This is a genomic window from Yersinia sp. FDAARGOS_228 (genome assembly GCF_002073315.2).
Lineage (GTDB): Bacteria > Pseudomonadota > Gammaproteobacteria > Enterobacterales > Enterobacteriaceae > Yersinia > Yersinia intermedia.
The window spans coordinates 2,537,546-2,768,231 of the sequence record NZ_CP020409.2 but is presented as its reverse complement, the minus strand read 5'-3'; the positions used below and the strand labels follow the sequence as shown (position 1 = coordinate 2,768,231).

Sequence of the window (230,686 nt, the reverse complement as noted above, 5' to 3'; positions counted from 1 at the left end):
GTTGACGGCTTTGCTAGAAGACTCGGGGTCATCGGTTTACCCGGCCATAGAGGTTATTTTGCCCGCAGTTCTAACGCCAATGTAAAAATAACGAGTAAGTTAAAGATGAAAAGAATGTTGATTAACGCAACTCAGCAAGAAGAGTTGCGTGTTGCCCTTGTAGATGGACAGCGGCTGTATGATTTGGATATTGAAAGCCCAGGTCATGAACAGAAAAAAGCGAATATTTACAAAGGCAAAATCACCCGAATCGAACCCAGTCTGGAAGCCGCTTTTGTTGATTACGGTGCTGAACGACATGGTTTCCTCCCATTAAAAGAAATTTCTCGCGAATATTTCCCTAGTAATTATTCCTCTCATGGCCGCCCAAACATCAAAGATGTACTGCGCGAAGGCCAAGAAGTTATTGTTCAGGTTGATAAAGAAGAACGTGGTAATAAAGGTGCCGCACTAACCACTTTCATCAGCCTGGCTGGCAGTTATTTGGTTCTGATGCCGAACAACCCACGTGCCGGCGGTATTTCTCGCCGCATTGAGGGTGATGACCGCACCGAACTGAAAGAAGCCCTATCCTCCCTGCAATTGCCTGATGGCATGGGTCTGATTGTCCGTACTGCCGGTGTTGGCAAATCTGCTGATGCACTGCAATGGGATTTGTCATTCCGCCTGAAGCATTGGGATGCGATTAAAAAAGCCGCTGAAGGTCGCCCTGCGCCGTTCTTGATCCATCAGGAAAGTAACGTGATTGTCCGCGCTTTCCGTGATTACCTGCGCCCGGACATCGGCGAGATCCTGATCGATAACCCTAAAGTTCTCGAACTGGCAAAAGAGCATATCGCTGCTCTGGGTCGCCCGGATTTCAGTAGCAAAATCAAGTTGTATAGTGGTGAAATCCCCCTATTCAGCCACTACCAAATTGAGTCTCAGATTGAGTCAGCGTTCCAGCGTGAAGTGCGTCTACCTTCCGGCGGTTCTATCGTTATTGATACCACCGAAGCCCTGACGGCAATTGATATCAACTCCGCGCGTGCAACACGTGGTGGCGATATCGAAGAAACCGCATTCAACACCAACCTTGAAGCTGCTGATGAGATTGCCCGCCAGTTACGTTTACGTGACCTCGGTGGCCTGATTGTTATCGATTTCATCGATATGACGCCAGTGCGCCACCAGCGTGAAGTTGAAAACCGCCTGCGTGATGCCGTTCGCCAAGACCGCGCCCGCATCCAGATTGGCCGTATCTCTCGCTTTGGCTTGCTGGAAATGTCCCGTCAGCGTCTTAGCCCGTCACTGGGTGAGTCAAGCCACCACGTGTGCCCACGCTGTAGCGGTACCGGTACCGTTCGTGACAACGAATCATTGTCACTTTCTATTCTGCGTCTGATTGAAGAAGAAGCGCTGAAAGAAAATACCCATGAAGTTCATGCAATTGTTCCGGTACAGATTGCGTCGTATCTGCTCAACGAAAAACGTGAGTCCGTCAACGCCATTGAAAAACGTCAAGGTGGTGTGCGCGCGGTGATCGTGCCAAACGATCAGATGCAAACACCACACTATTCTGTTCTTCGGGTACGTAAAGGCGAAGAGGTTCCTTCTCTTAGCTACCTGTTGCCACAACTGCATGAAGCAGAGATGGCACAACCGTTGGAAGAAGCAACGATTGAGCGTAAACGTCCAGAACAGCCAGCGTTGGCAACGTTCTCTCTGCCAACCGAAGTGCCACCAGAAGCCGCACCTGCTAACGTCAATGCTAAACCAAGCGTTGCGCCACAAGTAACGGCATCTGCTGCTGCATCAGAACAACCCGGCTTCTTTAGCCGTTTGTTCAGTGGCCTAAAAGGTATATTCGGCACATCGGAAGAAGAAGTTAAACCGGTAGAGGTTGAGAAAACCGAAACCAACGAAAACCGCCGTAATGATCGTCGCAATCCTCGCCGCCAGAATAATGGCCGTAAAGAGAGAGGTGATCGCACGCCGCGTGAAGGCCGTGATAACAGCGCGCGTGACAACAATGGTGGTCGTGACAGCAATAGTCGTGACAATGCGAACCGCGAAGGTCGTGAAGATCAGCGTCGCAACAAGCGCCCTGCGCCACAAACTGCTGCGCCGCAAGCGCAAACTGACGTTGTCGAAGCTGATAAAGCACCACGCGACGAGCAGCAACCACAGCGTCGGGGTGATCGCCAACGCCGTCGTCAGGATGATAAACGTCAGGTAGCGCAGGAAGTCAAAGCCGAAGTAGAAGTGGCAGCAGTCAGTGTGGTCGAAGAAGTGCAACCTGAGCAAGAAGAACGTCAACAGGTTATGCAGCGTCGTCAACGCCGTCAATTGAATCAGAAAGTCCGTATTCAATCTGCAAATAATGAGCTGAATGTGCTGGAAAATGCAGTGCAGGAAAGTCCGGTTAGTACCCCGGTGGCAAACATTGCAGCGCCAGTTGTGCAGGAAGAAGTGAAATTACTGCCACAAGCCACAGCTCAAAGCGATGATGAAGGGTCTCACGATCGCAATGCCAATAATGAAAATGGCATGCCACGTCGTTCGCGCCGCTCACCTCGCCATCTGCGCGTCAGTGGTCAGCGTCGCCGTCGTTATCGTGATGAGCGTTACCCGACACAATCTGCTATGCCGCTGGCTGGTGCTTTTGCCTCACCAGAAATGGCTTCAGGCAAAGTGTGGGTTCGTTACCCAGTTGCTCAGACAGTTGAACCTGCTTTTGTAGCAAACCCGGTTGAACAACCATTGCCAGTAGAAGTTGCAGCGGTAGAGACTCCGGTTAATATCCCAGCCGTGATTGTAGCAGCCCCAGTTGTTGCCGCAGCGCCTGTTGCTATCGTGACCGAAACAGTCGCTCCAGCCCCTGCGTCGCAGCATAAACCAGGTGGTTCTTCATCTTCAGCCGCCGCTGTACCAGGCCGTGCTCCTGTTGTCGCGCCAGTAGTTGTAGAACCGGCTGCCGTTGAGCCAACCGCCGTAGAACCTGCGAGTGAAGTGGCGCAAGTTGAAGCAGCATCTGAAGTTGAAGAAACTGCAATTGTAGACGCTGGAGTTGCGGAAACTATCGCTGAACCTGTTGTTCAGGAAGCGATAATTGAGGAAGCAATTGCTGAAGACACTGTGGTGGAAGAAACCATTGCTGCTGAAACTGCTATTGTTGAAGCACCGACGGAAGAAGCTGTTGTTGCTGAAACCGTGGTGGCAGACGCTGTAGCTGAAGCACCGGTAGTAACTGAAGCCATTGTTGAAACATCAGCAGTTGAAGAGCCGCTGATTGAAGAAGCCGTTGTTGAAGAAACCTTAGTTGAAGAAACCGCAGTTGAAGAAACTGTTGTTGAAACCCGTGTAAGTGACGCGGTTATTGTTACGGCGCCAGTTGTTGTGCCACAACAGCCGGTTGTCGCTCATCCTGAAGGTGTGGTATTCAAACACTATGCTTCAGCACCAATGACGAAAGCACCGGCACCGGATTACGCGCCAGAGTCACCAACTAAAGGCCAATGGGAACGCCCAGCCTTTGATTTTGCAGGTAAAGGTTCTGCTGGTGGCCACGCGGCTGCAACGCAGGCAACGGCACCGGCAACAAAACCGCAATCCGTCGAATAAATGTAATTTTATTCAGACCAAACATTGCAAAGACAAAACCCGCCATCAGGCGGGTTTTTTTTATATTGGTGATATTGTTAGCCAGAGAGCACTCTCAGGCTATCTGTTTCAGTTTCTTTATTTCAAGGCTTTCCAGTTTGCCCTCAATGGCTTTGACAAACTCGTTGAAATGCCCGGTTTTATTATGTTTTTCCAATGCATCATCAGATGCCCAGCGTTCGAAAAACACAAAAGAACCTTTCTGGCCGCTTTCGGCATGGAGATCATATTGCAGATTCCCCTTCTCCTCGCGACTCGGTTCTATTACCAAATGAACCGCTTCTTTTACTGCATCAATAAATTCAGGTTTTGCCACTAAACTGGCGATGACACGGACTTCCATAGTTATTCTCCCATGCTGTACATTCAATTAGCGTATTTTACTGCTAATCAATAGCTCACCCTATCGGGCAATTTTATCCCGAGCCCCTCTATAAGATGCCCTTTTTGTCTTGTTTTCAACTTAACCCTAACAATCAGATGCATCCGGCGCACTTTCCGCTTATCCTTAGACCCCGCCGGAAACAGTATAAAAACCCCAATATCTCATCATGACTGCGGAGCTAGTTGAATGACTGCACAACCCCAAACCCTGAAAATTCGCCGCCCGGATGACTGGCATATTCACTTACGTGATGACGAAATGCTCAGTACCGTGCTGCCCTATACCTCCGAGGTGTTTGCCCGGGCCATTGTCATGCCCAATCTGGCCCCGCCGATTACTACGGTTGCCAGTGCTATCGCTTATCGGGAACGGATTTTGGCCGCGTTACCTGCCGGGCACAATTTCACGCCGTTGATGACGTGTTATCTGACCAATACACTTGATGTCAAAGAACTGACCACCGGTTTTGAGCAAGGCGTATTTACTGCGGCAAAACTGTATCCGGCCAATGCCACTACCAACTCAAATCACGGTGTATCCGATATCCCAGCGATATACCCGCTGTTTGAGCAAATGCAAAAGATTGGCATGCCGCTGCTGATTCACGGTGAAGTAACTGAAGCTGCCGTTGATATTTTTGATCGCGAAGCGCGCTTTATCGATCAGATTCTGGAACCGGTACGCCGCCAATTCCCTGAATTGAAAATTGTCTTCGAGCACATCACAACTAAAGATGCCGCTGACTACGTGCTGGCAAGCAATCGTTTTCTTGGAGCAACCATCACCCCACAACATCTGATGTTTAACCGCAATCACATGCTAGTTGGTGGTATTCGCCCCCACTTGTTCTGTCTGCCAATACTAAAACGCAGCACCCATCAAGAAGCGTTACGCCAGGCCGTTGCCAGTGGTTCGGACCGTTTCTTCCTCGGAACCGACTCAGCTCCCCATGCCAAGCACCGTAAAGAGTCATCCTGCGGCTGTGCGGGCGTCTTCAACGCACCATCAGCCCTGCCGGCTTATACGACCGTGTTTGAAGAGATGGGTGCGCTAGAGCATCTTGAAGCATTCTGCTCCTTAAATGGCCCACGCTTCTATGGTCTGCCAGTTAACGAAGACTTTGTTGAATTGGTTAAGGCACCTTTCCAACAACCAGAAGAGATCCCATTAGGGGATGAATCTGTGATTCCTTTCCTTGCCGGTCAAACTATCAACTGGTCAGTTAAAAGCTGATAACCTTCGCTGTAGGGGCTAAATCCGTACAGCGAAGATTTTTATATCAGTTACTTGCAACCTGAATATTTACACTGTATAAATAACCAGTATAAATATTCGGAGGGCCAAATATGCGTGTTGAAGTCAGTATTGATAAAAAAAACCCGTTACCCGCAGGTGCTATCGAAGCACTAACCCATGAATTGAGCAAACGGCTAAATACCAAATTCCCGGATACGACCACCACAGTACAAGTGCGTTACGCCGGAGCAAATAATCTTTCTGTTTTAGGGGGAGCCAAAACGGATAAAGATCTGATCTCTGAAATATTACAAGAAATATGGGAAAGCGCTGACGACTGGTTCGACGCGGATTAACCCACTGTAATGCTGTTTTTGCCGGGGAGTCGTTCCTCGGCTTTTTTATATAAAAGTCTTTCCCCCTTGCTCATCCTTACTTCCTTTAACCAGTTTATTGCTGATTAAGAAATCATCAGAAAATAAATAATTTGTAAATATCTTGCGATAATCACCCAATTCATCGGCGGTTGCGTATACTGAAAAAGCTCACTTGATAATGAGCCGCATTGATCCTCATTAGTCACTCCAGTCAGTAACTACTATATAAGGGGTCTTTATGGACAGAAATGATGAAGTTATTCAGACTCATCCGCTTGTAGGTTGGGATATCAGCACTGTAGATGTATACGACGCTATGATGATACGTCTTCATTACCTGTCTTCCATGGATCAACCGCCAGAAGATGCGCTGGTTGATAGAACGCTTTGGTTAACCACCGATGTTGCACGCCAATTAATAAATATCTTAGAAGCAGGCATTGCTAAAATTGAGTCATCAGAATATCAAGATCTTGATCATCGTAAACATTAATTTTTGTCCACCAGATAACATGTTTCGTGTTCGCCAAAAAAGGCACCAGTGAATATCACTTGGTGCCTTTTTATTAACCGTTCTCACCCTATATGGCTAGCAGCGCTTTTTCTCACTTCGCTCCCGTGTTATTACTATCGTTTTAATTTTTATCGGCACTATTGCTACTTTAATTTAAACCGTTCCGGCGATTGTCATGATAAATACACTTTGCTTATGCAAACCGTATTGAAAAGCCAGGTAGCGATATTCCCCCAGGGTGCAAAATATGGATTATGATTTAATTGTCATTGGTAGTGGCTCCGTAGGCTCGGCCGCAGGTTACTATGCGTCACAAGCCGGTTTAAACGTACTGATGGTTGACAGTGCAATGCCACCTCATCAAGCTGGTAGCCATCACGGTGATACGCGAATCATTCGCCATGCCTATGGTGAAGGTGAGAAATATGTTCCCCTGGTTTTACGTGCCCAAGCACTGTGGGACCAACTATCAGCCCAAACCGGTGAGTCGCTATTTCAGGCCAGCGGTGTCCTTAATCTGGGGCCAGATGACTCTATTTTTCTACAAAATGCCCAGCACAGTGCTCAACAATATAATTTGCCGGTTGAAACCCTAACTGCGGCACAGATCCGTGAAAAGTGGCCAGTATTTAGCGTACCGGATAATTATATTGGTGTGTTCGAACCGCAATCAGGTTATTTACGATCTGAGTTAGCAATTAAAACACTGATTAAAGCCGTCACTGAAGCCGGCTGCGGTATTTTATTCAATTGCCCAGTCACTGCGATTGAACCGCTGGATGGTGGTGTAGATGTCGTCACGATAGACGGTACCTACAGTGCTAAAAAAGTGATTGTCACCGCCGGAACCTGGGTCAAAGAGTTGTTACCCGAATTACCGGTGACCGCCATACGTAAAGTGTTTTCATGGCACCATGCCGATGGCCGCTACAGCGAAGGGAATCATTTCCCGGCTTTCACCGTCGAGACACCAGATAATATTCATTATTACGGCTTCCCCTCACAAAATGACGAGTTGAAACTGGGTAAACATAATGGCGGGCAGCCTATTGAAACTGCTGCACAGCGCAAACCTTTTGGTGGCTATGCAGAAGATGGAACCGAAGTATTTGGTTTTTTACGTAGCTTCTTACCGGGGGTGGGCGTATGCCTGCACGGTGCCGCATGCAGTTACGATATGAGCCCCGATGAAGATTTCATCATCGACACATTACCAGACAACAATAATATCATGGTGGTGACAGGCTTAAGCGGCCATGGGTTTAAGTTTGCCACCGCACTGGGGGAAGTAGCGGCGCTTTTCGCACAGAATAAGCCTTCACCCATTGATATTTCTGCCTTTTCGCTGTCCCGTTTTGCCAAGCCTTAATGCGGTAACAGGCTAGACCTACACTTGATTACGACCGATGACGGCTTCTTTTTCATCTTAGTCATCGGTTGGTTGTTTTCTCATCCACACTTAATTATTAGTATAAAATACTATTTATTTAATAATTAGCAGAGTCTTATATTCGCAAAACCCGTCACAAACAATCGTAAATGCCGAATTGACGTTTTAGCTGCTGGGGGATTACTTTATCCTTGTATGCGGCCAGGTATGGTTGCTGTTAGACAAGGATGTATGCCACATGAAAATATTAATTATCGATGAATGTTTTTATACTCGATCTGGTGTAAATACCTATTTAAATAATTCGTCATGTCTCAATTTAATGGATGTACCCACGGTTAAACAGGCTACTGTCGCTATTCATCAGTTTGATCCTGAAGTCATCATTGTTAATCTCACACAATATTGTCGTTATGGGGGACATTGTCCGTTATTAGCACAATTTTTGAGTTGTTGCCTGCGGGCTAAAGTCTATATTTATCTGGATGCATCATATCCATTTAGTGAAACACCGATACCCCTGACCGATTCTGTATCCATTCTGGCTAAAAGACACTTACCTGAGTTGTTACAGAGGCTATCGAGCGTTTCAGATGAGGATATCAGTAAACCGCAGTCGCCCTACCCGGCATCCCTATTCAGTCCGCAAGAGCATAAAGTCATGTGCTACTGGATGATGGAGATGCCCAATTACCGCATTGCCAGGAAGTTGAATATCAGCGACAGCACCGTTTATTCACATAAACGGCATATCACCGAAAAAATAAAAGTCAGGAATCGTTTGGAGTTATGCTTTATTTACAACGTATTTAAATATTTATACTGAGCATACGAGTATACAGAGTCATAGTAACGATGGTGCCTCCATTCCAGTCAGTTTGCTGAATGTGTGATTTTTTTCTGACAGATAATGTAACCGAATTAATATAGCGCGTTATCGCTTGCGGTTTAAAAAACGGTTACATTTCACTTAACATAGCTAATATAAATCAATCTTTTTCAGTCATACCACGCTGGGCTTATTAACCAAGGCGAGTATCAATTTAATCATGTTTTGACTCGGAATTTAACCTTCCAGCTTATTGTTTATAAAAGTAAAAATCCCTATAATGGGCAACGATTTTAGCCTCAGGCAACCTGCATGTTAAATAAATTGCTCTCGATGGTTATCAATAATGTTCGTGAACATCTACTGCTCTATATCTGCTTGTGGCTGATTCTATTGGCGCTAGATATTTATTTCTTTTTCTATTAGCCCTTGTTCCCAACTTTTCTGTTCTTTTCGCCGGGCCAACAGCCAGCTTCACTCTGTGGCCCAGCGATAAATACGATATCCGTAGTTTTGCGCTACTCAATCTTGGCAGGTTTACCATCACTCAATAACACAGCGATTTTATAACCGTCTGGTGTTAACTCTAATACTATTTTGGCAATAATCGTTAATGGAACAGAGAGCAGCATACCAATCGGCCCGAGTAACCACCCCCAAAAAATCAAGGATAAGAACACCACCAATGTTGATAGGCCCAGGCCACGCCCCATCATCCGTGGGTCAATAATATTGCCCCCAATCAGATTAATCAGAATATACCCGCAGGTAACAGCAAATGCATCGGCAAAACCATTAAATAACAGTGCCTGAATGATGGGTGGCATAGCCGCCAATACGGAGCCGATGTTAGGTATATAATTGAGTACAAAGGCCAGCAGCCCCCAAAGGAAAGCGAATCGGACCCCCATCGCGGCCAGGAATAACCAAATAACAATCCCCGTCGCAATGCTAATAATCGTTTTGATTACCAGATAGTGGGTTACGCCATTTAGCGCACGTTTGAGAATCGCATTCCCTTGCTCAGGGTTATCAAACATCAACTGCATTTTATAAGGCAATCGTTCCACTTCAAACAGCATAAAGACCACCGTCATCAGCAGTAAGAACATGCTGGCCATGGCACCAGAAAGGTGACTAAGTAGGCGGGTCACAAAGTTCATAGCGGTGCTGGGATCGACATGCTTCATAATGTCATCCACCGAGAACTCAATATTAAAGCGCATCGCAAACTCTTGCAGGTCGCGCATTTTTTCCAGCATCATGCCCCGATATTGTGGCAATGAACGGGCAAACTCATTTAATGAAGAACCCAGGCGGCTAAAGAGCAATGCCATGAGTAAAATAATAATGGTGACCAATAAGACAATAGCTAAAGTGCGGGGAATTTTTATTTTCTCCAACAGTTTCACTAATGGATTTAATACGATAGCAAGAAATATAGCCAGCAAGAACGGAACCACGATCGGCGATGCCGCTTTTATCCCCGCCATAATAACCACCAGCATTGCCAGCATCGTGACTAACCGTAGCCCTTGGCTACTCACCCCAGGTATTGTCATTATCAATCCTTGTATTGGAATCGCCATTGCGCTAAATATGGCATAAAAAAGACGCTATCGAATAAAATAACCGACAACGTCTTACTTTAATAGTGTATCCAGTAGGTTGCCCCTACGACTATTTTTTATCTGCGCTCTTTTCCGGCATCGGAATGTGCATGGTGGTTTGCAACAATCCCTTCGACTTATTAAAAATCTTGATGCCATTCTCACGCCCGGCACGGCGTGAACGTTGCTCTTCTTGTGGCAACTTCAGCTCTTCCTGACAGATCTCACTACAGCAACCAGCAAACTTTGCCGCACAGGCCGGACACTGAATAAATAGCAAGTGGCAACCATCATTCTTGCAGTTGGTATGCGTATCACAGGGCGTGCCACACTGATGGCAATGGGCAATCACATCGTCAGAGATCCGCTCCCCCATGCGCTCATCAAAAACAAAGTTTTTACCGATAAACTTCAGCGGCAACCCCTGTTCTTTAGCTTTACGGGCATATTCAATAATACCGCCCTCAACGTGATAAACATTTTTAAAGCCGTTGTGCAGCATATAAGCACTGGCCTTTTCACAGCGAATCCCGCCGGTGCAATACATAACAATATTTTTCTCTTTGTCATGTTGCAACATATCAACCGCCATTGGCAGTTGTTCGCGGAAGGTATCAGAAGGGACTTCAATGGCATTTTCGAAATGGCCCACTTCGTACTCATAATGGTTTCGCATATCAACAAACAAAGTATCAGGGTCATCAATCATCTGATTGACCTGATCGGCCTTCAGGTAATGCCCGATATTGCTGGGGTCGAAACTATCATCATCAATACCGTCCGCCACAATGCGTTCGCGAACTTTCATACGCAGCACCCAGAATGACTTACCGTCATCTTCGTGAGCCACATTCAGCCGCACCTGATCCAGCGCGGGATGTGCGGCAAACAGTACTGTTTTGAACTCATCATAACGATTAGCGGGCACACTGATTTGTGCATTGATCCCCTCTTTAGCCACATAAACCCGGCCAAACACGCCGAGTTTAATAAATTGACTATAGAGGCCATCACGGAAGCTTTTGGCATCTTCCAGAGTGAAGTATTTATAAAAAGAAACTGTGGTGCGCGGTTCGGTTTCAGCCAACATGCGCGCTTTAAGTTCCTCATTAGAAATTCGGTTATGTAACACTGGCATGGTGTACGTTCCTGTCTTTCGAAGAGGTTACTGATAAATATTTAATTATTTCTCAATGAGTTATGCGATTTAGCGGCCTGTTAGCCACGTTAATTCATCACATAATAGAATTGATTTTCGCCACGGGGAAGTCCGTGCGGCGCATATAATACCTGAAACATGACTGCGGAACATCTTTAGCGGTAATCACGATCAGTAAAAGCGGAAAGAACGATCCCGGTGAGTAAAGCAACGCCGGCAGCAACCAGCAAAGAGAGGGTTTGCCAGTAAGCCCCCATATAACCCAATATGCCACCGACAACCAATAAACCCGCACTGAGTCTTGCTACTGCCATCGACGGCTCTCCGATAATAATGAATGACATCCATTTATACATCGGAAATATCATAACGTAGAAAGAAAAATCCCTCTTTAATAACGAGGGATTTAAGTCAAAATTGATCGCCTGCTAGCTAATTACGTCTAATTTAGCCGGTAACCCTTGCCGCACCGCCGCACCACTGACCCAATCCAGCCAGGTATTGGGAACTTCCCGTGTTGGATCAGTAAATCCTAAGTCATTCAGATTGCTCCCCTGACCAATACGCGGGTCTGATGCCATCATAACCCCGTCCAACCAATGTGTTCTGGCCCCCATCTCGCGATGTCCATAACCATGTTCAATAGCAACCACTCCGGGCATAACACCATCCAATAAACTTACCTGCACCTCCATCTGACCTCCGGGGGTTGTCAGGCGCACACTGTCACCGTGCTGTATCCCATAGCGTTGAGCATCAGTTGGATTAATCGCCACCAAATTGGTGGGTTTAACCGCGCGTAAACGCTCAATCATCGCGGTAGAACTGCTCATTAGATGGGATTTGAAGGACATTAAGCGTAAAGGCCAGTCCGCTGCCGGGTAATGGGTAAAGACATCGGAACCGTCTGCCAGACGAGGTGGATACCAGGTCGGACAGCCGCTATAACGCTCGCCGGTTATCGCATGGTGATGTTGCGCGACATTTTCGTTCCAGATTTGCAGTGGCTTTTTCCACTGCGGCCCGGTGGCATCACCGTTCCAACTTTTCTCATAAGGCGCAAAACGCCCACCACGCGCCAACAGATAAGCCACCCGGCGCTGCTCATCAACATACAAACTACGGTGTAAGTCAGGCCATAAGCGATCCACGCCGGTTAATTTCAGTTCTTCATCAGAGGCCAGTGGCAGTGGTTTTTCACCGCTATAAGCAATATTGGCAGCGGCGCGTAAGTAGTAATCCTCTGCTCGCTCCAGCGGCAAGTTATTCCCCTGACTGTCCTGCATTGCATTGGCACCGAATCCCGGTAATTGCAATGCCTTAGCCACTGCAATCAGGAAGCTCTCCATGGCCACCGGCTCGCCTTGAGCCGTGCGGGCAGTGCGTGATGCCACGACGGGCCAGCGGGCCGTGCTGGCCTTCACCAGTACCCCGGCCCAAGGCGCACTGAATCCCCAACTCTCAAAATTATGGGTATCCGGTACGATATAGTCAGCCAATGCCGTGGTTTCATTCATAAAAGCATCAATGGCAATAAATAGCGGCAATTGACGTGGATCTTGTAGTTTCGCCTCAATCAAGTTGCGCAGCCCCGCGACCCCGTACAGCGGATTAGTCATATGGCTAATCCATGCCTTAAGCGGATAGGGATAACCCGCCAGTGCCGGTGCCAATTGTTCGGTCAATTGCCCGCCGACAAAGGGATACCACGGACCACGGGCTGGATAGCCAGGCTGGCCCTGTTGAATCTTTTGCTGATACTCTTGCGATTGTTCATAGCATTGCTTGCCGCGCGATAGTGGCAACCCTTTTGGTTTGATCATTCCAGCAAAAGTAGCTAACTGATAGCGAGGACCATCAGCAAAACCATCAAACTTGCCACCCCCTACCGAAACCCCACCCTTGAGATTCAGGTTACCAATCATGGCATTGAGCATCATTACCGCCCAAGTGGTATAAAAACCGTTGCCACCCATCATGCCACCATGGGAGATAACGGCCGCCTGGCGCTGATAAGCGGTGAATTCTTTTGCTAAACCGATAATTGTCTCTACCGGGACGCCACATTGCTGGCTGTATTCTGCCAGAGTAAAACGCGCTGCCGCTTGCCGCAAACACGCCATACCTGATTGCACTTGTACAATTTGGCCATCATGTAAGGTGACCTCACGTGTGACGAATAATTCAGCGTGTAATGCCGGTGCAGCAGGCTGCAATGCGCCGTCTGCCCCTTGCACTAAGACTGGGCTCTCTTCACCTTCAGCCACTGACTCACCACTTAGCTGGCTGACACGGAGGAACTGGCCTGCCAGTGGATGAGTGGCGGTTGTAATCACCAGATGGCTGGCATTGGTCCAACTGCGTTCACCCGCCGCCTGCATGGCGACGTCACCGGGAACAGATAAGTAAGCGTGGTTAAAACGGTTCTGTTCGATAATCCAACGGATCATCGCCATTACCAACGCAGCATCTGTGCCTGGCAACACCGGAACCCAACGGTTATGCTGATTAGCCAATGTGGTGGTCAGTGGCAGCGCGGGAGCGACCACCACATAGTTGAAATCATCACGCTGGCGAGCATTGGCTAACTGACGCCCTTGTCGCTTAAACGGGTTGCCAGATTGCGCGGGTGAGGTACCCAGAAATAGGGCAAAACGAACGTTATCCCAATCCGGCTTCACATGGGCATTTTTGTCTAAATCCCCCATCAACGCACCCGAACCGGCACGATACGCCAAGCCGCAATACGCCCCGTGACTACCGAGATTTTTAGTGCCGAATGCTTGACTAGCAAAGCGCCGGATAAAAGCATCGCGCCCATCATCACCGGCGTTAGTCACGAGCAATTGATTAGCTTTCGACCCTAGTGAGGGCTGCTGAGTATCGATGGGGGTAATCAGGTCACGGATAGCCCGTAGCCCCTCAACCGGCCCTTCACCAAATAAATCACCACCGTCGGTCACTTCCGTCACCAGTTGCTCAAAGCTGATACGCTGCCATTTACCACTGCCCCGTGGCCCGACACGTTTCATCGGTTCGGTAATACGATAGGGGCTATCGACCCCCTCTAATAGCGTCGCGCCGCGCGCACAGGCCGTTGAACGCCCCGCCATGCCTGACTCTCCCCCCAAACGTTGCAGCGCTTCACTCAGCGGTAATTGATACGGAAAATGGTGGTCATGAGACAACGGGTGATAGGGGTTACCGGCGATGCGCAGGATTTGATTGTGCTGGGTATCGACTCGCACCCGCAGGCCACACAAGGTCCAACAACCAAAACATTGCGTCATTGAAACCGCTTGTTGTGGATTGGCCTGCCACTGCTGCCCGATACGCCCTTCTGGCGCTAATGCATTGGCACTAACAGGATCGAGCGTAAGCTTTCCGGCACTGCCATCAATCAGGCCAGCCAATGTTTTGCGTGCCACAGCATGATAACTGGCAGCAAATGCAACCACTCCGCCCAAGGCTAAACTGCCTTTTAACCATTGACGCCGTGTAGACTTAGCCATGATGCATTTCTCCTTCCACTGTTTTCTCGCCAGAGACTGTTTTTTCACTTGAGACTATTTTTTCACTTGAGACTATCTTTTCACTTGAGAATTGTTGTTCAAGCCATCTGACACCTTCGCGGGTAGCAATAATCACCGCGACCCATAACCCGAACGTACCTATAACCGCCAACAATCCTTCACTGCCTAGCGGCAACGAATAGGGATTGGCTAACACGTTGTATTTGGGCAACGTTTGAGTGTGCATCAGCAATAACCAGCGCACCGACCAACACAATGTCAGCGCAGCCAGTACCTGAGCCACCACCACCCCGCTTGATAACGTTTTTTTCCAATTGACTAGCGCCATTGCCAAAAGCAATAGCCACAACACAACAGGGAATGCAGCCAAAGCCTGCGCGCCCGCAGCCCAATGGCGCAACGCTTGTGCCGAGGCATTATCACCACTGACCCACAGCACAGTAACCAACGCCAACAGCACTAAATTGATGAATTGCCAGCGTGCCAGTGCCGCCTGATACTGTGGTTCACGCCACAACCAGGTAGCCAGTAAGGGGGGTATCGTCTGCCAGGCGGTCAGGAAGATAAACAGCGGCAACCATAGGCTAAACCACACAGGCTGAGCACGGAGGATTGACACCTCGCGGCCGGTGTAGAGCAAAATACTGACAGCAGAAAACCCACACAGCAATGCTAAACCAGTCAATACTCGGTCCAGTGGTTTTGCCCGTAATCGGCTGTAGGTCAGTGCCAGAAAATAGAACAGCACCAGTAGGGTAAATAGCGGTAAGAAGAGCGAACCCCATGACATCCACGACCACGGCGTAAAGTGGGCATAGAAGTGCCAGACGCGGGCCGGTTGATGAAGGTCGGCATTGAGCGCCAATGGCGCTACCACCACCGCCGTCACTGCCAACATCAGTGCGGCAAACTCCAGTGGGTTCTGCTGGTGGCGAGAGGACACCCGTTGCCAGCAGGCAAACAACACCCCGCTACAGGCCAGCCCGATAAAAAAGAAATACTGCACCGCCCAAGGTAACCAGGCGATATCTTGCGGACGAGCTAAAATTTCACGGATCATGGGTGAACCTCCTGCCAGAGTGCGGGTTGGCCTTGCAATGGTCGGGTAAAAACCTCATTCAGCCCGAGGTAAAACACCTGAGGGTGAGTACCTTGCTCCGGTTTCAACACCTTGATGTCCGACGCATGCTCAAGCAGCATTTTGCGCAATGTACTGTTGTTATCACGTAAATCGCCGATAATCCGCGCCCCGCCAACACAAGATTCCACACAAGCAGGCAGTAGCCCGACATCCAGACGATGGACACAAAAAGTACATTTATCCGCAGTTTGGGTACTGTGATTGATAAAACGGGCTTCATACGGGCAAGCCTGAACACAATACGCGCAACCGACACAACGGGTATTATCGACAACCACAATGCCATCCTGACGCTGATAAGTGGCTTGTACAGGGCAAACGGGCACGCAAGGCGGGTTATCGCAGTGGTTACACAGCCGGGGGAGCAGTACATTGGTGACACTTTCTGCCCCAGACAGGGCAATTTGATACTGATTGACTGTGGTACGAAACTGGCCTTGTGGCAGTTGGTTTTCAATCGCACAACTGACGGTACATGCCTGGCAACCAATACAGCGGCGCAAATCAATCAGCATGGCGTAACGCCGTTTGATATCACCTTGTTGGCGTGCCGGTTCCATCTGCCAGCCGGCATCCGCCAATGGCACCAATGCTGCGCCAGCAGTTAACACGCCGATCCGTTGTAGAAATGCTCTTTTCCCTTGATCCATTTTTTGCCTCATCATGCTCTGTGCAAACAGTTTGTTCAGCCGGGTGCCTGCCCAGATAATTAACTGAAATAAAATTATTGAGTTGGAATCTATTCGTAGTGAGATTTTTCTTGATGAAGGGAGTGTAGAAATCACACCGCAGAAACCCTATTGTGGTTTTCCACATTCCCTTTAGCGACTTGATCCAGGACAATTGGGCACCGCGATCGGGATCATAAAAAGGACAATGCATGTACTTCAGAGTACTGGTGCTACTGCTGTATTTATGTGTTTCAGAGGTTCATGCCAGAGACTGGACTATCGGTGTGCTGGCCTTGCGCGGCGATGCCCAAGCGCAAACCCATTGGCAACCGTTGGCCGATCGCCTTAATCAGCACTTAGCGGGGCAGCACTTTCAGTTATTACCCTTGGATTTAAATGCGATGAAAAGTGCCGTGGAGCAGAACCGAATTGATTTTCTACTGACCAATCCGGCGCAATATGTGCAAATTGATAACCACTACCCTCTGCGTTGGCTGGTTTCTTTGCGTTCCAGCCATGAGCCGGACAGCATCAGTCGCAATGTGATCGGCAGTGTTATTCTGGTGCGTGCTGACAGTGATATCCATAATCCCCAAGGGTTGATCGGCAAACGCGTGGGGGCCGTCTCTCCTCATGCCTTTGGCGGTTACTTACTGGGATACAAAGCGCTACGGGATACAGGGCTGCAACCTGAACAGGATTTTCAATTGCATTTTTCTGGCTTCCCCGTAGATGCGCTAATCTATCTGCTGCGAGATCGCGCTATCTCCGCCGCTATCGTGCCCACTTGCCTGCTGGAGGATATGCAGCAGGAAGGATTAGTACGTGTCGCAGACTTTAAGCCGCTATTGGCAAAGAAAACCGCCATTCCATGTCTGAGCAGCACCGAGTTATATCCGAATTGGTCGTTTGCGGCCTTATCCCAAGTGCCGGATGAGTTAGCCGATAATGTTACGCGGATTTTGCTCAGCCCCGATGATGGCAAAACGCCACAATGGGGTGCGCCCTCCTCCACCAGTCAGGTCGAAAGTTTGCTGCGTTCCGTTAATCAACATCCCCAGCAGCCGCAGTTCTGGCAACAGATCCTTGCTTGGGCGCAACAGCATCGGTTGTTAATTGCCGCCATTGCGGTGATTCTGTTATTGCTCGCCGCCAATCATATCTGGGTAGCTTTTCTGGTACGCCGCCGCAGCCAGCAGTTGGAGCAACTTCACCAACAACTTAGGGTCAGGGAAAGTGCGTTGGAACAAGCTCAGCGCCTGAGTATTCTTGGTGAGATGGCATCGGGGTTTGCCCATGAACTGAATCAGCCGCTCAGCGCTATTCAGCATTATGCCGATGGCTGCGCTATTCGCCTGCAACGAGAGCAGGCTGATCACCCATTGCTGCCCATTTTGAATCAAATCAGCCATCAGGCTCGACGGGGAGCTGATACCATTGCTAACTTGCGGTTATGGGTGGGGAAACAGCCCACCGCACATAGCCCCGCCATCCGCCAACCACTGCCTGCTTTGGTTGATCATCTCTGGCAGTTACTGGCAGCAACCAGACAGCCGCAACCTTGTGAACTGCACACCGATATCGAGGCATCATTAGCGCTACTTTTACCGCCCACGCTGCTCGATCAGGTATTGTGTAATCTGATCACAAACAGTTTGCAGGCTGGCGCCCGCCAGTTATGGTTCAGTGCTTATCAGCAAGCCGATGTGGCGACATTGATTTTGCAAGATGATGCCGGTGGCCTGACGGCCGCACAGCTCAATCAGCCCTTTACCCCGTTCCGATCCACCAAAAGTGATGGTCTCGGTCTCGGTCTGGTGATTTGCCAGCGATTGGTCAGTAGTCAGGGCGGGAGTCTGGCCCTGCTTAACCACATGGCCACCAATGGCAAGATCGGGCTACGTGTTACCCTGACACTGCCGCTTAACCCAAGCAAGGAGCTTACTTTTGTCACTGATTCATCTACTTGATGACGATATTGCCGTTACCGACGCTTGCCGTTTTTTGCTGGAAAGCCTGGGTTACAAAGTGAAAGTATGGCATGACGGTGAGTGTTTCCTGGCACAGGCTGATTTATATCAATCTGGTGTATTACTACTGGATATTCGTATGCCACTGCTGGATGGTACGCAAGTTTATACCCGGATGCGCCAGCGAGACAGCACGCTGGCCGTCATCTTCCTTACTGCCCATGGGGAAGTGCCGCAGGCGGTTGAGCAAATGAAACTGGGAGCAGTTGATTTCTTACAAAAACCGGTCGCGACTGCACCGTTGATTGCAGCCTTGCAACAGGGCTTGCAGCACACAGAGCGGCTGACAGCACAGCGACAGGTACAACTGCGTTATGCCTCGCTGACACCAAGAGAACAGATGATTGCACAATGGGTTATGCAGGGTTTGATTAATCGCGATATCGCCGATAAAGCCTGTGTATCCGTCAGAACAGTAGAAGTGCATCGGTCTAAAGTGATGGAAAAAATGGCAGTTAACAGTCTGGCGGAGTTAGTTAGCTTACTGAATCCAATCAAATAGATAAATTCAATTATGGTTAATTAACCATCAAATATGTGATTTAACGGCTGAAATCTTTAACAAAAAGACATAAAAATGATCTTTTGGTGCGGTCTTTTTTCCTGTAAGCCACTAAAAATGCCACAATAGACTACCTTAAATGACAGATGAATACGTTGGTATGGATGACCGGCAACTGCCTATTGAGGTTCGTTAAAGAACCACATGTCCGCTATCAAGAGTAAACAGTTAACTGTCTGGCTGAATGACAATAATGCTGAGAACAGATATGCAAGCTCCTTCTTTTGAACGCTCACTGCTACACCCTCGTTATTGGCTAACCTGGCTTGGCCTTGGCATCCTCTACTTGTTGGTGTTGCTCCCCTACCCGGTTATCTATGTCATGGGCACCAACCTTGGCCGCTTTTCGATGCGTTTTCTCAAGCGGCGTAAACGGATAACGCAACGTAATCTCGAATTGTGCTTTCCCGATATGCCGCAGGCTGAACGCGATGAACTGCTGGTTAAGAACTTTGAATCGGTAGGGATGGGGTTATTTGAAACGGGCATGGCTTGGTTTTGGCCGAATTGGCGCATTGAGCGTTGGTGTAGCGTTAGCGGGCTAGAGCACATTCAACAAGCGCGCGAGGAAGGCAAAGGGGTTTTGTTAATCGGCTTGCATTTTCTTACGCTGGAACTGGGTGCTCGCATCTTCGGTATCTACAATCCAGGCATCGGTGTCTATCGACCGCATGATAATAAAGCCATGGACTGGATGCAGACCTGGGGCCGGATGCGTTCAAATAAAGCCATGTTAGATCGCAAAGATCTGAAAGGAATGATCCGCAGCCTAAAGCAAGGCGAAATTATCTGGTATGCACCCGATCATGATTACGGCCCGCGCAGTAGCGTATTTGTGCCCTTGTTCGCCGTCGATCAAGCGGCAACTACCACCGGGACTTACCTGCTGGTACGCATGGGTAAACCGGCAATTATTCCTTTCACGCCGCGTCGTTTACCTAATGGCAAAGGTTATCAACTGCTGTTACAACCCGCAGTAGAGAACTTCCCGTTAGATAATGAAGTGGCAGCGGCTGCGTTTATGAATAAAGTGGTCGAAAAAGAGATTGCCCAAGCCACTGACCAATATATGTGGCTACACCGGCGTTTTAAGACCCGACCAGAAGGCGCACCTTCATTGTATGAATAGCATGACTTATTCATAAATAGAATATTACTAATGATAATGAGAATTAATTTATATCAATTTTTTTGATACACTTCGTCAGATTTATCCACTAGGCAAATAGGATTTATCTGACGATACTTAGCGTAATTAATCCTAGTTATTATCCGGTTATTTTCTTTTTTAATAAGGATATACACATGTTGGCAAGCCTAAATCTCTGGTTCACGCGGTTAACTAACCACCAAGATGGGGGCAAACTCTTATTGCGCCTTACATTTGGTATTTTGATGTTGTTCCATGGTGTGGCAAAAATTCAGCATGGCACCAGTTGGATTGCTGATTCTTTGCAAGCGCAGGGTATTCCTGGATTTGTGGCTTATGGCGTTTACATCGGTGAAATTGTTACGCCACTGCTGATTATTCTTGGCCTGTTTACCCGCCCTGCGGCATTCGTTTACGCCGTTAACCTGCTAGTGGCAGTATTAATGGTAGGTACCGCTAAATTCTTTACGCTGACTCAGGTCGGTGCCTGGGGTTTAGAGAACGAAGCCATGTATTTCCTGGGTGGCGTAGCCATCATGTTATTGGGCAGTGGCCGTTATTCCGTGACTAAAAATGAAGCTTACCGCTAAACACTGGCGCTAAATAGTGAGTGTAATACCAACCACTTCGCCTTTGGCGGGGTGGTTTTTCCTGTTTTCTGTGCCAATTGCCACATCGTGCTAATGCCGCAACCCCAGTGTTATTCCCCAATAGAATAACTATATCCATTCATTTCAGACCGCCTTTCCATTTTATAAAAACTAACATTTATCTCATTGATGTCACTGCACTATGAGCGCATACTTATCAGGCTAAGTATCTTCTTCTCGTGCTTTGCCGCCCCTCCAAACGCCCTACTGACGAATAAAGAGACGCAAAGCAATCACTTGCTTAATCGGTAATTTATGGCCTCAGCCCCACAACCTGTTAACTGGAAAAGAAACCTATTTGTCACCTGGTTAGGCTGTTTTCTAACGGGTGCTGCATTTAGTTTGATCATGCCATTCTTGCCATTGTATGTGGAAGAGTTAGGCGTGAGCGGTCACCAGTCATTGAATATGTGGTCCGGTCTGGTGTTCAGTATCACTTTTCTGTTTTCTGCCATTGCCGCCCCCTTCTGGGGGAGTCTTGCTGATCGCAAAGGCCGGAAAATCATGCTGTTACGCTCGGCGTTAGGCATGGGGATCGTGATGGTTTTAATGGGTATGGCGCAAAATATCTGGCAGTTCCTGGCACTACGTGCGCTGCTGGGGCTACTGGGGGGGTTTATCCCAAATGCCAATGCGCTGATCGCCACTCAAGTACCGCGCAACAAGAGTGGCTGGGCTTTGGGGACACTCTCAACCGGAGGGGTGAGCGGTGCATTAATCGGGCCACTGATCGGTGGGCTGTTAGCAGATAACTATGGCCTGAGACCGGTATTCTTTATTACTGCGGCGGTATTGTTACTCTGTTTTGCCCTGACCTGGTTGTATGTCAGAGAACAGTTTGCACCGGTGCTGAAAAAAGACATGCTCAACGGGCGACAAGTCTTTAACTCCCTGAAGAACCCGAAGCTCATCCTGAGCCTGTTTGTCACCACCATGATCATCCAGATTGCTACCGGTTCAATTGCACCGATCCTGACGTTGTATGTGCGCGAACTGGCCGGTGATATTCATAATTTGGCTTTCGTCAGTGGCATGATTGCATCGGTCCCAGGGGTTGCTGCATTGATGAGCGCGCCAAGATTAGGAAAACTGGGCGATAGAATCGGCCCAGAACGCATTCTGATTGCTATGCTGGCACTGTCAGTACTTATCCTGATCCCGATGGCTTTCGTACAGACCCCATTGCAATTGGGTATTTTGCGCTTCTTGCTGGGGGCAACAGATGGTGCATTGCTCCCTGCGGTACAAACGTTACTGATTTATAACTGCACCAATCAAGTCGCTGGGCGGATCTTCAGTTATAACCAATCGTTTCGTGATGTCGGCAATGTCAGCGGCCCACTACTCGGTGCTGCGGTCTCTGCCAGCTATGGTTTTCGCGCCGTATTCTGTGTGACTGCCTTAGTCGTGCTATTTAACGCCATCTATTCTTACTGGTGCTTGCAGCGCCAGCCCTTAAAAGCACGGCAACGTGAGGTGCAACAACAGCAAGATAGCTGAACCAATCACACCGCAGACGCCGCCCAAAACCGCGCAAGTTCTCGCGATAAAAGCGCAGATATCCCAGCTCTTTTTCAGCCAAAGCCCCCAAGAGATGTACTTACAAATAACCAACTAATGGCTAATCTGATGCCAAAGTGCAGTTTATTGTGTTTTTATTCATAAATTTTTCACTCTGCTGCCAACACACATAAGAAAAACACAACAATCCAACCCAACCCATTGATAAATAATATCAATAATAATAGTCATTCATGAAATTCAGTCTTGATTTTTTGTAGCGAAATAGCGCAAAAGCCAGAAATATAACGCTAAGAAATGCGATGCGTGTCGACTTTTCATCTAAAAATACGATATAACCCCGATAGACCGCAAAAAATGACGTTATTATTGCGTTAAATACTACGCTAACGAGTGTTAACCCTGATAATCGGCCGCAGTGCCAAAGGGGGGAGCATTCGATGATGGTTTATTCGCCCGATTTTAACGGCGATTCTATGGGAAGACTTTATGCAAACCTCTGTTAACTCCGAAGGCGGCCGCACGTTCTTTGGCCATCCTTATCCACTTAGCGGCCTGTTTCTTTCTGAAATGTGGGAGCGTTTCTCGTTCTACGGCATCCGCCCACTGTTAATTCTGTTTATGGCGGCCACCGTTTTTGACGGCGGTATGGGCCTGCCCCGTGAGCAAGCCTCTGCTATCGTTGGGATTTTTGCCGGTAGCATGTATCTGGCAGCCTTACCCGGCGGCTGGCTGGCTGATAACTGGCTCGGTCAACAACGTGCTGTTTGGTATGGTTCTATCCTGATTGCACTGGGCCATCTATCAATTGCACTATCAGCGTTCTTCGGCAACAACCTGTTCTTTATCGGTTTAGTGTTTATCGTGCTGGGTACCGGTCTGTTCAAGACCTGCATCTCCGTCATGGTCGGCACACTGTATAAGCCAGGTGATGCCCGCCGCGACGGTGGTTTCTCACTGTTCTATATGGGTATCAATATGGGGTCATTTATCGCGCCGCTGCTTTCCGGTTGGTTGCTGCGATCCCATGGCTGGCACTGGGGTTTTGGTATCGGCGGTATTGGTATGCTGGTCGCACTGGTTATTTTCCGTGGTTTTGCTATCCCAGCGATGAAACGCTATGACGCAGAGGTTGGGCTAGACTCAAGCTGGAATAAACCGACCAATCAGCGTCAAGGGGTTGGCAAGTGGGTTGCAGGTATTATGGTGCTAGTGGCGGTGCTGATTACCCTGATATCACAAGGGGTTATCCCGATAAACCCAGTATTGATCGCCAGCTTATTGGTCTATGTTATTGCGGCCTCAGTAACACTCTATTTCGTTTATCTGTTTGCCTTTGCCAATATGAGCCGTAAAGATCGCGCTCGCCTATTGGTGTGCTTCATTCTGTTAGTGTCTGCGGCGTTCTTCTGGTCAGCCTTCGAGCAGAAACCAACCTCATTCAATCTGTTTGCCAATGATTACACTAACCGTATGTTTATGGGCTTTGAGATCCCAACGGTCTGGTTCCAGTCAATCAATGCGCTGTTTATTATTCTGTTGGCGCCGGTATTCAGTTGGGGCTGGCCTGCATTGGCGAAGAAGAAAATTCAACCCAGCAGTATCACCAAATTTGTCATTGGTATCTTATGCGCGGCGGCTGGTTTCGCCGTGATGATGTATGCCGCACAGCATGTGCTTAGCAGTGGTGGTGCCGGTGTTTCGCCGCTGTGGCTAGTAATGAGTATCTTGCTGCTGACGCTGGGTGAACTGTGCCTTAGCCCGATCGGTTTAGCGACCATGACCTTACTGGCACCAGACAGAATGCGCGGCCAGGTGATGGGCTTGTGGTTCTGCGCCAGTTCTCTGGGTAATCTGGCCGCAGGCCTGATTGGTGGACACGTTAAAGCGGACCAGCTTGATATGCTGCCGACGCTGTTCGCCCGTTGCTCAATAGCATTGGTTATCTGTGCGGCAGTGCTGATATTACTTATCGTGCCTATTCGCCGGCTGATGAATAATACTCAGGGCCAACAAGCGGCCTGATGCCTGTACTGCAACCCCTGCTCACGCAAACCCGCCTGGTGGCGGGTTTTGTTCTACAACTGCCATTCCTGTTGCTGTAACACCACACGATAACCATCGCTATCTTCGAACGTTTTGCCGCTGACATCCCAATAAGGATTATAAGACGTGACCTCGCGAAAACCTGCCGCCGCCATCTGCTGGCACTGCACAACCCATTGCGCTTCATCTGGTATATAAAATACTAATAAGTTGTCCTGCGTCGGTGCCGCCCCTACCCGAACACCACGATGATGAGTAAACTCTAAATGATAAGTGTGATGTGGATGTCCGAGAATAACACCGTCAAATCCCTGATGATCAGCAAAATGGCCCAGTTGGTTAAAGCCTAGCCCGCGGCAGTACATCTCACTGATTAACTTAAGATTATCTGTGGGTCTGGCAACACGCATTATCGAGGTTTTCGGTAATACTGACGGCGGTTTACTTACGTGGGTATCGGGTAACCTCACTGCTTTTGATGGCATCGACTCTCTCCTGATAACACATTTGAACCTAGAGATTAAACATGAAAATAAGACCTGCGCAACCTGCAGACTACCCGGCCATATTAGAGTTGCAGCGACAAAATACCCCAGAAAACTTAAGTCCAGAGCAGCGCCAGCAGGGTTTTATTGTGTCACAAATGGATGAAAAGCAACTGGATTCGATTAATCAGGATTTGGGGGTTCTGGTTGCAGTTGATGATGGGCTAATCGCCGGCTTTGTCTGTTTGGCCCACACGCATAAACAACCACGACCACCGGTGGTTGATGCCATGCTGGAAGCCATGAGCCATCAACAGTATCAAGGCCAGCCATTAGCACAATTACGGGTATTTCTGTACGGGCCGGTATGTATTGATAGCCGCTGGCGTGGCAACGGGGTATTGAGTCAACTGTTTGCCGCCGTTAAAAACCATACCCGCAATGACTTTGATGTGGGGGCTGCATTTGTTAACAACGACAATCCACACTCATTAGCAGCCCATGTCAAAGGGTTACATATGACGCCGATAACTGAATTCATTTGCCAGCAACAACACTACCAACTGCTGATTTTTGCTACCAGCGCATGATGTTACTCATAGGGGCCATGACGTGCATCAATTGGTAGCATGAAGGTATCAACGATCATTGATAGAGGAACGTCTATCACCGTGACATATTTCCATGGCCCCTCACGCATATCCCATTGCACGCCTGGATAGTATTGGTGCCCATGGCCCTGCCCCGGCACCGTACGGCTGATAATGCTGCCACAGCCGGATAACAGCATAATACCGATCCCCAGCATAACCATGCGGGCCATGCTAATAGCACGATAAGTCAGTTTAACGATAGCGGTCACACAGTTACTCTTCAGGTTCAGCGCGATGCACAGCTTATCATAACGCTACATAAACAACGGTTAGGGCTCAGTCTGGATAATGTTAAGAATAGAGGGTGTTAAAGCGCCATTCAGTATTAGCTAATACGTTATCACCTTTCAGACCGTGCTTATGGCAATAAAAAAACGGGCAATACATAATGTACGCCCGTTTTTACTCAATATTACCGTTACTTCATATCACGGTTACTTCGCTGCTGGAAACGCCTTCATATTATGCGCGAGTTGGCGATAATATCCGTTCCAAATCTGATACTGCTCCGGTTGCTGCCAGACTTGCTGGTGCAAACGCGAAATCAACACCGGATCGCTAAGTAATTCCAGACGCTGTAATTTAGCCAATTTATCTGGCCCGGCTTCCAACGCCAGTGCTAGCCGTTCGGCACGCACTTGCTCGATAATCGCGCGGGTATGATGGCGAGCTGTCGCCATCGCACTGGCCAGCGCGTTATACGATGGGTTCATCACCGCATGCAAGAAACCATTACTGAGCGCCCGCTGATGGTTAAGCTCCAGGTACTCTTCCGTTGCCAACAATTCCCGTGGCGGATTGTACTCTTCCGGGATCAGGAACAATTTAGCCCGCTTACTGGCCATCCCCAATGTCCGGCGGCTGGAAACCACCGAGACCACCGGTGACAGTATCAACGAAAATACAATCGGAGATAACCACCACAAGAAGCGCAGATCCAGCCAGGCCACGCCACCGGCCCAAACCAGCCCCAGTAACAATTGTGAACCGTGACGAACCATAGCTTCACTCCACGGCGTGGCATCATCATCACGTTGTGGTGAGTTCCACTGCACAGACCAACCGAGGAAGGCGCTAACCACAAACACGGTATGGAACAGCATACGCACCGGGGCCAGTAACACGGAGAACAACATTTCAGCCAGCATCGACAGCAATAGACGCAGCGCCCCACCGTACTCTTTCGCCCCTTTTGCCCAGATCAAAATAATACTGAGCAATTTTGGCAAGAACAGTAATACCAAGGTGGTGGAGAACAAACCAATTGCCAGTTCGGGCCGCCACTGGGGCCAGACCGGGAACAATTGGCGCGGTTGCAGGAAATACTGCGGTTCCATCAGGGTATGCACTGCCTGCAAAGCAGTACACAACACCAGGAACATAAACCACAACGGCGCAGACAGATATGACATCACCCCCGTGAGGAACACAGCCCGGTGAACCGGATGCATGCCCTTAACCAGGAACAACCTGAAATTCATCAGATTCCCATGACACCAACGGCGGTCTCGTTTTAGCTCATCCAACAAATTAGGTGGCAGCTCTTCATAACTACCCGGCAAATCATAGGCAATCCACACGCCCCAACCGGCACGGCGCATTAATGCCGCTTCCACAAAGTCATGCGACAGAATAGAGCCGGCGAACGAACCTTCACCAGGCAACGGTGCCAGTGCACAATGCTCGATAAAGGGCTTAACCCGAATAATCGCATTGTGACCCCAGTAATGGGACTCGCCTAACTGCCAGTAATGTAAACCAGCCGTAAACAGCGGACCATAGACCCGCGTGGCAAATTGCTGGATACGGGCATATAACGTGTCCATCCCTGAGGCTTTCGGCGCAGATTGAATAATCCCGGCATTTGGATTGGCTTCCATCAACCGCACCAATCCAGTCAAACACTCACCGCTCATCACGCTATCGGCATCCAGAATCACCATATAGCTGTACTGGCTGCCCCAACGGCGGCAGAAGTCATCGATATTACCGCTTTTGCGTTTAACCCGGCGGCGGCGGCGGCGGTAGAAGATGCGCCCATGCCCATCGACATCACGACACAGCTCCAGCCAGGCTTTCTGCTCTGCCACACAGATATCGGGGTCATAACTGTCACTCAGCACATAAATATCGAAGTGTTCGAGTTGACCCGTGGCAGCGACCGACTCATAAGTAGCACGTAACCCCGCAAATACCCGCTCTACGTCCTCATTACAAATTGGCATAATCAGCGCAGTCCGGTGAGCTGGATTTAGTGCCTCATCGCCTTTGATAGTAGAGGATATGCTGTATTTATCTTTACCAATCAGCAATTGCAGGAAGCCCATCAGCGCGGTCCAGAACCCAGCAGAGACCCAACAAAACAGCACGGCGAACAGAATCAAAATGCCGGTTTGTAGCAGGTAAGGCAGCAATTGCATTACCGAAACCTGCCAGTTTTGTTGCCAAATCTCGAAAGGATCGATTAACGCCCAGCCCTGGTAAGGCAGAATGGTCTTCATATAACTGGTCGCAATGGTGGTTTGCAACACAATCAGTATCAGCAAAATATAGCGGCGTAAGGAACCTACGCTGCGCCATTTCTTCTCGGCAAGAGCTTGTTCATGGGTTTGCGCCCGTGACACAGTGCTGCGCCCCAATAATGAATCCCAAAAACGCCCCACCGGATTGGTCCGCCATGCCTGCGGGGCCATACTGGTGCGTTTGATGGGCGGCATAGCACTAATGACCGTGCGCCCTTCGCAATCTGGCTCCAGTTGTTTCCCTCTCACCAAGGCATCCGGCCACGCCGCACGCAAACGCGCATTGACTGATGCCAACGCACTGTCTTCCTGGCTAAAAACCCCCTCTTGTGGCGCACTGGCCGCCAGTTGCTGATGTAAATGCGGCATCGCGTCAGGAGTGCTATCGAGTAATACATCTTCAGGTAGAGCATCACGCAGCGCCCCTTGCTGCTGAGCAGTCAGGGGCAAGTCCGCAATATAATCCTGTACAGGAGATTGATTTGACTTATTCATCGGCAGGTAGCTGATAGCTCCAGGTTTCAGTCAGGGTTTTATCACCGTTAACCAGCGCAGCGCGCATTTCTATCGGTTTTTTTGCGTCCTTAACTTTCAGCCGCAATGTTAAACGCCAGCCTTTAGTCACTGGGTTGTAGCGCACACTGTTTTCGATCAATTCACCGTTATCGTTGATACTGACCTGCGAAGCTAACGGTGTATTTTCATCAAGTGATTTCAGCACCGGACCGACAAAATCAACCAGGAACGCGACACTGCCATCAGGTTGACGAATCAGATTCGACTGTTTCACATCACCGGTTGAACGCAAGGTCTGTTTGACATAGGCCACGTCCGGCGAATGCAATTTCTCTTCATCGCGCGTGAAGTGCAGGCGGTAATTCAGATCGAGCGATGTTTTTGCATCTGGCAACACATCGGGTGTCCAGAAAGCCACGATATTATCGTTGGTTTCATCCGCAGTTGGGATCTCCACCAGCTCAATTTTACCTTTGCCCCAATCACCACGCGGCTCAACCCAGGCACTCGGACGCAAGTCGTAGCGATCGTCTAAATCCTCATACTGTGAGAATTCACGGCCCCGTTGTAGCAGACCAAATCCTTTAGGATTTTCAACCGTATAGGTACTGACCGACAGGTGTTTTGGATTATTCAGCGGTCGCCAAATCCATTCACCATTACCAGCATGAATAGAAAGACCATTGGAATCATGCAATCCAGGACGATAGTTCAACACCCCTGACGGCTGGCTTGGCCCAAACAGGAACATACTGGTTAATGGTGCAATTCCCAGCGTCTCAACCTTGTCGCGCAGGAAGACTTTGGCCTGTACATCAATAGTGGTGTCGCGCCCCGGATAAATGACAAAACGGTAAGCACCGGTGGCACGAGGAGAATCCAGCAAAGCATAGATAACCAGATGCTTGTCATTGGGTTTAGGCCGCTCAATCCAGAACTCGCGAAAACGCGGGAACTCCTCGCCAGAGGCCAATGCCGTATCAATTGCCAGCCCGCGCGCGGAAAGGCCGTAAACCTGACCTTTACCAATCACACGGAAATAGCTGGCACCGAGCATACTCACGATTTCGTCTTTCTTATCCGCTTTATTGATCGGATAAAGCACTTTAAAACCAGCAAAACCTAAGTTTTTCACTGATTCAGCATCATGCTTGACCGAACCAAAATTAAAATAATCCGGGCTATAACTGATAGGTTTTACACTGGTGGCAGTGACCTCGTTAATCTGCACCGGCGTGTCGAAATACATACCCTGATGATAAAATTCTAACTTAAAGGGCGTATCCAGTTTGCTCCAATACGATTTGTCATGGTTAAACTGAATCTGCTGATAATCAGCAAATTTCATGTCACGAAATTGCGATGGAAGATTGCTTTTTGGTGCCTCGAAGCTTTTACCTGCCAATGTCTGTGCCTGTTTAGCCACATCATCTAACGAGAAAGCCATTGCCTGAGAAGTGAATAATGACAGCAAGAGAGTGACCCCCAGCCATCTAACGCTGTTCGCGCGTGACCCTTTAGACATTCTATTAATGTTTGACAAAATATTAACTCGCACATCTCCCCCTGTTCGGGTGCTTAAATCATAACAGCCAAATTATTGACGATTTATTCCGCATACCGTGCTGATAAACTCAGGTTAGCGTAAACGCCTGAGTTATGCTGACGATTGACGGTTTAAACCGGTGGCTAAGCCACCAGACTATCTTGCCTGGCTAAAATACGCTATGGAAAATTATTAACCCTTATAGTAGTGTTTCTCGCCTTAGTGATCCATTGAATAACGTATATTGTTATCAATAAACGTTTACTATAAAAACAACTCCATGGGTAGAACCGGCGCGTTATTCTAATTTCGATAACAAATAGTGAATAAGTATGAAAAAAAATACTAACCAACGGGAGTACTTTCTAGACGCTATCCGCGCCTATTTGATGTTACTCGGCATTCCTTTTCATCTTTCTCTTATATACTCCAGTCATCATTGGGCGGTGAACAGTACGCATCCTTCACAAGTATTTACCTTGCTAAATGATTTCATTCACGCCTTTCGCATGCAGGTATTCTTTGTTATTTCCGGTTATTTTTCATTCATGTTATATCAGCGCTATGAGCGCCAGCGCTGGCTTAAGGTCCGCCTGGAGCGGGTGGTTATTCCTTTACTGGCGGCCATCCCATTAATAACATTGCCACAATTTTATCTACTCAAAAATTATACTGCTAAATTACAAGATTGGAATTCATTTACAATTTATCAAAAAATAAATATTGCTATTTGGGAAGTTGTTTCACACTTATGGTTTTTGTTAACTCTCGCGCTGCTGACGACACTCTGTTTTTATCTATTCAAGGAAATCAAGAATAACTCACAGTCAGTTCCCCGGTTGATAAAAGGAATGAATAATATAGGAAAAGTCTCACTATCCTTGTTTGGCTTTGTATTAATCTACGCAATTATTCGTAGAATAATATTTCTCCTTAACCCTGAAATACTCTTTAATAGCATCTTCAATTTCTTCGTTATGGAGACGTTGTTTTATCTGCCGTTCTTTCTATTGGGCGCTTACAGCTTTATCTATCCGCCACTTAAACAGGTATTTCTTACCTTTTCACCCGGTGCATTTTTAGCCTCCGTGCTATTATTTATCGCATATGTAGTAAACCAACATATTAATACTGCTGCATTTTTTTCCTTTGAATTGGATCTTATCATCAAGGCATTGATGGGGGTCACCATGATCAATGTGGTCTACTCGCTTGGGCATCGGTTACTCAATTATCCCTCATCACGTATCACCTATCTGGTTAATGCCTCACTTTTCATCTATCTGGTGCATCATCCGCTGACCTTAATTTATGGTGCATTCATTACGCCGCAAATTGACAACAATGCCCTTGGTTTCGTGTTGGGTATGGCATTTGTTTGCTTGATTTCATTTATGTTGTATGAGGTTCATCGTCGAATTCCGCTGCTGAAATTCTTATTTTCTGGTAAACCACAGCAGCAAACAGTGCAATCAAATTATTACTCAAGCGAATAATGTTATTGCTAAGCGATATGAATATCGACATACCGCTTAAGCGATAAAACGGCTACACTGTGAAACCATCATGTAGATGGCGGGATGGCTAATGCCTCACTGCGTGCTCTGCTTTCAGAGCAACTATCCTGTTGATTCCTTATCAGGATTTGTTTCACTTGCAGTGACAACAAAAAGAGGAATTGTGATGAAAAAGCAAGAATCTACTGAGAATAATCCCACGTCGGATGCTGCCGCAGTCACCGAGTTTGCTACCTTGTTTGCTTTGGTTAGCCGCCTGAGCGGAGCACTGGACAGCGCGATCACCGGAAAAGATCGCAGCGTATTAATTAATGAGCTTTCACAGTTTTCTGTCGATAATCTTCCTGAACAGGAAAAAGCACCGACAGCAGAAGCGCTGAGAAGGGCTCTGGCAGCACTTAACCGCGATTAGTTTTACGAACCAACGCTCACCCTTGATTCCCCTCTGGGCAATTAAAGGTGAGCGACCTATCTTTTATCCTCATGATTTTAATCGCTATATAGGCGCAATATCCTTGGTGCGTAGCGCAACTGCAAACATCCACATCCCGATAAACTTACACAAATCAATGATTCAAGTGAGTAAATGCCACCAAGCCATGGTTCAAAAGAAATACCGATTTAACACCTTGAATTAGGTCATCTCTTCGCATCAGATGAGACAAATCTGTGTATAATAATTTTATTATAACCTTGGCTTGTTATTCCTTTATTTTCGCATTAAATCAGGAGACCTCCCACCTTGGATGCCATCGCAATTAACAGCCTTTTTTTGATCGGTGCAGTGCTGGTGGGAGCCAGTATTTTACTCAGTTCATTATCTTCCCGGCTTGGCATCCCAATTTTGGTTATCTTTCTAGCCATAGGTATGTTGGCAGGCACAGACGGTATTGGTGGGATTGCTTTCGATAACTACCCGGCGGCGTATCTGGTCAGTAACCTGGCGTTAGCCGTGATCCTGCTAGACGGCGGGATGCGCACCCGAGCCTCATCGTTCCGCGTTGCTTTGTGGCCTGCGCTCTCTTTGGCAACCGTCGGCGTCGTAATCACCGCGGGCCTGACAGGCATGGCCGCCGCCTGGTTGTTTGATTTAGATATTATTCAGGGGTTGCTCATTGGCGCAATTATCGGCTCAACCGATGCCGCCGCGGTATTCTCTCTGCTCGGCGGCAAAGGTCTAAACGAACGCGTCAGTGCCACGTTGGAGATCGAATCAGGTAGCAATGACCCCATGGCGGTGTTTTTGACTGTTACCTTGATTGCCATGATCTCCGCAGGCGAAACGGGTCTCAGTTGGATGTTCCTGGTGCATTTGATTCAACAGTTTGGTCTGGGAATTATCATCGGATTAGGCGGTGGCAGTTTACTGCTGCTGCTCATTAACCGAATAGAACTGGCGAATGGTTTATATCCCTTGCTCGCAGTCAGTGGTGGGATTCTGGTTTTCTCATTGGCAACAGCCATGAACGGAAGCGGTATTCTGGCTGTTTATCTCTGCGGGTTGTTACTGGGTAACCGCCCTATCCGTAACCGATCCGGCATATTACAAACTTTCGATGGACTGGCGTGGCTAAGCCAAATTGGGATGTTCCTGGTATTGGGCCTGTTACTCAATCCAAGTGATCTGTTGCCGATAGCGATTCCGGCCCTGCTCCTCTCATTGTGGATGATTTTGTTCGCTCGGCCGCTGTCGGTGTTCATTGGTTTACTGCCATTTCCAAGCTTTAATCTGCGTGAACGCATCTTTATTTCCTGGGTGGGTTTACGCGGTGCGGTGCCGGTTATTCTGGCCGTGTTCCCGATGATGGCGGGCATTCCCAATGCGAACCTATTTTTCAATGTAGCCTTTTTTGTTGTGTTGGTATCACTGCTGCTACAAGGCACCAGCCTGTCATTTGCCGCACGTAAAACCAAACTGGTGGTTCCCCCTGCATTGGCACCGGTTTCGCGCATTGGTTTAGATATTGATATGAACAACCAGTGGGAGCAGTTCATTTACCAGTTGAGTTGTGATAAGTGGTGTATCGGTGCCGCGCTGCGTGATTTAAAAATGCCGAAAGGAACGCGTATTGCAGCATTATTTCGTGGGAAAGACCTATTGCACCCTACTGGTAGTACCCGTCTAAAAGAAGGTGATATCTTGTGTGTTATCGGTCAGGAGCATGACTTGCCCGCGTTAGGGAAACTGTTTAGCCAGTCCCCTAATATCCAACTGGACGAACGCTTCTTTGGTGACTTTATCCTGGATGCGGATGCCAAGCTCCACGATATCTCTCAGATTTATGGTCTTAATCTGGAACCCGGTATCGACAAACAGCAAACATTGGGTCAGTTCGTGCTCTACTTATTTGGTGGGGAGCCGGTTATCGGCGATCAGATTGAGTGGGATGGCTTGACCTGGACGATTGCCGAAATGGAGTCAGATCGGGTAAGTCGGGTCGGGGTTAAAATTGTTACCAATAAAGCCTAATGTTGCTATGGGTGAGGATGATACCGTATAGCGGGAACGCAATGGAATTGTCTATTTATAACCATCTGATAGTATAAATTTTATGAACCTAGCGCCTTCTGATTGGGATAACCAGCGTACATTTTTGGCCGTTATGCGTGAAGGCAGTTTATCTGCCGCGGCACGGAGCCTGAATGTTTCGCAACCGACAACCCGCCGACACATTGAGTCGTTGGAACAAAGTCTTGGGCAAAAATTGTTTATTCGCACGCCCAGCGGATTAATCCCAACAGAAACAGCTCAAATCCTATTGCCCCATGTAGTGGAAATGGCCGCCGCTGCCGAAGCCTTAGTGCGAGCCGCCTCTGCCAATATTGGATCAGCCAAAGGCACTGTGCGCATTGCCACCAGCGAGTTACTTGGTGTTGAGATCCTGCCACAACGCTTGGAGCCTCTGCGCCTGCACTATCCTGACCTGCTATTGGAATTAAGTCTAAGCAGCAAAATAGAAGGATTACCCGGCCTGGAGGCCGATATTGCAATACGAACCTTACGGCCTAAAGCATTGCCAGTTAGTGCACAAAGAGCCGGTTATTGCGAGGTCGGGTTATATGCCACTGAAGATTACCTTACGCGCTATGGAATACCGCACAGCATCGGGGCATTAGCACTTCACGCGTTGATCGGCCCTGATCGTAATCCCCATGATATCGAGGTTTTTTGTGAGCAGGGAATGGATTTTGCACCGCATCAATACCGCTTACGCACTGACAGCCATTTGGCCCAATTGGCGGCAATACGCAGCGGTTTGGGTATCGGTGCCTGCCATGAACCCATAGCGCGTCAATCTGGGTTGGTGCGGGTGTTAGCACAAGAATTCTCGTATCCATTGGAATTTTGGGTAGTGATGCATGAAGATTTGCGCAATATCCCGGAAGTTCGCGTCGTGTTCGATCATTTACTCAATACACTGCGCCAATATCTGGCTGAGTAATGTCTCCCGTTCTGATCAGCCACGTGGTTATATTAGCCATAATCTTTAATGTCCGATTAGGGCTAATACATCCCTCATATTAATAACTTTGCTTTATTGTCGCTTTACTCTGCTTTATCCGATTAACCAGGATGATCCCAACGCAAACCAATACCAACGCGAGGGCATTTTTCCATTCTAAAATACTCTCATTGAGGAAAATGGCGGAAAGAACCGCACCTGAGACTGGGATAAGAAAATTGAACGGGGCAACCATACCGACCCGATTATATTTGAGTAACAAGCTCCAGAGTGCAAAAGCGGCCGATGACAGCAGCACTAAGTAGGCTAATAACAATAAGGCCCGCCAGCCAATATCACTCAAATTGCCACCAAATAGATAACCACCAAGCGTCAGCACTAAACCACCGATGGCAAGTTGGTAACCTGTCATCACCGTGGTATCCATGGTTTGCGAAATACGCTTACCATAAATACTGGCAGCAGAAAGGATGAACGCCGCCAGTACCACACTCCCCTCACCTATCAGTGAAAAATTAAAATCCATCAAGTCGGAGCCAAAATTCACCACCATCACGCCAGCGAATCCCAGTGTGCAGCCAATAATTTTATTAAATGATAACCGATCATTTTTATAAATATAATGCGCCAATATGACACTGAAAAATGTCCCTGTCGCATTCATGATTGAGCCTTTCACCCCAGTGGTATATGCCAGCCCGATGTAGAAAAAAACATACTGTAATGTCGTCTGTGTGAGCCCTAAAATGACAATCTGCCTATATTGGCCCTTTTTAAGGCGGCCAATAGCTTTTCCGCTGGCAATAGCAAAAATGAGTAAGACTAACCCAGCCAATAAAAAACGATAGCCAGCAAACACCATCTTGCTCGGAATATCATCTGGTGCGATATGAAACAGCGCATAGCCATTTTTAATCGCGGGGTAGGCACTGCCCCAAAGAAGGCAACAGAAGGTCGCCACGAGGAAGACAAATTTCTTATTGGTAAAAAGTGCAGGACTGCGGTCCACGTGAACATCCTTTTCAATCAAAAATGAAATGATGTTTCGTTATAACTATTTCCTACTGAAAAGTCCCGTCGGATGTCACTTTTCTCTTAAAAATATCTAGCTTGTGCCTTAGTATCACACCTATTGAACCTTGCCATCAAAAATGAATAACTTGCCTTTTTACTATTTGTAGAATAATTGTTCGGTGATGCTGACATTTGCCTGCTATTCATGGCGTTGCCTAACCTCGTTCAATGTTTGCACTAACGGACAGAGATCGTGTACGATGCTGGTTTGATTAAATAAACGTTGGTTTTCATTATGTTAAAACTATTTAACGTAAACTTTGACAGTATGCCTGAAAGAAAGTTAGACGAGATCTTCACGCTTAGAAAAATAACATTTAAAGATCGCTTAGATTGGAAAGTAACCTGTACTGATGGCAGAGAAAGCGACCAATATGACGATGAGAATACAAACTATATATTAGGAATAATAGAAGATACTATTGTTTGCAGTGTCAGATTTATTGAAATGAAATATCCCACAATGGTGACAGGACCATTCGCACCTTATTTTTCCGACATTGACTTACCTGTTGATGGTTTTATAGAATCCAGCCGTTTTTTTGTTGAAAAAAAATTAGCCAGAGACATGGTTGGCAATAATAGCCCTTTGAGCCTACTACTCTTCTTAGCAATGGTTAATTATGCCAGAAGCCGTAATTACAACGGTATACTGACGGTCGTCAGCCGGGGGATGTATATATTACTGAAGCGTTCCGGGTGGAATATTACCGTTTTAAACCAAGGTGAGTCAGAGAAAAACGAGGTTATTTATCTTTTGCATTTGGGTGTCGACATTGATAGCCAAAAACAATTAATAAAGAAGATACGCCGGACGCATCACGTTGAGTCTCATATACTTGAAACCTGGCCACTGGCCGTACCTGGTATAGTTAAATAGGTTTAATTAATTTTAATTCTATGCCAAGCCTTATCGCATGCTTGGCATTTAAAACACCGAGCTTTCTGACGACATTACCGATATGGAACTTAACTGTACTCCTTTTTATTCCTAATATTATGGAAACTTCTGAGTATGTTTTACCAACGCTAGCCCAATATAAAATTTCATTCTCTCTGGGAGAAAAAATTTCCCTCTCACCACCAATTCCATTCAACTCATTGTTTTTATTGTTATTTTTATGGTAAAGACCCAGCATTTTATCATGAGTCAGAATAAGCAACATTTGAATTTTTTCTTTGTTGGTCTCAATAGACTCATCAAACGAAATGCTGTCATCGCTTCCATTGGAAATGTTCAGCGTTGCCATATTATTATTGTTATCATGAAGGACAAATGTATAACCGTTAATAATATTATATTCTCTGGCAAGGTTAAACACGGCTGAGTCGGTTGATTTTATATTAATAACAGAATTATCGTCCCAGGCAAATGGAGCAACTTTATCTTTGGCCGTCAAAATGACTGGATCGATAAGGTGATAGTTGTTTCTTTTATATGTTTGTACCCAATCCATTGGGTAGTTTGAAATAATAGTCGGATGTAATGGTGTTTTCTTATTCATTACCAAATAAGAATATCGGAGGTCGCCATAAGCTTTTATTCTTCTTTGAATATAGTTCTTTATGTCTTCATTAATACTATCATTATCAAAATAATCAATTATCATAACAGACCAAATTTGCTATATGCACTGCGCAACAATACAATTTTATCACATTATTTTCAATAGAAATCAGTGTATAAGATAACCTTACAATGTTCTTAACACACCACTGGCTAGCATTATAATGAACAACAAACCTAGACTAAAGGATAGTTTAGCAAACTAGACTTAAGGTTAGCTATTATTATAGCCCTATGTTTATTAGACTGTTTTTGCTTTAAATAATTAGCTTTAAATATTATAGAACTACTATATTAGCGCACAGACGCTAAGAAAGTCAGTCCCAAAAGAATATATTTTCGCCAACACCAGGGGACTTTTAGTCCCGCAGATCTGTTTTACCCCGCCATCTGGATGCCTTTACATTCAGATGGCTGTAATCTCCTCGTCGCCTTTCTCAGCGTTTAAAAATCAAACAAATAATCAGCCCACTCGGCTAATACTTGCCCCTTGCGATGAATAAATGCCCCCAGACGCAGATAAACATTAACCATATTTATGTAATTTTGATAAACTTGACTTAAGTCATTTCACTAACTCAAATTAATCGTATGATTAATAAACGGTTATAATGTTTTCCCTGGTGTTGGCCGAATTGGCATCCCTTACCAAATGAGATTGGTAAGGGTTTTTTTTGTCTATCATTCAGGTGCGAGTGGTAAATTTAAGACGCCTGCTGCATCCCCGCCTCCCCCGAACTGGTGCAAGGGTACGAATAATCACCGCACGTTCAACCTACTCGACAAGGCGACTAACAATCGCAAAAAATACAGAAGAAGTTAGTCGCGATGCGATTATTAATGGCCTTTATACAAATTATATCCCAACTGCTGAGCCACCGATGCCACCATTTTTTGCCCACGGACGCTATTGCCTACTGGGTCAAGCGGTGGTGAAAATGCCGCAATGCCCATAACACCTGGCACTACCGCCAATATTCCACCACCGACACCGCTTTTCCCTGGTAACCCTACGGTATACGCCCAATCCCCCGAACTGCCGTACATCCCCTCCATGGTCATTTCAGCCAAAATAAACGGCGTATTTGAAGACGTTAGCACCTGCTTTTTGGTCACAGGATTGATGCCCCCTGCCGCAAAGGTTGCCCCCATCGTTGCCAGTTCAATGGTATTGAGTAATGTTGAGCACTGCCGGGTATAGACGTCACAGGCCTCCATGGGATCGCAATACATGGCCTGAGCCGAGTAAAGTAACCAGGCAATGGCCCGGTTGTGAAAATTGGTGGTTTGCTCTGAATGGTTAACTTCATCCGAAAGCGCAATGGGTGCCCCAGCTAACTGCTGTTGAATATCCAGAATACGCGCCCAGCGCTCTTCCCGACTGCTGGCCTTAATTGCACTGACCGTGGACATCGCCCCCGCATTCACCAGCGGTGATAATGGCTTACCGTTATGCAGTTCCAATGCCATCACAGAGTTAAAAGGTAAACCGGTGGGATCTGCACCTATCTTGTCTTGTACTGCCTGTGGGCCAATATCCTCTAACGCCAGAGCTAAAGAGCACACTTTCGAAATTGACTCCAGGGCAAAGCGGAAATCAGCATCACCTTGCGAAATAATATCGCCATCAACAGTGACAATGGCCACCGCAGCCAGTTGACTGGGAACGCTCGCCAGATAGGGAATATAGCTGGCATTCTCCCCTCCGGCGAGTGTGGAATAGCGCGAATAGACATCCTTAACGACTTGATTCAAACGAGCGAGGTCAATAGTCATAAGACTGACTCCAACACTTAATATTATTGAGCAGGGGGGCCGAAGCCACCCTGTATACAGAGAGGAAGGTTGCTAACTTTTTGGTGTACTCGCGCCCGGCGCTTTAATTGCTGCCGCAGCGGTAACATCACTGGTATGTGTCGCCGAGGTGGTCGGGATCCCTGGGTGACCATTTTCCGCTTGCCAGGTAAATGGTGCAAAGTCGCTATTTGCATCACGCCAGTGAGGTTTGCGGACGATATAAATCAAGAATGGCAATATGACAAAGAACAGCGTGGTCGCTATCAGAATACCGACATATTCTGTTGGGCTGCCCACCGAGATTTGGCTGGGTGGAATAAAACTGAATACGAAAGCCAGAATTGAACCAATAAGCCCCGCGCCACCGATGATCCACATACCTATCGCCCCACCGGGGATATGATACGGGCGTGGACGATTCGGTTGGCTGTAACGCAGATAGATAGCGGCGCTGAACATCAGCATGTACATGATGAGATACAAAATAACGGTCAGTTGACTCATTATTTGATACGCAGCCTGCACCGAAGGTAATACCACAAACAGTATCGCCAACAAGGAAACCAGCAGCGCCTGTAGCAGTAGAATATGGGTTGCCATACCATTCTTATTGGTGTGCTGCCACCAACGCGGCAGATAACCGGCTTTAGCCACAACCAATAAACCCGATGACGGCCCAGCAACCCAGGTAACAACACCGGCCAAGACCCCAATTGCCAAGGCAAAAGCAACCACCGGCCCCAACCATTCCAGATGAGCCCACTTGAACATATCGTCGTATGCCACCAACAGGCTTTGCGTCAGGCTAATATCAGATTGCGGAATGATAAAGGCAATCGCCAGCGTCCCTAGGACGAAAATAAGCACCGTCCCCACTGCTGATAACATAATGGCAATGGGGTAATTTCTATTGGGGTTATCGACGTCTTTAACATGGATGGCATTCATCTCCATCCCGGCGTAGAACAGGAAAATACTGGCGGCCAGCACCACGTTATCGAAGTTGGTAAAATCAGGGATCACCTGATCCCAGGCTAATTCTATTTGTGGTGTTCCGCCGCCAATTAAGTAAGCAAAACCCAGCACAATTAAAATAACCGCAGGGATAATAGTACCGATTATACCGCCCCATTTTGAAACCTTGGCGAAAGTCTCCACTCCTTTAAAGGCAATAAAGGTGGCTAGCCAATAAATAAATAGCACTATTCCTAATACAAAGAATTTATTGGCAGACAGGGCCTCGTCCCAGCGCTGTTCCGGGCCGATGAAAGCCAGCGATACTGCGGCAAAGGTCAGTGCAGTTGGGAACCACACTGTTACCTCAATCCACAGCATAAACATGGCAAGAAACGCTAAGCGTGGGCCGAATGCTTCGCCTACCCAGCGAAATACCCCCCCTTTTTCAGGCCAACCGGTGGCTAATTCCGCCGCCACCAGAGAGACAGGAATTAAGAAAAATACAGCGGCAAAGAGATAGTAGAAAATTGAGCTCAAGCCATATTCAGCTTCTGCGGGTAATCCCCTGAGGCTAACAACGGCCACGATATTCATAATGGCCAGTGTCGCGATACCCAGTTTTTTGACAGGAACTGCGGGTTTACCAGTACCGGAGTTATTATTTGACATAATTTATCCACCTTATTTACGGGTATGACGACCCGTAATACTTCAAGCCGCAGGTGTGTTGTCTGCTTTCGTTTCATCCCAAGAACGTAGTTACCGACGTTCCTGGGAATTCACTCAATTATCGCCTTCCTGCAACTCGAATTATTTGGGGTCTAAAGGTTTAGAATCAGAATAAAAACCGCCATCCCGTTTAGGTATGGTTAAAACTATTCTGACTCGCCTCGCCCCCAAGGGATGGATGCTCACTCAGGTATTTCAGTGAGGATTTAAAATCATCGATTAACAACCCTGCGAAATCCATCTCGAATCCGCGACGGCACATGATACGCATGACCACCACATCAGACATCTCCCCATTCAGGGCAAATGCCGGCACTTGCCAGCCACGTAACCTCAAGCGCTCAGAAAGGTCATACAAGGTATATCCCGCTTTCGCCCCTTCTTTGATACGGAAGCAAATGGCAGGAATGCCTTCATACGGGCTACCACTACAATAGAATTCATAAGGCCCCAGTGGAGCAATTTCTTTGGCCAGAAATTCTGCCACCTGATAACAAGCGCTTTGTACCTTGGTATAGCCTTCACGCCCCAAGCGTATGAATTCATAGTATTGGGAAATAACTTGCCCCGCCGGGCGCGAGAAGTTAATGGCAAAAGTGCCAACCTGACCGCCGAGGTAATCGACATTAAAGATCAACTCTTCAGGTAACGCCGCAGCGTCGCGCCAAATAACCCACCCACATCCTAAAGGTGCTAAGCCGAATTTATGCCCGGATGTGCTGATTGATTTAACCCGTGGCAAGCGGAAGTCCCATTCGATATCAGGTGCAACAAACGGCGCTAAAAAGCCCCCACTCGCCGCATCGATATGCATATCAATATCAAGGCCGGTATCCTGTTGCAGTTTATCCAGGGCGTCATGTAAGGGTTTTGGTAACTCATAGTTGCCGGTGTAAGTCACACCGAAAGTGGGGACGACACCGATGGTATTTTCATCGCATGCCTCGATCATCCGCTGTGGATCCATAAACAACTGCCCCGGAACCATAGGGATTTCACGTATTTCGACATCCCAATAACGGGCAAATTTATGCCAGCACACTTGTACCGGGCCACAGACAAAATTAGGCTTATTAGTGGGTTTACCCGCGGCTTCCATTTTTTTGCGCCAGCGCCACTTCATGGCCATGCCGCCGAGCATGCAAGCTTCTGAAGAACCGATGGTATTCGTCCCAACACCTTGCCCACCTTTTGGCGTAGGGGCATTCCACAAGTCGGCCATCATGTTGACACAGCGCATATCTATCGCGGCCGACTGCGGATATTCCTCTTTATCAATCCAGTTTTTATTTATCGAAAGGTCCATCAACTTGTGGACGTTATCGTCATCCCACGTCTGACAGAATGTGGCAAGGTTTTGTCGCGCATTACCATCAAGAAATAGCTCGTCACTAATAATTTGAAAAGCAATATCCTCACGCATTTCCTCTTTAGGGAACACTTTACTTTCAGAGATATTACGGATCGCTTGAGAACCAAAGCGAGAATCTAATAACGTTGAGCGATAATCATCTATCGTCTTTCTACTCATTTTCGACTCCTTCCTAATTGAGATAAACGTTCAATTAAAAACCAGCAAAATCAAGCAATTACATAATTTAAGATTATTATTGAATTTAGTGAACAACAAAGAAATACACATGGTCAGAACATTGTCATGATTTCACTTACTTATAAAAGTTAGCACTGGAAAAAAAATGTGCCATACAAAAATAGGTGTCTTATTAAAAATAACTGTTTACTGACGCTCACTGTGCGGCCTTTTATAAGCGCCGCACAGAACAACAGTAATAAGCCCCCAAAGTTAAAAAACGAAAACTGAAAAGATTAAAGGGCCCGCGAACACGCCATGAAAGCACCAGTACCCGCGCCTAAGGCGCGCAAGTAACCCGAATTGAGGTGAACGTAGTACCGATTGACGCCACCATCCGACTCACGGGACCAAAAGAAGAGGCTGCGCCAATTAGATGTAGAAAAATTCCCCACAGGCCCCCATTCATCCCAGAGTCGTCCATCTGCGGCACGAGTACCGTAGCCGTCTATTGCCGCATTTGTCATTTTTAGATAACTTGGCGTGGCGTACCCCTTTCCTAAACCAGCACAATAACTATCGACCCCCGCCGCATCATTCGTGTTACTGCCGTTATTGACGAACCAGGTTCCGATGGTGAACGCGTATGTCGCTTTAGAGCCGCCGCGTCCATCAGCAATACTGATGTTTACCGTTTGTTTGGATGTAGGTTCGCCGATTAGCGTGACCGTTCCCGTGGCATCTACTGAGACCCACGGTGCCAGCGGATCGCTGGTAAAGCGATAGTTGCTGTTGTCACTGGCACTGCTCCCGTTCATCCAAAATTGGAATGTGGCTCCCTTAAACCCGGTTTGTGGGAATCCTGAGTTCATGGCAAAGCTGGTGCCATTCACACTCACCACCGGAAGCGTTGCAGGCACCGCAACGGTGTAAGTTGCACTGTTAAAGGTGGCAGGGGTATTTTGTTTCGGGACCCCAGTGAGTGACGAAACCGTCACTGGTGCCTTAGCCGATACGGTCAGGCTTTTGCCCAGGAAAGACGTACTGAACGGAGCCGTTAGCTGCGCTTGCGTCAATGCCACATTATTGTATTTCCAGGTCCAGATAACCTCAGAAGTATTAATGGATGTACTTAATCCCGTGTCACCGTCCTTGTCCTGCAATTTCAGACTGGATGCTGAAACCAAAAAATCCGTGGGCTTCTGGAATAAAGATACCGTAGCATTGTTGGCCACTGCGGTGGTACCGTCTGGAAACATCACCAGCAACTGCCCTGTCGCTGTCGGTGCTGTGCCATTTATCGGCCCGGCGCTACGACTCAGTCTGGCCCATGCGGTTGACGTTACACTGCCTGCAATCAGCACCAGGCTGACCACCGAGACGGCAACCTTGCGCCCATATTGCCTTTGTCTGTTTGTCCGCCGGTGCTGCTGATCAGTGTCGGTGTGGTAGGTCTTGTTTCTTATCATTTTATCTTTCCCGGGCCGGTCTGAAATGTGCCAATAACAGTCGCTATCTGAGTGCCCGTATGTAGAGCAGACGTTCAGATAACCCCTGTCGTGTGTAAACGCCGCCGTTATCGATGAAAGCAGAGCCGCTGAAGCGGCCTGCCTGCGTACGAGTCATTCGGTCTTCTGATCTTGCTGAGGTAAAAAAACCGAATGACGTGGCGTCCCTGCCACGTCCTCTGCCGGTTATGGCTGCTTGTTGACGTAATCCACCGCCAGGTTGTAACCCTGCGCACCGGATGCCGCGCCGGTCAGTGGTGTCCCGTTCGGGGCCGTGTTCACCGGAACGGTGAAGTTGGCATCTTTCACTGAAGTAACAAAACCATTGGCTGGTGCAGGAACTGGAACCGTGTCAGCACTAGCGCCAACCAGTCTCCAGTTGTAGTTCACGTCAGGGGTCAAGTCAGTACGTGTCGCGGTATCATCACTGCTCCACAGTTTAAACACGTAGGTGGCACCCACATTCAGTTTGGTCGTAGAACCGATAAGGTTAGTGGTGAAGCCCGTATCACTGGCCAGGTAAATGGCTGGAACCACGTTATTACCCGGAATGACCGGACCTGGATCCGTCGGGTTCGGGTTCTCTGGGCTGGTCTCGGAGATATCACCAATAGTAATAGTTTGCCCTGGCATCGGGTCACCAGAGGCCGAGTATTCCTGCACAACCACCCGGATTTTTGTCGCACCCACTGCGGTGGACGGCATAACCATGACACTGGTCCCGGTACCGCCCACCGTCGCGGCTGGGGTGTTCACGGATGAAATATCGGTCCAGGCAGTCCCTTTAAAGTAAGACCAGGTGACGTGGGAGTTAGATGCATCACCATCGCCATCATCATCGGTATAGATGTAGCTCATGGTGATGGTATCGCCCGTAGACAGTTTGCCCGCCACCGCTTGCGCAGCCGACAACTTGACCGAGTGAGCGGTGCCCCCGACCACGGATTTCAGTATCGGTGGCATGCCCTGGATAGTCCCGGTGCCCGGCGTCATGATGGCGTAGGCGCTGGTCATCGTTAAACCAGCGACGGTAAGTGCCAGCGCCAGTTTTTTTAGCGTGAATTTTTTGTTTTCTTGCATCATATTGCCCTTAAATATCGAGAATGTGTCACTCTCTGGTGTGATTTCCATGTGCCAGTACGCTCAACATGACCCGTACCGTAGTACTGTTACTAATTGCCATTTATGCCTGTTTGCCGTCAGTTGAACTCCACTTTCAGACTGAAGCCTTGATCTCCGGGTGTAGCACCTGAGCTTGACGCGCTGTTCACCGGCACGGTGTAAGTGTCGGTAGTGGCCCCCGCTATCGCATGGCCCGATAACGTGACCGGCGTACTTTCCCCTGCGGCCGTAGCATTACTGCCGTCCAGTTGCCATTGCATATGGCTCACGGTCGCCGTTAGATCAGCCTCGCCCGCATCCCAGACCCCGTTACCGTTGGTGTCATCCCAGGCCCGGAAGACATAAGTCGCTCCCACCTTCGGATGGGCGGTAGTTGACCGCGAGTAATCAATTGCCCCACTGCCGGCAGCCGGATTGTCTGAGGCCAGGAATATCCCGCTACTGATACCGGTACCTGAGATGACCGGGCCGGGCGGCGTCACCGTACCGCCGCCGCCGCCCGCCCCTGTCAGGCTGGTATCCAGCACCAGAATCGATTGTGGCCCCCGCAGCGGAATACCCGTTTTGGATTGCTCCCAGAACTCCACCTTGATGGCCGAGGCGCCCAATGCACTGGCCGGGAGAACAATGGTCGAGGTGCCTGTACCGTTGTTGTCAGCCGCCACATTGGTCATCGTCGTTATCGGCACATCCACGCCATTACGGGTGTAATACCAGGCCACCGTAGACAGCGAATCATCCGCATCCCCCTCCGCATTGGTGTAGTGATAGGTCATCACTATCGTGTCTCCGGTAGACAACTCGCCGGGAGTAGCAAAAGTCCCGCTGAAATCCACCGAGTGGGGCTGGCCGTTGGATATCGCACTCAATACCGGCGCACTCCCCCAGACAGGTGACGTGGTCGGCGTGCTGCCCGCCCAAACCGGAGTGAATACACTGCCTATTATCCCCAGCGCCAGAACGGCCACGTTCCACTGCTGGCGTTTTCCCTTATTTATTGTCATAGTCATTGTTACCCTGTATTCGCTGATGAGCCTGCTTCGGCAAGTTAGTAGTTCACTTTCAACCCAAAGCCCTGATCACCACAGGCCACACCGCTGTTACTGCTGCCGTTAGGGCGCGGTGTAAAACTGTATCCCGTGGCCCCGGTATCAAAATTGTTCAGGGTGATGGCGCACCCCGCCGTATTGGCCCCATCCAGTGCCCAGTGCAAGCTGTCGGCTGGCAGCGTCGAGGTGATATCCACATTCGCCGCGTTGTACAATTTCACGGTATAGGTCACCCCGACCTGAGGGTGATTACCACTGACCAGCACATCCGTGCCCGCCGAGTCGACAATCTCCGCCCGCGCCACATTGTCGCGCCCCCCTGGATTACTGAAGGTCACAATCTGAACATTGCTGCGACCATAGTGATTAAAATCGGCCTGTAATGAGAACGTTCCCATTACGGTACTGACCAATTCCAGTACGTAATAGTTGACGCCATCACGCACCTCAACTTGCGTGTTCTTGAGGCGAATACAGGGTTCTGGATTACCGGAAGCATCGAGCGGACAGGCACTGCCCGTCACCAGAGGTACAGCGGCACCGGTCGCTTTGTCTGTCAGCAGCCAATGGGGTACCAGCCGGCTATCCGTTACTCCGATATCTGCCGGATTAACCAGATAACCGGCGACCTTAATCGCATCGCTGTCCCGCCCCGAGGCAGGAACATCAGCCGCACTTTCCAGCATCAGCCGCCCGGATCGTTGCTGACCTACCTTAATGTCAACAGGATTAGAGGTAGCCTGTCGGCCTTGCTCATCCACAATACTGATGGACAGGGTATACAGGTTGGTGGCTCCGGGTGCCGAGTCCCAGGCCGGTAGGGTAATTTGCCAGCCTTGCGGGTTAGTGGCTCCGGCGGTGGCCAGCAGACTCAACGGCACCGTGTCACCGTTCCAGGTCACACCAACGATTTTATATTTGCTACGCACCAGCGGTTGCATCAGGTAGATGTCACCCTCCAGTAACGTCATTGGCACCGCAGCCAGATCCAGCGCTAACGAGGCTTTCTCTTTATATTCCAGTACGATATCGTTATTACGGTCAACAAGGTCATACCGGCTGCCCTTCAGGCTGCGCATCGCCGCCACATTGGCCGGATCCAGTTGTTTATCCAGTGGAGTGCCAATCTGGTAACTGACGCGTAAACCCACCTCGGTATTGTTTTTCCCCTGCTGTCCCCGCTTATGAATGAGCTTCAGAGTGGCCAGCGGGAACGGAGTGTAATCCACCCCTACGGTCACCGCGCTCGGGTCTTTTTGCAGATTGTCCTTACCGAACAGTGCCACTTCATCACCGTAGTACTGCTCATAAACCACGGAGGCACCTAACTGTTGATAGGCAGGCAGATAGCCCTGAGCGCGCACATCAAAGCCACGTGCCGGGCGTTCCAGATAATCATCAAAGTCTTTGGAGTCTTTCCAGCCAGACAACGGATGATAGTAGTTGGTTGCCAGCTTGAGGTTATCAGCCCACCATTCAAGGCCCAGCCCCAATCGGCTGTGATTGCGACTGATATCCTGATCGAGGAAGGTGTTAGCACCCAACAGCCAGTCACCCTGATCAAAACGCACCCCGGCACCGAGATTGCCGATCATCCGGCCATCCTGACCATGAATACCCACTTGGGAAAAGGCCACCATGGCGTCATTCTCATACCAAGGCGAGAACAGTGAAAAAGAGCTCTTGCTAAGGCTACCCTTGTCGTCCACGGCTAAATTAACCTGTGCCTTGCCAAATTTGCCGAGCAGGTCTTGTGCCTGTTGCCGGAGTGGATCAACCGCCTGCGCCTTCGCCTGGCCCTTCGCCCACTGGGTAGCCTGATTTTTCATCTGGTCACCGGTCATCGTGTTCCAGTTCTGGGACCCAACTGCCTGCGCCACTGCGGCTATTTTCTGTTCATTTTCTTCTGTCATTGGTACTGGGGCATTACCCATCCCCATCTCTGGCAAATCACTGATAATGACTCTGACGCCGAGTGGCTCAGGCGGGAACAGCGGCGAATTGGCAGGCAGCAACAGACTTTCACCGGCATTCAGCTCATCACGGGTGTCCAGATTTCCGTTATTGAGCTTGCGCAGTTCACGTAAGTTCAGACCGTTTTGTAGCGCGATCTGATAAAGACTGGTACGACTGTCCACCTTATAAAGACGCGTGTCTGAGGACTTCGCATACCCTATTTCTGGGGTCAATCCGAAGGCAATAATCCCCCCCATAAGTGATGAGGCGATAATGGATAGTCTGACAGGTTCTTTCATTGATACATTCCCCAAGGGCAGCCATGCAGCCGGACCGTGTAAACTAAAATAAACAAGAGAAACTGCACTCCCCGATAGCGGGAGTTATTGCTAATCTTTGCGTTATAATTCAACGTCCATCCGGCCGGTGTTCACCGAGAATAGCGGCCCTTTAATGTCACCGTGCACAGGGGTAATAACGTAACCTTCAATGCAGCAGCCCTGATTTCTGACCGTGTGAATAAACGTGTTCGACAACCCCAACTGCGACAATTTGCTATTCACCCCTTGCATGACCCGGCACAGCCGCGGATAAGACGGCACCAGCCCGGCATGCACCCAGACCGTGGTCAGTATCTTGTTATAGGTAGCCACCTTGCCGTTGGCATGCAGCAACAGGTACGCCAGTAACCGCATTTCTGTGGCACCCAGCCTCACGGTGTGGGCCTGGCTCTGGCGATCAACACCGTGAGTGAGGCGCTGCAAAACACGGTGGTGAACATTCACCAACACCTCCTCCCCCACCAGAAACCCACTAACCTCCGTATCTCTGCTCTTCATCATCGGGGGAGGTGGACTGACGGCACCGTCAGTTCGCATCCCCTTGCGAATATCAATAGACTTAAGGGAAAAGCGCCACATTACTGCGCACCTCCGACTTATTCATGGCGGACCGCTGCTGATCACTGGTGATTTTTTCATTCAATTTATTAGTGAAAATAACCGTCGACTTAAATAGGTATTTAGCCAGGATTTCTTCGGGCAAAATAAATATGCCCCACCGAAAATAATCTTCTATCATCGCTATCGTGCAATTAAACATATCGCCACCCAAGGAAATAACCCGTAAATTAATTAATCAAAGTAAATTTCACCATAGAAACCGAGGGATTAACCCCAGCCGTATTTAATGGATGAAATGAAGTTATTGACTTCACATCTGAAATAATAATCACCGCAAGGATAAATGAGCTATTAAGAACAAGAGTCAATAGATAGACCTGTTATTCCACGTTATTTTGCCTCCCTCATAAACGCTAAATCACACACCTAACTTGTAACGAATCGTACAAGAAAAAAAATATTTACAAAATAGCCTGAAATCATTTTTTAGTGCGCGAATTATGCGAATTAGCCGTTAACAGCACAAAATATCGAAATTAAAAACTAAATTATGATAAATTTAAAGACTAAAAATCTAGAAAGGAATAAGTGAGTGGGTGGCGTGGAAATTTAAATCTGTATGTTGATATTATTTTTTTATAATCAACAATAATAAAAAAATACCCATTGACAATATAACAAAATATATCATCATTAAATGTAATCGGAAGATTCATACAGAATATTACATTTTTAATGTGTAATTTTTTATTGACACAAATCATGATGACACTCGCGGTTAAATATTAACCAGGGATGTTAAAGCATACCCAATTTGCGCTCATCACTAAAATTGGATGCTGCCATAAAAAACATGACTACTTTTTGTTATTTTTAATACTCATGATGACTCCACTTACAATGGAAATAATAAAAATATTGTTAACGTGGTTGCGCCATAAAGATCCGATGAAATACTTTGGTTTGATGCAAAGTATTAGCGCAAAAATACTCACCATGTATCTGTTTCGAACGCTGCCAAAAGTGCAATATTTGGCAGCGCACGAGCAGTAGCACTAAAAAACGGAGGGAGGCTGACAGATACAAAGCCCCCCAATCCCCCAGTTGCTGGCTGACGCGCATCTGAAAATTGGAACGCTGACGCTCTAAAGCCCAGGGCACCTGACTGTCATTGAGTTCATACCCCAGATTGTTGAAATCCGAGAAACTATAATAGTGGCGGGTCGAATACCGGTAGGCCGCCAAATCCACAGCGGTGCCGGTGCTCAACAGGCTTTTGGCATAACGCAGCCGATAAGAGCGGCCTTGTTGCTGTTCATCTTGCCCCTGCAATCGGGCCGTGGGGTTGTTTTAACCACAGATAAATGCCCCCCCACTATTAAATAAAGGGAGCGTTAATACAGATAAATCAAATATAAATAACGATAATTAATTTATTATTGATATGTGCATACTGATTTAAATCGAGCGATTAAATATAGAATTCCCGCCCCCAAAAAACGCGGTTGTTTATCGGCAGAGGATAAAATCACTGTCGGTACCTCGGTCATACGGTCATACGGTCATACGGTCATACGGTCATAGAAAACTCTATTTTTACTGAATATCGGTATGCGGCGCTAATGCTGTTGCGCCCCTGAACAAAAAAAGATGAGATAAACCGGTATTGGCTACGACACCTTGGCTAAATCAGGATGACATAATGATAACAAGGTTTTAAAGAAAGTATATTCGAGCATTTATTTAGCTTAAATGTAGATTTTTATATTGCTATCATGGTTATTTTATTTTTTTACTCTGCAGACTTAGCTTTTACATGAGATAAACAGCACAAACACTCACTGAAATAATGGTGAAACACCGTAAAAAAGCGCTTTAATAGCATAATAAGGTCGGCACTGATTCAATATTCCCTTCACGCTTGATATGGCGTGGCGCGACCTCCGGCAAGGAAAAATTTACTGCACGGTGGAAAAACACGGCATCTTTTGTACCAAAGGCAGTGATGGTTACAGGGTTAATCAACTCACCGTTATTGGTGTAAATAGTTGCATGTCGCCAACAAAATATTATCAGCGGCTCGGAAATAGCTAGATTATTAGTGGAAGTTCACTCTTAACTGCCCCAAACGGGGAAAGTGTGCCCTAGGGGCAGCCGCAAGTGATGTTCAATACAACGTCACGCAGTAGCCTGGCCTCTACCGTGTAACTAACGTTCCCGCCGTCCCGGCAAGTACTGCATCAATATCTTTTAATCCGCCAATATGGGCTACTTTACCAGAACGGTTGACAAAGCGACTGACCGCCATGATTTTAGGTCCCATAGCACCGTCTGCCACGGCCATCGGTGCCAGTTCTTCCGTTGTTGCAGAGCGAATCGCACTTTGTTGTGGTGTTCCCCAATTTTGATAAATCGCATCTGCATCAGTGAGGACAACCAGATGATCAGCATTTAACACTTCCGCTAATAGCGCACATGATAAATCTTTATCTATTACAGCCTCACTGCCTACCAGCCCATTATCATCAGCCACCATAGGGATACCGCCCCCTCCGTTACAAATGACGATATGATTTTTACTCAACAAAAGATGGATAGCTTCAATATCGATAATTCTTTTCGGCTCTGGTGACGGTACTACGCGACGCAAATGGCTACCGTCTAACTTCATAACCCAGCCATATTTCTGCTCTAACTCTTGCTTTTGCTCTGGTGCGTATATTGGACCGATAAATTTACTTGGTTCTTTATAGGCCGGATCGTTGCCATCCACCTGTATCCGTGTCAATAAGGTGGTTACAGGCTGGGCCGGATGAAACGCAGCCAACTGTTGAGCCAGCATATAACCAATCATACCTTGGCTTTCGGCCACCAGAATATCCAATGGATATGGCGGTACATCGCGATAAGCTAGATTCTGTAACGCCAGCAATCCGACCTGCGGGCCATTGCCGTGTACAACCGCAATACGGTATTTCTTTGCCAACTTACCAATAGCATCGGCAATTAATGCAATGCTTTTGTACTGGTTCTCGGCAGATAAGACCGCTCCACGCTGCAACAAGGCATTACCGCCTAAAGCAATCACTAAGGTTTCCATGTTAATTCCCGTCCAAAAGTAAAAGGTAGCCCTACTGAATGCCTGATTCAGCATAGCGACACCATAATGTTAAATGTCAGAACAGCAGTGGTAAGCAGTTATGGCCCTTGCCCCTAGCCATACTCCCAATAAGGTATCTGCCCCGGAGAAATGTCCAATCTGTAACAGCCCATGCACCGCTCGCGGTAAATGCTGCGGATCCAATAATCCCTGAGCCAATACTTGCAACGGGGTTGCGAAAATACCGCGTTCGGCATATTGCAGATAACTTGCACTGACCGTCGTGGTCAGTGCATATATTTCAGTATCATGTGCAAAGAATGGTGGTAGTTGTGCTATATCAATCCGGTGATCGAGATGAGCAACCAGTAACATCCCCAATAGCGTGTCGTCATTACTCGGTGTCAGACCGGGCCCTTTACCCAGCACTTTGCCCCAGTCCACCACTTCCCCCCGTAGCCAACGGTAGAAAAATTGCTCCAACTCCCGAACCTCATCACCAGTCGGCTTGCTAACTAAATCACCCAGTTGACCGAACAGCCCCGTCTCTGCCGCGAGCGGACTTAACACCGCCCACAGCAGTGGCAGTTTAATCTCACCATGAATCGCTAATTCCAGATTGAGAAATTGGTTGTGTCGCTGTATGCATAGATCACCTAACGCAATCCCAATAGGACTGAACTGACATTCATCAATGAGAAGCAATCTATCGGTGATATGGTCAAAATCATCACTGGCGATTTCCCACCCCATCGGGCTCAGACCTAACCCCGCACGATGCAAAGTCAGCAACTGGCCGTTCTGTGTCAGGAAATTTATCGCGTTATTAAAGCGCCCAACACAGAGTAACCGGCCATAATCCAGGCTGGCATGGTGGCTAACGGCTAGTGCGTAAATATCCATAAAACCTCCATGCACGTATGGGTATTAACCTGGTGAGTTGCTGTCGCGGTTAATCACTGAGACCCAGCTTGGCTGCTAATGCTGTAATCGCCTTCTCAAAGCACCCCAAAGGAGCACGAACAGTTCCCGCACCAATCTGCCCCACCCCGGCTTCACGGTGAGCTATGCCGGTATTGATTAAGGGGGTAATACCTGTTTCGACAACCCGGCGAGCATCCAACCCAATACAAGCCCCCTGGAAATCCCAGGTTGGGATCTGCAACATCATGTTGCGTTCTAAATAGATTTCCGCCATTTCCTCAGAGATATCCGTTGCTGCACTCATCCCCCCTTGCGCGCCGACAAAGCGCGTGACACCAGGTGCTGCCACCATTGCAGCGCCACCTATGCCAAAGGTTTCAGTGATCGCACTATCCCCAATATCTGGGTTAGCATCCGCCTGACTAAAGCCAGAGAAGAATAAGCCTTCAGGGGTATTTACTGGCGCCGTAAACCATTGATCGCCCATCCCGCTGATTTTCACCCCAAAGTTACTGCCATTACGGGTCATCACCGTTACGATGGTTCCTTGTTGAATTTCAGCCCCGGCATCCATGGCGGCTTTACAATAGGCCATTGCCAGGTTGAGGAAGAACTGATCCGTGATACTGAGGAATTGCAGCACCTTAGTTAACTCAGCTTTGTCGTGGTTGAGTAAACTAATTTTTGGTGCCAGCAGTCGCATCAGTAATGCTGAAGCGGCAATATTACGTTGGTGGAATTCATCACCCATGCTGATGGCCTGCGCCATGATGGCGGTAAGATCTATCCCCCCATCAACACCTGCTAATACCTCTTTCAGTACCGGTGCCAATGAATCCCGCATCCAACGCAAACGTTCCTGCACATCCGCACCATATGCGCCAAAACGCATAACCTTACCGATACCCTCATTCAAGTTGCAGTAGGCATAGTTGCCATGCACCTTGTTATTGACCACCACCATTGGCATGGTGGCTGAGGTAATGCCACCCATCGGGCCTACCGCACTGACGTTATGACAAGGGATAAATTCAATTTCATTATTTTCCAGCAACGCTAAGGCTTGCTCTTCGTTCTGTGCCCATTGTTCAAATAGACAAGCGCCAATGCATGCACCGCGAACAGGCCCACTCATCTCTTGCCAGGTTACCGGTGGGCCGGCGTGCAACAGTTTGCGGCCTTGCGCCAGTTGCGGGATCAAATCTTTAGCGAGTTCAACACTTTGCCAATGTGGACGTGCTTCACGGATCCTAGCGATAACCGCTGCGTTGGCTTGCTCAATTGTTGTGTACATATCATTCCCTTATTTTAATTTTTTCAGTATGTTAGCCAATTTCTGATTACCACCCGCAACCGGCCCCCACTGGTAATGCACGACTGGAATCTCGTTGGTTTGCAAATCATCGGCAAAGCTGCGCAAACCCGCGTTAATTACCGAGACGCCGGCAAGCAACGCAGGCTCCGGCAACACTTCCAACATCGGTTGAGGTGTAACCAATTGGTACGCCAACATCACGGCGGCGGGCAGTGTTGGCATTACGGCAATGTCAGCAGCAACCAGCGTTTCGATCTGCTTAGAACGTTGTTGTGGGTCCTGTTCAGTACCAGTAACAGTTGCAATCACAGCCAATGGATGCGCATCACCACGTTTTTCCCGGAGCCGCTTAACTTCCTGAACCAGTGACAAGGCGGGATCTTCTTGCGCGCCAAAACCAATCACCACGTCAAGCAGCAGTACGCTGACCTGCGGTTGATCCGCCAAACGGGCAATTTCCTGATTACGGGTGGTGGGATCGATCATTGGGTGCGGTTTGCCTTGGGTGTAGAAATCGTCGCCCATATCAATGATTTTATGACCATCGATAGCCAACATCAGGCCATTAGGGTGATGGTTATCCAGCGTGACTCCCAGTCGTTCGGCGAGCAACATCGCGCACTCTGCTGCAAGCGTGCCACCGGCATATAAGCCAACAATACTGCCACCACAGACCGAGGGTTGTAGAGCTGCCATCTGCTGCACATACCCCAGCATGGCAGCCAAGCGCGCCGCTTCATCAAGGGTGTCGGCGAAATAGATATTTCCGTCCCGGCTGACTGGCGCTTTTGTTCCAAGGAATAACGCCACGACCGGTTTTGCGAGGAGTTTCATTTCAGCAATTACCCGCTGGCGTACTTGTGGTGCAGGTGGTTTAGAGACAAAAGCTAATACCAGGCTATTGGGATCCGCCCCCAGTATTCGCAATGCTGTCAGTGCACTGATGCCGCCAATTTCTGCGGTGAGATCACGCCCCCCTAAACCAAAGGCATGAGAAATCCCCTGACCCGCAAGTGTAATTTGCGATGTCAGCTCCTGAATGCCCGTCCCCGAAGCCCCAATAATGCCGATAACACCCTTCGGTACCTTGTTGGCAAACGCCAAAGGGGCACCCGCAATATTGGCAGTACCACAATCTGGCCCCATAACAATTAATCCGTTATGGCTGGCCTTGGTTTTCAGAGCCAACTCTTGCTCTACACTGACGTTGTCTGAAAACATCATCACATTGCAACCAGCATCTAATGCATCATCCGCTAGCGCTGCGGCGTATTCTCCCGCAATAGAAATCAGTACCAGGTTCGCATCTGGCAGTTTTGCTTGCGCAGTACGCCAACTACGCGCCTTATGCAATTTTTTGCCACTATGATGTCCCAAGGCGATAGTTTTTAGCGCCGCCTCCAATAATTCACTGATTTCTGTGGTGATCGCTGGATCGGCAGAATCAGCCTTAATAGCAACACAGATATCGTTAGGCGTTGCCTCTCCAAATTGTGGGTGCCAAAATCCGGTGACCTCCAGTAACGATTTGTTGGCAGGAGTACCCATCATGACAGAGATTTCATCTACGCCAGGTGACTCACTGAGCTTGCGGGAAATAAGCATCAGGCTGACTGAATCCTGAAAACTTCCTTTTTTAATAAATGCATGAACCATAGTTTTATTCCTTTACACTGCATCTGATTTTTATTAAAAATAACAGGTCAGTAAATATTCCAATAAAATGCCAGACATGATCATTGAGACTAAAGTACAAATAAAAAAAGGGTGTAATGGTGAGTAAAGTCACACTTTTCCATTATTAGAAATTACCATTCAATACCATGGCAATTAGATTAAATAACATCATACTTCTTTTTAATTTTTCTAATAATAATCAGCCGATTTGATAAATATTTAATTCAATAAAACAAACCCCATCTGGATCACATTATTTAATTAATGGGTTTATACATTAGTTATCAGAGGTGGTTTTTATATGCCCAAGGAATTTCTCATGACGGTCAGCGACAAGATGAAAAACTCAGGGTAGAAACCGTGTAACAAAAGGACTGAGTATGAAAGTTTCAAAAGCACAACTGAATCAACTTATACAAAATAAAATTCATGCTGCTGGATTGAGTCAAGACCATGCTGCAATTGTCGCCGATGTGTTAGCACACGCCGATGCCAGGGGGATTCACTCCCACGGTGCGGTACGAGTGGAATACTACGCTGAGCGCATCAGTAAAGGTGGGATCAACAACCACCCTAATTTCACCTTCACACCTACAGGCCCTTGCAGCGCAGTCTTTGATGGTGACAATGGTGCGGGCCACGTTGCGGCTAAAATGAGCATGGATCATGCCATTGAAATGGCGAAGTCTGCTGGCGTAGCCGTCGTGGGTGTCCGCCGTATCGGTCACAGCGGTGCATTATCCTATTTTGTGCAGCAGGCAGCACACGCGGGCATGATTGGTATTTCATTATGTCAATCAGATCCAATGGTCGTCCCTTATGGTGGTGCTGAAGTCTATTATGGCACCAATCCTATCGCCTTTGCGGCTCCCGCTGAGGGTGAGGACATCGTAACCTTCGATATGGCAACCACGGTACAGGCTTGGGGTAAAGTGCTAGATGCGCGTTCGCGTAATGTCCCTATCCCTGATACTTGGGCGGTAGACAAAGAAGGCAAAAATACCACTGACCCCTTTGCCGTTAGCGGGCTATTGCCGATCGCAGGGCCAAAAGGGTATGGTTTGATGATGATGGTGGATATTCTTTCCGGCGTGCTGTTGGGGCTACCGTTTGGTAAACATGTCAGCTCTATGTATCACGATCTCAGCAAAGGCAGAGAATTAGGGCAATTACATATTGTGCTTAACCCTGCTTATTTTACCGATGAAGCTGTATTCCGTAAAAATATCAGCCAGGTGATGCAGGAACTGAATGCAATCACACCGGCTCCAGGTGTTAAACAGGTTTGTTATCCAGGTCAAAACAGTCGTAACCGTGAGTTATTAAGTGAAAAAAATGGTATCGATATTGTAGATGAAATTTATCAATACCTTATTTCTTCCGATATCTATCAGCGTTCTTATGATAATAAAAGTCCCTTTGCCAGCTAATCTTAGCTAATAATTATTGACTTAAAAAATAATTATTTCCTGAGCAGCTTACCAAGCATTTATTTTATGGAACCACGAAAAATGAAACGGTTTGAACAAGAAATAACGGCTTCATCACAATGGTTATCCGCATTTGGTGCTGACCCCAGTGGTGGCATGACGCGCTTACTTTACAGCCCTGAGTGGGTAGCCGCCCAGAAAGCATTAAAAACTGCATTTGAGACCGCCGGACTTACTGCCCATTTTGACGGTATCGGTAATCTCTCCGGCCAGCTTAAAGGAAGCAAATACCCCGATGAAATCATTATGTCCGGCTCGCATATAGATACCGTGGTGAATGGCGGTAATCTTGATGGTCAGTGGGGCATTGAAGCAGCATTTATCGCCATTAATTATCTGCACGCCACTTACGGCAAACCTTTGCGTACCCTGGAAGTCATTTCACTGGCAGAAGAAGAAGGCAGCCGCTTCCCCTATGTATTCTGGGGCAGCAAGAATGTGCTCGGACAGGCAAAAAAAACTGACGTGGCTACCCTTAGCGATGCCAATGGGATCAATTTTATTGATGCCATGCATGATGCTGGCTTTACAGTCACTGATGAATGCCAGCCACCGCGCCGTGACATCGCTGCTTTTGTCGAGCTACATATCGAGCAAGGGAAAGTATTAGAAACTGAAGGCCAAACTATTGGCGTGGTCACCAGCATTGTCGGTCAACGTCGCTATGATGTCACTCTGATCGGCGAAGCCAACCACGCGGGCACCACGCCGATGAGTTATCGTAAAGACACCGTGGAAGCATTCAGCCGTATTTGCTGTGAATCTCTCGCTAAGGCCCGTGCAGAAGGTGATCCGCTCGTATTGACCTTTGGTAAAGTCACCCCTAGACCGAACACTGTTAACGTCGTACCGGGAATGACACAATTTACTATCGATTGCCGCCACACCGACAGTCAGGTACTACAACGTTTCACCCATCAGTTGGAAGCCGATATATACCGTATCTGTGATGAGATGAGTATTAAAGCTGAAATTGATTTGTGGATGGATGAAGCCCCTATTCCCATGGACCCTACATTAGTCAATGGGGTGACACAACTGTGTAAAACACATCAGTTTAATGCCCGGCTGATGCACAGCGGTGCCGGTCATGACTCGCAAATTTTCGCACCACAAGTACCAACCGTAATGCTATTCGTGCCAAGCATAGACGGTATTAGCCATAATCCCGCAGAACGAACTGCCACCAGCGATTTATGCGAAGGCGTTAAAATTCTGGCGCATACCCTTTATCAATTAGCCTATCTGGAACAGCCGGACTGGCACTGAGCAAGTCGGTGTCGCCGATGTTCGGCGCACACCCTTATATAAAGTTAAATCAGGAGAATGACCGTGGGCTACTTTACTAACCAGATTGGCTATCCGGCTGATATTCTTTCGTCCCGCTCCATTATCAAGCGTGATAATTATGCACTGATCCCGCCAGAGGGTTTGGTACGCAATATTATTCCGGGTTTTGACAATTGTGATATTACTATTCTTTCAACGCCAAAACTCGGGGCCAGTTTTGTCGATTATCTGGTGACTCTGCATCATGACGGTGGTAACAAGCAGGGTTTTGGTGGTGATGAGGTCGAAACCTTTGTCTATGTAATCGAGGGCGGTGTCACCGCCAGTGCTGATGCCACGGCACATGAACTTACTCAAGGCGGCTATCTCTATTGCCCAGCAGGGGTAATGTTACGGTTGGCGAATAATAATGCTGGCAAGAGCAGTAAAGTTTTTCTCTATAAACGTCGCTATCAACGCATTGATGGTTACCAGGCACATGTTGTGTGCGATAACATTAATAATCTGGAAAAGATCCACTACGAAGGTATGGACGACGTCATCTTGCAGGATTTGCTACCAAAAGATATCGGTTTTGATATGAACATGCATATTCTGTCGTTCAAGCCAGGGGCTAGCCATGGCTATATCGAAACCCATGTACAAGAGCATGGAGCCTATATTCTCAGCGGTGCGGGGGTGTATAACCTGGATAATACCTGGGTACCTGTGAAGCAAGGGGATTACATCTTTATGGCAGCTTATGTACCGCAAGCCGGTTATGCCGTTGGCAAAGAAGAGTTTAGCTATATTTATTCAAAAGACTGTAACCGCGACGTAGAAATATAATAAGTGGAAGTTTGATGTCATCAGTGGGCCACGCCAAAATGCGTGGCCTTTTTACTTATTTAATTGACTAACTTTTGACCAATTTTAATGGCCTGGGCAACATTGCGCGCACATTGTTGCAGATTTACTTCTCCTTGGGCCAGTACACGGTCTAAAGAGTCCAACCGTGGCAAAATACTGAACACCGCATCAATACCCTGCTCATATACTGCTTCCACCCCCTCCCCCAGCACCCCGGCAAGTGCGATTACGGGCAGTTGGAACTCTTTAGCCAACATCGCAACCCCGGTGGGCGCTTTCCCCCCCGCCGTTTGACTGTCCATACGCCCTTCCCCCGTGATAACCAAGTCTGCGGTGGCAAATGCCGACCTTAGTTGCACCGCATCCATGATGATATCAATCCCCGGTTTCAATTCACCTTTTAATAATACCGTTGTCGCAATCCCCATACCACCAGCGGCACCGCCGCCCGGCAGCGCCCGAATATCTTGGCCCATTGATGCTTTAATAACGTCAGCCAATTGATTCAACCCTTGCTCAAGCTGCGCCACCATCTCCGGTGTTGCACCTTTCTGCGGGCCAAATACCGCCGCCGCACCGCGCGAGCCAACCAAGGGGTTATCTACATCACAAGCCACTTCCAATCGGCATTGCGCCAGACGGGGATCTAAATTGTGGAGATCGATTGCGACCAGTTGCGCCATTTCACCACCGCCGAACGGCAACTCATGGCCATCACGATGTTGGAAATGTCCACCCAATGCTTGCACCATACCAATGCCACCATCGACCGTAGCACTACCACCAATACCCAAAATAATATGGCGGATCCCCTGATCCAGAGCATGACGTATCAGCTCACCAGTACCATAACTGGTCGCTTGCAACGGATTGCGCTTATCCGCAGGAACCAACATCAACCCACTGGCTGCCGCCATTTCGATCACTGCGGTATCCCCATCGCCGATCACACCGTAGCAAGCGTTCACTTTTTGCCCTAACGGCCCAGTGACCAGTGCGTATACCTTGTGACCACCAGTAGCATCGATCAGTGCATCAACAGTTCCTTCACCACCATCGGCAATCGGCAGGCGCAAACATTCGACCAAAGGGAAAACTTCGCGAAACCCCCGCTCAACGGCAGCAGCAGCCAGCTCAGCACTCATACTTTCTTTAAACGAATCCGGCGCGATGACAATTCTCATCTTTTATCCTTAATCAGGTTATTTAATGCGATCCCACGGAATCAAGTTTTCCACTAACAATGCAATCAAGATGCCCATCAACAAGCCATTGCTGACTAAAGGACGAATGAGGACAGGCATAGCTTGAAGAAATGAGGTCGGTATACTCATAAAGAAAACACCGAAAAATAAGGGAATAGCCAGGCGATATATGTTTCTGGCATTCAGCGACATCTGTTTGATAAACAGAACGGCTGAATAGAGTAGTGGTAAGTAGGACACCAGCATGACTGCGCTACTGATAGTCAATGGGATGCTACAGAAAATGCGGGTCAACCAAGCAAATGAACCCATCGTCAGAAATAGCAGGCAACCGATGATGAAAGAACGTAAGCGGCTGTCCTGAGTTTGTGTCAGTAGACCAATTGACGAGACAAAAGGTGAAAATGGCACAATTCCTAAGGGTGCAGCGCCCATAGTCATCAACCCGGACACGATAAAACTACGACGATACATCGCCGTTTCTGACTGCTCATTCGGATAGAATTGGTCGGTACCGCGAATTGCACCAAAATTATTGGAGATATTTACCACCCCGGTCAGTACCGTGGTGATGATAATTCCTGGGTGTAGGTTGCCGGGTTCGCCAAGAGGAAACAGCAGCCAGCCTTGTCCATCAGGAATAAATACTGTAGGTGTAAAGAACAGCAAATACAGTGCCCAACCCACCATGGTGCCAATCAATAAGGTATATTTGCCGAGTTTGGGGGGGAGTAACACGATCATCACTACCATCAGCATCATGACCCCCAGCGCCAATGAAAAAGTGGCGGGATTGATAGTCACGGGGCCGCTGTAAATACCAAATGGCATACCTAGCATGCCTTTCATAAATACATTAATCAGTTGCGCGCCGAGTAAAAACATAAACACAGCCATCACGCCGGGGCGAAACCATGAGGCCAAACGATGCCCTAATCCACTGATACCAATGATAATAGTCACCACGCCTGAAATCATAATACCCACAGCCAGATTGCCACCAATCTCTACCAACGAAGTCCCGTTAGCTGACTCACCCAATGTTAGGGTTAAAATAGTTATCCACCATAGCCCGGTTGGACCTTCCATAATTGCACGCCGGTGGCCCCACAATGCCTGACTCAGGCAGGCAATCGCGGTAACAATAAAGGTGTACTGGGTAATGCAGAAAGTTGTTTCAGGTGATAAATTGAAAGCCGATTGCAATGTAGGTGGTACAACTACAGTGTTACAAAAAATAAAGAAGAACCACTGAAAACCAGACAGCCAATGGCCACGTTCTCGTTCATCTGAGCGCATGAAAACACTATCCTTATAAAACGACATAACTAATCGCCCCCAAAATATTAGGGGCGATTAGCGGGGAGATTATTGCTGGTGTTTCAGAATAAATTTCCCGGTAGGAGACGTCGATACACCGGTTTCAATATCGTAAATCACTTTGCCGCGTAAGATAGTTTTCGCTACTCGTGCATTGATTTTACGGCCAATGTAAGGGCTGACCTTATGACGGTACTCAAGATCTTCTGCCTGCAGGGTATAGCTGCTATTGGGCTGAATAAATACCAGATCGGCATCTTTCCCTGGGGCAATACGCCCTTTGTGCTTCAGACCGAAAATATCCGCCGCGTTGGTGGCCATCAGCTTGGCGAAAGTGGTTAATGGCAGTCCGCGTTTTTGCACCGCTTCGTCATACATGATGTCGACACAGTTTTGTAATCCGGCAATACCACCCCATGCCTGCATAATGTTACCGGCTTTCATATCTGGCGGGCACGGTGAATGGTCGGAGACCAAACAGTCAATCTCGCCATTGAAGAGCTTATCCCATAGCCCGCGCTGATTTTCTGCATCACGAATAGGTGGCGAGCATTTCGCCAATGTGCCAATTTTTTCGAACTGGTCAGTATCCAATACAAAGTAGTGAGGGCAAGACTCACAGGTGACCTGCTGGCCTTCCTGACGAGCACGAGTAACCTCTGCCACCCCTTCCGGGCTACTGATGTGGCAAATATGTAAACGACAACCTGCTACTTTTGCCAGATACAACACGCGGCGAATGGCTTCTACTTCAGTGAATACAGGCCGTGATGCGACATAATCATGTGCCGTTACTTTGCCAGCAGCCTTGGCTTCCCTACCGAGTTCATCGCAGATCAATGCGTTTTCTGCATGCACCGCGACCAGTTGATCCAACTTCGCCAGTGTTTGTAATCCTCTGAAATATTCGAAGTCGTTCACATCACGAAAGTCGTTGCTGACACTGCGATCGCCACAGGTAGCCACAAAACATTTAAACGCCACAACACCCACTTCATCCAGTTCGTGCAAACGGTCAAGGTTATAGGACACTAACCCACCGAACTGCGCGGCATCGATAGTTAACTTGCCTTCGGCGGCAGAAAACTTCATTTCTATCGTGGCGCGATCTACTGTCGCCGGTAACTGATTGAGCGGCATTTCGACCATGGTTGTGATGCCACCTTTGGCCGATGCGCGGGTCCCCGTTTCATAGCCTTCCCAATGTGTGCGACCGGGTTCAGACATATGCGAGTGAGCATCTATCATCCCTGGTGCAACGACCATACCGCTGGCGTCAATAACGTCGCGACTCCCTGTTAACCCCGAGCCAATAGCCGCAATCTTGCCATCTTTAATAGCAATGTCGGTTACTAATGCTTCACTTTCTAATACTACGGTTCCGTTTTTAATAATCATATCGAAAGACATAGTAATTCTCCTAGGTAAGGTAAGATATTATTTTCATTTACTTACAATAACGGTTATTTCCATCAGGCATATTCGGTTTTATTGGCGATAGTTCTGCGTTTAATTAAAACATAGAGTACGAACGCAGTAATAACGCCAACAAACCAAGAAATGCGTGATAATGGTTCTAACAGTGGGATAAACTTCCCGCCCAGAGACAGAATGACGGAAATCAATGTCACGACAAACGCTGTAGTATTGAACCCATTATCGTAATATTTATAATTCCCATCTTCGGTATACAGCGTATCCAGATCGATATCCCGACGCATAATAACAAAATAATGCGCCATCATTACACCAATAACAGGGCCAAGAATACCGCCAATAACATCCAGGAATAAATAAATACTTTCCTGATTCTCCATTAATTTCCACGGACAAATAATAAGGCTAATCAGACTGGCAATAATAACGCCATTTTTATAGGTCAGTTTTTTAGGTGCAATTGCCGCAATCTGATAACCTGCTGGAATAATATTACCTGTAGCATTAGTTGAGATTGTCGTCATTAATATCACCAGTACAGCAAACACAGAAGCAAAAAGACTGTCCCATTTTTGCACGATATCCAGCACATTCCAGGTATCCACACCATAGTGAATACTGGCTCCAGCCAGAATACATACGCTTGCCACGGCAAACAGGATATAAGCCACGACCAATCCGGCCGTTTGCCCGAATGCCTGTTGACGGAAGCTACTGGCATTCTGTGTGAAATCAGATGCACTCACTGCTGGTGCAGCCCAAACGGCTACCACCGCATTAATTACCACCAGGAACATAAAACCACTGTGCTCAGCCATCACAACGTTCGCAGGGACATAACTGATAATATTATCGAAACCCGCCAGTGATATGGCCCATATTGCCATCCCGCCGAAGACGATATAAATGCAGGGATTCAGCACGGCGGTAAACTTATTCAAAATACTACCACCACCCAAACCAATCGCGACATTGACAGCCCAAAAGATAATGAAAGCAATCAGCCCTGGTAGCGACAAACCTAGAATATTGAAATCCCCGCCTAAGGTAAGGAATTCTGGCCACAATTTGCCAATTAAGATCAGAAAGGCCAGAGAGCCGGCATAACATTGCAGGCCAAACCACATAATAGCCGCCACGCACCCCCTCAATATTCCTGGGAATAATGCACCACGAACACCATAAGAAGCGCGCAGGATCATAGCGAATGGGATACCATATTTTGAGCCCGCAGCGCCGTTCATAACCATAACAAATGCAATTATCAATGCACTTAAAATAATTGCAGCCATAATGCTCACAGTAGAGAGGCCAAGAATGAAGAACCCGCCTACCGCGACGTAATTAGGAACGTTATGTACCGATCCCATCCATAATGTAAAATAATTAAACGCCCGCCAGTTCTTTTTATCTTTTGTTTTAGGAAGCAGATCTTCTGGATACCCTCTACTGCGATATACTTCCCTTTTATTTTCCTCTATATCATTCATTTTTAATATCCATTTTAAATAAGCTATGTAAATATTTATTATTAATAGCCATATAAAATCATGTAGGGGACATGCGTACCCAGCCGGATTTGAAAAGTAAAAATATTGGTTATTAATAATGCTTTTTATTTTCCACTACTGTATTTACTTTTGACATGCAGCCAAGAGGATAGAGGAGTCTGGCATGTCAATTACGGCGATACTTTCAATAACTCACTTTTAAAAAATATTAATTAATCTAATATATCCTCCATTCTTTATTCTGACTCTTGCCTTACCAATATGGTTGGTGCCAGGCAAGAGTCAGATATTAATTAACCCGCAACTTTATGGTTCGCCATCAGTTCTAATGCTTGTACAAGTGCAGAATGATCCAGATCCTTGGCACCATTAGCAGCACACAAATTGAATAACTCCTGACAAGTCGCAGTATTCGGCAAGCTTAGTGATAATGCTTTGGCTCCTTGTAGCGCTAGATTCAGGTCTTTTTGGTGCAGAGAAATACGAAAACCGGGAGCAAAGGTACGTTTAATCATTCGCTCGCCATGTACTTCCAAAATACGCGAAGCAGCAAATCCCCCCATCAATGCCTCACGCACTCGTGCCGGATCGGCCCCCGCTTTCGCAGCAAAAACCAATGCCTCAGAAACGGCTTCAATAGTCAGTGCAACAATGATTTGATTAGCGACTTTGCATGTCTGACCATCACCATTACCACCAACTAAGGTAATGTTTTTACCCATCAGCATCAGCAGCGGCTTCACACGTTCAAAAGTCGCCTCATCGCCACCAACCATGATAGTTAAGGTACCCTGCTGAGCGCCCACCTCACCACCAGAAACCGGTGCATCCAGATAAGAGGCTCCAAGGGTGTTGACTCGTTGGGCAAAAGCTTTGGTTTCTAATGGCGCAATCGAACTCATGTCCACCAGTACCTTCCCCTTCAACTGGCCTTCGGCGCAGCCGTTAGGACCAAATAATACCTCTTCAACTTGAGGCGTATCTGGCACCATAATGAAGATTATCTCAGCTTGATCGACCACTTGCTTGGGTGTAGCACAGGGAATCGCACCCTGATCCAACAATGACGCTGGCACTTCACTTAGGGTATTGGCATACAACTGATGGCCACCGGCGATCAATTTTTCCGCCATAGGTGTTCCCATAATGCCAAGACCGATAAATCCTACTTTCATGTTAACTCCCTCAGTGTTGATATTTTTTCACCCAAGACAAACCCGCTACCGTTGTTGTGGCTGGTTTATATTCACAGCCGATCCAACCGCTATAGCCCATGTTGTCCAGTGCGTTGAAAATAACATCGTAATTTATTTCACCCGTACCCGGCTCATTACGCCCTGGATTATCAGCAACCTGAATATGGGCAATTTTGTCCTGTAATCTTTGCATGGTTTGAATCAATTCCCCTTCCATGCGCTGCATATGGTAAATATCATATTGCAAATAAAGATTCGGGCTGCCGACACGAGTCATTAACTCCAGTGCTTGATGGGTATTCTTTAAATAAAACGCCGGCATGTCATACTTGTTGATAGGTTCAACCAGTAAACGGATATTTTCTTTAGCCATTTCCTTAGCTGCATAGCTAAGGTTAGTTACCACCAGCGAATCCGTTATGTCTGCATCAACCCGGCTATCAGGGTTACCAATCAAGCAGTTGATTTGCTGACAACCGAGCGCTCTGGCATATTCGATCGCTAACCCAACACCATCACGGAATTCAGCCTCTCTTCCTGGCAAGCAGGCGATACCACGTTCACCGGCTTCCCAGTTCCCGGCAGGTAAATTATGAAGTACCTGCACTAACTGATTTTCCGCCAGTTCATTACGCAACGTATCGATGGCATAGCCATAGGGGAACATATACTCAACAGCACTAAACCCTTGCTGGCGAGCAGCTCGGAAGCGTTGAATAAAATCAACCTCATTGAATAACATAGATAAGTTTGCCGAAAATTTAGGCATCGTATTTCTCCTCAACGGTAATCAAAATGCGCAATTGCCGTGGGCGCATCTTCAGGCGTCTGAGCAACAGGTTCGAATTCATTGACGTTATCCAACTCCGTCCCCATTGAAATGTTGGTCACACGCTCAAGGATAATTTCAACCACAACCGGTACACGGTGTAGACGCATTAACTCCTGCGCTTGTACGAATGCCGGGGCGATATCTTCAGGCTTAAATACACGGATCGCTTTACAACCCAGACCTTCAACCACTTTCACGTGATCGACGCCATATTCACCGATTTCTTGATTATTAATATTTTCAAATGACAACTGGACGCAATAATCCATATCGAATCCACGTTGTGATTGGCGAATTAATCCGAGGTAAGCGTTATTCACCAATACGTGGATATACGGCAGCTTAAACTGAGCACCCACTGCCAATTCTTCGATCATGAATTGGAAATCGTAATCGCCTGATAGCGCCACAACTTTGCGTTGAGGATCTGCGGCACAAACACCCAGAGCCGAAGGAATAGTCCAGCCTAATGGCCCAGCTTGCCCGGCGTTAATCCAATGCCGTGGTTTAAACACATGCAGCATTTGCGCCGCAGCAATTTGCGACAGGCCAATGGTCGTGACATAGCAAGTATCCCGGCCAAAAATACGATTCATCTCCTCGTATACCCGTTGCGGTTTAACCGGCACATTGTCAAAGTGAGTCTTACGCAGCATGGTTTTTTTGCGGTGCAAGCACGTCGCTCCCCATTCGTCCCAATTTGGCAATGTTCCCAGACTAAAGCGCTTACGTGCACTATCTACCAACATTTGTAACGCCACTTTGGCATCAGAAACGATCCCCAAATCCGGGCAAATCACTCGGCCTAATTGCGTCGGTTCGATATCAATGTGGATGACTTTTCGACCCTCAGTGTATTTATCCACCGAGCCGGTATGCCGATTTGCCCAGCGATTACCAATACCGAATACCAAGTCGGAATCTAATAAATTAGCATTGCCATAACGGTGAGAAGTTTGTAGGCCAGCCATACCTGCCATCAACGGGTGATCATCTGGGATTGCTCCCCATCCCATCAGGGTAGGGATCACAGGAACATTACAGATTTCGGCTAATTGCTGGAGCAAATCAGCCGCGTCGGCATTATGAATGCCCCCCCCCGCAATAATCAGCGGCTTCTTGGCAGCACATAGCATATCCAGAGCTTTGTCGATCTGGGCCTGAGTTGCCGCAGGTTTATACGCCGGCAGTGAGGCATAGGTATCAGGATCAAACTCAATCTCTGCCATCTGTACATCGTAAGGTAGGTCCACCAGCACTGGACCAGGGCGGCCTGAACGCATCAAGTGGAATGCTTGTTGCAATACACGTGGCACCAGTGCGGGTTCCAGTACGGTAACCGCCATTTTAGTCACCGGCTTAGCAATAGACTCTATATCTACCGCCTGGAAATCTTCCTTATGGAGCCTTGCCCGCGGTGCCTGGCCGGTAATACAGAGAATTGGAATGGAGTCCGCAGAAGCGGAATACAGGGCAGTAATCATGTCGGTACCCGCCGGGCCAGACGTCCCCAGACATACCCCTATATTACCCGCTTTGGCGCGAGTATAGCCTTCAGCCATATGAGACGCGCCCTCTACATGCCGAGCCAAGAAATGTTTGATCTTCCCGTGCTTTCGCATCGCGTTGTAGAAGGGATTAATTGCCGCACCCGGCACACCAAAAGCAGTATCTACCCCTTCTTTCTCAAGAACATACATAGCTGCATCCACGGCCCGCATAATCGTCATTTTTACTCTCCAATTTTTATGGAAAAATTTTCCAACTTAAAATTAAATCTAAAAAATCCCGTTTGAATAAACGGGACTTTTACATCAGTTTTTCAGATTTCAGAGTAGGAAGAGGAAAACGGAGAGCCTGTAGCACTAAGCCTTCTTGCGTGACTCTCCGAGAGCGGCACTGATGTCGTTAGCAACATCGCGTACTAGCTCACCTAACTCCGTAAATCTATTCTCACTCATCCGCGAACTTGGCCCTGAAATTGAAATGGCCGCAATCACATCGTTGTTACGATCAAAGATTGCTGAAGCGACACAGTTCAGCCCTAAAGCATGCTCTTCATCATCAACGGTATACCCATTCCCACGCGCCAATAGCAGATCTTTTTCCAACATATTCAGGCTAGTAATCGTTTTGGGCGTATAAGACTGCAAGCCCGCATTCACAATAAGATCCAGCCGTTCATCTTCCGCTAGCGGATACAATAGTGCCTTACCAGCGCCGGAGGCATGCAGTGGTAGGCGACTCCCTAGTGGAGCACACATTCGCACCATCGCCTGGCATTCGCACTGCCGAATAAGTACTGCATCCATATTATTACGGATCGCCAAATTAGCGGTTTCACCTGATAAGCGCATCAGGCGTCGCATGTACGGCCCGGCTATTGACACCACATCAAGGTCATTCATATAAGCTGATCCGACAGTGAAAGACTGAATGCCAATGTGCCACCAACCAAGCTGCGGATCTTGAAATACGAACTCCGACTTCTCAAGAACCTTCAATAACCTGAATGTGGTCGAAAGCGGTAGCGCCAGTTTGTCAGACAAGATGGAAACGGTCGCACTACCACCCGAGATTGCCAGATACTGCAAAATTTCAAGCCCCCGATCCAATGCTTGTGCTCCTTTAGTAGCACTGGTATCAGCTTGCAACGGCCTGCCCTTTCTGCGTAATTCAGTCATTCCTAACATCCTTCATCATGCAGCTTACGATTTAATCCTCCTTATAATAATCATGGTCAGACATTTCCTACTAGCGTTATTAGCCTGTATTCCCAATTATCTGGTTATATCGCTCAAATAGTAGAACTGATACAACCTAAAATATAATCCGATACGGTTCAGGTAATTGCCCAACGATACAGTTATCTGCTCCACCGCGATCTATCGTTAGAAAATCAGTTACTTTTTCATAGGCAAATAACGGATGATGCCAAACATTACAGTGATAACTCACGCCTTGCCGCCCATTAGTAATAAAAGCACGCAGACTATTGAGTGGAATCTCATCTCCGCCTAGTGCGACAATAGTAATAAAGCGTTCCCCGTTCATCGGTATAAAAGCCTGTGATGACAGCGGGTGTTTTTCCAACACGGAAAAGATCAGCGGCATCTCACAGGGTTGTGAGCGATTAATACTGACCAATACCCTCCGTCCATCAGTGACTTCTACTTTGGCCAAATCATGATATCGTTCGGTCTTACCATTATTAATATGAAAAAAATCATTGCCTTCGACCTGTATCACATCACCATAAGGTGCAAATGCTTCAGCCGTCAGTTGTTCTAATCTTAACTCCATGCTTACCCCATTCTTAATTCTTAGTTACTCAACCAGACTGAGCCAATTCAATTTCTGTCTTCAATGCAGATACCTTAATCAAGCCACAATATATTTTCTAGTTAATTTTTGGAAAAATTTTCCAAGACAAGATCAAACGCACATTTTCTGTAGGGGAATAAAATAAAATACAATTAAATCAATAGATAGGTAAGATAAGAAAAAAAGACAAGTAAGCAAACAATCAGTTAACAACTTTTAAACGATTCGTTTTTTTAACGGTAAAAACCTATTCAGAATGTCGTGCTCACACGCTGCTAGTTATATTAAACAAGAGGAAGTCCATGCTAGATCAAGAAACTATCCGCTCATTTATCGAAGTAGCTGAATGTCAAAGTTTTTCTCGTGCGGCTGAAAAGCTACATAAAACAACGGCGACCATTAGCTACCGCATAAAAACGTTAGAAGATAGTATCGGTACGCAACTGTTTATCCGCACTACTCGCAGCGTAAACCTGACACCTGCCGGAGAATATTTGCTAGAACGTTGCCGTCAGTGGCACGATTGGTTGGGTTCAATGCCTGATGAACTACGCCAGATAAGCCAAGGTGCAGAGCATCGGGTGAACATTGTTATTAACAATCTACTGTACGACCCTATCGTAGTCGCTGACCTGCTAGGTCATTTGAAAGCACAGTACCCTTTTACCCAATTCCATATATCTCGTCAGGTATTCATGGGAGTGTGGGATGCGTTGCTGAATGAAGATTGCCATTTAGCGATCGGGGCTAACGGTAGTGAAGCATTGGAAAACACAATTAATGTGCTGCCAATCGGTAAAATAGATTGGATATTTGCTATTGCCCCCCACCATCCACTCGCTAATGCAACACAACCGCTGCCCGATGGGTTGTTGCGACAATATCCAGCAATCAACGTGCAGGACACTGCACGCCATTTAGCAAAACGTATTGCCTGGAAGCTCGCTGGCCAACAGGAAATTGTTGTCCCTGACATGCGTTGCAAACTGGCATGTCAACTACGAGGAACGGGGATTGGATTCCTGCCGCTAAGTATTTGCCAGCAGTATCTTGCTAATGGGCAACTGATACAAAAACAGGTGTACCATGAGCGCCAGCCATCAATACTGTCACTGGCATGGTCCTCCCATCGATGTGGTGAGGTTGTAAAAAGTATCATTGCACTATTCCAGGCACAGGACGAATTAGTCACCGGCTTCACCCCGAACATATATTCGCTATACCCTCAAAAATAAACAGACTTAATAGGCCCAGTGAAACCGAAAAAGTAAAACAGATCCTCCTTTTTCGGCTAATTAGACTCACTCGCAGGCGATGATGCTAAGTCTCGCCCCCTACAGAAGAGAGTCTATCTCTGTAGGTAATTAACCCTTTCAGCCTTCAGGCTACGGGCTACGGGCTACGGGAAAAATTTTCTGTCATTCCATTAAAAATTCGCCGCAAGTTTGATTCCTACCATTTTTCTTTGCCTGGTACAGTTGTGAATCGGCTTGCAGCAGCAAATCCTCAGGCGCGCAGGTGCTGTTAGTCTCTTTGCAACAGACCCCCAAGCTAATACTGACAAAGGGATAAACAGTGGAACCAGCATGAAGAATTTTCTGCTCAAGAATTTGCAATCTGATAGTTTCCGCAAGCTCCATTGCGCCAGCTAACTCAGTGTCAGGGAGCAAACAGACAAATTCTTCGCCGCCGTAGCGGGCCACCAGATCAGCAGGGCGTCGAAGAGCATCCCGGATAACTTTTGCAATATTCCGCAAGCAATCATCTCCGCCCTGATGTCCATATAAGTCATTATATTTTTTGAAAAAATCGACATCAATCATGATCATACTAAGTGGAGTTTGGTTACGATTTGAGAGTTTCCACTCCAGATCTAACTGCTTATCAAAGTAACGCCGGTTATGTACTTCGGTTAACCCATCTAAATAAACTAATTGGCGTAATAGGTCAGATTGAGCTTTAAGCAATAAGTGTGTTTTCACTCTAGCCCGAACAGTGTTCCTGTTAATAGGTTTGCTGATAAAATCCACAGCACCTTCGCTAAAGCAGCGAGTTTCGGTTTCTTCATCAATATGCGCAGTGACAAAGATAACCGGAATATCCTGAGTGTCTGGCGATGCCTTGAGTCTGGCACAAACCTCAAAACCACTCATACCGGGCATTTCGATATCCAATAGAATCAGATCTGGATGCTGACTGATACAGACGTCGAGTGCCTGTTTACCATTGGTAGCCATACACACATGATAATCGGAAGAGAATGCTTGATAGAGCATCTGAATATTTATCGGATGATCATCAACAATAAGGATCTTAGGCTTCCCCGCGCCGGGTAAACTCAAGGTCAAATCTTGGGAAAAAGAATGGATTATAGTCATATCTTCTTATCTCGCTGAGTAGGAAGATTCACCATCAAGGTTTGGCATAACTTGATAGCGTTGGCAAAATCTAGTTGGCTTATTGCATCATTAAGGGGAGATAATTGTCCATGAAGTTGCTTATCAACCGTCATCATTAATTTATTCATCACCTCTAACGCGGCCATATCTGAATTTTGTAATAGCAATATCAAACGATTTATTTCTAACTCAATAGATTGAATATCAAATGCCTCTACCGCGACATTATTAGCGTTATCATTCGATAGCATTGGAGTTAATACCATTAACCCTGATTGTATAACAGATACTCTACTTCGCATCTCGCTCAATAATTGATTAATCGTATCTGGCGTAGGTACCGCACCCTGGCTAAATAACTTCTCCCCCTGCCCCGCACTCAACGAGAGTTCCGTTGCCCCCAGTTGCGCAGCAAGTCCCTTGATAGTATGTAGCAGACGAGATGCCGACATAAAATCGCCTTCAGTCAATAATGTCTCCAACTGGGTAGGGAAATTAGCCAAATCATCACTGAGCAGTGATAACATTTTTTGGTATAATTTTATATCGCCCCCTAATCGATTCAGGGCGGAATCCACATCAATGCCTGCCGTTGCCGCAATATTTTTTAATTCAGCAGATAACAAGCAAGGGGTTATATGGCTAACCGTGGCAACAACATCGGTTTTTCCACTGTATTTTCGTATAACCTGAATTAGATTGTTCAAATCAAAAGGCTTACCAATATGGTCATTCATACCAGCAGCAAGGCAGGCATCGCGATCAGAAGCCATCGCGTTGGCTGTCATAGCGATAATCGGTAAATTCTTTAATCCGAGACTTTTCCGAATATATTTCGTCGCATTGTAGCCATCCATCACCGGCATTTGTAAATCCATCAATACCAGATCAAATAAAGACGGATGATGTTCTAATATCTCAATCGCCTCTTTGCCATGATTGGCAATTCTGACATCAGCCCCCTCATCCTCAAGTAACTCACGGGCTATTTGCTGATTATTCAAGTTATCTTCGACAATTAATAGTCTTATACCAGACAGTCGATGTGACGGTTCAGTTATTACCTGTTTCGTAATATCAGGTTGTTTACGCTCACTTAATGCATCGATCACTGAATCCAACAACATCGATGCCGTGATAGGTTTAACCAGATAACCGTCCAGTAATGCCTGATCTTCTTCGCTGCGTTGTAATAACATTTCACGATCATGGGCGGTTATCATGACAATCATAGGACCGTTGTCTACTGGCATCAGTTCACGCACATATTTGCTGGTCTGCCAACCATCTAAGCCAGGCATTTGCCAGTCAATAAATAGCGCCCCGTAGGTAATACCACTATCATGCTGCTGTCTCATCAGTTGCAGTGCTTCATTACCACTGGTTGCTACATCAACGGTCCATTTTAGCGACTCCCCCATTCGTTTGATCAGGTCACAGGCCGTCGGATTATCATCAACAACCAAGACACGCAAATTGTTCAACGCCTGCGCTCTGGCTGCCAGAGTATCGGGTCTTTCATTATTAATAACCAAATTGGTATAAGAAGGCAGAGACAGCGTTATGGTGAAATGAAATAGACTCCCCTGACCAGGTTGACTTTCTAAGGCTAGCGTCCCACCCATCAATGCAACAAAGCGCTGGCTTATTACTAGCCCTAATCCTGTGCCACCAAATCGGCGCGTTGTAGAGGCTTCTGCTTGTGTAAAACCACTAAAAATACTTTCCTGGTTCTCTGGTGCGATGCCAATCCCGGTATCGCGCACCCCAAAATGTAACGTCACATGATGGCTATCCTGCGTGATAACCTTGATGAAAAGCACTACTTCACCAAGTTCGGTGAACTTCAGCGCGTTGCCACCTAGATTAGTTAATATCTGCTGAAGCCGCATGCTATCTCCTTCAACAAACTGAGGGAGTGCTGGGTCAATATCAAACAAGACCTCAACCTTTTTAACCTTCAGATTGCTTGATAAAATAACCGCTAGGTCACGCAGCATCACATGAATATCAAAGGGGATACATTCCAGTTCCATTTTACCGGATTCGATTTTGGAGAAGTCCAGGATATCATTCAGCAAACGCAACAAGGTACGAGTGGCCGCTTCACTTTTAACGGCATAATCAGCTTGCTTCCTGTCAAGACCCGTTCTGCGCAATAATGTCAGCATACCAAGGATGGCATTCATCGGGGTCCGAAGCTCATGGCTCATATTAGCCAGAAATGCAGATTTGGCCTTATTGGCTTCTTCAGCAGCTTCTCTTGCTGTTTTCAGGATATTCTCAGCCTCACGTTGTTGCGTAATATCCCGATTAATCCCCATCATCAACATTGCTTTGCCACTTTCATCCCGTTCAACTGTGCCAGTCGATTGAATAAAGTGGACTTGGTTTCTCACCACAATACGGAAAATCTGACGATAGACACTTTCATTTTCCAGCGCGACTTTTATCGCACGTTTAACCTCGGGGATATCCTCTGGATGCACAAGGCTATACCAATACGCCAACGGGATAGGGGCATTATGTAATTCCTCAGGGACTCCATAGATATCATTCATTCGATCATCGAAAGAAAGTGTGCCTTCTGGAATGTTCCAAGTCCAAATCCCTAACTCAGCAACATCTGCCGCTCTGACTAATTGATTGCGAGCGATAATCAGATTGGCTTGTTGATTTTTATTCGCTGTAATATCAACTTGGATGGAAATATATCGTTCAATCTGGCCAGTACTATTGTTAAACGGAGCAATCGTTGTATCGACCCAATATAAAGAGCCATCTTTAGCCTTATTACAGATCTCCCCGCGCCACGAGATCCCATTAGCAATGTCATTCCACATCGATTGCCAAAAAGCAGTCGAATGTGTATGAGAATCAACTAAGCGATAAGTCTGCCCAGTAAGTTCTTCACGACTGTAACCACTGATAGTACAAAATGCGTCATTAACATCTGTGATTATCCCATCCCGGTCTGCGGTAGAGATAATACCGTGTAAATTAAGCGTACTGAGTAAGGCATTATTTTCACGTAATGCTACTTCAAGACGTTGATAAGTCGCTTTACGCTCACTGATATCTGACTCAATCGCCATAAAGCCGATGGGTTCATTCTTATCGTTATAGCGAGGTTGAATCTCCAGCTCAATCCAATACTCTCTACCTGACTTTGTGCGATTGACTATTTCGCCCTTAAATGACTCTCCAGCATCTAATGCAATTCTCATCGCCCTTGCTACGCCTTGGTCTGTATTACTGCATTGCAGTAATTTCCCCGGCGACTTGCCGAATGCCTCGGCTAGACTGTATCCGGTAATCCGTTCAAAACCCTCGTTAACCCAGACAATATTACGCTTTATATCAGTAATAACGACGGCGTTAGAGGTGTTCTTTGCCACTAAAGCCAAACGTTCAAGATCTGCGGTCATATTCCGAGCCAGCATCTCTGCCCGATTACGCCCACTGACTTGCTGGCGAAGAAGTAAAGCCAATGCCGAACTTAGCAAAAAACCAAATGCAAATAACAGCCAGGGGACATAACGCTCTATCTGTGCCTCAAACGCTGGCGTACTACTGATTCGTAATGTCATATCACGACCGGGCAGTCGCAATACACTGCTGCTATGGAATATCCTCGCAGATATTATTTCATCGCTATGCTCTTTTACAGGGGCTAAGCTGGCGGATTTGCTACCATCCGCATCAAAAATTAAGTTTTTATCAGACAAATCATGAAGGCTATCGAACAATTCAACATCCACTCGCCCATTCATAAACTCGGGAATATCACTCAATAGATCAGCAATCACAATAGGTGAATACAGCAAACCAACCAATGATGCCCGCCGTTCAGCAGGTGTCATTGGATTAGTACCCGACTTATAAACTGGGACAAAAAGTAATACGCCGGGAGTTTTAACGTTAGACTGAACCAGATGAATAGTGCCTGAAAGCGTGGGTTTCCCGCTGTTTATTGCCAATAATGCGGCTTCTCGCCTGACCGATTCAGAACCAATATCCAGCCCTTCTGCACCCTGGTTTTTTTCTGTCGGCGCAACATATTTGATAATATACAAGTCATCATGTTGCTTATCCTGAAGTTGTCGCAAAGAAAACGTCGGCGCACCGTCAGCCCGGGTATTCGCTATAAATGCATTCAACTGACTGCGCGGTACTCGCTCAATAAAACCAAACCCGCGCACGCCAGGAAATTCCACCGGCAAATTACGCGAGGCCACATAGGCATAAAATTGTTCACGCGTTAAATTATTGTTGGCCGCATAAGTCCCTTTTGCACCATTCAGTCCATATATGGGTAAATTGAAACGCCGAGCAACTTCTCCAGAGACTCGATCGACATTACGTTGAAAATCTATTTTTGCATTGTTTTCAATTTCGCTATAAAGCCACCATGCCCCCGCACCTGAAATAACCAAGCCAATAATGAAAATGAACAGCGGCAGCAAAACATTTTGCTGTAACTTAAATGAAAACCAAGAAGAAGCCGATTGCGGCGTATGGGTATTGAGCGGAGAAGTATTCATATAATATCTATACCCTTATAATCATTATTGGCTAAAGCATAGGATCACAGTGCAACTTAAGATAGTATTGGTCACCATCAAAACTAGCTTACGTCTTTTTTACCCAAAGAAACTGTATCAGTCAGGGCTGAACATAAAGTTGTAGTTCATTATGGCCTAATACCGTTCCCTGCCGGTTGAGAATGTCGCTTATCACCTTTATTGTTTCAGCACTGCGCGGGATAACTTGTAATTCAATCACTTTTAGACCGCTATCCGCCTTCAGATTTATGTCCTGCACCCCCTCAGATAACGTCATACCACTTTGCAATATTTTCCAATGCAACGAAGCCTGCGGATAGTCATGCCAGTTATCATTGATGGCCCATAACCCGATGCGCCCGGTCTGCCCCTGAACCCAATTTTCTGTTTTAGGCTCAATAGAAGGTAAAACGGGTTGGTAAGCTTGCTGCAAGGCAAAATAACCGGGTTTGGGATGACGGAGATAATCAACAATTCCCCAGTTAATTGACGGCCAGTTTTCAGTAAACATAAAGTGAAATAATGCAGCAACCGGTTGGTAACGTTGGCGTCGATAACTCTCTGCGGCGAGTTGGATTAAACTTGCCTGATACTGCTGGCTATTCTTGATGAACGTACTGATATTTGGCCCGCGAGTCACTTTAGCTAACTCAAATGTCTCATGAGGTTGAAAATTATGATATGCCCAGATACGCCAACCTTCATCCGTTTTATCGGTAGTCTTTGGCCATGAGTCCGCAGGTGGAATGAAGTTTTTTAGCGTGGTCAAATCGGGTAAGGCCTGTGCACCAAACTCGCTAATTATTGAGCTGTTTGCCGGTTTAAGGTGGTCACTTTTCTGCCCTGAATACCAACCTTGCCAATAGTGCTCGGCGGTTGATGAGTAAGCATGAATAATGCGGCTATTATCCTGACTAAGCACCTGCGCAACGCTCGCGGTTAACGCTCGGTTGGTATCAGGCCGCCAGTCTGGATAACGATATTGCATCCATGTGGCATCCCAGGGAGGTTCATTGTGCCCAGACCACAACACAATCGCTGGATGGCTACCAAACTGCCGTGTCATATCAGCGGCTTGTCTTGCTGCTTCTTGGGCAAAAGTGGCTGAATTATCATATCCCCATTGCAGCGGGAAATCTTGCCAGAGTAACATCCCCATCTCATCCGCCAGGTCATACAACGCTCGGCCAGCCACGTGGGCATGCACCCTTATGGCATTGATATTGGCCTGCTGCATCATAACTAAATCACGGCGATAATCGGCTGACGTTAAGCTCCCCAGCCACGGGCTACCAATATAGTTAGTCCCTCTAATGAAAAGACGCTTGCCATTGATTAACCAACTTTGCTCTTGGGGATCTGTCGCTATTTGCCGTAAGCCAGTGCGAACATGAGTTACATCCATCATGCCCAAACGGTCTGAGAAACTGACCTCCAGCCGATAAAGATTTTGTTTCCCATGACCAGACGGCCACCACAATGCGGGGTTATCAAGAGCAAAATTAGCGGTGAGCGTTTGTGCATCATGTTGGCTGGCCAGCAGTGAAACACTTTTTTCCAGTTGATAAGATTGCCCGATAAAATTATCAGGTATCAGGCGCAGCAACATAACAACGGAGCGGTTGCGGTTAGCACGATAATCCAAACTCACCTTTAGAATCGGATGTTCAAGCCCCCGTGACCAGTCAGGTACAGCCAGGACATTGTCTATAACCGCGCCACGGCTGATATGTGACGTTACCGGAGCCCAGATACCGCCTGAATTAGCATCCTGTCCGCGATCCGACCACGCTCCACCCGGCCGGGTATCATGATGGTTGAACACGCCCTTAACCAGTTGCTTATGAAACGACCAAACTTTCCCCGGAGTTTCGTAAGGGCTATCTACACGCACCGCCAGCACATTCTCGATTCGAGCTGTATCAGTGATATCAATGCTGAACCGCTGAAAATAACCCTTATGTTGCCCTGCTTGCTGATTGTTGAGCCAAACATCTGTTTGATAGTCGACGCCATCGAATACCAAGGTCGCCATATTATCGGTATCTAAAACCGGTAAAGTAAACTGAGTGCGATACCATAATACACCTTGATGGTCGACGCCCTCACTGTACCAATTAGCGGGCACTTTCAGATGTTGCCACTGGCTGTCATCCAGTGTGTCACGCCAGGCTGCAGAGGCCGGCGGATTGCCATCCCGTATTCGCCACTGACCGGACAAATCCGAAGTAGAGGGTAACTGACCAATAGCAACCGACGAGATAAGTTGTAAAAGAAATCCCAAACTTAAAATTGAAGCTCTGCACCGATAATTAATGTTCATTTCGATGCCACCTCTCGACGGATGACTCTTTCTTGCGGTAGGCATAATTGTGGCCGTGAAAAAACATCGCTCATACGTACTTCAAGATATCCCGCACCAGACTCGGTATTAATTAAGTTTCCCGCCGTTTTATAGAGCAGCGTTTCTAATACCATAGCATTAGTGGTCAGACTAATTGTCTTGTTATACGCACCATTATTTTCATAACGCCCCTCATACCATCCGCGTTGTTCATCACGTTGCATCTGAGTCAACTGCATTAATGCATCGGTATAAGGGCTATTCCACAAGACCCATAAACCAAACACAGCGCGTGTTGATACCAGCGCCAGATCAGGATGAAATTGCCCGTCCTCGCTGATAGTATTCCAATGGTAACCATTAGCGAACACCGTATCGTAAACGTGGTATGGCGCAACTGAGGTGAGATAATCACTACGTGCCGTCAATATATGTTCTTTTTGCCACCGTTGTTCCTGTACCCGATAGACATTATCAATACGTTTTTTTTGCTGTTTAAATGTTGGGGTACTTCTTAATTCCATTGCAGTAAGTAAATAAGGTAAGCTGACCACAACAGAGGGTACATAGGTTGTTCGGGCATCTCTAATATCGAAATCGATGGGTATGTCATAAATAAACGTGGTGTTATAAGGAAGATTAGCTGATATTCCCACAGGAAAACCCCACAGCCCAAACGCGCCAGCGGTATATTCGCTGTAACCTAACACCCCTTCTGGCTTGGCTATAAACTGACCATTAACAGTAACTGATTTCAGCAATTCACCATTGCCATCAATAACCTGGCAGAAATTCCATCGTAATAGAACCTTATCCAGATACTCTGCATATTCAGGATAAAAACGTGCGACAACTTTTAAACCAACCATCAAGCGGCCTATATCTTGTGCGGACCACCCTAACGGTTTTGGCTGGTTAGCATAGTCAATCATCTGTCCGTTGATGGTGCTGTAACGCAGATTTGGCGTTTTCCCCCCCACCAAAGGTAAATGGCTGATCGTTGCCAATAATAGTGATAAGCGCTGATCAAACTCCTGCCGATTGATCAGCCCTAATTGGGCTGCGGCGGTTAATGTGACCAGTGTATCGCCGATTTGCCAGAGATTAACAACTGGATAATTATCCAGCGAATTAACCAACCCAGTCCCCACTTGCGTATTATTAACAAAATAACGCCAGGCTACTTTCGCCCATAATTGCTCAGTATCTGATAACACTCCGCTACGGACAGAATAGGTAACGGCGCTTTGATTAATACTGGCACCGACAGACATACCGCCAATAAACGCAGCACTAAGTATCCCAGCACCTATCATCAAGGCAAGCGCGGAAAACCTCACTGTTTTGCGCATGATGATGTCGCCGTAGCAGGTAATTTAAATATGTTATTACTGGCAGAGTCATCCTGGCATTGGGCACACTGGCAACTCTTACAGTTTGGTGCTTTACGTATCGCGATACCCGTTTGATCACAAAATGCGGCTAAGCTTGGTGTTGCATCAATAAACGGCCGATTTCTTTTACTATTATTATCATCAAAAGCATTAATTAACTGCCGTTCCCACAACGATGGAGTATAATCTTTGTGCCCAGGATCCCCACTGGTGAAACGGAGTATTTTCCCTTCTTTTTTAAATAATAGCGCTTCTAACATGATGCCATTATTATTTGCTGTGAACTCGTTAATTGGCCCTTTACCATTTTCATAGAGACCCTCGTTGAAGCCGACATCCTTAACATTGGCATTTTCTATTGCATCAAATAATCGGTCAGTGTACGGCGAATGCCATAATACCCACATGCCTAGCGCAGCTTTTAATGACACTGCCGCATTTTCAGGGACAAAAACGCCCTGATCGGTAATAGTGTTCCAGTTATAGCCATCGGAAAAAACCGTGTCATAAACAAAGTAAGGGGCGCGATCTAACTGATGTTCTGAACGTGCAGTAAGTATCCCCGTTTCACGGTAGCGGTTTTCCTGTGCCTGATAGACCCGATTGGCGAAGTCTTTCATCCAAGGATGACTATAGGTCCCAGATTTATTAGCTCGATCATTACTGCGATCCCACCCCATCTCAAAGCCATGTAAGATATACGACTCAGTAACTACGTAGTTGTGTTGATTCGTTTTGCGTGCATCCCTAGAGTCATAAGGGACTAATACACAATAAATTTTAGCCAAATCATAAGGTTCAGGGCGTGATGCCTGACAGGTAGAAAAACCCCAAAGTTGGAAACCACTGGCTGCGTATTCTTCATAACCCAGTCGCCCTTCCTGTACATACTGAGGCGCGTTATTTTTATCTAATATCGCCCCATATAACGTACCGCAATCATCTATAACATGTGAAAAATCCCAACCCAAAACCACATTATCAATGCTATTAGCATATTCAGGATAGCGTTCCTTAATAATTTTAAGCCAAATTAACATACGGCCAGTATCGAGAGCTGAAAATCCTATTTCACCGGGTTTGTTCATATAGTTAACTTTTTCTGCGGTGATGGTGTTATAAGCTTTATTGGGTAATTGCCCTTGGAATAGTGCAATATTATTCAGTGTCTTTAAAAACGGTAACATCCGGTGGTCAAACTCTTCCTTATTAATAATACCCAACTCACGTGCCGACACCAGTGCCGCCAAATAAGATGCGCTATCCCACATGGTGGTCGAAGGATAATTATTAACTGCATTAACAAGCCCAGTTGTAGGCTGCAAATTATGGACAAAATATTGCCAGGCATTGACTGCAACCGCCATCTCCCTCGGCGTTAATTCGCCGTGGCGGACGGGATAGGTTTCAGCGGCTAATTTATCACCCGACGATGTGGCACCGGCATGAAAAGACAACATTGCCAATAGTGTCAATATCGAGCATACAACCTTAACGAACAGACTTGACCTTCGCAAAACTGACTGATTTATCATCATACAATCTTCCTACTTCAGTTATTTATTCGTTGTGCCGACTGGCTGTATCGCCTGAGTACAGCCAGCACAAAGTAGTTTTCCACCATTGATAAAAGCCAGACTTTCTAACACTACGCCATTGGTATTGGCATTAAGTGACGTATTTGCCTTATTGCTAGCTTCATAAATACCGCTATACCAACCTTTGCTCGGATCCATCAAACGACTTAATTGATCCCGTGTCTGTTCACTATAAGGTGTGCGCCATAAGGCATACCAACTAAATGCCGACTTGGTTGATAACTGTCGCAATTGATTGACACGTTCACCTTTATCCGTAATAACAGCCCAATCTTCATCAGCATAATGCAGCGTGCTATAAATAAAGTAAGGAGCCTGATCGACATGATCCTCACTGACGGAAGTATATATACCGGTACGTTGAAAACGATTTTCCTGAGCTTTAAAAACCCGCCAGGCTAATTCAGATGAATAGTGATCAAAACCCAATTCTAATCCCGTTAAAATATAGGGTTCGCTGACAATAAATGTATTTGCTCCCTCTTTTTGCGAAATACGATCATCATCAGGTATCAGTACCCCTTCAACTTTAATAAATTTCAGATGCGCCGTGTAATCAAGGGCCAAACTGGCATTAATACCTACAAGTTGCAGGGTCCGAGCAGCATATTGCTCATATCCTATACGCCCTTCCTGATGCAATGAAATGGCCTGCGTTTTATCATCAAGCACCGAGCCTTGTAATTGATCATTGGCCACTAACGCGTCTAAATGCCAACGCGAAATAACATTATTAACCTCAACAGCATGTTGGGGATAATTCCAGACCAATATATTTAATGGCACCATCATGCGGCTAATATCAATAGCCGACCAACCGATCCCTAGAGAACTGGGCTGATTTATGTAATTCACCATAGATAATGTCTGCGTGTTATACGCTTTATTGGGTAATTTACCTTCAAACAGCGGCAGTTTAGCCAATGCACCTAATGCATTACTGATACGACTATCAAACTCATCTTGCTGAATAATGCCAATTCGTTTAGCAGAAATCAGTGCCATAAAATAACTACTGGTATCCCACATTGTCGACGATGGAAATTTATCCACTGAATTCACTAAACCACTCGGCTGTGTATTATTAACAAAATATTGCCATGCTGCTTTAGCCCAAATCATTTCTTCAGGATTCAGTGGCCTTGGACTTGGTATTAATGGTCGTCCAATACTGGTGGCGATATGAACACGGGAATCACCACTATCTTCGGAATTATTCTCGACATACAACACAATAGAAAAAGCGATTAAAATACCAATCACCATCGCCAAATAACTTCTCGCCTTAAGGAGGTTATATTTAAATGACATCAGGAACCCTCCTGTAAATTGGATTCAGCATGTTCAGGTTGCCAAAGTGCCGCTAAAACCATCGGCATCATGGCTGCAATATTAGCTGCCCCCCAAAAGATATTGATTACAAAGCCTGAGGGATCTTTAATGTTTCCTTCTGCTATCTGAATCGCTCCCCAAATCAACCCCAATAAAGTCAGCCCGATAATAGCAAGTTGAGGTTTAACCAAAGATAAAAAGTTGCCCTGTTGGCGTTCTTTGGGCGTCACATGAAATTTGATTTTCTCTCCTCGGAGTACAGTATCCAGTGCTCGTAGATTCATGGAAAATAAAGCAAGAAAAGACGATTTCCCGTCCCACGCAGAGATACCCCAAGTGCCAAACATAAACGCTAATTCAGAGACAATCATGAAGGGTAGAAAATGCAGATAAAAAGGCGATGAGTAAGTCGAAACAGGGGGGATACCCGTGAAGAGATAAATTAGCGGAGCAATCAAGAATACCGTATTCCAGACACACGCAAAATAGGACCAGAAGGTGGTGCCATACATTAATTTTTGTATCGCACTGAGCTTAATCCGTTTACTGGTGAAAAGTCTGTCATGTAAGGCAATATCCATTGAACCTGCTGCATACTTAAATCGCTGAATCATCCAAGTCAGTAAGTCCTGTGGCGAAAGCATTTTTGATTCTATTTCTGGGTGCATGACAGATCGCCATTTACGGCCAGGATCACCATGTAAAACGATAGAGGTATAGATATCTTCTGATACATGAAATTTATACGGCATCACTTCAGTATCATGTATCACATGAGGCAGCATGGCCTGAACCAAATCGGCTTTAGTTTCATTATCGGTTACGTCGCCTGTATAGTGCTCGATCTCATCTTCTATACTGTCTACATAGCGGCGCAATGCAGCTTGCATAATAGCTTCACGACGATGAACAGATGCAGCACCGCAACAAAAAGCAGCATTAGCCCAATTGCGTCTGCGTAAAATGACATCGTAGAACATTTGTGGATCATTAAAAAAAGGATCATGTCCCACCGTAAGTGGGCCAACCAATCTCTCTATCCCTTTACCAATAAAATAGCCTGCTGAACCTAACTTTTGTTTTGCCCACACCGGTAATCGCTTACCCTGCGGTAAATCATAAAACCACTGAGGAGTCTGGACCCAAGCAACATCTACATCACGAAAATAACCCAATGTATGAGTTAATATTGTGGGGAAAACTCGGGTATCTGCATCACAGATAATAATAAAATCACCATCAGTCATATCCAGACCGTGACGAAGATTACCTGCTTTATAACCGATATTATTTTCCCGACTTAAGTAATTAACGCCCTCTTCTTTTGCGACAGCCTCCATTTCACTTCGTTTACCATCATCCAGGACATGAATGCGATAATCCAAAGGGAAAGGATAAGTTACGGCCAGTGCATCCCGAATTGATAAGCGCACCAATTCGACATCTTCATTATAGGTGGCAATAAACAAATCAACTTTTATCTGGCGCCTTTCTTGCGTCTCTTCAGGGGCTATACAGTCATCGATTGTTTCAGGTACTGGAGGGACAGGAATATCTCTAACTTTCCAGAGGTTTATCGTAAATAAAGCAGAACCAATAAAGGCCAGCGTTTCAGCCATTACCAACGGGATGGCATACCAAAGCGCATCGTAATTAAGTGAGTTCATCCAGCGCCAGCGGATATAGTTTGCCCCCAAGATGAGTGCGGCAACCGCCAGGCTTTGCCATAAAAACTCAATAGCCCAATGAGTTTTTAGTGGTAATGGTGGTTTCCTGTTTTCAAACGAAGAGAAATAAAAAGCCATTATCACAACCTCAGCCAATCCATGAAAATAAGTGAGATAAATCAGCCCATTTTAGGGGGAATTCAGAGAGCCTCATTTTACAAACAAACACAATACTCACGTCTGCTCTTCTATTTTTTTTATCAACGATAGATAATTGACTCCCTCTTTTACTTTATAACTGATGTCATCAACGGCATTAAACATCATCATCATGCCCATTCCATTCTCGGGCCAGGAGTCTGGCGCTGATAGCTCAGGGAAATGAGATAACCCGCTTTTATTTTGCAAAAATTCTGCGGGTATAGGCTTACCTTTATCTTGTAAAGTCACGGCTAGTTGATTATTGCCATAATGCATCACAATAGTAATATTTTGAGTGGAGTCATAGTTAACACCATGCTTTACAATATTGATAAATGCTTCATTTAATGCAAGTTCCACGGCATAACTGCTAGCTGAGTCAACCTGTAATGGCTGAATAAATTCAAGTAACTTTTCATGTAAAATACATAGGCTAGACAATGAAGCAGGCAGGCTTATCCTCATTAACCAGCCCTGTGAGTCACTCTGCGGATAGCTCATATCAACGTATCTTTGTGCAAGAACTCATTGAACAAAGATGTCTCCGCCATAATAATATCTTTGCGCCGCTTATCATCAATGAGCCAGTTTAGACCGGCTTCAGATAAATCAATTGCCGTACCATCTGGTGAGATAACTTTCCCGGCAAATATCATCTGTTGATGCAAATGTGCAATACCGCCGACGCGGGTATAATCAGCAATAAAACTTTGATCGATAATAGCGCCCTGCTCTAATAAACACCCCGCGCCAATAATCGTTGGGCCTTTAATCGTCACGCCAGGCTGTATTTCTGTACTACTGCCAATATAGACTGGCCCTTCGATATCTAAGGTCGAAAAGTCGGCTTTAACATTAAGCCCGCACCAGATTTGAGGTGCAATCTTAATTCCCGGCATGGGATAATTGGGTAAATCCTGATTAAGGATCATACGGTTCACATGCCAAAAATCTTGTAGCGATCCAATATCAACCCATTGGAATGGCAAGGCAATACCGTAGAAAGGAACACCTAATTCAGCAAGTTTAGGGAACAACTGGCTACCAATGTCATATTCGACACCATCAGGAATATAATCAAATATCTCTGGTTCAAAAACATAGATACCGGTATTGGCATTGTTTGATAACGCATCTTCAGTTTTAGGTTTCTCCTGAAACTTACTGACTCTGCCTTGCTCATCAGTGACAACAATACCGTATTTATTTACCTGATCCGCGGAAACCGGGCGCATAACCAAGGTTGCTACACTTTTTCTGGCCCGATGGAAAGCCAATACTTGATCGAAATCCACATCAATTAATGCATCACCACACACAACCACAAAGGTTTCATCAAAAAAACCTGAGAAATTTTGGATGTGTTTCATTCCGCCAGCGGAACCCAGAACATTGTCGATAAAAGTATCACCCTCCATAATGCCTTCGTAGGAGTAACCCATTTCCACTCCCCAGGCATGACCATCACGAAAATAATTTTCTATATCCACAGATAGATAGCTGGTATTCACCATTAACTGATTAAAACCATATTTTCTTAAATGCTCAATAATTGACTCCATAATAGGCTTACGAATCAATGGGATCATTGGCTTTGGCAATATAGTTGTCAGTGGCCTGGCTCTGGTTCCTTTTCCGGCAGCAAGGATCATCGCTTTCATAAATAGGTATTCCTTACAAATTAAGGTGCTACGGAATGCATCTGCTGTAATGTATCGGGTTGATTAGCTCCGATAGTAAATATCCTATCCATCCGGGTTAACTTGAACATTCCGTGGATATTGTTATTCAGTGAGCAAATAGCAAGCTCGCCTTTCCCATTTAAGGTTTTCAACAACGAAACCAAGGCCCCTAAACAACTACTGTCGATGAAATCTACCCGACTAAAATCCAATAAAATATTTTTGTTCCCTTGGGCAATCATTGCTTGTATATCTTCCTTAAATTTCAGGGAAACTGATGCATCCAGTCGCCTGATCAAGGGGGTTATCACCAATACATTGTCAATTGTCTGAGTTTCAAAGTTCATTATTTCTTCCTTACAAGGCCGTTAGGAGAGGGGAATTGTTGTTGTGTTCGATCACCAGTAACGAGATATCATCACTAAATAGAGAACGCCCATTCTGAATATCACTTTGATGCTCATCTTTTTGTATCGGGTGCCAGCATTTCAATGCCTGCTGCACTTGCTGAAAAACGGCTTGCATACTGTCCCGCGAACCCACGGCCAGTAAGTCTTGTAATCGACGCTCTCCAAATAGCTCTTGCTCAGCACTCTCACACTCAACGATGCCATCAGTAAATAAATAGAGCCGGTCACCCGAATTAAGAGCGAACTCCGTATCCTGGTAGTCCATTGAATCAATCAGTCCAACCGGCGCACCACCGTCACCAATAGGGGTAATCTGGCCAGCGCTACTGACAATAAAAGGTGTTGGATGCCCAGCTTGACAAAGCACACCGCTTGCCGTTTGAACATCAATAACGCCATAGATAAGAGTGAAATAACTGGCTATATCATCATTCTCTATACAAAAACGGCGATTAAGTTCACCCACAACTTTATGCGGCGGAGTAATTCGATAGCCAGAGGCGGTATCTGCTGGTGAAATCAATAAATTATCCACCGTGCGCCCATTAAGAAATTGGCGGGCAACTGACAGTGAGAGCATCGCTGCAGCCACACCATGCCCTGCAACATCGATACTATAAAAACCAATGTGCTGATCGCCCAGTTGGAAAAAGCTTAACAGGTCACCCGAAACATAGGCGGATGGCATAAACATCCATTCGGCTTGAAAGCCACTCACCATTAGTTTCTCTGCGGGTAAAACACTCCGCTGCAATTTTGCCGCAGCCTGCAAGTCATCTTCTATTTGTTGATAGGCTTGGGACAGTTTCTTATTACGGGCATCGAGGGTCGCCTCTAACATTAATATCCGTTCGCCTGCATGCAATCTGGCGCGTAACTCACTTTGATTTATCGGTTTTGACAGAAAGTCATCAGCACCCGCATCTAAACCCGCGATCAAATCCTCAACGGATTGCCGCACGGTTATCAATACTAAATAAATATACCGATCGAAATAATGCTTACGGATAGTCGTACAGAGTTTCAATCCATCCATGACCGGCATTTCCCAGTCACTGATCACCATGTTGATAGCATTACCATCGAGAATAGCCAAAGCATCTTGACCATTTTCTGCTTCAAAAACAGTGAATTGCCAATTTTTCAGTAGATTAACCAGTAAAAAGCGGTAACTTGCTGAATCATCAACAACAAGAATAGATGTCACACCTGTAGGGGAGAGATGAGATTGCATAAGTTACCCAAGAGCATCGTGTAAACATAATTTATCAAGCATCATCTTCAAGAGAGGATGCCCAACATCCCTGATCATTTCATACTCTTCAAAAACATTATGCTAGCTTAACTATTAACAGCGTAATTAAGCGTAGCACAGATTCTTACACCTTCAATTTACAAGGGTAATGTCCAACTAAGATTTATTGTCCCACTGCGAAAATTTGCATTTGCATTCTGCCGCCACGGGTAGCGAGTCCCGGTATAATTGCCATAAAAGAGCGACCAGGATCCCGGAGCGTAGCCAGACGTATAGCCAAAACTATAGGTGTAATCATAATTCCAAGGTTGCTGCTGGTTCTTGTCAGGGTAATAAAATGCGGACAAACGCAAAAAATAGTGTTGCTGTAGGGTATAGCCACAACTTCCTAAAAAACTGTTCTTATTTTCTTTGATGGTTGATGAAGCGTCAGAGAAATAACGTGGCACATAGCTATAGCCAACTTGACAAATCAGTGAGTCATCTTTGTTAATCAATAATGCAGACTCGACCGGCTTGGGTAAGTTAAATTTGTAACCCAGAGTCCAGGAGCCTTGTTCGAATCGTGTTCTTTGAGTACCAGCCGCAGGGAAAAAACTATTATTATCGTTGTAATTACCATAAACCAAGCTAAAAGTACCTGGATGCCAATCGTCATAACCAAAACTATAAACAAAGTCGGTACTGTATTTACTGGTGTTTTGTAATGGAACTCGAACCGTCATATTGGCAAAAAGATAACTTATCGGGGAATACTGCATACTAAAAAGCCCCCGCTGATTTACCTTGTATACTTCTTCCGAGGTATATTTCCCTGTAGGGACATTAACCATCTTTTTCTTAAGTGGCGAACTATAGGTTAATGCCGTTGAAAATGTGTTCTCATCACCAGAAAAAAGGCGTGACCAAGGGCTGGTAAATAATTTAACAGCTTGTGTGTTAGTGGTTTCACTCGCGGTCACCAGTGGGCAGAGAAATAGTCCACTAAGTAATACCGCAAGTGATTTGTAATGTTTCACTTAAAGTTGTCCTCCCCCCAGATATCCTTGCTGTATCCACGAATAGTCCTATCGCTGGAAAACTCGCCCATACCACTTATCGTGTTTAATGCTCGCTTGTGCCAACTGTAAGTATCGCTATAGTCGGTCAATGCTTGATATTGAGCGTGACAATAACTGTCGAAATCAGCCAAATGGAAATAGTGGTCACCGTGACTCACCAGCATATGGAATATCGGTGAAAACAAGGCCTTATCGGCATGAAAAGCACCTGAAATAAGTGAATCAACAGTCTCTTTAAGTTCTGTATTAGATAAATACTCGTCATATGATGACCGTCCTTTAGCTCTTTTCTCCGCAATTTGCTCCGCAGACAAGCCAAACACATAGAAATTCTCATGACCAACAGCATCTCTAATTTCAATATTAGCGCCATCTAGTGTTCCGATAGTTAACGCACCATTCATCGCCAATTTCATATTGCTGGTACCAGAGGCTTCAGTACCCGCAGTAGATATCTGCTCTGACAAGTCGGCGGCTGGAATAATATTTTCCGCTAGTGAGACTTTATAATCCTCTAAAAAAACCACTTTAAGTTGTTCATTGACTCTCGGATCATTATTCACTTTAAGAGCAACTTGATTGATTAACTGGATGATCAATTTAGCCATTGCATAGCCCGGTGCAGCTTTTCCCGAGAAGATATGAACTTTCGGCGAAACAGCCCCTCTTCCATTAAGAATTTTCAGGTAAAGATTTATCACATAGAGAATGTTGAGTAATTGGCGTTTATATTCATGAATTCGCTTTATCTGGCAGTCGAACATAGCTTCAGGATTGATAATTATTCCTTGCTGACGAGTAATTATCTGACTTAATTTTATTTTATTAAATTTTTTGATTTCAGCGAGTTCGGCAATAACGTCACGTTCATTCGCTAACGACTTAAGTTTGGTCAGAAGAGTCAGGTCGGTAACCCATTCTTGACCTACGTGACAATCCAGGAACGCCGATAACCGGGGATTAGCCTGCTGAATCCAGCGCCGAGGTGTAACACCGTTCGTTTGATTAGTGAATTTCTCAGGCATTAAATGATAAAAATCAGGGACAAGATTCGATTTAATTAATTCCGAATGAAGTTTAGCCACCCCATTAACTTTGTGACTACCAATAATAGCAAGATAGGCCATGCGCACTTTCTTTTCAGGCGTCTCTTCAATCAAAGACATTGATGCTAATAAATCTGCACGCTCAGGGCGCCATCTATGTATTTCCAGTAAGAAACGGCGATTGATTTCATAGATGATTTGTAGATGACGAGGTAATAACAATTCGAATAATTTAACCGACCACTTCTCTAACGCCTCTGGCATTAGCGTATGATTGGTGTAGGCGCAAACCCGTTGTGTTAAATCCCAAGCAATATCCCAATCAACAGTATGTTCATCCACCAATATTCTCATTAGTTCAACAATCGCCAGAGCAGGATGGGTATCATTAAGTTGAATGGCTATAAACTCAGGTAACTGATTTAGATCATTGGAAAGTAAGAAGAAATCATGCATAACATCACGTAATGTACAAGCCACCAAAAAGTACTCTTGTGTTAAGCGTAATTCCTTCCCTGCCAGCACCTCATCGGAGGGATAAAGTACTTTAGAAATATTCTCCGATGCGATTTTTTGATTAACAGCATTCAGATAATCACCATGATTGAAGATATGAATATCAAATGAATCTGAGGCACAAGCGCTGTATAACCGCAACGAGTTTACGGTGTGATTATTGTACCCAGAGACCAGATAGTCGTGAGGCACACCAATAATTATTTTCCAATCCATCCACATTGGATTGTAATTTCCTTGCTGGTCTTCTACTTCAACTATGCGCCCATACAGCGGAATTATCATTGCCTGACTTTGATGTTCTATCAGCCAGGGTGAGTGTGCCGAGTGCCAATCATCAGGCTTCTCTACCTGTTGACCGTCCTGGATTTGTTGGTGAAATAAGCCATACTCATACTTTATACCGTGACCAGAACCAGCAATATCTAAGGTTGCCATTGAATCAATGAAACATGCAGCCAAACGCCCTAATCCTCCATTACCTAATGCTGCATCTTCTTCACTTTTAACAATAACTTCAAAATCTACGCCAAGAGATTCTAGCGCAGCTTTGGCTGTCTCCATCAGCCCTTGATTTATTAAGTTATTCCGTAGAGATTGACCAATCAGAAACTCCATAGAAATATAATAAATACGTTTTTTTCTTGCCTGATGATGCCGTTCTCGAGTGAGAAAATAATCATCCGTCTGATTTCGACGAACAACTAGCGCTAATGCACTAAAGATGTCACTAGATGACGCAGTTGACAATGTCACTCCGAGAGAATACTTCAATTCATAAAGTATGCTATTACGTAACTTGCTAATCTGACCTTTATCTTGAGTCGATGGAGTATTTTTCATTTCTGCCCTTTTTACAAGATTGAGTCGAAAAATAAAAATCAGTTAGGAATGAATCTCCTACCGACATCATATTTTGCGAAAAGCCATAACATCATTAAGGCACAGAGATGAACCAGTGTATTTAGCAACCAGGCACGATGCCATAAACCAAAGTCCACCAACTGATTAACCAGCAAAACAACATAAACATGGATAATAAAAACATACAAAGAATGTTGACCTAATGTTATTAAGAACCAACCACACACCTTGTTTATTGGTTTCCAAAAATAACTCAACACCAGATAACACGTTATCAGCAAACTAAAATCATTGATAACACGGAGTGGCCCTAGTGCATTCTTTGCAGCAAAATTCTGATAGAACCAATTAAATTCTTTCGCATTTATCGTATGGAGCATCGTGTTATAAGGCATAAATGGGTTGGTATGATTTTGTGCAATAAACATCATGACCATTGTGAATAACACAATAACTGACAAACTCCAAAATCCGGCCTGAGTACGGGCTAACGAAAGCAGCTCTTCTTTGTACCAGCCAATAGTCACCCCTAAGACATAAATAAATTGCCAAGCCAACAATGGAAAAGCAAACTCAAACTCTGCCGATGTAAATCGTATCCCCGTGAGATAATAGGTGATATATAAAACCAGCGATAACAATAACAACACACCGACCGACCGACGTTTCAATAGGTAGAGAAAAAGAGGCGTTACCAACAACAGATAAAAATATAACCCCAAAATCTGGCTCTGATGTGGCCCAATCTGCAAGTAGAGCACCATGTTAAACCAGGATTCTTTTATCTGCTCGTAAAGTGGGTATAACGTATAACTTACCCCGGAAAAGCGATCGGTAAAATGGGTAGCTTCAAAAGTATTTATAAAAGTTAGTTTAGTTAGAAGCAAAATGCTAAGGATGATCACTATATTGACTACATATATTTTTGCTGCTCGTCGATACAATGAATAGCTTACAGTTAATAGCACTTCTTTTTTTAGACGCTGGCGATTGATTACGCCTATCATAAATCCAGAAAGAATAACAAACCCTTCAGCTCCAGTTGTCAGTCCAAAACGTTCCCAGGTAAAAAGATCCAATAACGACATCACTTCGATGTGAGCGACAACCATCATCACCAATGCAATGCCCCGCAGTAGATCAATCCTTAGATCACGTTTATCCGATGATGTATAGCGAAACGATTTTATCCAAACAGCAACAGCCCTAAATTTATCTTCCGATACAGCAAATGCATGAATCATCCAATCACCTACAGCCATCACCCACCAATAAAGAAGGATAGTTTCTACCCATCCACGTATTAGCCAACATCCTTATCTTTCATTAACATTAGAACCTTTTAACTATAGAACAATGTGAGTAACCCTACAATTTTAGGTGGAAGTGTAAAAAACATGCCGAATATTTATGCTTTGTGCCAGTAATATCTCAAGATGTGCAGGTTTCGCACCTAGTTTCAGACGTTTCCTCACCATTTTTAGGATCTGAGAAACAGAAATCCAAACAGCGTTTGACTGCAATCTGTGGCACAACTTGCATCGACTCATACTTAAACATAAGCGTGAGTCGGTCTAATTTGCTGGGAAAGGCCTGTATAGCGTGCACCTGAAATGGGAAAAACCTGTTTGGTACTCAGTCATCCAACTGACCTGGCCCGTGGCTTTTGGGTGAAATCCATGTAAAAATCACTGCTAACAGGCATAAAGGTCGGTATAACTCTTGGTCGCAATCGCCTAGTGCGAAGTACATGTGGTGGAACTAGCTGTTCAGCACCTATAGCATTTAACCTGAGAGAACTTATCCTTAGCGGCTATTTGCAATAGTGTAAAGTACGTTTATGCCATTATGAATGCTGCCAATGTGTTTAAATATTTTAAATACTGAGAGTTGGGAACTACTATAATAGTAAAGAGAAAATTGAATTTTTGGTGATTTTTAAGTAAAGGGATTTTTTGTTGAAAATCATGATAAGGGATCCAATGTGAACAGATTAACCATTATAAATAAGATTGTTGCTTATGATTATAACAACGCGATCATCTATAACATAAATAAACCCGAAAAATCAGTAAGTCTTTATGCTCCCACCAATGAATGTTTGTATATTCTTTTAGATCAGTATCCCAACGTTATACCGCAAAATTATTTTTTTGAACAAGCATGGGAAAAACAAGGTTTAACAACAACTAATAATAATTTTTACCAACATATTTCGATGATTAGGCGTGCATTTGAAGTTGTCGGACTGAATGGGGATATTATTCTTACCCTACCAAGACGCGGTTTATCCTTATCTAAGGACCTCGAAATAACCCATGAAGAAAAGAAAAAGCAGGATAAAAAAGAAGAAATAGTAATAGATGAAACTTCAAACAATGCAACAATCAACAACTCGATGCTTAGAGCAAGTTTGTGGGTAGTGGTTTCCATATTAATAATAACTTTGTTTTCAATTTTATTGTACAATAAAAAATCACCATATGAAAAATCTATCGAGAACTACAACCATGTAGAAGACATTGAATTATGCCATCTATTCTCACTATCAGAAGGTTATGATGTTAGCAATGTAAAAGAAATCATAAAAAATGAAAAAATAAATTGCAATAAAGTAAAAAACTTATACTACACCACCTACCCGATAATAAAAAGGGAGTCTTTGATTTATTGTGACGTGTTAAATAATACGCCGAAAAATTGTATATCCTATTTGATGATCAAGTAAGGGAATGTTATGAGAACATTGAAATACGTCGCCCCATTTATTTTTATCATTATCCTTTCTTTTATCATTATCTATACCTTTAATCGTAGTAATAACGCAAAAAATATAAAGTGCTACTCTATACTAAAAACTGAAAAAGTAAGCACTGCTGGCGTGGAGACTTTTTCTGGTGTGATTATATTCTCGTTTTTAGAAAAAACGGGTAGCATTACATCTAAAGCCGAACTGACTACAACAAAAAATAATAAGTCCCTATTAACACAACAAATAAACTTCAAATATGATTCCTCTGGTAACGAATACTCTATTCATGTTATTGGATTGACAGATGAAAAAATCATGGAGCACCTCCCACTGGAAACCAGTGACTATATGAAAAACATATTAAACTCTTATTTTGCCAATCCTAAGGATATAAAGTTATGGATTTACCCTGGTTTTAAAGGGGACTATGTTATTCATACAGAAGTCATTCCTTGGCTTTATTGCAATAAAATTCAAGAGTAAATAAAACAACCTGCATTACTGTTATTTTTATAATGATACAATAAAACCGTATGCACTGAGAAAATAGAATATTAGTGAGCACGCATAATCACGATGTCAACATGTTAAGCCATTAGTCTCACTTTCTATGTATTCCCATCATTCCTTTCAGGACTGCCGAACAGTCCGACTAAAAATCAAAACTCCACTTATCCTAACCTCAATCTCAATCTCAATCTCAATCTCAAATAAGCTAATGTAATGGACATGGCTCAATGCCATCCTCTAACTAAAAGCAATCATTTAGCAAATACAAATGAGTATAATCTGTACTTTTGAAGTATCTTTTTATCACTAAAATTACCTTAACTATCACTAATTTTATCACTTAAGGGAATTAAGAGTATATTCCACAACCCAATTGATATAAAAAATCATTTAAATTCAAGTCGTTACTAAAAAACCCACTTCACTGCGCACACCGCATTAATTTCACCTCTATTTGCCTTAATAAATAATTCTTCATTTTAATTGTGTGGGTTATTCATTGATAATATACCTGAAATTTAGCGTTAACCGATGAACCACTGTCATGAGATAAATATTTCATACTTTACGGTTCATCTATGTTGTACGGAGAGTGAATATCTAAGCACATCACCTCCTTTACTAATCGTATCAATAGGCGATATTTTTGTTAATGATTAAATGTCACCAATGTAATTTGGTTTAATTTAAGTATTGAATATTGTTTTTGCTAGCCGCAGTGAGAGCCATACATGATTTTGACTAAAAACTCCGAGGTTTTCGTGTACCTAATTAGTGACGATATTTATGTTCATATCTCTCATGGAGTCATGATTCGCACTTACACGACCAGAAGGTTTAAAAATTATACCATTGATACGGTTATTCTTGGGACAGGAACACTGATGAGGCTGTTAACCTATTTACTGGAACATGCTAACAAGGATGTTATTTATTATCCCGATATTATGTCAAGTGTTTGGGATAATAACGGATTAGTGTCATCTTATAAGCGGTTAAGTCAGGTTATTATTGAATTGAAAAGTAAATTGGTTGAAATTGGACTACCTGCGGATTTTATTCAGATTATTCGCGGCCAGGGATATCGCATTGAAGAAAAAATGATTAAACCGCTTTCCTTTCATAAGGAAAAATGTGAATTACGTGAGGTCTGCGTTGATCCTACGCCAAGTTCCTACTTCAATTAGAATTTCGGCATGATGAACACGCAGTTGAACACAAATGGCACTGTTGTAAAAACCACAACTCATTGCAGAGCCAGTTATCTTTGGCTTGAAGCGAGTAGAAGAAATAAAAATTGACATAACTAAGTGAGCGCGGTGGTTAATTTAGAGAGGTTTCCATCAGACCTGGCTGATCAAAATACTTGTTTAAGGCCACTTACAACAATATTGTTTGTATTAAAAATAAGATGCGAAAATTAATTTCACTTCCTTCAATGTTAGGATGATGAGCCAATAATTGTAGGAATTTTCAGATATTGAATGTGGAAAGTGAACAGATGTTATGTAAAAGTCACTTCGCAAACCAATGATAGATTTTCGTTATACACTTTGGCGGTAAAAAAACCTTATATAACAACGTGTTTCATGAACGGTCATTTAGGTTTTTTAAAAAAGCTCCAAAAAATATTTTATATAAGCATCTTTTATAAATTTTTTTGTCAATCAAGTGAAAAAGCTGGCATTGGGACTAATATTTCATACTTTGTGAATTTATCAGATTTTTTACGTGTTTTTATCCGTTTAACGGTTTTTATGCCTGAACACAAAGGCGATTTATTAACATTCACCCAGCTTACTTGACCGTAAGCGGCTTTTCACACGACTATTTTGAAAATAAATAGTTTGGCTATATTATTTGGCAACAGAAATATGGAAAGACAACAGACGATTTGTTAGTCAAACATGCTATGAATTTATATTAATTCTTTTAGCGTGATGAAATTATTATTGAGCACCATCAACCCAAGGTTATTTCTACTAGAAGGCTGTTTTAGTGACTAGACACAACCTCTGGATTTAACCTTAATAGAGTACCTTTATTTAATAGATAATCGGGTGAATTAAATATGCCATTAATCATTCGCCAGGTACTTAATCCAATTAGGAAAATGTTAACATGAAAAAAATGAACAAAATTGCACTCGTTGTTGCTGGTCTGGTTTTATCTACTGCGGCACTGGCTAATGACGTTATTCAATTCCAGGGCGAAGTGGCGAACCAGACTTGTTCCGTCACCATCGATGGTAATGCATCCGCACCACTGGTCCTATTGCCAACGGTTCCTAGCTCATCGCTGGCACTGGCTGGCCAGACCTCAGGGCAAACACCGTTCACTATCGGTCTGACCGGTTGCACCGTTTCCGCCAGCATTACGGCGATTAAAACCGTGTTTGTCGGTAACAACCTGACAACAAACGGCCGTATGGGCAACACCGGTACTGCCGGTCAAGTCTCACTGCAACTGGTTGACCCTGCTACCCCTGCCACCCCACTCGACCTGACAGGTCAATCGGGTGCTGCTGGTCTTTCTTTGGCCGCTAACGCGACAGCAGCTAGCCATATTTTCGCCGTGCGATACTACGCCGAAGGTCCTGCCACCCCAGGTTCTGTACTGGGAAGCGTACAATACGCGGTGTCTTACCAGTAATAACAACAGCCCCTTCCGGTGCGAAGGCGGGGGCTGCCTGCGAGGATTTTTCCTGTGACGTTCAAATATTCACGTGCCATGATCGGCGCGTTATCCACCCTCATGTTATTACTTGCTGTACCGGTGATGGCCAGTGTCGTGATGCTCAATACCCGGATAATCTATCCCGCCGATGCGCCCTCACACACGGTACAACTTACCAATGATGACACTATTCCTTACGTGATGCAGATGTGGGCAGACATCAATAACCCGTCTTCAACACCCGAGAATGCCGATGGACCGTTTGTTACCGTGCCGGCGCTGTTCCGCATTGAGCCGAAAACCGGTCAGTCTGTTCGATTGATGTTCACCGGCAAGGCACTGCCGCAGGATCGCGAATCGGTATTTTATCTGAACAGCGTACAAATACCGCCGAAAAATACGGCCAGTAATGCCGATAACCAGATGTTGGTGGTGTTACGCAATCGGGTCAAAGTGTTCTACCGCCCCAAAGGGATCACCGGCGGGCCTGAAGAGGTTGCCGGGAAAATCCGCTTTTCGCTAAAACAGCAGGGCGCACAGTGGATACTGACCGCCACTAATGATTCCGGCTATTACGCCTCTTTTATCAACGCAACTGCGATGCTGGGCAGGACCGAAGTGCCGTTCAAGGTCGGTATGGTGGCACCGAAGTCTCAAGCCAGTTGGGCGTCAGAGAAAAGTGCCCAGTCCGCTGCTGGTGCCCAGAAAATTAAGTTTACCTTGATCAATGATTACGGTGGTCACACTGATGCAGAAGCTCGTCTGAATTGACTGACAAACTTACCCGTCAGTACCCCAAATTTTATTGTTATGGGACCGAAGGAATGCAGATAAAAATAATAATATCCCCACGCCATTCCGATATTCGCCAGGGAAAGGCAATATTGAGTTGTCTGTCGACGAATATTCTCCCACTAAAATCACTGATACTGTGGCTGGGGGTGGTGTCATTCCCCCTATTGGCAGCAACGCCTGACAATCAGTTTGAGTTTGACGACAGCATGCTGGTTGGGAGTCTCAAGACGCAAAAGAGCATTGCACGATTTAACCGTGCGAATACTGTAGAACCCGGAACGTATCAGGTTGATGTCTATATTAATGGCGATTTTCTGGCTCGAGAATCCGTGATTTTTGCTGCCGGGCCGCAAGGCAAGGTGGCTGAGTGCCTGCCACCGGACATGCTGTTGACGGCCGGTATCTTACCCGATGGCATCAAGGTAAAAACCGGCGATGTGACGTCGTGTTTGAGTCTGGAAGACCAGGTTGACGGGGCCCTCAGCCAGTTTGATTTTTCCCGGCTACGCCTCGATTTACAGGTACCTCAGGCCTTGATGAAACGTGAGGTACGCGGCGCGGTGCCGGAGGGTCATTTATCGGTGGGCGAAACCGTCGCCTTTACCAGTTATGACACAAATTATTATCGTACCAACGCGTCAGGCTCGACCACCGAGTCGACGTATCTGGGGTTGAATTCAGGGTTCAATCTAGGGCTGTGGCAATTTCGCCAACAGTCGAGTTTTACCCGTTACCTCAGTGACAACAGCCCAGGTAGCAGCCAGTGGAACGCAATACGCTCCTTTGTACAGCGCCCTCTCCCGTCGATAGGGAGCCAACTGACGCTGGGGGACAACTTCACTTCCGGTAGCCTTTTTAGCAGCCTGGGCTTTCGGGGGATACAGTTGGAAACGGATGATCGCATGGTGCCTGAGTCCCAACGCGGTTATGCCCCCACTATCCGAGGTGTCGCCTCGACCACCGCCAAGGTCAGCGTCAGCCAATCGGGTATGCAGATCTACCAAACCACTGTCGCCCCAGGTGCCTTTGTCATTGATGATTTGTACCCCACCAGTTTTCAGGGGGATTTAGTGGTTGAGGTACAGGAAGCGGATGGTCGTGTTTCCTCCTTTACCGTTCCTTTCTCAGCAGTACCTGACTCAATGCGGCCGGGGCACTCGCACGTGAGTTTATCTGCCGGGCAGGTGCGTAACATCGGCAACAGCAATAATCTGTTTACGGATATGATCTATCAGGCTGGGTTGACCAACGCGGTCACGGCCAACACTGGTGTACGTATTTCTGATGGTTATCAGGCGTTACTGGGTGGTGCGGTATTGGCCAGTCAGTTCGGTGCATTGGGCCTCAATGCTGTGTATTCGCAAGCCGACCTGTGGGGCGACAAACTTAACGGCTGGCGGCTGGGGACCACTTACAGCCGGACCTTTATGCCGACATCGACTACATTGGCGCTAGCGGGTTACCGCTATTCCACGCAAGGCTATCGGGATCTGGCCGATGTGCTGGGGCTGCGTGCCGCGTATGACAACCATGACACGTGGTCCTCAAACACCTACCAACAAAGTAATCAGTTTGTGGCTACCGTCAGTCAGGGGCTGGGGGAATATGGGCAGCTCTATTTTTCCGGTTCAACCAGCAGTTATCGCTCGGACCGGGGCCGTGACACCCAATACCAGATGGCCTATTCACACAATTACCACACTATCAGTTATAACCTGTCACTCAGCCGTCAGCAGACCGGCAGTCTCCGTTACAGTATGTCGTCGGCAGACAATGTGAGTAATAGCAGCACACAGAATATTGCCATGCTTTCCGTTTCTATTCCTCTGGGCGCAGGGCCGCGATCGCCGATACTCTCGACCGGTATGAGCCATACCACCGGTGACACCGGCAGTACCCACTACCAGAGTGCACTAACAGGCACCCTCGGGGAAGACCAACGCCTTAGCTACACGGTCAATGGCGCGTTCGAGCCTGGTGGTACCGGCAGCAGTGTGGGCGCCAACATGACCCAACAGATGTCCGTAGCCACCGTGGGAGGCAGTTTCTCTCAAGGTAAGAATTATACCCAAGGCGGGGGAAGTGTCCGTGGGTCTGCGGTATTGCACAGCGATGGTGTGACCTTCGGCCCTTATCTTGGCGATACATTTGCGCTGATCGAAGCACAAGGCGTGAAAGGTGCCGAGGTGATGAACGGGATGGGCGCGAAGATTAACAACGCCGGTTATGCCATCGTCCCGTCACTGGTGCCTTATCGCTACAACGACATCAGTTTGGATGCCAAGGGGATCGAAAACCCGAATGTCGAACTTAATGAGAATCAACAACGCATCGCGCCCTATGCAGGCTCAGTGGTAAAAGTACACTTCAAAACGTTGGAGGGATATGCACTGCTCATTAAATTGCCTGATGCGCAACGGGGCAATTTTCCGTTGGGCAGCAACGTGTATGACCGCAATAACACTGTCGTGGGTCTGGTCGGTCAGGGGAACCAAATCTACGCGCGTGCCGCAGGCAAGCAGGGACAACTGCGAGTGAAATGGGGTGAGGCGACCAGTGAACAGTGCACCCTGAACTACGACCTGCAGGGTCAGGACATGAAACAATCATTGTATCGTCTGGCGTTGCCGTGCAACAGCCAGTGATATTCAGAGAGAAACCGGAGAGAGATATGCGCAGAACCTTGACTGTGGCGTTGCTGACAGTGGCGGGGATGACGATAGCCGCCCCTGGCTGGGCAGAGTGTTACCGTATCACCACCACCGACAGCACCCCCAGTTCACCTTATTATACTGAACCGGGTAAAGGCACCGCCGCCAATTGGGACGGTGCGACGGACCCGTCAGGCTCTGTCGGCACCTTACCGACAACCGTAAATGTCAATAACAGTACCTTCCAGCCTAACGGAACGCTACTTGCCAGCGGCACAGTGAACTTCCTGCAATCCGGTGCCCAGCCCTACAGCGCTGAGCAGATCCTGTTTCGCTGCACCGCCAGCGAGGCGGGGAACCTGTATGAATATTACGCCACTAATGGCGATTCTGTTTATGCCGGTAATGTCGACGCGGGGGCTGCCAATGGCTTACCGGGCGCTTATCAAACTATTATTGATGGTGTAGCTCTGCGTGCCACTAATCTGGTCACCGGCGAATTGTATTCCCGTTACTGGAAAGCCCGCCCATTGACTAGCCTGGATACCGATTCACAAGGGTGGATCTTGGTTAAAGCCAAAAATTTCAGCAATACCAAGATAGATCTCTTTCGCCTCAGTAATTCTACTGGCTCGACTACTGTCGGTCTTGTCAACTGGACACAACCTGCCACGTATATCGCCTTTCGCGGCGGGACACTTTCCAGTGGTCTAACCGTCGGCGCTGACTCCAATTCGATTTTCTACGGTTGGTACAATATGTGGCCGGGGGCAGTGAACCTGCATAACAACCTCACTGTCCGACGTACAGCCAGTTGTTCGGTGACCAATGTCACACCCACCGTGATTTTCCCCATTATCACGGTCACCGAACTGAAGGCGGGAGTGACGCGGCAGAGACCGATTACCATCCAATTTGCTTGCCAGACCGGAGCACCAGCGAATGCCGGGGTAACCGCGTTCGGCAGTGGGGTTGCAATCAACCAGACAGCGATGGGGATACGAGTGAATCCGGCTAATGCGGCAGCGGCCGTGTCTGCCGGTCTAGGGACCACCGGCTCAGGTGTCAGCTACTTGCTGTCAGACGGCTATGGCACTAATTCTACGGTAGCCTCCGGTGTAGGTATTCAAATTTCACGCACCAATGGCTCGGCGCTGAATCTGCTCAGTACGTTGAGTGGTTCGGTTCTTGGGGGTAATGCGGCAGGATGGTACCCGGTACTGGATGATGCGACCGCCGGTGCTGTCGTTAGCGGCATGACCACTTATACCAAAACGCTGAATGCGACACTGAAGGCATTGCCCGGTAAGACAGTTACCGCTGGCAAAGTCAGCGCGACGGCACAGGTCATTATCCAGGTGCAATGATGCGAAAATTACTGGGAGTATGTATTGCCGCAGCAGCGTTGTTTTGTGGCTGGGCGCAAGCGGGCATTATTATTGAGTCATCGCGCGTAGTCTTTTCCGCCGCCGATCGTGAGCGTTCATTACTGTTGTCGAACGGCAATGCTTACCCGGTGATTGTGCAGGCATGGATTGATGACGGTGCGCCGGAAGGCACACCTGAAACAGCCGATAATGTCCCGATTTTGCCCCTACCAGGGCTTTTCAGGCTGGAATCCGGCGAGAAGAAAAATCTGCGCTTGCTGGCGACCCAACAAACACAACCACAGGATCGTGAGTCGCTGTACTGGCTAAATATTTACGAAATCCCCCCAACCGAAACAGGGTTACCCCCAGGTGTTTCGGCGGTGAAAGTGGCAGTACGCGTGCAATTAAAGGTGTTTTATCGTCCACCTAACCTGAAACTGAAAGTTGATAACCTGACCGAACTACAGCAGTTCACTCTGGTCCGACAGCCCGGTTCGTTGACACTCATTGTCGAAAACCGGTCGCCTTATTTCGCAACCTTCAGTGCGGCAACGTTAACAGGTGGGGGCCAATCACATGATATTGATATGGGTATGTTGGCACCCTTTACGCAAAAAAAAGTGGATATGAGCGCAGAAGCCACATGGCAGCCCGAGAACGTTCGTTACACGCTGATCAATGATGATGGTAACAGTCTGGTAGGCAATAAATCACTCGGTCGTTAACAACAGACATCTATCAGCACAGTTGCCCAAAGAACTTGATTTTAGCGTTCCCAAAGGCCGAAAAAGTTATTTATACGACAGACCGCAAAGTGCTGAAAATTTTAGTTGTGTCAGCACCTTGGTTGGTCTTCCTCCCCTCTCACACATCAGGTTGCAGGTATTCGCGTTACTGTGAATTCATGTTGACGAAAGTGACCATAATCCTCTGATTATTCTTATTCAGGTCAAGCGAGGCCACCATGCAGCACAGTAAAAATATCCGGCAACTTATTGTCGTGAGTTTGTTAGGTCTCATACTGACACTCATCTTAAGTGGTATAACGACTTGGTATGTCTTACTTCATCAGACAAAAGCAGAGATAACTGCACTATCGCAAGAGACATTGTACACCGTCGAAGAATATCTGACGGAGGCACAAGATTTACTGGATAAAACCCTCCAGCGTGATCCCCAGGACTGTTCTTTAAAAAGCCGCGAGGTATTCATTCCTGAGCTTCTCAGTGCTGTCGTCGTAACCGATATCCTTTATACGTTACCCGACAAAACGTTATGCAGCCTGACCTATGGCGATAACATCAAAGCAATATCAAAGAAATCGTTAGTCACCAACTGGCAAGGAGTGCAATTTTTTATACTCGCAGATGATGTATTAGCCGCAGGAAAAGGCAATATTCTGGTTGGAAAGAAAGGTGTTTTTGCCTTACTTCCCCAGCGACAACTGGCAGGGTTTCATGTTACTGGGCAAGAGCAGCGGACCCAACTGCATATTATGATAAATAATGAACTGTTGGTACATTCCGCCAGCAGTACAGCCCCTGACAACCGTTGGCTCATCATCAGTAAAATAGCAGACAGCGGACTACGGGTTGAGTTTTCTGTTCCTCTCACTGCACTCCGTTCATTCTGGTTGCATTCATTTTGGCCGGCTCAATGGGTCATCAACCTGTTATTACTCTTGTCATACAGTACGTTCTTCTACTGTTATGCCAGGCACAAATTATCCATGAAAAAAGCAATTCGACGAGCATTGCAGAAAGGAAACTTTTGTCTTCACTATCAACCGATTGTTGAGATAAAAACCGGGCAAATACAATCACTGGAGGCGTTAATCCGCTGGCCGACAACTTCGGGGAACGCGATCCCCGCCGATGTATTTATTCCTGTGGCAGAACAAACCGGATTAATCTGCTCGATAACCCAATATGTTTTGCATCAGGTCATGATTGACCTAAGCGTATTGCATCAAACTCATCCAAAATTAATGATCGCGGTGAACATCTCAGCAGCTGACTTATCGGCCGCAGACTTTGCAACGGCTTTACGGACACAATGTGCCGCCTATGCACTCTCACCACATTATTTAAAACTGGAAATCACCGAACGTAGCCTTGTGGATGACGAGAACGCTAAACGTAATATGCTAAGTTTGTCTGAAGAGGGATTTATGCTGGTTCTGGATGATTTTGGTACGGGCTACTCGAGTCTCTCTTACTTGAATAAACTGCCAGTGCAGACATTGAAAATAGACCGCTCATTTATTTTGGGGCTAGGTATGAATATCGCGACCGGCAGTGTGGTACCGCAAATTGTCAGTATGGCTCAGCAATTGAACATGCAGGTGATTGCCGAAGGTGTTGAAACAGCAGAACAAGCGCAGGCTCTGTTAGATTTAGACGTTCCTTATGCGCAAGGGTGGCTGTATGACAAGGCCATGCCGCTCGCGGATATTCATAAAAAATTAATTATCAACCAGCAACAGCCCTATTCCGTTCTCTAAAGATATTTTCCAAGAACCGTGAAAAGGTTTTATCAATTAACCCGATGAGAAAAGTGACGACCCAGTTAGCTCAAACCTCAGTTTAGAGCAGCTTGCAACAATGCTGTTTGTATCAAAAAGTAAGATGCGAAAATCAATTTCACTTTATTCAATCATAGGATGAGAAGCGATCATTCGTAGGATATTTCTGGTATTAATTGTAGGAAGCGGTGTAATAGTGCACGATAATTAGCTTAGAAAAAATAACACATTATCACTATAAATTAGCAAGATAAAAAAACCTTAGATAACAACACGTTTTGCGAATAGCAAATTAACAAATTTAAAGTAAGTCCAAAAGTGTTTCATTAAACTTTTTTTATAATTTTTTTATAATTTGACTAAAAAAGTTAGCATTGGGGGTTATGTTTCACACTCCCACCATTACATGATCTTTTATTCCATATCCATACGGATTTATAGTTGTTTACTCTGCACTTGAGCGGTTAACTCAATATGCTGCCTACTTATTCTACTATAATTTATTTTTCTAGCGTTGATTTTGAGAAAAAATATTTTAGTTATACAATTTACAGCAATGAAGGTGTGGGAAGAGAGCGAGTCACTTCACAATCAATTTCTATACTTATTATTTACCACAGATCAATAACTTCTATTTGTCCACATACGTGAATAGATAGTCATTAATTATCCACAACCTGATTGTCAGAATTGGATGTTTTTCTTTCCACCAAAAAATTTATTATAGGGGGTCGAAATGTTTTATTGCAATATAGAAACAATGGATAATTACTTTCGATACGGTTTGTTTATCTTACTTGAAGAGGCTCTGGCAAAGAATCATGTACAACAACCAGCAATCCTCGCAGGCAACCTGAGTGAAGAGACTGAAATAGTATTTATTGATGCAGACTCTAATGCTTTTTATCAGACACTTGAGCAAGCTTGTTGTTTAAAACGAAATGAATCACTCACTATTTTTATTATTTTAAATTCCCAAAATACGTTCTTACTGAGGAATGTCGAGCCGAATACAGTCTCTGGGATTTTCTATAAAACAGACGAAGAAGTTGAAATCGTTAGCAAAATAAGTCAAGTATTGAAACTGTGTGCGAAAAAGGATGCATCGTTAACGCCATCAATTGAATGGCCTGTATACACAGGGTTTCATTCTGAGCCATTCACTTCAAATGAATCTATTGTTCTTGAGTTGTTGAAAAGAGGGTTTTCGGGGAGTCACATCTCACGGATCTTAGGTAAAAGCGAAAAAACAGTGAGTCATCATAAACGCTCAGCTATGAAAAAACTGGGTGTGCAAAATATTGTGGAGCTTTTCCGCCAAATCCATTGATGAGAGGAAGTGTTGATGTATCTGGTCAATACGTCTGAAATAGAAAAGAATACATATCGTACACATGACATATATGGTTTTCTCGTTGGTGATAATATTCTCGTAAACATGCAACATGGCGTTGTGTTGCGCTTCACCCATTACGGAGTACGCCAGTGCCGTTGCGATGTTGGTACCGTTATGTTTGGAGAGACGGAGATACGATTACTGACTTATTTATTGCTTAATGCCGACGGGAAGATTGCTAATTATAATGGTGTTCTGATGTCAGTATGGGAGGATAACGGATTAGTATCTTCGTATAAGCGATTGAGCCAAGTGGTACAGAGTTTAAAAGGGAAATTATCCCAGTCTGGTTTGCCCAATGACTTTATCCGCACTGTCAGAAAACAGGGGTATTGTATTGAGGGGCACGTTATTATCCCACTGTACTATCATGTGAACAGTTAAATAGTATAAATATGCTTCTAATATGCCAGCGATAATGTTCACATGATTTATTTAACTCATATTAAAATAAAACACAGACAAAATCCTAAGTTATTTTAGCTTGGATATTGATGAGAAGTCACATTTAATTATAAAAACCAGTAATATCTCTGATGGCAAAGATTGTTAATTTTTGCCATCAGAGATATTTAATCGTTAATGATAATCTTTGTTCAAATATAATAAATATCAGTGTGGGCAAACCTGGCGACTGAACGGATAAAGCAAAAAGGCTGACGCATTTGGTGAGCAACACGTTAATGACACCAGTAAATTTTAGTGTGACCGCAGAAAACCATGCGAAACCTAAAATTTACACTCCGACAAGAGAAACTATCAAAGACGTTTTGAGTGAATTCGTAGAACAATTACCAGGCTATTTTTAAAATTATGATAATAAGAGGCATTATGATGGATTCGCTCCTCCGCACCGATTATATAACTGACGATACCCGTAAGTTCCATGATCTCATCAATGTATACCCCCGTTTTGCGGCATTTTGGGACGGGGAGAAAATGGATTTGAATGTCAGAAAGTTGAATACTGCGATAACCACAATGAGCCACGGAGAGCAAATCATGGCACAATTTTTTGTATCTCTCTGGCTCGGCTCTAACGGTAATCATTTTGATATTTTTGACGCAGCAGCCGTACTCGATAAAAATGAGCTGATAGCCATTGCGAAATGGTTAGCCGATCCGTTTTGGCCTTAACATCGTAACCGCCGATATCCGCTGGGTGTGGGGACTACCTACAGCGCTGACATTACCTATGCCAATCTCAAGCAAATTTATCTGATAACAACGGATGAGATGTAACATCTCAGATGGCATACTGAATAATTTTCTTTTGGATAAAAAACTGGGGAAACAAGGAGAAAAAGAGAAGTGATGGCGGAGGAGGAGAGATTCGAACTCTCGAACGGTTACCCGTCGACGGTTTTCAAGACCGTTGCCTTCAGCCACTCGGCCACCCCTCCGCAACGAGCCGAACTATAAACAGAGCGCTGCTGCTTGTAAAGCCTGTTTGTGCTTAATTGCCCAAAAAATCCGCTAGCTGATTGTCGAGTGCTGAATTTATCGTCATCCCTTATGCTAACTGGCCATTAGCCGTACAACAGCCTGTTTATTTACTCCCTCACAGATGACACCTCGCCGAATAACAGCAGAGACTTCTTTGGGGTAGTGGAAAATATTTGCTAAATTAGCAGCCGTTTTATTGACTGGATTACCGAGGTTGTATGTTGGAGTTTGAAGGCCGGGTTATTGATACCGATGCACAGGGTTACCTGAAAAACAGCGCCGACTGGAGCGAAGCTTTAGCGCCAATACTGGCTGAACAGGAAGAGATTATACTCACTGAACCGCACTGGGAAGTGGTGCGCTTTGTGCGTGCTTTTTATCAAGAGTTCAATACATCACCCGCGATCCGCATGCTGGTAAAGGCCATGGCACAAAAATATGGCGAAGAAAAAGGTAATAGCCGATATCTGTATCGTTTATTCCCCAAAGGGCCAGCAAAGCAAGCAACCAAAATTGCAGGGTTACCAAAGCCGGTTAAATGTATTTAACCGCAGATAGCCATATTTAACGGCGGATAGCTCTGCTCCGGCACCGCTCGTGGGTTAATAGCGAATGTTAAATTTCTCAAACGCGGTGGTCGGATAAGGTTCCGTCAGCAGGCGATCCACCCGCGCGCCGCGCGGCCCTCCTTGTTTAATCCACTCTAGCAGGTGTTCAACCGCATGTTGCTCACCGTAAGCCACCACTTCCACACTGCCATCATCACAATTTTTAGCGTAACCCGTCACACCTAACTCTTGCGCCTGACGTTGCGTGCTATAGCGGAAACCCACTCCCTGAACAACACCATAAACATAGGCAGCAGTGCATACTTTTGGCATATCGACTCCCCATCTACGTGATTATTTGCATTTTCCGGCTCATACTCCGACAATACCGCTCTTTTTTCCTAGCTGGCAGCAACCTAATTATGACCGTACGCCTGATTCTTGCCAAAGGACGTGAAAAATCCTTACTTCGTCGCCATCCATGGATCTTCTCTGGGGCCGTTCAGCGCCTTGAGGGAACTGCCCTACCTGGCGAAACCCTCGATATCCTTGATAGCCAGGGTAAATGGCTGGCGCGTGCCGCCTACTCCCCTGAATCACAAATTCTGGCACGAGTCTGGACGTTCCAACAAGATGAAGTTATTGACCGCGAGTTCTTCATCCGCCGCCTACAGCAAGCGCAGAGCTGGCGTGACTGGCTGGCAAAGCGTGATGGTTTGAACGGCTATCGCCTGATCGCCGGTGAGTCTGATGGCTTGCCAGGTATTACCATAGACCGCTTTCAGAACTTTCTGGTATTGCAGTTACTGTCGGCCGGCGCTGAATATCAGCGGGAAACGCTGGTTAGCGCCTTACAACATTGCTACCCGGAATGCTCTATTTATGACCGCTCCGATGTCTCTGTGCGCAAAAAAGAGGGCTTACCCCTGACGCAAGGGACCATCAGTGGTGAAATGCCCCCTGCGCTACTGCCAATCACTGAAAACGGCATGCAATTGTTGGTTGATATTCAGCAGGGCCATAAAACAGGGTTTTATTTGGATCAGCGCGATAGCCGCCTTGCGGCGCGTAACTACGCCGATGGTCGCCGTGTTCTGAACTGCTTCTCTTATACCGGTGCCTTTGCTGTCGCGGCGCTGATGGGGGATTGTAAGCAAGTTATCAGCGTTGATACGTCACAAGCCGTGCTGGATATAGCCAAACAAAACATTGAACTCAACCAGTTGGATTTGAGCAAAACCGAATTCATTCGGGATGATGTGTTCCAATTGCTGCGTAATTACCGCACGCAAGGGGAAAAATTTGACATGATCATTATGGACCCACCGAAGTTTGTGGAGAACAAAAGTCAGTTGGCTAGTGCATGTCGGGGCTACAAAGATATTAATATGTTAGCGATACAATTACTGCGCCCAGGGGGGATCTTGTTAAGCTTCTCCTGCTCCGGTTTGATGCCAACAGATTTATTCCAGAAAATTTTGGCCGATGCTGCGTTAGATGCAGGGCATGATATACAATTTATAGAACAGTTCCGTCAGGCAGCGGATCACCCGGTTATCGCGACATATCCAGAAGGTCTGTACCTAAAAGGGTTCGCGTGCCGGATAGTATGACTTGAAATGCCCTACACTGCCCTCATATAGAAGGCAGAGTAATGTTTCTCAGGAGGTTATCATGATCGCCAGCAAATTTGGTATTGGGCAGCAGGTCCGCCACAGCCTACACGGCTATTTGGGTGTGGTGATTGATATCGATCCTGAATATTCTCTTGAGCCACCGGAACCTGATGAGGTCGCAAATAACGATATGTTGCGTTCGTCACCTTGGTATCACGTGGTTATTGAGGATGATGAGGGGCAACCGATACATACCTATCTAGCTGAAGCACAGCTAACCTATGAAGATATGGATGCTCACCCAGAGCAACCTTCATTGGATGAACTGGCGGCGTCCATCCGCCATCAGCTACAGGCTCCGCGTTTGCGCAACTAATTACTGATAAAGCCCGGCATTGATTGCCGGGTTTTTTATCGCCAAATTAAGCCGCGCCCTTGTATCACTGTTTTTCTAATTCCAGGCGCGGTATTTCAATCTTCGGGCACCGATCCATCACTACCTTTAACCCTGCATCTGCCGCCAGCGTGGCTGCCAACTCATTAATCACACCAATTTGCAGCCATAAAACTTTGGCACCGATAGCAATAGCATCTTGCGCGACGCCGTATGCGGCCTCGGCATTACGGAAAACATCCACCATATCGATAGCATGAGGAATATCTGCCAGTTCCGCATATACGTGCTGGCCCAATAATGATTTCCCCGCCAACTTAGGGCTAACAGGCGTGACTTGATACCCCTGCTGTAGCAGATAAGCCATAACACCATAACTTGGCCGCGATGGGTTATCACTCGCCCCGACTAATGCAATTGTTTTTACCTGTTGGAGAATATCAGCAATGTCTTTATCGTGCATTTTTCAGTTCCTCTGATGCGCTAAAAGAATATCCCAATCCACTTGCTGCCGGATGGATACCACCAATATTAGGCGATCCTCTAAGTGTACATCATGCGAAAAAAGGATCATAAATGCGGTCAGGCCGATTGGATTTAAGGGATATAGCAGTAAGTACTGTTAGAATGTGGGTTTTATCCTTATAATTCATCAGGATAAAAACGCCACATTTATACTAAATATGTCAAAAAGTAAATAAGTGTGGGCGAACGGAAAGACTTTGACACATAATCTAGCCTGTCTGACAATGTACGCGGATATCACCCTCAGGAGCAGCACATGAAATTTGGTCTGGTGGTTGCAGGGATTCTGGCCGTTTGCTGTAGTGCTTCAGCGATAGCCACGACCTTAAAACTCGCGCCGGAAATTGACCTGTTGGTGGTCGATGGGAAAAATATGTCGGGTTCCTTACTAAAAGGTGCCGATAGCCTGGAGTTAAACAGCGGCCAGCATCAAATCCTGTTTAAAGTGGTTAAACCACTCCCAGCCGACCCGAAAGTGTTGTACGCCTCTCCGCCATTAGTAGTGGTGTTTAATACCCGCAACGTCCGTTCTGTCGCCATAAAATTGCCAGCAATTGATACCGAACGAGATGGGAATAAATTTTCTAAGAACCCAGTGTATCAGCTCATTGGCGATAACGGCCGCCCGCTATCTGTGCGCCACGATGTATTACATCAGGAAAACCTCAACACGGCGACCACACTTGAAAAGGCTATGGCCACTTATAATGTTGGGCAATTCAGTGCCTCAGTCCCCTCTTTTGCCACCATCCCGCCGTCAACGGTGAGTGCGGTGCCGGGGACCACAATTGCTGTGGCGGGCACGAATACCACACAGAACACCACCAGTCTGCAAGGTGAGAATATTGCCGAACAGATGCTGCAATATTGGTTCTTGCAAGCTAACACCGAAACTCAACAACGTTTTCTGTTATGGGCTAAAAAAAAGCAGGCTAAATAATCCGTTGACGATAAGGCGGTTCTTAAACATCAGGTTATGCTTGTTTCCTCGCATTTCTTTACGTTACCGCTATGCACAAAATCTCTGTTTCAGTAATCTGTTAGCAAACCGCTGGCATTTATTGAAGGATATTTTGATGGAACTGACTACCCGCACTATTGCGGTACGCAAGCATATTGCCCTTGTTTCCCACGACCACTGCAAAAAATCGCTGCTGGAATGGGTTATGGAAAACAAACAACTTTTGTCACAGCATGAACTTTATGCGACAGGTACCACTGGGAATCTGGTACAAAACGCAACCGGCATTGACGTTCACTGTCTGCTCAGTGGCCCAATGGGGGGAGATCAAGAAGTGGGTGCGCTGATATCTGAGAAAAAAATCGATATTTTGATTTTCTTCTGGGATCCGCTTAATGCTGTGCCGCATGATCCCGATGTGAAAGCCCTACTACGTCTGGCGACAGTCTGGAATATTCCAGTCGCCACCAATCGTTCTACCGCAGACTTCTTAATTGGCTCGACCTTGTTCAGCCGCGAAGTCACTATCGCTATCCCTGATTATGATCATTACTTAAAACAACGACTGAAATAAGCATTAAGCCCGGTGCTACATTATGGGTCAGACCAAACCACCGGGCTTAATGTATTGGACGATAGCCCGCTAGGGTTTACGCTGAACTGGAACACCTAACTCACTAAGTTGCTCAACAAAAATAGAGGGTTTGGCTGTATCTTGCAGTAACCAGACCTGATGCTTCGCACGCGTTATTGCGACATACAATAAACGCCGCTCCTCCGCATCGGGGAAATCTTCCGGTGCCGGTAACAGAACGTCTTCCAGAATTGATTCCCGTGCAACTGCTGGAAAACCATCATTTCCTTCATGCAAACCGGCAACAATCACATAGTCTGCCTGCTGCCCTTTGCTAGCATGAATAGTCATAAAATCGATCGTCAGTTTTGGCCAGCGCGTTGCCGCTTTTTGCAAAATCTCAGGCCGCAAATGATGATAGCGGGCCAAAATCAGAATACGTTCATCATCCTTAACAAAACCGCTTAATTTATCCAGCAGCGTTTCAAGTTGTTGGTCCGGCAAGATAATGACTGACTTTTTGTTACCTTTACTCAAGCTGTTAAGTGGCTTTTTCAATTGATGTGGGTTTTGCTGAATAAACCGGTTCGCAATTTCACCGATCCTGTCATTAAAACGATAGGTGGTATCCAAGGCACATTCCGCCCCTTCACCAAAGTGCTGGCTAAAAGCCGTGGTGAGAGAAAGCTGGGCGCCACTAAACCGATAAATCGCCTGCCAATCGTCACCTACTGCAAACAGGCAGGTTTGTTTATTTTGTTTGCGCAGAGCTGCCAACAACATGGCGCGTTGTGGTGAGATATCCTGAAACTCATCAACCAGAATATGCTTCCACGGGCTGACAAAACGCCCTTTATCCAATAAGTTAACTGCCTGATGGATCAAACCAGAGAAATCAACCGCCCCTTCTTCTTTCAACGCCGTTTTCCACGCTTTCAATAGTGGAGCCATTAAGCGTATACGCTTTTGGAAGAGATCACGCACTTCTTCATCAGCTTGCTCAATCATTTCGGCTTGACTGCCACCGTGCATTCGCATCAGCCCTAACCAACGCTCCAGCCGCCCCGCCAATCTGGCTGCCAAGCGTTTATCTTGCCAAAACTCACCTTCATCAACCGCCCACTCAAGCTCATCCGTTAGCCACTCACGCCACCCTTTAGCCTGCGCTTTTTTCTCACTGCACTGCTGTTGCCAATTTTTAATCAGTAACGACCTTCTGGCCTGACTATCTGATTCCAGTTTACTGATTATTGGCGTTTTACGGCTGCCTTGCTGGATAATCTGCAATGCCAGTGCATGGAAGGTTTTAGCCTGAATATCATCCACAGCTAACCGTTGCTTAATGCGATGATTCATCTCATCAGCCGCCTGGCGGCCAAATGCGAGCAGTAAAATCTGCTCTGGTAATGCCTCATTACGGCGTAACAACCAACCAGCACGGGCCACCAGCACTGATGTTTTACCACTCCCGGCACCGGCCAGAACTAATACCGCGTCTTCGCCGTTGACCACCGCACGGCTTTGCGATTCATTTAGAGGAGAGGCTTCTACACTTTGGAAGAAATCTTGATGCTCCTCCAACATTCGGTTGGTCCATTGTTGATTCCGGCGCTCCACACTGCGACTGCCTTGCTGCAACCAGCGCAAACAAAGCTCATAGTCTGCACGACAGGACTCAAACTCGGTTAAGCGCTGTACCGGTACCGGTAATGAGGCGAAAGCCTCACGGATGGACTGCTGCACCAACCCTAACTCACTGCGCTTAAACCATTTATCCTGTTGTTCAATTCGCTTGATTGATTCCACTTGTTTATGTAAAACCTCAACACAAACCAGGCTCATCTCTTCACTCCATTGCTGCCAGATGCCCAGTAAATGTTGATAGAAACGTTGAGTTTCCTGCCATTCAGTACCATGTAAACGGACAACTTGTTGGTCTGGCAATTCAAATTCCAGTTCGCCCCAGACAATACCGCGCTTACATTCAATGTTAACCAACTGGTTAAAAGGAATCAGGTACTGATGTTTATCACCGCATACTTCGATGCCAGCATTGAGCAAGCGCACCCGATTGTAAGGATGCTGAGCCAAATGCTTGCCAAAAGATGTCGCTTTAAGTTCCATAACTGCGCGCCATAACTCGTATTAAGTGAATTGAAATAACACCATGGAGTGTAAATAAAATAATTGAGTTTAAACAACAGGTATCCGATAGTTGACAAAGGAAACTAACCCGCCCTATTGGTATAGAATGGTTAGCATTTGTTATCACTCACCCGCGTTGCGGTTTTTTTATTCAGCTAGGCAGATAAATCACTATGCGTACTGTACTGAATATTCTTAATTTTGTTTTAGGTGGTTTCTTCACCACACTGGGCTGGCTATTAGCCACAGTCGTCAGTGTCGTTCTGATTTTTACCTTACCATTAACTCGCTCTTGCTGGGAAATTACCAAATTATCATTTCTGCCTTATGGCAATGAGGCGATCCATGTCAATGAATTATACCCAGAAAAAAGTAATGCTCTGATAACTGCTGGCGGTTCTTTACTGAATATTGTCTGGTTTATTTTATTTGGTTGGTGGTTGTGTTTATCCCATATCGTCACTGGGATTGTGCAATGCGTAACCATCATTGGGATCCCGGTCGGTATTGCCAATTTTAAAATTGCTGCTATTGCTTTGTGGCCTGTGGGCCGCCGTGTCGTTTCAGTCGAAATGGCGCAGCAAGCGAGAATGGCTAACGCTAAACGCCAATATCAGCAACGCTGAATTTTCAGTTTTAGAGGTTTTTTGTGCTCACTTTCGTCACTGGTTTACGCCGTTATGTCTACAATAGTAGCCTGCTTTATCATGCCCGTATTTTTATCGCGTTGGTGGGAGTAACGGCAGTTCCGTGGTGGATTGGCCAGCCCAAACTGACCATTCCACTAACACTTGGTGTCGTCGCAGCAGCACTGACTGATCTTGATGACCGCCTGGCTGGGCGGTTACGTAATTTATTCATTACGCTGATCTGTTTTTTTATCGCCTCCGCCTCTATTGAGCTGTTATTTCCTTATCCCTGGTATTTTGCCTTCGGCCTAACCTTTTCAACCTGTGGTTTTATTCTGCTAGGTGCCTTAGGACAACGCTATGCAACCATTGCCTTTGGTGCATTGCTCATCGCTATCTACACCATGCTAGGCACCTCGATGTACCATATCTGGTACCAGCAGCCGCTATTACTGCTGCTCGGTGCCGTTTGGTATAACGTACTGACCTTGTGTGGGCACCTTATTTTCCCTATCCGCCCCTTGCAGGATAATTTGGCCCGCTGCTATCAGCAGCTTGCTCACTATTTGGAAGCAAAAGCTAATCTCTTCGATCCTGATATCGAATCAGATGTCGACCAGCCTCTTATTGATGTTGCGATGGCCAACGGCACACTGGTATCAACCTTGAATCAGGCCAAAGCCTCGTTGGTCACTCGCCTGAAAGGTGACCGGGGCCAGCGTGGAACCAGGCGGACACTTCACTACTATTTTGTCGCGCAAGATATTCATGAACGGGCCAGCTCGTCACATGTTCAATATCAGGTTCTTCGAGAAAAATTTCGTTACAGTGACGTCCTATTCCGCTTTCAGCGCTTACTGAGTATGCAAGCCAGAGCCTGCCTGCAACTTTCGCAATCTATCCTGATGAGACAAAAGTATCAGCATGATCCTCGCTTCGAGCGAGCCTTTACTTTTTTAGATGCGGCACTGGCCAGAGAACTCGCGCAAAACGAGAATATCCCGCAAGTTAAAGCCCTTTCCCACTTACTGAGAAATTTACGGGCCATTGATGCCCAATTAGCGGGGATTGAATCCGAACAAGTATTAGCCGAAGGCCCGCAACCTGAGAGCCGCCTGTCTGACGACCACATTACCGGATGGAGTGATATCAAGCTGCGTATCAGCCGCCATCTCACCCCACAGTCCGCACTCTTCCGCCACGCAGTTCGCATGTCAGTGGTGCTGTGTCTCGGTTATGCGTTTATTCAATTTACTGGCATGCGCCACGGCTATTGGATCCTGTTAACCAGCCTTTTTGTCTGCCAGCCTAACTATAATGCGACACGCCGCCGCCTTGCGTTACGCATAGTTGGCACGCTGGCGGGTATCCTTATTGGCCTGCCTATCCTCTATTTTGTGCCGTCCATTGAAGGGCAACTTATTCTTATTGTCATTACTGGCGTGCTATTTTTTGCTTTCCGCAATGTTCAGTATGCTCATGCGACAATGTTTATTACCCTACTGGTTTTGCTCTGTTTTAACCTATTAGGGGAAGGATTTGAAGTTGCCGCGCCTCGGGTATTTGATACCCTGTTAGGCTGCGCCATCGCCTGGGTAGCGGTGAGTTTTATCTGGCCAGATTGGAAGTTCCGTCAGCTCCCTGCGGTGGTCCATAAAACACTGGGTGCCAACTGCCGCTATTTAGATGCAATTCTGGTGCAATACTATCAAGGTAAAGATAATAGCCTGCCTTACCGTATAGCCCGCCGCGATGCACATAATTGCGACGCGGAGTTAGCCTCAGTGATTTCAAATATGTCTGCTGAACCTAAAAATGACAAAGAAACTCAGGAAGCAGCATTCCGATTGCTCTGCCTGAACCACACTATGCTGAGTTATATATCCGCGCTGGGTGCTCATCGTGAGAAACTGAGCAACACCGCCACCCTGAATCTGCTTAATGACGCAATTTGTTATGTCGAGGGTACACTTGAACAAGAACAGCCTGACGGTGCGAAAATGGCACAGGTGCTAGCCAGCTTATCTACCCGGCTACAGAACTGTAATCCTGAGCCGGAGAGCAAAGACCAATTGGTTTTACAACAAATAGGTTTATTGCTTGAACTGTTACCCGAACTCAGCGAACTCAATAGGCGTATCGGCCAGGCTAATTAAGGTTGGGGCCATTTACCTATTGGCCCCTTACGCTGTTTCAAACTGCGTAATGTTGGGCGAGTGGATATGTATTTCAAACCATTCAATAAGCTCACTACGCATCAATAAGGGCAGCACAGCATAATGATGGCCACTTATCGCTCCAGCCAGTGCCAATAAGACATTAATCCCAAGTGAGCACTTTAACGCACGTAATTTCAGATAACAGCGTTTGGCCCCCTCACGCCGCAGCTCTGCCGCATTTTTGATACCGACTTTCCACAATAGACGTTCAAGACTGGCGCTGAGATTTGGTAAATCCTTCAGACGAACTGTTGGTCCTTTTTTGCTTAAAACCTCAGCTTTCGCCCCTTGATAAGCTCGCGTAGCGAAATGACTTAGTGTGCACTCATCCTCCCAGAGCGTAGAGTCAACCCAATAATAACGCAGCAATACCGGTAACCCACGCTTAGCGTAGACAAGGTTACTCATCCCCCGACTACGAAATAGATTTTCTATCTTATTATTAGCACGTAAATACAATTCACCATCCGAAACCACAGCAAACATAATGCCATTCGCCAACAGCCCATATCCGCCAAATTGCGAGCGAACTGTGATCTTGCCTAAAAAATCAAAACGCCCCTGCGCTTGTATGATTTTGTTTTCTGATGCGGTTTCCATGACTACTCCTTTAGTAAAAATCCGATCTAACGTCCCTATTCAATTGCAATAAGTGTAAGAGGAACAACCAATTAAAAAATACGCAATATGGATTACCTAGCCAAACACAAAATGAATTTGCAGGTATTTACATCACAATTATGCGAAGCGTCTTGTAAAAATTTAGTTGATCTTCGAACGAACAGTGACTACTGTATATACATACAGCACACTACAGGCGAGGTTCATAATGCGTACTCAATCACTAAAACCTTATCATGCTAATTATCACTCCCTTGTTAGCCGTGAAACACCGGAACGAGTTGATGCTCCAACAGATAGTGGCCTTATCAGTGAACTTGTGTACAGTGAAAACCAGCCTGCGGTAACCCAGTTATTGCTTCCTTTATTACAACAACTGGGTAAGCAGTCTCGCTGGCTTTTATGGCTGGCTCCACAGCAGAAATTAAGTCGTGTGTGGTTACAGCATTCAGGGTTACCAGTAGATAAAGTTGTTCAGTTAAGGCAAATCAATCCATTGTCGACTGTTGATGCAATGGAGAAGGCATTATTGACGGGGAACTACAGTGTCGTTCTTGGTTGGCTACCGGATTTGTCAGAAAATGATCGGATTAGATTACGTTTAGCAGCAAAGTTAGGGAATGCCTATGGGTTTGTTATGCGTCCGTTGAATGACATAAAACTGAACCAAGGACAGTGCGCAACGTTAAAAATTCATTCTTCTTTGTATCATTAAGTAAATTTAGGATTTATCCCATGAATTATTACAATATTTAGCGCTTAGTCCTGCAAAACCAGCATAAAGCGAGTCGGAATGCGGCTTGTAGCAAAAAACAACACCCCTAAAAAGCTGGTTTTTACCGCTAAATCGTTAAAGATAATGCACTATTTCGCCTTTTTTTCAGGCGGTTTATCACATCACACTTGTAACTTTCTCGCCACGTTGTAGACTTTACATCGCCAAGGTTGCTCTAAAACGCCAAATTATACTGGCAGCGTGATTAACGGGAGCGTTAAAACCTTGGCGAAGAATTTTAACCAAGGGCTTAGCTTTTTAAAGCTCATTGCCTATTTGGATGATAACGAGGCGTAAAATGAAAAAGACAGCTATCGCATTAGCAGTGGCACTGGCTGGTTTCGCTACAGTAGCGCAAGCCGCACCGAAAGATAACACCTGGTACACCGGTGGTAAACTGGGCTGGTCCCAGTATCAAGATACTGGCACTGGCGGTATCTATGGCGACGTTGGCAACGATGGTCCTACCCATAAAAACCAACTGGGTGCTGGTGCGTTCTTGGGTTACCAAGCAAACCAATACCTGGGCTTTGAAATGGGATACGACTGGCTTGGCCGTATGCCTTACAAAGGCGACGTAAATAACGGCGCATTCAAAGCACAAGGCGTACAGTTGGCTGCTAAACTGAGCTACCCTGTTGCTCAAGATCTGGACCTGTACACCCGTCTGGGTGGTATGGTTTGGCGTGCAGATTCTAGCGCTTACGATGCTCCTACTGATACCCGTTCTAGTAACCATGACACCGGTGTTTCTCCACTGGTAGCACTGGGTGCAGAATACGCATGGACCAAAAACTGGGCAACCCGTATGGAATACCAATGGGTTAGCAACATCGGTGATAGAGCTACCGTTGGTGCTCGTCCAGACAACGGCATGCTGAGCCTGGGTGTTTCTTACCGTTTCGGTCAAGATGATGCAGTAGCACCAGTAGTTGCTCCAGCACCAGCTCCAGCTCCAGTTGTTGACACTAAGCGTTTCACTCTGAAGTCTGACGTGCTGTTCGCTTTCAACAAAGCAACTCTGAAACCAGAAGGCCAGCAAGCTCTGGACCAACTGTATGCACAACTGAGCTCTATCGATCCTAAAGACGGTTCTGTAGTTGTTCTGGGCTTCGCTGACCGTATCGGTCAACCAGCTCCTAACTTAGCTCTGTCTCAGCGCCGTGCTGACAGCGTGCGTGATTACCTGGTTTCTAAAGGTATCCCTGCTGACAAAATCACCGCTCGCGGTGAAGGCCAAGCAAACCCAGTGACTGGTAGCACCTGTGCTACTGTGAAACCACGTGCTGCTCTGATCGAGTGCCTGGCACCAGATCGTCGCGTAGAGATCGAAGTTAAAGGCTACAAAGAAGTTGTAACTCAGCCACAGGCTTAAGTTTACTCCTTTTGTAAAAAACCCCGCATTGCGGGGTTTTTTTTTGTCATTAATGATAGTAAACCCATTAATATCTCTATTATTAATGGGTTTACTTCATCTCTGATCAGATTCATGCCAAGACAGGTTAGATCTCTTTACCGAGAATATCCTGTAAGTCCTGTTTCAAAGATGACATCTGGTTGGCATATTTCTCTTTGCGCTCAGCATCTTCAATTAACTGCACCACTGTATCTGACAAGGTACCGCCACGGCGCCGGGCTAGAGCAGCCAAACGCTGCCAAACCAGAAATTCCAGATCGATAGATTTTTTGCGGGTATGCTGATGTTCGGCATTAAAATGGCGCTTACGCCTGGCGCGGATAGTCTGCTTCATCCGAGTCGCCAGTTGCATATTCATATGTGCGTCAATCCACTCCAACACCTTTACTGGTTCACTTTCCAGCTTCAGCAGCTGCTCTACCGCGTCCGTAGCTGCACTGTTTTCAATATGGCGAGTAATGGCTTCACCTTCACGGTGTTTTTTTACCAAATACGCCCATTTCCAACCACTTTCCAGATTTTCCAGTTGTTGATATTTCATCGTGAGCTCTTTAGTGACCGTGTAACTTAAATCAAGCATAACAGTTTTATGCAGAATTTCACCCTACTAAAAGCATATGATTAGTTTGTTTTTTGTACGGAACACTGCCGATGTCTTACTCCTTGCGACCAACTACCACTCTACGTATATGCAGCCTGCTTTATTCTTGTATAATCGCCCTTTCCCTTTTTGACGATTGCATCTATTACTTTGACCAATAACCGACTTGAATGGCAGTCACTACTGCCGAACACAACGCCTTATGAAGCGTTATTTGCTACGGCCTCCCAGTTGGAGCCGGTTTCTTTCTCGGCGATTCAGCCCCGGTTAGAGAATGGCATGACGTTGTTTTGTCATCCTCAATCTCAACCGCGTTTTATGCTGATTAAAGCACAGGAGAGTACTGAGTATCTGGCACTGATCGCGCAGGTAGTTAAAGAGCTGCAACCTGAAGCCTCTGCCGTGTTTGGTGGCGATTATCAGGTTGATGGCAACCTAGTGACCTGGCAGCCGGCACAACGTGGTGACGAGCCTTTTGCGGCCCGTTCACGCTGCCTCTATCAGGAATGGGTAGAACCAGAACAACTGTTTGGTTGTGTTAGATGGCATAAAGATCAAATCAGTCTGCAACCTGGCTTGGTTCATCAAGCTAATGGCGGCATATTGATCCTGTCAGTACGGGCATTACAAGCTCAACCACTGATGTGGCTGCGCCTGAAACAAATGATTGTTCAGCAACGCTTCGATTGGTTGTCACCTGATGAAACCCGCCCTCTGCCAGTACATATTCCCTCGATGCCACTGGACCTACGCCTGATTCTTGTTGGCGACCGTCTGGGCCTTGGCGATTTCCACGATATGGAACCCGAGTTAGGGGAATTGGCTATCTATGGCGAGTTCGAAGTCGAACTGCCACTGGTCGATATCGATGGTATGACCCTATGGTGTGGTTATATCAATGCGTTATTGCAAAGAAAGCAGTTGCCATCCTTATCTGCCGATGCCTGGCCAGTTCTGTTTCGTCAGGCGGTGCGCTACAGCGGTGATCAGGGCAGTCTGCCACTGTGTCCGCAATGGTTAACCGGTCACTTAGCCGAAGCGGCGCTATATGCTGAAGAAGCCTCAATAACCGCCAATGCGCTGGAAGTTGCACTGAATGCCCGTGACTGGCGCAATAGTTATCTTGCCGAGCGGATGCAAGATGAAATTGAGCTAGGGCAGATTTTGGTTGATACCGAAGGCCTGGTCGTCGGCCAGATTAATGGCTTGTCGGTACTGGAATACCCAGGCCACCCTTATGCCTTTGGCGAACCTGCACGTATCAGTTGTGTGGTTCACTTGGGTGACGGCGAATTTGTTGACGTTGAACGTAAAGCGGAATTAGGCGGTAATCTACATGCTAAAGGCATGATGATTATGCAGGCATTCTTGATTTCGGAATTGGAACTTGATCAGCCGCTGCCATTCTCGGCCTCGATTGTTTTTGAGCAATCCTATGGTGAAGTCGATGGCGATAGCGCCTCACTGGCCGAGCTTTGCGCCTTGATCAGCGCCCTTTCGCAGCAGCCGATAAACCAGCAAATTGCGGTCACCGGCTCGGTTGATCAGTTTGGTAATGTGCAGCCTATTGGCGGCGTGAATGAAAAGATCGAAGGCTTCTTCGAAGCTTGTCAGCGTCGCGGGCTGACGGGCACACAGGGGGTGATTCTACCCACGACCAATGTCCGTCATTTATGCCTGAATCAGGCGGTAGTTGAGGCAGTGCAAAATGGTCAGTTCCATCTCTGGGCCGTTGATAGCGCCGCTGAAGCACTACCGTTATTGACAGGTATGGTGTATGCCGACGAGCAGCAACCCAGCCTGTTAGGTATAATTCAAGAGCGAATCTCACAGGTTAATCCGCAGGACAGACACCGTTGGCCATGGCCATTACGCTGGCTAAACTGGTTCAACCAGGGCTGATCGGACTTGCTCAGCGTACAGGTGTACGCTATTCTGCGCACTTCACTAAAATAAGGCTTACTGAGAACATGGTAGATAAACGCGAATCCTATACAAAAGAAGACCTTGAAGCATCAGGCCGTGGCGAACTGTTTGGCGCTGGCGGACCACCATTGCCAGCAGGCAATATGTTAATGATGGACCGTGTCGTCAAGATGACTGAAGACGGCGGTACCTATGGCAAAGGTTATGTGGAAGCGGAACTGGATATCAATCCAGACCTATGGTTCTTCGGTTGCCACTTTATCGGTGATCCTGTCATGCCTGGTTGCCTGGGCCTTGATGCTATGTGGCAATTGGTTGGTTTCTATCTTGGCTGGTTAGGTGGCGAAGGCAAAGGCCGCGCGCTGGGTGTCGGTGAGGTGAAATTCACCGGCCAGATACTGCCTGATGCCAAGAAAGTAACATATCGTATTAATTTTAAACGCGTTATTATGCGTAAATTAATTATGGGTGTCGCGGACGGTGAAGTATTGGTTGATGGCAAAGTGATTTACACTGCCACCGACTTGAAAGTGGGTCTGTTTAAAGATACCAATACTTTCTAAAATATTGTTCTGTTATCCCTGTGCAGGGGCAGTCACTCCCCTGCACCATAATAATGATGCCCAAAGGCATTTTTTTTAACTCAAGTGACTACAATAAGTGTAGTCACTTGTTGGGTTTTAATTTTCAGCCCATGCTCAGCCAAAAACACAATCATGATGTGAGGAATGGTATGCAAAGAACCTGTCTTGAAGATATGCCCTGTCCGGTTGCCCGCGCTCTTGAACGCGTCGGTGAATGGTGGAGCATATTAATCATCCGTGATGCCTTTCAAGGGTTAACACGCTTTGATGAATTTCAGCAAAGTTTGCAGCTATCCCCCACTATCCTCACCCGTCGCCTAAAGTATCTGGTGGAAAGTGGGATCCTTGAGAAGCGACTATATAATCCGCGCCCTGCCCGTTATGAGTATTTATTGACTGAGCGTGGTAATGATTTCTTCCCCGTGATGGCGGCACTATTCCACTGGGGTAATCAGCATTTTGCGCCACTTGGCCCTGCGGTGATACTCGCAGATCGCCGTACTGGAAATCCAGTAGAGGCCATCTTACTGGACAGAAATACCGGGCAACCTATTCAGGCACAAGATGTCACTCTTGCGGCAGGCTCCGTCAAGAGCGATATAATTAATCAACGGTTGGCACTGATGCATGGCAAACAATCAATCGATACCCGTCAGCAGTCCCACTCAATTAAGTCTCAAAAGGAAAAACGATGAATACGCGCCGTGTAGTAATTACAGGAATGGGTATGGTTTCCCCATTAGGCTGTGGTAGCGAAACTGTTTGGCAACGTCTGCTGGCAGGGCAATCCGGCATCCGTGTTCTGCCGGATGAGATTGTCGGTGATTTGCCAGCCAAGATTGGTGGGCAAGTTCCTACACTTGATGCAGACTCAGCAGCAGGCTTTGATCCTGATAAAGCTGTAGCGCCAAAAGATCAGAAGAAAATGGATCGTTTCATTGAGTTTGCGATGGCGGCGGCAGATGAAGCTATCACCCAAGCCGACTGGCATGCCGACAATGCAGAAAAACAGGAACGTACCGCTACGGTAATTGGTTCTGGTATTGGGGGGTTCCCAGCAATTGCTCATGCAGTACGCACCACCGACACTCGTGGGCCAAAACGCCTTTCCCCTTTCACCGTGCCTTCGTTTTTGGTGAATTTGGCTGCGGGTCATGTTTCTATTAAGCATCATTTTAAAGGGCCGATTGGCGCACCCGTCACCGCTTGTGCGGCGGGAGTGCAAGCTATTGGTGATGCAGTGCGGATGATCCGCAACGATGAAGCGGATGTTGCCCTATGTGGTGGCACTGAAGCCGCAATTGATAAGGTCAGTTTGGCTGGTTTTGCGGCAGCCCGCGCGCTATCAACCGGCTCTAATAGCACACCTGAAAAAGCCTCCCGCCCCTTCGACAGTGCTCGTGATGGCTTTGTGATGGGGGAAGGTGCCGGTTTACTGATTATTGAGGAGTTAGAGCATGCTCTCGCACGTGGCGCACAACCATTGGCGGAGATTGTCGGCTACGGTACCAGTGCCGATGCCTACCATATGACTTCTGGTGCTGAAGACGGTGATGGCGCATATCGTGCAATGAAGATCGCTTTGCGTCAGGCTAAAATTAAACCGGAACAAGTTCAGCATCTTAATGCGCATGCAACCTCAACCCCGGTGGGTGATATCGGTGAAATCAATGCGATTAAACACTTATTTGGTGAGAGTGCTACCTTAGCCATTACCTCAACCAAGTCAGCCACCGGGCATTTGCTGGGAGCGGCTGGCGGATTGGAAACCATCTTCACGGTACTGGCGTTGCGTGATCAAATCGTGCCAGCCACTCTGAATTTGGAGAATCTGGATCCTGCGGCCGAGGGGTTGAATATCGTGGCAGGTAAAGCTCTTCCTCATGAGATAACTTATGCGCTGTCAAATGGCTTCGGTTTTGGTGGCGTTAACGCGAGTATCTTGCTAAAGCGCTGGATTGAATAGTTTGATATGAGTCCCGATGAGTTGACACCAGTCAATGATTCGGGTGAGCGAATGCAGCCAACAACGCTGCGACGCCAAGTAACACTGGTATTACTCAAAGTAATTGGTGTTGCAGCTAGACGGCAAATGAGTGAGTCCCGATGAGTTGACACCAGTCAATGATTCGGGTGAACGAATGCAGCCAACAACGCTGCGGCGCCAAGTACGAAGAGTAAAAATGAAAACCTCCGCAATATGCGCATAAAGCGGAGGTGATCCCTTAGTCTGACAGAGAGCCGCTTAAGCGGTCACAGCCCTGTCCTCCATGGCTTGTCGCCAACCTCCTAACCAATGTGATCTGGCGTCTAAAGCTTGATAGGGACAAATTTCCCTTGAACGCCCTGAAATACCTGCTTGATATCCGCGTGACAATGCCCTTTCCAGGCGATCTCTTTTCTGTCTCTTCATGCCTCGTTTCCCTCATCTTTCGGTCTGGTGGAAAGAAAACAGTGACCACTTTATGTGCAGCCACAATTAAGTGATAGACCTTAGGAAACAGAAAAGCAATGCGCAAAATTCACGCCAATGTCATATTTGTGAGCTATGCACGCTGAATTTGCTAAGTGGTTGATTTGGGGGCAACTGAAGACAATTTGTTGATATTAAACAAAAAACCCTCTTTCGCTGTAATTTTTCATTAGCAACGAAAGAGGGTTTAACTGATATTAGATTAAATTAGAACAAAATATTACTTAACGTTTTGTAACTGAGCAGCAATAGCTGTGGCCTCTTGCTGCCAACCCTGCGCCAAGGTACGGATCAACGCATCGTAACCGTCTTCACTCTGTTTAAGCTCGAGATCGAATGGCTGCTTAATCAACTGCCCCTGATGTTTCAGTATCCACACACCACGAATGATGGCACGACCATCATAGCGGCCATGGAAGCCGGTTACAGTCACATTGAGGACGTCCTGATCGCTATCCAGTGGTTGTGAAGAGACCAGCCAACCCGGCAGCGCATTACTCAGATTGGTTACCAAGGTTTGCTGCAACTGTTGATCCAACGGACTGGCCCAAAGGTTGTTACTGGCAATGACATACTGCACATCGTTGGTTTGATACACCACCCCTGTCGCAGCCAGATAATCAGCGACACCAACATGTTCAATCCATAGCTGTTTTGAGGCAACACTACTACTGGCCGTAGCAGGAGCGCTAAGAGCCGGTAACTGATAGTAGGTTTTGCCGGGTTCGCTACTGCAAGCGCTGAGCAACAACGCTGCGAGAACTGCCATCCATTTCATCATTTTTTGGCCTTCTTAGGCTGGGGATCCTGACTTCCTGCCGCTTCAAATACCAGTGCGTTGCTCTTCTCGTTTAGCGTACGCAATACCGGCTGTAATTCACGCAAGACCTGATCTAACCGTTGCATATCACCCACCATCTTGTTGTAAGCCGGTGAACCTGGCTGGAAGCCTTTCATGCTGCGATTCAACTCATTCAGCGTTTTTTGCAGATCTTTTGGTAGATCCTGCATCGCAGGGCTGGAGGTAATTGCCGTCAATGCAGCCAAGGTTTTCTGAGTTTCACGCATCGTTTTCTGACTTTCAGCCAGTGTCTTCGTGACTTCGTTCACCATTGGATCCAGTGGCAGACTATTAATCTTATCCAGCGTTTGCATCAGTTTCTGCTGAATTTGCGCTAAACCACCGCTGACGGTTGGCAGCAATGGATAGCCCGCCACTTCTAGCGGCCCTTTCCACGGTTTGGCATCTGGGTAGAAATCCAGATCAACAAACAGCGCGCCTGTCAGCAAATTACCTGACTTCATCGATGCACGTAGCCCGCGCTCTTTCGCTGTTTTCAATATTTGCGCAAAATTGGTATCCGGGCCTAAATCATCGCGGAAACGGCCTGGTTCAATGCGAATAAGTACAGGTATACGGAAATCATTATCTACCCGCTGCCTCATGCCTTCAGTGAAGAACGGTACATCTGCCACAGTACCCACACGAATGCCACGGAACTCTACCGGTGCACCAGACTGCAAACCACGCACAGAATCAGAGAAGAACAACAAGAAATCTTCATGTTCCGTGAACAGAGAATTTTGAATGCTGCTGCGATTATCAAACAGTTTGAATTCAGCTTTAGCTGCTGTGATTGGCTTGCCCAGATCAGAACCATCAGGCACATCGAAACTGACGCCACCACTGAATAAGGTTGCCAGCGATGCCATCTCAACTCGCATTCCTTGTGATGAGAGATCGACTGCAACACCACTGTCCTTCCAGAAACGAACATTGCTGGTGACCAGACTGTCATAAGGCGCACCAATAAATAACTGATAACGCATTAAGCGTGATTTGGCATCAAAGGTACTGGTTTCTACCGACCCGACGCGATAGCCACGGAACAATACCGGATCCCCTGCATTCAACTGCCCAGCCTGTTCGCTATCCAGCATTATCCGCACCCCTTTGGCATCAGGTGAGGCCAGCGGCGGGGAATCCAATAAGGTGAATTCATTTAATGACTTACCTTTGCTACCGGGTTGCAGCTCAATATAAGCACCGGAAAGTAGCGTTCCCAGGCCAGACACACCTTCACGGCCAATCTGCGGTTTCACTACCCAGAAAACCGTATCGCCATGTAACAGGGTGCTCATGCCTGAATTGAGCCGCGCTTGCACGATAACATGTTTCAGATCCTCGCTCAGCGTGACCTGTTCAACGATACCGACATCCACACTGCGGCTCTTGATTTTAGTTTTACCCGCATCAATGCCTTCAGCATTCAGTGTGGTCAACACCACTTGTGGCCCCTGATGGCTGAAATGATAAAATAAAATCCATGCGCCAATCAGTACCGTGACAATCGGGATGATCCACACCGGGGACCAGCGCTTGATTTTTTCAATTTCCGCCACATTCTGGCTGGGATTATTGTCCGTCACCTTGCGGCTCCTTTTTGGTTGATTCACTTATTCGATCCCAGGTTAAACGGGGATCAAAGGTTAATGCAGAAAACATTGTCAGAACCACTACCATGGCAAATAGCAGTGCACCAATCGCCGGGTAAATACTCATCAGTTGCCCAATACGGACTAATGATGAGAGCACCGCGATAACAAAGACATCGATCATTGACCAACGGCCAACAAACTCGACGATTTCATAAATAAAATGCATCCGTTCAGTATCGGTATTCCCTTTTCCTTTTCCTTTCCCTTTTGCATCCCAACACAGCCAGCCAATCGCTAACATTTTTAACGATGGCACCATGATACTGGCGATAAAAATCACCATAGCCACGGGGTAGGAACCTTCGCTCCACAAGAAAATAACCCCGGACATAATGGTCGAACCCATTTGATTCCCCAGACTTTCGGTAATCATAATCGGCATCAGATTAGCTGGAATATAGAGCAGAATCGAGGTAATCAGCAGCGCCATCGTCCACTGCAAGCTATTACGGCGGCGAACGTAGCCATGAGTATGGCAGCGCGGGCATTGCACCTGGGATTGCGGCAAAATTGCGGTACAACAAGAACAGGACCGCAACCCCTGACTCAAACCAGTACGGCCCGTAATCAACGGGAACTTCAGTTCGGGGGCTGGGGCAATATCCTGCCACATCCAATGACGATCGACACATTGGAAAGCACGGACTTGTAACAGACAAAATAGGCAATAGGGAATAAAACTACTGCCAATGCCGATTTCGCCATACGCCATCAGTTTGACAAAACTCACCAGCACACCGGCGAGGAAAATCTCAACCATGCACCAGCTTTTAAATTGGAATAATACTCTCGCTATTACCGCTTTCAAGTGAGCAGGCATCCGCACCCGTAGACAGAGCAGAATAATGGCTACCATACAGAATGCGGGTATCAACTGAACCAGCACCATAAATAACGTTGCCATACTGGTATAGTTATCTGACACCATCACTTGAGGTATTTGAAACAGGGTAATTTCGCTGGTGATCCCGGCCACACGCATGTTGACGAACGGGAACATATTAGCCAGCACCAGCATAAATAATGCGCTCAGTGCGTATCCTACTGGGCGTTTACGTGGTTCATCCCACCGAGCAGTCAGTGTGGTTTTGCAACGCGGGCATACCGCTTTGGTGCCATAAGGCAGGGAGGGTAAGGCCACTGACATGTCGCACTGCCGGCACAGGATGACATTCCCTGACTGCCCGCCGTGTTTAGGCTCAATAACAGAATACAATATCTATGTCCTTGCGGCTGGCCTGTATATCCCTTCATCTTTCAACATGCAGATGGTTGGCTGTTCTGTTACTCCACCATCCATGGATCTCGCCTCGTTGAGGCCACTGCAAGCGACCTTCCCGCACGTTGAAATCTATTGGGTCTTGTTGAATGCCGTTCTATCAAAAGACATACTATAACAATAGACATAATATCGTCTTGCATGTCATCTGACAGAACGGTGGTTACGCATTTTTAACCGTTTTTCTGAGCTTCCAGCTCTTCCCAACGACTGAACGCAACGTCTAACGCCTGTTCAGCGTCAGCTAATGCTTTCAAGACCTGTTGTGTCTCTTCATGTGGGCGGGAGAAGAAATCTGCATGACTGACCTGAGCCTGTAATCCACCGATTTCATTTTCCAGTTTTTCTAGCTGTTGCGGTAACTGATCCAACTCGCGCTGCAAGTTATAGCTCAACTTACCTGGGCGCTTAGCGGCTGGAGCATTACTCTTAACCGGTGCTGCAGCTTTGGTTTCTTCAACTTTAGCCGCCACCTGACGAATAGGCTTTGCCTCAGCGCGTTGTTGATGCGCGTCATAATAGCCGCCAACAAAGCTATTGATCTGGCCATTACCTTCAAAGATCCAGCATTCAGTCACTGAGTTATCAACAAATTGGCGGTCATGGCTTACCAGCAGCACTGTGCCCTGATAGCTATCAACCATCTCTTCCAGCAACTCCAGTGTTTCCACATCTAAGTCGTTGGTCGGTTCATCGAGGATCAACAAGTTGCTAGGTTTCAGGAATAATTTAGCCAATAACAGGCGGTTACGCTCACCACCGGACAACGCTTTCACCGGTGTCATCGCACGTTTAGGGTGGAACAGGAAGTCTTGCAGGTAGCCCAGTACGTGGCGCGAACGGCCATTTACCATCACTTCTTGCTTACCTTCTGCCAGGTTATCCATTACCGTACGTTCGGGATCAAGTTCTGCGCGATGCTGGTCAAAATAAGCCACTTCCAACTTGGTACCACAATGCACTTTGCCGCTGTCCGCTTTAAGCTGACCGAGCATCAGTTTCAGTAATGTCGTTTTACCGCAACCATTCGGGCCCACCAGCGCGATTTTATCGCCACGCTGTACTTGTGCGGTAAAATCTTTCACTAACACTTTGCCATCAATCTGATAGTTAACATTCTCCAGATCAAAGACAATTTTGCCTGAACGCACGGTCTCTTCGACTTGCATCTTGGCTGTGCCCATTACTTCACGGCGTTCTGAACGCTCCATGCGCAGCGCTTTCAGGGCGCGCACACGGCCCTCATTGCGGGTGCGACGCGCTTTGATGCCTTGGCGGATCCACACTTCTTCTTGTGCCAATTTGCGGTCAAACTCAGCGTTTTGCAGTTCTTCAACCCGCAGTGCTTCTTCTTTGCTGGCAAGATACAGTTCGTAATTACCCGGCCATGACACTAATTTGCCACGATCAAGGTCGACAATACGGGTCGCCATCGCGCGGATAAAGGAACGGTCATGGGAGATAAATACAATGCTGCCCTGGAATTCTTTCAGGAAGCCTTCCAGCCAATTAATGGTTTCGATATCCAAATGGTTGGTCGGTTCATCCAGCAGCAGCACTTTCGGCGAACTTACCAGCGCACGGCCTAATGCCGCTTTACGCAACCAACCACCTGACAGTGATGAAAGTTCGGCATCAGCAGACAAACCAAGCTGAACCAGCACTTCCTGAATGCGGCTATCTAACTGCCACAAGCCCTGATGGTCTAGGATCTCCTGCAATGCCGCCAGACGGTTGAGGTTCTTCTCACTTGGGTCTAACTCAACCTGATGCAAGGTTGCGTGGTAGGCTTTTAAATGTTCGGCCTGTTCCTGCACCCCTTCCGCCACAAAATCAAATACGGTACCGGCCACATTGCGTGGTGGGTCTTGTTGCAGACGCGCCACAATCAAATCTTGCTCATAAATGATGCGGCCATCATCCAGTGCGACTTCTTTGCTCAAAATTTTCAATAAGGTGGATTTACCTGCGCCATTACGGCCCACCAGACAAACGCGCTCGTTTGCCTCAATATGCAATTCAGTATTATCCAATAAAGGTGCATCGCTGAAGGACAACCAGGCACCGGACATGCTAATTAACGACATAGTTTCTACTTTTCCTCGTGGCCGTGGGTGACCAGCCAACAGTTGTGGATTTGACGATTACGGGCAAAGTCTTCTGATTGTGTCTGAGCTGTTATCTCTTTCGCTTCCAGCCCTAACGCCTTTATCCCGTCCAAATCCATCTGGAAACCGCGCTTATTGTTCGAGAACATGATTGTTCCCTTACGGCGCAATAACCGTTTAAGTTCTTTCATCAGCACTAAGTGATCGCGCTGAACATCAAAGGTGGTCTCCATACGCTTGGAGTTGGAGAAAGTCGGCGGATCAATAAAGATCACATCGAACTGCTCATCGGTGTTACTGAGCCATGAAAGGCAATCAGCCTGAATCAAGCGGTGTTGTTGGCCGGTTAAGCCATTCACTCGCAGGTTCTTCTCAGCCCATTCCAGATAGGTACGCGACATATCAACCGTCGTGGTACTGCGCGCGCCACCTAATCCGGCATGAACACTGGCGGTACCGGTATAGGCAAACAAGTTAAGGAAGTCTTTACCCTGGCTCATTTTGCCCAGCATTTGGCGGGCAATGCGATGATCAAGGAACAGACCGGTATCGAGGTAATCAGTTAGGTTAACCCATAGCTTGGCGTTATATTCACTTACCAGCAGGAATTCACCTTTCTGTGCCAGCTTTTCGTATTGGTTTTTGCCCTTCTGACGCTCACGGGTTTTTAATACCAATTGATTTGATGGGAGCTCCAGTACCGCAAGGGTGGCGTTAATCACATCAAATAAGCGCTGACGGGCCTTTTGCGCATCAATCGTTTTCGGCGGCGCATATTCCTGCACCACCACTTTACTGCCGTAACGGTCAACGGCCACATTATAATCAGGCAAATCGGCATCATACAGACGGTAGCATTCGATACCCTGCTGTTTGGCCCATTTATCCAGCTTTTTCACGTTTTTACGCAGGCGGTTGGCATAATCTTCTGCCACCTGAACACCCGCCGCACCCTGTGGATTCGCCGCCAACTGATAGTTTTTCTGCACGCAATCCAGCGGGCCATTTTTCGCTTTAAATTCACGTTCTGCCCGCAGTTGCAGACAACTCAGCAATTCCGGCGACGCACTGAACAGCGATAAACGCCAGCCACCAAACGCTGATTTCATGATACGGCCCAGCATATTATGCAATGCAATCAATGCCGGTTCACTTTCCAAGCGCTCACCGTAAGGTGGGTTACTGATAACTGTGCCTACCGGCCCTTCTGGCAATGGGTTGACTAACTTACTGACATCATGGGCATTGAAGGTAATCAACTCCGATACACCAGCACGGCGAGCATTGGCTCGCGCCATTTCGATAACTCGTCTGTCGATATCTGACCCAAAGAAGCGGGAGGTGGTTTCCTGCAAACCATTGCGGGCACGCACTTGCGCCTCGCTGGTCAATTCACGCCATAGCACTTCGTTGAAGGCACTCCAGGCGGTAAAGCCCCAATGAGTGCGATGCAAACCTGGAGCGCGATCAGAGGCCATCATCGCCGCTTCAATCAGCAATGTACCGGAACCACACATCGGATCGACCATCGGTGTACCTGACTGCCAGCCTGAGCGCTGGATAATTGCCGCTGCCAGGTTTTCTTTCAGGGGAGCCTGACCGGTCAGATCACGGTAACCACGCTGATGCAGCCCTTCACCACTGAGATCCAATGCCACACTGGCCATATCTCGTTGCAGGAAAACATTCACCCGAATATCCGGCTGCTGCTTGGCAACCGTTGGGCGCTGATCCAACTTGCGGGTAAAGCTATCAACAATGGCATCTTTTACTTTCAATGCACCGTACTGGCTGTTGCGGATTTCATCATTCACGCCGCTAAAGTGCACGGCAAAGGTTTTATCCACACCAAAGATTGACGGCCAGTCGATCGCCTGCACCCCGAGGTACAAGTCTAAATCGCTGTAAACTTTAAATTCGTTAAGCGGTAACAAGATGCGCGAAGCCAGGCGGCTCCACAGCAGGCTTTGGTACATGAGTCGATCGTCACCCTGAAAATGTACCCCACCCTGCACTATTTTACAGTCGTGAGCGCCCAGCGCTTCGAGTTCGCTTTTTAACAGTTCTTCCAGTCCACGCGCCGTGCTGGCAAACAGAGAGTTCATATCGCACTATCACCAAAAAGAAAATTGTTGCGCATTATAGCTAATCCCAGCAGCTTGTCATAAAGTTGCTCCTTCTTATTTAATACTCGCACGGAGGCAATGGTGATTACCCTCTCCCGACTCTACGTTCATCCGGTGAAATCCATGCGCGGCTTGCAGCTTTCTCATGCTCAAGTTAGCAGCAGTGGGTTGGCCTTTGACCGCGTATTTATGATTACCGAACCGGATGGCACTTTTATTACTGCGCGCCAAAATCCGAAGATGGTGCTGTTCACCCCGGCATTAATGCCCGACGGTTTATATCTCACTGCGCCCGATGGCGAGAGTGCCAGTATCCGCTTTAATGATTTTTTAGCCAATGCTGAACCAACAGAAGTATGGGGGAATCATTTTACGGCGCTAATTGCCCCCGAAACCATCAACAACTGGCTTAGTGGTTATTTTCAGCGTGAAGTGCAATTACGCTGGCTTGGCGCGCAATTAACCCGCCGGGTGAAGCCGATGCCAGAGATTCCACTGTCCTTTGCTGATGGCTTCCCTTATCTGCTCATTAACGAAGCATCATTTAAAGAACTTCAGCAGCGTTGCCCCGGCAGTATTAAATTAGAACAGTTTCGCCCGAATTTAGTCGTGACGGGCGCCAGTGCGTTTGCCGAAGACAGTTGGCAGGTTATTCGCGTTGGAGATATCACCTTTGATTTAGTTAAGCCATGCAGCCGTTGTGTATTAACCACTGTCAGCGTTGAGCGCGGGCGGAAACACCCTGCCGGTGAGCCATTACGCACACTACAGACATTCCGAACGGCGGAGAATGGCGATATCGATTTTGGCCAGAATATGGTGGCCAGGAACAGCGGTATCATTCGAATAGGTGATGAAGTAGAAATCCTGTCAACGAAACCACCACGTCCATACGGCGCAGGGGCCATCGTTGAAAGTCTGGCGGCACCACTCGATCAATCCAAAGCGGTATCGATTGAATATAACGGCATTCGCTTTAATGGCAATAATCAACAGGTGTTGTTGGAACAATTGGAACAGCAGAATATCCGCATCCCTTATTCGTGTAGGGCTGGGATATGCGGCAGTTGCAGAATTACGTTAGTCAATGGTGACGTTGCACCTTTAAAACAGAGTGCCATTGGCAACGACGGAACTATTCTTTGTTGTAGCTGTATTCCCAAAGGGGATATTACCCTCAGCGGTAAATAAGATAATCCCGATAATCTTACTCTCTGCACGCAGCTAACAACCTTACTGCGGTATGAAAGGGAATTATACCGCTCTGTCGAAAGCTGGGGCGGTATAAACCTCTGCGATGATAAGTGGTAACAAACGGTCATTCATTATCTTAATGGCATCGCCTAATACCATCTGCCGCCCAGCTAATAAGACTTGCGATTGTGCTAATAAACACAAACTGGCCGAGTCGCCAGACTCAACCACTAACAAACGCACATCCTCTCCGCTATCCAATACTTTCACTAACGCCAACTCACCGTTTTTTGGCATCAGTGCTTTAGAATGCTGTACAAAATGCCAACTTTTGGGCATTAACGGTTTTAGAAAACGAAATGCGACCAATGCATTTAACACCAATTCAGAACGCTGTTCATGGCTTAGTTTAATTTGGCGGCACTGATCTTCAAATTCAAAATAAAGCGCGGCATCGTCTACACAAAATGCGGATTCATCGAAAGCATCTGGAGTTAACATTTTAGACGGGAAACGCGAACGAAATATCATACCATTAGCTAAATCCAACATCAGTCGGTCGTGTTCGGTATCAAAATACCAACGCCATTTATCATCTGGTTTAATTCGCATATTTTTCCTTCCCGTCATGCTGCTAACATCATTGACTCAATAACTGAGTTCTTTGCCCATCAACTGGGACTAATTTCATATATACGCAACATACTTCAAGCAGCATGCGCGTTAGCGACTCTAGTTACTCAGCCCATCCATGGAGCTCGCCTTTACGAGATCAGTGTAAGCCGCTTTCAAATCGGTTCACGACCAATTTGTTATTCGATTACCACCTACCTGCAACTCGAATTATTTAGGGTATAGGGCTTTCGCTGTATATTTAATCTACCGGAGTAAAATATAGACGAGCCGGAGGAAGAAATAAACCCCCCGGCCAGTAATGAAGTTAAATAATTAGATATGAGTGATGATATTCTTAATCAAACCAGGCCCACGGAAGATAAACCCAGAATAAATTTGAATCAGTGAAGCACCCGCTGCCATTTTTTCCCGAGCGGCAGTAACCGAATCAATTCCACCTACACCAATAATTGGCAGACGCCCTTGCAGCTCTTGGGATAAGCGACGAATGACTTCCGTGCTGCGCAATTGTAATGGTCTACCACTTAAACCACCGGCTTGTTCGCAATAATTTAATCCCTGAATGAGGGAACGATCTAGCGTTGTATTAGTGGCAATAACACCATCTATATTATGGCGAACCAAACTATCGGCTATTTGGATCAATTCTTCCTCGGTAAGATCCGGCGCGATCTTCACTGCCACAGGAACATATTTATGATGACGCTGATGCAATTCAGTTTGTTTATTTTTAATTGCCGCTAACAAGTCATCTAATGCTTCGCCATACTGCAAAGATCGTAACCCCGGAGTATTGGGTGAGGAGATATTAATCGCAATATATCCGGCATAAGGATAAATTTTATCCATACAAATCAAGTAATCTTCTTTACCTTGCTCTACCGGAGTGTCTTTATTTTTACCGATATTAATACCTAAGATACCGCCAAAATGTGATTTTTTGACATTTTCAATTAAGTTATCAACCCCGTGATTATTAAATCCCATCCGGTTGATCAAACCTTCAGCCTCAACGATCCTAAACAATCTTGGCTTATCGTTACCTGACTGTGGCCGGGGGGTCACCGTACCCACTTCGATAAAACCAAACCCCATTGCGCCCAGAGCATCAATACACTCACCGTCTTTATCCAGACCCGCCGCCAAACCTAATGGATTTTTAAATGACAGGCCCATGCAACTCACCGGTTTGGTTGGTACCGACTGGCGCACTAGGAATTCGAGCGGTGTACCGGTAACACGCTTTAACTGGCGGAAGGTGAATTCATGGGCACGTTCTGGATCAAGCTGAAATAGTGCTTTTTTGACGAGTGGGTAGTACATGTGATCTCCTGACCGGCTTGCAACCTATGGATAGACGCGGGAATGGTAAATTTATCTATCAGGAAAGTAAACGATTGCTCAGTAAAGCCACGCAAAGAATCTCTTTGTTTAACTATGTTGATAGCAAGGTGTTAACTAATTGTAGATTAAGGGTGTTGTAGGTTAAGGACATTATAGGCCAAGGACGATAAAAAGAGGGCATCACTGCCCTCTGTGGTATGAAACTAACATAAGCAAACAGCAGCGTTATTAGCTGATTGAGCCGCTATGCCGCCAGTGCTTTTGTTATCTTCTCGTATAAATCACCGGACAGATTATCTAGCGTTTTCAGTTGCTCCAGCGCCTGACGCATCAAAGCCTGACGGCCCGCATCATAACGTTTCAAGCGAATCAACGGCTCGATTAAGCGTGCCGCAACCTGCGGATTACGAGTATTCAAGTCACTGAGAATTTCCACCAGGAATTGATAACCGCTACCATCGCTGGCATGGAATGCTGCCGGATTACCTGAAGCAAAACTACCAACCAACGAACGAGTCCGATTAGGATTGCTCAAGCTAAACGCCGGATGCTTAAGCAAAGCCCGCACCTGTGTCAGAACATCAGCCGCCGGGCTGGTCGCTTGCAGTGCAAACCATTTATCCATAACCAAACCATCATGATTCCAACGTACATCGAAGGCAGCAAGCAACTCATCACGGCAAGGTAACTGTGCGGCTACTGCCGCCGCCAGTGCAGCCAGCGAATCAGTCATATTATCCGCCTGGTGGTATTGTGACGAGACCAGCTTATTAGCAAACTCTTCATCAGCAAAAGCCAGATAGTTCAGGCAGGTATTACGCAATGCACGCTTGGCAATATCACTGTGTTCAATACGGTACACAGGAGTCATATTCGCAACATATACAGCTAACAATTCATCAGACAATGACTGAGCCAAGCAACGTGTAATAGCCTCATGAACCGCACTGATCGCTAGCGGATCAATAGTCGTAAACAACTCTGCTATTTCATTTTCTGACGGTAAGGTCAAGATCTGTGCTGCCAGAGCCGGATCAAGATGTTCATCAAGCAATACTGCTCGGAAAGCATCTGCAACGTGAGTCGGCAAACTCAGTGGCTGTTTCTGCTGGTACTTGGCGACATTCAGTTTGATATAGGTTGCCAACAAACTCTGTGCCGCATCCCAACGAGAGAATTCATTACGTGCATGCTGCATCAGGAACGTGAGTTGCTGATCGCTGTAGGTATAATCCAATTTGACCGGTGCAGAGAATTCACGCAGCAAAGAGGGGATTGGCGGATGTTCAACATTATCAAAGGTAAATGTCTGCTCAGACTCTGTCACATTCAGGATATGATGAACTGGCAAGCCATTTTTCTGTAGTGCAATCACATTACCTTTACTGTCATATAGCTCAATATCCAATGGAATATGCAATGGCAGTTTTTCAGGCTGGTCAGCGGTAGGTGCGGTTTTCTGGCTAATGTGCAGATGGTATTGCTGCTTTTCAGCATCATAGTCATCACGGACGGTCAGAATAGGGGTACCCGATTGGCTATACCAGCGGCGGAACAAAGAGAGATCGACATTCGATGCATCTTCCATTGCCTGTACAAAATCGTCGCACGTTGCTGCACTGCCATCATGGCGTTCAAAATAGAGTTGCATACCGGCCTGAAATTGTTGTTCACCCAGCAGGGTATGCATCATACGGATAACTTCAGAACCCTTCTCATACACGGTAAGTGTGTAAAAGTTGTTCATCTCAATAACTTTGTCTGGCCGAATCGCATGGGCCATTGGGCTGGCATCTTCGGCAAACTGTGCGGCACGCATTACACGCACATTCTCGATTCGATTAACTGAACGTGAACCTAAATCAGAGCTGAACTCTTGATCACGGAATACCGTCAAGCCTTCTTTCAGGCTTAACTGGAACCAATCACGGCACGTGACTCGATTACCTGTCCAGTTATGGAAATATTCGTGTCCGATAACCGCTTCAATATTCAGATAATCTTTATCTGTTGCTGTTTCAGCTTTTGCCAGAACATATTTTGAGTTAAATACATTCAGGCCTTTATTTTCCATCGCGCCCATATTGAAGAAATCAACCGCGACAATCATATAGATGTCGAGATCGTATTCCAGGCCAAAACGGGTCTCATCCCATTTCATGGAATTTTTCAGCGACGTCATTGCCCAATCTGCGCGGTCTAAATTACCCCGGTCAACAAAAAGCTCTAATGCAACTTCTCGCCCGGAGCGGGTAATGAATTTATCGCGCAAGACATCAAAATCACCGGCAACCAGTGCAAACAGATAGCAAGGCTTAGGGAATGGGTCTTGCCATTTTACCCAATGACGGCCATCTTCCAGTGTGCCCTGCCCCACAGGATTGCCATTAGACAATAAATAAGGATAACGAGACTTGTCCGCCACGATGCGAGTCGTAAAACGAGCCAAGACATCAGGACGGTCTAGATAATAAGTAATATGGCGGAAACCTTCGGCTTCACACTGGGTGCACAATGCGTCACCGGAAAGATACAGTCCCTCAAGCGCACTGTTGGTCGCAGGATGAATATCATTGACGATTGTCAGTGTGAAATGTGCGGGTAATTGCTCAATAACCAGCGCGTTATCCTGTAGATGATAATGAGGCCATTCTTGCCCATCAACACTGATACTGATTAGCGTGAGATCCTCACCATTTAGCATCAACGGCGTCACATCCGCTACCTGGCGTTTTACTTTACTGACCGCCGTTACCGTCGTTTTTTGCGCATCCAGTGCGAAGTCCAAATCAATATCGGTAATGGTGTAGTCCGGCGATTTATAATCGTGACGGTATTTAGCTTGCGGCTGTTGTGTCATAGGAACCCTTTTGACGTCATCAGTGAATATGATTATCAGGTCTGTATTAATAGTCGTTAAGGGCTGGAATGACTGCTATCAGGACAATGTTACCAGCCAGTTAGCCCCAGACTCAGATAGGTTTTCAATGTATCACAATTGTAAAAAAAACCTAGGCAAGAGCCGCTACTAATACGGCAAATAAAGCATTGAATGATCTTTTTTCGAGCCGTCTCGCAAGACCACAATTTATTACATTCAGCCTGAAACCAAAAAATTTGGTTGATGTTAGCCAGGAGAAAAACGCGTTGGATACTCAATGCTATTTAGAATATGTGCACTGCTATTGCCGATATTCTATTCAGATCAATAACCCTATATATTTTAATACAATTTCCCCTGTATTATCTAAATAGCTAAAAAACTAGCCTTAATTGGATTAATCGTTTCACAAAGCACCCTTTTCATCGCTGATGGCACGTTTAATCCTAGACCTCTGGTTAGAATTTATGGTGTGATGAAGCTTCAATAACAGGATAATACCGGTATACTCCTGCAACTTTAGATTACACCGACTGTGGAAAGTAATCCTACGAGGATGCTGTATAGCGCCATGACCCGAGACGCCTCACCGATTTTGACTTCACTGCTTGATACGGATGCTTATAAGCTTCATATGCAGCAAGCTGTGTTCCATCGCTATCGCCATATTACCGTTGCCGCTGAATTCCGCTGCCGTGGTGATGAGTTGCTGGGCGAATATGCCGATGAAATCCGTCATCAAATAGCGTTAATGAAACAATTGGCGTTAACCGATGACGAGTTTATCTACCTCTCGGGGTTACCCTTCTTCCAGGATGATTATCTCAATTGGCTACGGGGTTTTCGTTTTAACCCTGAGCAGGTCACCGTATCCAATAATGACGGTAAATTAGATATTCGGATTGCCGGTTTGTGGTGTGAAACGATTTTATGGGAAGTCCCTTTGCTGGCAGTGATCAGTGAAATCGTTCATCGTCGCCGTTCTGTTCATGTCACAACGGCCGAGGCCATCAAGCAACTGCGCAGCAAACTTAAGCAGTTTAAGACACTCAGCGCGGACATCGATATTAGCCATTTCAAATTAATGGATTTTGGCACCCGTCGTCGTTTTTCACGCGATATACAGCATGCTATTGTCAGCAGCTTAAAAGATGAGTTCCCCTACATTGTCGGTACCAGCAACTACGATTTAGCACGGAAACTGGCATTAGCGCCGGTAGGCACTCAAGCCCACGAATGGTTCCAGGCTCATCAGCAGATAAGCCCGATACTGGCCAATAGTCAGCGCGTGGCGCTACAAGTCTGGTTAGATGAGTACCCGAATCAACTTGGCATCGCATTGACTGACTGTATTACCATGGATGCTTTTTTGCGCGATTTTGATCAGACATTCGCCAATCGCTATCAAGGATTGCGCCATGACTCAGGTGACCCAGTTGAATGGGGTGAAAAAGCTATTGCCCATTATGAAAAACTGGGTATTGACCCAATGAGTAAAACATTGGTGTTTTCAGATAATTTAGATCTGGAAAAAGCGTTGTCACTCTATCGCCATTTCTATCAACGAATTAAATTGGTGTTCGGTATCGGTACCCGTTTAACCTGCGATATTCCCGGCGTTAAACCGCTTAATATTGTTATTAAGCTGGTTGAATGCAATAACAAGCCGGTTGCAAAACTCTCAGATAGCCCAGGTAAAACCATTTGCCATGACCCGGCTTTTGTTGATGAGTTACGCGAAGCATTCGCCCTGCCGTTAGTTAAAAAGGCCAGTTAGTGAAGACTCATTAGTAAAGACCAAAGTAATGAGGGTTCGTCAGGGCATTAATACAGCCTGACGACCCGCTTTACTTAGCCGTTTACCCTCGCACCACTCCCCCAATTAAACCCAACCCTGATTTGTGCCGCCTTTATTAAGGATAACGACAGAAATGTTGCACTGATCTGGTGATTTCTACTTGTGTCCTGCACTGCCGCAAGTAACATAGCAATATCCCCATTCGCTTGGGTTGTTAACTATTTCTATATCAAAACTATTAAAGAGAGAAATCTATGAGCGTAGTGCCTGTAGTCGACGTACTGCAAGGCCGTGCTGCGGTTGACAGTGAAGTCACCGTACGCGGTTGGGTGCGTACCCGGAGAGATTCTAAAGCGGGTATCTCCTTCGTTGCCGTTTATGACGGTTCCTGCTTTGACCCGTTACAGGCCGTCGTGAATAATACTTTGCCTAATTATCAGGATGAAGTGCTGCATCTGACTACCGGTTGCTCAGTCGAAGTTACCGGTACGGTGGTAGCATCACCAGGTGAAGGCCAGAGCTTTGAAATTCAGGCAACCGCAATCAAAGTGGTCGGCTGGGTTGATGACCCAGATACCTATCCGATGGCGGCAAAACGTCACAGCATAGAATACTTGCGCGAAGTGGCCCACTTGCGCCCACGCACTAACCTGATTGGTGCGGTTGCCCGTGTTCGCCACACCTTGGCACAGGCCATTCACCGTTTCTTCGATGAAAACGGCTACTTCTGGGTTTCTACCCCACTGATCACTGCTTCAGATACTGAAGGTGCCGGTGAAATGTTCCGTGTATCAACGCTGGATCTGGAGAACTTGCCACGTACAGATACCGGTGCTGTTGATTTCAGCGAGGATTTCTTCGGTAAAGAAGCATTCTTGACTGTGTCCGGTCAGCTAAATGGGGAAACCTACGCCAGTGCATTGTCAAAAGTTTACACTTTCGGCCCCACTTTCCGAGCAGAGAACTCCAATACTAGCCGCCATTTGGCAGAGTTCTGGATGGTTGAACCTGAAGTCGCGTTTGCTTCTTTAGATGATGTCGCCGCGTTAGCCGAGAAAATGCTGAAGTACGTTTTTCAGGCGGTGCTCAATGAACGTGCTGATGACATGAAGTTCTTTGCTGAGCGGGTTGATAAAGATGCCGTAGATCGCTTGCAGCGTTTTGTCACTTCTGATTTTGCTCAGGTTGACTACACCGATGCTATCGAGATCTTACTGGCATCGGGCCAGAAATTTGAAAATGACGTGTCATGGGGCATAGATTTGTCTTCTGAACATGAGCGTTATTTGGCTGAGAAACACTTTAAGGCGCCCGTGGTAGTTAAAAATTACCCGAAAGACATTAAAGCTTTCTATATGCGAATGAACGAAGACGGCAAAACCGTTGCAGCGATGGATGTACTGGCACCCGGTATTGGTGAAATCATCGGTGGTTCCCAACGTGAAGAGCGTTTAGATGTGTTGGACGCGCGGTTGGCAGAGATGGGCCTCAATAAAGAAGATTATTGGTGGTATCGTGATCTGCGTCGCTACGGCACTGTACCACATTCAGGTTTTGGCCTTGGATTTGAGCGTTTGATCTCCTATGTGACTGGGGTTCAAAACGTTCGGGATGTTATCCCGTTCCCTCGCACACCGAGAAATGCCAGTTTCTAAATTCGTCATCTAAAAAAATTGTCTATTTGTATAAATAAAAGCCAGCTCTGCTGGCTTTTGTCATTTTTTAAAGTTCGATCTAAGTCACAAAGTTCCCTAAAATTTACATCTTGTAACACATAGTATCTCAATGAAACACATTCAGGCAATTGGTAGCATTTTCGGTGTGGATTATAAGGTCTGTGAATGGAACACTGCGTTCAGACACAGACGACACCAAACTCTCAACAATAGTTCCAAAAAAATTATTGGCGGCAGTGGCAGGTGTCCGAATAACACCAATGAGGGTAATAATAATGATGAAGCGCAATATTCTTGCAGTAGTAATCCCAGCATTGTTAGTAGCTGGCGCAGCTAATGCAGCAGAAATTTACAACAAAGACGGCAACAAACTTGATCTGTACGGTAAAGTTGATGCGCGTCACCAGTTCTCTGACAACGCTGGCCAAAACGGCGACGAAACTTATGTTCGTTTCGGCTTCAAAGGTGAAACCCAAATTACTAGCCAACTGACCGGTTACGGCCAGTGGGAATATAACGTTCAAGCGAACCACGCTGAATCTCAAGGCGACAAAGGTAACAAAACTCGTCTGGGCTTCGCTGGTCTGAAGTTTGATCAGTTCGGTTCATTGGACTACGGCCGTAACTACGGCGTAATCTACGACGTTAACGCATGGACCGACATGCTGCCAGTGTTCGGTGGCGACTCTCTGTCTAACTCCGATAACTTCATGACTGGCCGTTCTACTGGTCTGGCAACTTACCGTAACACCAACTTCTTCGGTCTGGTTGATGGCCTGAACTTTGCCCTGCAATATCAAGGCAAAAATGAAGATGGTCGTAGCAATTACGACCCAGCAACCCAAACTGGTACAGCTAACCTGAAAGACCAGAATGGCGACGGTGTTGGTGTTTCTACCACTTATGATTTAGGTAATGGTATCCACTTCGGTGCTGGTTACTCTTCTTCTAACCGTACTGATGCTCAGAAAACCATCTCTAGCGCTCAAGGCAACGTCGCGCAGACTTGGAACGTTGGTGCTAAATACGACGCTAACAACGTATACTTGGCTGTAATGTATGCTGAAGCACTGAACACCACTCCATACGGTGATGTTTCAAACACTATTGCTAACAAAGCACAAGACATCGAAGTTACTGCTCAGTATCAATTCGATTTCGGCCTGCGTCCGTCCCTGGGCTACGTCCAGTCTAAAGGTAAGGACCTGAACGGCGCTGGTACTAATGCTAACGGCGAAGATCATGACCTGGTGAAATATGTTTCTGTAGGTTCATACTACGCGTTCAACAAAAACATGACCGCTTATGTTGATTACAAAATCAACTTGCTGGATGAAGATAAATTCACCCGTGCAAATGGCCTGAACACTGATGACGTTGTTGGTCTTGGCTTGGTATACCAGTTCTAAGTTAAACTTAATCACGCAGTTTATCTGCTGACATAAGTTGAAAAAAAGACAGGGCTTCGGCTCTGTCTTTTTGTTTTTATCCTTAGCTAATAAAGGGATATTACGCTGCCGAATGCGCTATTTTGCCGATTTTTCACCCTGAACTCCCTCGTCTCACAACATTCATTTCTTTTTATCGCAAACGGTTGGCAAAGGCCGCAACTGGCGCTACCCTGATGGTTCTGTTTGCTTAACGCTAAGCCATGGAAGCCTCTGACATGTTTGAAAAAATCACTGCTGCACCTGCTGACCCGATTTTGGGCCTGACCGATATTTTCCGCGCGGATGACCGCCCTCATAAAATTAACCTTGGGATTGGTGTCTACAAAGACGAAACCGGTAAAACGCCGGTGCTGACCAGCGTGAAGAAAGCTGAGCAGTATTTGCTGGAAAACGAAGTTACTAAAAACTATCTGGGGATTGATGGCCTGCCGGTTTTCGCCAGTTGCACCCAAGAGCTGTTGTTTGGTGCAGATAGCGCGATTATCGCTGACAAACGCGCACGTACCGCTCAAACCCCAGGTGGTACTGGTGGGTTACGTATTGCTGCTGATTTTATCGCCCATCAGACTAATGCCAAACGTGTCTGGGTGAGTAATCCTAGCTGGCCAAACCATAAAAATATCTTCGCAGCTGCCGGGCTTGAAGTAGTTGAGTATGCCTATTATGATGCTGCGAACCATGCGCTGGACTTCGATGGGCTATTAAAAAGCCTCTCAGCAGCCCAAGCAGGCGACGTAGTACTGTTCCATGGCTGCTGCCATAACCCTACCGGTATCGACCCAACTGAAGCCCAGTGGAGCCAATTAGCTGAGCTGTCAGTCGCTAAAGGCTGGCTGCCACTGTTTGACTTCGCTTATCAAGGTTTTGCCAAAGGTCTGGAAGAAGATGCTCAGGGCCTGCGTATTTTCGCCGCCAAACATCAGGAACTGATCGTTTGTAGCTCTTACTCGAAAAACTTTGGTTTGTATAATGAGCGCGTCGGAGCTTGCACCATTGTTGCCGCTAGCAGTGACGTGGCCGATATCGCCTTCAGCCAGGTTAAAGCCGTTATCCGTGCTAACTATTCCAACCCACCAGCCCACGGTGCCTCAGTGGTTGCGACCATCCTAAGCAACGCCGCATTGCGCGCCATTTGGGAACAAGAACTGACCGATATGCGTCAGCGCATCCATCGTATGCGTCAGTTGTTTGTCAATACGTTGCAGGAAAAAGGCGCGAAGCAAGATTTCAGCTTTATCATTAACCAGAATGGGATGTTTTCGTTCAGCGGCCTGACCAAAGAACAAGTCCTGCGCCTGCGCAATGAGTTTGCTGTTTATGCCGTCAACTCTGGCCGGGTGAACGTTGCAGGTATGACACCGGATAACATGGCCCCACTGTGTGAAGCTATCGTAGCTGTATTGTGATTCAGTATCGGTGACCTGGCGTAGTACCCTTAAGTTTACTGAAGAACCCCACTTTTGTGGGGTTCTGTCTTTTTAGCAGCAAGTCACGTTTGCCTTGTTTCAAATGCCCGCGGTAATTAGCCTTAATGGAACATATATTTGGCAAATTCGCTCATCGGCATTGGTCGCCCATACATATAACCTTGCAGATAGTCGACATTATGGGCCTGTAAATAGCGCACTTGAGTCTCGTTTTCCACGCCCTCAGCAATGGTCTGTAGCCCCAATCGGGTAGCCAGATCGATAACATTCCCGACAATGTGACTCGACAATGCATCGGAACCAATCATGCCAACAAAACTTTGGTCAATTTTCAGAAAATCCACTTTAAAGTTCTGCAAATAAGTCAGGCTTGAATGCCCGGTACCAAAGTCGTCGATAGCGATAAACACGCCTAACGCGTGCAGTTCTGCAAATAATCTATCAGTAATCTCATCGGCAACGATTAACTTCCGTTCGGTTAATTCCAATGTGATATTGATTTTATTACCACCAAATGCCTGAATAAAAGAGCGGCAATCATCGACCAGACTCAGATCACGACAATGATTGGCACTGATATTAAAACCAAAGTGAAAACCTTCCGGTAACTGATTTACGTAAGGTGCAAAAGTGGCACTAACTTGCCGCATGATAGCGCGAGTCATCGGCACAATAAATTCGCTGTCCTCAGCCATCGGAATGAATTTGTTGGGTTGAATTAAACCATTAACAGGATGCTGCCAACGCATTAGGACTTCACAGCCAATCCAGCATTGCTCTTTGCCTGATACTATCGGCTGCATATAAGCAACAAACTCGTTGTTTTCTAGCGCTTGTCTTAAAATCTGCGTAGGTGATACTGCCTTACCCGATAACCAGAAAACCAGCACCGCAGCACCAATGCTCGTTAAGATGAAAAATATCAGGCTACCTTGATTATATTGCCAGGCATAGGCCAAATATTGCTGGTTAGAAAGTGTGGTACTTAATGAATATGCAAATTTGTCTGAGGCCAGGTATAGAGGTTCACTCCCTTGAGGAGGTAGGCCTGAATGTACGATACCCGCAGCATCCATCCATTTATCTCCCACCCTCAGACTCAACGCTATATCACCACTCAATAAGTTAAGAATACTGCGCAGATAATAACCATCAACAGCAACGAGTATGCTGTAACTCCCACGAGCGAGGCGATACACCATCAAAGCACGATCTGGAGTGACATCATTACCTTGCATTAGCTCCAGTTGCCCATCAACAAAAACATCTAAGTCAAACGGCGTGGAAAGCGGGCCATAGATCGAGGAACAATAAATGGTAGTCCCCTTAGCTAAAGAGACTGAACGCACATCCGGTATCGTGACAACTTGATCACGCAGGTTCTGAACAACTTGTATGCAAGGCTTGCCTAATCCAGTTTCTACCTGAAGCGCCGCATGCTGCAAGTTATTAAGCACTTGTTCGAATCGCTCCCTGCCCTGTAATAACTTAGCTTCAGCATCCTGATACATATTTACTTTGGTTTGCGCATAAATCACAGCCGCACCCAACAACAGAAATAAGAGTAATACCATGCAAGAAAATGTTAGCCGGGACAGGAATTTACTCAGTCTGAAACGACGAAATGGCATAGTGGCTTCCATTGAAAGGCGCTCGTAATATTACGAACTCAAAACGGCAGCACAAACGGTGCCGAGTCAATAAACGTTACTACTGTTTGTTAGTCAGGCTTTATCAACTCGCAAAGATAATATAGCGCCAACTGTCATCATCATTATGTTCGTAGTACTGATATATAAATAACTATAAGTTCACAAAATATGTGAATCACGTATTCAATATAACGTAAAAAGGCACCAGACGGTGCCTTCTTTGAAGTTATGGCTGTTTATAATGTCAACATCACCAAATAGCAGGTTCTTCACGTATAAAAGGATTAGTCTGCCGTTCGTGACCTAGCGTAGACATTGGGCCATGGCCGGGAATAAATGTTATATCATCGCCCAAAGGCAATAATTTAGTCCGAATGGAATTAATCAGTTGTTGGTGATCACCGCGTGGGAAATCACTACGCCCAACACCGCCGTTAAAGATAACATCACCGACCAGTGCCAAACGCCCTGATTGGTCAATGAAAACAATATGGCCTGGCGTGTGACCGGGGCAGTGCAATACTGATAACTCCACTTCCCCTACGGTGATTTTGTCACCCTCTTCCAACCAACCGGTTGGGGTAAAAGCGTCACACTCACTCAAACCAAACATTCGGCTTTGTGCTGGTAACCCCTCTAACCAAAAAGTATCTTCTTTTTCAGGGCCATAAATCGGGATATCAAAATGAGCGGCTAACTCAGTGGCAGCACCCACATGATCCAGATGGCCGTGAGTCAATAAAATCTGGCTGACCGTTACCCCCTGACGTGTAACTTCAGCAATGATCTTAGCTGCGTCACCACCGGGATCCACCAATGCGGCCTGCTTTGTGGCTTCACACCAGATTAACGTGCAGTTCTGGCTAAAGGCCGTCACCGGAATAATTTGATATTTCATAAAACTCCACCCAAATGCAATCAGCAATATACCCGTTATCGTTCAACCTACTTACGTGTGGGCCTCGTTTACCTGAGTCACTGACGGGTCAGCTCATCGAGATTAACGAGCTTCATCCTTGAGGCACCCCTGCGGGCAGGCATAAATGCTGTTCAAATCAGTTCACAACCGATTCGTCCCTTGTTTGCCACCGCCCTGCACCTTGAAACTTGTTAGGTATATATTTAATTCATTTGCATAAAATGCCTGTTACCAGTTTCTTGTCGGCCCGGTATCAATATGCACAAAGTTACTGCGAGGGTAATATCCTACACCACCCGCACGCATTTTTAATGCTGCTTTGCGGATATTACTCAATTGAATGCCTTCAATATGAAAATCCATTGCCTGCCCTTTCGTATGGAAGCTGTGCTTAGCCACACCGCGACTGCGTTCGCGCAGTTCATTATTGGTATCAAGTGAGCGGTAACCGGAAATAAGCTGCACCGGTTTAGTTGTGCCAAGCAGCACTTGCAGGCGGTATAGCTGATCAAACAGGCGTGGATCAATACTTTTTACTTTATTGGCTCGGTAATCGCGAAAGAGATGATTTAAGCGGGAAAGTTCATCTTTGTTATAGCCCCGACCATCAAAAAATTCGGCTTTTATGGACTCGCCTGTATTGAGGTTATTCAGGGTCAAGATCCGTGGGCGAGGAGTCGAAAGGGTGGCGAATGCCTGCCCTGGAAGCAGCGATATACCCAACGCTGCCCCGCCTAACGTTAGCCATTTACGGCGATAATTATCAATTTTATCCATGATCTCTGTTAATACCCGGCAAGAATGTCAAAAGAAAGCACTAACCAAATGTGCCGTCCCGAACCATAACCGCCTACGGAAAACCAGTCAACCCGCATTCGGCACGCACTCGCTGTACGTTTAAGTTCGGTTATAGAGAACCCCAATCTAGGGCCCCCTATGACAACCCGATATTAAGACCATTAGTTATTGAGTTTTACTGCATTTATTGCAGTAAAAGTTCAGCCTGAGGTGAGATTTGTGCACCGGATCTCACCGTCTTATCATAATTGTAAATATCTGTTCTAAATTGTGGCTTACCGTCATCCGCCACCCATGCTGTCAGGTAATACAACTGCACCGGGACACGTTGGCGAATATTCACGTACGTGGTATCGCCTTGTTTTAACGTTGAGGAAACCCGCGCATCATTCCAGCCTGCATCTTGTAATAACATATTTGCCAGATCCGAGGCTTTATTGACGCGGACACAGCCGGAGCTAAGTGCACGGATATCTTTCTGGAACAAGCCATGGTTTGGCGTGTCATGTAAATAGATAGCGTCAGAGCTTGGCATATTGAATTTGAAGCGCCCTAATGAGTTGCTGGCACCTGGTGCCTGACGCAAGCGATACGGGAAGTTATTAGGTGAAATCATGCTCCAATCGATCATTGATGGATCAACGACTTCAGCCTCATTACTCCAGCCTGACAGTACGGTATAACCATGGCGCTGGAAATAACCGGCGTCATAGCGTGCTTTGGGCACAATATCTTGGCGCACCAAAGACGTTGGTACATTCCACGGTGGATTGACAACCACATTATTTAACGCACTGCTCATCAGTGGTGTCTTGCGGCTTGGACGGCCAACAATCACCCGGGATGAGAGAACCTCAGCACCATTCTTATAATAATTAAGCGAATAGTTTGGGATGTTAACCATAATGCCGTTATCAACTCGCCCCGGCAAAATACGTAAACGCTGAATATTCAATGCCAATAATGTTGCCCGCGTTTGTGGTGAGACATTCAGCCATTCACGCGTTCGGACACCAATAACGCCATCATCACTTAGCCCATGCCACTGTTGAAAACGTTTAACGGCTTCCACCAGCTCCGGCGTGTAAATATTGTCGGTTATGGTCACGGTAAGCGGTGCTGATGACGGTGCAGCAACATCGCCGGTAGCACCAGCAACAGAGGCGTCTGCCACGGGTGCTGCTGAAGGGCTAACCACCAGACTGTGAGCCAAGGCACGGCTCTTCTCTTCATCGACCGAGAGGTCATCATTGACCACGGCCACCGAGGGGTTATCCACCGGAATTACTTCTGGCGCTTTTGCTGGTTGTGATGCGACAGGATGTAGCATGCCGGTTCTGTCGAGAATCTTCCGCAGAGAGGGAATATCATCGCTTAACTGGCCAGGGCGCAGGCTGGGGCCATTGGACATCTGTGGCCAGGGTTGTCGGTCTGCCAGCATCAGTTTCAATGCCTGATGCATTTTGTCGTATTGAGGATGCTGAGGAGCCAGCGATGCCAGATAGGGTGCGGTGGTGCCTTCACGCACCGCTTGTTGCCAACGATTTAAAATTGTCGCCGGTGGCATCGCCATCTTGTAGGGCACATTGCTGTATAACCAGACACTGCCGTTCGCACCAACACCTGAGATAAAGTGCAAATATCCCAACATGGCATCTGATAAAACAACATCACGGGCTTGACCGGTAATGTCAGGATCACTGAGCCATTTTACCCACTGCATAAATTGCGGCTGGATACCAGAGAGTGCCACTTCGGCTAATTGCTGCTGAAAATGCTGCACCGCAGCCCTATCTTGCCACATAGGCTGCATACGGTTAGCGGCATAAAGCAACGCCAGTTCAGAAGTATAGAAAGGTGTCACCGTTTTAGGTAGCACTGACAATAGTTGCGAACGGCTTTGTGCAACCGACATGGTCGCACCATTTGCCGGCAGGGCTGAGGAGGAGTCTAGCGGCATCACAGGTGCCGTGGCTGATGCGGTAAATATTGGCATCAGGCTATAAATTAAAGCGCAGTATAACGCTAATGTGCGTTGCGGATTTCGTTTCCCTATCGACATTCTATGCCCCCGGTATGCTTATCTAAGTACGTCATAGTCTGTCGTTACCCTTCTTCCTTGAAGTCGCAGCTTTGTTGCTGCTCTGGCACCCGAATCCCTGAGCGTCGATCAGTTCAACGAGATTTGCTCGTTGGCTACAACTTCAATAGTTTCGGGTTTTCATCATTATTATACAAACAGAAATGCCCATTGCGTGGTCAACGATAAAATTTAACCATCACGTTACGCTAACAGATTTCCTGCGGTTATAAAATATAACCCTAAGATGTGGGAGAAATAAAAATGACCGCTTGTTAGCGGCCATTTAATGGGGTTAATTATTGTTGCCTTCTTTCTGAGCAACAATTAGCCACCGGGTTGTATCTCGGCAGGTATCGGTGGCAATGTAGGTATTTCATTGGCAAAACCACGTAAGCCAACCACATGTACATGCTCATGATTTTGGAAGACTTTTCGTACCAATTTATACGTAGTCCCTTTTTCTGGACTAATATTTTCTGGCGCTGCAATTATTAATTGCATTTCCAGCCGCTCGCACAGTTCAAATAATGTCGCGATAGATTTAGCATCCAAACGCGCCGCTTCATCAAGGAACAGCAAACGGCAAGGAGAAATATCTTTGCCGCGCAGACGACGCGACTCTTCTTCCCAGCTCTGTACCACCATGACCAGTATCGACATACCCGTACCGATAGCCTCACCGGTTGACAACGCGCCACTTTCTGCCCGCAGCCAGCCATCTGAACCGCGATAAACTTCGACTTCCAGTTCCAGATAGTTACGGTAATCAAGCAGTTCTTCACCGATAGTCTGCGGCAGACGCTGCCCCATATCCATTTGTGGGTTCAACCGCTGGTAGAGTTTCGCCAATGCTTCAGAGAAGGTCAGACGATTGCTATTAAACAGATCCTGATGCTGTTCCTGCTGCTCGGATAGCACATCGAGCAAGGTCGCGTGAGCTTCACGCACATTCACATTCAGTCGAACGCTCTTGACCTGACCAAATGACACCGCTTGCAAGCCCTGATTCAGCATACGGATGCGGTTCTGTTCGCGCTGAATAGTTTTACGGATAATATTCGATACACTTTTGGAACTGATCGCCAGCTTCTGTTCACGAGCGGTTAATTCTTCGGTCAAACGGCCCAGTTCAATCTCCATCTGTTCAATGGCTTCAACCGGATCATCAGTGCGAATAATATCCTGACGAATACGCTCACGCAGATGCTGGTAGACCGCGATATAGAACTGAATCTTACGCTCAGGCCGTTTCGGATCTTCAGATAAACGTAGCACATCGCGCAGATGTTCGTTATCAGCCACCGCCAGACGCAATGCGCCCAAGGCTTTATCTGACATTGAACGCAGCTCGTCACCGTCCATATAAGCCAGTTCACGGCGATGCAAACGGCGCTCAACGCCGTTATCTTTCACCATCCGCATTACCGCACACCAACCCGCTTTGGCATTGACGACTTGTTCACGGATCTGATGGTAATCTCGTTCCAGCTTGCGCAGTTTCTTCTGTAGGCTATCCATCTCAGCTTCACAGAAAGTTAGTTGTTTTTCCAACTGATTGCGGCGTAAACGGTTAGCGCTCAATGCCGCATGCAATTCGTCACGGCGGGTACGCGCGCGGGCTTCTGCATTAGCATCAGCCTGAACACCGATATCCACCAGTTCCTGGCTTAACTCTTTCAGCATGTCGCGCTTGGCGTCATAAGAACTTTTTAACGACGCTAACACCTGATTGTATTGGGTAAACTGCGCTTGATACTGCCGTAATTGCTCACGAGCACGCGTGCGTTCCGCTTCAGCTTGCTCCAAACGCTGGCGCAGTTTGTCGTTGAGATCAGAGTTCTCCGTCAACATGCCCGCAGAATCTGTATAGCTAAAGTGCGCACGACGTTGAACAACTTCAGTCAGTGCGAAAGCTTGTTGTTTAGCCTGACGTTGGCTGTTTTGCGCCAATACATAGTTTTCCTGCAACTGTTCGTGTTGTTGCGGGTCACTCTGTAGTACCGCTAACAGCGGTTCAAGTTTAGTCAGGGAAGCGCCATGTTTCTGAATATGGCGAGCCGCCTCTTGTGCTTGCGCCGATTCTTCAGTTATCTCTTCGACACGGTCAGTCAGCGTATCATCAAGTAGCAATGAAATAAGTGGGATCAAGCGGTTAAGAGCAGAAATCCCCTCTTTAGCCTGTTCAAATTGCTGGCGCTGTTGCTGGTTTTGCTCTTCGTGTGCACTCAGCGCACGCTCTATTTCACCACGACGGGTATTGAGCAAACGAATTTCAGCTTCAGGATCTGCATCAAATGCCACGGCCAGATGAGAACCGATAAAACGGCTGAATGCCTGGTGCAAGCGTTGCGTTTTTTGCACGTCAAATGACAACGTAGCATAGCGCTCAGCCAGGCTATCACGTTCTTGATACAGCGCTTCCAACCGGTTCTCACGGGCAGCGCGGCCAAACAGCGGCAGTTCTGGATAACGGGAGTAACGCCACTGGCGATCGGCAATTTTCACCACCACCGCTTTTTCAAGTTCTTCGACAGCAAAGACACTGTCATCAAATGACTGCGGATCCCCTTCGATGAGATACAAATCTTCCGGGCAATCTTCCAGCCCTGCCAATTGGTCGCGTACCAATGACAAATCCGGCACCACAATACCGTGGCGAGACGGGCCATACAGCGCGGAGAAGTATGGCGCATCATCAAGAGTCACATCGTCATAAATCTCAGATAACAGCACACCACCGAAGCGCTCAGCCAGAGCGATCATCCGCGCATCTTCAGCACCACTTGGCTGACTTAACCGCTCAATCTGCGCATCAACAGCATGTTTGGTTGCGGCGACTTCATCGCGCTCCACCGTGGTCTCACGCTCACGCTCCAGCAGTTGCTGCATGTGTTCGGTCACCTGACGGCTATCTTCCAGCGCCTCACCGCTCTGCTCGCTGAGTTGGCTCAGGGCATCTTGTGCTGCTAACCAGACGGGGGCACGCGCCGTCAGTTGCTGAATTTTGAGCTTAATTTGCTCAAGTTCCTGCCGCATTTCCATGCGCCGTTCACCCGCATCACTGACGTTGAGAGAAAGTTCTTCAACCTGTGACTCTAGCTCACGCTGCAACTCTTCCAGCTCCTCCGGCTGGTATACTTGCCCCTGGCGTTTGCAGAACTCGTGCAACAAGCGTTCTGCGTCTTGCTGAGCGCGTAAACGCTGTTCCAGCTCTGACAAGCGCATCCGCAATGGTTGCACACGTTCAGCCAAATGTTGCTGAGACGGCCAGTCACGCAGCAACTCACGCGCTGCTTGCCAGGCTTCACTGCGACTGACCTGACCGGCGATAGCCACCACTAGCTGGTAAGCCTGCTCAAATTGGCTGTGCGCGGCATCCGCAACGCTCAATTTCTGCTCGAGTTGTAATAAAGATTCGGTCGCTTCCTGCTCTTTGGCATGGAAGGTTTCTAGCCATTCTTCGGCATTATCAGCGGTTAATTCTGGCAATTGGCACAATGCGCGCGCACGTTCTAAAGCCTGTAAAGCTTGCTGATATTGGATAGCACGGGTTTGCTGAACGTCCAGCGCTTGCTGGTAATCGGCCAACTGACTTTTCAGTTCGTCCACCTCCAACTCAGCAGCTTCAGCGCGGGCTTCGTTATCGGCCTGCTGTTCGCTGGCCTCGGCGACAACTTCATTTTGCTCTTCCAGCCTGTAAGTCAACTCTTCCAGATCACTCTGGTAGCGCTCGATCTTTTCCTGCTGGCGCATGGCGGTCTGCACCAGACTCAGGTGGTCACTGGCCGCCTGATAATCGGTTTCCAGGTCCGATTCCGCACCGCTTTGCTCGGCTAATTCACGCGACATTTCCACATGACGATACTGTTCAGTCACCAATTGCTTGCGGCTGGTCAGCAAGTCACGGCGCAATACCAACGCGCCATCAAGATGGATCCGCCGCTCATTGGCATGACGCATATAGTCAGCAGCAACGTAGGACGTTGCCTCTGAAATCAGATGCTTAAACAGATCACGATCAGATTGAGTGACACGGATAGCCTCAAGGGTCATGCGGTTTTCACGCAGCGCAGCCTCCATATCCTGGAAGGCTTTCCGCACACCGCTGTTTTCTGGCAATAAGTAATCACGCAGTGAGCGGGTAATCGCGCTGGAGATACCGCCGTACAACGATGCTTCAATCAAACGGTAAAATTTGCTGCGATCGGCAGAAGAGCGTAAACGCTTTGGAATCACACCCAAATCAAACATTAGAGAGTGGTAGTCAGTGATGGAGTTAAATTGCTTGAACTGCACCCCTTCCATCGCTTCGACGCGCTCTTTCAGCTCTTGTAATGACAGCACGCGCGCCTGACGCTCACCCACCACCTCGGTGAGGATCTGGGTAGGTTGGATAGCCGTCGGCAGCCCTTGAATGGTGAACGGCTTAATATCAACCTTGCGGTCACGCCCTGCCACTTGTTGCAAACGCACCCCGACAACCACACGTTGGTGGCGGGAGTTGACGACATCCAGTGTTGAATAACAGACCCCAGCCCGCAATTTACCGTGCAAACCTTTATCGCGGGAACCGCTGGTGGCACCCGCTTCGGTGGTGTTACGAAAGTGCAGCAGTGTCAGATCAGGAATCAGTGCTGTGACGAAAGCGGCCATGGTGGTGGATTTACCCGCACCATTGCCGCCAGATAAGGTGGTTACCAGCTCATCAAGATCGAATGTTCGGGCAAAAAAACCATTCCAGTTAACCAAGGTCAGCGAGCGAAATTTACCGCGTTCAATCATTCCTGTTCATCCTCTGCACTGTCCGCTGCATTACCCATGGTGATATCAGTTTCATCGCTTTCATCATGGAGTGACAGACTGTTTTCCACCGCCATGGCTTCGCCATCACGGATCATGCGTAGCTGGGCTTCCCGTGGGTCATCTCCGCTACGCACATCAGCACCAAAGCGGAACACCGCTTCAGTGATACGAAACTTGCTGCTGTCATTGCCCATAAAGTAGATCATCCCCAACCGACGCAGCCGGTTAAGTGACGTTCGTACTTTTTCCTGCAACTTCTGCTTATCCAAATCCGACCCAGTTGAGCGCTGGTTAACAAACTTCAGCAATTTGCTCTCATCGGCCAGACTTAGCAGCTCTTCGTATAATTCGTGCTGCGCGAAAATGCCTTCATGGGCCAAACGTTCCGGGCTGAGATACAGATAACAGAGGATCTTGCCAACCATCATATCCAGCTCAGATAGCACCGAGCGTGGGATCAGTGTGGTAGAACGGGGGCGCAGATAGAAGAAACCTTCCGGTGCACGGATTAATTCCACGTTATAGCGGGTATAAAACTCTTCCAGTTGTTCCTGAAAATCCATCAGGAAAGCATGGTTATCCAGCTCATCAATCCCGATATGGCGACCGGCACGTAACTGGCTATCGAGCGCTGGAAACAGTGAATTGGCCAATGCCTGAGCCAGTTTAACGGGCATTACTACTTCAATATTTGTTGATGACATGTGCCTGCACCTTGGCTCCGTAATCATTGATTGCCAACCATTCCGCTGGTAACCCTGAGAAATCGGCTTCGGCCACACCAAGGCGAACTGCCTGGTCGACCAGGATACGAGCCACGTCGAAATGACGAGCACGCGGATATTGCGCGAGGTAGTCGCGCATCACTTCCCCCAGATTAAGTGGCATTTTTTGCTGCTGGTATACCAGCAATGCTTGCTCAATCAGGGCGGCTAATTGTTCACGGATCTCATTAAATTCTTCAAATTCCAGATCCGGTGGCAGCTCACCGGTAACTTCTTCACTGCGCAACGCCAGTTCTTCATCACGCATATCCAGCAAGCGATCCGCGTTGGCATAGGTGAGCGCCCATGGGCTAGCAAAATAATTCTGCACTGACTGGCGCAAGCGTTGGGCGAAGACACGGTTTTTATCCATATCAATTGCAGTACGGATAAACTTATGCACATGGCGGTCATAGCCGATCCACAGGTCAATCGCCTGCTGGCCCCAACTGATAATGCGGTCAAGTTTACTTTGTAAATCAAAGACCAACTTATCCACCAGATCCAAGCCTGCATTGCCGATAGTGGCTTCTTGAATACGTAACAGGTTAGCCTGAAGCTTATCACCTGCTGCTTCCAGCGTATCTTGTAATTCCCGTAGTGTGCCGGAGGTTTCTGACAGCAGCATTTCACAACTGGCAATAGCCGCCCGCCAATCCTGATTTAGCAATGCGGCAATATCTTCCTTCACACTATGCTGCTGTTCGTCCATCAGGCGTTGCGTCATATCGATGCTGTCAAAAATTTCAGCAACTGAATATTTTAGCGGAGCAAAAACATTACGGTGCCAGTGGAACTCATCCCCCCCCTCTTCTGCCGCTTCTGCCGCCCGTTGTAGCTCTTGCGCGACAATCGATAACTGCATTGACAGGCGCAGGGTGGAGAATTCACGCTGACGGATATAATAATCAGTGATACCAATGCCTAATGGAGTCAGCCGATAAATGGCATTACCATCGGCTATTTCACTGGTAAAGCGGTTCAGTAACCGCTGGCGTACCATGTCATTGATAGCGTTATTGGCGCGCACAGCCACGGTTTCATGGGTCTGTTCAAAACCTTTGCAGACGTGGCGAAATGCATCAACTAGCTCCCCTTCACTCATTTCGCCGTCCAGCCGCTCGCCGTTTAACGTGGCAATAGCTAAAAGAAAGGCCAGACGATCCGTTGGCAGAGTAATTGAAAAGTCATTTTTCCGCGCCCAGGCGACCAGTTCGGGTACTGTCTGGGAAAATTCACTCATAGTGGGTCCTTCAGATTCGGCTTAAACGCCATGACATGCACGTAGCGCCCCAGGCTGATAAAGGGCTCCTGCCGGCAATAGCGCTGTTCCAGCGCCAATAATTCAGCAAACTCATCAACTTGTTGCTGTTTATTTTTCATGTAATCGTGAAACACCCGCACTCCCGTCTTACCGCTAATGGATAAACCCATTTGCTCAAGCCAACCATATACCGTTGGTGGATCTAAAGGGTATTGCGGTGACAGCGAACGCTGCCTACGCCTTTTTACACCCGGTATCGCCAACTGAAAGTTACCCAATACCGCATTACGCATCACCAACCCATTGGCATTGAAAAACATCAATGAGAGCGCGCCACCAGGGGCTAACGCATTAAAGAGTACTTGCAGAACGTGTTGGGGTTCTGCAATCCATTCTAAAACCGCATGGAACAATATCAGATCAACCGGCTGTTCTAAATGTTGGGTGATGTCCTGAGCCGCACTTTGTACAAATTGCATGTTGTGGCTCACACCTTTTTCCAAGGCCGCAGCTTTCGCACGCTGGATCATCTCCGCTGACAGGTCACATAATAGAACCTGATGGCCTAATGCCGCCAGTTGGCAAGCCATATGCCCTTCGCCCCCACCCGCATCTAAAATCCGCAACGGGCGTGGCGGCAACTGCGCTAACAGCTCGGTGATATCTTGCCAAACCACTGCCTGACGAATCATTCCCTTCGTCGTACCATAGATATTGCGGGAAAATTTCTCAGCAATATCATCGAAATTGCGATCCTGCATGAACAACTGCTCCGCTATAACTATTGATTTAACGGCTTTGTATACCCGTCATACTTCAAGCTGCATGTCCGTTGGCCGCCTTCGATCACCCCAGTCACTTACTTGTGTAAGCTCCGGGGGACTCGCTCAGTTGCCGCCTTCCTGCAACTCGAACTACTTAGGATATAGAAACTCGCAAATCAATAGCCACAGTAAAAAGAATGCCTACCAACCTGCTATTTTGGCACAGCCTGACTTAGAATAAATCCTCTTGGCCTGTAATCATCGCCAAATGCCGGTTTTTCAGCCAAAAGGTCCCTATATTTATGCTTTTCACCTTAAAAAAATTTGTTGGCGGCTTATTAATGCCACTGCCTTTGCTGCTCATCATCATGGGGTTGGCATTAATCTTATTGTGGTTTACCCGCTGGCAGAAAAGTGGCAAAACGCTTTTTGCGTTAAGTTGGCTGGTATTATTGCTTATTAGCCTGCAACCTGTCGCTGACCGCCTGCTATTGCCACTCGAAAAGCCCTACGCGACTTATCAGGGAAACGACCCGGTAGATTACATTGTTGTGCTTGGCGGCGGCTACACGTTTAATCCGAATTGGGCACCAAGCGCCAATTTATTCGCAAATAGCCTGCCAAGGGTCACCGAGGGTGTCAGGTTATATCGCGCACATCCTAGTGCAAAAATGGTCTTTACCGGCAGTGCGGGGCCAAACAAACAAAGCAGTGCAGCAACAGCAGCACAGGTGGCAGAAAGCTTAGGTGTTCCGGTGGCGGATATTATTGCGTTGGAACAACCGAAAGATACCGTTGAAGAAGCCGCTGCGGTGGCTGCTCTGGTGGGGGATAAACCCTTTCTGCTGGTCACCTCGGCAAACCATCTACCCCGAGCGATTAAATTTTTTACCGCCATTGGGTTACATCCTATCCCCGCGCCGGCTAATCAGCTAGCCATTACCACACCATTACATAGCTGGGAGCGCGCTATTCCAGCGGCAGCCTGGTTAGGCCACGCTGAGCGCGCATGGTATGAAACATTGGGGCTGTTGTGGCAAAAATTAAGCGGGGATAGCAAGGATGAATAATTTTGCTGTTAATAACTCATTGTCACCCGCCAATATCCAATAGATTTCGAGATGCAGGAAGGCGGCAAGGGAAAAAATCCCGATGAGCTTACTTATTTTTTAAGGTCAAGACCAGTAAGTGATTCGGCTTATTGAGCGCAGCCAACACACCTGCAACTTGAAAGATGAAGGCTATTAATCTAGCCAAGGGAGAAGTTGCCTGGCGGCATTATCAAACAACAAGCGATCCAAACTCCCGGTATGAATAAAGCGGGCCACCAACTCCCATAGGGTATAGAGCCAGCGGCGAGCAACAAAGGATTCAGAAACCGGTGCTTTATTGAGATAACGGTAGAATAACTGGCTCGGCATACCCTCTTCGCTGAGACGGAACAAGTCATACTCCCGTGGTGCCCACAACATCGGGCCAGGATTAAGCATCGCCAACAACTGGTCGCTGCGCGCATCCTTTAGCATACTGCGCAGAGTTAAATTACCGTGTACCAGCACTGAGCTATCATCGAAATCGGTAAAAAGTGCCGTTAATGATGCCTTTGCACGGTAAAGTACCGCGCGATCTTCCAATGTCATGACCGGTGAATTCATATTAGACAGTGTGACCCACAGCACTTCGACGCGCTGCTGATACCAACTGAACCAATCATTTTCCTGAGTGCTATCAACATTGCCCACACAACCATGGCTATCAATACGATGCCAGGCCAGCACACCTTCAACTATCTGATCCATCAAAGCATCCCAGCGTTCCCCCGTCCGAGTGGGTGCTTCCACCGAAACGCCACGTAAGCGCTCCATCAACAGAATTTCTTTATACGGGGATTGATGGGTCATCACCAGCCCGTACACAGTCGGTACGCGGATATCACCTTCTCTAGCCAGCATGGACAGTTTATAGGCTTCTTGTTGTGCAATGCCCTGACAAACATAGCTCTTCGCCAACAACGGGATAGCCTGCCCCTGCTGGTTATACATCGCATACAGGTGGGCATAGGGCTGCTCGCTGATACGTTCAAGGCGGGTGATAGACTCCCCTAGCACCACACTTAATTCAGCTTTCAGTTGTTCCATTATGCTCAGTCCAATTATCTGGCGAAATTGATGGTTCATAATGGGATGGCGGGCGGGATATTTCCAGAATGCAGATCAAGTATTATTCATAATAAAAATCAAACCATCAGATACAGCGTAAAAATGCCAGGCCCGATCGCACCTGGCACCAACCGTTCTGTGCCCGTAATGGTTACTGATGAAGCATGATAGCGCGCACCCGATCCAGATCAGCCTGAGTATCAACCCCAACTGTTGGTATCGCTTTTGCTACCGCGACGTGGATCTTTTCGCCATACCACAGCACACGAAGTTGCTCTAATAGCTCGATTTGTTCGAGTTTGCTCGGTGCCCAGTTAACATAGCGGCGGATAAAGCCGGCACGATAAGCATAGATACCAATATGGCGTAAGAAACAATCACCGATAGTCTCTTTTGACTGAGCAAAACGCTCTCTTTCCCACGGGATTGCCGCGCGGGAGAAATAGAGCGCGTAGCCTTGCTGATCCATCACCACTTTCACAGCATTAGGGTTAAATGCTTCTTCGCTACTTTCAATCGGTACCGCTAATGTTGCCATGCCAGCGCTACAAGCGGCCAGGTTATCAGCCACCTGACGGATAATTACCGGGGGTATCAGAGGTTCGTCCCCTTGAACATTCACGATAATATCGTCATCTGAAAAACCATAATATTCAATGACTTCAGCCAAACGTTCGGTACCAGACTGATGGTCGGCACGGGTCATACACACCTCGCCACCGGCAGCCTCAACAGCTTTCATCACCTCAGGATGATCCGTTGCTACTATCACCCGTGCGGCACCTGATGCCTTTGCTCGTTCCATCACATGAACCACCATCGGTTTGCCCGCAATATCAGCCAATGGCTTGCCGGGTAAACGGGTTGAGGCATAACGAGCGGGAATTATAGCGATGAAACTCATGCGTGCTTCTCATTAATTGACAGTGGGCGGGCTTCATTCTCCAACAATACCGGAATGCCATCGCGCACCGGGTAAGCCAGATTGTCAGCTTTACATACCAATTCAAGGTTTTCTTTATTGAAATACAACTTACCGTTGCAGACCGGACAGGCAACGATTTCGAGTAAGCGGTGGTCCATACATCCTCCAGAATGGAGTTTAGCCAGCGGGAAAGTGCTCGAGGATACCATATCTGCTGATGCAGGTTAACTGTGCCGATGCTGCCAGTGATATCAGCGATTAATAACAAGCAGTTATGTTAATTAGCAACCACACAAGTAAATATAGATAGCAATTTCGTGGGATAAATGCTGGTTTTGTTATTGATATGTTGAATGGCGAGGAGTAGAATTTTGTGACTCACATCACACAAATAGACCTATCGAGTAAGAAATGAAAGTATTCCATAAAATTATTGCGCTGTTTGCTAACTTCAGCAACTAAGCCGCATAAAAACAAATAGAAGCACCTGCAAAAGCGCCCGGCGACAAAGCAACCTGTCGAATAGAGGCCAAAAATACCCCAGGGTATAAATACAAACGGCTACCAAAAGGTAGCCGTTTGCTTAGAAAACGAGTTATTCGTCGTTTACTTAGAAAGCGATCACATCTGCTGCTGACGGCCCGTGAATACTACGATAAGTAGAGAATTCAACGTCCTGCCCTTCGCTCAGTGATTTATTTTTGGTGTTGGCGATAGCCGTCTTGCTGACATACACATCCAAACTACCATCGTGTGGTGAAATGAAACCGTAACCTTCTGATTGGTTGAACCATTTCACGCGACCCATTTTTAACGTCATAATAAATTTCCTTTTACTGGGCATCCTAACAACTCATTTTTATTTATTGTTTAGATGCAGTTGCCCATCCTAAAGTTTTCTGATTAAACCTCTATGAGCTTGATTTTATGAAAAAACCCGCATAAGTGCGGGCTTTAGAATTTTGCTATCCAGATCGATGATTAGCACATCGGCATCATCACTTTCTAAGATAATCTAAACATTCTTTCTCTTAAATTACAGAGCAACAACGTTTGCAGCAGCCGGCCCGCGCGGGCTGTCTTGGATGGTATACTCAACACGCTGGCCTTCAGCCAAGGTTTTGAAACCATCAGTTGCGATCGCGGAGAAGTGAACAAACACATCTTTACCGCCATCATGCTGTTCAATAAAACCAAAACCTTTGCTTTCGTTGAACCACTTAACCTGACCTGTCTTCTTAGACATAAACTTCACCTTCAACTTCTTCTTTCAAATAACATTAAATCTGCCATAAGGCACTCGCGCTATGAGTAATAGCGGGCCTGTATCAGAACATTACTTATGGGAGTTACTATCAGAGATACTGGAAGGTTCGTCTTTGGATCGGCATCAACAAGATAACGTCTGGGAGGAACTGCTTTACTTTAGTCTCGAACACTCTTACACATAAATAGGTCTGTAGCACAGGCCAGCGGCTATTAACTCATAAAACACCACGCTACGCAACTATTTTATCTGGGGAGATAGATCAGTAAATAGCATCAATGAGATGCCACGCAGAAAAAACCAATATTCTCCACTGCTTACCCCATTAATTATCGATATCAATCTAGACTAAAAACTGAATAAGCATGAAGGAGCTATCCGATTATGACTCACCCGCCGTTCGTCCATCCCGATGAGATTCGCGCCAGATTCTCCAGTGCCATGTCGGATATGTATCAGGATGAAGTACCGCTATACAGTGCTTTGCTAGAACTGGTTGCTGATATCAACAAGCAAACCATGAGTCAGCAACCGGAACTGACCCGCCATTTGCGTCAAACTGGAGAGATTGAACGCCTCGACATGGAGCGACACGGTGCAATCCGAGTGGGAACCGCCGCTGAACTTGCTACCCTGCGCCGACTGTTTGCGGTGATGGGCATGGTACCTGTTGGCTATTATGACCTGGCGCCAGCAGGCGTTCCGGTTCACTCGACGGCATTCCGCGCGATACATGAAACGTCGCTACAAACCTGCCCCTTTAGAATTTTCACCTCATTATTGCGCCTTGAATTAATTGAGCAGCCAGAGTTGCGGCAACAAGCGGCCGATATTCTGGCAAAAAGAGTGATATTTACCCCACGGGCTATCGAATTAATTACTCAGCATGAAACTTCCGGCGGGCTGACCAGCAATGAAGCTGATGACTTTATTACTCAGTCATTAGAGACATTCCGCTGGCATAATCAAGCAACGGTAAGTGCTGATGTTTACCAACAACTGCACGACCAGCATCGTTTAATTGCCGATGTGGTGGCTTTCAAAGGACCACATATTAACCACCTAACCCCACGGACGTTGAATATCGATGCCGTACAAATGGCGATGCCAGCACATCAGATTCCCCCCAAAGCGGTAATCGAAGGGCCACCTCCGAGCCGCTGCCCGATATTATTACGGCAAACCAGCTTTAAGGCCCTTGAGGAGGACGTTTCATTTTTCGCAACAGATGGGCAAATCATTCAAGGGCATCACACCGCACGTTTTGGTGAAATAGAACAACGGGGGGCAGCGCTGACAGCGAAGGGCCGTAATCTCTATGATAACCTGCTACAAGCGGCACAAGATCAATTACAGGTTCCCGCAAATGAAAAAAATGCCCCGCAATACATGGCAATTCTCAATGAGAAATTTAGCCAATTCCCAGATAATTACCCGACAATGCGCGCTGAAAAACTCGCTTTCTTCCGCTATTTTCCTACTGAGAAAGGCCTCAGTACGCCTACTGTGTCAATGCAAGATCTGACACTAGACGAATTGATTGACGGTGAATTTATCCAATATGAACCTTTAGTTTATGAAGATTTTCTCCCCGTCAGTGCCGCAGGTATTTTTCAATCAAATTTAGGGGATAAAGGTCACAGTCAATTTGCAGGGCACTCCAGCAAGCAGGATTTCCAGCGGGCGCTGGGGGCTACGGTAATTGATGAACTACAGCTATATGAGGAAACCCAGCAGCGCTCGATTATGGCGTGCGCGACAGCCCTTAAGCTAACACTACTGAGTCTATAAAGTTGGTCTACCTGGTGTGGCGCGATAATGCCTGAATGTTTAATAGCAATTGTTCAGCTTGATCCGGCGGTAACTGTGCATCTACTGGCAGGTACCACCAATTAGGCTGAGCAAAAGCCCGGCATTTTACTGCATCTTTCTCAGTCATTAATAATGTTTGCGGGCCACTCGTTAGCGGACTAAGTTGTGCTAATGAATAATCCTGATGGTCAGCAAAAGCATACTCACTCTTAGGTTCAATCCCCAGCATATTCAGTGTGGCGAAGAACCGAGGAGGATGACCAATACCCGCCATAGCAACGACATGCTGGAGTTGCTGTGCGGGCAACCGCTCACCGGTAACCAGATTGACCGCCTGCCGCGCCACCAACTGCATCGGTATTTCACCAGTAGCTGCAATGCCACCATTGGTGATGACCGCATCCACTGAGTGCAAGCGCCCCGCCCGTTCACGCATCGGACCTGCCGGTAGCCACCAGCCATTACCGAAGCGGCGTACACCATCGATCACCACCAGCTCAAAATCACGCTGTAGCGCGTAATGCTGCAATCCATCATCGGTGATGATGAAGTCCAGTGCATGGGCATTTAGTAGTGCCTTAATGGCGTCTGAGCGCTTTGGCGAGACCGCCACCGGTGCCTGAGTACGTTGGTGTATCAGCACTGGCTCATCACCCGCCTGCGCCGTGGACGTCGCATTGGATAGCAGTAGCGGATACACATCAGACTTACCACCGTAACCACGAGACACCACCCCAACACGGTAACCCCGTAGTTGTAGCTGTTCCACCAGCCAGATTACGACGGGTGTCTTGCCATTACCGCCAGCAGTAAGATTGCCGACAATAATCACCGGAACCGGTGAACGCCACGCGGTGCGCCAACCAAGAGAGTAACTGGCCCGGATAAGCGCGGTGACCGCACCATATAACCAGGATAGCGGCAGCAGGAGCAAATACAGCCAAGACTGCCCAGACCAGATACGCTCAATCATTGGCCAAACTGCATACGGTTAAGTTGCGCATATGCACCATGCTTCGCTAGCAACTCGGCATGCACACCACGTTCAACGATGCGGCCCTCTTCAATGACCAAAATTTCATCGGCTTTTTCAATTGTGGATAAGCGATGGGCAATAACCAGTGAAGTCCGGTTTTTCTGCAATTCATCCAATGCAGCCTGAATCGCCCGTTCAGATTCAGTATCCAGCGCTGAGGTAGCTTCATCCAGAATCAGTATCGGGCAATCGCGCAATAACGCACGAGCGATAGCGATACGCTGACGCTGCCCACCTGAGAGCATCACACCGTTCTCGCCAATAACGGTATCGAGGCCAAATTCCATTTTATTGATAAAGTCCATGGCATATGCCATTCGGGCGGCTTCTTCGATTTCAGCGCGGCTATAGTGCTCATCACGGGCATAAGCGATATTATTGGCAACCGTATCATTGAACAGGTGAACGTTTTGCGACACCAATGCGACTTGGTTTCGCAAAGCACCAAGCCGGTACTCACGCAGATCGTGCCCATCCATCAAGATACTGCCTTCGCTGACATCATAGAAACGGGTCAGCAAATTGGCGATAGTTGACTTACCGGAGCCTGAACGCCCTACCAATGCCACGGTTTTACCCGCTTCAATGTGTATGTTGATATCATTCAGCGCTGGGGTATCTTTACCTGGATAGTAGAAAGTCACATGGCGGAACTCTATATCGCCTTTTGCCCGTTCAACTTCGAGTTTCCCCTCGTCTTTTTCCTGCTCCATATCCAGAATAGTAAATAGCGTCTGACAAGCTGCCATTCCGCGCTGGAACTGTGCATTCACATTGGTAAGAGACTTCAACGGGCGCATCAGAGCAATCATTGCCGAGAACACCACGGTGATAGTACCGGCTGTCAGGGTTTCCATAACACTTGGGAAACTGGCCGCATACAACACAAATGCCAACGCAAATGAGGCAATCAACTGAATGATGGGGTCAGAAATGGAAGAAGCAGAGACCAGCTTCATCCCCTGCTGACGCATGCGATTACTGACGGTATCAAAGCGCTCGGTTTCAACTTTCTGGCCACCAAAGATCAACACCTCTTTGTGCCCTTTCAGCATTTGCTCTGCACTGGTGGTAACTTCCCCCATGGTGCTTTGCATGTTCTTGCTGATATTACGAAAACGCTTAGAGACCAATCGGATAGAAACAGAAACAATCGGTGCGATGACGATTAAAATCAGCGATAACTGCCAACTGTAATAAAACATCATAATAAACAAACCGATAATAGAGGCCCCTTCACGCACCACGGTAACCAGTGCGCCAGAAGATGATGCCGCTACCTGTTCAGAATCATAGGTAATACGGGACAACAACGTGCCAGTCGATTGCTGATCAAAGAAGGATACCGGCATCCCCATCATATGGCTGAACAAGCGGCGACGGATGAACATCACGACTTGACCAGAGACCCATGAGATACAATAGCTAGAAATAAAGCCGGTTATTCCACGAACCACCATCAAGCCGATAACAGCCAATGGCATCCATTTTAAAATTGAGCTATTCGCTTTACCAAAACCATCATCGAGCAACGGTTTCAGCAACGACAGCATAAACGTGTCACTGGCAGCATTAAGGATTAATGCTATCGCCGCGACAACAAGACCGGTCTTATAAGGAGAGATCATTGGCCAGAGGCGACGGAACGTCTGCCATGTGGATAGATCTTTATCATTCATCATGCAAATACCAGCACCAGAAGAAATAGCGGCCCATTCTACTCATTATGGCCTCCAACGCCAAACCGCTGGTGATACCAACGTGGCATTATTTGTTCCCGATAGCCCTTAATTTGCCAACTATCGCTGTAAAAATACACAGTTAGTTGCCCAGATACCGAGGTATCACGCCAAATAATGCTATTTTTTTGATAGCGTTTAATCACTTTTTTAGCAGGCAGGTGCCATTGGTTATAGCGTGCGGCAGAAGCAAAAGCCAATTCTGGCTTCACTGCCCGCAAAAATGGGCCGGTAGAAGAAGTGTTACTGCCATGGTGAGGAACTTGCAGCAATGTTGAGGCTAGTTTAGCTCGATGATTTTTAACTAACAACCGTTCCCCCTGCGTTTCAAGGTCGCCCGTCAGTAACAAACTCTGTTGACCATCATCAATGCGAATGACACATGAGTCATTATTTTGGGCATTAATCACCTGAGTTCTTGGCCACAAAACCTCAAAATTCAAACCTTGCCATTGCCATTTTACCCCTTGCTGACAGGGCAAATCGGCTATCAGGCCAGTTAGGGAGAAAGGTGCGCGGACTTTCGCCTGCGGGAATGCTGCCTTTAATTCTGCTAGCCCCCCGGTGTGATCAAGGTGGTCATGGCTGAGAATAATTTGCTCAACCACAATACCCCGCCAGCGCAAATACGGGAGAATAACCGTGGCTGCCATGCTGCCAGTGCGCCAACGATTGCCCGTATCAAAGATAATTGCTTTCCCTGCGCGTTCTATCACTATTGCCAGACCGTGCCCAATATCCAGCATATCAACGCGCCAGCGATAATCATCACGCCGCTGAGTGAATAACACCAAATTGACACACAGCACTATCACCCCAATCGGATAGCTTCGCCACCACTGAAAACGCCAAATAAGTATTGCCAACCACCCCGCATAAGCTACAACAACGGATGCTGACCCGGTATGTAACCAACCGGCTTTTAAGTGATTGAGTGGCCAAAGTGCCGCGCTAAGCGATATATCAGCCAAGAACCAAAACAGGCCAGCCACGGTAGGTAATGGTATGCAGGCCAAGGCCAACAATACGCAGGGCACAGTAAGCAGGGATACGATGGGCACCGCCCACAAATTTGCAGGGATAGCAAACAAGCTGACGCCATGAAATAGGCCTATCTGTAGTGGCATCAATAGTAGCATCATGCCAAATTGCAAATGGAACCAGCGGCTAGTCAGCCCAAGCCATCCTCGCCTAAAACGCAGTACAATTGGCACCCAATGAAACCAGCATATCAGACTGAATACTGCCAGACAGGAGAGCCAGAAACTGTCTGACAGCACCGCCAATGGTTCACTGAGTAATATTAGCGCCAACACCCAGAGCCACACTTGCCAGCCGCTGCATAAAACGCCAAACAGCCTCAGCAGTAACCATAGGGTTAATGCTATAGCCGCCCTCATTGCCGGTGGATTTGCACCCGCCAACCAAACATAAACCATTGCTACAAACCAGCCGATCAACAGCGGAAACACTGGCCCTACCCAACGGACAGGTAGAAAGAACTGGCTCCCACGAGCCAGTATCCCGCCAAACAGCGCCGCCAGCCCGATGTGCAAACCCGATATCGCCATCAGGTGCGCCGTTCCGGTATTACGAAAAAGCGCCCACTGGCGTGTATCCAACTGTTCTCTTTCACCAAAAGCCAGAGCTAGCAGTATCTGCCGCTGATCATACTGCTGTAGTTGCTGTTCAATAATACTGATGACCCGCTGGCGGAGATTACAGCGGGCATCACGCAATTCAGCCTTAATCACTCGCCCTTGCAATGGACGCTGATTGGCTATAGCCCAGCGCTGGCTGTCAAAACCCCCTTCATTGAGTAAGCTATGCACCGCCCGCATTCGTAGCCTCAACACCCATTGCTGCCCGGCACAATGGCGTTCAAGCTTCTCCGGCCACTTTACGGATACTGCAATCGGCGGAAATACCCTTTGCCCATTAACTTGCTGAATGCCCAACAAGACCTTATTCCCTTCTCCCGAGGTCAGATAGGCGTTATTTATGGTTGCAATAACTCGCAGCTCACCTTGAGTTAACGCCTCAATTTGCATTAATACGCTATTTCCGTGCCAACTTCCCCACGCGAAACTGATAATAACCAATGCCGCACATTGCCAGTATATAAGGCCGCTTAACCACAGCAGCACCCCCAACACTAGCAACCCTACAATGATGAAAGTTCCCGGTAACTGAGGTAGAAAAATAAGGGGTAAGACGCCAATGACAATAGCTACCGCAGCATGATCGATTGATAAAGTGATAAGAAACCATCCATTGTCTTACTGCCGGATAGCCTCATTGCCATCCGCTTACCTCATCGTGAATATGCTGATTTTCTACATCAAAGGGCAGTACAGCCAGTACATAAAGTGGAAGTTCAGGGCGGCTTCGCAAACAGTCTTAGCTTGTTGCATTGATAACAACACCTTTGCGGAATGTATCGAAAATGAAGCTGAACTTATTACAGGTAAAAGGGAGTGAAGATAGAGATAGAGATAGAGATAGAGATAGAGATAGAGATAGATGAGGGTATATGAATAAGTGAATAACCAATATTTAATCTATTTGTTATAGGGTTTTGGTATGTATCCAGCTAATTTTAGCGCGGGGCATTAGAAAAAAAGAAAAAAGAAAAACGGTGCCGTTAGAGGCACCGTTTCTTATCAGCGTTTATACCTTTCATCATTGCTGCTGCAACAGTTATAGCTGCAACATCAATAAACTAGGTATAGATAATAACGCGGTAAGTTGTAAACAACTTAGCCGTAGATATTAGCGCGATCACGCAATTCTTTACCTGGCTTAAAGTGCGGAACGTACTTACCTTCCAACTCAACTTTAGCACCAGTCTTTGGATTACGGCCAACACGCGGAGCACGGTAGTGAAGAGAAAAACTGCCAAATCCTCGGATCTCAATGCGCTCACCTTCAGCTAGTGTTCCAGCCATATGTTCAAGCATTTCTTTCACTGCATCCTCAACGGCTTTAGCCGGTACATGAGATTGCTGGCCAGCAAGTCTTTCAATAAGTTCAGACTTGGTCATATTACCTCCAAGCTTTGCAGCTAAACTACCGTATAGGGGCGGAAAAACCGCCCCCCGTTATTACTCGCCTTTTGCAGCTTTGAACGCTTCTGCCATTGCGCTAGAGAAGTTACCTTCTTCTGGCTTGTTGTTAACTGTAGCAATAGCATCTTTCTCATCAGCTTCGTCTTTAGCACGAACAGACAGGCTGATTACGCGGTTTTTACGGTCAACGCCAGTATATTTGGCTTCAACTTCATCACCTACGTTCAGAACTAACGTTGCATCTTCAACGCGGTCGCGAGTTGCTTCGGAAGCACGCAGATAACCTTCTACGCCGCCTGCCAATTCAACTGTAGCACCTTTAGCGTCAACTGCAGTTACTTTACCAGTAACAATAGCACCTTTCTTGTTAACAGACAGGTAGTTATTGAACGGGTCTTCTGCCAGTTGTTTCACGCCCAAGGAGATACGCTCACGTTCTGCGTCAACTTGCAGAACCACAGCTGCGATTTCGTCGCCTTTCTTGTATTCACGAACTGCTTCTTCGCCTGCAACGTTCCAGGAGATGTCAGACAGGTGAACCAGGCCGTCGATGCCGCCGTCCAGGCCGATGAAGATACCGAAGTCAGTGATAGACTTGATTTTACCTTCAACGCGGTCGTTTTTGTTGTGGGTTTCTGCAAACAGCTGCCATGGGTTAGATTTGCACTGTTTCAGGCCCAGAGAAATACGACGACGTTCTTCATCGATGTCCAGAACCATAACTTCCACTACGTCGCCAACGTTAACAACTTTAGACGGGTGAATGTTTTTGTTGGTCCAATCCATTTCTGAAACGTGTACCAAACCTTCAACGCCTTCTTCGATTTCTACGAAGCAGCCGTAATCAGTCAGGTTAGTTACACGACCAGTCAGCTTGGTGCTTTCTGGGTAACGTTTAGCGATAGCAACCCATGGATCTTCGCCAAGCTGTTTCAAGCCCAGGGATACACGAGTACGTTCGCGGTCGAATTTCAGAACTTTAACAGTGATTTCGTCGCCCACATTGACGATTTCGCTTGGGTGTTTAACACGTTTCCAAGCCATGTCAGTAATGTGCAGCAAGCCATCAACGCCACCCAGATCAACGAATGCACCGTAGTCAGTCAGGTTCTTAACGATACCTTTAACTTCCATGCCTTCTTGCAGGTTTTCCAGCAATTGATCACGCTCAGCGCTGTTCTCAGACTCGATAACTGCACGACGAGAAACAACGACGTTGTTGCGTTTCTGATCAAGCTTGATGACTTTGAACTCAAGCTCTTTGCCTTCCAGATGCAGAGTATCGCGAACTGGACGCACATCAACCAGTGAACCAGGCAAGAACGCACGGATGCCGTTCAGTTCGACTGTAAAGCCGCCCTTCACTTTGCCGTTGATCACACCAGTAACGGTTGCAGCTTCTTCGTAAGCTTTTTCCAGCATCAGCCATGCTTCGTGACGCTTAGCTTTTTCACGGGACAGCAGAGTTTCACCGAAGCCGTCTTCAACAGCGTCCAGAGCAACGTCAACTTCGTCACCAACTTGAATTTCCAGTTCGCCTTGCGCGTTCTTGAACTGTTCTGCTGGAATTGCTGACTCAGATTTCAGACCGGCGTCAACCAGTACGATATCTTTATCGATAGAAACAACAACACCACGGACGATAGAGCCCGGACGTGTTTCAATTGTTTTCAGGGATTCTTCAAAGAGTTGAGCAAAAGATTCTGTCATGTTAATAATCTTCAGGATTCTTAAGTTTAACGTCCATCTAGCATCCCGCCGGATGGGGTTGTTTCACATGCCTCGCCACAGATCCTTGCAGCAAGGTTAAAGTGCTCATCAAAAATAATTTTAATTAAAAAATAAATCGTTGAGAGCTCAGAACTGACCGCATTGTCGTTATTTTTTCAACGGCAACGCTAAAATTCGTTGGGCATAAGCCAGCGCCTGTTCGATCACCTGCTCGATGGACATACTGGTTGAATCCAGTACCAACGCATCCGCCGCAGGGATTAAAGGTGCAATAGACCGGTTACGATCGCGAGAGTCCCGCTCCTGTATCTCGGCCAAAAGACGTTCAAAGTTAACATTAAACCCCTTTTCCTGCAACTGTAGCATACGTCGGTGTGCGCGTTCTTGCGAACTTGCATCAAGAAATATTTTCACCGGCGCATCAGGAAAGACCACCGTCCCCATATCGCGACCATCGGCAATCAGGCCCGGTGCTTCACGAAATGCTCGCTGACGACGTAGTAATGCTTCACGAACACGCGGGAAAGCAGCCGCCTGAGAGGCGGTATTCCCTACGGTTTCAGTGCGAATTTCATTACTGACATCCTCACCTTCTAAAATGACTTTTAACTGCCCATTCTGTGAGACAAAACGAACATCGAGATGTGCGGCAAGTGGAACCAATGCCTCTTCGGTGCTGATATCAACCTGATGATGCAGAGCAGCTAAAGCCAAAACTCGGTAAATCGCACCCGAATCCAGCAAACGCCAGTTCAACGATTCAGCCAATGCTTTGCAAAGCGTACCCTTACCTGCACCACTTGGTCCATCAACGGTTATCACCGGGGCTATCGCCGTCATTTCTCTCTCCTTTCGGTAGGCAAAACCTCTTGTCTACCCAGCAGGGCAAACACAGGAGCAGCATTATACGCCGCATCGATGTGAACTGTTACCCCGCGTGGTTCAGTTGCTGAAAATAAAACCATAAGCCGTGGCTGGAGTGTAGAAGAGATGTGAAAGATAGCCAGAAAAAACATTTATTCTTATTTGCCAATAAAGAAAAGTACTATCCGTTGATAAAATAAGGAATGGGTACCGACTGGTACCCATTAGAGGTCAATAAATTCAGCGTAAAAAGGTCAGGCTGTCTGGCTCAGATTGGCCAATTGTTCAAAGTAGTCAGGGAAGGTTTTAGCAGTGCATTGGGGATCAAGAATCGTCACCGGTGTATCAGATAACGCCACCAGCGAGAAACACATCGCCATACGATGGTCATTGTAAGTCCCTATTTCAGCAGCAATTAATTGCGCGGGCGGGACCACACGAATATAATCTTCACCCTCGGTGACTTCTGCACCCACTTTTCTCAGCTCAGTGGCCATCGCGGATAAACGGTCAGTCTCTTTTACCCGCCAGTTATAAATATTACGAATAACCGTCGGGCCATTGGCAAACAGAGCGGTGGTAGCAATAGTCATGGCTGCATCAGGAATGTGGTTCATATCCATATCGATACCCTGTAATTCACCACGGCTACATTCAATATAGTCATCACCCCAGCTAATTTTTGCGCCCATTTTTTCCAGCACATCAGCAAATTTGGTATCACCCTGCACGCTTTTTTTACCGATACCCGTGACACGCACAGTGCCACCTTTAATTGCCGCAGCCGCTAAGAAATAGGATGCAGAAGACGCATCGCCCTCAACCAAATAAGTGCCCGGAGTGCGATATGTCTGGCCGCTCTTTATGTGAAACAGTTGATAGTTCTCATGCACAACATCGACACCGAAGGCTTTCATCAGATGCAGGGTAATATCAATGTATGGCTTAGAAACCAGATCACCTTGAATCTGAATGTCGGTATCTTGCTCAGCCAAGGGGGCCGTCATCAGTAATGCCGTCAAAAATTGGCTGGAGACACTGCCATCAACGGTCAGTTTTCCACCACGGAAACCACCCCGTAAACGCAACGGCGGGTAGTTCTCTTGTTCCAGATAATCAATCTGCGCTCCACCCTGACGCAAGGCATCAACCAGATGACCAATTGGCCGCTCTTTCATACGCGGTTCACCGGTCAATACGATATCACTGTTACCTAAGCAAAGTGCCGCAGCCAATGGGCGCATTGCCGTGCCCGCATTACCTAAGAACAGTTCCAAGGGTTGGTCGGCAACCAGCTTGCCGCCCACACCATCTACTTCACATTGGGTACGATCAGCAGAAAGACGGAAATTAACTCCCAATGCCTGTAACGCATTGAGCATATGGCGAATATCGTCACTGTCTAGCAAGTTATTCAACTGGGTTGTCCCTTCGGCCAGCGCTGCCAGAAGAAGTGCACGGTTAGAAACACTTTTAGAACCGGGTAAGTTAACGGTGCCATTGATCAGGGCAATGGGTTGTAAAGTCAGGGATTCCAGCATGGGAAAAGCACTCTCCAGTCTTCTATGTGCAACAGCCCCGCACAGGTCGGGGCTGTTGTTATACCCGTAATACTTCAAGTTGCACGGGTGTTGGCTGTCTTCGTTCACCCCAGTCACTTACTTGTGTAAGCTCCGAGGACTCGCTCAATTGCCGCCTTCCTGCAACTCGAATTATTTACGGTATATGACAAATAAATATATTTTAAATAAGGGTGATAACTCAGTCGGAGCAGACAAACATCCGCCCAGAGCAATCAACCGTGGCGGCGTTCAAAGTCAGCCATAAAATCTGTTAAGGCTTTAACGCCTTCAATTGGCATCGCATTATAAATCGAAGCCCGCATTCCGCCAGCAACACGATGGCCTTTCAATGCTTGCAAACCCTGCTCTTGTGCCTCGCTAAGGAACACTTTATCCAAGGAGGCATCCTTCATTTGGAAGGGTACGTTCATCCAAGAGCGGTTGCCGTGAGCCACCTGATTGCGATAGAAACCGGTCTTGTCGATCGCACCATACAAGAGTTCAGCTTTCGCCTGGTTACGTTTCTCCATTTCAGCCAAACCGCCCTGCTCTTTCAGCCATTTAAACACCAGGCCAGAGAGATACCAGGCAAAGGTTGGCGGCGTATTGAACATGGAATCGTTATCAGCCAGCACCTTATAATCAAGGATCGATGGTAATTCAGTGCGAGCTTTACCTAACAAGTCGTCGCGCACGATAACCACTGTCAGGCCCGCTGGGCCGATATTTTTCTGTGCGCCAGCATAAATAACGCCATAACGACTGACATCAATCGGGCGAGAAAGAATAGATGAGGAGTAATCGGCAACGACAACCTTGTCGCCAAAATCCGGCTCTTCATTGATAGCCAACCCATCAATGGTTTCATTCGGGCAATAATGTACATAAGCAGCATTATCACTCAACTGCCATTGTTTCATCGGCAAAATACCCGTTAGACCATTATCGTGGGTTGTGACATCGATAACGTGAGGAACACAGTATTTTTGTGCTTCGTTGACTGCACTGTGTGCCCAATAGCCACCGTCAATATAATCAGCACTGTTGTTGTCGCCGAGCAAATTTAGTGGCACTGCGGCAAACTGCGCGCGCGCACCACCATGGCAAAATAACACTTTATAATTGGCCGGGATTTGTAGCAGATCGCGCAGATCTTTTTCTGCTTCTTCAGCAACCTGAATAAATTCCTTACTACGGTGACTGATTTCCATCACCGACGTCCCCAAGCCATGCCAGTTACGTAATTCCTGTTCCGCACGACGTAAAACTTCAACCGGTAACATCGCAGGCCCTGCGCTAAAATTATAAACTTGTGTCATTTCCCCTCACCACACTCAACTGAGATTGCCATCGTTATCATTACTCGGTTTTATCATCCGAGTCCGCCTGCTGCAACGGTTATTCACTGGCAAGAGAGAAACGCTCAACCTCAGCGATAGCAGGCTATGCGTTATCATGCCATTAATTTGGAATTATTCACCAAAAGCTATCGAACTAAGGTCTTAATGCACGATAGATAACTCATTTTGCCCGTTGATGGTGCAGTGTCTCAACCCAATACGGAGGCCGAAGCCCCCGTCAAAGACTTATTGGATCAATATGCGTGGAACAGCTTTTGGATCTCTTGCGGTTTTTGCGTTTGGGTTAATGCCAATTGCAGCAACACACGTGCTTTTTGTGGATTGAGTGAGCCAGATGCAACAAATCCGTATTTGGTATCATCAACTTCTGCATCTTCCGTAGTAGACCCGGTAGGCACGCGAGATGAACGCACAACAGCAACCCCATTGTGTGCTGCTGTCGCCAGCGTATCGAAGACAGAATGATAAAGGTTACCGTTACCGACACCGGCACTGACAATCCCTTTATAGCCATCAGCAATCAGTGCTTTAGCTGGTAAATCAGAAGCATTGGCATAGTTATAAATAATACCAACTTTTGGTAATTCACTCAGTTTGCTGATATCAAAAGCGGGTTGTCTTGGTGCTGGTTGGTGCAAATAATTTACTTTACCGTCATAAATAGAACCTAACGATCCGGTGTTAGGTGACTGGAATGTCTGCACCGAGGTGGTATTGGTTTTCATCACATCGCGACCACTTAGCACCTGGTCATTCATCGCCACCAGCACACCGCGTTTAGCTGAATTGGCGTCACTGGCGACGACCACTGCATTATAAAGATTCAACGGACCATCCGCCCCCAGTGCTGTTGCCGGGCGCATCGCCCCGACCATCACAACTGGTTTATCGCAATTAACCGTTAAATCAAGAAAATAAGCAGTCTCTTCCAGAGTGTCGGTGCCGTGTGTAATCACGAAACCGTCAGTTTTGGCACAATCGGCATTAATTTTTTTCGCCAATTTCAGCCAGACCTCGTCATTCATATCTTGAGAACCGATATTAACCACTTGCTCGCCTTGAATATTGGCGATTTTTTTCATTTCCGGCACGGCGTTTACCAGGGCATCAACCCCCAATTTACCGGCTTTATAGTTAGATTTAGTGGCTGAATCTCCGCCACCGGCGATAGTTCCCCCGGTTGCCAATAGGGTGATATTGGGTAGAGCAAAGGCCGAACCGCTGATCCCTGCTAAGATTCCGGCTAAGACAGTTAGCTTTATAGATTTCACATTATGACTCCGTTATTTATAAGCTAGTGAATTATGCGGAATATCCATACTGAAACTGTGACATTTGCTGCGCTTTAGGAATACATGGAGCTATTAACTAAAACCCCGTATGATTGCGCGTTTTTAGTACCGCCAAAAAGTGACGACAATGACCCAAACCTTTATTCCCGGCAAAGACGCCGCGCTGGAAGACTCAATCTCTCGCTTTCAGCAAAAACTGAGTGACCTCGGTTTTAATATTGAAGAAGCCTCTTGGCTTAACCCGGTTCCTCACGTTTGGTCGGTACATATCCGCGACCGTGATTGCCCGTTGTGCTTTACCAACGGCAAAGGTGCCAGTAAGAAAGCGGCACTGGCTTCGGCCTTAGGTGAATATTTCGAGCGGTTATCCACCAACTATTTCTTTGCTGACTTCTATCTGGGCAAAGCCATTGCCGAAGGTGATTTCGTTCATTATCCCAACGAGAAGTGGTTCCCAATCCCAGCAGATAACTTGCTGCCAGAAGGCATTCTCGATGAGCGCCTGCTGGCGTTTTACGATCCAGAGCAGGAATTGGTCGCCAGTGATCTGGTGGATTTGCAATCAGGTAATGCCAAGCGCGGGATCTGTTCATTGCCATTTACCCGCCAGTCAGATTTAGAAACCGTTTATATTCCAATGAATATTATCGGTAATCTGTATGTCTCAAATGGCATGTCTGCGGGGAATACGGCAAACGAAGCCCGGGTACAAGCTCTGTCAGAAGTGTTTGAACGTAATGTGAAAAACCGCATTATTGCAGAATCCATCAGCTTGCCTGAAATCCCCGCGGCGGTATTAAATCGCTATCCAGGTGTAGTGGAAGCCATCGCTAAACTGGAAGAGGAAGGTTTCCCCATCCTCTCTTACGATGCCTCTTTAGGCGGCGCTTATCCGGTTATTTGTGTGGTGCTGTTTAACCCGTCAAATGGTACCTGTTTTGCCTCATTCGGCGCACATCCAGACTTTGGTGTCGCGCTGGAACGCACCGTGACTGAGCTATTACAGGGCCGTAGCCTGAAAGACCTGGACGTCTTTACCGCGCCGACCTTCGATGACGAAGAGGTGGCAGAGCACACCAATCTGGAAACCCACTTTATCGATTCGAGCGGCCTGATCAGTTGGGATATGTTCAAAGACGAGGCCGACTACCCGTTTGTGGACTGGAGCTTTAAAGGCAGCACAGAAGAAGAGTTCGCTACCCTGATGGCTATCTTCAAGCAAGAAGATGCCGAAGTGTATATTGCTGACTACGAGCATTTGGGGGTTTATGCCTGCCGAATTCTGGTGCCGGGGATGTCAGATATCTATCCCGCTGAAGATCTGCTGATGGCAAACAACACCATGGGCGTACATCTGCGAGACACGCTGCTGGCCCTACCAGGCAGTGACTGGCAGCCAGAGCAATATCTGGAACTCATTCAGCAGTTAGATGACGAAGGGTTGGACGATTTCGCCCGCGTGCGTGAACTGTTGGGTATCGCCTCAGGTAAAGATAACGGCTGGTATACCCTGCGTGTGGGTGAGCTGAAATCCATGCTGGCATTAGCTGGCGGTGATCTGGAACAGGCGCTAATTTGGGTTGAATGGACGCAAGATTTTAACTCTTCAGTCTTTACAGCAAAACAGGCGAACTATTACCGTTGCCTGCAAACCCTGTTGTTACTGACTCAGGAGCCGGATCGTGAAGCGGCACAATATTACACCGCCTTTGTGAAAATGTATGGTCAGGAGGCGCTGGATGCCGCTTCAGCAGCCATGGTTAGTGAGGATCGTTTCAATGGTCTGTTCAGTGTTGATGAGGATCTGAAAGCGTTACCTGCTCATCAGGCACTGTTAGGGGCTTATGAAAAGTTACAGGCCGCTAAACGCCGCTATTGGGCTAAAAGCGAGTAAGCATTTTCTGCCGACAAATAGCTAAATGCTAATCGGCAGAAAGCGACTCACGGCGTTGTCCTTTGGCAACGCCGCTTAATTTAGTACTGCAATTAATCCTGACGAAAATAAATACAAAACGCCGTGCCCAACAATTGTTTTTGTCATAAAAAAACGTTATTTTCTGACGCCGCAATAGCACCTTTAGACAAACATTATTTAGCTGTGGGATAAAATAGACAAACAGGTGAATGAATAGTTAATTTTTAATTAACGAGAATAATAAATATAGCTACAAACACCCTTTTTACTTAACGTTCTCAACGGCTTTAAAACAGTCCAATCAAAAATATTTGCAAATCTTAAAATATTTTTTTCACTTATAAATCAATTAATTAAGGCCATTATCCCTATATTTTATGGTGTTTTACAGCGAACTAAACTCGCGCAATATGATCCATATCAATTTTCACGCTATACTGCTTTGCTAGTATCTCGTTGTGCTTTATTAACCCTTAAGAGAGAGTTAGTGTGAAAGCTGACAACCCCTTCGATGCATTATTACCTGCGGCAATGGCTAAAGTAGCCGAAGATGCCGGTGTCTATAAAGCCACCAAGCATCCGCTAAAAACGTTTTATTTAGCGATTACTGCTGGTGTGTTTATTTCAATTGCGTTTGTTTTCTATATTACAGCGACTACCGGTACCGCAGGCGTGCCTTTCGGCTTTGCCAAGTTGGTTGGTGGTATTTGTTTCTCCCTGGGGCTAATGTTAGTGGTAGTGTGTGGAGGTGATCTGTTCACATCTACCGTACTCACCACTGTTGCTAAAGCCAGTGGCCGTATTACATGGCGTCAACTGGCATGTAACTGGGTTAATGTCTATATTGGGAATCTGTTCGGTGCACTGTTCTTTGTGTGTCTTATTTGGTTCGCAGGCCAGCATACTGTGGCAAATGGTCAATGGGGTCTGAATGTTTTGCAAACAGCCGACCATAAATTGCACCATACTTTTATTGAAGCCGTATGTTTAGGTATTTTAGCTAACCTGATGGTCTGTCTGGCGGTATGGATGAGTTACTCCGGCCGTACCATAATGGATAAAATGTTCGCGATGATCTTACCGGTGGGAATGTTTGTTGCCAGCGGTTTTGAGCATAGCATCGCAAATATGTTTATGATTCCTATGGGTATTGTGATTAAAAACTTCGCTTCGCCTGAATTTTGGCAATCCATAGGGTCAGCACCTGAGCAATTTGCTCACTTAACCGTAAGTAACTTTATTATTGATAACCTGATCCCAGTCACTATCGGCAACATCATTGGTGGCGGATTATTGGTTGGGTTGACTTACTGGGTAATTTATCTGCGCGGTGACCAGCAACATTAATATGTGGCCGCTACGTCTGGTTTTCGAAGAAATTCACATTAAAAGGTAGATGCATTATGACCGAACTTAATGAAAAATTGGCCAAAGCATGGCAGGGTTTTACCAAGGGTGACTGGCAGAACGGTGTAAACGTTCGTGACTTCATCCAGAAGAACTACACTCCTTATGAAGGCGATGAGTCCTTCCTTGCCGGCCCTACCGATGCGACCGACAAGCTGTGGGCGCAAGTTATGGAAGGCATCAAACTGGAAAACCGCACCCATGCGCCAGTTGATTTCGATACCGACGTAGCTGCGACCATCACATCTCATGATGCTGGCTATATTAATAAAGATCTGGAAACCATCGTTGGCTTGCAGACTGAAAAACCATTGAAACGTGCGCTGATCCCATTCGGCGGCATCAAAATGGTAGAAGGCTCTTGCAAAGTTTATGGTCGTGAACTTGACCCTCAACTGAAAAAAGTCTTCACCGATTACCGTAAAACGCACAACCAAGGTGTGTTCGACGTTTATACCAAAGACATCTTGAACTGCCGTAAATCTGGTGTACTGACTGGTTTGCCAGATGCCTATGGCCGTGGCCGTATCATCGGTGACTATCGTCGTGTAGCCGTTTACGGTATCGACTTCCTGATGAAAGACAAACTGGCTCAGTTCAATTCATTGCAAAATGATTTGGAAAACGGTAAAGACCTGGAAATGACTATCCAGTTGCGCGAAGAAATTGCTGAACAGCATCGTGCTCTGGCTCAAATCAAAGAAATGGCGGCCAAATATGGCTGTGATATCTCCGGTCCGGCAACTAACGCCCGTGAAGCAGTACAGTGGACTTACTTCGGCTATTTAGCTGCGGTTAAATCCCAAAACGGTGCTGCAATGTCCTTCGGTCGTGTGTCTACCTTCCTTGACGTGTACATTCAACGTGACATGAACGAAGGTAAACTGACTGAAATTGAAGCGCAGGAATTGATTGACCATTTGGTTATGAAACTGCGTATGGTTCGCTTCCTGCGTACCCCTGAGTATGATGAACTGTTCTCTGGTGACCCAATCTGGGCAACTGAGTCTCTGGCCGGTATGGGCGTTGATGGCCGTACTCTGGTGACCAAAAACAGCTTCCGCTTCCTGAATACCCTGTACACCATGGGGCCTTCTCCAGAGCCGAACATGACCATTCTGTGGTCTGAAAAGCTGCCACTGAACTTCAAAAAATATGCTGCTAAAGTTTCCATCGATACTTCATCTGTACAATATGAAAACGATGATCTGATGCGCCCTGACTTCAACAACGATGACTATGCTATCGCTTGTTGTGTTAGCCCGATGATTGTCGGTAAACAAATGCAGTTCTTTGGTGCCCGTGCCAACCTGGCGAAAACCATGTTGTACGCAATCAACGGCGGCGTTGATGAAAAAATGAAGATCCAGGTTGGCCCGAAAGAAGCGCCAATGATGGATGAAGTGCTGGACTATGACAAAGTCATGGAACGCATGGATCACTTTATGGATTGGCTGGCTAAACAATACGTTACCGCGCTGAACATCATCCATTACATGCATGACAAGTACAGCTATGAAGCTGCGCTGATGGCACTGCATGACCGTGATGTTTACCGTACTATGGCGTGTGGTATTGCAGGTCTGTCTGTTGCTGCTGACTCCCTGTCTGCTATCAAATATGCCAAAGTAAGCACCATTCGTGATGCTGATGGCCTGGCTATCGACTTCAACATTGAAGGCGAGTATCCACAGTTTGGTAACAACGACTCACGCGTTGATGATATCGCTTGTGACCTGGTTGAGCGCTTCATGAAGAAAATTCAGAAGCTGCGTACTTACCGTGGTGCAGTAGCGACTCAGTCCGTGCTGACCATTACCTCTAACGTGGTTTATGGTAAGAAAACCGGTAACACCCCAGATGGTCGCCGTGCTGGTGCGCCATTCGGTCCAGGTGCTAACCCAATGCATGGTCGTGACCAGAAAGGTGCTGTTGCCTCTCTGACTTCCGTTGCTAAACTGCCGTTTGCTTACGCGAAAGATGGTATCTCTTACACCTTCTCTATCGTGCCAAATGCATTAGGCAAAGACGATGAAGTGCGTAAAGCTAACCTGGCTGGTCTGATGGATGGTTACTTCCATCACGAAGCGTCCATCGAAGGTGGTCAACACCTGAACGTGAACGTGATGAACCGTGAAATGTTGTTAGACGCGATGGAAAACCCGGAAAAATATCCGCAGTTGACTATCCGTGTATCGGGTTATGCAGTGCGTTTCAACTCGCTGACTAAAGAACAACAGCAGGATGTAATTACTCGTACCTTTACACAGTCGATATAATTCCCTGCCGCAGTAAAATGGCATAAACTTAAAGGCTCCACTTTAGTGGGGCCTTTATTCATCCAGCGTTGGAGAAATCCTGCTATGTCAGTACTTGGTCGTATTCACTCATTCGAATCCTGTGGCACTGTTGACGGCCCAGGTATCCGATTTATCGTATTCTTCCAGGGCTGCTTAATGCGTTGCCTGTATTGCCATAACCGTGATACTTGGGATACCCACGGCGGTAAAGAAGTTACCGTTGAAGAATTAGTCAAAGAGGCCATCACCTACCGCCATTTTATGAATGCATCTGGCGGCGGTGTGACTGCCTCGGGTGGCGAAGCCATTTTGCAGGCCGAGTTTGTGCGCGATTGGTTCCGCGCGTGTCATGAAGTAGGCATCCATACCTGTCTGGATACCAACGGTTTTGTACGCCGTTATGATCCGGTAATCGATGAGTTACTTGATGCCACAGATTTAGTGATGCTGGATTTAAAGCAGATGGATGACAGTGTGCATCAGAATCTGGTGGGTGTATCTAATCATCGAACATTAGAATTTGCCCGTTATTTGGCAAAACGTAACCAAAAAACCTGGATCCGCTATGTGGTGGTGCCGGGTTGGTCAGATGATGATAAATCAGCACACATGCTGGGCGAGTTTACCCAGAACATGACCAATATCGAGAAAATCGAATTGCTACCTTACCATGAGTTGGGTAAGCACAAATGGGTCGCCATGGGCGAAGAATACAAACTGGATGGGGTGAAGCCCCCTACCGCTGAGATCATGGATCGGGTGAAAGGCATTCTCGAAAGCTATGGTCACAAAGTAATGTATTGATGTACAAACAAGTCATTGTTGTTGCAGGCAGCTTAGGTCGCGGCAGCTTCAAGTAAGAAGGGTGTGGTCAGTTAATCAACGCATATCCCTAGATACCGCCAGCGTGGGTTATCCCACTGGCGGTATTTTTTTGGCTGTTAGATGGCAGCGTAAGGTGTCTGTTGCTGATCTGGCTTACGCAGCAGCATCATCAAATACACTAAGGCAACACCGGCTATCATGATAAACAGTAAATTATCAGAATAGCGCTGCATCAGCAGCGAGGTCATGGTTGGGCCGGTCAGGCTACCGAGGGTATAACTCATCAGTAATGCCTGATTCATCGCCACTAACTCATCAGCACTGGCTTTTTCACACGCCCAAGCCATAGCGACCGGATAAAGGGTAAAACCGGCACATCCCAGAATAAATAATGCCGGAGCCAAGGCATAATTACCTAAAATGGCTACGCTGCCGAGGATGACGACAAACACCTGAATGCGCAGCACCAACAAACGGCCATAACGGTCCGCCATTTTTCCTATCGGCCATTGACCGATAATGCCGGAGCTAACCAGCAAAGCCATCCACCATCCGACGCTGGCATCACTCATGCCCTGATGCGATAAATAGAGCGGCAGCAAGCCATAGAGCGAACCTAGCACCACCCCTGAGATAATGCAGCCATTAATACCCAGGCGAGCGCTACGGCGCTTAAGCATCGGCCAAATGGCAATGTGTGGGGACTCACTGCCACCCTGATGCGAGAAGTGAGCAAACAGCAGTGGTAGCATGGCAGTAATGACCAATGTACTGACCCAAGGGATAACATTGAGTAATTGCGTTGACACGACACCTAATAATAATTGCCCAGCGACGGTCCCCAGATAGTAGACCATCATATAAGCTGCCAGCAGTTGCCCACGGTTGGCTAACGTGCCGCTGCGCAGTAACGCACTTTCGACAATGACCCAAATTAGGGCGCATGCCACGCCGGCCAAAAAGCGCCACCCCAGCCAACTCCAGAAGTCCACTGATAGCATTAATCCGCAAGTCGCCAACGCAAATAAAATACAGGCGTAATGGTAGCTGCGATTAAATCCAAGTTGCTGGATCAAGCGCCCTGCAATCAGTGTCCCAACCAGATTCCCACTAAAATAAGACGAGCTAACCATCCCCACCTGCCAGGTTGGCAATTGTTGATGGGATAACCACAAGGGAACCAATGTATTTAACACTGCGATAGAAATCGTAAACAGCAAAAGCCCACAGAGCAGCAGCAGAACCGGGCGAGAATATGCGGACATAATAAGACAGGAGCCGTCGGGACGATAAAAGTGAGCGCATCATGCCACTGGCGATATAAAAGTCAATTACTGCGCACGAGGGGATAGCACGATATGTTGGAAGCACCTACTGACAATCTTCAGTCTGTACGCTTTGGTGATGCACCAAAAAAGAAAAAGCGCCCTAAGGCGCTTTCTGCATAGTGGATTAGTGATTAATCCATATGTTATTAACCGATAAAGTCCAGGCCACCCATATATGGGCGTAATACTTCTGGAACCTCAATTCGGCCATCTGCCTGCTGGTAGTTTTCCAGCACAGCAACCAACGTGCGGCCAACCGCCAAACCAGAACCATTCAGGGTATGAACTAAACGGGTTTTTCTATCGATCTTATTGCGGCAACGAGCTTGCATACGGCGCGCCTGGAAATCCCACATGTTAGAACAAGAAGAGATTTCGCGGTAAGTATCCTGCGCTGGTAGCCATACTTCCAAATCGTAAGTCTTGCTGGAGCCAAAGCCCATATCACCAGTACACAGCAGCACTTTACGGTATGGCAAATCCAGTAATTGCAGAACTTTCTCTGCATGACCGGTCAACTCTTCCAGTGCCGCCATCGAATCTTCCGGGCGAGTAATCTGCACCATCTCAACTTTGTCGAACTGATGCATACGAATCAAGCCACGGGTATCACGACCATAGGAACCCGCTTCAGAACGGAAGCACGGGGTATGGGCCGTCATTTTCAATGGCAGAGTGTCTTCTTCCAGAATCTCATCGCGTACCAGATTGGTCAGCGGCACTTCCGCGGTAGGAATCAGCGCATAGTTACTGCTATCTGACTCTTCTTCCAGCGGTTTGGTGTGGAATAAATCTTCACCAAACTTCGGTAACTGGCCAGTCCCGTACAACGTGGCATGGTTAACCAGATAAGGAACATAAGCTTCTTGATAACCGTGTTTTTCGGTATGCAGATCCAGCATAAACTGGGATAACGCACGGTGCATACGGGCTATTTGCCCTTTCATCACCACAAACCGTGCACCAGTCAACTTCACTGCAGCAGCAAAATCAAGGCCACCGGCCATTTCGCCCAGCGAGACGTGATCTCTCACCTCAAAGTCATACTTACGTGGCTCACCCCAACGGCTGACTTCAAGATTGTCTTTCTCATCTTTACCCATAGGGACAGAATCATCCGGCAGGTTAGGAATAGACAACGCCAGATCGCGGATTTCGTTTTGTAACTTGTCCAGCTCGGCCTTAGCCGCATCCAGCCTCTCACCCAGCACATTCACTTCCAGACGCAATGGTTCGATATCTTCGCCACGCGCCTTGGCTGCACCAATCAATTTCGATCGAGAGTTACGTTCTGCTTGCAGACTTTCTGTTTCAACCTGTAAAACTTTGCGGCGCTCTTCTTGTTGGCGCAACATCTCAACATCAAGTTTAAAACCTCTGCGAGCAAGTTTTTCGGCGACTGCGTCTAGCTCATTGCGCAGCATATTGGGATCGAGCATGCTAGTCCTGTGCTTGTAGTTATAGAATGCCTTTCATCTTTGAAGTTGCAGCGGTATTGGCAGCGTTCTCTCACCCGAATCACTTACCTCAGTAAACTCATCGAGACTCGCTTACTTGCTGCCTACCCGCAACTTCAACTATTTTGGGCATAATGGTTATTAAAGGAGAATTTCATGACATAAGCGGTATAAACAGCCACTTACCATATAGCGCTAACCTTACCGCAACGGCAAGACTAGCGGTAGCGTTTTATCGGGCTATTTTGATCCTGCTCAGCCAACCATGCCAGCTTTTCACCGATTTTACCTTCCAGACCACGGGATGATGGCGAATAGTAGCGAGTCGCGGCCATTTCTGGCGGGAAATAGTTCTCACCAGCAGCATAAGCATGCTGTTCATCATGGGCATATCGGTACTCCGCCCCAAGCCCCATCTCTTTCATCAGTTTGGTCGGTGCATTGCGCAGATGTTCTGGCACATCAAAATCGGGCTTATCACGCGCGTCCTGCATCGCTGCTTTAAACGCAGAATAAACAGCATTGCTTTTTGGGGCACAAGCCAGATAAACAATTGCCTGAGCAATCGCCCGCTCACCTTCTGCCGGGCCGACTCGGGTAAAACAGTCCCACGCCGATATAGCCACTTGCATGGCGCGTGGATCCGCATTACCGACATCTTCCGAGGCAATAGCCAATAAACGGCGGGCGACATAAAGTGGGTCGCCACCTGCGGTGATAATACGTGCGTACCAATATAACGCCGCGTCCGGGGCCGAACCACGAATAGACTTATGCACCGCCGAGATCAGATCATAATAACGATCACCTTTGTTATCAAAACGGGCACTACGCTCACCGGACACTTCCTTTAGCAAATCAGGGGTTAATACTCGCACCCCGTTGGCATCTATTTCAGCCATATCTGCCATCATCTCAAGGCTGTTCAACGCCCGACGAGCATCACCACCGACCAACTCCGACATCATACGGCGAGTCTCGTCTGGTAGTTTGATATTCTGCCCGCCGTAGCCACGGCCACTGTCTGACATCGCTTGATCAATCACTTTTTCGATATCTGCGGCGGTTAATGCCTTAAGCAAATAAACCCTCGCTCTGGAAAGCAGTGCCGAATTCAATTCAAACGAGGGATTTTCAGTGGTGGCACCAATAAAGGTAATAGTGCCATCTTCAATATGCGGTAAAAAAGCATCCTGCTGGCTTTTATTGAAACGATGGACTTCGTCGACAAACAAGATAGTGCGCCGACCAGCATCACGGTTTTGCCGTGCGCGTTCGATGGCTTCACGAATCTCTTTAATACCGGAGGTCACGGCAGAAATGCGTTCCACATCAGCTTGACCGTAACGGCCAATAATTTCTGCCAATGTGGTTTTGCCCGTTCCAGGCGGCCCCCAGAGGATCATCGAGTGTAACTGCCCCGCAACGATTGCCCGTGGTAGTGGTTTACCCGGAGCCAGCAAATGTTGCTGACCAATATATTGATCCAACGTCAAAGGCCGCATCCGCGCGGCCAGTGGCTGAAACTCATTTTGGGAAAAGTCGAGAGACATATTACTCACGCAAACCTCACTGCCGCTGGTCGTCCAGCGTCACACCTTTTGGTAGGGTAAATTTAAATTTGCTGGCGTCAGCCGAGCTATTTTGTTGGCCTTTCAAAGTGTAAGCACTGCGCTGCCCATCCTGCTCAACCGCAGTAAAGCTCTTGATAGTCCCCGTTGGCGTAACCGTGATGGCAAATTGCTTCAGATTGCCGCTGGCACTTTTGGGTGTCAGTTCAAAATCATCGCCTTTCTGCTTAACATTGTACTGTTTCCAATCATCTGGGTTATTGCGGGTAATCAGCATAAACGGGGTGTTACCGGTCGCATTTTTCAACCAGGTTGCCGTAGCCTGCTCAACAAAGGGATTGTAGAACCACAAGGTTTCCCCATCGGAGATAAGCACACTTTCATCCGGTGAGGTCATATGCCAGTTAAACAAATTGGGCCGTTTTACCCACAGCTCCCCTTCACCTTCCTGCACCGCTGCACCATCAGAACTGGTCACTTTTTGCGAAAAATTAGCATGGAAGCTGTTCACCTTACTCAAGCGACCTTGCAAATCGGTACTGGCATCTGCCAGAACTGAAGCTGAAATTAAACCCGATAACAGACAGCAAGCAACAAGCAGTTTTTTCATTATTCGAAATACCTTATAAAATACTCTGATAAATATGGGGTTACGCTTCTTTGCATAAGGGCCGCAAAGCGGCCCTGTCTATGTTAACAGCCTCAGGGTAAAAGGTTACTCATGAGGTGGTGGCGCCAATACTTCACGATTACCGTTATGGCCCGGCGTACTCACAATTTGTTGAGCTTCCATCTGTTCAATAATACGTGCAGCACGGTTATACCCAATACGGAATTGGCGCTGCACGCCAGAGATTGACGCCCGGCGCTTTTCTAACACAAAGCTCACCGCCTGATCGAACAATGGATCCAGTTCTTCATCGCTATCTAACCCAAGACTACCGCCTTCCCCCTCTTCACTACCACTAAGAATACTCTCAATGTATTGAGGGCGACCACGGGCTTTCCAGTCATTAACCACAGCATGCACTTCCTGGTCACGGACAAAAGCGCCGTGCACACGTACAGGAATCGAAGAGTTGGGTGCCATATACAGCATGTCCCCCATCCCCAGCAGTGATTCCGCGCCACCCTGGTCGAGGATGGTGCGTGAGTCAATTTTACTGGAAACCGTAAATGCGATACGGGTTGGAATGTTGGCTTTTATCAAACCGGTGATGACATCAACCGATGGGCGCTGGGTAGCCAGCACCAGATGAATACCCGCAGCACGGGCTTTCTGCGCCAGACGTGCTATCAGCTCTTCAACTTTTTTGCCCACCGTCATCATAAGGTCGGCAAACTCATCCACCATCACCACGATATAAGGCAGTTTCACCAACATCGGCGGTGAGATATCCATGCTATCAGATGGCTTCCAGAACGGATCAGGAATTGGCCGCCCCATAGCTTCAGCCTGAGCTACGCGTTCGTTATAGCCTGCGAGATTACGCACGCCCAGCGCCGACATCAATTTATAGCGCCGTTCCATCTCACCGACACACCAGCGCAAGGCGTTCGCGGCATCTTTCATATCGGTAACCACTTCGGTTAGCAAATGAGGGATGCCTTCATACACCGATAACTCCAGCATTTTCGGGTCAATCATGATAAAGCGCACCTCATCCGGTGTAGCTTTATACAAAATACTGAGGATCATCGCGTTCACCCCAACCGACTTACCAGAACCAGTAGTACCGGCTACCAACAAGTGTGGCATTTTGGCTAAATCGGCGACCACCGGCTGCCCGGCGATGTCTTTACCTAGCACTATAGCGAGCGGTGAAGGGTTATCACGGAATTTGGCACAGTCGAGCACTTCCCTCAGATAGACCGTTTGGCGATGCTTATTTGGCAGTTCAAGCCCGACATAAGGTTTGCCCGGAATAACTTCCACCACGCGCACGGCAATCGCAGAGAGAGAGCGAGCCAAATCGCGGGAAAGATTGGAAATGCGCGACGCTTTAACACCTGGAGCCAAATCCAACTCAAAGCGAGTAATGACCGGCCCTGGAGAGATACCCACCACTTCCGCTTTGACCCGATAATCACCTAATCGCGCTTCAACCAAACGAGCCGTTTGCTCTAAAGCAAACATATCAACCGGCTCTTCCTCCGCGGGTGGAGAAGAGAGTAAATCAAGCGTAGGCAGTGGTGTGGTCGGTTTAATCAACGGCTGATCATTACGCATCAGGAACGGGTGGATCAAGCTGTCCATTGCCGGCGCTGGTTGCACGGGTGCGACAGGTGGTACTGGCGCAGTTGGCACAACAGCAGATGGCACCGGTGTCGGAGCATAAGCTGGGGTCACGGCAGGCTGAGTATAGGGTGCTTGAACTGGCGTGACTTGTCCTGAAGGTGCTTGGTGCACTGGCGGCTGCTGATATTGCGGCGACTGCTCAGGCAAAATAGTTTGTGACACCGCTGAAGAGGGGGTTTCTTCAACATAGGGAGAAAGCGTGAACAGCGGCTCACGAGGGCTATCATCAACAAGATCGGCAACCGGCGAGAATGTATAAGCACGACGGGTATCAACCGGCTGCATTCCTTCAGGGGCACTATTTTTGTGATGAGTAGAATCTTCGTGGTCAGTAGAATCTTCGTGCTGAACCACCCCATAACGATGCTGCTGTTGTGCTGCAAAGGCCTGCCGTAATGCGGCTTCTTCCAACGCTTGCTCATCTTCTGGCTCAGGGGCGGTAAACGGATTACCCTCTGCGTCTGATGATTGCTCGTAACGCTCGGATTGCTGGTCGGCAAACGCTTTACGCAAGATGGCTTGCTGCAACGCATCATCATCTTCTGATAGAGGCTCGTTGCTGAACGAAGCTGCATTAACCTGAGGATTTTGCGCTTCTTGTTCGCGTTGTTCCTGCTCCGCCATACGTTGTGAAGGCAACTTGATACCGTAAGAGGCCAGCTCACGCCGCGTTGGAATACGCACTGGATTAGGCCGTGGTAACTCAGGACCTATACCCTGTTTTACCTGAGAACTGGTGTCACTGGTGGCAGTAAATGCTGGCATAAACGTCGCTGCTGCGCTTGCAGCGGCGACAGCAATTCCCGACACACCGTGATGAGACAATGGATTATTTGACAAGCTGCTATTGATCAATGGATCACTAATCAATGGATCACTGCCCGAACTCACCGCAGCCAAACCGTCAAGAGCACGACCAAAACCGCTGTTGTTATAAGGAGCGCTATCGACCTGATCACTCTGGCGCTGCGCGGTTGAGAAATCGAACGGTGAATGGCTGACAGGCGCAGGTGGTACATCCCAAGCGCCGATTTGCGGTTCTGGCCGTTCAACAGACGCAGCCACGCGAGTTTGAACCGGTGATGGCGTTTCTTGCGGAATTTCAAACGAATATAACGGCGGTGTCGCTGTCGAGTTAGGCGTCATCGGTGCCGTGCTATGGCTATTAATCGACTCGGATGGCATCCCGGAAGGTGTTGGCTGATAGCCATTATCAGTATCAGTCGCACGTAAGCTGCTTAATAATGGATCATAATCATCATTGGTTTCAGACACCGGCGGTAAGCTCTGCTCAGAAGCATTGGCGGTGTCGGTTGCTGATGGCGCGGAAAATAACACGTCGTCATCAGCATGAGATGCAGATGCAGATGCAGCAAGTGCGGCACCAGCCGCGCCTACGGCTAATGCTTTATTTGAAGCCGCACTCTGATCTTGTTCAGCAACGTCGGAATCTTCAACCTGATAATCGTCATCTTCATCGTCATAGCGTTCTTCACGACGTGAGCGATTGGTCATAAACGTCAGTGAGCCTAAGACCACCCCGCCAATTTTCTCGGCAATGACCAACCATGACCAGCCGGTAAACAGCGTCAGACCAACAGCCCAGATACAGAGCAACGTCAGGGTTGCCCCTACACCGTTGAACCACGGCAACATGGCATTACTGAACAAGCTGCCAATGACGCCGCCAGAAGCAAAGTAATAGAGATCATCAATATTCAATGCAGCCAGGCCGCATGACGTCAAAATAAGGGCTAATGTACCAATCAGGCGCAAGGAAAGGGCAAAGTAGTCAACGTGTTCACTGGCATCGCGCTGACGGAAAGCTGCCCAGCACAACATCACCATAATCACAGGGATTGCGTAAGCCAAAACACCAAAGGTGAAGAACAGTGTATCGGCCATCCAGGCACCAATACCCCCACCAAGATTGTGGATAGGCTCATGCCAGGCGGTCTGGGACCAGCTTGGGTCCGAAGGATTGAAACTGAGCAGCGCGGCCATCAGGTAGGCTGCCAAAATCGTTACCACAATCAAAACCGCCTCGAGTAAACGACGCCCGCTGCTGAGTTTTTTCAGAGTAACTTCTTTATCTTCTGTATATTCCTGGCTCAAGAAAGGCTCTCCAGGTTCCTGTTAACTGGTATGAGTGACAACGCCGAGAACCCTCCCGGCGTTGAAACTGTATGAATAAACAGGAGTGTAACCAAATTACTCAGGTTTTGCACCTGCCTGTTTACCGCGTTTTAATGACTAGGCGGTTACTCTGCTTCACTTCTTCCATGACCACATAGGTACGAGTGTCATTAACGCCCGGCAGGCGAAGCAAGGTCTCACCGAGTAATGTACGGTAAGCGGACATATCTGGTACGCGGGTTTTCAACAAATAGTCGAAATCGCCGGAAACCAGGTGACACTCTTGAATTTCCTCAAGATTTTTAACAGCGGCATTAAATTGCTCAAACACATCCGGAGCGCCACGATTCAGAGTAATCTCAACGATAACCAGCAATGACGCATCCAAATACTGTGGATTAAGCAGTGCGGTATAACCTTGAATGAAACCCTGACGCTCTAAGCGGCGAACTCGTTCCAAACATGGCGTTGGTGATAACCCGACTCGTTTTGAAAGCTCAACGTTAGAGATACGTCCATCCTTTTGTAATTCATTCAGGATGTTACGATCAATACGATCAAGCTCTTTCCCCGGGCGTTTTTTATTATCTATCATCTTATAGTCTCTCTTAATTTCCTTGAGTCTGTGACATGCTCTTATCGTGTTTATACTCAGAGCCTGCTACAGACAACGACCCGCAGCCTGTTTTATGCAAATATATCAACACGTTGTTATCTCACACCCTGTCTGTCCAACTGTATGCGAGGTACTCGATGATTATTAGCGTTGAGGAAGAGGTAGCACATCGCGAACCACGGCAGAAACGTCCCCCTACCGTTGTTCGAGAACTTATTCCACCCGCCACCCAGCATTAATCGAAAACGTTCCAGGGTTTTCGCTTGGTATCACTGACACCAAATCTGAAATTATGGCGCGCAGATAATTTCTTCTTCCTATGATGTTTTCGCAAATGCGCAGCCGATTGTCAAAGTAAAAGAAGTTAAATCAGTAGAACGTGCCAGAATTAAAATCCCAGAGTGTTTCCCTTCGCTATTTTTTCGCCCTAAATTTGCTATAAAATGGTACAAAAAGGCACTGTCGGATTACGGCTATTTTTTTAGCTGTCGGCTTACAGCCCACATATTTTATAGGGTTAACGCTTTTCGGCACGATTTGGCGCATAACGTATAATTGAATTTTGGTCCAATTTACCCACGACCTGACTTCGCTTCACCGCTAACTGCCGATTCTTAATACATTTAGTTCATTAAATAGGCATTACCTATCAAACAAATCGCTAACAACATTTTTGTCTGCTTTTTTTAATGCACAATTTTCCCTACAATCGCTAACATTGTCCGCCATTGTGGGAAAGAGGTATTCATGAGCACGGCTAAACATAGCAAATTGATTATTTTGGGTTCTGGCCCTGCGGGTTACACTGCGGCGGTTTATGCTGCGCGCGCCAACCTGAAACCTGTATTGATTACCGGAATGGAGAAAGGCGGTCAATTGACCACCACTACCGACGTAGAGAACTGGCCCGGTGATCCTGAAGGCTTGACTGGCCCTGCTCTGATGGAGCGGATGCATGAGCATGCCGTAAAATTCGAGACAGAAATTCTGTTCGACCATATCAACAGCGTGGATTTGCAAAACCGCCCATTCCGCCTGTTTGGTGATGGTGCTGAGTACACCTGTGATGCGCTGATTATTGCTACAGGAGCCTCTGCCCGCTATTTGGGGATGGCGTCAGAAGAAGCATTCAAAGGCAAAGGGGTCTCTGCCTGCGCAACCTGTGATGGTTTCTTCTATCGGAATCAGAAAGTGGCGGTAGTCGGTGGCGGTAATACTGCCGTTGAAGAAGCGCTGTATCTGGCGAATATCGCGGCTGAAGTTCATTTAATTCATCGTCGTGATAGCTTCCGCTCAGAGAAAATCCTGATTGATCGCCTGATGGAAAAAGTAACCAACGGCAACATCGTATTGCACACTGACCGCACGCTGGACGAGGTGCTGGGTGATGAAATGGGTGTGACGGGTGTGCGCCTGAAGTCAACCAAGAGTGATCAAACTGAAGAAATTGCAGTTGCAGGGGTGTTTATTGCCATCGGCCATAGCCCTAATACTGCCATCTTTGGTGATCAACTGGCACTGGAAAATGGCTACATCAAAGTTCAGTCAGGTATTCAGGGTAACGCAACACAAACCTCTATTCCGGGTGTGTTCGCTGCGGGCGATGTTATGGACCATATTTACCGCCAGGCAATTACCTCCGCCGGTACCGGCTGTATGGCGGCGCTGGATGCAGAACGCTATCTGGATGGGCTAGTAAACGATAAATAACGATTCCGCACGGGGATCAAAGCGCTATGTGGCGGGTGGTTTACGATAAGTGAACCACCCGTTTTTTATTTTCACTCACCTGCATCCCAATTAAAAACAGTTAATTACTCCTGTTGTGGAATGCGGCGACTATCACAACCTAATGGTTTCACCTCGCGTCATGACAAGGTAATATTGCCTTTCGCGAGTTTGCCACCGTCAACGGTGACAGACACTTTTTGATATTTTCTAGCTCCCTGCGCAGATAAATTGCCTGATGAATAAAACAAGACAGTATGAGTTGATTCGTTGGCTGAAAAAACAAAGCGCCCCCGCGCAACGTTGGCTCCGCCTGTCCATGTTACTTGGCCTCCTCAGCGGGTTATTGATCATCGCTCAGGCATGGTTACTGGCCACCCTGCTGCAATCTCTGATTATCGACAAACTCCCCCGAGCGGCATTAACTGCTGATTTTTGGTTACTGGCAGGTACTTTTGCATTGCGCGCGGTGATCAGCTGGTTGCGCGAACGGGTAGGATTTATCTGCGGAATGAAAGTTCGCCAGCAGATCCGTAATGTCGTTTTGGACCGATTAGAACAGCTCGGCCCTGCGTGGGTGAAAGGTAAGCCCGCCGGCAGTTGGGCGACCATCATTCTGGAGCAGATTGAAGATATGCAGGACTACTACTCCCGCTATCTGCCGCAGATGTATCTGGCCGTATTTATTCCACTGCTCATCCTGATTGCCGTCTTCCCTATCAACTGGGTGGCAGGTTTGATCTTGTTTGTCACTGCACCCTTGATCCCGCTGTTTATGGCGCTGGTCGGGATGGGTGCCGCCGACGCCAATCGGCGTAATTTTGTCGCACTGGCGCGGTTGAGTGGCAACTTCCTTGATCGCTTACGCGGATTAGACACGTTACGGTTATTTAACCGCGCAAAAGCAGAAACAGACCACATTCGCGACGCCTCAGAAGATTTCCGCCGCCGCACCATGGAAGTGCTGCGTATGGCATTCTTATCCTCAGCCGTATTAGAATTTTTCGCCGCCATCTCCATTGCCGTGGTTGCCGTCTACTTTGGTTTTTCCTATTTAGGCGAACTGAACTTTGGTAGTTATGGTTTGGGCGTCACCCTGTTTGCTGGTTTTCTGGTATTGATTCTGGCCCCCGAATTCTTCCAACCACTGAGAGATTTAGGCACGTTTTACCACGCAAAAGCTCAGGCGGTGGGCGCAGCGGAATCGCTGGTCACATTTTTGAGTAGCGAAGGCGAAGCAATTGGTCAAGGTGACCAAGTGCTGACAGGTAACCAAGCTATCACCCTGGAAGCCGATCAACTGGAAATCCTGGCTCCGAATGGCGTCCGATTGGCAGGGCCGTTGACGTTCTTATTACCCGCAGGCAAACGCGTTGCCATTGTTGGCCTGAGTGGCGCAGGTAAAAGTTCATTACTCAACCTGCTGCTGGGCTTTTTACCTTATCGCGGCTCGCTGAAAGTTAACGGGGTTGAATTACGCGAACTGGAAGCACAGGCATGGCGTAGGCAATTAAGCTGGGTTGGCCAAAACCCACATTTGCCGGAGCAGACACTGGCGGCCAACATTATGCTGGGCCAACCAGATGCGTCACACAGCCAATTGCAACAGGCGGTGGAGCGTGCCTATATCAATGAATTCCTGGCTGATTTGCCACAAGGGCTGAATACTGAAGTCGGCGACCATAGTGCACGTCTCTCCGTTGGGCAGGCACAACGTGTTGCCGTTGCCCGCGCCTTACTGAACCCGTGCCGCTTATTGCTGCTGGACGAACCCACCGCCAGCCTTGATGCTCACAGCGAACAGTTGGTGATGAAAGCGCTGGAGGAAGCCTCCCGCAGGCAGACGACGCTGCTGGTTACCCACCAGTTAGAAGATACGCTAGGTTATGATCAAATCTGGGTAATGGATCGTGGCCTTTTGATTCAGAAAGGTGATTACTCCACACTCAGCCAGTCTGACGGTTCATTTGCCAATCTGCTGTCCCATCGCAGTGAGGAGCTTTAATTATGCGCGTACTTCTTCCTTTTTTGGCGTTGTATCGCCGCCATTGGTTCCTGATTTGTCTGGGTATCGTGCTGGCAATTGTCACGCTGCTGGCGAGTATCGGCTTACTGACATTATCAGGTTGGTTCCTTGCAGGTACCGCCATCGCTGGCCCTGCTGGATTATATACGTTTAACTACTTGCTGCCAGCTGCCGGCGTCCGAGGGGCAGCAATCACCCGTACGGCAGGCCGTTACGCGGAGCGAGTTGTCAGCCATGACGCGACATTCCGTGTTCTGGCACATCTGCGGGTCTTCGCTTTCCAGAAGATCCTGCCACTCTCCCCTGCCGGGATTGCCCGTTTCCGCCAAAGTGAACTGCTGAACCGCTTGGTCGCCGATGTCGATACCCTCGATCATCTCTATCTGCGCGTCATCTCACCGCTGGTGGCTGCCATCGCAATTATCGCCGCCGTGACGTTTGGTCTGAGCTATCTGGATGTCAATCTGGCCCTGACACTGGGTGCCATCCTGCTGGGGTTATTACTGTTAGTTCCATTGATTTTCTATCGTGCCGGTAAGCCCATTGGTCGTGACCTGACGGACCTGCGTGGTCTTTATCGTTCGCAACTGACCTCTTGGTTACAAGGGCAGGCCGAGTTGTTGGTATTCGGTGCGTTGCAGCAATTCCGTGCTTCTTTGCAAGATATTGAGCAACGCTGGATGAAGCGCCAACAACAGCAAGCATCCTTGGCTGGTTTAGCGCAGGCGTTAATGATTCTGGCTACTGGCCTGACGGTCACGCTAATTTTATGGCTCGCCGCTGACGGTATTGGCGGGAATAACCCACCCGGTGCATTACTGGCACTCTTTGTTTTTACCTCTTTAGCCGCATTTGAAGCCTTGCTGCCGGTGGCTGGTGCATTCCAACACTTAGGGCAAGTTATCGCTTCCGCGACCCGCGTAGCGCAATTGATGGAACAACAGCCTGAAGTGACATTCCCGACCAATGGCCCAGTGGTTACCTCACAGGTGGCGCTAGAAGTGACAGGGTTGAGTTTTACCTACCCGCAGCAGCCATTACCCGTTTTACAGAATATATCGCTGTCACTGGCCGCAGGGGAGCATATTGCGCTACTTGGGCGCACTGGCTGTGGAAAATCCACATTGTTACAATTATTAACCCGTGCCTGGGATGCCAGCCAAGGCAGTATCACGCTTAATGGGGAACCCTTGGCCAATTATGACGAAAATACCTTGCGCCAGATGATGACAGTGGTTAGCCAGCGGGTACATGTCTTCAGCAGTACGCTACGTGAAAACCTGTTACTGGCTTGCCCCGCTGCGTCTGATACACAGTTGAAAACGGTTTTGGAACAAGTCGGGTTAGCTAATTTGCTGGATAACAGTGAGGGGCTGAATGCCTGGATGGGGGATGGCGGTCGGCCACTCTCTGGCGGTGAACAACGGCGTTTGGGGATTGCTCGAGCCTTGCTACATCCGGCCCCACTGCTGCTACTTGATGAGCCGACTGAGGGGTTAGATGCTGAAACGGAACAACAAATTCTGGCGCTACTCCGCCAGCACTGTCAGCACAAGAGCCTGATCATTGTCACTCATCGCTTGTACGGGCTGGAATATATGGACCGAATCTGTGTGATGGATGGTGGCAAGATTGTTGAGCAAGGTGATCACCATAGTTTACTGCACAACAAAGGGCGCTATTACCAATTCCATCAACGCCATTGAACAGTGCAGGGCGTGAATTGTGGGTGAGTCACCTGAATGCGAGCAGGTAATTAGCATCATTCGCGCTAATATGAATAAAAACCACTGAAGAAAAAGTGGTATTCATTGTTATTTATTATACCCAACGAACTTAGCATGGCAGCTAACAATGCTGTGATTTTAAGTTCGAAGGCGATGGGCCTGAAGATATTACCAGGGGGATTTATGCGCATCACACAGCTCTCTTCTCAATCATTTGCCTTTCCCTCACCTGAGCTGGCACTGCGCGAACCTAATGGTTTGCTGGCTCTTGGGGGCGATTTAGCCGCTCCTCGCCTGCTGGCAGCTTACCAGAAAGGGATTTTCCCTTGGTTTAGCCCTGGGGAGATGATCTTATGGTGGTCACCGGACCCGCGCGCGGTGTTATTCCCAGAAGATTTGCATATTAGCCGCAGTATGCGCCGCTTTCTGCGCCGTTGCCCTTATCACCTCACGCTTAACCATGCTTTTGCCGATGTCGTCAAAGCTTGTGCTTCGCAACGTGATGAGGGGACGTGGATTGGTGAAGATGTACAGCAAGCTTATTGCCAATTACATGCCCTAGGGCACGCGCATTCGGTTGAAGTTTGGTTGGAAAATGAACTGGTTGGCGGATTGTATGGCATTGCAATGGGTAAACTGTTTTGTGGAGAATCGATGTTTAGCCGAGCTGACAATGCTTCAAAAAGCGCATTAATGGTTTTTTGTCATCATTTTACCCGTCAGGGTGGAGAACTGATTGACTGTCAGGTCCTCAACGCTCACACTGCGTCGCTGGGTGCGATTGAGATCCCACGAAACTTTTTTATGCAGCAGTTGAGTCAACTCCAGTTTAGTCCACTACCGGCTGAATGCTGGTTACCGCAATCGTTGAATTTTTCATCCACGATGCAGTAAAGATCAACCGTTGAGAAAGTACCCCACATTAGGCTTTATCCCCTCTTACCGGCAGACTAATTTTGCTGAAATGGTGCGATGACCGCCAACACTTCTTTACATAATGTGGGTTTTTCGGCATTATCTTGCCGGTTAAAAACTAAGGTAGTTACACCTAGAGGATTCGATGGCCAAAGAAGACAATATTGAAATGCAGGGCACCGTTCTTGATACGCTGCCGAACACCATGTTCCGCGTTGAATTGGAAAACGGGCACGTGGTAACCGCTCATATCTCCGGTAAAATGCGTAAAAACTATATCCGCATCCTGACGGGTGACAAAGTCACTGTAGAGCTGACCCCGTACGACCTGAGCAAAGGCCGCATTGTCTTCCGTAGCCGTTAATCGGCTAATCTGTCGTCAGTTTAAGACTGGCGAGCTCTGAGGATGTAGTCCCCCTCCGGCGCCCTTCCCATTTATGGCAAGGGCGTTTTGCGTTTTCTTTTGTTTACCGATTGAGTAGGTTTATTCATCGTGAAATCAATAGTGAAATGCAAAGTCACTAATTGTGGAAAACAAAAAGGACGATAAGTTTATAGCTTATCGCCCTTTTTTATTGCCCGATATACTTGACGCTGTAACGGTGTAACGTCTATATCACCCGATACTCGCTATTGGGGGCATATTACATTTAATGAACGGCACCTTCAGTTTTACGTTTTTGCGCACTCTGAAACTCATAAGCCAGTTGTTGTTTTTCTTTATCCAGCCCAACAGTGACCGAGCCACCATCAACCAGAGAACCAAATAACAACTCGTTGGCCAGCGGTTTCTTCAGATTCTCCTGAATTACCCGCGCCATTGGCCGTGCGCCCATCGCCTTGTCATAGCCTTTATCAGATAACCAATTACGTGCTTCTTCACTGACTTCCAATGACACGCCTTTAGCATCTAATTGCGCCTGCAACTCAACGATAAATTTATCGACGACCTGCTGGATAACGGCAGGTGACAAGTGGTTGAACCAAATAATGTTATCTAACCGGTTACGGAATTCCGGGGTAAACACTTTTTTGATCTCTTCCAGCGCGTCAGTGCTGTTATCTTGCTGTTTAAAACCAATGGAGGTACGTTGCGTTTCGCGCACACCAGCATTGGTGGTCATCACCAAAATGACGTTACGGAAATCGGCTTTGCGCCCATTGTTATCCGTCAGAGTGCCGTTATCCATCACCTGTAGTAACAGGTTAAACACATCTGGATGGGCCTTTTCAATTTCATCCAGCAGCAAAACTGCATGAGGATGCTTGATAACCGCATCGGTCAACAGACCACCTTGATCGTAGCCTACATAACCTGGAGGCGCACCAATCAGGCGGCTGACAGTATGGCGCTCCATATATTCGGACATATCAAAACGCAGCAGTTCGATATCTAACGCTTTGGCCAATTGCACCGTAACTTCCGTTTTACCCACCCCCGTAGGGCCTGCAAACAGGAATGATCCCACCGGCTTATGCTCATGCCCTAATCCTGCGCGGCTCATTTTGATCGCCTCAGAGAGCGCATCAATGGCTTTATCCTGACCAAACACCAACATATTCAGCCGGTCACTCAGGTTTCTCAGCACATCACGATCACTGGCAGAGACGGTTTTCTCAGGAATACGGGCGATACGAGCCACTACTGATTCAATGTCTGACACATTGACAGTTTTCTTACGTTTGTTAAGTGGCATCAGGCGGCTACGCGCACCAGCCTCATCAATCACATCAATGGCTTTATCCGGTAAATGGCGGTCATTAATATACTTAACCGACAACTCCACCGCTGCGCGTATCGCTTTCGCGGTATAGCGCACATCATGATGTGCTTCATATTTCGGCTTCAGGCCGTTAATAATCTGAACGGTCTCTTCCGGCGTCGGCTCAGTAATGTCAATTTTCTGGAAACGCCGGGCCAGCGCCCGATCTTTTTCAAAAATATTGCTGAATTCCTGGTAAGTGGTGGAACCAATGACCCGAATTTTGCCACTAGAAAGCAGTGGTTTAATCAGATTAGCTGCATCAACTTGCCCACCGGAGGCAGCACCTGCGCCGATAATGGTATGAATTTCATCGATAAACAGAATGCTGTCTTTATCATTTTCCAACTGTTTCAGCAGCGCTTTGAAACGTTTTTCAAAGTCACCACGGTATTTAGTTCCAGCCAGTAGTGAACCGATATCCAGTGAGTACAATGTACATTCCGACATCACTTCAGGAACATCGCCCTGCACGATACGCCAGGCCAGACCTTCCGCGATAGCCGTTTTACCGACACCGGATTCCCCAACTAACAGCGGGTTATTTTTACGCCGACGGCACAATACCTGAATAGTACGTTCCAGTTCTTTGTCGCGACCGATAAGTGGATCAATGCCCCCCACGCGAGCCAGTTGATTCAGATTGGTGGTGAAGTTTTCCATACGGTCTTCCCCTCCTGCCTGCTCTTCATTTACCGGGTTTTCTGCATTCGGTGCCTGACCCGGTTCGTCCTTACGAGCGCCGTGGGAAATAAAGTTCACTACATCCAGACGGCTGACATCATGCTTACGCAGCAGGTAGGCCGCCTGAGATTCTTGTTCACTGAAGATGGCGACCAACACGTTGGCACCCGAAACTTCATTGCGCCCAGATGACTGGACGTGGAAAACTGCACGTTGTAACACGCGCTGGAAACTGAGCGTAGGCTGCGTGTCACGCTCTTCCTCGCTAACAGGTAATGTTGGTGTGGTTTGTTCGATAAACGCTTCCAGTTCCTGGCGTAACGCCACCAGATCAACCGTACACGCCTCCAGCGCTTCCCGCGCAGCCGGATTGCTTAGCAATGCCAGCAATAGGTGCTCCACGGTCATAAACTCGTGTCTGTGCTCACGCGCTCTGGCGAAAGCCATATTGAGACTGAGTTCAAGTTCTTGATTGAGCATAGGCACCTCCCAATAATTGCCTTAATCAGGCTTTTTCCAGCGTACAAAGCAATGGATGCTCGTTCTCCCTGGCGTATTGATTCACATGTGCGACTTTTGTCTCTGCAACTTCGGCAGTAAAAACACCGCAAATCGCCTTTCCTTGATAATGCACATTGAGCATCAGTTGTGTTGCACGTTCAATATCATAAGAAAAGAACTTTTGCAGAACGTCAATCACAAATTCCATCGGTGTGTAATCGTCGTTGTTAAGTATAACTTTATACATAGACGGCGGTTTGAGCGCCTCTTTCTGTTTATCTTTGACTAAATGTTCAAAATTCAGCCAGTCGTTATTGTTGCCCATTGCCTGCCCATCGTTTCACAGAACCATACAGGAGCAATACCTCACTCCGGTTATAAGACCATTTCGTGCAGATATCTATAATTATTTTAACATCACTTATGCCATAATGCCGCCAGAGAAAGAAGCCGGTTTTTTTGCGTTAAAAGTGATTAAATTGTAACCAGATAAACGCAATAGCGTTAGCTACATCAAACTTTGAATAACTGCCTCGGTCAGACAAAAGCCCTCCCCTTGACGTTAAGACCATTTCCACTAGAGTGTATTTTCGTGAGCTGTTGGAGTTTTAACCAATTCGCGCTCACTTTAACCAGTGATTACCTCATCTCAAACTAGAATAGCCTTGCGAGGAACGTAGAAGTATGGAGACGGGTACTGTTAAATGGTTCAACAATGCCAAAGGTTTTGGCTTTATTTGCCCTGAGGGCGGCGGCGAAGATATCTTCGCTCACTATTCAACTATTCAGATGGATGGCTACCGCACATTAAAAGCCGGTCAGATGGTTAACTTTGATGTCCATCAGGGACCAAAAGGAAACCATGCCAGCCTGATAGTTCCACTCGGGTTAGATGTCATATTGCAAGAAGCCATACCGCAGGAACTCGCTGCATTGGCCTGACACCACGCATTCACTCGCCTGCACCTGCGGGCATACCATCACCGAAACAGTCTGGTGCCAACGGTATTTCCCAGGCGGCGTGTTGCTACTAACATCGATTACGATTCAAAATGCCAGCCAACGATGACTGGCATTTTTATTTCTAATACTTCTAATATGCGGCCATATGAACCAAGATCAATCCTTTGACTAATCTATTCACAAGCTAATTTATTCACGGGCCAATTTATTCACGGGCCAATGCATCAATCGGATTTAGCCGAGCGGCACTGCGCGCGGGTAGATAACCAAACACCACGCCTATCACTGTAGAGCACAAAAATGCACTGAACAATGCAACCGGCGGGAAAGCTATCTGCCAGTTAGGCAGGAACATCTCCACAACCAGACCAATAGCAAAAGATAGCGAGATACCCAGTGCTCCGCCGACCAGACAAACCAGAATTGCTTCAATCAAAAATTGCTGCATAACATCACTGGATCTCGCCCCTACAGCCATGCGGATACCGATCTCTCGAGTACGTTCGGTCACCGAAACCAGCATAATATTCATCACGCCAATCCCCCCCACGACTAATGAAATTACTGCCACCAGTGTCAGGAACAATTGCATAGTGCGGGTAGTTTTTTCCGCCGTTTGCAACAAACTATCCATGTTATAGGTGAATATGTCTTTCTTACCGTGGCGCATCGTCAACAACCGCACCAACTGCTGCTCCGCCTCTTTACTGCTATATCCCTCTTTAATTCGGATGGTTATCGAATCAAAATAGGCACGCCCCATCAGACGGCTCGCCATGGTGCTGTAAGGTACCCATATGCGCAGCGCTTTACTGCTGCCAAACATGGATTGCTTTTCTTCCACCACCCCAACGACAGTGGCAGGCATATTCCCCACCAGTATGACTTGCCCTACAACATCCTTCATATGAGGGAACAAACGGCGTTGGGTATTGCGGTCAATAACAGCTACCTGCGACTGGCGTTCAACCTGCTCATGGGTAATGGCCGTTCCCTGTTCGAGTTTCATACCGAACACCCGGAAATACTGCTCACTAACCCCAGATACGCTGGCGGCAACATCAATATTGCCATAGCGGAGCCGCATACTGCCTGCGATGGTCGGGGATACAGCACTAACGTAGGACTGTGCTTTCAGTGCGGCCATGTCGTCATAAACCAATGCCTGCCGGGTACTGGGGTCGTCATCGCCGAAATCTTTACCGGGATAGACATCAATAGTGTTAGTGCCAATAGCCCGGATATCAGCAAGAACCAGTTGCTTCGCCGCATCCCCAACCACCAAGATAGAGACAACGGAGGCAATACCGATAATGATGCCTAACATGGTCAAGGCCGTGCGCATTTTATTCGCCGACATGGCACGCCAGGCCATTAATAATGCCTCGCGAAAACGGCCTGCCAGTTGCTGCCATGACGGTGCCGGTGGCGTCAGACTAATTGCCTCAGAAGCGGCCACTGCTTGCACCGTTTTCGAACCTGAATCCGCCATAATGCGGCCATCTTTTATTTCGATAACCCGCTCAGCTTGAGCCGCAACAGTTGGGTCATGAGTAACAATAATGACCGTGTGCCCCTGCTGCTGTAGCTGTTTTAAGATAGCCATAACTTCAACGCTGGAATGACTATCCAGTGCACCGGTTGGCTCATCAGCCAGAATCACCTGCCCGCCATTCATCAGGGCGCGGGCGATACTGACACGTTGCTGCTGCCCACCGGATAGTTGGTTGGGTTGGTACCCGACACGGTCGCCCAGCCCCAGGCGGGTGAGTAACATATTGGCCCGCTCGCGACGTTCGTTTTTACCCAAACCGGCATAGACCGCCGGAACTTCCACATTGTGTGCAGCACTGAGATGCGGCAGCAAATGATAACGCTGGAAAATAAAACCAAAGTGCTCACGGCGCAAAGCCGCTAGTGCATCATTATCTAATACCGCCACATCCTGTCCTGCGACGCGGTAAACACCAGCACTCGGCTTATCCAGACAGCCCAGAATGTTCATCAGTGTCGACTTACCCGAACCAGAGGCACCGATAATTGCCACTAGCTCACCGGCATTAATTGTCAGTGAGACATCCTGTAATACATCCACGGTCTCTTCACCGGACTGATAGCTACGACGGATGCCGTTTAACTCAAGCAATACCGTCATTAGGCTTCCTCCGTGCCACCGCGGCTAACGATGACCTCGTCACCAACATTCAAACCAGAAATCACCTGTGCATCAACGTTATTACGGATACCAATAGTCACTTCCCGTTTCTCTTCTTTGCCGTCTTTCAGCACCGCAACCTGATAACGGTTAGTTCCCAATTCATCACCTAAGGCCGATAACGGAATAACCATCGCCTGTTTTACGTTGGCAAGTTGAATTGAAACCTGCGCAGTCATTTGCAGGCGCAATAAGCGATCAGGATTCGGCACCTCAAAACGTGCCGAATAGAAAATGGCATCATTTACTTTTTCTGGTGTTGGTTGAATGTCTTTCAACACCCCATCAAAGTGTTTGCCGGGATCACCCAGTACGGTAAACGAGGCTTTCATCCCCGGTTTCAGATGAATGACATCCGCTTCTGATACCTGCGCATTCACCAACATAGTGCTCATATCCGCCAACGTCAGAATATTCGGTGCTTGTTGCGCAGCGATCACTGTTTGCCCCTGCAAGGTGGTGATTTGCACTACATCGCCATCCATTGGAGCTGAAATTTTGGTGTAATCGAGATTGATATTGGCTGTATCCAAACTGGCTTTAGTCTTATTAATTTGCGCATTAATCGTCTCTACCTGCGCTTTTTTCACTGCCAAACTGGTACTGGCCTGATCCAAGTCTTGACGTGATACCACCTGTAATTTTGCCAGATCCTGTTGACGGCGCAGTGTGACCGCGGCCAGTTGCATTTCAGCCTTTGCCTGTGCCAACTGAGCATTCAAATCCTGTAGTGTCGCCTCCACTTCTTTAATTTGGTTCTGTGCCTGTTGCGGGTCGATCATCGCCAGCAATTGCCCTTGCTTAACTTGATCGCCAATCTCCACATACAGTTTTTCCAACTGGCCACTGACCTGTGCACCCACATCAACTTTACGCACCGCATCAAGTTTACCGGTTGCCAGAACATTCTGTTGCAAGTCACGGTTGGCAACTTTTACTGTTTGGTATTGCACCGGGGCCGGGGCCGTCAGATGTCTGATGAGGAAAAAACCACCGATAATTAACACGGCAATTACGGTAAACCATCGGCGCTGACTGCGACTGAACTGCATCAAATCAATTACCTTCCTTATTCGTTAATTTTTCAATCTGCTGAAAATAGCATCGGAAATTCTCATTTAACTAAACCAAATATCAATACAGCCGTGCTATAGGTGAAATCTAAGATGCATTGACCCTCTGTTTAGTTCCCGTTTGTTTGAATGGCGTCAGGAATACAGTGATATTACGGATTTAATCATGCATAACATCAACAACACCTCATCGATACCCAATAATATTAACCGTTGGGGGTTAATTACATTGCTATTCAAAGGTAGTCAGGCTCTGGGTGGCTCATGGCAAGAGTTGCAGTTTCGGCTTAAATTTATCGCCCGAACCCTTATCAGCCCAAAACTAACCTTTCGTTTATTGGGCGTACTGGTTAAGCAACCGTTTCTAAACAGTATACTGCGCACACAACCCGATTTTCCTTGTAAGTTGCATCGCCCTTATCTGACTAACACGCTAAATAATCGTCAAAAACTGGGGGTATTGCAGGATCATTTCCTATTGATTAACCAATGTATGCCTGCGGCATTACGTCGCAACTACTTGCATACGTCACCCTATAAACTGGCTGAATTAATTGGCAAGAATGAGGAAAAGTATTCTCTTTATTTGGGCGTTATTCCCAAACTCAATAAAGAAGGAGAAATTACGCTGATGCTGGCAAATGAGCAACAGCAAACGCTGGCAGCGCTGACTTTCAGTCTGTTTTACTACCAACAGCAAAAAACATTGTTTATTGGTGGGTTACAAGGTGCAGATAATGGCACACCACACAGCGCAATTCACACCAGCACTAAAGCTTGTCATGGCCTATTTCCTAAACGTTTGGTATTGGAAGCCGCATGCTGTCTGGCAGAGTTAATGGGGATAACACAAATTAAAGCGGTGGGGAATGAAACGCACATTTATCAAAACTGGCGCTATCGGGCCAAGAAAAAAGAAAAATTGCATGCTGACTACAACAGTTTTTGGCTGTCTGTTGGCGGGGAACCGTGCATAGAAGGCCATTTCAATTTACCAACCAAAATCGCGCGTAAACCGATTGACGATATTGCTAGCAAAAAACGGGCAGAATATCGCCGCCGCTATGCGTTACTCGCACAATTAGAGGGCGCGTTAGCCGCGCATTTTGTTCGTGACGCGGCATAATCAGTTTTGACATTATCTGGTGCTAATCGGCTCGGCCACGCGCCAGCCAAACGACGCGTGAGAACATTTTTTTCAGCAATGGCGGGACGGATTCTACCCCCCTCTCTTTGGCCTGACTGGCAACCTCAATAGCCAAGTCTGGCTTGGAGGTGCGGTGAATTGCCTTTTCAATTACTCTGCGCGGTTGCATTTTGACATTGGCAGGAATTGCTGAGATTCGATGATAGACATCATCAAAACCGGCGCGGTATAAAAAGTGTTCCATATCCGGTGCCGGCAGTATGGTCAGGCGATCCCGCTCATGGTCGCGCCCATTGTCCGCCATATTACGCACTGTGGCGGCATACTTTTTACCGGCATCATCGCCATCAGTCAGAGCATGCCACTGAATGCCCATCCGGTTGGCAAACTTAAGCAACGGGCGCAAACCACTCTGAGCAAACTCAATAACCTTTACACCTTCAGCTTCAAAGTGGTAACCACACTGGCGAGCAAGCTCATTAAGCAACCAGATCTCTGTTTCACCTTCCACCAGCAGCCAGCAGCGGGCAAATAGGGCTGATGGCCGATTGAACCGGATATGGAAAGCAATACGGCGGCTGTCTTCAGGGCTCATGCCACGAGGACCGATACGGTAAGTCGCGACTTTTGCCGATTCGCGCACCAATCGGCAAATGCTCTCTATCGGGACTAATGACACTAACTCACCAGAATTTGTCGTCGTAATCCGTTGCAGAGGGAGTTGGCTGAGCAACCCCCAAGCAACAGACAGCATTATCGGATGTAAGCGAGTTTCAGGGTCTTCTACCAGTAGCAGTGGTCGAGCATGGGGATCGAGGCTCAATGGCCCTTTAGCTTGCAATAACGTAGAAAACATCCCTAAAAGTATCAACCGCATACTGCGGCTGTTCGGCTCAGCCACTATCCGGTTTATATTATCGAGAGCCAGCCAAGCTTCACGTTCCGGTTGTGGCCGATAACGGTGATTACGCAAACCAGCGGACTGCGATCCAGATTCGGCAAAGTAGTGTTCCAGCAGTTGGCGCATCGCCTCCAGTCCTTGGCGTAATTCTGAATTAGTCAGTTTCTGCGGGTTACGGACTAGCTCACGGCTTAATTGATCCAATTGCTGGTTCAACGCCACTTTATCAGGCGCATGGCTGCTTTCGGCGCTGCTACGGAGCCGGCGCATAAAGCGCGCATCACGCAATCGCAATACCGGGTGGATACGAATAACCCCACGAGCCAACTTTTCGATATCGTGCAAAGACAATGGTTGGCCTTCTAAATCAAGGAACGTACGCCAGGTACACACTGTGCCATCATCAGCCAGCTCCCCCTCGACCCGATAATAAATACGATGCAGACCATCATCATTTTTTATCCATAATGGGGCTAAATGGCGGTAACGTGGGGAGTGCCAATGACCAATGTCTTTCTCACAAAAGGTAAAGATAACCTGTAAGTGGCGCTCTTTAGCCGTCTCGTCCCCTGCCGGATAATAGAAATCCTGTACGGTAAAATGATAGAGTTGGGGTTCGGGGGACAAAAGCAATGTGAGCGCGTCTAATAAGCTGGATTTACCCCAGGCGTTCTCACCGATCAGCACCGTATTATCGTCAAGGCTCAATGAAATACGATTAATACCGCGAAAACCGACAATATCAACACGTTCAAGATACATGCTACGCCTCCGGTGCGAATTTATTCATACTGATACTACAGATAACACTGTTAACTCAGCAATCATAGTCGATTGTCTTAACGCCAGGGGCAAAAAACCTTACGAGTCAAGTGCTGCGGTACCCTGCGTGCTGCTTTACTCTGACTCTGATTTTAGATAGCTTATTGCGCCACAGCCCATTATTCATCTGCTCATGACACCCAAAGTCATTGGCGTTACAGCAAGGCAGCAAACGCATGGCAAATCAGCCTCGAACCGATTTGAACAGCATTCATGCTAGCCCGTAGAGTGAGCCTCGAGGAGGTTCATTCATCCTGATGAATTTACCTTACATAGGTAAGTGATCCGGGTGAGTGAGTATCGCTAACACAGCAGTAACGTCAATGAAGAAGGGTATAGGACGGTATAACTCGTGTATTCAGGATTACTGATCATTCTTTTGCCGTTAATTATTGGGTATCTGATCCCACTTAGTCGCAAACCATTAATTCAATTAATCAACCGCTTATTAAGCTGGATGGTTTACGTTATTTTATTTTTTATGGGGATCAGCCTGGCCTTTTTGGAAAACCTCAGCGCTAATCTGCTGCTCATTTTCCAATACACCGGCATCTTTTTTCTGTGTATTTTTTGTGCCAATTTGCTCGCACTGTTTTTGCTCGAACGCAAAATACCCTGGAAGAATACTCATCGGCAGGAAGCATTACCTTCACGGCTGCATATGGCGCTAGAGTCATTAAAACTGTGCGGCGTGGTTATTGTTGGCTTCCTGTTGGGGCTAAGCCAATGGGAGTGGTTGCAGTTTGCCGCAAAAGGCAGCGAGTTAGCGCTGATTTTCCTGCTATTTTTAGTGGGGATTCAATTGCGTAACAGTGGCATGACGCTGCGCCAGATAGTGTTAAACCGCCGTGGCACTATTGTGGCATTTGTGGTGGCAATCAGTGCCTTGCTTGGTGGTGCGCTTGCTGCACTATTGATCGGTTTGCCGGTTAAAACCGGGCTGGCGATGGCTTCTGGCTTTGGTTGGTATTCACTGTCAGGTATTTTGCTGACCGATGCATTTGGGCCTGTAATTGGTAGTGCCGCATTCTTTAACGATCTGGCGCGTGAATTAGTGGCAATTATGCTAATTCCAACCTTGGTCCGCAGTAGCCGCTCCACGGCGCTTGGCTTATGTGGTGCCACCTCGATGGACTTCACCCTGCCGGTATTGCAGCGCAGTGGCGGGCTAGAGATGGTTCCTGCCGCTATCGTACACGGCTTCTTGCTAAGCTTACTGGCCCCAGTATTGATCGCTTTCTTTTCTTAATCATTTTATCTCCCCGCGCAGTGGATCAGCCGATTCACTGCGCGCGCTCCCAACTTGATAGTGAATAAATTCTCATTCGCAGTAAAAGTTGCGCCAAATCAAAACAAGTGAAAGTTGCATTAAAAAAGCCTTTTTAAACCTACAGGGCACCACTATGCTTTTAAACACGCATTACAAATGCAACTTTAAAAGGAAAAATAATTATGTTCTGTGTGCAATGTGAACAAACTATCCGAACACCTGCGGGTAACGGCTGCTCTTACGCGCAGGGGATGTGCGGAAAAACCGCTGAAACCTCTGATTTACAAGACCTCTTAGTTGCCGTACTGCAAGGGCTTTCCGCATGGGCATTGACCGCCCGCGAACTGGGTATTGTCGATCATCAGATTGATAGCTTTGCGCCCAGAGCTTTTTTCTCAACCCTGACCAATGTGAATTTCGACTCAGACAGAATCGTCGGTTACGCAAAAGAAGCCATTTTATTGCGCCAATCACTGGCCATTCGTTGCCGCTTGCTTGATAGCACTATCACGGTTGATCACCCGCTGGCCGAGCTGCAACTGCTGTCCGACGATATCCCTACCCTGCAACAACAATCGCTGCAATTTGCGCTGAACAACGATAAAGCTGAAGTCGGTGACGATATTCACGGCTTGCGGATGTTGTGTTTGTATGGCCTGAAAGGTGCTGCGGCCTATATGGAACATGCCCACGTTCTGGGGCAGTTTGATGAGCAGATTTATGCTGATTACCATACCTATATGGCCTGGTTAGGTACTCAACCGCGTGATGTCGACACACTACTGAATAACGCGATGGGCATTGGCAAAATGAACTTCAATGTGATGGCCATTTTGGACCACGGCGAAACCCAAACCTATGGTGATCCACAGCCAACGTCGGTGAATGTGCGCCCGGTTGCGGGTAAAGCTATCTTAATCTCCGGTCATGATCTCAAAGACTTACAAATGCTGTTGGAGCAAACGCAGGGAACCGGCGTTAATATTTATACCCACGGTGAAATGTTGCCAGCTCACGGCTACCCAGAGTTAAAACGCTATCCACATCTGGTGGGTAACTACGGCAGTGGCTGGCAGAATCAGCAGACCGAATTCGCCAAATTCCCCGGCCCGATCCTAATGACATCTAACTGTATCATTGACCCAAACGTGGGCAATTACGGTGATCGTATCTGGACCCGCAGTATTGTTGGCTGGCCGGGTGTTAATCACCTGGATGGGGAGGATTTTACCCGCGTAATTGAACAGGCATTGGGGATGGCTGGCTTCCCGTATAATGAGCTGGAACACTTGATTACTGTCGGTTTTGGCCGCCAGACCTTGCTGAATGCAGCAGATACCGTTATTGATTTAGTCTCCACTAAAAAGCTGCGTCATGTATTCCTGGTCGGAGGATGTGACGGTAGCCGTACAGAACGCAGCTATTTCACTGATTTTGCCCGCAGTGTGCCACAAGATTGCATCATCATGACACTGGCTTGCGGCAAATATCGCTTCAACAAACTGGATTTTGGCACCTTGGAAGGCTTGCCACGCCTGCTGGATGTCGGCCAATGTAACGATGCTTACTCCGCCATCATGCTGGCCGTTAAATTATCAGAAAAACTGGGTTGTACCGTCAATGACCTGCCACTCAGTCTGGTGCTGTCATGGTTTGAACAGAAAGCCATTGTCATCCTCCTGACCCTGCTGTCATTGGGTGTTAAAAATATTTATACCGGCCCAACCGCACCAGGTTTCCTGACTGACAACCTGATGTCCATCCTTTACGAGAAGTTTGGTATGCGGCCAATCACCACGGTAGAACAAGATATGAATGCAATTTTGGGTAATTAATTCAATATTTTGGCTGACTCAGTGATGAGTACGTTGCCCGACCAGAACGGTTTATTGCCACTGGTCGGGCGCTATTGATGGTTTTTGCCAGAAAATGACCTGATTTGTTGTGAGGCTTTGATGACTGATTTTATCCCAACCGACTGCCCTACCGCTCTGTGCCCTAACCGCATGCAAGTTCACTCCATCTGGCAAGAAACACCCGATGTCTGGAGCCTGCGGTTAATTAATCACGATTTTTATCCTTATTTACCGGGCCAATATGCCTTGGTAAGTATTCGCAATAGTGATGAAACGCTGCGGGCATATACGCTTTCCTCGACACCCAGTTTAAGTCCGTTTATTCAGCTCACCGTGCGCTGTCTGGCTGATGGGGAAGGATCACGCTGGCTGACCCAGCAAGTCAAGGTGGGCGATTACCTGTGGCTTTCCGATGCTCAGGGCGATTTTACTTGTGCTGACGCTGACGATGACCACTACCTGATGCTGGCCGCTGGCTGCGGTGTCACTCCCGTGATGTCAATGTGTCGTGACTTACTGGCACGGCGTGCACAAGCAGATATCCGGGTGATATTTAATGTGCGCTCACCAGCAGATGTCATTTTTGCCGATAGCTGGCAAGCCTTGTTACAGCGCTATCCACAACAATTACAGCTCACATTAATGGCTGAATCAGAGGCCACCGATGGGTTCGTTGCTGGCAGAATCAATGCACAAATAATGCAACAGGTAGCACCTGACATTGCTCGCCGCCGGGTGATGACTTGTGGGCCCGCGCCCTATATGGATTGGGTTGAGCAGTATTGCTGCGAACAATCAGTTCCAGCAGATCATTTCCAGAAAGAGCAGTTCCGCACCCGTGATGACGCTATCGATAGCGGTAATGAATTGACGATGACCATCAGCCATCCTTTGCGCAGTGTTAAAGTCCCGGTGGGTACGTCCCTGCTATTCGCCTTGGAACAACACAAAGTACCGGTGATGGCTGCCTGTCGTGCGGGTGTTTGTGGTTCTTGTAAAACCCGTATTCTGCATGGCAAATATACCACCAGCAGCACCATGACACTGACAGCAGAAGAGATTGCTCAAGGTTATGTGTTGGCGTGTAGCTGCCAGCTACAAGGTGATGTCCAACTGGCCTGAACACCCATTAATCCCATTAATGGCGCAATTATTGCCAAACGCGCCATACTTTGACCTCATAGAATAATGACTCGCCATTAATCCTTGAGGGAACAACTATGAAGCAAACTGTGGCAACACTGGTCGCAAAAACGTTGGAACAAGCAGGTGTAAAGCGAATATGGGGTGTCACCGGCGACTCACTCAATGGCCTGAGTGATAGTCTGCATCGGATGGGCACTATCGAATGGCTGGGTACTCGCCATGAAGAGGTGGCCGCCTTTGCCGCCGGGGCTGAGGCACAACTCACCGGGCAGTTAGCGGTCTGTGCCGGCTCCTGTGGTCCGGGTAATCTGCATCTGATTAATGGCCTATTTGACTGCCATCGTAATCATGTCCCCGTATTGGCTATTGCCGCGCATATTCCCTCCAGTGAGATTGGCAGTGGTTATTTCCAGGAAACCCATCCGCAAGAACTGTTTCGCGAATGCAGCCACTATTGTGAGCTGGTTTCTAACCCGGAACAGTTGCCACGGGTACTGGAAATCGCCATGCGTCAAGCCATCCTCAATCGCGGCGTTTCAGTGATCGTATTGCCGGGTGACGTGGCGTTACAACCCGCGCCAGAAGACGCCGCCATCGTGTGGCAAACACCAAAATTACCGCTCATTCAGCCGCTGATGAGCGAATTAAACATTTTGGCGCAAACGCTTAATAAGGCGAAAAATATCACGCTAATGTGTGGCAGCGGCTGTGCTGATGCCCACGATGAAGTGGTGAAATTAGCTGAAATGCTGCAAGCCCCGGTAGTACATGCCCTGCGCGGGAAAGAGCATATTGAGTGGGATAATCCTTACAGCGTTGGCATGACTGGGCTGATTGGCTTTTCCTCCGGCTATCATGCCATGATCAATGCCGACACCCTGATTCTGCTGGGAACACAATTCCCCTACCGTGCATTTTATCCAACCAACGCCAATATCATCCAGATTGATATCAACCCCGGCAGTATTGGTGCGCATTGCTCGGTCAATATGGCGCTGGTCGGCGATATCAAAACCACGCTTAGCGCACTGTTGCCACAGCTAGACGTCAAAAGTGACGGCACATTTTTGCAAAAAGCATTAGAGCACTACCGTACCACCCGTAAAGATCTGGATAGTTTGGCGACCGCCAATGACAATCAACCCATCCACCCGCAATATCTGGCACAACAGATTAGCCGCCATGCCACTGATGACGCAATATTCACCTGCGATGTCGGCACACCGACGGTATGGGCTGCTCGCTATTTGACCATGAACGGTAAGCGGCGTTTACTGGGATCGTTTAACCATGGATCAATGGCTAATGCCATGCCACAAGCCATTGGCGCGCAAGCAACCGCCCCTGACAGGCAAGTGGTTGCCTTGTGTGGTGACGGTGGTTTCACCATGCTAATGGGTGATTTCCTCACTCTGGCACAATTAAAACTGCCGGTGAAAATTGTGGTGTTTAACAACAGTGTTCTGGGATTTGTCGCGATGGAGATGAAAGCCGGTGGCTATCTGACGGATGGCACGGACTTGCACAACCCAGACTTTGCCGCCATTGCCAATGCCGCCGGTATCAAAGGGATTCGGGTCGAGAAAGCCTCTGAATTGGATGACGCACTGAAGAGTGCTTTCGCTCATCCTGGGCCGGTGTTGCTCGATGTGGTCACCGCTAAACAAGAGCTATCAATGCCACCACAAATCAAATTTGAGCAAGCCAAAGGATTCAGCCTCTACATGCTAAGGGCAATCATTAATGGCCGTGGCGATGAGGTGGTCGAACTGGCAAAAACCAACTGGCTACGCTGATTCCCTAAGCCATCTGGTAACAGAATAATTAGCAATGAAAGTGGTTTTTTAATCACTTTCATTGTTCCCCCCTTCAGTTTCTGATTGAGACAGAAATTATCCTTATATTTTATGTGTCATAAACGACATTTTTTACTCGTCACCCAGCAAAATAGCAAATAGAGGCGTACTGTCTTTTAATCAGTGGTTGCCATTATTTATCAGGATAATTGTTGGTAGCGATATAAATCGCACACTAACTTTATTTATGGTGGTGTCATTATGCCAAAGAGAGCTAAATCAGGCGTTTCGGCTACGGCTGAATTAACCTGTTTACTGCGGGCAAAGTCATACGGTGATAAACGGCCTTATTTTAAAAGTGATGATTACGTGGCGGTTATCCTAAGCCAGACCTTGCATTCATTTTTTTCTATGATGCAGAAAACCTTTCTATTGGGCGATGATAGTTTACATATCGCCACCCCGGCAGGAATTTACCCTTATATTGTCGCCAGAACCTTGTATATCGGTGATCTATTTAAGAAAACCGCAGGTCGATTTAGTAAAATATTTATTCTGGGGGCGGGCTTTGATTCAAGAGCGATTCGGTTCTATCAGGCGCTGCAACATAGTCGAATTTATGAAATCGATCATCCAACCATGCAGCAATGTAAGATAGAGAAACTCCGTGAGTGCGATATCACTCCGCCTACCAATTTAACTTTTTTACCTCTCGATTTTAATCAGCAAAGCCTGGCGGACATTCTGGCGAATATCCCGTTGCAAGCGGGTGAGAAATGCCTGTTTCTGTTGGAGGGGTTATCGATGTATCTGGCCCCTGAGCAGGTTAAGGCTCTGTTTAGTACCATAAGCAATTACAGTAGTGATGGTAGCCAAATTATCTGCGACTTTGTTTACGCTGATGTTTTGACTGAACCTTCGGTATTAACGAGTGCAGAACGCGAGACGGACTATGGAGCAAAAGAAAGTGTTGAGCGTGTGCGCAGTATTGGCGAAGAGTGGACATTTGGTATCGCTGCCAGTGGTATAGATACATTGCTGGAGCAATTCGGTTTTACCTTATTGGATAAGGCCGCTGCCCACGAATTGGAAAAGCGTTTTTTTACCGATAAACAAGGAAAATGCCTGGCGAAAATTAACACATCCTCGTGTTTGGTTTATGCCCAGCGAGAAAAATCCTAATAAATCAGCCAATAATGCAATTTTTAATTAATTATCGATTATCAAGATAAATATTCCTCGCCAAGTGGATAAATAATACCTTTCACTCCTTCCTTGTTTTATCAATCTCGCTATGATGAAGAATATCTTCTTATTCTGACCGCGAGAAAATTATGCTGATCGATTTACGTAGTGACACAGTAACTCAACCTGACACCGCGATGCGCAATGCGATGGCTAACGCTGAAGTGGGTGATGATGTCTATGGCGATGACCCAACGGTTAATGCCTTGGAAGCTAAAGCCGCCAGCCTGTCAGGTAAAGAAGCAGCACTGTTTCTGCCAACCGGCACCCAGGCTAATCTGGTGGCACTATTAACCCACTGCCAGCGGGGTGAAGAGTATATTGTCGGTCAGAAAGCCCATAATTATCTGTATGAAGCCGGTGGTGCGGCAGTGCTTGGTAGCATTCAACCACAACCTATTGAAGCCAATGATGACGGTACACTGCCACTGGATAAAGTACTGGCAGCCATCAAACCCGATGATATTCATTTCGCCCAAACCCGGCTGTTGAGTCTGGAAAATACCCATAGTGGCAAAGTGCTCCCCCTGAGTTATTTACAGCAAGCCTGGGCGTTGACTCGCGAGAAGAAATTGGCGCTGCATATCGACGGCGCGCGTATTTTTAATGCTGCCGTCGCCTTAAATGTGCCACTAAGCGAGATCAGCCAGTATTGCGATACCCTGACGATTTGCCTCTCGAAAGGGTTAGGCACACCGGTGGGTTCGCTGTTGTGTGGCAGTGCTGAATATATTCAACGCGCCCGCCGCTGGCGTAAAATGACCGGCGGCGGCATGCGTCAGGCGGGTATTCTGGCCGCAGCAGGCTTGTATGCCTTAGAGCACAATGTCAGCCGATTAAAAGATGACCACGACAATGCAATATGGTTGGAGCAGCAACTGCGATCACTGGATATCGAAATTGCTGCACCGGGAGCGCAAACCAACGTACTGTATATTAAGCAATCCGCTGAGGCTGCCGCTAAACTTGGCCCTTGGATGCGTGAACGTGGTGTGTTGATCAGTGCAGGCCCATTAACTCGTATGATTACTCACCTTAATATCAGCCGCCACGATCTGGAGAAAGTGGTCGCGTTGTGGCGTGAATTTTTGGCCGAGCAGCGCTCATGACACCGCAACGGATATTGGTATTAGGTGCCAGTGGCTATATTGGCCAGCACCTGATCCCAAAGCTCAGCCAACAAGGGCACCATGTCATTGCCGCGGCTCGCCGCATTGAGTGGTTAAAAGAGCAACAGTGGCCGGGAGTCGATTGTCGCTTTGTTGATCTTTATCAGCCAGCCACCCTCAGTGCAGCGTTGCAAGATATTGATGTCGTTTATTATCTGGTTCATGGTATGGGCGACGGGCAGGATTTGATTGAACAGGAACGTATTGCTGCTAATAACCTGAAAACGGCGCTACAACACAGCGCCGCCACACCCTCGTCTGCGGTGAAACAGGTTATTTATTTAGGGGCATTACAGCCCGAGGATAACAGCTCGCCTCATCTGATTGCGCGCAAGTTAACCGGTGACCTGCTGCGTCAAAGCGGCATTCCGGTTACCGAACTACGCGCCAGTATTATCGTCGGCCCCGGTTCGGCGGCGTTTGAAGTGATGCGCGATATGGTTTATAACCTGCCCATCCTCACCCCACCGCGCTGGGTACGTTCTAAATCTTCGCCCGTTGCACTGGATAACCTGCTGGTTTATTTGACTGAATTACTCAACCATCCGGCACAAGATAACCGAATTTTCGAGGTTGCCGGGCCGGAGTACATCAGTTATCAGACCCTGTTTGAGCGCTTTATTGCGATCAGTGGTAAACGGCGTTGGCTGATTCCGATCCCGCTCCCTACGCGGTTTATCTCAGTTTATTTTATCAATCTGGTCACCTCGGTACCCACGTCGATTGCCAGCGCATTGATTGCCGGGTTGAACCATGATTTACCTGCCAATGGTGAGGCGTTGCAGGCGCTGATCCCACAACAACTGATAAGTTTTGACGATGCAGTCAAAGAGACACTGCGCCGTGAAGATGAAGTGGTTGATTCCGCCGACTGGGGCTACGACCCCGAGGCCCGCGCCCGCTGGCGGCCCGGCTACGGATTTTACCCTAAACAAGCCGGTTGCCAGCTATCGACTACCGCCTCCAGTGAGGCGCTGTGGCACGTGGTGCAACAAATCGGCGGTAAAGAAGGTTATTTTTATGGCAACCCGTTATGGAAAATCCGCGCCTGGATGGATGACATCGCCGGTGGTGGCGTGGTGTATGGCCGCCCGGAGCGGGAAACACTGGCGGTAGGCGACCTGATTGATGGTTGGAAAGTCATTACAATCAAACCATTACGCCAGTTGGCTATGATGTTCGGCATGAAGGCACCCGGTCTGGGCCGTCTCACTTTTACTATCAAGGATTTAGGCGGCTGCCGAAGCATTGATGTGCGGGCATGGTGGCATCCGGCCGGTTTTAGCGGCTTACTGTACTGGTTTGTCATGATGCCAGCACATCTGTTTATTTTCCGTGGGATGGCAAAACGCATTGCGGCGCTGGCCGAGCAATATGATCGTGAACGTACCGAACCGGCGCAAAACGAATCAGAGCCTTAAATCAAACTACGTGATTCATCCCCTAATTAATGGGCGTTGCAGCTAATAACGCTGCAAATTCAAGTAAGCAGGGGATTCTGATTGCATAGCACCGCATTTCACGAAAGAATGGCATCTTATTTGCTGGGCGAATGATTCCAAACGCTAGCATTCTGATTTTTGGTGGGAACCGAATTCGCTATGAAGGTATTGGTCACCGGTGCAACCTGTGGGTTAGGCCGAAATGCCGTTGAATATCTCCGTCGTCAGGGTATTAAAGTCATCGCCACCGGCAACAATCCGGCGATGGGCGCATTATTGACAAAAATAGGTGCTGAATTTATTCATGCAGATTTGACGAATCTGGTTTCCTCGCAGGCGAAAGCCATGCTGGCAGACGTTGATACCCTCTGGCATTGCTCTAGTTTTACCTCTCCTTGGGGCACCGAGCAGGCTTTCGAATTGGCAAATGTGCGCGCCACGCGCCGTTTGGGTGAATGGGCCGCAGCCTATGGTGTGGAGAACTTTATTCATATCTCCTCACCGGCTATCTATTTCGATTATCACCACCATCGAAATATTCAGGAGGACTTCCGCCCAGTGCGTTTTGCTAACGAGTTCGCTCGCAGTAAAGCCGCCGGTGAAGAGGTTATCAAGCAATTGGCACTATCCAATCCACAAACGCATTTCACTATTTTGCGCCCGCAGGGGTTATTCGGCCCTCACGATACCGTGATGCTGCCGCGCCTGTTACAGATGATTAAGTATTATGGCACCCTGCTGTTGCCCCGTGGCGGCAATGCGTTGGTGGATATGACGTACCAGGAAAATGCGGTGCATGCGATGTGGCTGGCGACGCAGAGCCAGAATACGCTGTCTGGCCGCGCTTATAATATTACCAATCAGCAACCCCGCCCCTTGCGCACCATCGTGCAGCATTTGCTGGAAGAGTTGGATATGACATGCCGTATCCGCTCCGTGCCCTACCCGATGATGGATATCATGGCCAGAGCCATGGAGAAATTGGGGAATAAAGCAGAAAAAGAGCCGGTGCTGACACATTATGGCGTCGCTAAGCTCAATTTTGATCTCACGCTGGATACCCACCGAGCTGAAGACGAATTAGGCTATCGGCCCATTGTCTCGCTGGACGAAGGGATTATCCGTACCGCCCGCTGGCTGAAAGAGCACGGTAAGTTATGCGCTAAGTAAAACAGCACCATAGGTACAAATTGGTGGAAATGGTCGATTTACTGACCAACTGCAACTCTGATGACTTTGGGTATATACTGAAATAACTTTCATAACAGATTCTTTCACCTAAGGTCATCATATGAAAAAGAAAAATATTGCCCTTGTTCTTCCTCTTGCCATGCTACTCAGCGCCTGTACCAGCACCGTTGACCCCGCTTATAAGGATATCAGCAGCCGTACGGCACCTTGTGTTGAAGGTGGGCCGGATACTGTAGCGCAAAAATTCTATGACCTCCGCGTGCAACAAATTGGTCAGCAAAGTGGCTTGCCTGATGATAGTCTCGCGGCACAATTTCGCCCTTATTTGAGTCAGGCGTTGTACGAACAAATTCAGATTGCCAGAAAGCAGGCGGGCAGCCGCACCACGGCCCCGGTGAATAAAACTCAACCCATAAATGGCGATATTTTCACCAGCCTGCGAGAAGGGAGTACCAGTGCTGACGTTGCCAGTGCCTCAACCATTCCCAATACCGATGCCAGAAATATTCCGCTGCGGGTTAATTTGACGCATCAAACTGCGGGCGGTCAATCGGTGATGTGGCAAGACGAAGTGCTGATGATACGTGAAGGGACATGTTGGGTTGTCGATGATATCCGTTTTATGGGGGTATCTGCACCGGCAGGAAGCCTGCGGCAGCTATTGGGTGATCGCTAACCAGCCCAAAATGCCGCCAACCCCCCTGCAATTTGAAAGAAAATGAGCATCCCCTATAGATTTCGGATTGCAGGTAGGCGGCAAAGGAGTGCATCCCGATGAGCTTACACTGGTAAGTGATTCGGGTTAGCGAGAGCAGCCAACACCCCTGCAATTTGAAAGATGACGGGGATAGCTCTGTCAGATTTATGCATCGCGTGACAAATTCCCTCGGATATCAGTCATATCCAAATGTTATGCTGTTTTGCTGGGTTCATTCGGGTTATTAATAAATTTTAACGCACAAAGATTGCATAAGTATGCCGCGGAAGTTACCATTCACCGCATCATTGGCTATTCAGATTTGGCGCATGAGTATTCAACTTAACGGAATTAACTGTTATTACGGCGTACATCAGGCGCTGTTCGACATTACATTAGACTGCCCAGCAGGCGAAACCTTGGTGCTATTAGGGCCAAGCGGTGCCGGTAAAAGCTCATTACTGCGCGTACTCAATCTGTTGGAAATGCCCCGTTCAGGGACTTTGCAGATCGCCGGTAATCACTTCGACTTTACTCAGGCTCCCGGTGCAAAAGCGATTCGCGAATTGCGCCAGAATGTGGGGATGGTCTTTCAGCAATATAATCTTTGGCCACATCTGTCAGTGGTACAAAACCTGATTGAAGCCCCTTGTCGTGTGCTGGGTCTATCAAAAGATGAAGCCATGGCGCGTGCGCAGAAGCTGCTGTCACGTTTGCGTTTGACTGATTTTGCTGACCGCTTCCCCCTGCACCTTTCTGGTGGTCAACAACAGCGAGTGGCGATTGCCCGCGCGTTGATGATGGAGCCGCAGGTTTTGCTGTTTGACGAACCTACAGCAGCACTTGATCCAGAGATTACTGCACAAATCGTCAGTATCATCCGTGAATTGGCCGGTACCGGTATCACTCAAGTGATTGTTACCCATGAGGTTGAAGTGGCCCGCAAAACGGCCAGCCGTGTGGTTTACATGGAAAACGGTCATGTGGTGGAACAAGGCGATGCCAGCCACTTTACACAACCAACAACCGAAGCTTTTGCCAGCTATCTGTCACATTGATATCTATTTGGGAATTTGCGATGAAAAAACTAATAATTGCGGCTGTCCTTGCCAGTATCAGTCTGTCTGCTTCTGCTGCGGAAACGATCCGTTTCGCTGCTGAAGCAACTTACCCGCCATTCGAATTTATTGATGCTAATAATAAAATGCAGGGCTTTGATATCGATCTGGCTAATGCGCTGTGTAAAGAGATGCAAGCCGAATGTACCTTTACTAACCAAGCCTTTGACAGCTTGATCCCTAGCCTGAAATTCAAACGCTTTGATGCGGTTATTTCAGGTATGGATATTACGCCTGAGCGCCAAAAACAAGTGGCCTTTACTAAACCTTATTACGATAACTCCGCACTGTTTATCGCTGAGAAAGGTAAAGTGGCTGATTTGGCGGCCCTGAAAGGTAAACGAGTCGGGATGCAGAACGGTTCTACCCATCAGAAATACCTGATGGAAAAACACCCTGAAATTACCGCCGTACCTTATGACAGCTATCAGAATGCTATTCTTGATTTAAAAAATGGCCGTCTGGACGCAGTATTTGGTGACACCGCGGTTGTCAACGAGTGGCTGAAGCAGAATAACCAACTGGCTGCAGTGGGCGACAAAGTGACTGACGCTGACTATTTCGGTACCGGTTTAGGTATTGCGGTGCGTCAGAACAACACCGAGTTACAGGGTAAGTTAGATGCTGCACTGGCAAAAGTTAAAGCAGATGGCACCTATCAGACAATTTATAAAAAATGGTTCCAGCAGTAATCTAAGCACCCATGAATGAATTTCAACCTTTAGCAAGCGCCGCCGGTATGACCGTCGGCCTTGCCGTTTGTGCACTGGCCCTCGGTCTGGTTCTGGCGATGCTGTTTGCCGTCTGTGAATCATCACGGGTGAAAGTGGTCAGCTACCTGACTACCGGCTGGGTCACCATTTTGCGCGGGCTACCGGAGATTCTGGTGGTTCTGTTTATCTATTTCGGCTCCTCCCAATTGCTGATGATGCTGTCAGACGGTTTTACCCTGAATCTTTATCTGTTTGAGCTACCCATTAAGCTCAATATCGATAATTTTGAGGTGAGTCCGTTCTTGTGTGGCGTTATCGCACTCGCCCTGCTCTATTCTGCTTACGCCTCGCAAACCTTACGCGGTGCGCTGAAAGCAGTACCTATCGGGCAGTGGGAATCCGGCCAGGCATTGGGTTTGAGTCAGGCGGCCATCTTCTTCCGTTTGATCATGCCGCAGATGTGGCGTCATGCCTTGCCAGGCTTGGGCAATCAATGGTTGGTGCTGCTGAAAGATACGGCGTTAGTGTCGCTTATCAGCGTCAATGACCTGATGCTACAAACCAAAAGTATTGCGACCCGGACTCAGGAACCTTTCACTTGGTATGTGATTGCCGCGGCAATCTATCTGGTGGTGACTCTGTTGAGCCAGTATGTGCTTAAATGGATTGAACTCCGTACCACTCGTTTTGAACGGAGCCCATCCTGATGCTGGAATATTTACCTGAGATCCTTAAAGGGCTGCATACCAGCCTGACGTTGACGATTGCATCGCTATTGGTGGCACTGGTGTTGTCACTGCTGTTTACCATTGTGTTAACGCTAAAAACACCCATTATCACGCCACTGGTTAAAATTTATATCACACTGTTCACCGGCACCCCGCTGCTGGTGCAAATCTTTTTGATCTATTACGGCCCAGGCCAATTCCCTGCTATCCGTGAATATCCGTGGTTATGGAGTTTGTTGTCGCAACCTTGGTTGTGCGCAATGATTGCGTTGGCATTGAACAGTGCGGCCTATACCACGCAACTGTTCTACGGTGCAGTTAGGGCAATTCCAGCGGGTCAGTGGCAATCCTGCGAAGCATTGGGGATGTCAAAACCCCAGTCGCTACGCATCCTACTGCCATTCGCCTTTAAGCGCGCATTATCATCCTATTCCAACGAAGTGGTCTTGGTATTTAAAAGTACCTCACTGGCTTATACCATCACATTGATGGAAGTTATGGGCTATAGCCAACTGATGTATGGCCGTACCTATGACGTGATGGTGTTTGGTGCCGCCGGGATTGTCTATCTGTGCGTGAATGGTTTGCTGACGTTGCTGATGCGGTTGGTAGAACGCAGAGCGCTGGCGTTTGAGCGGCGGAATTAACGCTATTTATTAACCCATTACGGCTTAGTGATCTAATTGGGTTGTTAGGGCTGAACCAGTTACCTTTCGGTTGATAATCGTTCAGCGATAATCTTAGCTCGACAGCCTCAACTGAGTTAAGGCCCATAACCGTGGGCCTTAACAATCCGCACTTGCACTCGGCTTCCCTGCCCTCACTATCTTCAGTGCTATCACCATCACGTTCCCAGCAATCCTATCCTGCCCACCCAAACAAGCCAAGATTTCGTCAGCACCGCATAAATGATGGACATTATGTTCCCTGAACAGGGGATACTGGCAGACGGTCTAAATGAGCGACTTACCTTTAGTCCCCTACTCCATTGCTTATGCTTCTTATCGCCTTCGTGTTAAACGCGACGATTCCCCAATCTGGCCGAAAGGGAAGCGGCAATATCCACCAGTTTACTGCCGATAGTCTCGATGGTTGATTCTGTCGCTTCTTGTTCTAACATACTCACGGCCAGACCAGCCACCACTTGACCTGAAAAATCATATACTGGGGCTCCAATACAAAACATCCCTTCACGGATCTGCCCATCATCTACCGAGTAGCCTCGTTGGCGGACGAGTGCTAATTCCTGTAAAAGTACCGGGAGTGACGCCACGCTGTGAGCCGTGAGCAACTGAGGCCAGCCAGTTTCAAAGCGGCGGCGGATATCCTCATCATTAAAAGTACTCAGAATCGCTTTGCCCGTTGCCGTAAAGGGCACGGGGAGACGCATTCCAATCCGAAATGTAAACCCCAACGCGGCCTTGCTGTTGGAACAGGCAACATAAACCACCTGCTGACCATCTAATACCGTCATGGTGACAGTGAAATCACTCAGTTCACGCCGTTCTTGCAGGAGTCGCTGGAATTCCTCGACCAGATCGGTCTGGCCAAGAAAGGCGTTAGCCCAATTCATCACCCGCCCCCCAACTCGATAGGTTCCAGCGTCGGTACGAATTAACATTCCCAAATCCACCAGCGCGGCACATAGGCCATGTGCCGAGCTTTTGGGCAGACCGAGTATTGTCACGATCTCAGTAAAAGTCGGGGGAGTGGGATGCTCGCTTACTGCATCTAGAATCAGAATGGCGCGGCGTAATGCAGGCGCACTGTTCCCGGACGTCTCTGTCTCTGTATTTTTCGACATGGATCTCACTTTTTAACAATAATTTGACGTTTATTTAATTTTCATGCCACAATTCAATATAGTGAATTTAGTTCAATATACTGAACTTACAAATATAAATTCCTGTAGAAGGAGGGGAAACATGCTCGATTTACGCGATCCATCGTTGTTAAAGGAAACCTGCCTGCTCGCCGGAGAATGGCGTTCTGCCGCTGACGGCGCAACATATCCAGTCACGAACCCAGCCACTGACGAGATAGTAGCCAATGTTCCCCTGCTTGAACAGGCCGCTATCGAAGAAGCTATCTCCGCCGCGCAGCAAGCTTTTTTACTCTGGCGTGAGAAAACCGCCAAAGAGCGCTGCGTGGTATTGCGTCGTTGGTTTGATCTTATCACCGAAAACAGTGCTGATCTTGCCGCCATCATAACTGCTGAGCAAGGTAAACCCCTCGCAGAATCTCGTGGGGAAGTGGCGTATGCCGCGTCATTTATTGACTGGTTTGCCGAAGAGGGCAAACGTAGTTACGGCGACGTGATCCCCTCGCCACAAGCCGATAAGCGACTGGTGGTACTAAAACAACCAGTTGGCGTTTGCGCAGCAATTACCCCCTGGAATTTCCCTGCGGCGATGATCACCCGTAAAGCCGCGCCTGCGCTGGCTGCGGGCTGCGTAATGATCGTCAAACCAGCAGAACAAACCCCCTTGACCGCATTAGCGTTAGGCGAACTGGCAATACGTGCGGGGATCCCGGCGGGTGTTCTGCAAATCGTCACGGGCGATGCAAAAATCATTGGCGGCGAGTTGACGAAAAGCGATGTGGTCAGAAAACTCTCGTTCACCGGTTCAACGCCGATTGGGCGCTTGTTGATGGCACAATGCGCGCCAACGCTGAAACGTGTGTCGCTGGAACTGGGGGGTAACGCGCCATTTATCGTCTTTGATGATGCGGATATTGAAGCCGCAGTTGACGGTGCAGTGCAATCCAAGTTCCGCAATGCCGGTCAAACCTGTGTATGTACCAACCGTTTTCTGGTGCAGTCCGGTATCTACGACCGGTTTGCACAGCGCCTGGTGGAGCGTGTCAGAGGCTTGACCGTAGGTAACGGCGTTAATGAAGGTGTTCAGGTTGGCCCGCTGATTGACGAAGATGCGGTGGCTAAAGTCGAGAGCCACATTCAGGATGCAAAAAATAAAGGGGGGGAGATATTAGTAGGCGGCAATCGGCATGTCTCCGGTGGGCTGTTTGTTGAGCCAACGGTGATTGTCAACGTCACTCGTAACATGCTTATTGCGCGGGAAGAGACTTTCGGCCCGGTTGCGCCGCTGTTCCGTTTTGATACAGAAGAAGAGGCGGTGGCAATGGCCAATGACACTGAATTCGGTCTGGCGGCTTATTTCTTTACCGAAAACAGCAAAAGAATGTGGCGGGTCGCGGAGGCGCTGGAGTACGGCATGGTGGGTCATAACACCGGACTTATCTCCAACGAAGTCGCGCCATTTGGAGGAATGAAGCAGTCAGGGATCGGCAGAGAAGGCTCAAAATACGGTATCGACGAATACCTTGAGATCAAATATTTCTGCACATCGGTAGGGTGAGCACCGCGTTTTACTATTAAAACTCACACATGTTAATTCACCAGGAAAGAGGGAAAGTATTATGTCAAATGCTATGCAACCCTTTGAATTCAGAACAGTACCATCAATATTGGTGGAATGGTCAGGCGCACAACGCCTGGGCGAGATCCTGTCAGGCCGTTTTACCGCCCGTAAAGCACTGATCGTAACGGATGGAGGGCTGGTCAAAGCAGGCTTGTTGCGGCCTGTGGAAAAAAGTCTACGCGACTACGGTTTCGATGTGGTGGTTTTCGACCGGGTTATCGCTGACCCACCGGAAGCCATTGTCCTTGACGCCGCGCGTCTTGCACAGGATCAGCACATCGATATCGTGATTGGTCTTGGCGGCGGTTCTTCGCTAGATGTGGCAAAACTGGCGGCAATTCTGGCTCACTCAGAACAGGGGCTCAGCGGGTTGTACGGTATTGATAATGTTCAGGGCGAACGATTACCTCTGGTGCAGATCCCAACGACCGCGGGTACGGGATCGGAGGTGACCAATATTGCGATCCTTACTACAGGTGAAACAACCAAGATGGGTGTGGTTGCTCGCCAGCTCTATTGTGATTTGGTTTTACTGGATGCGGAATTAACCGTCGGATTACCTGCGACACACACCGCAGCAACGGGTATTGATGCGATGGTGCACGCAATTGAGTCATACACCAGTAAGCACAAAAAAAATCCGATATCCGATGCGTTGGCTCGAGAAGCATTACGCCTGATTTATAAACATCTGGTCACCGCCTGTCGTGATGGTTCGAACCGAGAGGCCCGCGAAGCCATTCTATTGGGCGCAACACTGGCCGGCCAGGCTTTCGCCAATTCGCCGGTCGCGGCGGTACATGCACTGGCCTATCCACTTGGCGGCCATTATCACATTCCCCACGGCCTCTCTAATGCACTGATGCTTGGAGCTGTATTGCGTTACAACGCTAAAGCTGCGGCACTGCTATATGCGGAACTGGCCGACGTACTCAATGTGGGCGGAGAAGGAGATGTACAGACGCGTTGCAACGCGTTTATTGATGCAATGATCAGCA

At 47.4% G+C, this 230,686-nt stretch carries 178 protein-coding genes and 1 tRNA gene (1 of these 179 only partly in view); 81 read left to right on the top strand and 98 right to left on the bottom strand.

What is annotated here, in order from left to right:
- Positions 1-105: 105 nt before the first annotated feature.
- A complete protein-coding gene (gene rne / locus A6J67_RS12600) occupies positions 106-3,603 on the top strand; it encodes a ribonuclease E (protein WP_080608485.1) in 3,498 nt (1,165 codons plus the stop codon).
- 94 nt (positions 3,604-3,697) lie between these two features.
- Here the strand turns inward: rne and A6J67_RS12595 are convergent, their stop codons facing one another.
- Entirely contained in the window at positions 3,698-3,985 is a 288-nt protein-coding gene (locus tag A6J67_RS12595; protein WP_042568168.1) for a putative quinol monooxygenase, read from the bottom strand.
- A gap of 228 nt (positions 3,986-4,213) precedes the next feature.
- On the opposite strand from A6J67_RS12595, the gene pyrC reads away from it, so the two are divergent.
- The 6 genes from pyrC (at position 4,214) to A6J67_RS12565 (ending at position 8,799) form a co-directional block, all read left to right on the top strand.
- Complete coding sequence (pyrC, locus tag A6J67_RS12590; RefSeq protein WP_042568169.1) at positions 4,214-5,260, top strand: dihydroorotase; 1,047 nt, start codon at positions 4,214-4,216, stop codon at positions 5,258-5,260.
- Positions 5,261-5,373: 113 nt separating this feature from the next.
- The gene (gene dinI, locus A6J67_RS12585; RefSeq protein ID WP_005183256.1) at positions 5,374-5,619 is read left to right on the top strand and encodes a DNA damage-inducible protein I; all 246 of its coding nucleotides are present in this window, start codon (positions 5,374-5,376) and stop codon (positions 5,617-5,619) included.
- Positions 5,620-5,878: 259 nt separating this feature from the next.
- A complete protein-coding gene (gene bssS, locus A6J67_RS12580) occupies positions 5,879-6,133 on the top strand; it encodes a biofilm formation regulator BssS (protein WP_032813201.1) in 255 nt (84 codons plus the stop codon).
- Between the two features lie 268 nt (positions 6,134-6,401).
- Entirely contained in the window at positions 6,402-7,523 is a 1,122-nt protein-coding gene (solA, locus tag A6J67_RS12575) for an N-methyl-L-tryptophan oxidase (RefSeq protein WP_005183264.1), read from the top strand.
- Between the two features lie 259 nt (positions 7,524-7,782).
- Entirely contained in the window at positions 7,783-8,370 is a 588-nt protein-coding gene (locus tag A6J67_RS12570; protein ID WP_042568171.1) for a helix-turn-helix transcriptional regulator, read from the top strand.
- Positions 8,371-8,685: 315 nt separating this feature from the next.
- Complete coding sequence (locus A6J67_RS12565) at positions 8,686-8,799, top strand: DUF2770 family protein (RefSeq protein WP_005183270.1); 114 nt, start codon at positions 8,686-8,688, stop codon at positions 8,797-8,799.
- Positions 8,800-8,891: 92 nt separating this feature from the next.
- Here A6J67_RS12565 and A6J67_RS12560 read toward each other — a convergent pair whose 3' ends face one another.
- The 6 genes from A6J67_RS12560 to ttrB all read right to left on the bottom strand — a co-directional run bounded on the left by A6J67_RS12560 (position 8,892) and on the right by ttrB (position 16,466).
- Positions 8,892-9,935, bottom strand: coding sequence for an AI-2E family transporter (locus A6J67_RS12560; protein WP_032905869.1), 1,044 nt, complete (start codon positions 9,933-9,935; stop codon positions 8,892-8,894).
- A gap of 118 nt (positions 9,936-10,053) precedes the next feature.
- Positions 10,054-11,121 (bottom strand): rhodanese-related sulfurtransferase, encoded by a 1,068-nt coding sequence (locus A6J67_RS12555; protein ID WP_050074506.1) that lies wholly within the window; start codon positions 11,119-11,121, stop codon positions 10,054-10,056.
- 176 nt (positions 11,122-11,297) lie between these two features.
- A complete protein-coding gene (locus A6J67_RS23480) occupies positions 11,298-11,456 on the bottom strand; it encodes a hypothetical protein (protein ID WP_042569981.1) in 159 nt (52 codons plus the stop codon).
- 114 nt (positions 11,457-11,570) lie between these two features.
- Complete coding sequence (gene ttrA, locus A6J67_RS12545; protein ID WP_080608182.1) at positions 11,571-14,654, bottom strand: tetrathionate reductase subunit TtrA; 3,084 nt, start codon at positions 14,652-14,654, stop codon at positions 11,571-11,573.
- Complete coding sequence (ttrC, locus tag A6J67_RS12540) at positions 14,647-15,735, bottom strand: tetrathionate reductase subunit TtrC (protein WP_071843429.1); 1,089 nt, start codon at positions 15,733-15,735, stop codon at positions 14,647-14,649. Before ttrC ends, ttrA begins: the two co-directional genes overlap by 8 nt.
- A complete protein-coding gene (gene ttrB, locus A6J67_RS12535) occupies positions 15,732-16,466 on the bottom strand; it encodes a tetrathionate reductase subunit TtrB (protein WP_005183284.1) in 735 nt (244 codons plus the stop codon). Before ttrB ends, ttrC begins: the two co-directional genes overlap by 4 nt.
- Positions 16,467-16,696: 230 nt before the next feature.
- Here ttrB and ttrS point away from each other — a divergent pair, with 230 nt between their 5' ends.
- From ttrS to A6J67_RS12505, 6 genes are all read left to right on the top strand, one after another.
- Positions 16,697-18,457 (top strand): tetrathionate respiration histidine kinase TtrS, encoded by a 1,761-nt coding sequence (gene ttrS / locus A6J67_RS12530; protein WP_050297360.1) that lies wholly within the window; start codon positions 16,697-16,699, stop codon positions 18,455-18,457.
- Positions 18,435-19,019 (top strand): tetrathionate respiration response regulator TtrR, encoded by a 585-nt coding sequence (ttrR, locus tag A6J67_RS12525; protein ID WP_032905873.1) that lies wholly within the window; start codon positions 18,435-18,437, stop codon positions 19,017-19,019. Before ttrS ends, ttrR begins: the two co-directional genes overlap by 23 nt.
- A gap of 268 nt (positions 19,020-19,287) precedes the next feature.
- The gene (locus A6J67_RS12520; protein WP_032905904.1) at positions 19,288-20,208 is read left to right on the top strand and encodes a Kdo(2)-lipid IV(A) acyltransferase; all 921 of its coding nucleotides are present in this window, start codon (positions 19,288-19,290) and stop codon (positions 20,206-20,208) included.
- Positions 20,209-20,384: 176 nt separating this feature from the next.
- Positions 20,385-20,819 (top strand): DoxX family protein, encoded by a 435-nt coding sequence (locus tag A6J67_RS12515; protein ID WP_032905874.1) that lies wholly within the window; start codon positions 20,385-20,387, stop codon positions 20,817-20,819.
- Positions 20,820-21,134: 315 nt separating this feature from the next.
- The gene (gene mdtG / locus A6J67_RS12510) at positions 21,135-22,379 is read left to right on the top strand and encodes a multidrug efflux MFS transporter MdtG (protein ID WP_005183299.1); all 1,245 of its coding nucleotides are present in this window, start codon (positions 21,135-21,137) and stop codon (positions 22,377-22,379) included.
- Positions 22,380-22,889: 510 nt separating this feature from the next.
- Entirely contained in the window at positions 22,890-24,425 is a 1,536-nt protein-coding gene (locus tag A6J67_RS12505; RefSeq protein WP_005183303.1) for a peptide MFS transporter, read from the top strand.
- A 53-nt stretch (positions 24,426-24,478) separates the two neighbouring features.
- On the opposite strand, the gene A6J67_RS12500 is transcribed toward A6J67_RS12505, so the two are convergent.
- Positions 24,479-24,856, bottom strand: a complete 378-nt coding sequence (locus A6J67_RS12500; protein WP_371112969.1) for a VOC family protein — start codon at positions 24,854-24,856, stop codon at positions 24,479-24,481.
- Between the two features lie 116 nt (positions 24,857-24,972).
- On the opposite strand from A6J67_RS12500, the gene A6J67_RS12495 reads away from it, so the two are divergent.
- Positions 24,973-25,521 (top strand): GNAT family N-acetyltransferase, encoded by a 549-nt coding sequence (locus tag A6J67_RS12495; protein WP_032905876.1) that lies wholly within the window; start codon positions 24,973-24,975, stop codon positions 25,519-25,521.
- A gap of 2 nt (positions 25,522-25,523) precedes the next feature.
- On the opposite strand, the gene A6J67_RS12490 is transcribed toward A6J67_RS12495, so the two are convergent.
- The 3 genes from A6J67_RS12490 to A6J67_RS12480 form a co-directional block, all read right to left on the bottom strand.
- Positions 25,524-25,754: a YceK/YidQ family lipoprotein gene (locus A6J67_RS12490; protein WP_042569983.1), complete on the bottom strand. Its 231-nt coding sequence runs from the start codon at positions 25,752-25,754 to the stop codon at positions 25,524-25,526.
- Positions 25,755-26,018: 264 nt separating this feature from the next.
- On the bottom strand, positions 26,019-28,601 hold the full coding sequence (mdoH, locus tag A6J67_RS12485; protein WP_050297359.1) for a glucans biosynthesis glucosyltransferase MdoH: 2,583 nt from the start codon (positions 28,599-28,601) through the stop codon (positions 26,019-26,021).
- A complete protein-coding gene (locus A6J67_RS12480) occupies positions 28,594-30,147 on the bottom strand; it encodes a glucan biosynthesis protein G (RefSeq protein WP_032905908.1) in 1,554 nt (517 codons plus the stop codon). Before A6J67_RS12480 ends, mdoH begins: the two co-directional genes overlap by 8 nt.
- Before the next feature lie 353 nt (positions 30,148-30,500).
- Here A6J67_RS12480 and mdoC point away from each other — a divergent pair, with 353 nt between their 5' ends.
- The 4 genes from mdoC to A6J67_RS12460 all read left to right on the top strand — a co-directional run bounded on the left by mdoC (position 30,501) and on the right by A6J67_RS12460 (position 35,128).
- Entirely contained in the window at positions 30,501-31,664 is a 1,164-nt protein-coding gene (gene mdoC, locus A6J67_RS12475; RefSeq protein WP_005183314.1) for a glucans biosynthesis protein MdoC, read from the top strand.
- 187 nt (positions 31,665-31,851) lie between these two features.
- Positions 31,852-32,097, top strand: a complete 246-nt coding sequence (locus tag A6J67_RS12470; protein ID WP_032905878.1) for a hypothetical protein — start codon at positions 31,852-31,854, stop codon at positions 32,095-32,097.
- A 330-nt stretch (positions 32,098-32,427) separates the two neighbouring features.
- On the top strand, positions 32,428-34,155 hold the full coding sequence (locus tag A6J67_RS12465; protein ID WP_005183316.1) for a potassium/proton antiporter: 1,728 nt from the start codon (positions 32,428-32,430) through the stop codon (positions 34,153-34,155).
- 82 nt (positions 34,156-34,237) lie between these two features.
- On the top strand, positions 34,238-35,128 hold the full coding sequence (locus tag A6J67_RS12460; protein ID WP_042568179.1) for a LysR family transcriptional regulator: 891 nt from the start codon (positions 34,238-34,240) through the stop codon (positions 35,126-35,128).
- Between the two features lie 79 nt (positions 35,129-35,207).
- Here the strand turns inward: A6J67_RS12460 and A6J67_RS12455 are convergent, their stop codons facing one another.
- On the bottom strand, positions 35,208-36,158 hold the full coding sequence (locus A6J67_RS12455; protein WP_032905879.1) for a DMT family transporter: 951 nt from the start codon (positions 36,156-36,158) through the stop codon (positions 35,208-35,210).
- Positions 36,159-36,458: 300 nt separating this feature from the next.
- On the opposite strand from A6J67_RS12455, the gene A6J67_RS12450 reads away from it, so the two are divergent.
- Entirely contained in the window at positions 36,459-37,103 is a 645-nt protein-coding gene (locus tag A6J67_RS12450; RefSeq protein WP_032905880.1) for an acyl-homoserine-lactone synthase, read from the top strand.
- On the opposite strand, the gene A6J67_RS12445 is transcribed toward A6J67_RS12450, so the two are convergent.
- The 14 genes from A6J67_RS12445 to fdrA all read right to left on the bottom strand — a co-directional run bounded on the left by A6J67_RS12445 (position 37,096) and on the right by fdrA (position 56,336).
- The gene (locus A6J67_RS12445; protein WP_042568180.1) at positions 37,096-37,833 is read right to left on the bottom strand and encodes a helix-turn-helix transcriptional regulator; all 738 of its coding nucleotides are present in this window, start codon (positions 37,831-37,833) and stop codon (positions 37,096-37,098) included. The genes A6J67_RS12450 and A6J67_RS12445 overlap by 8 nt on opposite strands.
- A gap of 794 nt (positions 37,834-38,627) precedes the next feature.
- Positions 38,628-39,566 (bottom strand): glutaminase A, encoded by a 939-nt coding sequence (gene glsA / locus A6J67_RS12440; protein WP_042568181.1) that lies wholly within the window; start codon positions 39,564-39,566, stop codon positions 38,628-38,630.
- Positions 39,567-39,638: 72 nt separating this feature from the next.
- The gene (gene gadC / locus A6J67_RS12435) at positions 39,639-41,213 is read right to left on the bottom strand and encodes a putative glutamine/gamma-aminobutyrate antiporter GadC (protein ID WP_050297358.1); all 1,575 of its coding nucleotides are present in this window, start codon (positions 41,211-41,213) and stop codon (positions 39,639-39,641) included.
- Positions 41,214-41,403: 190 nt separating this feature from the next.
- Positions 41,404-42,804, bottom strand: coding sequence for a glutamate decarboxylase (locus tag A6J67_RS12430; protein WP_005183332.1), 1,401 nt, complete (start codon positions 42,802-42,804; stop codon positions 41,404-41,406).
- Positions 42,805-43,100: 296 nt separating this feature from the next.
- Positions 43,101-44,273 carry a hypothetical protein gene (locus A6J67_RS12425; RefSeq protein ID WP_074010410.1) on the bottom strand — a complete coding sequence of 391 codons (1,173 nt, stop codon included), beginning with the start codon at positions 44,271-44,273 and terminating at the stop codon, positions 43,101-43,103.
- Positions 44,274-44,498: 225 nt separating this feature from the next.
- Positions 44,499-45,395, bottom strand: coding sequence for a SinI family autotransporter-associated protein (locus A6J67_RS12420; RefSeq protein ID WP_226967842.1), 897 nt, complete (start codon positions 45,393-45,395; stop codon positions 44,499-44,501).
- A 116-nt stretch (positions 45,396-45,511) separates the two neighbouring features.
- The gene (locus A6J67_RS12415) at positions 45,512-46,438 is read right to left on the bottom strand and encodes a SinI family autotransporter-associated protein (RefSeq protein ID WP_226967841.1); all 927 of its coding nucleotides are present in this window, start codon (positions 46,436-46,438) and stop codon (positions 45,512-45,514) included.
- A gap of 44 nt (positions 46,439-46,482) precedes the next feature.
- Positions 46,483-48,738 carry an inverse autotransporter beta domain-containing protein gene (locus tag A6J67_RS12410; RefSeq protein ID WP_050297355.1) on the bottom strand — a complete coding sequence of 752 codons (2,256 nt, stop codon included), beginning with the start codon at positions 48,736-48,738 and terminating at the stop codon, positions 46,483-46,485.
- A gap of 102 nt (positions 48,739-48,840) precedes the next feature.
- Positions 48,841-49,359, bottom strand: coding sequence for a helix-turn-helix domain-containing protein (locus A6J67_RS12405; RefSeq protein ID WP_050288254.1), 519 nt, complete (start codon positions 49,357-49,359; stop codon positions 48,841-48,843).
- Between the two features lie 903 nt (positions 49,360-50,262).
- Positions 50,263-50,673, bottom strand: coding sequence for a fimbria/pilus outer membrane usher protein (locus tag A6J67_RS12395; RefSeq protein WP_050288255.1), 411 nt, complete (start codon positions 50,671-50,673; stop codon positions 50,263-50,265).
- A gap of 865 nt (positions 50,674-51,538) precedes the next feature.
- Entirely contained in the window at positions 51,539-52,441 is a 903-nt protein-coding gene (locus tag A6J67_RS12390; RefSeq protein ID WP_005184494.1) for a carbamate kinase, read from the bottom strand.
- Between the two features lie 69 nt (positions 52,442-52,510).
- Positions 52,511-53,344 carry a DUF2877 domain-containing protein gene (locus A6J67_RS12385; RefSeq protein WP_050288256.1) on the bottom strand — a complete coding sequence of 278 codons (834 nt, stop codon included), beginning with the start codon at positions 53,342-53,344 and terminating at the stop codon, positions 52,511-52,513.
- A gap of 49 nt (positions 53,345-53,393) precedes the next feature.
- The gene (locus A6J67_RS12380) at positions 53,394-54,659 is read right to left on the bottom strand and encodes a DUF1116 domain-containing protein (protein ID WP_005184499.1); all 1,266 of its coding nucleotides are present in this window, start codon (positions 54,657-54,659) and stop codon (positions 53,394-53,396) included.
- Between the two features lie 9 nt (positions 54,660-54,668).
- On the bottom strand, positions 54,669-56,336 hold the full coding sequence (fdrA, locus tag A6J67_RS12375) for an acyl-CoA synthetase FdrA (protein ID WP_005184500.1): 1,668 nt from the start codon (positions 56,334-56,336) through the stop codon (positions 54,669-54,671).
- A 401-nt stretch (positions 56,337-56,737) separates the two neighbouring features.
- On the opposite strand from fdrA, the gene allD reads away from it, so the two are divergent.
- From allD to allE, 3 genes are all read left to right on the top strand, one after another.
- Positions 56,738-57,787 carry an ureidoglycolate dehydrogenase gene (gene allD, locus A6J67_RS12370; RefSeq protein ID WP_005184502.1) on the top strand — a complete coding sequence of 350 codons (1,050 nt, stop codon included), beginning with the start codon at positions 56,738-56,740 and terminating at the stop codon, positions 57,785-57,787.
- Positions 57,788-57,868: 81 nt separating this feature from the next.
- Positions 57,869-59,116: an allantoate deiminase gene (gene allC / locus A6J67_RS12365; protein WP_032906122.1), complete on the top strand. Its 1,248-nt coding sequence runs from the start codon at positions 57,869-57,871 to the stop codon at positions 59,114-59,116.
- Positions 59,117-59,179: 63 nt separating this feature from the next.
- Positions 59,180-59,965 (top strand): (S)-ureidoglycine aminohydrolase, encoded by a 786-nt coding sequence (gene allE / locus A6J67_RS12360; protein WP_050297395.1) that lies wholly within the window; start codon positions 59,180-59,182, stop codon positions 59,963-59,965.
- A gap of 59 nt (positions 59,966-60,024) precedes the next feature.
- Here allE and A6J67_RS12355 read toward each other — a convergent pair whose 3' ends face one another.
- The 9 genes from A6J67_RS12355 to A6J67_RS12315 form a co-directional block, all read right to left on the bottom strand.
- The gene (locus A6J67_RS12355) at positions 60,025-61,170 is read right to left on the bottom strand and encodes a glycerate kinase (protein ID WP_050297354.1); all 1,146 of its coding nucleotides are present in this window, start codon (positions 61,168-61,170) and stop codon (positions 60,025-60,027) included.
- A gap of 18 nt (positions 61,171-61,188) precedes the next feature.
- Positions 61,189-62,490, bottom strand: a complete 1,302-nt coding sequence (locus A6J67_RS12350) for a uracil/xanthine transporter (RefSeq protein ID WP_005184517.1) — start codon at positions 62,488-62,490, stop codon at positions 61,189-61,191.
- Between the two features lie 69 nt (positions 62,491-62,559).
- Positions 62,560-63,921, bottom strand: coding sequence for an allantoinase AllB (gene allB / locus A6J67_RS12345; protein WP_042568193.1), 1,362 nt, complete (start codon positions 63,919-63,921; stop codon positions 62,560-62,562).
- Positions 63,922-63,983: 62 nt separating this feature from the next.
- On the bottom strand, positions 63,984-65,438 hold the full coding sequence (locus A6J67_RS12340) for an allantoin transporter (RefSeq protein ID WP_005184520.1): 1,455 nt from the start codon (positions 65,436-65,438) through the stop codon (positions 63,984-63,986).
- A gap of 314 nt (positions 65,439-65,752) precedes the next feature.
- Positions 65,753-66,634: a 2-hydroxy-3-oxopropionate reductase gene (gene glxR, locus A6J67_RS12335; RefSeq protein ID WP_005184521.1), complete on the bottom strand. Its 882-nt coding sequence runs from the start codon at positions 66,632-66,634 to the stop codon at positions 65,753-65,755.
- 10 nt (positions 66,635-66,644) lie between these two features.
- On the bottom strand, positions 66,645-67,424 hold the full coding sequence (gene hyi / locus A6J67_RS12330; RefSeq protein WP_032906126.1) for a hydroxypyruvate isomerase: 780 nt from the start codon (positions 67,422-67,424) through the stop codon (positions 66,645-66,647).
- 11 nt (positions 67,425-67,435) lie between these two features.
- Positions 67,436-69,217, bottom strand: a complete 1,782-nt coding sequence (gcl, locus tag A6J67_RS12325) for a glyoxylate carboligase (RefSeq protein WP_042568194.1) — start codon at positions 69,215-69,217, stop codon at positions 67,436-67,438.
- 135 nt (positions 69,218-69,352) lie between these two features.
- Positions 69,353-70,171, bottom strand: a complete 819-nt coding sequence (allR, locus tag A6J67_RS12320; RefSeq protein WP_050297353.1) for an HTH-type transcriptional repressor AllR — start codon at positions 70,169-70,171, stop codon at positions 69,353-69,355.
- A 136-nt stretch (positions 70,172-70,307) separates the two neighbouring features.
- The gene (locus A6J67_RS12315; protein ID WP_005184525.1) at positions 70,308-70,790 is read right to left on the bottom strand and encodes an ureidoglycolate lyase; all 483 of its coding nucleotides are present in this window, start codon (positions 70,788-70,790) and stop codon (positions 70,308-70,310) included.
- A 323-nt stretch (positions 70,791-71,113) separates the two neighbouring features.
- Here A6J67_RS12315 and allS point away from each other — a divergent pair, with 323 nt between their 5' ends.
- Positions 71,114-72,046, top strand: coding sequence for an HTH-type transcriptional activator AllS (gene allS / locus A6J67_RS12310; RefSeq protein WP_050074724.1), 933 nt, complete (start codon positions 71,114-71,116; stop codon positions 72,044-72,046).
- Between the two features lie 183 nt (positions 72,047-72,229).
- Here the strand turns inward: allS and A6J67_RS12305 are convergent, their stop codons facing one another.
- The 14 genes from A6J67_RS12305 to opgC all read right to left on the bottom strand — a co-directional run bounded on the left by A6J67_RS12305 (position 72,230) and on the right by opgC (position 94,389).
- Positions 72,230-73,189: a diguanylate cyclase gene (locus A6J67_RS12305; protein WP_042568195.1), complete on the bottom strand. Its 960-nt coding sequence runs from the start codon at positions 73,187-73,189 to the stop codon at positions 72,230-72,232.
- Entirely contained in the window at positions 73,186-77,754 is a 4,569-nt protein-coding gene (locus A6J67_RS12300; protein ID WP_080608181.1) for a CHASE domain-containing protein, read from the bottom strand. Before A6J67_RS12300 ends, A6J67_RS12305 begins: the two co-directional genes overlap by 4 nt.
- Before the next feature lie 121 nt (positions 77,755-77,875).
- Positions 77,876-80,098, bottom strand: coding sequence for a glycoside hydrolase family 2 protein (locus tag A6J67_RS12295; RefSeq protein ID WP_080608180.1), 2,223 nt, complete (start codon positions 80,096-80,098; stop codon positions 77,876-77,878).
- Positions 80,095-81,471: a DUF3131 domain-containing protein gene (locus tag A6J67_RS12290; protein WP_226967840.1), complete on the bottom strand. Its 1,377-nt coding sequence runs from the start codon at positions 81,469-81,471 to the stop codon at positions 80,095-80,097. Before A6J67_RS12290 ends, A6J67_RS12295 begins: the two co-directional genes overlap by 4 nt.
- Entirely contained in the window at positions 81,456-82,973 is a 1,518-nt protein-coding gene (locus A6J67_RS12285; RefSeq protein ID WP_105165834.1) for a DUF3131 domain-containing protein, read from the bottom strand. Before A6J67_RS12285 ends, A6J67_RS12290 begins: the two co-directional genes overlap by 16 nt.
- Positions 82,974-83,069: 96 nt before the next feature.
- Positions 83,070-84,422 carry a DUF3131 domain-containing protein gene (locus A6J67_RS12280; protein WP_072088729.1) on the bottom strand — a complete coding sequence of 451 codons (1,353 nt, stop codon included), beginning with the start codon at positions 84,420-84,422 and terminating at the stop codon, positions 83,070-83,072.
- Positions 84,422-86,248 (bottom strand): glycosyltransferase, encoded by a 1,827-nt coding sequence (locus A6J67_RS12275; protein WP_050088713.1) that lies wholly within the window; start codon positions 86,246-86,248, stop codon positions 84,422-84,424. Before A6J67_RS12275 ends, A6J67_RS12280 begins: the two co-directional genes overlap by 1 nt.
- 96 nt (positions 86,249-86,344) lie before the next feature.
- Positions 86,345-86,812 carry an ATP-binding protein gene (locus A6J67_RS12270; RefSeq protein WP_226719330.1) on the bottom strand — a complete coding sequence of 156 codons (468 nt, stop codon included), beginning with the start codon at positions 86,810-86,812 and terminating at the stop codon, positions 86,345-86,347.
- On the bottom strand, positions 86,809-87,972 hold the full coding sequence (locus A6J67_RS12265; protein ID WP_050088714.1) for a sugar phosphate nucleotidyltransferase: 1,164 nt from the start codon (positions 87,970-87,972) through the stop codon (positions 86,809-86,811). The genes A6J67_RS12270 and A6J67_RS12265 overlap by 4 nt, the downstream gene beginning before the upstream one ends.
- 20 nt (positions 87,973-87,992) lie before the next feature.
- A complete protein-coding gene (locus tag A6J67_RS12260) occupies positions 87,993-88,340 on the bottom strand; it encodes an STAS domain-containing protein (protein WP_005184541.1) in 348 nt (115 codons plus the stop codon).
- Between the two features lie 10 nt (positions 88,341-88,350).
- Positions 88,351-89,637, bottom strand: coding sequence for a PP2C family protein-serine/threonine phosphatase (locus A6J67_RS12255; RefSeq protein ID WP_050074720.1), 1,287 nt, complete (start codon positions 89,635-89,637; stop codon positions 88,351-88,353).
- A 158-nt stretch (positions 89,638-89,795) separates the two neighbouring features.
- Positions 89,796-90,620 carry a hypothetical protein gene (locus A6J67_RS12250; RefSeq protein WP_050297390.1) on the bottom strand — a complete coding sequence of 275 codons (825 nt, stop codon included), beginning with the start codon at positions 90,618-90,620 and terminating at the stop codon, positions 89,796-89,798.
- Positions 90,621-90,673: 53 nt separating this feature from the next.
- Entirely contained in the window at positions 90,674-93,124 is a 2,451-nt protein-coding gene (locus A6J67_RS12245; protein WP_050297351.1) for a glycogen/starch/alpha-glucan phosphorylase, read from the bottom strand.
- 38 nt (positions 93,125-93,162) lie between these two features.
- Positions 93,163-94,389, bottom strand: a complete 1,227-nt coding sequence (opgC, locus tag A6J67_RS12240; RefSeq protein WP_042569991.1) for an OpgC domain-containing protein — start codon at positions 94,387-94,389, stop codon at positions 93,163-93,165.
- Positions 94,390-95,129: 740 nt separating this feature from the next.
- Between opgC and A6J67_RS12235 the strand changes: the two genes are divergently transcribed.
- From A6J67_RS12235 to A6J67_RS12175, 12 genes are all read left to right on the top strand, one after another.
- On the top strand, positions 95,130-95,873 hold the full coding sequence (locus tag A6J67_RS12235) for a winged helix-turn-helix domain-containing protein (RefSeq protein ID WP_050297350.1): 744 nt from the start codon (positions 95,130-95,132) through the stop codon (positions 95,871-95,873).
- Positions 95,874-95,882: 9 nt separating this feature from the next.
- Positions 95,883-96,380 carry a hypothetical protein gene (locus A6J67_RS12230; RefSeq protein WP_042568202.1) on the top strand — a complete coding sequence of 166 codons (498 nt, stop codon included), beginning with the start codon at positions 95,883-95,885 and terminating at the stop codon, positions 96,378-96,380.
- A gap of 836 nt (positions 96,381-97,216) precedes the next feature.
- The gene (locus tag A6J67_RS12225) at positions 97,217-97,594 is read left to right on the top strand and encodes a winged helix-turn-helix domain-containing protein (RefSeq protein WP_172668579.1); all 378 of its coding nucleotides are present in this window, start codon (positions 97,217-97,219) and stop codon (positions 97,592-97,594) included.
- 943 nt (positions 97,595-98,537) lie between these two features.
- Positions 98,538-99,059, top strand: a complete 522-nt coding sequence (locus tag A6J67_RS12215) for a fimbrial protein (protein ID WP_042569994.1) — start codon at positions 98,538-98,540, stop codon at positions 99,057-99,059.
- 54 nt (positions 99,060-99,113) lie between these two features.
- A complete protein-coding gene (locus A6J67_RS12210) occupies positions 99,114-99,854 on the top strand; it encodes a molecular chaperone (RefSeq protein ID WP_226967839.1) in 741 nt (246 codons plus the stop codon).
- A gap of 53 nt (positions 99,855-99,907) precedes the next feature.
- A complete protein-coding gene (locus A6J67_RS12205; protein WP_050297348.1) occupies positions 99,908-102,523 on the top strand; it encodes a fimbria/pilus outer membrane usher protein in 2,616 nt (871 codons plus the stop codon).
- A 26-nt stretch (positions 102,524-102,549) separates the two neighbouring features.
- Positions 102,550-103,896, top strand: coding sequence for a fimbrial protein (locus tag A6J67_RS12200; protein WP_050297347.1), 1,347 nt, complete (start codon positions 102,550-102,552; stop codon positions 103,894-103,896).
- A complete protein-coding gene (locus tag A6J67_RS12195; protein ID WP_050297346.1) occupies positions 103,893-104,624 on the top strand; it encodes a molecular chaperone in 732 nt (243 codons plus the stop codon). Before A6J67_RS12200 ends, A6J67_RS12195 begins: the two co-directional genes overlap by 4 nt.
- 239 nt (positions 104,625-104,863) lie before the next feature.
- On the top strand, positions 104,864-106,402 hold the full coding sequence (locus tag A6J67_RS12190; RefSeq protein WP_050297345.1) for an EAL domain-containing protein: 1,539 nt from the start codon (positions 104,864-104,866) through the stop codon (positions 106,400-106,402).
- Positions 106,403-107,159: 757 nt separating this feature from the next.
- Complete coding sequence (locus tag A6J67_RS12185; protein WP_050074557.1) at positions 107,160-107,753, top strand: helix-turn-helix transcriptional regulator; 594 nt, start codon at positions 107,160-107,162, stop codon at positions 107,751-107,753.
- 15 nt (positions 107,754-107,768) lie between these two features.
- Positions 107,769-108,203, top strand: a complete 435-nt coding sequence (locus A6J67_RS12180) for a winged helix-turn-helix domain-containing protein (RefSeq protein WP_050074558.1) — start codon at positions 107,769-107,771, stop codon at positions 108,201-108,203.
- 447 nt (positions 108,204-108,650) lie between these two features.
- Positions 108,651-108,956, top strand: coding sequence for a hypothetical protein (locus A6J67_RS12175; protein ID WP_050074559.1), 306 nt, complete (start codon positions 108,651-108,653; stop codon positions 108,954-108,956).
- A gap of 178 nt (positions 108,957-109,134) precedes the next feature.
- On the opposite strand, the gene A6J67_RS12170 is transcribed toward A6J67_RS12175, so the two are convergent.
- Positions 109,135-109,222: transfer RNA gene (locus A6J67_RS12170), tRNA-Ser, on the bottom strand.
- 261 nt (positions 109,223-109,483) lie between these two features.
- Between A6J67_RS12170 and tusE the strand changes: the two genes are divergently transcribed.
- Entirely contained in the window at positions 109,484-109,813 is a 330-nt protein-coding gene (gene tusE, locus A6J67_RS12165; RefSeq protein ID WP_005184582.1) for a sulfurtransferase TusE, read from the top strand.
- Between the two features lie 54 nt (positions 109,814-109,867).
- Here tusE and yccX read toward each other — a convergent pair whose 3' ends face one another.
- Positions 109,868-110,146 (bottom strand): acylphosphatase, encoded by a 279-nt coding sequence (yccX, locus tag A6J67_RS12160; RefSeq protein WP_042568207.1) that lies wholly within the window; start codon positions 110,144-110,146, stop codon positions 109,868-109,870.
- A gap of 89 nt (positions 110,147-110,235) precedes the next feature.
- Here yccX and rlmI point away from each other — a divergent pair, with 89 nt between their 5' ends.
- Positions 110,236-111,426: a 23S rRNA (cytosine(1962)-C(5))-methyltransferase RlmI gene (gene rlmI, locus A6J67_RS12155; RefSeq protein WP_050297101.1), complete on the top strand. Its 1,191-nt coding sequence runs from the start codon at positions 110,236-110,238 to the stop codon at positions 111,424-111,426.
- Between the two features lie 61 nt (positions 111,427-111,487).
- The gene (gene hspQ / locus A6J67_RS12150) at positions 111,488-111,805 is read left to right on the top strand and encodes a heat shock protein HspQ (RefSeq protein WP_005184587.1); all 318 of its coding nucleotides are present in this window, start codon (positions 111,488-111,490) and stop codon (positions 111,803-111,805) included.
- Positions 111,806-111,869: 64 nt separating this feature from the next.
- On the opposite strand, the gene A6J67_RS12145 is transcribed toward hspQ, so the two are convergent.
- A complete protein-coding gene (locus A6J67_RS12145; RefSeq protein ID WP_042568209.1) occupies positions 111,870-112,286 on the bottom strand; it encodes a CoA-binding protein in 417 nt (138 codons plus the stop codon).
- A gap of 318 nt (positions 112,287-112,604) precedes the next feature.
- Here A6J67_RS12145 and A6J67_RS12140 point away from each other — a divergent pair, with 318 nt between their 5' ends.
- Both A6J67_RS12140 and A6J67_RS12135 read left to right on the top strand, forming a co-directional pair.
- Positions 112,605-113,288 (top strand): DUF2057 family protein, encoded by a 684-nt coding sequence (locus tag A6J67_RS12140; protein ID WP_005184591.1) that lies wholly within the window; start codon positions 112,605-112,607, stop codon positions 113,286-113,288.
- A 136-nt stretch (positions 113,289-113,424) separates the two neighbouring features.
- Positions 113,425-113,883, top strand: coding sequence for a methylglyoxal synthase (locus A6J67_RS12135; RefSeq protein WP_032906145.1), 459 nt, complete (start codon positions 113,425-113,427; stop codon positions 113,881-113,883).
- A 69-nt stretch (positions 113,884-113,952) separates the two neighbouring features.
- Here A6J67_RS12135 and helD read toward each other — a convergent pair whose 3' ends face one another.
- Complete coding sequence (helD, locus tag A6J67_RS12130; RefSeq protein WP_042568210.1) at positions 113,953-116,007, bottom strand: DNA helicase IV; 2,055 nt, start codon at positions 116,005-116,007, stop codon at positions 113,953-113,955.
- 194 nt (positions 116,008-116,201) lie between these two features.
- On the opposite strand from helD, the gene A6J67_RS12125 reads away from it, so the two are divergent.
- The gene (locus A6J67_RS12125; protein ID WP_005184597.1) at positions 116,202-116,654 is read left to right on the top strand and encodes a YccF domain-containing protein; all 453 of its coding nucleotides are present in this window, start codon (positions 116,202-116,204) and stop codon (positions 116,652-116,654) included.
- A gap of 23 nt (positions 116,655-116,677) precedes the next feature.
- Positions 116,678-118,813, top strand: coding sequence for a YccS family putative transporter (gene yccS, locus A6J67_RS12120; RefSeq protein ID WP_042568211.1), 2,136 nt, complete (start codon positions 116,678-116,680; stop codon positions 118,811-118,813).
- Between the two features lie 27 nt (positions 118,814-118,840).
- On the opposite strand, the gene A6J67_RS12115 is transcribed toward yccS, so the two are convergent.
- Entirely contained in the window at positions 118,841-119,476 is a 636-nt protein-coding gene (locus A6J67_RS12115) for a TfoX/Sxy family DNA transformation protein (RefSeq protein WP_042568212.1), read from the bottom strand.
- A gap of 229 nt (positions 119,477-119,705) precedes the next feature.
- Between A6J67_RS12115 and sulA the strand changes: the two genes are divergently transcribed.
- Positions 119,706-120,212 carry an SOS-induced cell division inhibitor SulA gene (gene sulA, locus A6J67_RS12110; RefSeq protein ID WP_005184600.1) on the top strand — a complete coding sequence of 169 codons (507 nt, stop codon included), beginning with the start codon at positions 119,706-119,708 and terminating at the stop codon, positions 120,210-120,212.
- A gap of 358 nt (positions 120,213-120,570) precedes the next feature.
- The gene (gene ompA, locus A6J67_RS12105; RefSeq protein WP_005184601.1) at positions 120,571-121,647 is read left to right on the top strand and encodes a porin OmpA; all 1,077 of its coding nucleotides are present in this window, start codon (positions 120,571-120,573) and stop codon (positions 121,645-121,647) included.
- 127 nt (positions 121,648-121,774) lie between these two features.
- Here the strand turns inward: ompA and matP are convergent, their stop codons facing one another.
- A complete protein-coding gene (gene matP, locus A6J67_RS12100) occupies positions 121,775-122,230 on the bottom strand; it encodes a macrodomain Ter protein MatP (protein WP_042568213.1) in 456 nt (151 codons plus the stop codon).
- A 210-nt stretch (positions 122,231-122,440) separates the two neighbouring features.
- Between matP and A6J67_RS12095 the strand changes: the two genes are divergently transcribed.
- The 4 genes from A6J67_RS12095 (at position 122,441) to fabF (ending at position 126,766) form a co-directional block, all read left to right on the top strand.
- Positions 122,441-124,192, top strand: coding sequence for an AAA family ATPase (locus tag A6J67_RS12095; RefSeq protein WP_042568214.1), 1,752 nt, complete (start codon positions 122,441-122,443; stop codon positions 124,190-124,192).
- A 68-nt stretch (positions 124,193-124,260) separates the two neighbouring features.
- Positions 124,261-124,779 carry a bifunctional 3-hydroxydecanoyl-ACP dehydratase/trans-2-decenoyl-ACP isomerase gene (gene fabA / locus A6J67_RS12090; protein ID WP_005184607.1) on the top strand — a complete coding sequence of 173 codons (519 nt, stop codon included), beginning with the start codon at positions 124,261-124,263 and terminating at the stop codon, positions 124,777-124,779.
- Between the two features lie 170 nt (positions 124,780-124,949).
- Entirely contained in the window at positions 124,950-125,495 is a 546-nt protein-coding gene (locus tag A6J67_RS12085) for a winged helix-turn-helix transcriptional regulator (protein ID WP_032906219.1), read from the top strand.
- Positions 125,492-126,766 carry a beta-ketoacyl-ACP synthase II gene (gene fabF / locus A6J67_RS12080; RefSeq protein WP_105165833.1) on the top strand — a complete coding sequence of 425 codons (1,275 nt, stop codon included), beginning with the start codon at positions 125,492-125,494 and terminating at the stop codon, positions 126,764-126,766. The genes A6J67_RS12085 and fabF overlap by 4 nt, the downstream gene beginning before the upstream one ends.
- A 279-nt stretch (positions 126,767-127,045) precedes the next feature.
- Here fabF and rmf read toward each other — a convergent pair whose 3' ends face one another.
- The 6 genes from rmf to rlmKL all read right to left on the bottom strand — a co-directional run bounded on the left by rmf (position 127,046) and on the right by rlmKL (position 135,264).
- Positions 127,046-127,213, bottom strand: a complete 168-nt coding sequence (gene rmf / locus A6J67_RS12075) for a ribosome modulation factor (protein WP_005170911.1) — start codon at positions 127,211-127,213, stop codon at positions 127,046-127,048.
- Positions 127,214-127,493: 280 nt separating this feature from the next.
- Positions 127,494-128,054 carry a membrane integrity-associated transporter subunit PqiC gene (gene pqiC / locus A6J67_RS12070; protein ID WP_032906150.1) on the bottom strand — a complete coding sequence of 187 codons (561 nt, stop codon included), beginning with the start codon at positions 128,052-128,054 and terminating at the stop codon, positions 127,494-127,496.
- Entirely contained in the window at positions 128,051-129,703 is a 1,653-nt protein-coding gene (gene pqiB, locus A6J67_RS12065; RefSeq protein WP_042568215.1) for an intermembrane transport protein PqiB, read from the bottom strand. The genes pqiC and pqiB overlap by 4 nt, the downstream gene beginning before the upstream one ends.
- On the bottom strand, positions 129,690-130,988 hold the full coding sequence (gene pqiA, locus A6J67_RS12060) for a membrane integrity-associated transporter subunit PqiA (protein WP_080608177.1): 1,299 nt from the start codon (positions 130,986-130,988) through the stop codon (positions 129,690-129,692). Before pqiA ends, pqiB begins: the two co-directional genes overlap by 14 nt.
- 236 nt (positions 130,989-131,224) lie before the next feature.
- Positions 131,225-133,138 carry an ABC transporter ATP-binding protein gene (locus A6J67_RS12055; protein ID WP_032906154.1) on the bottom strand — a complete coding sequence of 638 codons (1,914 nt, stop codon included), beginning with the start codon at positions 133,136-133,138 and terminating at the stop codon, positions 131,225-131,227.
- A 5-nt stretch (positions 133,139-133,143) separates the two neighbouring features.
- Positions 133,144-135,264, bottom strand: a complete 2,121-nt coding sequence (gene rlmKL / locus A6J67_RS12050) for a bifunctional 23S rRNA (guanine(2069)-N(7))-methyltransferase RlmK/23S rRNA (guanine(2445)-N(2))-methyltransferase RlmL (RefSeq protein ID WP_032906155.1) — start codon at positions 135,262-135,264, stop codon at positions 133,144-133,146.
- 99 nt (positions 135,265-135,363) lie between these two features.
- On the opposite strand from rlmKL, the gene A6J67_RS12045 reads away from it, so the two are divergent.
- Positions 135,364-136,476: a YcbX family protein gene (locus A6J67_RS12045; RefSeq protein ID WP_072088731.1), complete on the top strand. Its 1,113-nt coding sequence runs from the start codon at positions 135,364-135,366 to the stop codon at positions 136,474-136,476.
- A gap of 63 nt (positions 136,477-136,539) precedes the next feature.
- Here the strand turns inward: A6J67_RS12045 and A6J67_RS12040 are convergent, their stop codons facing one another.
- The 3 genes from A6J67_RS12040 to pepN all read right to left on the bottom strand — a co-directional run bounded on the left by A6J67_RS12040 (position 136,540) and on the right by pepN (position 141,319).
- Positions 136,540-137,091, bottom strand: a complete 552-nt coding sequence (locus A6J67_RS12040; RefSeq protein ID WP_005184625.1) for a cell division protein ZapC — start codon at positions 137,089-137,091, stop codon at positions 136,540-136,542.
- Positions 137,092-137,427: 336 nt separating this feature from the next.
- Positions 137,428-138,438, bottom strand: coding sequence for a quinone-dependent dihydroorotate dehydrogenase (pyrD, locus tag A6J67_RS12030; protein ID WP_005184626.1), 1,011 nt, complete (start codon positions 138,436-138,438; stop codon positions 137,428-137,430).
- A 265-nt stretch (positions 138,439-138,703) separates the two neighbouring features.
- Positions 138,704-141,319 (bottom strand): aminopeptidase N, encoded by a 2,616-nt coding sequence (pepN, locus tag A6J67_RS12025; RefSeq protein WP_050297098.1) that lies wholly within the window; start codon positions 141,317-141,319, stop codon positions 138,704-138,706.
- Positions 141,320-141,911: 592 nt separating this feature from the next.
- Here pepN and pncB point away from each other — a divergent pair.
- The 4 genes from pncB (at position 141,912) to A6J67_RS12000 (ending at position 147,671) form a co-directional block, all read left to right on the top strand.
- Entirely contained in the window at positions 141,912-143,117 is a 1,206-nt protein-coding gene (gene pncB / locus A6J67_RS12015) for a nicotinate phosphoribosyltransferase (protein WP_042570000.1), read from the top strand.
- A 275-nt stretch (positions 143,118-143,392) separates the two neighbouring features.
- Positions 143,393-144,793 carry an asparagine--tRNA ligase gene (asnS, locus tag A6J67_RS12010; protein ID WP_005184633.1) on the top strand — a complete coding sequence of 467 codons (1,401 nt, stop codon included), beginning with the start codon at positions 143,393-143,395 and terminating at the stop codon, positions 144,791-144,793.
- Positions 144,794-145,092: 299 nt separating this feature from the next.
- Positions 145,093-146,223: a porin OmpF gene (gene ompF / locus A6J67_RS12005; protein ID WP_172668571.1), complete on the top strand. Its 1,131-nt coding sequence runs from the start codon at positions 145,093-145,095 to the stop codon at positions 146,221-146,223.
- A gap of 257 nt (positions 146,224-146,480) precedes the next feature.
- Positions 146,481-147,671: an amino acid aminotransferase gene (locus A6J67_RS12000; RefSeq protein WP_032906157.1), complete on the top strand. Its 1,191-nt coding sequence runs from the start codon at positions 146,481-146,483 to the stop codon at positions 147,669-147,671.
- A gap of 122 nt (positions 147,672-147,793) precedes the next feature.
- Here the strand turns inward: A6J67_RS12000 and A6J67_RS11995 are convergent, their stop codons facing one another.
- The 8 genes from A6J67_RS11995 to cmoM form a co-directional block, all read right to left on the bottom strand.
- On the bottom strand, positions 147,794-149,323 hold the full coding sequence (locus tag A6J67_RS11995) for an EAL domain-containing protein (protein WP_050074563.1): 1,530 nt from the start codon (positions 149,321-149,323) through the stop codon (positions 147,794-147,796).
- Between the two features lie 271 nt (positions 149,324-149,594).
- Positions 149,595-150,242: an MBL fold metallo-hydrolase gene (locus tag A6J67_RS11990; protein ID WP_080608176.1), complete on the bottom strand. Its 648-nt coding sequence runs from the start codon at positions 150,240-150,242 to the stop codon at positions 149,595-149,597.
- Positions 150,243-150,491: 249 nt separating this feature from the next.
- Complete coding sequence (locus A6J67_RS11985; RefSeq protein WP_005184643.1) at positions 150,492-151,040, bottom strand: YcbK family protein; 549 nt, start codon at positions 151,038-151,040, stop codon at positions 150,492-150,494.
- A gap of 205 nt (positions 151,041-151,245) precedes the next feature.
- The gene (ldtD, locus tag A6J67_RS11980) at positions 151,246-153,123 is read right to left on the bottom strand and encodes a L,D-transpeptidase (RefSeq protein WP_050297094.1); all 1,878 of its coding nucleotides are present in this window, start codon (positions 153,121-153,123) and stop codon (positions 151,246-151,248) included.
- A gap of 345 nt (positions 153,124-153,468) precedes the next feature.
- Positions 153,469-157,926, bottom strand: a complete 4,458-nt coding sequence (mukB, locus tag A6J67_RS11975) for a chromosome partition protein MukB (RefSeq protein WP_080608175.1) — start codon at positions 157,924-157,926, stop codon at positions 153,469-153,471.
- Positions 157,923-158,651: a chromosome partition protein MukE gene (mukE, locus tag A6J67_RS11970; protein WP_042568220.1), complete on the bottom strand. Its 729-nt coding sequence runs from the start codon at positions 158,649-158,651 to the stop codon at positions 157,923-157,925. Before mukE ends, mukB begins: the two co-directional genes overlap by 4 nt.
- Positions 158,632-159,954, bottom strand: a complete 1,323-nt coding sequence (gene mukF, locus A6J67_RS11965) for a chromosome partition protein MukF (RefSeq protein ID WP_042568221.1) — start codon at positions 159,952-159,954, stop codon at positions 158,632-158,634. The genes mukE and mukF overlap by 20 nt, the downstream gene beginning before the upstream one ends.
- A complete protein-coding gene (cmoM, locus tag A6J67_RS11960) occupies positions 159,951-160,736 on the bottom strand; it encodes a tRNA uridine 5-oxyacetic acid(34) methyltransferase CmoM (RefSeq protein WP_005184651.1) in 786 nt (261 codons plus the stop codon). The genes mukF and cmoM overlap by 4 nt, the downstream gene beginning before the upstream one ends.
- A gap of 305 nt (positions 160,737-161,041) precedes the next feature.
- Here cmoM and elyC point away from each other — a divergent pair, with 305 nt between their 5' ends.
- Positions 161,042-161,809 carry an envelope biogenesis factor ElyC gene (gene elyC / locus A6J67_RS11950; RefSeq protein WP_005184653.1) on the top strand — a complete coding sequence of 256 codons (768 nt, stop codon included), beginning with the start codon at positions 161,042-161,044 and terminating at the stop codon, positions 161,807-161,809.
- Between the two features lie 174 nt (positions 161,810-161,983).
- Here the strand turns inward: elyC and A6J67_RS11940 are convergent, their stop codons facing one another.
- The 5 genes from A6J67_RS11940 to A6J67_RS11920 form a co-directional block, all read right to left on the bottom strand.
- Positions 161,984-162,877 (bottom strand): YcbJ family phosphotransferase, encoded by an 894-nt coding sequence (locus A6J67_RS11940; protein ID WP_032906223.1) that lies wholly within the window; start codon positions 162,875-162,877, stop codon positions 161,984-161,986.
- A gap of 172 nt (positions 162,878-163,049) precedes the next feature.
- Positions 163,050-163,802: a 3-deoxy-manno-octulosonate cytidylyltransferase gene (kdsB, locus tag A6J67_RS11935; protein ID WP_032906169.1), complete on the bottom strand. Its 753-nt coding sequence runs from the start codon at positions 163,800-163,802 to the stop codon at positions 163,050-163,052.
- Positions 163,799-163,981 carry a Trm112 family protein gene (locus tag A6J67_RS11930; RefSeq protein ID WP_005184660.1) on the bottom strand — a complete coding sequence of 61 codons (183 nt, stop codon included), beginning with the start codon at positions 163,979-163,981 and terminating at the stop codon, positions 163,799-163,801. The genes kdsB and A6J67_RS11930 overlap by 4 nt, the downstream gene beginning before the upstream one ends.
- A gap of 452 nt (positions 163,982-164,433) precedes the next feature.
- Complete coding sequence (locus tag A6J67_RS11925; RefSeq protein WP_005159937.1) at positions 164,434-164,643, bottom strand: cold-shock protein; 210 nt, start codon at positions 164,641-164,643, stop codon at positions 164,434-164,436.
- A 216-nt stretch (positions 164,644-164,859) separates the two neighbouring features.
- On the bottom strand, positions 164,860-165,069 hold the full coding sequence (locus tag A6J67_RS11920; RefSeq protein WP_032906172.1) for a cold shock domain-containing protein: 210 nt from the start codon (positions 165,067-165,069) through the stop codon (positions 164,860-164,862).
- A 405-nt stretch (positions 165,070-165,474) separates the two neighbouring features.
- Between A6J67_RS11920 and A6J67_RS11915 the strand changes: the two genes are divergently transcribed.
- A complete protein-coding gene (locus A6J67_RS11915; RefSeq protein WP_050297090.1) occupies positions 165,475-166,881 on the top strand; it encodes a VOC family protein in 1,407 nt (468 codons plus the stop codon).
- Between the two features lie 7 nt (positions 166,882-166,888).
- On the opposite strand, the gene lpxK is transcribed toward A6J67_RS11915, so the two are convergent.
- From lpxK to ansB, 9 genes are all read right to left on the bottom strand, one after another.
- Positions 166,889-167,875 carry a tetraacyldisaccharide 4'-kinase gene (lpxK, locus tag A6J67_RS11910; RefSeq protein WP_032906174.1) on the bottom strand — a complete coding sequence of 329 codons (987 nt, stop codon included), beginning with the start codon at positions 167,873-167,875 and terminating at the stop codon, positions 166,889-166,891.
- The gene (gene msbA / locus A6J67_RS11905; protein ID WP_005184668.1) at positions 167,872-169,620 is read right to left on the bottom strand and encodes a lipid A ABC transporter ATP-binding protein/permease MsbA; all 1,749 of its coding nucleotides are present in this window, start codon (positions 169,618-169,620) and stop codon (positions 167,872-167,874) included. The genes lpxK and msbA overlap by 4 nt, the downstream gene beginning before the upstream one ends.
- Before the next feature lie 35 nt (positions 169,621-169,655).
- On the bottom strand, positions 169,656-171,938 hold the full coding sequence (locus A6J67_RS11900) for a ComEC family protein (protein ID WP_080608174.1): 2,283 nt from the start codon (positions 171,936-171,938) through the stop codon (positions 169,656-169,658).
- 498 nt (positions 171,939-172,436) lie between these two features.
- Positions 172,437-172,721: an integration host factor subunit beta gene (gene ihfB, locus A6J67_RS11895; protein WP_005184672.1), complete on the bottom strand. Its 285-nt coding sequence runs from the start codon at positions 172,719-172,721 to the stop codon at positions 172,437-172,439.
- A gap of 60 nt (positions 172,722-172,781) precedes the next feature.
- On the bottom strand, positions 172,782-174,455 hold the full coding sequence (gene rpsA / locus A6J67_RS11890) for a 30S ribosomal protein S1 (RefSeq protein ID WP_004391091.1): 1,674 nt from the start codon (positions 174,453-174,455) through the stop codon (positions 172,782-172,784).
- A gap of 168 nt (positions 174,456-174,623) precedes the next feature.
- Positions 174,624-175,316 carry a (d)CMP kinase gene (gene cmk, locus A6J67_RS11885; RefSeq protein WP_042568225.1) on the bottom strand — a complete coding sequence of 231 codons (693 nt, stop codon included), beginning with the start codon at positions 175,314-175,316 and terminating at the stop codon, positions 174,624-174,626.
- 278 nt (positions 175,317-175,594) lie between these two features.
- The gene (gene aroA / locus A6J67_RS11875; protein WP_005184677.1) at positions 175,595-176,881 is read right to left on the bottom strand and encodes a 3-phosphoshikimate 1-carboxyvinyltransferase; all 1,287 of its coding nucleotides are present in this window, start codon (positions 176,879-176,881) and stop codon (positions 175,595-175,597) included.
- Positions 176,882-177,135: 254 nt separating this feature from the next.
- Complete coding sequence (gene serC, locus A6J67_RS11870) at positions 177,136-178,221, bottom strand: 3-phosphoserine/phosphohydroxythreonine transaminase (protein ID WP_050297088.1); 1,086 nt, start codon at positions 178,219-178,221, stop codon at positions 177,136-177,138.
- Between the two features lie 275 nt (positions 178,222-178,496).
- Positions 178,497-179,534, bottom strand: a complete 1,038-nt coding sequence (gene ansB / locus A6J67_RS11865) for an L-asparaginase 2 (protein WP_005184681.1) — start codon at positions 179,532-179,534, stop codon at positions 178,497-178,499.
- Positions 179,535-179,682: 148 nt separating this feature from the next.
- Here ansB and ycaO point away from each other — a divergent pair, with 148 nt between their 5' ends.
- The 4 genes from ycaO (at position 179,683) to pflA (ending at position 185,981) form a co-directional block, all read left to right on the top strand.
- Positions 179,683-181,449: a 30S ribosomal protein S12 methylthiotransferase accessory factor YcaO gene (gene ycaO / locus A6J67_RS11860; RefSeq protein WP_005184688.1), complete on the top strand. Its 1,767-nt coding sequence runs from the start codon at positions 179,683-179,685 to the stop codon at positions 181,447-181,449.
- 510 nt (positions 181,450-181,959) lie between these two features.
- A complete protein-coding gene (gene focA, locus A6J67_RS11855; RefSeq protein ID WP_005184695.1) occupies positions 181,960-182,817 on the top strand; it encodes a formate transporter FocA in 858 nt (285 codons plus the stop codon).
- A 56-nt stretch (positions 182,818-182,873) separates the two neighbouring features.
- Positions 182,874-185,156 (top strand): formate C-acetyltransferase, encoded by a 2,283-nt coding sequence (pflB, locus tag A6J67_RS11850; RefSeq protein WP_005184696.1) that lies wholly within the window; start codon positions 182,874-182,876, stop codon positions 185,154-185,156.
- An 84-nt stretch (positions 185,157-185,240) separates the two neighbouring features.
- Complete coding sequence (gene pflA, locus A6J67_RS11845; protein ID WP_005184698.1) at positions 185,241-185,981, top strand: pyruvate formate lyase 1-activating protein; 741 nt, start codon at positions 185,241-185,243, stop codon at positions 185,979-185,981.
- A gap of 137 nt (positions 185,982-186,118) precedes the next feature.
- Here the strand turns inward: pflA and A6J67_RS11840 are convergent, their stop codons facing one another.
- From A6J67_RS11840 to lrp, 6 genes are all read right to left on the bottom strand, one after another.
- The gene (locus tag A6J67_RS11840) at positions 186,119-187,267 is read right to left on the bottom strand and encodes an MFS transporter (protein WP_005184700.1); all 1,149 of its coding nucleotides are present in this window, start codon (positions 187,265-187,267) and stop codon (positions 186,119-186,121) included.
- Positions 187,268-187,476: 209 nt separating this feature from the next.
- Positions 187,477-188,769 carry a serine--tRNA ligase gene (gene serS / locus A6J67_RS11835; RefSeq protein WP_050074033.1) on the bottom strand — a complete coding sequence of 431 codons (1,293 nt, stop codon included), beginning with the start codon at positions 188,767-188,769 and terminating at the stop codon, positions 187,477-187,479.
- A gap of 236 nt (positions 188,770-189,005) precedes the next feature.
- Positions 189,006-190,349 (bottom strand): replication-associated recombination protein A, encoded by a 1,344-nt coding sequence (locus A6J67_RS11830; protein WP_042568228.1) that lies wholly within the window; start codon positions 190,347-190,349, stop codon positions 189,006-189,008.
- 7 nt (positions 190,350-190,356) lie between these two features.
- The gene (gene lolA, locus A6J67_RS11825; protein WP_005184709.1) at positions 190,357-190,968 is read right to left on the bottom strand and encodes an outer membrane lipoprotein chaperone LolA; all 612 of its coding nucleotides are present in this window, start codon (positions 190,966-190,968) and stop codon (positions 190,357-190,359) included.
- 105 nt (positions 190,969-191,073) lie between these two features.
- Positions 191,074-194,772, bottom strand: coding sequence for a DNA translocase FtsK 4TM domain-containing protein (locus tag A6J67_RS11820; protein ID WP_050297083.1), 3,699 nt, complete (start codon positions 194,770-194,772; stop codon positions 191,074-191,076).
- A gap of 121 nt (positions 194,773-194,893) precedes the next feature.
- Positions 194,894-195,388, bottom strand: a complete 495-nt coding sequence (gene lrp / locus A6J67_RS11815; protein WP_005184714.1) for a leucine-responsive transcriptional regulator Lrp — start codon at positions 195,386-195,388, stop codon at positions 194,894-194,896.
- A gap of 768 nt (positions 195,389-196,156) precedes the next feature.
- Between lrp and trxB the strand changes: the two genes are divergently transcribed.
- From trxB to infA, 5 genes are all read left to right on the top strand, one after another.
- On the top strand, positions 196,157-197,119 hold the full coding sequence (gene trxB / locus A6J67_RS11810; RefSeq protein ID WP_005184715.1) for a thioredoxin-disulfide reductase: 963 nt from the start codon (positions 196,157-196,159) through the stop codon (positions 197,117-197,119).
- 256 nt (positions 197,120-197,375) lie between these two features.
- Positions 197,376-199,142, top strand: coding sequence for a heme ABC transporter permease/ATP-binding protein CydD (cydD, locus tag A6J67_RS11805; RefSeq protein WP_005184719.1), 1,767 nt, complete (start codon positions 197,376-197,378; stop codon positions 199,140-199,142).
- Between the two features lie 2 nt (positions 199,143-199,144).
- Positions 199,145-200,869, top strand: coding sequence for a heme ABC transporter ATP-binding protein/permease CydC (gene cydC, locus A6J67_RS11800; RefSeq protein ID WP_050088736.1), 1,725 nt, complete (start codon positions 199,145-199,147; stop codon positions 200,867-200,869).
- A gap of 204 nt (positions 200,870-201,073) precedes the next feature.
- Positions 201,074-201,784, top strand: coding sequence for a leucyl/phenylalanyl-tRNA--protein transferase (aat, locus tag A6J67_RS11795; RefSeq protein WP_032906183.1), 711 nt, complete (start codon positions 201,074-201,076; stop codon positions 201,782-201,784).
- A 166-nt stretch (positions 201,785-201,950) separates the two neighbouring features.
- On the top strand, positions 201,951-202,169 hold the full coding sequence (gene infA / locus A6J67_RS11790) for a translation initiation factor IF-1 (protein WP_002211347.1): 219 nt from the start codon (positions 201,951-201,953) through the stop codon (positions 202,167-202,169).
- Positions 202,170-202,455: 286 nt separating this feature from the next.
- On the opposite strand, the gene clpA is transcribed toward infA, so the two are convergent.
- Both clpA and clpS read right to left on the bottom strand, forming a co-directional pair.
- Positions 202,456-204,732, bottom strand: coding sequence for an ATP-dependent Clp protease ATP-binding subunit ClpA (gene clpA, locus A6J67_RS11785; protein ID WP_005184736.1), 2,277 nt, complete (start codon positions 204,730-204,732; stop codon positions 202,456-202,458).
- Positions 204,733-204,757: 25 nt separating this feature from the next.
- On the bottom strand, positions 204,758-205,078 hold the full coding sequence (clpS, locus tag A6J67_RS11780; protein WP_005184739.1) for an ATP-dependent Clp protease adapter ClpS: 321 nt from the start codon (positions 205,076-205,078) through the stop codon (positions 204,758-204,760).
- 359 nt (positions 205,079-205,437) lie between these two features.
- On the opposite strand from clpS, the gene cspD reads away from it, so the two are divergent.
- Positions 205,438-205,695, top strand: a complete 258-nt coding sequence (gene cspD / locus A6J67_RS11775) for a cold shock-like protein CspD (RefSeq protein ID WP_005184741.1) — start codon at positions 205,438-205,440, stop codon at positions 205,693-205,695.
- Positions 205,696-205,921: 226 nt separating this feature from the next.
- Here the strand turns inward: cspD and macB are convergent, their stop codons facing one another.
- Entirely contained in the window at positions 205,922-207,871 is a 1,950-nt protein-coding gene (gene macB, locus A6J67_RS11770; RefSeq protein ID WP_005184744.1) for a macrolide ABC transporter ATP-binding protein/permease MacB, read from the bottom strand.
- Positions 207,871-208,983: a macrolide transporter subunit MacA gene (gene macA, locus A6J67_RS11765; RefSeq protein ID WP_050074039.1), complete on the bottom strand. Its 1,113-nt coding sequence runs from the start codon at positions 208,981-208,983 to the stop codon at positions 207,871-207,873. Before macA ends, macB begins: the two co-directional genes overlap by 1 nt.
- A 187-nt stretch (positions 208,984-209,170) precedes the next feature.
- On the opposite strand from macA, the gene A6J67_RS11760 reads away from it, so the two are divergent.
- Positions 209,171-210,130, top strand: coding sequence for a VirK/YbjX family protein (locus tag A6J67_RS11760; protein WP_042568234.1), 960 nt, complete (start codon positions 209,171-209,173; stop codon positions 210,128-210,130).
- Positions 210,131-210,152: 22 nt separating this feature from the next.
- Here A6J67_RS11760 and A6J67_RS11755 read toward each other — a convergent pair whose 3' ends face one another.
- Positions 210,153-211,814, bottom strand: coding sequence for an ATP-dependent endonuclease (locus A6J67_RS11755; protein WP_005184749.1), 1,662 nt, complete (start codon positions 211,812-211,814; stop codon positions 210,153-210,155).
- Between the two features lie 412 nt (positions 211,815-212,226).
- Here A6J67_RS11755 and A6J67_RS11750 point away from each other — a divergent pair, with 412 nt between their 5' ends.
- The 13 genes from A6J67_RS11750 (at position 212,227) to artM (ending at position 226,892) form a co-directional block, all read left to right on the top strand.
- Complete coding sequence (locus tag A6J67_RS11750) at positions 212,227-213,123, top strand: lysine exporter LysO family protein (RefSeq protein ID WP_005184751.1); 897 nt, start codon at positions 212,227-212,229, stop codon at positions 213,121-213,123.
- 203 nt (positions 213,124-213,326) lie between these two features.
- The gene (gene hcp / locus A6J67_RS11745; RefSeq protein ID WP_050297079.1) at positions 213,327-214,979 is read left to right on the top strand and encodes a hydroxylamine reductase; all 1,653 of its coding nucleotides are present in this window, start codon (positions 213,327-213,329) and stop codon (positions 214,977-214,979) included.
- 120 nt (positions 214,980-215,099) lie between these two features.
- Positions 215,100-216,122, top strand: coding sequence for an NADH oxidoreductase (gene hcr, locus A6J67_RS11740; protein WP_042568236.1), 1,023 nt, complete (start codon positions 215,100-215,102; stop codon positions 216,120-216,122).
- A gap of 98 nt (positions 216,123-216,220) precedes the next feature.
- Complete coding sequence (gene poxB, locus A6J67_RS11735) at positions 216,221-217,942, top strand: ubiquinone-dependent pyruvate dehydrogenase (RefSeq protein WP_005184758.1); 1,722 nt, start codon at positions 216,221-216,223, stop codon at positions 217,940-217,942.
- Positions 217,943-218,203: 261 nt separating this feature from the next.
- Complete coding sequence (locus tag A6J67_RS11730) at positions 218,204-219,124, top strand: class I SAM-dependent methyltransferase (RefSeq protein ID WP_050297077.1); 921 nt, start codon at positions 218,204-218,206, stop codon at positions 219,122-219,124.
- A gap of 152 nt (positions 219,125-219,276) precedes the next feature.
- On the top strand, positions 219,277-220,296 hold the full coding sequence (gene ltaE / locus A6J67_RS11725; RefSeq protein WP_042568238.1) for a low-specificity L-threonine aldolase: 1,020 nt from the start codon (positions 219,277-219,279) through the stop codon (positions 220,294-220,296).
- Positions 220,293-221,777 carry a DUF2867 domain-containing protein gene (locus A6J67_RS11720; RefSeq protein WP_050074044.1) on the top strand — a complete coding sequence of 495 codons (1,485 nt, stop codon included), beginning with the start codon at positions 220,293-220,295 and terminating at the stop codon, positions 221,775-221,777. Before ltaE ends, A6J67_RS11720 begins: the two co-directional genes overlap by 4 nt.
- 180 nt (positions 221,778-221,957) lie before the next feature.
- On the top strand, positions 221,958-222,968 hold the full coding sequence (locus tag A6J67_RS11715) for an NAD-dependent epimerase/dehydratase family protein (RefSeq protein ID WP_005184767.1): 1,011 nt from the start codon (positions 221,958-221,960) through the stop codon (positions 222,966-222,968).
- Between the two features lie 121 nt (positions 222,969-223,089).
- A complete protein-coding gene (locus tag A6J67_RS11710) occupies positions 223,090-223,665 on the top strand; it encodes a lipoprotein (RefSeq protein ID WP_050074045.1) in 576 nt (191 codons plus the stop codon).
- Positions 223,666-224,015: 350 nt separating this feature from the next.
- On the top strand, positions 224,016-224,744 hold the full coding sequence (artP, locus tag A6J67_RS11700) for an arginine ABC transporter ATP-binding protein ArtP (RefSeq protein WP_050074082.1): 729 nt from the start codon (positions 224,016-224,018) through the stop codon (positions 224,742-224,744).
- Between the two features lie 20 nt (positions 224,745-224,764).
- Positions 224,765-225,496 carry an arginine ABC transporter substrate-binding protein gene (gene artJ / locus A6J67_RS11695; RefSeq protein ID WP_005184779.1) on the top strand — a complete coding sequence of 244 codons (732 nt, stop codon included), beginning with the start codon at positions 224,765-224,767 and terminating at the stop codon, positions 225,494-225,496.
- 11 nt (positions 225,497-225,507) lie between these two features.
- Positions 225,508-226,224 carry an arginine ABC transporter permease ArtQ gene (gene artQ, locus A6J67_RS11690; RefSeq protein ID WP_005184781.1) on the top strand — a complete coding sequence of 239 codons (717 nt, stop codon included), beginning with the start codon at positions 225,508-225,510 and terminating at the stop codon, positions 226,222-226,224.
- A complete protein-coding gene (artM, locus tag A6J67_RS11685; protein ID WP_032906190.1) occupies positions 226,224-226,892 on the top strand; it encodes an arginine ABC transporter permease ArtM in 669 nt (222 codons plus the stop codon). The genes artQ and artM overlap by 1 nt, the downstream gene beginning before the upstream one ends.
- A 368-nt stretch (positions 226,893-227,260) precedes the next feature.
- On the opposite strand, the gene A6J67_RS11680 is transcribed toward artM, so the two are convergent.
- Positions 227,261-228,049 carry an IclR family transcriptional regulator gene (locus tag A6J67_RS11680; RefSeq protein ID WP_074010374.1) on the bottom strand — a complete coding sequence of 263 codons (789 nt, stop codon included), beginning with the start codon at positions 228,047-228,049 and terminating at the stop codon, positions 227,261-227,263.
- 121 nt (positions 228,050-228,170) lie between these two features.
- Here A6J67_RS11680 and A6J67_RS11675 point away from each other — a divergent pair, with 121 nt between their 5' ends.
- Both A6J67_RS11675 and A6J67_RS11670 read left to right on the top strand, forming a co-directional pair.
- The gene (locus A6J67_RS11675; protein WP_005184784.1) at positions 228,171-229,625 is read left to right on the top strand and encodes an NAD-dependent succinate-semialdehyde dehydrogenase; all 1,455 of its coding nucleotides are present in this window, start codon (positions 228,171-228,173) and stop codon (positions 229,623-229,625) included.
- Between the two features lie 61 nt (positions 229,626-229,686).
- Positions 229,687-230,686 carry the 5' portion of an iron-containing alcohol dehydrogenase gene (locus A6J67_RS11670; RefSeq protein ID WP_042568242.1) on the top strand. 167 nt of this gene lie beyond the right edge of the window, so only the first 1,000 of its 1,167 coding nucleotides appear in the window; the start codon lies at positions 229,687-229,689; the stop codon falls past the right edge of the window.

Coding starts and splice junctions, on each gene's coding strand:
- rne (WP_080608485.1), top strand. CDS start 106: ATGAAAAGAATGTTGATTAACGCAACTCAGCAAGAAGAGTTGCGTGTT.
- A6J67_RS12595 (WP_042568168.1), bottom strand. CDS start 3,985: ATGGAAGTCCGTGTCATCGCCAGTTTAGTGGCAAAACCTGAATTTATT.
- pyrC (WP_042568169.1), top strand. CDS start 4,214: ATGACTGCACAACCCCAAACCCTGAAAATTCGCCGCCCGGATGACTGG.
- dinI (WP_005183256.1), top strand. CDS start 5,374: ATGCGTGTTGAAGTCAGTATTGATAAAAAAAACCCGTTACCCGCAGGT.
- bssS (WP_032813201.1), top strand. CDS start 5,879: ATGGACAGAAATGATGAAGTTATTCAGACTCATCCGCTTGTAGGTTGG.
- solA (WP_005183264.1), top strand. CDS start 6,402: ATGGATTATGATTTAATTGTCATTGGTAGTGGCTCCGTAGGCTCGGCC.
- A6J67_RS12570 (WP_042568171.1), top strand. CDS start 7,783: ATGAAAATATTAATTATCGATGAATGTTTTTATACTCGATCTGGTGTA.
- A6J67_RS12565 (WP_005183270.1), top strand. CDS start 8,686: ATGTTAAATAAATTGCTCTCGATGGTTATCAATAATGTTCGTGAACAT.
- A6J67_RS12560 (WP_032905869.1), bottom strand. CDS start 9,935: ATGACAATACCTGGGGTGAGTAGCCAAGGGCTACGGTTAGTCACGATG.
- A6J67_RS12555 (WP_050074506.1), bottom strand. CDS start 11,121: ATGCCAGTGTTACATAACCGAATTTCTAATGAGGAACTTAAAGCGCGC.
- A6J67_RS23480 (WP_042569981.1), bottom strand. CDS start 11,456: ATGGCAGTAGCAAGACTCAGTGCGGGTTTATTGGTTGTCGGTGGCATA.
- ttrA (WP_080608182.1), bottom strand. CDS start 14,654: ATGGCTAAGTCTACACGGCGTCAATGGTTAAAAGGCAGTTTAGCCTTG.
- ttrC (WP_071843429.1), bottom strand. CDS start 15,735: ATGATCCGTGAAATTTTAGCTCGTCCGCAAGATATCGCCTGGTTACCT.
- ttrB (WP_005183284.1), bottom strand. CDS start 16,466: ATGGATCAAGGGAAAAGAGCATTTCTACAACGGATCGGCGTGTTAACT.
- ttrS (WP_050297360.1), top strand. CDS start 16,697: ATGTACTTCAGAGTACTGGTGCTACTGCTGTATTTATGTGTTTCAGAG.
- A6J67_RS12520 (WP_032905904.1), top strand. CDS start 19,288: ATGCAAGCTCCTTCTTTTGAACGCTCACTGCTACACCCTCGTTATTGG.
- A6J67_RS12515 (WP_032905874.1), top strand. CDS start 20,385: ATGTTGGCAAGCCTAAATCTCTGGTTCACGCGGTTAACTAACCACCAA.
- mdtG (WP_005183299.1), top strand. CDS start 21,135: ATGGCCTCAGCCCCACAACCTGTTAACTGGAAAAGAAACCTATTTGTC.
- A6J67_RS12505 (WP_005183303.1), top strand. CDS start 22,890: ATGCAAACCTCTGTTAACTCCGAAGGCGGCCGCACGTTCTTTGGCCAT.
- A6J67_RS12500 (WP_371112969.1), bottom strand. CDS start 24,856: ATGCGTGTTGCCAGACCCACAGATAATCTTAAGTTAATCAGTGAGATG.
- A6J67_RS12495 (WP_032905876.1), top strand. CDS start 24,973: ATGAAAATAAGACCTGCGCAACCTGCAGACTACCCGGCCATATTAGAG.
- A6J67_RS12490 (WP_042569983.1), bottom strand. CDS start 25,754: ATGGCCCGCATGGTTATGCTGGGGATCGGTATTATGCTGTTATCCGGC.
- mdoH (WP_050297359.1), bottom strand. CDS start 28,601: ATGAATAAGTCAAATCAATCTCCTGTACAGGATTATATTGCGGACTTG.
- A6J67_RS12480 (WP_032905908.1), bottom strand. CDS start 30,147: ATGTCTAAAGGGTCACGCGCGAACAGCGTTAGATGGCTGGGGGTCACT.
- mdoC (WP_005183314.1), top strand. CDS start 30,501: ATGAAAAAAAATACTAACCAACGGGAGTACTTTCTAGACGCTATCCGC.
- A6J67_RS12470 (WP_032905878.1), top strand. CDS start 31,852: ATGAAAAAGCAAGAATCTACTGAGAATAATCCCACGTCGGATGCTGCC.
- A6J67_RS12460 (WP_042568179.1), top strand. CDS start 34,238: ATGAACCTAGCGCCTTCTGATTGGGATAACCAGCGTACATTTTTGGCC.
- A6J67_RS12450 (WP_032905880.1), top strand. CDS start 36,459: ATGTTAAAACTATTTAACGTAAACTTTGACAGTATGCCTGAAAGAAAG.
- A6J67_RS12445 (WP_042568180.1), bottom strand. CDS start 37,833: ATGATAATTGATTATTTTGATAATGATAGTATTAATGAAGACATAAAG.
- glsA (WP_042568181.1), bottom strand. CDS start 39,566: ATGACTATTGACCTCGCTCGTTTGAATCAAGTCGTTAAGGATGTCTAT.
- gadC (WP_050297358.1), bottom strand. CDS start 41,213: ATGTCAAATAATAACTCCGGTACTGGTAAACCCGCAGTTCCTGTCAAA.
- A6J67_RS12430 (WP_005183332.1), bottom strand. CDS start 42,804: ATGAGTAGAAAGACGATAGATGATTATCGCTCAACGTTATTAGATTCT.
- A6J67_RS12425 (WP_074010410.1), bottom strand. CDS start 44,273: ATGATAAGAAACAAGACCTACCACACCGACACTGATCAGCAGCACCGG.
- A6J67_RS12420 (WP_226967842.1), bottom strand. CDS start 45,395: ATGATGCAAGAAAACAAAAAATTCACGCTAAAAAAACTGGCGCTGGCA.
- A6J67_RS12415 (WP_226967841.1), bottom strand. CDS start 46,438: ATGACAATAAATAAGGGAAAACGCCAGCAGTGGAACGTGGCCGTTCTG.
- A6J67_RS12410 (WP_050297355.1), bottom strand. CDS start 48,738: ATGAAAGAACCTGTCAGACTATCCATTATCGCCTCATCACTTATGGGG.
- A6J67_RS12405 (WP_050288254.1), bottom strand. CDS start 49,359: ATGTGGCGCTTTTCCCTTAAGTCTATTGATATTCGCAAGGGGATGCGA.
- A6J67_RS12390 (WP_005184494.1), bottom strand. CDS start 52,441: ATGGAAACCTTAGTGATTGCTTTAGGCGGTAATGCCTTGTTGCAGCGT.
- A6J67_RS12385 (WP_050288256.1), bottom strand. CDS start 53,344: ATGGATATTTACGCACTAGCCGTTAGCCACCATGCCAGCCTGGATTAT.
- A6J67_RS12380 (WP_005184499.1), bottom strand. CDS start 54,659: ATGTACACAACAATTGAGCAAGCCAACGCAGCGGTTATCGCTAGGATC.
- fdrA (WP_005184500.1), bottom strand. CDS start 56,336: ATGGTTCATGCATTTATTAAAAAAGGAAGTTTTCAGGATTCAGTCAGC.
- allD (WP_005184502.1), top strand. CDS start 56,738: ATGAAAGTTTCAAAAGCACAACTGAATCAACTTATACAAAATAAAATT.
- allC (WP_032906122.1), top strand. CDS start 57,869: ATGAAACGGTTTGAACAAGAAATAACGGCTTCATCACAATGGTTATCC.
- A6J67_RS12355 (WP_050297354.1), bottom strand. CDS start 61,170: ATGAGAATTGTCATCGCGCCGGATTCGTTTAAAGAAAGTATGAGTGCT.
- A6J67_RS12350 (WP_005184517.1), bottom strand. CDS start 62,490: ATGCGCTCAGATGAACGAGAACGTGGCCATTGGCTGTCTGGTTTTCAG.
- allB (WP_042568193.1), bottom strand. CDS start 63,921: ATGTCTTTCGATATGATTATTAAAAACGGAACCGTAGTATTAGAAAGT.
- A6J67_RS12340 (WP_005184520.1), bottom strand. CDS start 65,438: ATGAATGATATAGAGGAAAATAAAAGGGAAGTATATCGCAGTAGAGGG.
- glxR (WP_005184521.1), bottom strand. CDS start 66,634: ATGAAAGTAGGATTTATCGGTCTTGGCATTATGGGAACACCTATGGCG.
- hyi (WP_032906126.1), bottom strand. CDS start 67,424: ATGCCTAAATTTTCGGCAAACTTATCTATGTTATTCAATGAGGTTGAT.
- gcl (WP_042568194.1), bottom strand. CDS start 69,217: ATGACGATTATGCGGGCCGTGGATGCAGCTATGTATGTTCTTGAGAAA.
- allR (WP_050297353.1), bottom strand. CDS start 70,171: ATGACTGAATTACGCAGAAAGGGCAGGCCGTTGCAAGCTGATACCAGT.
- A6J67_RS12315 (WP_005184525.1), bottom strand. CDS start 70,790: ATGGAGTTAAGATTAGAACAACTGACGGCTGAAGCATTTGCACCTTAT.
- allS (WP_050074724.1), top strand. CDS start 71,114: ATGCTAGATCAAGAAACTATCCGCTCATTTATCGAAGTAGCTGAATGT.
- A6J67_RS12305 (WP_042568195.1), bottom strand. CDS start 73,189: ATGACTATAATCCATTCTTTTTCCCAAGATTTGACCTTGAGTTTACCC.
- A6J67_RS12300 (WP_080608181.1), bottom strand. CDS start 77,754: ATGAATACTTCTCCGCTCAATACCCATACGCCGCAATCGGCTTCTTCT.
- A6J67_RS12295 (WP_080608180.1), bottom strand. CDS start 80,098: ATGAACATTAATTATCGGTGCAGAGCTTCAATTTTAAGTTTGGGATTT.
- A6J67_RS12290 (WP_226967840.1), bottom strand. CDS start 81,471: ATGCGCAAAACAGTGAGGTTTTCCGCGCTTGCCTTGATGATAGGTGCT.
- A6J67_RS12285 (WP_105165834.1), bottom strand. CDS start 82,973: ATGTTGTCTTTTCATGCCGGTGCCACATCGTCGGGTGATAAATTAGCC.
- A6J67_RS12280 (WP_072088729.1), bottom strand. CDS start 84,422: ATGTCATTTAAATATAACCTCCTTAAGGCGAGAAGTTATTTGGCGATG.
- A6J67_RS12275 (WP_050088713.1), bottom strand. CDS start 86,248: ATGGCTTTTTATTTCTCTTCGTTTGAAAACAGGAAACCACCATTACCA.
- A6J67_RS12270 (WP_226719330.1), bottom strand. CDS start 86,812: ATGAGCTATCCGCAGAGTGACTCACAGGGCTGGTTAATGAGGATAAGC.
- A6J67_RS12265 (WP_050088714.1), bottom strand. CDS start 87,972: ATGAAAGCGATGATCCTTGCTGCCGGAAAAGGAACCAGAGCCAGGCCA.
- A6J67_RS12260 (WP_005184541.1), bottom strand. CDS start 88,340: ATGAACTTTGAAACTCAGACAATTGACAATGTATTGGTGATAACCCCC.
- A6J67_RS12255 (WP_050074720.1), bottom strand. CDS start 89,637: ATGCAATCTCATCTCTCCCCTACAGGTGTGACATCTATTCTTGTTGTT.
- A6J67_RS12245 (WP_050297351.1), bottom strand. CDS start 93,124: ATGAAAAATACTCCATCGACTCAAGATAAAGGTCAGATTAGCAAGTTA.
- opgC (WP_042569991.1), bottom strand. CDS start 94,389: ATGATTCATGCATTTGCTGTATCGGAAGATAAATTTAGGGCTGTTGCT.
- A6J67_RS12230 (WP_042568202.1), top strand. CDS start 95,883: ATGAGAACATTGAAATACGTCGCCCCATTTATTTTTATCATTATCCTT.
- A6J67_RS12225 (WP_172668579.1), top strand. CDS start 97,217: ATGATTCGCACTTACACGACCAGAAGGTTTAAAAATTATACCATTGAT.
- A6J67_RS12215 (WP_042569994.1), top strand. CDS start 98,538: ATGAACAAAATTGCACTCGTTGTTGCTGGTCTGGTTTTATCTACTGCG.
- A6J67_RS12205 (WP_050297348.1), top strand. CDS start 99,908: ATGCAGATAAAAATAATAATATCCCCACGCCATTCCGATATTCGCCAG.
- A6J67_RS12200 (WP_050297347.1), top strand. CDS start 102,550: ATGCGCAGAACCTTGACTGTGGCGTTGCTGACAGTGGCGGGGATGACG.
- A6J67_RS12195 (WP_050297346.1), top strand. CDS start 103,893: ATGATGCGAAAATTACTGGGAGTATGTATTGCCGCAGCAGCGTTGTTT.
- A6J67_RS12190 (WP_050297345.1), top strand. CDS start 104,864: ATGCAGCACAGTAAAAATATCCGGCAACTTATTGTCGTGAGTTTGTTA.
- A6J67_RS12185 (WP_050074557.1), top strand. CDS start 107,160: ATGTTTTATTGCAATATAGAAACAATGGATAATTACTTTCGATACGGT.
- A6J67_RS12180 (WP_050074558.1), top strand. CDS start 107,769: ATGTATCTGGTCAATACGTCTGAAATAGAAAAGAATACATATCGTACA.
- A6J67_RS12175 (WP_050074559.1), top strand. CDS start 108,651: ATGATGGATTCGCTCCTCCGCACCGATTATATAACTGACGATACCCGT.
- tusE (WP_005184582.1), top strand. CDS start 109,484: ATGTTGGAGTTTGAAGGCCGGGTTATTGATACCGATGCACAGGGTTAC.
- yccX (WP_042568207.1), bottom strand. CDS start 110,146: ATGCCAAAAGTATGCACTGCTGCCTATGTTTATGGTGTTGTTCAGGGA.
- rlmI (WP_050297101.1), top strand. CDS start 110,236: ATGACCGTACGCCTGATTCTTGCCAAAGGACGTGAAAAATCCTTACTT.
- hspQ (WP_005184587.1), top strand. CDS start 111,488: ATGATCGCCAGCAAATTTGGTATTGGGCAGCAGGTCCGCCACAGCCTA.
- A6J67_RS12145 (WP_042568209.1), bottom strand. CDS start 112,286: ATGCACGATAAAGACATTGCTGATATTCTCCAACAGGTAAAAACAATT.
- A6J67_RS12140 (WP_005184591.1), top strand. CDS start 112,605: ATGAAATTTGGTCTGGTGGTTGCAGGGATTCTGGCCGTTTGCTGTAGT.
- A6J67_RS12135 (WP_032906145.1), top strand. CDS start 113,425: ATGGAACTGACTACCCGCACTATTGCGGTACGCAAGCATATTGCCCTT.
- helD (WP_042568210.1), bottom strand. CDS start 116,007: ATGGAACTTAAAGCGACATCTTTTGGCAAGCATTTGGCTCAGCATCCT.
- A6J67_RS12125 (WP_005184597.1), top strand. CDS start 116,202: ATGCGTACTGTACTGAATATTCTTAATTTTGTTTTAGGTGGTTTCTTC.
- A6J67_RS12115 (WP_042568212.1), bottom strand. CDS start 119,476: ATGGAAACCGCATCAGAAAACAAAATCATACAAGCGCAGGGGCGTTTT.
- sulA (WP_005184600.1), top strand. CDS start 119,706: ATGCGTACTCAATCACTAAAACCTTATCATGCTAATTATCACTCCCTT.
- ompA (WP_005184601.1), top strand. CDS start 120,571: ATGAAAAAGACAGCTATCGCATTAGCAGTGGCACTGGCTGGTTTCGCT.
- matP (WP_042568213.1), bottom strand. CDS start 122,230: ATGAAATATCAACAACTGGAAAATCTGGAAAGTGGTTGGAAATGGGCG.
- fabA (WP_005184607.1), top strand. CDS start 124,261: ATGGTAGATAAACGCGAATCCTATACAAAAGAAGACCTTGAAGCATCA.
- A6J67_RS12085 (WP_032906219.1), top strand. CDS start 124,950: ATGCAAAGAACCTGTCTTGAAGATATGCCCTGTCCGGTTGCCCGCGCT.
- fabF (WP_105165833.1), top strand. CDS start 125,492: ATGAATACGCGCCGTGTAGTAATTACAGGAATGGGTATGGTTTCCCCA.
- rmf (WP_005170911.1), bottom strand. CDS start 127,213: ATGAAGAGACAGAAAAGAGATCGCCTGGAAAGGGCATTGTCACGCGGA.
- pqiC (WP_032906150.1), bottom strand. CDS start 128,054: ATGATGAAATGGATGGCAGTTCTCGCAGCGTTGTTGCTCAGCGCTTGC.
- A6J67_RS12055 (WP_032906154.1), bottom strand. CDS start 133,138: ATGTCGTTAATTAGCATGTCCGGTGCCTGGTTGTCCTTCAGCGATGCA.
- rlmKL (WP_032906155.1), bottom strand. CDS start 135,264: ATGAACTCTCTGTTTGCCAGCACGGCGCGTGGACTGGAAGAACTGTTA.
- A6J67_RS12045 (WP_072088731.1), top strand. CDS start 135,364: ATGGTGATTACCCTCTCCCGACTCTACGTTCATCCGGTGAAATCCATG.
- A6J67_RS12040 (WP_005184625.1), bottom strand. CDS start 137,091: ATGCGAATTAAACCAGATGATAAATGGCGTTGGTATTTTGATACCGAA.
- pyrD (WP_005184626.1), bottom strand. CDS start 138,438: ATGTACTACCCACTCGTCAAAAAAGCACTATTTCAGCTTGATCCAGAA.
- pepN (WP_050297098.1), bottom strand. CDS start 141,319: ATGACACAACAGCCGCAAGCTAAATACCGTCACGATTATAAATCGCCG.
- pncB (WP_042570000.1), top strand. CDS start 141,912: ATGACCCGAGACGCCTCACCGATTTTGACTTCACTGCTTGATACGGAT.
- asnS (WP_005184633.1), top strand. CDS start 143,393: ATGAGCGTAGTGCCTGTAGTCGACGTACTGCAAGGCCGTGCTGCGGTT.
- ompF (WP_172668571.1), top strand. CDS start 145,093: ATGAAGCGCAATATTCTTGCAGTAGTAATCCCAGCATTGTTAGTAGCT.
- A6J67_RS12000 (WP_032906157.1), top strand. CDS start 146,481: ATGTTTGAAAAAATCACTGCTGCACCTGCTGACCCGATTTTGGGCCTG.
- A6J67_RS11995 (WP_050074563.1), bottom strand. CDS start 149,323: ATGCCATTTCGTCGTTTCAGACTGAGTAAATTCCTGTCCCGGCTAACA.
- A6J67_RS11990 (WP_080608176.1), bottom strand. CDS start 150,242: ATGAAATATCAAATTATTCCGGTGACGGCCTTTAGCCAGAACTGCACG.
- A6J67_RS11985 (WP_005184643.1), bottom strand. CDS start 151,040: ATGGATAAAATTGATAATTATCGCCGTAAATGGCTAACGTTAGGCGGG.
- ldtD (WP_050297094.1), bottom strand. CDS start 153,123: ATGTCGATAGGGAAACGAAATCCGCAACGCACATTAGCGTTATACTGC.
- mukB (WP_080608175.1), bottom strand. CDS start 157,926: ATGATTGAACGCGGTAAATTTCGCTCGCTGACCTTGGTTAACTGGAAT.
- mukE (WP_042568220.1), bottom strand. CDS start 158,651: ATGTCATCAACAAATATTGAAGTAGTAATGCCCGTTAAACTGGCTCAG.
- mukF (WP_042568221.1), bottom strand. CDS start 159,954: ATGAGTGAATTTTCCCAGACAGTACCCGAACTGGTCGCCTGGGCGCGG.
- cmoM (WP_005184651.1), bottom strand. CDS start 160,736: ATGCAGGATCGCAATTTCGATGATATTGCTGAGAAATTTTCCCGCAAT.
- elyC (WP_005184653.1), top strand. CDS start 161,042: ATGCTTTTCACCTTAAAAAAATTTGTTGGCGGCTTATTAATGCCACTG.
- A6J67_RS11940 (WP_032906223.1), bottom strand. CDS start 162,877: ATGGAACAACTGAAAGCTGAATTAAGTGTGGTGCTAGGGGAGTCTATC.
- kdsB (WP_032906169.1), bottom strand. CDS start 163,802: ATGAGTTTCATCGCTATAATTCCCGCTCGTTATGCCTCAACCCGTTTA.
- A6J67_RS11930 (WP_005184660.1), bottom strand. CDS start 163,981: ATGGACCACCGCTTACTCGAAATCGTTGCCTGTCCGGTCTGCAACGGT.
- A6J67_RS11925 (WP_005159937.1), bottom strand. CDS start 164,643: ATGACGTTAAAAATGGGTCGCGTGAAATGGTTCAACCAATCAGAAGGT.
- A6J67_RS11920 (WP_032906172.1), bottom strand. CDS start 165,069: ATGTCTAAGAAGACAGGTCAGGTTAAGTGGTTCAACGAAAGCAAAGGT.
- A6J67_RS11915 (WP_050297090.1), top strand. CDS start 165,475: ATGACTCACCCGCCGTTCGTCCATCCCGATGAGATTCGCGCCAGATTC.
- lpxK (WP_032906174.1), bottom strand. CDS start 167,875: ATGATTGAGCGTATCTGGTCTGGGCAGTCTTGGCTGTATTTGCTCCTG.
- msbA (WP_005184668.1), bottom strand. CDS start 169,620: ATGATGAATGATAAAGATCTATCCACATGGCAGACGTTCCGTCGCCTC.
- ihfB (WP_005184672.1), bottom strand. CDS start 172,721: ATGACCAAGTCTGAACTTATTGAAAGACTTGCTGGCCAGCAATCTCAT.
- rpsA (WP_004391091.1), bottom strand. CDS start 174,455: ATGACAGAATCTTTTGCTCAACTCTTTGAAGAATCCCTGAAAACAATT.
- cmk (WP_042568225.1), bottom strand. CDS start 175,316: ATGACGGCGATAGCCCCGGTGATAACCGTTGATGGACCAAGTGGTGCA.
- aroA (WP_005184677.1), bottom strand. CDS start 176,881: ATGCTGGAATCCCTGACTTTACAACCCATTGCCCTGATCAATGGCACC.
- serC (WP_050297088.1), bottom strand. CDS start 178,221: ATGACACAAGTTTATAATTTTAGCGCAGGGCCTGCGATGTTACCGGTT.
- ycaO (WP_005184688.1), top strand. CDS start 179,683: ATGACCCAAACCTTTATTCCCGGCAAAGACGCCGCGCTGGAAGACTCA.
- pflB (WP_005184696.1), top strand. CDS start 182,874: ATGACCGAACTTAATGAAAAATTGGCCAAAGCATGGCAGGGTTTTACC.
- pflA (WP_005184698.1), top strand. CDS start 185,241: ATGTCAGTACTTGGTCGTATTCACTCATTCGAATCCTGTGGCACTGTT.
- A6J67_RS11840 (WP_005184700.1), bottom strand. CDS start 187,267: ATGTCCGCATATTCTCGCCCGGTTCTGCTGCTGCTCTGTGGGCTTTTG.
- serS (WP_050074033.1), bottom strand. CDS start 188,769: ATGCTCGATCCCAATATGCTGCGCAATGAGCTAGACGCAGTCGCCGAA.
- lolA (WP_005184709.1), bottom strand. CDS start 190,968: ATGAAAAAACTGCTTGTTGCTTGCTGTCTGTTATCGGGTTTAATTTCA.
- lrp (WP_005184714.1), bottom strand. CDS start 195,388: ATGATAGATAATAAAAAACGCCCGGGGAAAGAGCTTGATCGTATTGAT.
- trxB (WP_005184715.1), top strand. CDS start 196,157: ATGAGCACGGCTAAACATAGCAAATTGATTATTTTGGGTTCTGGCCCT.
- cydD (WP_005184719.1), top strand. CDS start 197,376: ATGAATAAAACAAGACAGTATGAGTTGATTCGTTGGCTGAAAAAACAA.
- cydC (WP_050088736.1), top strand. CDS start 199,145: ATGCGCGTACTTCTTCCTTTTTTGGCGTTGTATCGCCGCCATTGGTTC.
- aat (WP_032906183.1), top strand. CDS start 201,074: ATGCGCATCACACAGCTCTCTTCTCAATCATTTGCCTTTCCCTCACCT.
- infA (WP_002211347.1), top strand. CDS start 201,951: ATGGCCAAAGAAGACAATATTGAAATGCAGGGCACCGTTCTTGATACG.
- clpA (WP_005184736.1), bottom strand. CDS start 204,732: ATGCTCAATCAAGAACTTGAACTCAGTCTCAATATGGCTTTCGCCAGA.
- clpS (WP_005184739.1), bottom strand. CDS start 205,078: ATGGGCAACAATAACGACTGGCTGAATTTTGAACATTTAGTCAAAGAT.
- cspD (WP_005184741.1), top strand. CDS start 205,438: ATGGAGACGGGTACTGTTAAATGGTTCAACAATGCCAAAGGTTTTGGC.
- macB (WP_005184744.1), bottom strand. CDS start 207,871: ATGACGGTATTGCTTGAGTTAAACGGCATCCGTCGTAGCTATCAGTCC.
- macA (WP_050074039.1), bottom strand. CDS start 208,983: ATGCAGTTCAGTCGCAGTCAGCGCCGATGGTTTACCGTAATTGCCGTG.
- A6J67_RS11760 (WP_042568234.1), top strand. CDS start 209,171: ATGCATAACATCAACAACACCTCATCGATACCCAATAATATTAACCGT.
- A6J67_RS11755 (WP_005184749.1), bottom strand. CDS start 211,814: ATGTATCTTGAACGTGTTGATATTGTCGGTTTTCGCGGTATTAATCGT.
- hcp (WP_050297079.1), top strand. CDS start 213,327: ATGTTCTGTGTGCAATGTGAACAAACTATCCGAACACCTGCGGGTAAC.
- hcr (WP_042568236.1), top strand. CDS start 215,100: ATGACTGATTTTATCCCAACCGACTGCCCTACCGCTCTGTGCCCTAAC.
- poxB (WP_005184758.1), top strand. CDS start 216,221: ATGAAGCAAACTGTGGCAACACTGGTCGCAAAAACGTTGGAACAAGCA.
- A6J67_RS11730 (WP_050297077.1), top strand. CDS start 218,204: ATGCCAAAGAGAGCTAAATCAGGCGTTTCGGCTACGGCTGAATTAACC.
- ltaE (WP_042568238.1), top strand. CDS start 219,277: ATGCTGATCGATTTACGTAGTGACACAGTAACTCAACCTGACACCGCG.
- A6J67_RS11720 (WP_050074044.1), top strand. CDS start 220,293: ATGACACCGCAACGGATATTGGTATTAGGTGCCAGTGGCTATATTGGC.
- A6J67_RS11715 (WP_005184767.1), top strand. CDS start 221,958: ATGAAGGTATTGGTCACCGGTGCAACCTGTGGGTTAGGCCGAAATGCC.
- A6J67_RS11710 (WP_050074045.1), top strand. CDS start 223,090: ATGAAAAAGAAAAATATTGCCCTTGTTCTTCCTCTTGCCATGCTACTC.
- artP (WP_050074082.1), top strand. CDS start 224,016: ATGAGTATTCAACTTAACGGAATTAACTGTTATTACGGCGTACATCAG.
- artJ (WP_005184779.1), top strand. CDS start 224,765: ATGAAAAAACTAATAATTGCGGCTGTCCTTGCCAGTATCAGTCTGTCT.
- artQ (WP_005184781.1), top strand. CDS start 225,508: ATGAATGAATTTCAACCTTTAGCAAGCGCCGCCGGTATGACCGTCGGC.
- artM (WP_032906190.1), top strand. CDS start 226,224: ATGCTGGAATATTTACCTGAGATCCTTAAAGGGCTGCATACCAGCCTG.
- A6J67_RS11680 (WP_074010374.1), bottom strand. CDS start 228,049: ATGTCGAAAAATACAGAGACAGAGACGTCCGGGAACAGTGCGCCTGCA.
- A6J67_RS11675 (WP_005184784.1), top strand. CDS start 228,171: ATGCTCGATTTACGCGATCCATCGTTGTTAAAGGAAACCTGCCTGCTC.